The organism is Yoonia sp. KMU-150, assembly GCF_056858355.1.
The window spans coordinates 1,638,506-1,865,720 of the sequence record NZ_JBXEQF010000001.1 but is presented as its reverse complement, the minus strand read 5'-3'; the positions used below and the strand labels follow the sequence as shown (position 1 = coordinate 1,865,720).

Genomic DNA, 227,215 nt, shown 5'->3' with positions numbered 1-227,215 from the left:
CGATCACGCCGGAATCCGCCTCGCAGATCGTGAACGGCAATACCGTGACCGGCGGTGTCGAGGATAGCGACGGGATCACACCGGCCAGCCAGACCGGCTCTGTCCTGTTCGAGGTCGCGGGTCCCGTGGCCCGGATCGAGATCGACTACGACAACGGCGAGACGACCGACCAGCGCGTCGACGTGTCCGACATCAACTTCTTCACGACCGCCGCACCTGCGACGGGTGAGGGCGGCAACGACACCATCTTCGGTGGCGACGGCGACGACGAGATCTTCGGCAAGGTCGGCGATGACCTGCTGTCCGGCGATGCCGGGGCCGACACGATCTTTGGCGGCGCGGATCGTGACACCATCATCGGTGGTGCGGGCGATACTGTCGACGGCGGAGCCGAGGGCGACGATTACGACGTGCTCGACCTGACCGGTCAGGGTGAGTTTATCCTGAAAGGCCCCGGCGGTGTCGGCGACCCGATCCCCGACAGCAACGGCAACGGCATCGACGGCCAGGTCGTGTTCGTCGACGGCGACGGCAATCCGACCGGCGAGGTCATCGACTTTGTCGAGATCGAGGAGATCATCGGCACGCCGATGAACCAGGGACCCGATGCCACCGACGATGTCTTTACGGCGAACGAGGACGATGACGCGACCGAACTGGGCAACGTCATCACCGGCGATACCGGCAACGGCACAGACAGCGATCCCGACGGCGACACGCTGACCGTGACGGCTGTCGCGGACGACCCTGCAAATGTGGGCCAGCCGGTCGATCTGGCCGATGGCGGCACCGTGACCATCAATGCCGACGGCACCGTCACGTTCGATCCCGATGGCGATTTCGAGAACCTGGGCGAGGGCGACGAGGCGACGACGTCCGTCACCTACACCATCTCCGACGGCAACGGCGGTGAAGACACCGCGACGGTGACCTTCACCGTGACCGGCACCAATGACGGCCCCGTGGCCGTGATGGACACCGACGACACGGATCAGGACACGGCGATCACGCTCGACAACGTGTTGGGCAACGACACCGATCCCGAAAACGATCCGCTGTCCGTCACACAGGTCAACGGTGCCGACGGCAATGTCGGCACAGCAGTGACCGGCGACAATGGCGGTTCCTTCATCATCAACGCCGATGGCACGGCCAGCTTCGATCCCAACGGCGACTTCGACGATCTGGCCGAAGGTGCGGAGCAGACGACATCCGTCACATATACCATCGCCGATCCCGATGGTGCCACGTCGCAGACGACGGTGACCGTCACCGTGACCGGCACCAATGACGGCCCCGTGGCCGTGCCCGACATCGGCGAGACCGACGAGGATACGCCGACCGATCTGGGCAATGTGCTTGGCAACGACACAGATGCCGACGACGATCCCGCGAACCTGACCGTGGCCGAGGTCAATGGCGATCCGGCCAACGTGGGCGCCCCCACCGACGGGTCCGACGGCGGATCGTTCACGATCAATCCGGACGGCACTGCGTCGTTCGACCCCGATGGCGATTTCGAAAGCCTGGGCGAGGGCGAAACCGCAACGACGACCGTGACCTACACGGTCACCGATCCGTCGGGTGCGACGTCCTCCACCACGGTCACCGTTACGGTGACGGGCGTGAACGATGGCCCGGTCGCTGTCGACAGCACCTACACCGTGGGTCAGAATGAGGACGCAGGCGACGTCGATGGCAACGCGATCACCGACGATACCGGCGAAGGTGCGGACAGCGACGTGGACGACGACATCGCCGATCTGATCGTATCGCAGGTAAATGACGATGCGGCCAATGTCGGCAACGTGGTTGCAGGCTCCAACGGCGGTCTGTTCACGATCAACGCGGACGGCACAATCGACTTTGACGCCAACGGCGAGTTCGACGATCTGGGCGCAGGTGACACGGCGACGACATCGGTCACCTACACCATCACCGATCCAGGCGGTCTGGAAGACACCGCGACCGTGACGTTCACGATCAACGGCACCAATGACGATCCGATTGCCTGCCCCGACCTCTATATCGTCACCGAGGACGAAACGACGGGCGATGTGGACGGCAACGTCATCACCAACCCGTCCGACAACAACGCCGGTCTGGATATCGACCCCGACGGCGACACGCTGACGGTCGTGGGTGTGAATGCGCCCGACAGCGGCGTCGGCACGTCCATCGCAGGGTCCAACGGCGGCCTGTTCGTGATCCAGCCCGATGGCTCCTTCGACTTCACCGCCAATGGTGAGTTCGAGGATCTGGCACCGGGTGAATCCGAGGAAACCTCCGTCACCTACACCGTGTCCGACGGCAACGGCGGCACAGCGACCACGACGCTGACCATCCGCGTGAACGGTCTGAACGACGGTCCCGTTGCCGTGCCCGATGAAGGCGAAACCGACGAGGATTCTGTCACCGATCTGGGCAATGTGCTCGACAACGACACAGACGTGGACAACGACAACGACGATCTGTCGGTATCCGAAGTCAACGGCGATCCGGCAAATGTCGGCACGCCGGTCGACGGTGACAACGGCGGCTCTTTCACTATCAACCCCGATGGCACGGCGTCCTTCGATCCCGATCGCGACTTCGAGGCTTTGGGTGAGGGTGAAGAGGCGACGACTTCGGTCACCTACACCGTCACCGATCCCGATGGCGCGACCTCCAGCACCACCGTCACCGTCACCGTGACCGGCGTGAACGACGCGCCCAACGCGGTCGACAGTAGCTACACAGTGGCGCAGGACGAGGATGCGGGCGATGTCGACGGCAACGCGATCACCGACGATACCGGCGACGGCGTCGACAGCGACCCCGAGGGCGACGATCTGACAGTCGTCGGCGTGGGTGCCCCCGACAGCGGCGTGGGCACACCCGTGGCAGGTGACAACGGCGGCCTGTTCACGATCAGTGCGGACGGCACCATCGACTTCGACGCCAATAGCGAGTTCGACGATCTGGGCGTGGGTGAAGAGGCCACGACCACCGTCAGCTACACCATCGCCGACGAGGATGGCCTGACATCCACCGCCAACGTGACCTTCACTGTGACCGGTTCCAACGATGGCCCCGTGGCAACGGACAATGCCTATACCGCCGACGAGGACACTCCCGTCGACGATCTGGGCAACGCGATCACCGACGACACCGGCGATGGTGCCGACAGCGACCCCGACAGCGATCCGCTGACGGTAACGGCCGTCAACGGCGATCCTGCAAATGTGGGCACGCCGGTTGCGGGCTCCGACGGTGGTCTGGTGACCGTAAATGCTGACGGCTCTGTCGATTTCGACCCGAACGGTGAGTTCGAGGCACTGGGCGACGGCGAAAGCGCCGACACCACTGTCACTTACACGATCAGCGACGGCAACGGCGGCAGCGATACCGCCACCGTCACGATCACCGTAAACGGCGTGAACGACGGCCCCGACGCCACCGACAACACCTACACGGTCACCCTGACTGAAGGTGCGGGCGATACGGACGGCAACGTTCTGACCGACGACACCGGCGACGGTGTGGACAGCGACCCCGAAGACGATCCGCTGACGGTCGTGGGTGTCGGTGCGCCGGATAGCGGCGTGGGCACACCTGTCGCAGGCGACAACGGCGGTCTGTTCACGATCAATGCCGACGGCACGGTCGACTTCGACGCCAATGGCGAGTTCGACGATCTGGGGCTGGGTGCCACACGCACTACCTCTGTCGACTACACGATCAGCGACGGCAACGGCGGCACCGATACAGCGACCGCGACCTTTACCGTGACCGGCATCAACGACGGCACAGTGCAGGGCACGAGCGGCGACGACGTGATCAACCCCGATATCCCATATGTGGATGCCGACGGTGACATCGTGGACGCCATGGATGGTATCCTGCCGGGCGACGAAGGCACCGATAACGACCTGATCCTGGGCTTCGAAGGCGACGATCTGATCGACGCAGGCGAAGGCGACGACGAGGTCTATGGCGGTGCCGATGACGACAGCATCAGCGGCAACGCCGGTGACGACACGATCTTCGGCGACGACGGCGACGACACCATCAACGGTAACCAGGGTGACGACTCCCTGTTCGGCGGTGACGGTGACGATATTGCCAACGGCGGATTCGGCGACGACACGATCAAGGGCGGTGCCGGCAACGACACGCTCAACGGTCAGTCGGGCGACGATGACATCATGGGCGAAGACGGTGACGATATCCTGAACGGTGGCACCGGCGACGACACGCTGGACGGCGGTGACGGAAACGATACGCTCGAAGGCTCTGCCGGTGATGACACGCTGATCGGTGGCGCTGGCGACGACGATCTCTGGGGTGGCCTGGACGATGACATCGTCGATGGCGGCGACGGCGACGATACCGTGGCCGGTGAAGGCGGCGACGATACGCTCTTCGGCGGTGACGGCGACGATACCGTGCTCGGCGGCTCCGGCAACGACATTGCCGAAGGCGGCGACGGTGACGACATCATCAACACCGGCAACCACGACGATCCGGCGACCGATTACGACTATCCCGGTCCGACGATCCCCGGCCTGCCGATCCAGGACAACGACCAATTCCCCGACAACGACCTCGACACGGTCTTCGGCGGCGCGGGCAACGATATCATCACCACCGGTGACGACGACGACACGATCTTCGGCGGCACAGGCAACGATACGATCTTTGCCGGTATCGACGACGACAGCGTTCAGGGTAACGACGGCGACGACACCATCGTCGGCAGCCAGGGCGAGGATATCCTCGAAGGTAACGATGGCGACGACCTGATCTATGGCGGGCTGGAGAACGATACGTTCGACATCCCCGACGACGCAGGCGACGTGGCCCCGGACGACAACCGTGACACGATCTTCGGCGGTGCCGGTAACGATACCATCTTCGGGCGTGACGACGACGATACCATCTTCGGCGGCATCGGCGACGATGTGATCGACGGCGGCGTCGACGACGACGTGATCGACGGTGACGAGGGCGACGATACGCTGATCGGTGGTCAGGGTAACGACGACATCCGTGGCGGTGACGGCGACGACGAGGTCTTTGGCGGCGTCGGCAACGACACCATCCGGGGCGAAGACGGCGACGACACCATCTTCGGCGAAGACGGCGACGACTTCATCAACAGCGGCACCGGCAACGACACGGTGTTCGGTGGCGAAGGCGACGACAGCATCATAGGCGCGACGGGCGACGACGAACTCTTCGGCGGTGACGGCGACGACATCCTCGAAGGCCAGGGTGGCGAAGACACCATCTTTGGCGGCGACGGCGACGACGACATCCGCGGCGCCGAGGACAACGATGTCCTCAGCGGCGACGACGGCGACGATATCGTCCGCGGCCGTGGTGGTGACGACACCGTCCTTGGTGGCGACGGCGACGATCTTGTCCGTGGCGACGAAGGCGACGACACGGTGCGCGGCGATGCCGGCAACGACACCGTGTTCGGTGGCGACGGCGAGGATGATCTGCGCGGCGGCGATGGCGACGACAGCGTCTATGGCGGTGCCGGAAACGACAGCATCGAAGGCAACGACGGCGACGATCTGATCGAAGGCGGCGACGGCGACGACGAGATCCGTGGCGGTCGTGGCAACGACACCATCTTCGGTGAAGCCGGTAACGATTTCATCAGTGGCAACACCGGCGACGATACCGTCTTTGGCGGAGAGGGCGACGACAGCATCATCGGCAGCACCGGCAACGACGAACTCTTCGGTGGTGACGGCGACGACATCCTCGAAGGTCAGGCCGGTAGCGACACCATCTTCGGTGGCGACGGTGACGACGACATCCGCGGTGCCGGAGAGGACGATGTCCTCAGCGGTGACGACGGTGACGATATCGTGCGCGGCCGTGGCGGTGACGACGATATCTCGGGCGGCGCAGGCGACGATCTGGTCCGCGGCGACGAAGGCGACGACACGGTCTCCGGCGATGCCGGCAACGACACGGTCTTCGGCGGTGACGGCAACGACACCCTGTTCGGTGGCGACGGCGAAGACACGATCGTGTCCGGCGACGGTGTCGACGAGAGCTTCGGTGGCTTCGGCTCCGATACGTTCTTCGGCGGCAACGGCGGCGACAACGTGGTCGGCGGTGAAGATCCACCATCGCCGGGCTTCCCCGACGGTGCCGATATCGATGTGCTCGACCTGACAGGGTCCAACGTCGACCGGATCGAATATGTCGATGGCGACCCAGAAGCAGGCACGGTGTTCTTCCTTGACGGCACCACGATGACCTTCTCGGAAATCGAGAACGTGATCCCCTGCTTCACCCCCGGCACGACCATCGCCACACCGAAAGGCGAGCGTCTGGTCGAGGAGCTGCAGGTCGGCGACCGCATCATCACCCGTGATAACGGTATCCAGGAAATCGCCTGGCTGGGTCACAAGGAGATGTCCGGCAAGCAACTCGTGCAGAACCCGCACCTCAAGCCCGTGCTGATCAAGGCCGGTGCCTTGGGTCACGGACTGCCGGAGCGTGACATGCTGGTCAGCCCGAACCACCGTGTTCTGGTCGCAAGCGACAAGACACAGCTCTACTTCGAGGAGAACGAGGTTCTGGCGGCGGCCAAGCACATGGTGGGTGCCGACGGTATCCATGCGGTCGACGTCATGCAGACCACCTACATTCACTTCATGTTCGAACGTCACGAGGTCGTTCTGTCGAACGGGGCCTGGACCGAAAGCTTCCAGCCAGGCGATTACAGCCTGAAGGGGATCGGCAACAGCCAGCGCAACGAGATCATGGAACTGTTCCCTGAACTCGCCACCAAGACGGGTCTCGAAGGATACCAGTCGGCGCGCAAGGCTCTGAAAAAGCACGAGGCGAAACTTCTGCTGAAGTAAAGAAATGCAGCTTGCCCGGGCGATTCGTCGCCGGGGCGCAGGGCAGGGGTCGCAAACGCGGCCCCTGTTTCTGTTTAAGAAACAATAAACGCGGAACGGCCCGGATTGTCGCGGGTCCGATGACAATTCCGTGGGTTTCCGCCCAGAATTTGCCGGTTTTGCCGAAGCTGCTTCAAACTGCCCGATATTCCCCGTTAAAAGGTAGAAGCGGCATTCCTATATGTCTGGTGCCGATCCCTGGCTTGCGGGCGCTGCGCCCGCTGCTGCCACTTCCGTACGAAAGGCCATGTCATGCCGCCAATTGATGGAACACCAAACGACGACACGTTGCAGGGCACAGCCGGCAACGATACGATCAATGGCTTCAACGGCCAGGACACGATTTCGGGCGAGGGTGCGGACGACAGCATCAGCGGTGGCGGTGGCGATGACATCATCTATGGCGATGCCGGTGTCGGCACCGCGCCGGGCAACGACGCTTCACCGCTTTCGCTCAGTTTCGCGAACCGTGCGTTCAATACGACCAACAACGCCCAGCCCGGCGATGTCGCGTTCTACAACAATGTGGCGCAGCTGGAGGACGGCACACCGATTTCGGCGCGCCTGACGCTGGTCAGCAAATCGGACCCGAACCTGCGCGTCGATCTGACGGGCGGGCAGGGCTTCGAGATCCTGCTCAACGGCAACAACAATGCGGCCGTTGCGGGTGAAACCGCGACGATCCGGATGGAGTTCTACGACCCCGCGACCGGCCAACCCGTCGCGCTCAACTCCACCGCGACCTTCAACGATCTGGACCAAAGCTCCCCGGGCAGCCAGGAATCGGTCACGCTCGACGCCGACAGTTTCGACGCTTTCGGTGTGTCGTCGGATTCGTCGCTCGCGGTGTCCTCAGCACCGGGATCTGTGACCGCTGCGGGCACGGAACAGAATTCGCCAAACGATCAGGATGCCTGGTTCAGCGCGGAATTCAGCGACCGGACCTTCATCGAATTCACGCTGGAGACGCGCTCGGTCAACTCCGGGTTCTCGATGAACGGCGATCTGATCGAAGACGGTATCGTGACCCCGATCGAGCCGGGCAACGACAATATCTCCGGCGGCGACGGTCAGGACACGATTTTTGGACAGGGTGGCGACGATACGCTGGCCGGCGACGATGGTGACGACGATCTGTTCGGCGGTGCGGGGAACGACACGCTCGAAGGCGGGCAGGGGCAGGATGAACTGTTCGGCGGCGACGGTGTCGATACGCTGACCGGCGGCAGCGGCGACGACCGCCTGTTCGGTGGCGATGGCGAAGACATCATCAACGTCGGCGGTGACAACGATACCGTCTTCGGTGGTCTGAACTCCGATCTGATCAATGTGACGGAAGCGGGCAATCACAAGATCGAAGGCGGCGAAGACCCAGACGACAGCGATATCGACGTGCTTGACCTGCGCGGCAGTGGACCGCTGCGCGTGATCTACGAGCCGGGCGATCCCGAAGCAGGCGTGGTCGAATTTCTGGACGAAAACGGCAACATCACCCGTCGCACCATGTTTTCGGAAATCGAGAACGTCATCGTCTGTTTCACGCCCGGTACCGCAATCGCGACGCCGAAGGGCGAGGTCGCCGTGGAGAAACTGAAGGTCGGCGACAAGGTATTCACCCGCGACAACGGCATTCAGGAAATCCGCTGGATCGGCGGTCGGACCCTGTCCGCCACCGATCTGGCCGCGACACCCGCGTGGCAGCCTGTTCTGGTGCGCGCCGGGTCACTTGGCCCGAACCTGCCGGAAACCGATCTGCTTTTGTCTCCGAACCACCGCCTGCTGATGAGCGGCGAGCGCACGATGCTGCACTTCGGCGAGAACGAGGTGCTATCGGCGGTCAAACATCTGACCGCGCTGGACGGCGTCGACCGGGTCGAGGTTTCGGGTCTCACCTACATCCACCTGATGTTCGACCGGCACGAGGTCGTGCTGTCGAACGGGGCCTGGACCGAGAGTTTCCAGCCTGGCGAATACACGCTCAAGGGTGTGGGACAGGCGCAGCGCGAGGAAATCCTGTCGTTGTTCCCGGAACTGGCCAAGGCGGGAGGCGCGCTCCGGGCTTTCGGATCAGCGCGCAAGACGCTCAAGCGGCACGAGGCCAAGATCCTCACCCACTAGCGGCGCGCCATGCGGCCCAGTCCTCTGGTGTATCCAGATCGAGCACGGCGCGGTTGTCCGGCAATGTGACATGCGCCGTGCGCGCCCGCTGGGCGTGAACGATGGCCGCCCCCCCGGTATCGCCGTCGAGCTGAGCAAAAAGAGGCCGCAACTCGGTGCGAAAAACGATCGGATGTCCGGCCTGACCCTTTGCAGTGGCACCCCGGACGATCAGCATATCGGATCGTTTTTCATAGCATTGCACGATGGTGCGCAAATCATCCGTCGTCAGCGCAACAAGGTCGGGCAGCATGATCATAAACGCATCGCAGGGCGGAAGCTGCGCCACGCCGTCGCGCAGGGTCGCGCCGATCCCGTCCCCGCATTGCGGCACGTACAGTGGACTTGCGTCGCTGTCCGCAACGATGTGTGCCCTCGGGTGGTCTGGGCCGGGCAGGGCGACATAGACCAGACCGCCCAATGCCGCCGCCCGGTCGATCTGGCGGCGTAACAGCGGCACGCCGCCGACATCTTCCAGCAGCTTGTCGCGCCCGCGCATCCGCGAGGACGCGCCTGCTGCCGGGATCAGGATCGGGATCATCCGCGCATCCGGGTCCCGTCGGTATCGAAGGGCGGGGTCGTCATGCGCGTGGCGCGGCGGCGCTGTCCCATGATCTCGATCTCGGCGGTCATTTTGTCGGTCGCCAATTCGCGCGGGACCAGAGCCATGGCGATGGACATACCGGAATGGTGGGCATAGCCGCCGGATGTGCAGAACCCGACCACCTTGTCATCCACGAACACCGGCTCGTAGCCGACGACATCGGCATCGTCGGCCTCCACCCTGTACGTCACGAGCGTGCGGGCAGGGGGATCGGCCCGTTCCGCCTCTGCTGCCGCGCGCCCGATGAAATCAATGTCCTTGTTCCACGCGATGAACCGATCCATTCCGGTTTCCGCCGCCGTGTAGTCGGGCGAAAACTCGGACAGCCAGGACCCGAAGAACTTGTCCAGTCGCAGCGACATCATCGCACGCATCCCGAAGGGTGTGAGGCCAAAGGATTGCCCGGCGGTCCAGAGCGTCGTCCACAACTGCCGCTGGTCCATCGGATCACAGTAAATCTCATACCCCAGATCGCCGGTATAACTCAGCCGTTGCACGGTGCAGGCCACCTGACCGATCGTCAGCGTCTCTACATCCATGAACCGCAGGCCCGTGTCGTCGCGGGTGCAGGCGGTCAGCAGGTCGCGGGCGCGGGGACCGGCGATGGAAAATCCGGTCAGCCTGTCGCTGACATTGGCGATATGCAGCTCGCCACTCTGATTGGCCAGGAACCAGCGCATGTGCTGCGCCTGCGCCCCGTAGGACGCGGTCAGCGAAAACAGTTCGGGGTTGAGGCACGTGACGGTGAAATCACCAAGCAGCCTGCCCTTGGGCGACAGCATCGGTGTCAGGCTGATCCGCCCCGGTGTGGGTATCCGCCCGGCCATGATCCGGTCGAGCCACGGGCGTGCATCGGGGCCGGCAACTTCGAACTTGCCAAAGTTGTGCAGTTCGGTGATGCCGACACCGCTGCGCACGGCGCGCACTTCCCGTCCGATCGCGTCAAAGGCATTGGACCGGCGAAAGGACGGCGTCTCGAACGTCGGCTCGTCGCCTTGGGCAAAATAATTCGGCACCTCCAGCCCAAATTGATGGCCCCAGACCGCGCCTAACCCGCTGAAAATATCATACATCGGTGTCGTTGCATGCGGGCGCGCGGCGGGCAGTTCCTCGTTCGCGTAGCTGACGGAAAACCTGCGCTGATAGTTTTCGATCACCTTGGGGCGGGTATAGCCCGGCGTGATCCAGGGGCCGAAGCGGGCCACATCCATCGCGGTCACGTCACGCTCCGGCTCGCCTTCGATCATCCATTGCGCCAGCATCAGGCCGACGCCGCCGCCCTGGGAAAAGCCTGCCATGACGCCGCATGCGGACCAGTAGTTCGTCACACCCGGCACCGGCCCCACCAGCGGGTTGCCGTCGGGGGCGAATGTGAACGGTCCGTGGATCACCGATTTCACGCCGGAGCGTTCCAGCACCGGGAAACGTTTGTAGGCGAACTCGATCGACGCCTCGATCTTGTCGAGGTTATCGGGCAGCAACTCATGGCCAAAGTCCCATGGCGTCCCGTCAACGGCCCAGGGCTTGCAGGGTTGCTCGTAGAACCCGATGCACAGCCCGCGTCCTTCCTGCCGCAGATAGCTTTCACCGGCGGGGTCCATGACATGCGGGTGCTCGCTGTCGCGCTCATAGATTTCCGGCACGTCGTCGGTCACGATATACTGATGTTCCATCGGGTGCAGCGGGGCATAGATCCCCGCCATCGCCGCGACCTCGCGCGCCCAAAGCCCGCCCGCATTGACCACGTGTTCGGCGTGGATCGTGCCCTTGTCGGTCACGACGTCCCATGTACCGTCATGCCGCTGATTGGTTTCGACCACCTTGCAATGCAGTTCGATCTGCGCGCCGCCCATACGCGCCGCCTTGGCATAGGCGTGGGTCGTGCCGGATGGGTCCAGATGCCCGTCGAGCGGGTCGTAAAGCGCGCCGACGATACCGTCGAGGTTCGTGATCGGCGCGATTTGCGCAATCTCTTCCGGCCCCACGATCTCGGTCTCCAGCCCCATGTAGCGGTGCTTGGCCCGTTCTGCGACCAGCATGTCAAACCGGTCACGGTTGTCGGCGAGTGTCACACCACCCACATGGTGCAGCCCGCAGGACATGCCGGTGATCTCCTCCAACTCCTTGTAGAGCTTGATGGTATAACCCTGCAGTGCGGCCATGTTGGTGTCGCCGTTCAGCGTATGAAACCCGCCCGCCGCGTGCCAGGTGGAACCCGATGTCAGTTCCGACCGTTCCAGAAGCATGACATCCGACCAGCCCAGTTTCGTCAGGTGGTAAAGCACCGAACACCCCACGACCCCGCCGCCGATCACTGCGACCCGCGTTGTAGTTTTCATCGTCACACTCCATCATACCGTCACGCCAGCCTAGTCAGGGCTGTGCCGCGGTCAAATACGTTTCGCGACACAAGGTGTCGCGCAAGGATCGAGACACCATGGATTTGCTGAAAAGACTGCTGGCCGACCTGATCGACCTGCCCGCGATGGCCTGGCGCAAATGGCGCGAATACACCCGCAAGCTCTGGGTGCGGGTGGTGCTGATGGGGCTGCTGGCCTTCGTGTCGCTGGGCGTGGCGAACCTCGTGGGGAACCTGCTGCCCGATGAATGGGCCACCTACGTCAGCGGCGATGCCGCCGACCGCCTTCTGGGCATCATCGCCAACGCGATGCTGGCGGTCACCACGTTTTCGCTCACAGTGATGGTGACGGTCTATCGGTCGTCGTCCAACCAGTTCACGCCGCGCCTGCACCGGCTGATCATCCGCGACAGGACCACGCAGAATACGCTGGCCGCCTTCATCGGCGCCTATGTCTATGCGCTGTCGGGGATTATCCTGCGCGAATTGCGCATCTTCACCGACGACCGCGCGGCGGTCCTTTTCGTCATGACCGTCGGCGTGCTGATCTATGTCGTGGTGTCGATGATCCGCTGGGTGCTGCACCTGCAGACCTTCGGCAGCCTGATCGACACCAGCCGCGATCTTGAACAGATCACCCGCGAACGATTCAAAGAAAGGCTGGAAAAGCCCTGCCTCGGTGCCAATCTCTGGGACGGCGAACTGCCCGATGAGGCGGCACCGGTCATCTCGCGCGAGACCGGGTATGTCCAGTTGATCTACCAGGAATCGCTCAACAACAAGGCCGACGACGCCGGTATCGACGTCTATCTGACGGCGGAAGTCGGCGACTTCGTCAGCAAGGGAGAGGCGCTCGCTCATGTGGTGACGTACGGCAAGGAAATCGACGACAAGATGCGCGAGATGATCACAAGCCATATCACCATAGCCGACCTGCGCATCTACGATCAGGACCCGCGCTTCGGGCTTTTGGCGCTGGGGGAAATCGCGTCCAAGGCGCTGTCACCCGGCGTCAACGATCCCGGCACCGCCATCGACGTGCTGACGCGGCAGGTGCGGATACTACAGGACCACGCGGACAATGTCGGAGAGGATGAAGACGTCGCCCACCCGCGCCTGTGGTCGAAACCACTCAACCCGGTCGATCTGGTGCGCGACGCCTTCGGTGCGTGGTCGCGCGACGGGGCGGGACTGTTCGAGGTGCAGGAAAGACTGCAGAAGGCGCTGGCGCAACTGGCCGAAAATGCGTCCCCGAAAATGAGCGCCGCCGCCGCGGACTTCGCCCAGACTGCCTTTGACCGCGCCATGTTGCTGCTGGAGTTCGAGGTCGACCGCGAGCGACTGAAAGATGCCGCCGGGCCGCACGTAAAAACTGAAAAGACCTGAGCGACAGCTATTGTCGCCTTGCGGCAGATCCTATCGCGGTTCTGCAGTTTTCGGGCGGTCTGGCGAAATGATACGCTGGACCGCACCCGAGCAGGGAATGGGCAGACTAATCGGTGCTACGGTCAATCCAGACTTCCACGCGGCGGTTTTGCTGACGGCCGGCGGGGTTGTCGGTGCCATCTGCAAAGGTGTTGGGCGCGATCGGGTCAGTCTCTCCATGGCCGGCCATGCCCAGCGACATGGGCGACAGGCCAAGTGCCTCTGCCAGATAGAACTGCACGGTCTGCGCCCGCGCCTCCGACAGGGTTTGATTGTAGGCGTCCGATCCCAGCGCATCGGTATGGCCGTGCACCGTGATCGGCAGACCGGCACAGTTTTCGACAATCGCTTCGGCCAAGGCGGTGATGGCCGCATGTGCCTCTGGCCGCAACATGCTTTGATCAAAATCAAAAAGGATATCCGCGCCGATGGCGATGATCGTGTAACGCTCGGTCTGGCGCAGGACCGCCCCGGGAAGACGCAAGGACGGAAGCGCTATCTGCGGTGTCCGGACGCCGGGCGTCGTGATCGTCGGCAGGTCGATGCGCGGCACCGTGACACTGACACCACCGGGACCGGGGATGTTTGTGCCCTCGATACTTTCGCCGCCAAATTCCGCTGGCCCGATGTCAGTGCCGTCGATGGTCGCGCCCTCTACATCGCGCGCGGTGGCAAGATCGATGGGGTCGGTGGCCGTGTCAGCGACGTCGAACCGGCAAGCGTCGACCGCGTTTTCCTGCGCCCAAAGCGGTGAGGCGCAAAGGGGCAGAACCGTGCTCAGGGCAATGATGGTGCGGGGCGACATGCTTGGAGTCTACCGCCAACACGCCATTTTGCATAGGCCGCGTTACGGTCGGCATTTTGTCGCCTTGCGGCAAGTTTTGTCGCACTCCGGCAGTTTTCGGGCCGCCCTGCGGGCCAGTTTCAAGTGGATTTGCGGACAAAGGACGAAAATGATGCGCACCCATGCCCAGGCCGTCGTGATCGGGGGCGGTGTCATCGGCTGCTCGATCCTCTATCATCTGTGCAAGGCGGGCTGGACAGAAGTGGTGCTGCTGGAACGCGATGAGCTGACCTCCGGGTCCACATGGCACGCGGCAGCCAACATCCACGGGCTGCACGACAGCACCAACATCAGCCGCATCCAGCACTACACCATGCAGCTTTACAATCGGCTGGAGGCCGAAACCGGCCAAAGCTGCGGTGTGTTCCAACCCGGATCGCTCTATCTGGCCCAGACCGAGGCGCGCGAGCATCAGCTTCGGCTTCAGGCAGCCAAGGCGAAATTCTACGGCATGAATTTCCACGAGGTCACGCGCGAGAAGGCCGAAGAACTGCACCCGCTGGTCAACTACGACGGCATCCGCTGCATCATGTATGAACCCGATGGCGGCAACGTGGATCCGTCAGGTGTCACCAACGCCTATGCCACCGGCGCGCGGCAGATGGGGGCAGAAATCATCCGCTTCTGCCCGGTCACGGCGACCGTGCAACAGCCTGACGGCACCTGGGTCGTGGAAACGTCCAAGGGCGAAATTCGCGCCGATTGGGTCGTGAACGCCGCCGGTCTCTGGGGCCGCGAGGTAGGCAAACTGGCGGGCATCGACCTACCGCTCCTGCCCACCGAACACCAGTATTTCGTGACCGAATCCATCCCACAGATCGCCGCAATGGACCGCCGCCTGCCGTCCGTGGCCGACCGTGACGGCGAATATTACCTGCGGCAAGAGGGGCAGGGGCTGCTGGTCGGCGCCTATGAAAAGGACGTGCGCTTCTGGGCGGAAGACGGCACGCCGCAAGGCTTTGGCCACGAACTCTTCGCCGACGATCTGGAACGGATCGAAGATAACGTGATGCGGGCCATCGACCGGGTCCCGGCTGTGGGTGAGGCGGGCATCAAGCGCGTCATCAACGGTCCGATGATCTGGTCGCCCGACAGCAACGTGCTGTTCGGCCCGCACCCCGATCTGCGCAACTATTTCTGCTGCAATGGTATCATCCCCGGCTTCTCGCAGTCCGGCGGCATGGGTCTGATGGCCGCCGACTGGATCACCACCGGCGAAAGCAAATACGATATGTTCGCCTGGGATGTCGCCCGCTTCGGCCCATGGGCCGACGCAAAATTCACCAAGGCGCGGGTGGGCGATCAATATGCCAACCGCTTTGCCATCCATTTCCCCGGCGAGGAACGCAGCGCGGGTCGCCCGGTGCGCGTGCGGCCCGTTTACGAAATGCAAAGGGACATGGGCGCGGTCTTTGGCCTGAACTACGGCTGGGAACACCCCGCCTACTTCGACGCGAGCACCCCCGACAGCGCCGGTTTCACCCGCCAGCCCTGGTTCGACAGCGTCGGCCGCGAGGCGCGGATGCTGCGTGACAGTGCAGGTATCATCGACATCTCGAATTTCGCCAAATATTTCGTGACCGGCCCGGGGGCGGCAGACTGGCTCAACGCCCTCTTTGCCAACAATATGCCCAAGACCGTCGGTCGCTCCTGCCTCACGCCACTGATCGGCGTGAACGGCGGGATCGCAGGCGATTTCACCGTCACCCGACTGGCCGAGGATGAGTTCATGGTGATCGGCGGCGGTATGTCCGAACGTTATCACAGCCGGTTTTTCAAGCAGGTGCCTTTGCCCGATGGCACGACATTCGAAAGCCGCACGGATTCCATGTGCGGCTTCAACGTGGCCGGCCCCAAATCGCGCGACCTGCTGGCGCGCCTCACCAACGCGGACCTTTCGACCGAGGCGTTCCCCTTCATGCGCTCGCAGCGGATCACAGTCGCGGGCGTCGACGTCATCGCCCTGCGTGTTTCCTTTACCGGCGATCTGGGGTGGGAACTGCACTGCGCTGAAAGCGATCAAAAGCAGCTATACGAGGCGCTCCTGCAAGCGGGCGAGGACTTGGACGCCGGTCCCGTCGGCAGTCGTGCGCTGATGTCGCTGCGCGTCGAAAAGGGCTATGGCTCATGGAGCCGGGAATATTCCCCCGAATACTGGCCGCAAGAGGTCGGGCTGGATCGGCTGATCAAGCTGGACAAGGATTTCCTGAACAAGGACAGCTATCTACGCGTCAAAGATAATGCACCGCGTGAAGTTTTGTCACTCATCCACTTGCACGATGTAAAAAACGCCGACGCGACCGGCGGCGAGCCTATCTTCCTGCCCGACGGCACGCCCGTGGGCCGTGTCACCTCCGGCACCTATGGTTACAGCGTGACCAAGTCGCTGGCGCTGGGATACCTCAAGGGCGTGCAGCCGGGCGATGCGGTCGACGTGATGATCCTGGGCCGGCCGCACAGGGGTGTGGTGCTGGCCGAACCGCCGTTCGATCCCAAGGGCGAGAAACTGCGCGCCTAAGGGATGATCCGCGTGTATTTGGTGCCTTCGAGCGACGCGCCGATGCGCAACCCGGTCTGCGCGAAAACCACCGCGATGACCGGCGACAGTGATGTCGTCGTCTCGGCCCGCAGCACCTCGCCCTGTTCGGCGATCACGTATTCCAGATCGGCCCCCGCCGCCCAGCCGGGCGACTGGCGAAACTCCAGCAGCGCCTCTTGCGTCATGAAGAACAGCACGTGGCTGAACTGCTGCGCACCGATCTGCAACCCGGCAGAGCCGGAGGCGGAGGAATAGTAGTCCACCGTCGACGGCCCCACGCGCAGCGCGCCGGTGCCGAACGATCCGCCAAGGCCAAGACCCACTTCGGTGATCAGCGGCATGACGAGCATCCCTGCGGCGCGGTTCGCCAGATCCTGCGTGCCGGGGTAATTCTGGTACATGAACGCCAGGGTGCTGTCGACGCGCGCATCAATCGTCGCGGCCCCGTTGCTGCCGATCCCGTTGGCACACCCCGCCAACGGCAAAGCGCATGCGGCCAGCACAAAGCCGCGTCGTGTGAAATCTGTCATCTGTCTGCCCTATACTGCCTGTCTGGCGGCGTTTCCCGCCTTATTGCGCCAGAGTATAGGGGTTCGCGGGAATCCTGTCACGCAGAAGATGTGCGGGGTGGCGAGGGCGTGCAGGTGCAGGTGCAGGTGCAGGTGCAGGTGCAGGTGCAGGGGATGTGGTGGACGGCTGACCTACAGACAAGGCTCCATCTCGCAGCGGTTGTGAAAAGGTCTGCTTCTGAACAGAATGACTTGTCATCAACGGTCGTTTTCGTGGATTCTGTCAATTTGTGCCGACATCAGACCGCAGGTCTTTGAGGGTCTCGCGTTTGGCAAAGTCTTGCGGTTACTGGTCCGGCTGACTATGTCTTGAAGATGGATGCCAACCTATTTCTAGATATTATTACTGCGGTTTCCAGTGCAGTAACTGCCTTTTTTGTCATCGGCATTTTCTTTTATAGTCGCCGACAACAACAGTTCGACATCCTAGAGCAGTCTTTTGATGTTCTCCAAAGGCTAAATGAGAAAGCGCTTGAGAGCCCAGACAACGTGCTCGCGGCTATTCGTTCTGCAAATCCAAACGACAAGACTAATGCTGACGAAGGCATGCGCATCTATTTCCATTACATGAGGATCAACCGCATCTACCGTGCGTACGAGTATTGTCGAGGCGGCTTCATAACCGAGAAGCAACGTGATCGGATTTCAGAGCCACAAATTCGGACGCTAGTCTCCATAGTGGATAAGCTACATGCAATCCTAGAGCGGGGCTACCCTGATGAGTTCCAAGATTTCCTTATACCACTGGTCCGAGATGCTCAGCCAGTTAAGCGCATAAATTCACACTGACGCGCCAGCCCGCATTAAGGTAGTCAATAACCCCCTGCCAAAACCTTCACTCCCTAAAAAAACGGTGCCATTTTGCCTCACGGGGATGATCCTGCAAACGCTGGCGGTTTTTGTGCGACAAATCCCTCGGCGACACGCAGGTTGAATCTATTTCGTTGTTCGCCGCGGTCCAAGGGGCGGGAATTGGAACACGGTGCAGCATTCTACCTTTTTGGAACCAAAACCACCATTCACAGCAGGTTCACCTCACCCCTCCATCACCCGCGCCGCCGCCGGGGCGAAATACGTCAGCACCCCGTCGCAGCCCGCGCGTTTGAAGGCCAGCAGGCTTTCCATCATCACCGCGTCGCCGTCCAGCCAGCCGTTCTGTGCGGCGGCCTGGATCATCGCGTATTCGCCACTCACTTGGTAGGCGAAGGTCGGCACGCCGAAGCCGTCCTTCACCCGGCGGCAGATGTCGAGGTAGGGCATCCCCGGTTTCACCATCACCATATCCGCGCCCTCCATCAGGTCGCGTTCGATCAGGCGTAGCGCCTCGTCGCTATTGGCCGGGTCCATCTGATAGGTCTTTTTGTCGCCGGTGAGTGCTGCGGAGGCGCCCACGGCATCGCGGAACGGGCCGTAGAAGGCGCTTGCGTATTTCGCGGCATAGCTGAGGATCGTCACGTTCTGGTGGCCTTCACCCTCAAGCGCGGTCCGCAGCGCCCCGATACGCCCGTCCATCATATCCGACGGGCCAAGGATATCCGCGCCGGCCTCTGCCTGCGCCAGCCCCATCCTGACCAGCGCCTCGACCGTCTCGTCATTCACGATCTCGCCGTCCACGACGAACCCGTCGTGGCCGTTGATGTTGTAGGGATCGAGCGCGATGTCGGTCATCACGGCAATCTCGGGGGCCGCATCCTTGATCGCGCGGATCGCGCGGTTCGTCAGGTTGTCAGGGTTCCACGCCTCGGCGCAGTCGGCGGTCCGCGCGTCCATCCCGGTGTAGGGAAAGATGCAGATCGCGGGGATGCCCAGCGATTGCGCCTCTTTCGCGGCCATGGCTGTCCGGTCCACTGTGCGCCGCACGACGCCTGGCATGGAGGCGACCGGCTCCTCCGCATCCTTGCCCGCCATCACAAACACCGGCCAGATCAGATCGTCCGGCGTCAGTGTGTTCTGGCGCTGCATCGCACGCAACGCCGGGCTCTGACGCATCCGGCGCAGACGCGCGGCGGGGAAGGGGGCGACGGTGGGTTTCATGGGACAGGGCCTTTCTGGTCACACACGTTACGTCGCATGGAAAATTGCATGTCACAAGTCTGGGCATCCCCGGATGCCGGCGCTAGGTTCGCGCCGAACGGCGCTGCTGCCGGCTGCACAATCCACAGGACCCGGCGTGAACTGGACCCAAGCCCTTTTTGAAGTGATCGACCTGCGATCGTTCTCGAACCTGTGGTATTGGATCGGTCTGGCGGTGCTTTGGTCCTCGATGAGCCACTGGGTCTTGGGCGTACCCTTCGACCTGATCCAGCGCGCGCGCAAGCATGGCGGCCAGGCCGAGGAGGATCTGCACGATCTGGTGCGGATCAACGTGAACCGGATGCTGCGGATCGCGCAGGTGTCCGGGGACTGGCTGCTGGGTGCCGTGTTTTTCATCCTCACGTCGCTGGCGCTTCTGGCGTTCTGGTACGACATCGAATTCGCGCAGGCCTGCTTTCTGATCGGGTTTCCGCTGGCGCTCGTCGGCGGGGTCTGCCTGTCCACCAGCCGCCTGATCGCGGCGCAACAGCCCGAGGGCGAGGCGCTGCGCAAGATCCTGATGCGGCACCGGCTGTGGACGCAGATCATCGGCATGATCGCGATTTTCGTGACCGCCATGTGGGGCATGATCCACAACCTGGCGACACCGGGGTTTTAGGCGCTTGCTCTCACCCCGACCCGGCGCTAGCTGACCGCGCATGAGCGATCCCAAACATATCACCGTCGCCGGCGCACCCGAAGGCTACGACGCGCAATTGATCCTGGCCGAGGTCGCGAAATCGGGCGGCCCGGTGCTGCACGTCGCGCGCGACGACAAGCGGCTGGCGGCGATGCAGGCGGCACTGGCGTTCTTCGACCCGGCGATGCCTGTTTTTACGTTTCCGGCGTGGGATTGCCTGCCTTACGACCGTGTCTCCCCGCACCACGACATCTCCGCTACCCGCATGGCGACCTTGGCCGCATTGGTGCACGGGATGCCGGCGCGCTACGTTCTGCTGACGACGCTGTCGGCGGCGACGCAGCGGGTGCCGCCCCGCGCCACCCTGCGCGAGGCCGCATTTTCCGCCCGCGTCGGTGACCGGATCGACGAGGAGGGGCTACGCGTCTTCCTCGTCCGCATGGGGTTCACGCAAAGCCCGACGGTGATGGAACCGGGCGATTATGCCGTGCGCGGCGGGATCATCGACATCTACCCGCCGGGGCAAAGCGGCCCGATTCGGCTCGATCTCTTCGGTGACGTGCTGGATGGCGCGCGCCGCTTCGACCCCGGCAGCCAGCGCACGACGGAAAAGCTGACAGAGATCGAGCTGGCACCGGTGTCGGAGGTCATTCTGGATGATGCGGCCATCACCCGCTTTCGCCAGAACTACCGCATCGAATTCGGTGCCGCCGGCACCGACGACCCGCTTTACGAGGCCGTCAGCGCAGGGCGCAAGCATGCTGGGATCGAGCACTGGCTGGGGTTCTTTCAGGACGATCTGGAAACCCTGTTCGATTATGCGCCCGCCGCCGCGATCACGCTGGACGATCAGTTGACACCGGCGCGCATCGCGCGCTGGGACAGTATCGCCGATCAATATGGCACACGCATGCACGCGCTCACGCAAAAGGGCCGTGTCGATACCGTCTATAAACCCGCACCGCCCGGTCTGCTCTACCTCGACGATGCCGCTTGGGAAGGACAGGTCGCCGACCGGCGTGTGCTGCAGTTCGCAGCGCTCCCGCAGGCGACGGGGCTTGGCGTGATCGACGCGGGCGGGCGGATCGGGCGCAATTTCGCGCCGGAACGCCAGCAGGAAAACGTCAGCCTGTTCAGTGCTCTGGCGGGCCATGTGAAGGCGAAATTGAACAGTGGCCCTGTCGTCATCGCGTCCTATTCCGAAGGCGCGCGCGAACGTCTGACCGGGCTGATCGAGGATGAAGGGATCACCGAGGTAATCCCGGTTTCTGACTGGTCGCGCGTCGGCAAGACAGGCGTGCATCTGGCGGTCTGGCCACTCGACCACGGGTTCGAAGCCCCCGGCGTCACGGTCATTTCCGAACAGGACGTGCTGGGTGACCGGTTGATCCGCCAGACCAAGCGCAAGCGCCGCGCCGACAATTTCCTGACCGAGGCGAACGCGCTGTCGCCCGGCGATCTGGTCGTGCACGTCGATCACGGTGTCGGGCGGTATATGGGGATGGAGGTCGTGATCGCGCTGGGCGCGGCGCACGAATGCCTGCTGCTGGAATATGCCGAAGGGTCGAAACTCTATCTGCCGGTCGAGAATATCGAACTGCTGTCGAAATACGGCCACGAGGAGGGCATGCTCGACAAGCTGGGGGGCGGCGCGTGGCAGGCCAAAAAAGCGCGGCTGAAGGAGCGCATCCGCCAGATCGCCGAACGGCTGATCCGCGTCGCCGCCGAACGTGCGTTGCGCACGGCCCCCGCGATGGACCCGCCGGAGGGCCTCTGGGACCAGTTCCTTGCCCGCTTCCCTTATGCGGAAACCGACGACCAGTTGCAGGCGATTGCGGACGTGCTGGAAGATTTGTCCTCCGGCAAGCCGATGGATCGGCTGATCTGCGGCGACGTGGGCTTCGGCAAAACCGAGGTGGCGATCCGCGCGGCTTTCGTCGCCGCCCTGTCCGGTGTGCAGGTGGCGATCATCGCACCGACCACGCTGCTGGCGCGCCAGCACTACCAGAGTTTCGCCGAACGCTTCCGTGGCTTCCCCGTCACCGTGCGCCCGCTATCGCGCTTCGTCGGCACCAAAGAGGCCGCCGCCACCCGCGAGGGGATCACCAATGGGGCGGTCGATATCGTCGTCGGCACCCATGCGCTGCTGGCCAAATCGGTGAAGTTCCGCAACCTCGGACTACTGGTGATCGACGAGGAACAGAAATTCGGCGTGCAGCACAAGGAGCGGCTGAAACAGTTGCGCACCGACGTTCACGTTCTGACATTAACAGCGACGCCCATCCCACGGACACTGCAGCTAAGTTTGTCGGGCGTGCGCGATCTGTCGATCATCGGCACGCCACCCATCGACCGGTTGGCAATCCGCACCTACGTCAGCGAATTCGACACGATCACGATTCGCGAGGCGCTGTTGCGCGAACACTATCGCGGCGGGCAATCGTTCATCGTGGTGCCGCGGATCGCGGACATGCCGGAGATGGAGGATTTTCTGAAGCGCGAGGTGCCGGAAGTCACCTACGTCACCGCCACGGGCCAGATGGCGGCGGGTGAGTTGGACGATCGTATGAACGCCTTTTACGACGGCAAATACGATGTGCTGCTCGCCACGACGATCGTGGAGTCCGGTCTCGATATTCCCACCGCGAACACCATGGTCGTCTGGCGTGCGGATATGTTCGGGCTCAGCCAGCTATACCAGATCAGGGGCCGGGTGGGGCGGTCCAAGACCCGTGCCTATGCCTATTTGACGACGAAACCGCGCCAGAAACTGACCGACACAGCGCAGAAGCGGCTGCGCGTACTGGGGTCGCTAGACAGTCTGGGAGCGGGCTTCACGCTGGCGTCGCAGGACCTCGACATTCGCGGCGCGGGCAACTTGCTGGGCGAGGAACAGTCGGGCCAGATGCGTGAAGTGGGGTATGAACTGTATCAGCAAATGCTGGAAGACCAGATCAACGCGATCAAGTCCGGCGCCGCCGAAGGGATCGTGGACGACGGCGAATGGTCGCCGCAGATCAATCTGGGCGTGCCGGTGCTGATCCCGGAGGATTACGTGCCCGACCTCGACGTGCGGCTGGGGCTTTACCGCCGTCTGTCGGACCTGACCACGAAAGTAGAGTTAGAGGGGTTTGCCGCCGAACTGATCGACCGCTTTGGCCCGCTGCCGCGCGAGGTGAATACGCTGATGCTGGTCGTGCGCATCAAGGCGATGTGCAAGAAGGCGGGCATCGCCAAGCTGGATGCCGGGCCGAAGGGGGCCACGATCCAGTTCCACAACGACAAGTTCGCGTCCCCCGAGGGGTTGGTGGAATTCATCCACGCCCAGAAGGGTGCGGCCAAGGTCAAGGACAACAAGATCGTCATCCAGCGCGACTGGGCCGGCGAGAAGGACAAGATCAAGGGCAGTTTCGACATCGCCCGCGATCTGGCGCAGGTTTTGAAAGCGAAGAAAGGGGCGTGACAGGCTTACGAAACCGGCGTTAACATTTCGTTAACCATTTTAGGGTTTCGGCCGATGTTTCGTTGTTTTGCATTTCTCATCGCTATCTTCCTACCGGATGCATCACTGTCCGAAACTGCGACCCCGCCGCCGGTGACCCTAGAACACCCGTTCTTCGCACCGTATCTGCAGGCCCAATCGTTCGATTGTTCGAACAAGACCTGCACGCAAATTCGCAGCTGTGCGGAAGCGTGTCACAAGTTGCTTGTATGCGGACATCGCAGACGCGACGGGGACAATGACGGCATTCCTTGCGAGAATCTCTGCAGCAGCAGGTGTTAACGATGATCGCGGCAATCCGCCCGGCAGCGCCCGTCCGTCCCCATGGGCGGGCGCCTCGCTTCCACCCGCGGACTGGCACTGCCCTCTGTTTCGTCAGACCTCGCCCGGCCGCTTGATCAGGGTCGTCAGCCACAACGCCAGACAGGCCAGCACCAGTTCGCCTACGGCCATCGGCAGCGGGGTGCCGTCGAAAGCCAGCGCGATGGGGGCCGCGATCAGCACCGCGCCGATGGTGGCGACGGCGGACATGATCGACGCGGCAAGGCCCGCGATATGACCCATTTCTTCCATCGCCAGCGCCGACAGGTTGCCGATGGTCAGCCCCGCTTGATAAAAGTTGCCCTGCACCCACAGCACATAGGTGCCGAAGGCCAGCCAGTAGGGCGCACCGGACAGGGTGACCACGATCATGGTCAGGGTCAGCCCGATCTGGATCGTATAGACCATCTTGATGATCGCCCGCATCCCCACGCGGCCCACGATCTGCGCGTTCAGGAAACTGCCCGTCGCCGCCACCACGGCGATGCCGCCGAACCACAGGTGAAAACGATCGCCCTGACCGAAGGTGATGTCGAACACCTGCTGCGTGGACGACAGCACCATGAACAACATGCCGAAGGTCAGCGTCTGGATCAGGATCGAGAGCGACGCCGTGCGGTGCCCCAGCAACTCGCGGGTGGCGGCCAGCAGGGCGGCCACGCTGAGCGGGCGGCGGTTTTCAGGGCGCAGCGTTTCGGGCTGCCGCAGCATTAGCCAAGCCAGCGACACGGCCGAGAAGATCACGAAGGCGATAAAGATCGACCGCCATCCGAAACCCAGAATGATGTAATGCCCCATCGTCGGGGCCAGCGCCGGTACGATGGAAAAGACGATCATGATGAAGGACATGATCCGGGCCATATCGCGCCCGGCATAGAGGTCGCGGGTCAGCGCCAGCGCCACCACGCGTGGCCCCGCAGCCCCCAGCCCCTGGACCACACGGGCGGCCAGCATCATTTCCAGCGACTGCGCCTGCCACGCGGCGAAACAGGCCAGAACATAGACGATGGCCCCGCCGACCATGACCGGCTTGCGGCCAAAGGCATCGGACAGCGGGCCGGTGAAGAAGGTGCCGATCCCCATGCCCAGCACGAAACTGGTCAGGATCAGCTGTGCCTGATTGAGGTTGCCGGGCGACAATTCCGCCCCGATCTCGGGCAGGGCGGGCAGCATCGCGTCGATGGAAAAGGCGACCGTGGCCGCCAGCATCCCCATCAGCGCGATAAATTCGGCCTGTGACAGGCGCTCTGACGGCGGTGTCATGACGCGCTGGTGATCTGGTCCTGAATCTCCCGGATCACATTCGCCCAGACTTCGGGCGGCTGCGCACCGGGCACTGCATGCTGGTTGGCCACGATGAAGGTGGGGACGGAATTCACACCTATTTCGCGGCTGTGCGCGTCACGTTTAGCGATGTCGGCGGCGTCCTCATCCGTGGCGAGCAAGCGGGCAACCATGCTGGCATCCATTTCGGCGGCGTCGGCGATATCGGCCAAAACCTCCGTATCACCGATATCGCGGCCATCGACGAAATAGGCCTTGAACAGCAGGTCGACCACATAGGTCTGGCGCTGCTCGATCCCGGCCCAGTGGATCAGCCGGTGCGCGTCGATGGTGTTCGGTGTGACCTGCATGGCCTCCAGGTTGATGGTCAGCCCGGCTTTCTCCGCGTGGGCGACGACCGGGGCATAGGCCTTGGCCGCCGCCTCCTTGCCGCCGAATTTTGTTTCCAGATAGGTCCGTCGGTCCATGCCGCCCGCAGGCATGTCGGGGTTCAACTGAAACGGATGCCATTCGATGGTGAAGGGATGATCGGGGACTTCGCGCAGGGCTGCGTCAAGATTGGCCTTGCCGATATAACACCAAGGGCAGATCGGATCGGAAATGATGTCGAGTTTGACCATTTTTGGGGTTCCTTTCGGATCGGCAGACCGCACGGCTAAGGTTTCACCCCGCGTCTATCATGTCTGGGGCGCGGGAACAGACCGCAATCCTGCAAATGACTGTGCAACCGTGCACGTGAAACGGAAGAACTCCGCCCGACGGATCCGTCGGGCGGGGCGCAGTCGTAGAGCGCGATGCGGGGCTTCAGCTACGCCCGATCGGGGTGTCCACCTTGTTGTCGTCGCCGAACTTCTCGTCGTCCGACAGCGCGTCCTCGCCCGCGGGCATATCGGCGGCAGAGGCCGAAATGCGTGTATTGTCGCGGGTTTCGTCCATGACCGCATCGGCCGGTTCTTCCCCGCGCAGCCATGTGTCCAGTTCGGTTTCGGCCGTGGCGACATCCGTACCCGTGACCTGTGCAAGATGGGTCAGGACGGTTGCCCGGTTGCCGTCGGCCGACAGCAGCGTGTCCTCGTTCAACTCCGGCCAGCGGGTCATCAGGCGCGGGACGTAGGCTGTCCAGTTTTCGGCGACTGTGGTCCAGTTCATTGCGGGTCTCCATTGATCAGGTGTCACGACCCAACCCACGGTGCGCGCCGCAGTTCCGCTATTTCCGCAAAAGCACGGGCAGGATCAATGCAGCCACGCCGACGCCTGCAATCTGCATGACGATGAACATCGGCGCATCCAACGGCGCGATGCCCGCGAACGAGTCCGACAGCGCCCGCGCGATCGTGACGGCAGGGTTGGCGAAACTGGTCGAGGCGGTGAACCAGTAGGCCCCGGTGATATAAAGCGCCACCAGTGTCGGCACGGCGGCGGCATTGCTGCGCAGCCCGCCGAAAATGACGAACAGCAGACCGAAGGTCGCCAAAACCTCTGACCACCACTGCGCGACGCCGGTGCGGGCGGTGGTGGACAGTTGCAGCACATCAAGGCCGAACATCAGATGCGTGGCCCAGACGCCAAGGATACCGCCCACGATCTGGCAGGCGACATAGCCCATGGCGTAGCCGGAGGTGATCTCGCGGCGGAGGAAGAACGCCAACGTCACGGCCGGGTTGAAATGCGCGCCGGAGATCGGGCCGAGAACGGTGATGATCACGTAAAGGATGCAGCCGGTCGCGATGGCGTTGGCCAGTAGCGCGATGGCGGTATCGTCCGAAAGGGCGGCACCCATGATCCCCGATCCCACGACTCCGACCAGCAGGAAGGCGGTGCCGATCCCCTCGGCCAGCAGCTTTTGCATCGTCATCAGTGCCGTCGCCCGATTTCGTTCAGTGTCTCTTGCAATGCGGCGCGGTCCATCTCTTCGAAGGACAGGGCGAACAGATCCTGGGCGCGGGCATAGAGCCGCGCGTAGGCTTCCTCGAAAGCCCGTTCCCAATCCGCCTCCTCTGCGGCCGCCGGGTCCTCGACCCCCCAATGGGCGCGCAGGGGCGTGCCGTACCAGACCGGGCAGGTCTCTCCCGCAGCCGATCCGCAGACGGTGATCACCGCATCCATGTGCGGCGCATCCGGCGTGGCGTAGTCATCCCAGCTTTGCGATGACAGCCCGTCGGTCGGATAGCCCTTTTCGGACAGCAGACGCAGGGATTGCGGATGCACACGGCCGCTGGGCTGCGAGCCTGCGGAAAACGCGGTGATACGCCCGTCCGACCGGTATGTCAGGATCGATTCGAGCAGGATGGACCGGGCGGAGTTGCCGGTGCAGAGGACAAGAATATACATGCCGACGGCCTAGAACGTGATTGTAACAGCGATGTGTCGGATCGGTCGCGCTAGAGCACGATATCGGCGGCACCAAGCGCGATCTGGCCCGCGCCGATGGCGGTGCCGGTCACGGCTTTCACAGGTGTGCACCCGGCGGCACATGCCACGGCAACGGCGATCAGGATGGCTTTTTTCACGGCGTGGTCCCCACGTTCAAAACACTTGGACCGGCGATAGCACCGCCGGTCCCGTTTGCAAAGACAGCAGGCTTACTCTTCCCACCACCACACATCCGGCTGCCAGCCTGGCCAGTCGCCGAAGATCGGCAGTTCTTCGGGGTAGTGCAGGTTCTTGGAATGGGCGATGCGGCTGATGTTCCACTGATAGATCGGGATCACATAGCGCCCTGCTGTCAGCACCCGGTCGAGCGCCTTTACGGCGGCCACGAAATCATCCTGGCTTTCGGATGTCAGCAGACGGCCGATCATCGCGTCCACAGCTTCGGATTTCACGCCCATCAGGTTCCGGCTGCCCACCTCGTCAGCGGCGTCCATCCCGTAGTAGGCGTATTGCTCGTTACCGGGCGACAGCGACACCCCGCGCCGGTAGTAGGTCATGCCGAAGTCATAGGCGTCCGTGCGCTCCTTGAACTGCGCGGAATCGACGTTGGTGACGGTGGGCGACACGCCGATCCGGCCAAGGCTTTCGACGTACATATCGATAATCGACTGGTTCTCGGATGCACCGGTTTCCAGCAAAATCTCGAATGTGAACGCCTCGCCATCGGCATTGCGCATCACCCCGTCGTCCGCCACGGTCCAGCCTGCGGCCTCCATCATCTCCAGTGCGGCGGCGGTGCCTGCGCGGTTACGCTCCGACCCGTCGCTTTCGGGCAGGGAATATCCCTCCAGCGTGCCCGGGGTCAGATCATCGGCGAAGGGTTCGAGGAATTCCGCCACGCGCCCTTCGGCAGGGCCGTGTGACATGCCCAACGGAGAGTTCGACCAGTATGAGGTGATGCGCGGCTGCGCCGAGCCTGTCATCGCCTCGTTGATGAACTCGAAGTTGAAGGCCTGGATCATCGCGTCACGCACGCGCCAGTCTTCGAACTGGGGCAGGCGGGTGTTCATCACGAAACCGGTCATGCCAGACGGGCGCTCATGCGGGAGCACCGACAGGACGACATCGCCGCTTTGCACCGCGGGGAAATCGTATTGGCTTTCCCAGCGGGCCACGTTGAATTCACGGTTGGAGTTGATCTCGCCGGTCTTGAAGGCCTCGAAGGCGGCGGTTTCGTCCCCGAAGAATTCCAACCGAATTTCATCGAGATTGGCGGTGCCGACACGGAACGGGACATTCTCGCCCCAGTAATCCTCGACCCGGCTGATGGTGATGAAACGCCCGGCCTCGAAATCCGTGATCTCATAGGGACTCGATGTGATCGGAATGATGTCCGTGCCGCTTTCGGCAAAATCCACGCCATCCCACTGCGCCTTTTTCAGGATCGGACGCAAGCCTGCCAACAGCGCCAGTTCCTGATCGTCCGTGTTGAAGGTGAACCGCACAGACCGGTCGCCGGTCTGTTCGATACTGTCGATCTTTTCGTAAAATCCGTGATAGCGCGGATGGCCAACGGTGCCCAAGGTCTCGAACGACCAAATCACGTCCTCGACGGTGACCGGGCTGCCATCTGTAAAGGTGGCCTCTTCGCGCAGGACAAATTCGACCCATTCGCGATCCGGGCCGGTCTCGACCGATTCGGCCAGAAGCCCGTAAAGAGAGAAAGGCTCGTCCAGCGAGCGGCCCATCAGGCTTTCGCCCAGCAGCCAGCGCATCTGCCATGGCGTGTTGCCTTTCAGGATGTAGGGGTTGAGGCTGTCGAAGCTGCCGACATTCGCCGTGCCGATCCAGCCACCTGTCGGCGCATCGGGGTTGGCATAGGGCAGATGCGCAAAATCTGGTGGCAGGGCGGGGTCGCCATACATAGCTATGCCATGGCTGTCGGCATGGGCCCCGGTCGTCGCGGCAAGAATCACCGCCGCAGATGAAGCGATCCGGCGAAGTGGTTGGAATAACTCTGGTTTCATTTTGGCAACAATCCCTCTGCTCCCTTATTTCATTAATCGCCAGCCTAGACAGGGTTTTGAGGCAGGGCAAACTTTTCCCTTGGCCACAGGCAGGGTTAGGCCTATAAAGGGGTCACTGCTCGATAGGTTTCTTGCCTGTATGAAACCTGCCTCAATAACTTTACGCCCGCCTTGTGCGGGCGTTTTTTTTTGGCCGCAGCCCACCTCACGTTATCGGCACCTTGACGTATGCGCCCGGAACCACGGTGGCGCTTTTGCAGTTGCAGCATTAGACTGCCGCAAACAGCATTTTCGCAGGAGCAACACCCATGTCCCTCAAAGGCAAAACCGCCGTCATCACCGGCTCGAATTCCGGCATCGGACTGGGCATCGCCCGCGAGATGGCGAAGGTCGGCGCGAACGTCGTTCTGAACTCCTTCACCGACCGCGACGAAGATCATGCACTGGCGGCCGAGATTGCCGAAAACTTCGGCGTCGAAGCCAAATACGTGGCCGCCGATATGTCCAAGGCGGAGGACTGCCGCCGTCTGATCGTGGCAGCAGGCGGGTGTGATATCCTCGTGAATAACGCCGGAATCCAGCACGTCGCCCCGATCGAGGAATTCCCGACCGCGAAATGGGACGCGATCATCGCGATCAATATGTCGTCGGCCTTTCACACCACCGCCGCCGCGCTAACGGGGATGCGCGAGCGCGGCTGGGGCAGGGTGGTCAACATCGCCTCCGCCCATGGGCTGACCGCGTCGCCCTACAAATCCGCCTATGTGGCGGCCAAGCACGGGATCGTGGGCATGACGAAGGTCGTGGCGTTGGAGACGGCGGAAGACCCGATCACCGCGAATGCCATTTGCCCGGGCTACGTCCTGACCCCATTGGTGGAATCGCAGATCCCCGACACGATGAAGGAATACGGCATGACCCGCGAGGAGGTAGTCAAGAATGTCCTGCTCAAGCGGCAGCCGTCCAAGGAATTCGCCACCGTCGAACAGCTGGGCGGCACGGTGAATTTCCTGTGCTCGGACGCCGCGGCCCAGATCACCGGCACCACCATCAGCGTCGATGGCGGCTGGACGGCGCTTTGACCGCCGCAGTTGGGTGCGGCGTTCGGGATGTATGATCGGTCAGACGATCAGATCGGACATCATGTAGGACCCGCCTGTCAGCAGACCTTCATCGTCGCCGTCGATATCCCAGATGATGATGTCGGGCGGGGTTTGGCCCTTGCTGGGGGCGGCCTGATCGAGCGGGTCGACGTCCGGCAGCAACAGGTCTTGCGACACCTCACCGGAATAGGACGCGGCATCAGGCACAAGAAACTTGGGCATTTCTCTGGGGTCGAGGCTCAGCGGCGGCGCAAACCCGCCTTTGGTCTCGGACGGGGGCGCACGGAATTCAAAATGGTCGTCCGACATCGAATTTCTCCTTCAGGAATAAATCAAATATGTCGCGATGATGCCACGTGCGCCGCGTTTTTGATAGGTCCGAAAAACCCGACTGCACCCACTGACAGCATTTCTCCAGAGGATCGGCCATGACGAAAACGAAGAAAATCAACCTTGCGCTGCAGGGCGGCGGGGCGCATGGGGCCTTCACCTGGGGCGTGCTGGATCGCATCCTGCAGGACGAGGAAATCGAGATCGCGGCGATTTCCGGCACCTCTGCGGGGGCGCTGAACGGGGCGGCGTTGAAAGCCGGGATGGTCGCGGGCGGGCGACAGGGCGCGCGCGATAATCTGGAATGGCTCTGGGGCCAGATCGGTGCGATCACCGATGACCGGCTGACCGACTGGATCAGCGCGATGACGCCCGGCGCGGCCTGGATGGCCAAGGCGATGGAATACTCGCCCGCCTACGCCGCCTTCGACTTCACCACACGCATGATGTCGCCCTACGTCTATGGCCCGGCCTTGCGCAATCCGCTGGAGAACATCCTCGGTCACATGCGGTTCGACGAGGTTTGTGCGCCGGACGGCCCCGCGCTGTATATCTGCGCCACGAACGTGCGCACAGGTAAGATCCGGGTGTTTTCAAACGCCGAAGTGTCGCCGAACGCCATCATGGCGTCGGCCTGCCTGCCGAGCCTGTTTCAGGCGGTGGAGTTTTTTGACGAGAAGACCGGCAAGGTCGAGGCATATTGGGACGGCGGCTATACCGGCAACCCCGCGCTATTTCCACTTTATGACAAGGACTTGCCGGACGATGTTCTTGTGGTCAACATCAATCCGCTGTGCCGCGCCGAGCTGCCGAACGATACCCAGTCGATCCAGAACCGGATCAACGAGATCAGCTTCAACAGCTCGCTTCTGCGCGAACTGCGCGCGATCGACTTCGTCAAACGCCTGCTGGCCGACAACAAGGTGCCCAAAGGCTCCATGAAGGACGTGTTGGTGCACATGATTTCCGACGACGATCTGATGAACGACCTGAACGTGGCGACCAAGACGATCCCGTCACCGGTGATCCTCGCGCGCCTGAAAGAGGCCGGACAGGCCGCCGCCGACAGGTTCCTCGCCGACCATAAGGACGATCTGAACACCCGCAGTACCGTCGACCTTCAGGCGATGTTCAGCTGAACAGCAGCTTCGCCGCCAGCGCCCACATCACCGCGCCGATAATTACATCCAGCACCCGCCAGGCCCGCGCCGACTGCATGATCGGCGCCAGCAGGCGCGCGCCGTAGCCCAGCGAGAAGAAAAACACGAAAGACGATGTGACAGCACCCACGGCAAAGGCCATTTTGGCCGCACCGGTCGGATATTGCGTCGAGACCGCGCCGATCAGCCCCAGCGTATCGAGATAGACATGCGGGTTCAGCCAAGTGAAAGCCGCCGCCGTCGCCAGCACCGCCCACAACCCCGCCGTCCTGCCGGACAGCTGCATCGCATAGTCGCCGCGCCAGGCCGCCAGAAACCGCGTCGCCCCATAGACCAGCAGAAAAGCAGCACCGCCCAGCGACATGACGCGCGGCAGCGACGGGAAGGCCTCGACCACCGCGGCGAATCCCAGAACGCCCGCGACGATAAGAACCGCATCGGACAGCGCGCAGAACAGGCACAGCCAGAACACATGCGCCCGCGCCAGCCCCTGGCGCAGCACAAAGGCATTCTGCGCGCCGATGGCGAGGATCAGCGCAAATGCGGTCGCAAAGCCGGTCAGCGCAGGTGAGATCATGCGGGAACCGGCTGTGTCGGATCCTTGCTGTTGGGATAGACGAGACCGGCCGAGATCACGAGTTTCGCTGCATCCTCCACCGTCATGTCCAGTTCCTTGATGTCGTTTCGCGGCACGAACAGCAGGAACCCGGAGGTCGGGTTCGGCGTCGTCGGCAGGAACACCGTCGCCACCTCGGTGCCGTCCGACAGTTTGTGATAGATTTCACCCTTGGCGTTGATCGAGATGAAGGCGATGGCCCAGATACCGCGACGCGGATATTCGATCAGGCAGGCTTTCTCGAAACTCGTATCCCGCTGGGAAAACACGGTTTCCGCGATCTGCTTGACCCCGCTGTAGATCGACCGGACGACCGGCATCCGGTCCACGATCCGTTCGCCCCAGCGCAGAATGAAACGCCCGAACAGCCCTTTGCCCAGCCAGCCGACGACGACGGTGAAGATCAAGAAGATCACGACGCCGACGCCGCGCACGTTCACGTTGATGCGGTTGGTCTCGTCGCGGCCCAGCAGGCTGTTGACCAGTTCCTCCGGGTGAAACTGTCCGGGGATGAACGGCCAGACCCAGCCATCGACCCAGCCCACCACCGTCCAGATCAGCCAGATCGTCAGACCGATGGGCGCGATGATGATCAGTCCGGCAAGAAAGTTGCCACGCAGCCGCGCGATCACGCCGGGGCGGGCAGGGCGGCGCAGTTCGGTGAAATCGGAATCGTCGGGCATATGTCACCGTTTCGTCAGGGATCGACATCACTTATGGTGCGGTGCCGATCTGGGCAAGAGGGGCCGCATATACCGCGCGCCGCGCACCGCTGGCCGATCAGGGCTACAGCGCCACCAGTTCGACGGCGATCCGCGCGCCCAGACGGGCGTTGTTGCGCACCAGCGCGATATTGGCGGTGAGCGACCTGCCCTCGGTCAGCTCGAATATGCGGCCCAGCAGGAACGGTGTGACAGCCTTGGCCGCGATGCCCTGTGCGGTGGCCTCATCCAGCGCCTGCGCGATCACGGGGGCAAGATCGTCCGCCGGAATTTGCGCATCCACCGGGATCGGGTTGCAGATCAACTGCCCGCCCGTCAGGCCCATGGCGGTGCGGGTCAGTTGCGCCTTGGCAATCTGTTCCGCGCTGTCCATGCGCAGGGGTGCGGGCAAGTCGGACTGTGCGGACCAGAAGGCTGGCAGAGTATCCTGACCATAGGCGATGACCGGAACGCCAAGAGTTTCAAGCACTTCGAAGGTCTTGTTCAAGTCCAGAATCGCCTTGGCCCCGGCGGCCACGACAGTCACCGGCGTCTGTGCGAGTTCATGCAGGTCGGCGGAGATGTCGAAACTGTCTTCCGCCCCGCGATGCACGCCGCCGATGCCGCCGGTGGCGAAAACTCCGATGCCCGCCAGATGCGCTGCGATCATCGTGGCGGCGACCGTCGTGGCCCCGGTGCCGCCCGTGGCGATGCAGGCGGCGATGTCGGCGCGCGACAGCTTGGCCACATCCTGCGCCTGTCCCAATGCGTCCAGCTGGTCGGCTTCCAGCCCCACGTGCAGCACGCCGTCGATCACCGCGATCGTGGCAGGCACGGCATCCGCGTCTCGGATGTCCTGTTCCACCAGACGCGCGGTTTCCACGTTCTGCGGATAGGGCATCCCGTGGGTGATGATCGTGCTTTCGAGGGCGACCAGTGGTGCGCCGTCGGCACGGGCCTTGGCGACTTCGGCACTGTATTTGATGGGGATCATAGCGGTGTCTCTCCCGAAACATAAGTGGCGGCGGCCTTAAGCGCGCGGGAGAGGGCGGCGGGCCGGTCCATGCCCTGCGCCTCTGACGCGATATGCGCGGCCATGAAGGTGTCGCCCGCGCCGGTGACCCGCGTGACCATGACGGCGGGCGGGGTCAGGGTCGCGATGTCGGCCCCCAGCCCTTCGGAGGCGTCGTTGCCGCCGTCGGTGACGAGCACACGGTGCGCGCCGCGCGCCAGCATCGCCTCTGCCGCCTGAGCGGAGGTGTCGAACGTCGTCTGGCACAAAAGCCCGGCCTCTTCGAGGTTGACGTAAAGCGTGGCAGACGGGTGGTCGATCAGCGCCAGCAGCCGTTCCGCCTTGCCGGGCGAGGCGGGGGCCACGCGCAGGTCCGCGCGGGCGAACAGCGGCGAGGTCGCGATATGGGCCAGCAGGTCCCGCGTCAGATTGCCGTCAAGCGCGACGGGACAGGCAAAAGGCACGTCTGTCGATCCCAGTCTGCCATCTTCCAGCGGTCGCAATATCTTCGCGCCCGCCGCTTCCAGCGAATGGGCGTCGGCGATAGCCGCGATCAGCCCGTTCGCCCCTTCGACCGCCATATAGACATCTGTCGGCAGATCGTCAGAGCGATAGACGGTGTGGGTCAACAGGCCCATGCGATCCGCCTCGGCGATCAGTTCGTCGCCTTCTGCATCGCGTCCGATGGCGGTCAGCAGGGCAGGGGTCATGCCGAACCGGCGCAGGGTCATCGCGATGTTCATGGCGACACCGCCGGGAAGGCGGGTGATCCGCCCCGGCACGTCGGAGCCCACGCGCATGTGGCTGGCCGCGCGCCCGATCACGTCCCACAGGACAGAACCGATGCAGAGAATGTCAGGGGCCTTGGTCATGGCGCACTATTGGACCGGGGCGGCGCGGAGGGCAAGCCGGTCGGGCGCGATCCGGCTTTACTCGGGCGCCGCGAACGTCAGGTTCGCCCAGAGTGTTTCCCAGACCGCACCGGACTCTTCGGCCAATGCCTCGGACGGTTCGCGCAGGACCACCGCATCAAGCATGTAGGCGTTTCCGGGGGTCACCGGGACAGTCACGATCCCGTCGCCATCGGTCCGGTAGTATTCGACCGTGACCGTGTCGTCGGGGGCCTTGATGAACACCTCGACCTGCGCGTCCGTGCGCGGGTTTTCCTGATAGAACAGCTGTGCGCGGAACCCGTCCGTCAGATCATCGACATAAGGGTTGGAGAGCGCCACGAATTCGGTCTCCATGCCGGTTTGCAGATCGGCACCCTCTGCCGCACCGACCCCGATCAGCGTCTTGGAAAAGCGGAAATAGACCTCGTCGAAATCATCCAGCGGCAGGCCCCGTGCCTCGTGTCGCGCACGGGTGTCCGTGAAATCCTTGTGGTCGACGAATTTCTGGAATTTCTCCCACGTCTCGTAGTTCACCGTGGCCGCGCGGGACTGGTAGACGATGGAATGCAGCCCTTCGCCCGCGGGTTGCATGTTCAGGCCGGGTGTGTCGCCCGGACGCCCGGGCACGAGCGCCGCGTTGCTGCCGTTGAAGGTGATGAAATGCCGGAACCGCTGCGGCAGGTAGGGCAGGCGCGTGCCTTCGAAGTCCTCGCCGTTGATGATGTCGGCCTGCAACATACCGTCGGGCGCGATTTGATAGTTTTGCGGTTCCAACCACATCTCATGGGCGCTAAGAGGGGCGGCGACAAGCGACAGGGCGAGGGCGAAGATGCGCATGGATTGTTCCTTTGGTTACGGCATGAGGGTGGCGTTCATGCGCCTGTTGTCAAGCGCGGTTCTGGTCTGGTTCACGACCCTGGCACCTGCACAGGCCCACGAGGTCCTGCCCGCCATCGCCGATATGACGCAGGATGGCGACACACTCCAGTTCGATATCAGCCTGAACGCGGAAAGTTTCATCGCCGGGATCGACCTGACCGAAACGCAGGACACCGACAATACGCCGCAGGCCGCCACCTATGACGAGTTGCGCGCGCTCGAACCTGCCGCACTGGAGGCCGCATTCGCCGATTTCTGGCCCGAAATGGCGCAGCGTATCACGCTGTTGGCGGATGGCGAGCCACTGACGCCCGAGCTGACGGGCTTCACCGCCGGGCCGGTCGGCAATACCGAGCTGCTGCGCACCTCGCAACTGCAGTTCAGCGCGGCACTTCCCGCGGATGCCGATACGGTGATCGTGGGATGGGACACCGCGTTCGGCACGCTGGTCCTGCGCCAGCAGGGGGTCGACGCGCCCTATGACGGGTTCCTGCAGGCCGGTGCGCAATCCGACCCGATCACCCTTGCGGGCGGCAATCAGGCGGGCGCATGGCAGACCTTTGTCGATTACATCCCCGTGGGCTTCGATCACATCGTGCCGAAGGGCCTCGACCACATCCTGTTCGTGCTGGGGCTGTTCTTTCTGTCCACCCGTCTGCGCCCGCTGATCCTGCAGGTGTCGCTGTTCACGGTCGCCCACACGATCACGCTGGCGCTGGCGGCTCTCGGCTACACCGATTTCATGGATGCGTTCTTCGTCAACACCTTCGGCATCGCATTCATCGCGGTGGTGGAGCCGCTCATCGCGCTGTCGATCGTCTATGTCGCGGTCGAAAACATCTTCCTGCGCAATCTCAGCCCGTGGCGGCCGGTGATCGTCTTCGCCTTCGGACTTCTGCACGGGCTGGGTTTTGCCTCCGTCCTGGCAGAGTTCGGCTTGCCGGACAACGCCTTCGTGCCGGCGTTGATCGGCTTCAACATCGGTGTGGAGATCGGGCAGCTTGCGGTGATCGCGGTGATGTTCCTTTGCGTCTGGCAGGCGATCCGCGTCGACCGTGGCGAGAACGAGGCGTTTCAGGGCAAGGCACTTTACGGTGTGCTGATCCTTGCAACGCTGGCGCTGCTCTGGCTCGACCCCGCGGCGCTGTCGGAAGCGCTGGAAAACCCGTCCTACATCTTCCTCGCACCGTTGCTGGCGATCTTCGTGCTGTGTCTGGCCTCGGTGAATTTCCGCGATCATCTGGCGGCCTACCGCCGGATCGTCAGCATCCCGGCATCGGTGTTCATCACACTCGTGGGCGCTTACTGGTTCCTGGAACGCACGGTTCTCTGACCTTTGGGAAGCCGCAGAACGAAAACCGGGGGCGGGGGCTCTTGCCTCCGCCGCGCGCCGCTGCTAAGGCGCGCCTACGAAATCCCCAGGCAGGGGCGGGACCGATGGGGAGACATCCCAAAGGTTCCACCGGTTGACGCAGTCGCGTTGATACCCCTGCCCAAGGCATGAAACCGGAAAAGGAAACGACCATGGCTCTTCCAGAGTTCTCCATGCGTCAGCTGCTTGAAGCTGGCGTTCACTTCGGCCACCAGACCGCGCGCTGGAACCCGAAGATGTCCCAATACATTTATGGCAGCCGCAACGGCATCCACATCATGGACCTGACGCAGACTGTCCCGATGCTAGATCAAGCCCTGCAGGTGATCCGCGACACCGTCGCCAAGGGCGGCCGCGTGCTGTTCGTCGGCACCAAGCGTCAGGCGGCCAAACCGATCGCCGAAGCTGCCGAGAAATCCGCGCAGTTCTACATGAACCACCGCTGGCTCGGCGGCACGCTGACCAACTGGCAGACCGTGTCCCAGTCGATCAACCGCCTCAAGGCGATCGACGAAGCGGCGGGCAACGGCTTTGCCGGCCTGACCAAGAAAGAGCGTCTGGGCATGGAGCGCGAGCAAGGCAAACTCGAAGCCTCGCTTGGCGGTATCCGTGAAATGGGCGGCGTGCCTGACCTGCTGTTCGTCATCGACGTGAACAAGGAAGATCTCGCCATCGCCGAGGCCAAGAAGCTGGGCATCCCTGTCGTGGCCGTGGTCGACACCAACTGCTCGCCTGATGGCGTCGACTACATCATCCCCGGCAACGACGACGCGGCCCGCGCCATCGCGCTCTACGTCGATCTGGCATCGCGTGCGGCCCTTGACGGCATGCAGGCGCAGCTGGGTGCCGCAGGCGTCGACATGGGTGAGATGGAAAACCTCGCCGAGGAAGTCGTCGCCGAAGAAGCCGCAGCCGAGTAATCGCGCGGAATTGCAAAACCGTTCCGGGGCAGGGGCCATCCCTGTCCCGCCCCCATTCCATTCCTGATCAGGAGAGATGACATGGCAATCACCGCAGCACAGGTGAAAGAACTGCGCGACAGCACCGGCGCAGGCATGATGGACGCCAAGAAGGCGCTGACCGAAAGCGACGGCGACATGGAAGCCGCCGTCGACTGGCTTCGTACCAAGGGTCTGGCCAAGGCCGCCAAGAAATCCGGCCGCACCGCCGCCGAAGGCCTCGTCGCCGTCGCAGTCGAAGGTGGCAAGGGCATCGCGGTCGAGGTGAATTCCGAGACCGACTTCGTCGGCAAGAACGCCGACTTCCAGAAGATGGTGTCGAACATCGCCCGCGTCGCCCTGACCGTCGACACGACCGAAGAGCTGAAAGCCGCCGACCTCGACGGCAAGACAGTCGAACAGACCGTTACCGACGCTGTCGCCGTGATCGGCGAGAATATGTCCGTGCGCCGCATGGCCAAGCTCGAAGGCGCATCGGTCGTCAACTACGTGCACAACGCAGCGGCCCCCGGCATGGGCAACATCGGCGTTCTGGTGGCGCTGTCCGGCGACAACGAGGCGTTCGGCCGTCAGGTTGCCATGCACATCGCCGCGACGAACCCCGCCGCACTGGACGAGGCATCGCTCGACCCGGCTGTCGTGGAAAAGGAAAAGCAGGTCCAGATCGACATCGCCCGCGAATCCGGCAAGCCCGAACAGGTGATCGAAAAGATGATCGTCGGCCGGATGAAGAAGTACATGGCCGAGGTCACGCTGCTCAACCAGCAGTTCGTCGTGAACCCCGATGTCACGGTCGGCGACGCGGCGAAGGAAGCCGGTGTCGAGATCACGGGCTACGTCCGTCTCGAAAAAGGCGAGGGGATCGCGGTGGAGAAAGAGGATTTCGCCGCCGAAGTCGCCAAGATCAAAGGCTGATCCTGCCTGAATAACAATGCGTTGCGGCCCGGAGTTCACGCTCTGGGCCGTTTTCGTTTGCGGCTGTCAGGTATGTGCCTGAAACAGGCCGCAAAAAAGGAAACGGCACTGCGTCGGGAATACGCAGTGCCGTCCTTAGATGGTGACTGCCTCCCGCGTCTGCGGGGGGACGAGGCGCACCTCTGAGAGTGCTGACCCTCCGGCGTGAATTGCGCCGAAAGGCCAGCGTCCGGTTTCCCGGCGCAATACAGCGAGCCTCGAAATCACGAGGATTCTGATTGCAGTTCCAAGGCCTTAGGCCACCACTCACGGAACATCTGCAGATTGGCAAATGACGTGGCGTCACGAAAGTATGGGAAACCTGACCTTCCGGTCAAAGACCCGGAATCGGTGCCAAATCGGGATGTGGTGGCATGTTATTTCAGAGGTCGATGACGAACATCTGATTATAGAAGGCTGCCTTCAGAACCGCCTGCGCCGTCGTCTCCACGTCGAGCGCCTCGCGGGCCAGCCGCAGGTGTTTCTCCACCGTCGCCGGCGTCAGCTCCAGCAGGATCGCGATGTCCTGTGTCGTCTTACCGTCGCCGACCCACTGCAGCACCTCGCGCTGCCGCTTGGTCAGACGGCGCGATCCGGTATAGGGCAGGGTGAGCAGCTTGAGGTGAAAGACCCGGTTCGCCACAATGATCGCGTCACCGTGGTCCTTCCACATCGCGTCGATCTTGTCCTGATCGGTGTCGCGCGATGCGATCAGGGCAATCGCACCTCTGGTCCGCTCCGACACCGACCGGAAGCTGACGGTATAACCCGCGGTGATGTCGTGGCTGGCGTTGAAGGCCATGACCTCCAGCTGTTTGTCGCTCAATTCGCCGGACTTCGCCATATCTTCCATCCAGCGCCAGCTGCAGGCGCCGTCGTTCTCCAGCGCCCACCGCACCATCGGTGCGTTCTGCTGGTGGCCTTCCTGCGTGAAGACCTCCATGTAATCGCTTGGAAGATTTGTCAAAATCAGCCAGTCCTGCGGATCGCCCAGCGAAGAGGACGTGATGTAGCGGGTGAAGCCATAGACCAGCCGGTCAAAACCATAGGTCGCCATTTGTGCGACATGCAGCGACCATAGATCCTCGACCGTGCGCGCACCGGTCACGGCCTTGAGATGCGCCGTCAACCCGATCACGTGTCAGACCCGAGGTGATGATGCAGCGCATCCATCGCCAGCGCGTAACCGTTCACGCCGAACCCGCAAATGACACCGACAGCCGCCTTGGCAAGATAGGACCGATGCCGAAATTCCTCGCGGGCATGGATGTTTGTGACGTGAAGCTCAACCGTTGGCACCCCACAACCGATCACCGCATCCATGATCGCGATCGAGGTGTGGGTGTAGGCACCGGCATTCAATATGATCCCGTCATGCACACCGCGCGCCGCGTGGATGTGATCGACCAGCGCACCCTCGCTGTTGGACTGCGCCAGCGTGACCGACACCCCGAGCGTCTGTGCCTTATCCTTGCACAGCCTTGCCACATCATCCAGCGTCTCACGCCCGTAAATCTCCGGCTGGCGCGTACCAAGCAGGTTCAGATTGGGGCCGTTCAAGATCAGGAAAGACGTCATGCGCGCTGTCTAGCAGCTTTTGACCGTTGAATAAAATAATTTGTGTGCGTTCAGATTTATTTACATAATACTGATTATTGGCTTTTGAGGCGTGCTTGGCAGCGCGCCATCCTGAAGCGCGACATCTATTGGAAACCAATTGGTTAAAACATAGAAGAACATCTCATCTGAGCCGTGTATTCGCAACATTCTGTTCAAGATCGCCGCAGGATCGGGAACTGTCGGCGCGTAGATGCGTCCGTCAGAGAAAATATGCCCGTCAGAGAACTGGCGCGTGTCCTGAGGCGACGGCGGTTGACGATCTTTCGAAAGATCGAACGCAATTTCTGTCGATGGCGCAGGTTCGTAAAATACACCGGTTCCTTCGGATACGCCGCTCTGATGCAATCCGACAAACGCCGTTCCGCGCAGCACAAGTCGATCCACTATCCGGTTCTGTGCAATCCGCCATCGTGCGTATCGAACAAGGCTGGACGTCCGTGTAGATCGGGACCCGCAAGCTCTTCGAAGGCGCGAAACTGCGCGTGTGCGAGGAGACGATCGACCGATACATCTATTTCAAGAAGCTATGACACACCACTGACCATCGGCAGGAAAATGTCATCCCCGACCGCGCGGGCTTTGCATCGCGGGCGCGGCGTTCTACCCTTACGGCGATTTCACGCCATTCATTCGAGACTGTCTCCATGCCGCAGCACCTGCACCTGACCCGTCGTTCCTTTGGGCTCCGCCTTGGCGCGGTCGGTCTCGCCTCGATAGGCCTTGCGGGATGTTCGACCGCGCAGACCGTCGCCAGATCGTCCAGCGCCCTTCCCCCCGACCTGCAACCTGTGCCGAACGCGGGCTACGATGCCTGGGTCGCCGACTTTCTGCCCCGTGCGCGCGATCGGGGGATTTCCGACAGTATCCTGACGGCGGCATTCCGGGGCACCGGGTTCGTGCCCGGCGCGGTCACCCGTGACCGCAACCAGACGGAGTTTCGCCGCACGCTCGAAGACTACCTTTCCATCGCCGCATCCGACGAACGGATCAGCAAGGGGCGCGCCGCCTTCGCCCGGCACCAGTCGACGCTTCAGGCGATCGAGGCACGCTACGGCGTCGACAAGCGGATCGTGACGGCGATCTGGGGGCTGGAGAGCATGTTCGGCGAGCGGCGCGGTAACGTGCCGGTGGTCTCGGCGACGTCGACGCTGGCCTATGACGGACGGCGCGGGCAGTTCTTCGAGCAGCAGCTGATGGCGGCGCTGCGTATCCTGCAGAACGGCGACGTGACACCGGAGCGGATGACCGGCAGCTGGGCCGGTGCCATGGGGCACACCCAGTTCATACCGACCTCCTACCAGTCCTTCGCGGTCGATTTCACCGGCGACGGGCGACGCGATATCTGGTCGGAGGACCCGACCGATGCGCTTGCCTCGACCGCGGCTTACCTGTCACGCAACGGCTGGACGGCGGGCAACGGCTGGGGCCGCGAGGTCGACGCGAGTTATACCGGTCATATATTGCAACCGCAGCCGGGCGGGCCGCGCTTTGCCGTGACCGGCAATTTCCGGGCGATCAAACGCTATAACAACTCGGACGCCTATGCGATCGGCGTCGGCCATCTGGCCGACCGGATCGGCGGGGCCGGACCGCTGCGCACCCCCTTCCCGCCCGATGCGAACGGCCTGACCAAGGACAACCGGATCGCGCTCCAGCGCGGGCTGACGGCGGCGGGCTTCGACACCGAAGGGGCCGACGGCGTGATCGGCCCGAAAACACGTGCGGCGATCAGCGCCTATCAGGCCAGCCGTGGCCTGCCCGTGACCGGAGAGCCGTCTCTCGCCCTGCTGCAGGGGCTGTAGAACACCGACGCCGTCCGCTGCGCACTCAGTCGCCCGCGAAATTCACGTTGATCCGCCGGTCGGTCATCACTGCGATCACGGTCGCCGCGACCTCGTCGGGGGCCTGCACCTCGGCGTCGGAACCAAAGAACTGGCCCCGGGCAGCCCCGTCGATGACCTGCAATGCCGCGCCGTCAATGTCGGTGACGGCGATCCGGTCGCCGGAAAACGCGCCCGCGTCATGGGTCATCCCCGTCACGGTGATGGTCTGCACGAAGGGTGACGTGGGATCCTGACCTCCGATCTGGCCCCGCTCCGTCACGGTCATATCGAGATCGACAAGGTCGCTCGCAAAATCGAGCGTCAGCGTGCCGGTCCCTGAAAACGGCGCACGGTCGTCGCCTGTGAACTGTCCGGTAAAGGTCGCGGTTCCGGCATCCGGGAAATCGACGGCCTCCGGCGCGATGCCGAAGGCGACGTAGCGGCTTGTCGGCAGCCCCAGATCGAAGCCGGGAACCTCCTCGTCCTGGAACCAGATCGCGCCTGTGGCGTAGTCGAGCGTCGCAAACTGCGGGTAGCTGAAATCGAGCCGCGGGTCGTCCGACGTGCCGATCTCGTTTTCCAGCAGGCCAGCCGCGTTTTCGCCGTCGCTGTCGCGGAACTGGATCGTTCCATCCGCGTCGCGGATCGTCAGCGCCCGGGTTTCCCGGTCAAGCTCGGCTGTGACCGACGCAAAGCCGCGACCTGCAACAGGCACGTAGTAATACCCGACCAGCGACAAGGTGCCCGGTGTCCGTTCGGCCAGGATCGGTGGCACCGGTCGCGGTTCCATCATCTGGGACATCGTTGACGATGAACCGCCACAGCCTGCCAGTACGATGGCCGCCGAAACCGAAGCGATTGCAGGACTGTATCTCGACATGGAGCGCCTCCTGTTCAGACTGAGGATAGCAGATTTTGCCCACGCGCGCAAAACGGGGGTCATTCATGACGGATTACACGTCATGATCGTTACTAGTTCGGGCAGTCGCAGATTTACGGTGAGCGGAGAGCCACTAGTCGCCTGATTGCGCAGGCTATGACACTCAATCGCCCGCGAAATTGACCTCGTAACCCCGGTCCTCGATGTAAAGGTGGCCCTGCACGTTCACGACCACCTCGTCCGGAATCGTGACGTCGGCATCCGATCCGAAGAACTGGCCGTAGGTGCGATGGCTGTCGGACCTGCTGATGTCGCCCTGCGGGTCTCGCAGCATCACCGTTCCTCCGGAAAAATTGCTACCGTTCAACTGCATGTCCTGCACGTCGATGGTGGCGATGGACAGCGGCACCGAAGCGAGGCTCGACCGGTCGCGTTCCTCTGTCACGGTCATCAGCAGATCGACATCATCGGTCGCCAGATTGGCGCTCAACGTCCCGGTGCCCCGGATCAGGCCGATGGTCACACCCTCGAACCGGCCCTGATATTCGGCCAAACCGGATGAAGGCAGATCGGCGGCTGTGGGTGCGACGCCATAAACGATCCGCTGCCGGTGCACGGGATCGTCCCATTCGGATATTTTCACGTAATCCAGACCGGCTATCAGACTGCGGAAATCCCCGACGATCGGCACCGCGTCCTCCAGCTGTGACTGGCCCGGATTGCCGACCTCGTTGCGGATGGCGCCGTCGGCGTCCCGTCCGTCGCTGTCCTGAAACACGATGTCGCCTGCCGCGTCGCGAACCGTGATCGCACCGGTGCCGCGGTTCAGGTCGGCGGTGATCGGTGCCGGTCTGAACCCGGTCAGCGGGTCGACCTCAAAGCCGATCAGGGCCAGCGCGTCGCTGCCCGGACTGGCCAGCGGAAACGGCACCGGCGTCTGCATGTCCATGTCGTCCATCGGCCCTGACGACGATCCACCACAGGCCGCCATCAACGCGACGGCACCAGACCCACAAAAGTTACGATAGACCGGCATTTTCTTCTCCCCCAGGTATTTCCTTGACCCTAGGGGCAATCCGGTCAGTCACAAAGCGCTTTCACTATCCCAGCGCATAGCCCGCGCCACGCACCGTGCGCACGGGGTCGCTTTGCCCGCCTTCGGTCAGGACCTTGCGTAGCCGCCCCACGTGCACGTCGACGGTGCGGGTGTCGACATAGACGTCCCTGCCCCACACGCGGTCCAGCAACTGATCGCGCGACCAGACACGACCGGGCTTTTCCATGAAGGTGCTGAGCAGGCGAAACTCGGTCGGGCCCAGCTTCAGCTGCCTGTCGGCCCGGGTCACGCGGTGGGTTTCGCTGTCGAGCACGATATCGTCGTAGTTGAGCGTGAGGCCGACCGTCGCGGGCCGCACCCGACGCAACGAGGCGCGCACACGCGCCATCAGTTCGGTCACCGAATAGGGTTTGACGACGTAATCGTCGGCTCCGGTTTCCAGCCCGCGCACCTTGTCCACGTCCTCGGACCGGGCGGACAGCATGATCACGGGTATGGCGGCCGTTTCGGTCTTTACCTTCAACCTGCGGCAGACCTCGATCCCCGACAGAAGCGGCATCATCCAGTCCAGCACGATCACGTCCGGCGGGTCTTCGGCGACGCGCATCAGCGCCTCCTCGCCATCGGCGGCGCGCGTGGTGCGAAAGCCCGCGGCCTCCAGGTTATAGACCAGCATTTCGCGCTGTGCGGCCTCGTCGTCGACCACCAGAACATGCGGGATCTGTGCCATCGTGTCAGCCCGCGTCGGTCACGAATGCGGTCTTGTCACCCTTGGGGCGGCCTTCCTCGGGCATCTCGCCGGTGACCAGATAGATCACCTGCTCGGCCATGTTGGTGACCAGATCGCCCATGCGTTCCACGTTCTTGGCCATGAAATGCAGGTGCATACATGACGTGATGTTGCGCGGATCCTCCATCATGAAGGTCAGGAATTCGCGGAACAGGGCGTTGTACATCTGATCCACCTCCTGATCGCGCTGGCGCACGCTTTCGGCCAGTTCCGCATCGCCCTTGAGATAGGCGTCGAGCGTATCGCGAAGCATCGCGCGCACCTCGCGGGCCATGCGGCGCAGTGCGGCGTCCGACCCGTTGATCGGCGACATATCGACGAGCGAGCCTGTGCGTTTCGCCATGTTCTTGGCATAATCACCGATGCGTTCCAGCGATGCGGCAAGGCGCAGCACGCTCAGGATCGAGCGCAGGTCCTTGGACACAGGCGCGCGCAGCGCGATGGTGCGGGCGGCCTCCTCGTTGATCTGCACCTCGAGCGCGTCGATCACCTTGTCGCCGGCACGGACCTTGTCGGCCAGTTCCACATCGCGGTTTGCCAGCGATTCCGCGGCGTTCAGGATCGCCTCCTCGACCAGCCCGCCCATTTTCATGGCCAGGGCCTGGATCGCCTCGAGATCGCGGTCATAGGCGGATGAGATATGTTCGTTCATGGCGGTCTCCTTAGCCGATCCGACCGGAAATATAGCTTTCGGTCCGGGGGTCTTCGGGATTGGTGAAAATCTTGTCGGTCTCGCCGTATTCCACAAGGTTGCCCAGATGGAAAAAGGCGGTCCGCTGGCTCACGCGGGCGGCCTGCTGCATGGAGTGGGTGACGATGACGACCGAAAAACTCTGCCGCAACTCGTCGATCAGTTCCTCCACCTGCGCCGTGGCGATGGGGTCGAGCGCCGAGCACGGCTCGTCCATCAACAGGACTTCGGGTGCCGTGGCGATGGCCCGCGCGATGCACAGCCGCTGCTGCTGTCCACCCGACAACCCGGTGCCCGGCGCATCCAGACGGTCCTTGGCTTCGGTCCACAGGGCGGCCTTGCGCAGCGATTTCTCCACGATCTCGTCCAGTTCGGCCTTGTTGCGGGCGAGTCCGTGGATTTTCGGGCCATAGGCCACGTTGTCATAGATCGACTTGGGAAACGGGTTTGGTTTCTGGAACACCATGCCGACCTTGGCGCGCAGCTGCACCGGATCGACCTTCGGGTCATAAATGTCCTCGCCGTCGATCTTGATGTCACCCTCGACGCGGCAGATGTCGATGGTATCGTTCATCCGGTTGATCGTGCGCAGGAACGTCGACTTGCCGCAGCCCGACGGGCCGATGAAGGCCGTGACCATCTTATCGGCGATATCCACGTTCACGTCCTTGATGGCGTGATTTGCGCCATAGTAGACCTGCACGCCTTTCGCGCTGATCTTGATGTTGTCGATGGTCATGCTGCGGTCCGTTTCTGAAGTGTCATTAGTCTTGCCCCTGTCCCTACCAGCGCCGTTCGAACCTGCGGCGCAGGTAAATGGCGACCGCGTTCATGATCAGCAGGAACACCAGCAACGTGATGATCGCACCCGAGGCGCGTTCGACGAAACCCGGGTCGGCGCGCTGGGTCCAATTGAAGACCTGCACCGGCAGGGCCGTCGATGCCTCGCCGAACAGGCCCGCATCGGCGGTATAGGCCGCCGGGTATTCGCGCACGAAGGCGACCATCCCGATCAGCAGTAGCGGTGCGGTCTCGCCCAGGGCCTGCGCCAGCCCGATGATCGTGCCGGTCAGGATGCCGGGGGCGGCCAGCGGCAGCACGTGGTGAAACACCGACTGCATCTTGCTTGCCCCGATGCCAAGTGCGGCGTCCCGGATCGACGGCGGCACCGATTTCAGCGCGGCGCGGGTCGAGATGATGATCGTCGGCAGCGTCATCAGCGTCAGCACCAAGCCACCGACCAAAGGCGAGGACTGGTTGAACTGCGCGAAGTTGATGAAGATCGCCAGCCCCAGGATCCCGTAAACGATGGACGGCACTGCGGCGAGGTTCGAGATGTTCACCTCGATGATGTCGGTCCAGCGGTTCTTGGGGGCAAATTCCTCCAGGTAGATCGACGCGGCCACGCCGATGGGCAGCGCCAGCACCAGCACGACGATCATCATGTAGAGCGAACCCAGAATCGCGACGCCAAGCCCCGCCGCCTCTGGCCGCTGATCGGACGCATCAGGGGCGGTCAGGAACGCCCAGTTGAACTTGGTGTCGATCACACCCTGTTCGGCCAGCGCATCGGCGAGCATCAGCGCCTCGGGCGAGGTATTGCCGTCGAGCGCGGCACTCTCCAGCGTGACGCGGCCCTTGAAATAGCCGTCGATCCGGCCTTCCGCCAGCACGTCGATGGTCAGCGTCGTGCCGATCAGATCGGGGTTCGCCAGAACGCGGTCGCGCACCGTGGCCGATGCCTCCTTGGAAATCATGCCGCCGATGTCCTTCTCCGACATCTCCGTTTCGATCCCCAGTGCGGCCACCTGTTGCACCAGACCGGCCTGCAGGATTTTGGCATATCCCAGCGTGGTGACCTTGGACATGACGGCAGGGTCGCGCACGCCGGATTTGTCCAGCGTTTCCTCCGGCAGCGGCACGTCGAGCGTGATATAGGTTTGCTGGAACGCCGACAGGCCGGACGTCAGCACCGAGGCCAACAGCACGAACAGCGCCACCACCGCGACACAGATCGCCGACAGACCGTAGGCGCGAAAGCGACGCTCCGCAGCGTTGCGTCTGGCCGTGCGCTGATCGACCTTCAACAGGCTTTTACTGGTCATTCGTACTGCTCCCGGTATTTGCGCACGATATAAAGGGCAAAGACGTTCAGGCACAGGGTGATGACGAAAAGCGTCAACCCCAGCGCAAAGGCCACGAGCGTTTCGGGTGCGGCAAAATCCGTGTCGCCGGTCAGCTGGCTCACGATCTTGACGGTCACCGTCGTCATCGCCTCGAACGGGTTGAGCGACAGGCGCGCCGCCGCCCCTGCCCCCAGCACCACGATCATCGTCTCGCCGATGGCGCGGGAGGCGGCCAGCAGCACGGCGCCGACAATCCCGGGCAAGGCGGCGGGAATGATGACCTGCCGGATGGTTTCGGACTTGGTCGCCCCCAACCCGTAGGATCCGTCGCGCATCGCCTGCGGCACCGCGTTGATGATATCGTCCGACAGCGATGACACGAAGGGGATCAGCATGATACCCATGACAAGACCGGCGGTCATAACCGAGGACGCGCTGTCGCCGAACCCCATGGGCTGCGCAAAATAATCGCGCAGGAACGGGCCGACGGTGATCAGCGCGAACAGGCCGTAGACGATGGTCGGGATCCCCGCAAGGACCTCGATCACTGGCTTGGCGACCGACCGCATTCGGCGACCGGCATATTCCGACAGGTAGATCGCGGCGAAGAGGCCGATCGGCACCGCAAAGGCCAGCGCGATGAAACTGATGTAGAGCGTGCCCCACAACAGCGGCAGAATGCCGAGCGCGCTGTCGCCGCGGAAATTCGGCGACCATTCGGCGGAAAAGAAGAAATCGCGCCAGTCATACTGGCTGAAGAAATTGGACGTCTCGAACAGCATCGACAGCACGATGCCCACGGTCGTCAGGATCGCGATGGAGGACGCGAGGATCAGCAGCAGCTTGATCCAGGTTTCCGCACTGGTGCGCGCCCGAAACGCCGGCCCGATGCGCCAGAACGCGATGACGAAGCCCAAGGCTGCGGCGACGATCACGGCCAACGGTCCGAATGCGCTTTGCGTATCGACGCCGCTGAACCGCGCGGCCAGCATCACGCCCAGCACCACCGCGATCCCGGGAATCAGTGTCGACAACACCGCGTTCAGCCCGTGCTGGCGCGGCAGGGACGCAAGGCGCCGGATATCGCCGTCGACGGTCGCACGGGCACGGCGCGGGGCCATGACCCAAGCTGCGACGGCAAGCGCCGCCAGAACAATCAGCGATGTGGTGATGGAGAGCACGGCAGATCGTCCCCGCAGTTTATTTGTCGACTGCCCTGTAAATCACGGCGTGTCGCTTGAAAAGCGAGGGGCGCATTCGCACCCCCCGCTCTGTTCGTCGTTTGACCCCGGGCTTAGTTGCCCATCGTCGTTTCGTTGGCAACCGTGTCCTGCACCGCTGCCAAGTCTGGGTCGGACACCAGACCGTATTCGGCCAGCGGGCCGTCGGGGCCAGCCATATCATCGGACACGAAGAACTCCGCGTATTCCTTCAGGCCGGGGATCACGCCGATGTGGTCGGCCTTGATGTAGAAATACAGGGGGCGCGAAACGGGATAGTCGCCGGAGGCGATGCTCTCGGTCGTCGGCACGACACCCGACATGGTCGCGACCTGCAGCTTGTCGGTGTTGTTTTCGTAAAACGCCAGACCGAAGACGCCGATGCCGTTGGTATCCGCCTCGATCCGGGCCAGGGTTTCGGTATAGTCACCGTCGATATCCACGGACGCGCCATCGGTGCGGATCGCCATGCACTTACCCTCGGCTTCATCCTCGTCGACGCCGGCTTCCAGCATTGCGTCAAGGAAACCGCCCTCTTCGCAACCGGCCAGGATCACTTTTTCCTCGAACACCTCACGGGTGCCGTGCTTGGTGCCGGGGATGAAGGCCTGGATCGGTTGATCGGGGAACGCGGGGTTGACCTCGTTCCAGTTGGTGAAGGTATTGGCGACCAGTTCACCGTCGATGAAATGCTCGTTGGCGAGCGCCTTGTACCAGTCCTCGGGGGTGAATTCGAAACCGTTGCCGTTGATGTCGGAGGCGAAGACGATCCCGTCGTAGCCGATCCGGACTTCGATGATGTTCTCGACACCGGCTGCGGCGCAGGCTTGGATCTCGCTGTCCTTGATGGCGCGCGAGGCATTGGCCACGTCGATGGTGTTTTCGCCGACACCCTCACAAAACCGCTTGAGACCGGCGGAAGAGCCGCCGGATTCGATCACCGGCGTGGGATAGTCGAAGTTCTCGCCGAACACTTCGGCGACGATCGCGGCGTAGGGCAGCACGGTTGACGATCCCGCGACCTGCACGTTGTCGCGCGCCAGCGCGGCGGTGGTCGTCAGGGCGGTCGTTGCCAGTGCGGCAGCGGTGATTTTCATTGCGGACATTTCAGTCTCCTAGTCATTCATAACTGCGATCACGCGCGAGCCACGCCATCGCTTGCTGCTTTTTCGGCCCGGTTCGCTACGCTTTTGTGACAGGTATGTAAAAGTTTTATGACAGGACGAAAGGCGTGGTTTATTGCTAATAAATCAATACTTTGGATGATAAACGTCAAGGCAAAATTGCGACGATCTCCCGGCAGGGCACGCTATGGCAGGGCCGCGGGAAGCAGAATCGTGAAACAGGTGCCCGCGCCCAGCGTGCTTTCGACCTGAATTCGCCCGCGGTGGCGGCTCACGATATGCTTGACGATGGCCAGACCAAGGCCGGTGCCGCCCACGGCGCGGGACCGATGCGCGTCGACCCGGTAGAAGCGCTCCGTCAGCCGGGCCAGATGATGATCGGCGATGCCTTCCCCGAAATCGCGCACCGTCAGGCGCACGCCGGGGGCCTGCAACAGCGTTTCCGGCACCGGGCCGGTCAGGGTGATCTTCACACCCTCCGGCCCCGCGCCGTATTTGATCGCGTTCTCGATCAGATTGGTCAGCACCTGGCGCAACTGTGCCTCGTCACCTGGGATAGTGACGGCGGCCTCCGGCAGATGCGTGGCAAGCGGGGTTCGGGCAGCGGCGCTCAGCGGTTCCAGCCCGGCCACGACCGACGGAACAAGAGCGGACAGATCGACGGTGGTGCGCGGGCGCACCCGCTCGTCCTCCTCGACCCGGCTCAGCGACAGCAGATCGTCGACGAGCCGGCGCATCCGGTCGGCCTCCTCCGCCATGATGCCCAGAAACCGGGTCGTCGCTGCCGGATCCTCACGCGCGGGGCCTTGCAGCGTTTCGATGAAGCCCAGCAGTGCCGTCAGCGGTGTGCGCAACTCGTGGCTGACGTTGGCCACGAAATCGCGGCGCATCTTGCCGACGTCGGCGGCGGCGGACTGATCCTCGAACACCAGCACGATGTCGTTTCCGACCCCTGTTGCGGTGACCGCATAGGTCGTGTCCTGCGATCCGTCGCGCCCCAGATATCGCGCCTGCTGCCGCCTGCCGGTCCGCCGGGCGGCGTCGACCGCGTCCAGCACCGACGGCTGCCGCAGCGCCGCGATGTGATGCAGCCCGACGCGGTCACCGCCCAGCACGTCGGTCATCGCATCGTTCTGCGCCGCGATCCGGGCCTGTGCGTTGATCGCCAGCGCCGGCAAGGGCACGGCGGCCAGCAGCGCGGACAACTGCAGGTCCTGCATTGGTCAGCCCGCCGCGGCAGCCGCCGCCGTCATTTCACGGATCAGCAGGTCCGGGTCCTCGACCCCGACGGATACGCGGAAGAACCCTTCGCTGATGCCCAATGCCGCGCGCGCCTCCGGTGTCAGGCCGCGGTGGGAAGATGACGCCGGATGCGACAGCGTTGTGCCGATGTCGCCCAGCGTCGGTGCGAACGCGATCTCGGGTGCCGCGCGGGTGAAGGCGTTGGCGGCTTCACGGCCCCCTTCCAGTTCGAACGACAGCATATTGCCGCCCTGCCCGCCCAGCAGGCCCACCGCGCGGTTGTGGTCGGGATGGTCGGGCCGGGTCGGATAGATCACCCGTTTCACGCCCGTAGCCCCTGCCAGCGCATCGGCCAGCTTGCCCGCGTTTTCCTGCGCCCGGTCATAGCGCAATTCGAACGAATGCAACCCGCGTTCCGCCAGCCAGCAGTCGAACGGGCTGGGCGTCAGACCCCAGGTCACGTTTGCGTCGTTGATCGCCGTGCGGTGCGCCGGATCGCGCGCGGCGACATAACCCAGTGTGGCGTCCGAATGCCCCGCCAGCAGCTTCGTGACCGAATGCACCACGATATCCGCGCCGTGATCGAAGGGGCGGTAGCTGCGCGGCGTGGTGAACGTGTTGTCCACCACCAGCAGCACGCCTGCCTCTTTCGCCAGCGCCGCGATCCCGGCCATATCCGCCACGCGGATCGTCGGGTTCGACACCACCTCGACGAGGATCATCTTGGTCTCGGGCCGCAGCGCCGCGCGCATGGCTTCCACATCCGTGGGATCAGCCAGCGATGTCGTGATCCCCAAACGCGGCAGGTCCTGCGTCATCAGCCGCAGACTACGCCCATACAGCTGATCGCCGCCCAGCACGTGATCCCCGGCCTTCAACAGCCCCAGAAAAACCGCACCGATGGCCGACATGCCCGACCCGGTGACGATCCCATCCGTCGCCCCTTCCAGCATGTCGATCTTGCACGCCAGCACTTCGGCGTTCGGGTGGCCTTCGCGCGCGTAGGTATAGCCCGACGCATCGGCGTATTGCGCGTCCAGCGCATCCGGGTCGGGCGAGGCATAGACGACCGAAGGCTGCAGCGGCGTCACCACGGGCCGCGACACGGAGGTGGGCCAGCCGGTGCGCCGCACGAGGCTGCTGGGCGTGTCGCTCATGGCAGTTCCTTCAGATCGGCGGCGAAGCGCGCGGCGTTGTCCTGATAGTGTTTGGCCGACAACGTCAGCCCGTCGATGGCCGCCTGATCCAGCTCCCGCACGACCTTGCCCGGCGCGCCCATGACAAGCGAGCCGTCGGGTATGACCTTGCCTTCGGTTATCAGCGCCCCCGCCCCGATCAGGCAGTTCTTGCCGATCACCGCCCCGTTCAGCACCGTGGCCCCCATCCCGATCAGGGAGTTGTCGCCGATGGTGCAACCGTGCAGCATCGCCTTGTGACCGATGGTGCAGTCCGCGCCGATGGTCAGCGGAAAGCCCATGTCGGTATGCAGCACGCAGTTTTCCTGCACGTTGCTGCCCTGCCCCAGGGTGATGGTTTCGTTGTCGCCCCGGATCGTCGTGCCGAACCAGACCGAGGCGCGCGCCATGACCACCACGTCACCGATCACGTGGCATCCGGGCGCGATCCACGCCGTATCGTCCACCGTCGGGCGTTTGTCATTCAACGCATATAGCATGTCATCGCTCCTCGAATTGGGTTTGCAGCAGCCGCACATGGTCCATCAGGTCGGGTTGCTGGCTCGCGCGCAGGCGTTCGGCGTCGATGATGGTCTTCAGCCGGTCCTCTGTCGTGCCCAGATCGTCGTTGATCAGAACATAGCTGTAGCTGTCCCAGTGCGAAATCTCGTCCCAGCTTTTCTGCATCCGTTCCTCGATCACCTCCGGGCTGTCCTGCCCGCGGCTTTCCAAACGGCGGCGCAGTTCGGCCATGCTGGGTGGCAGGATGAAGATCGACAGCACATGATCGCGCAGGCTGGATTTCGATATCTGCTGAGCACCCTGCCAATCCACGTCGAAGAGCACGTCGCGGCCCGCGTCGATGGCCTCCTGCACCGGCGCCACGGGCGAGCCGTAGTAGTTGCCGAAGACTCGCGCGTGTTCCAGCATCTCACCGTCCGAGACCTGCTTCTGGAACCCCTCGACGCTGGTGAAGAAATAATCGGTCCCGTCGACCTCGCCGTCGCGCGGCGGGCGCGTGGTGGCGGATACGGAAAACCGCAGGGAATCGTCCCATCCCCGCAGGGCGCGCGCCAGCGTCGTCTTGCCCGCCCCCGACGGCGACGACAGTATGATAAGTAATCCGCGTCTCGCCATGCCTTTACTCCACGTTCTGAACCTGTTCGCGCATCCGGTCGATCACCGCCTTGAGGTCGAGGCCGATGGCCGTCAGCGCGGGTGACCCCGCCTTCGCGCACAGGGTGTTGGCCTCGCGCATGAATTCCTGCGTCAGAAAATCCAGCTTGCGCCCGACCGGGCCACCCTGCCCGAGCAGGACCCGTGCCGCCGCGACATGCGTGCGAAGGCGGTCGATCTCCTCCGTCACATCCGCCTTGACCGCGAGCAACGCCAGTTCCTGCGCGATCCGCGCCGGTTCCACCTCTGCCACGTCATCGACGACGCGCCTGAGCGCGGTCGTCAGATGGTCGCGGGCATCGTCCTGCCGGGCATCTGCGGCGGTCGCCGCTTGCGCGACGAGCGCCGCGATATCGTCCAGTTGTCCGGCCAGCGTCGCCTGCAACGCCGCACCTTCCGCCGCACGCATTTCGGCAAAGGCCGCGACCAGCGGTGCGATGTCGTCCTGCAACGTCTGCGTGAGATCATCCGCCACAGGCTGCCCACCGGCCCCGGCGATCACGCCCCGCGTCGTCAGCACGTCAGCCGCGGTCGGCTGACCCAGCGTGACCCCCATCGCGAAGGCACGCTCCTGTATGGTGTCGAGCGCCGTCAGAACCGCATCGAGCCTGCTTTCGTCCAACGCCAGGGCCGCCGCGCCCTCCTCGCGCGCCAGCCGCAGCCCGACCGTGACGTTGCCGCGCGACAGGGCCATCTTGAGCGCCTTGCGCAGCACAGGCTCTAGCGCCTCCTGCCCGTCGGGCAGCCGCACCCGGATATCGAGCCCGCGTGCGTTCACACCGCGCATGTCCCATTGCCAGGTCGCGCTGTCATGGCTGCCGCTGCGGCTGGCATAGGCGGTCATGGATGTGATCATTGCACGCTCCCGGGCTGTCGTGCGTGGACCTAATCCAAAACCCCGCGCCGGGGCAAGCCTGCGCCCGCGCCGTTAACCACTTAACGCTTTGTTAAATGCGCGCTGCCGAAAAATGTTGTAATCCTCTTAACGGGGCGCAGAGACGGAAAGAGGCTGAAAATGACGACGCAGGACGGGGCACTGGAACCGCATACACGCACGGCCCTGGGTTGTCCCAAGGCGGACGCCACGCTGGACATCGTGCAGAACTACTGGGATCAGCTGCGGCGTGGCGCGGGTGTTCCGCGGCGCGAGGATCTCGCCCCCGCCGCACTGGACCACGCCCTGCCATCCTGCTTCATCGCGGAGCGCGCGACCCACGGCGTCGCCCGGATGCGGGTCGCCGGTCAGGCGCTCAGCGACATGCTGGGTGCCGACGCGCGCGGGGTCACGCTCGGGGCGTTCATCGCGCCCGGCGGCAAGTCCGCGTTTGCCGACCTGCTGGAACAGGCGTTCACCACGCCGCGGATTCTCGAACTTGATCTGGCGCTGTCGCATCCGCTGGGACTGCCCGCCGCCCGCGCACGCATGCTGATCCTGCCGCTGCGCAGCACCGGAACGCAGGATATCCGGCTGTTCGGTGCCCTCGTGGCGGACCGTAACATACGCCTGCGCGCGCGGCGGTTCGACCTGTCGCGCCGGCCATGCGTTCAGGATCGCCCCGTGGTCGAGGATGCGTTTGCACCGCGCGTGCCACGGTCGGATCACCCGCCACTGGCACGGCGCGCAGGAGACCGCACACCGCGCCCGGCCCTGCGACTGGTGGTCGACAATACCTGAGGATCAGCCTGTACCCGCGCGCTGCACTTCGAGGGCTGGTTGAAGGTGATGCGGATTTCGCATCGGTCCACAAACGTCACCAGACCCCGAAAGCGGCGCGCCTAAGCGCCACCGGTCTCCAGCGTCGTGATCATATCGACCCGGGCCGCATGGCGCCCGCCTTCGAATGCCGCCGACAGAAACGCGTCGACAATCTCCAGCGCAAGCCCCTCACCGACCAAGCGCGCACCGATGGACAGCATGTTCGCGTCGTTGTGTTCGCGGATCAGCCGCGCCGAAACAGGTTCTGAACACACGCCGCAGCGCACGCCCGGGACCTTGTTGGCCGCCATCATGATCCCCTGCCCGGTCCCGCAGAGGATGATGCCAAAGCGGCAATCGCCCGAGGCGACCCGTTCCGCTGCGGCAGCGCCGTGCTGCGGATAGGGTGTGCTTTCGGGTGTCACGGGCCCGATATCGACAGGGGTCCAGCCTGCCGCCGCAACATGGGCGGCGATGGTCTGGCGCAACGTGATGGCCGCATGATCGCTGGCCAGGACGATACGTTTCTGCTCCGTCATGACGCGGCCTCCATCAATGCGCTTCACGACGCCGGGGTCACCTGCGGCGGCCCCGGCGCGTTCGATCAACCGGTAGGCAGGCTCAGCCCGCCTTGGCGGCACTCATCGTCTCGCGCCGCGCTTTCAGCTCCTCGGCCACCAGAAACGCCAGTTCCAGCGATTGCGAGGCATTCAGGCGCGGATCGCAGGCGGTGTGATACCGGTCCGACAAATCCTCGTCCGTCACGGCGCGCACGCCGCCGGTGCATTCGGTCACGTCCTTGCCCGTCATCTCGAAATGCACGCCGCCGGGCACGGTGCCCTCGGCCTTGTGCACGCCGAAGAACTCGCGCACCTCGCGCAGCACGCTCTCGAACGGCCGGGTCTTGTAGCCAGTGGAGGATTTGATCGTGTTGCCGTGCATCGCGTCACAGGTCCACAGCACGTTGGCACCCTCTTCCTCGACCGCCTTGATCAGCCGCGGCAGGTGATCGCCGACCTGCCCCGCACCGAAGCGTGCGATCAGCGTCAGCCGCCCGGCCTCGTTGTCGGGGTTGAGCGAGGCCATCAGCGATTTGAGGTGACCGGAGGTCATCGACGGGCCGCATTTCAGACCGATCGGGTTCTGCACGCCCTTGCAGAATTCCACATGCGCGCCGTCCGGCTGCCGCGTGCGATCGCCGATCCAGATCATGTGGCCCGATCCGGCCAGCCATTTGCCCGACGTGCTGTCCAACCGGCACAGCGCCTCTTCATACTCAAGCAGCAGAGCCTCGTGGGAGGTGTAGAATTCCACCGTCTGCAATTCGTGGTTCGTGGCCGACGTCAGCCCGGCGGCTTCCATGAAATCGAGCGTGTCGCTGATCCGTTCGGCCATCTCGCGATACTTGCCCGCCTCGTCGCCGCTGGTGAACCCCAGCGTCCACTGGTGCACCTTGTGCACGTCGGCGTAACCACCCGTCGAGAACGCGCGCAGCAGGTTCAGCGTCGCGGCGGCCTGCATATAGGCCTGCGCCATCCGCTCGGGGTCGGGCACGCGAGAGGCCTCGTCGAAGTCGAACCCGTTGATGATGTCGCCACGGTAGCTGGGCAGTTCCACGCCGCCCACAGTCTCGGTATCGGCGGACCGTGGCTTGGCCATCTGGCCCGCCATCCGGCCGACCTTCACCACCGGCACCTTGGCACCATAGGTCAGCACCATCGCCATCTGCAGCATCACCTTGAAGGTGTCGCGGATGCCGTCGGCGGAAAATTCCGCGAAACTCTCGGCGCAGTCGCCGCCCTGCAACAGGAACGCCTCGCCCCGGCTGGCAGCCGCCAGATGCGTTTTCAGACGCCGCGCCTCGCCGGCAAAGACCAGCGGCGGATACCCGGCCAGACGCGTCTCGACCGCGTTCAGCGCGGCGGCATCCGTATAGGTCGGCATCTGGACCCGTGGCTTGTTGCGCCAGTCCGTTTTTTGCCAGGTCGTCATGGTCTCGCTCCAATCATCATGTCTCTCGCGCCGCGGGTTTGGCGCTAACGGTCCGACCCTATAGCGCGCCCGCGACACAGCGCCAATGGGCAAAACGCCCGCATCCGCCATGAATCCCGTGCAATGCACCGAGATTTGGCGCTTGATCTTGTGTCGCAAAACTGCTGTGCAGGGCGGACAATCTGTTTTGCGGGCCACTCCATGTCGCATCCCGACCCCATCGTCGAAATCGCCGCACCGGCCAAGCCGCGCCGTTTCGTCTTTGTCTTGCTCGACCAGTTCACCATGCTTTGCTTTGCCTGCGCGGTCGAAAGCCTGCGTCTGGCCAACCGCACCGCCGCTGCCGATCTTTACAGCTGGACGGTGATCGGCGAGGGCGGCACCAGCGTCACCTGCTCCAACGGCACGACTTTCGCGCTGGACGACGACCTGATCGAGTTGGACCGCGACGATACCGTGATGATCTGCGGCGGCATCGACATCCAGCAGGCGACCACGAAGAAAGTGCTGAACTGGCTGCGCCGCGAGGCGCGACGTGGGGTCACCATGGCAGGCCTGTGCACCTCGGCCCATACGCTGGCCAAAGCAGGGCTTCTGGACGGCAAGAAGGCCACGATCCACTGGGAAAACCAGGACAGCTTTGTCGAGGAATTCGACGAGGTCACGCTGACCAAATCGGTCTTCGTCGTCGACGGCAACCGGATCACCACCGCCGGCGGCACCGCCTCCATCGACCTGATGCTGAAACTGATCGCCGACCACCATGGCGAGGAACTGGCCAATGCTGTGGCCGACACGCTGATCTACTCCTCGATCCGCACCGATCAGGACACCCAGCGCCTGTCGATCCCGACACGGATCGGCGTGCGCCACCCCAAGCTCAGCCGCGTGATCCAGATGATGGAACAGAACATCGAGGAACCGATCAGCCCCGCGGTGCTGGCCAAGAACGTGGGCATGTCCACCCGGCAGCTGGAACGCCTGTTCCGCCGCTATCTGTCGCGTAGCCCGAAACGCTATTACATGGAACTGCGGCTGCAAAAGGCCCGAAACCTGCTGATGCAGACGGACATGACGGTGATCAACGTCGCCCTCGCCTGCGGTTTCGCCTCACCCTCGCATTTTTCCAAATGCTACCGGTCGCACTACGACACGACGCCTTACCGCGAACGCGGCAGCCACGCGGCCCGCCTTTCGATCTGACCTCTCTCCGGCCGTTAAGCATTGGTTAACCATCCTGACGCGATACTCCGCCACGGCGTATCGCAGACAGGAGTTCCCATGCGCGCGACCACACTTGCCGTCATCGCCATGGCCGGACTGGCCGGATGCATCGGCACCGCCCCTGCGCCGATGGTGCCGGTCACGGTCACGCCGGTCTATGCCGAAACCGACGGGACCATCCGCGACCCCGGTCAGGTCCTCGCCGGGGGTGGCACGCTGACGGCGGGCGGCACCGCCACAGCCGTGATTTCGCTCGACTACGCGGCTGGCACCGCGCGCGCCACCGACAACGGCCTTGCTGTCACGGGAAACCCATCAGGCGCGCTGACGTTGAACCTCGACGGGGTTGAACAGGCATTTTCCCCCGCCGACCAGCGCACCGACAGCACCGGAACCCGCGTCGAAGGCTATGTGGTGCAGGACGATCCTGCCGGTCTTTACGTCGGTGTCTTCGGCCATACAGGCCCGATCACCGATCTGCTGGCAGGCGGCGGGCTCTATGCGCAGGCGCTCTCATTCTTTTCGTCAGAGGTCGGCGGCGGCACCGAGTCACGCTTTCTCTACGCCGTGATCGGCACCGAGACCCGGCCAGAGGTGTTCGGCGATGCCGCCATCGGTCGATATACCGGGACGTTTCGCGCCGAAACCGTGCCGACGGACTACCGCGCGTTTTCCGCGCAGCGGGTCAGGTTTCGCGGCGACGTCGCTCTGACGGTGCAGGCCGACGGAACGCTGCGCGGCCTGATGTCGAACCTCGGCGCCCAGGGGCCCGATGCGGCGGCATACAGCGCCCTGCCAGGCACGATCACGATGCGTGACGCCACGGTCGATGCCACCGGATTTGCGGGCGGGCTGATCGCGGATGACACGCTCGCAGCCGCGATCCTCGCCCCCGGTGCCGCACGGATCGGGACATATGGCGGCACATTCTATGGCCCGACCGCGCAAGAGGCGGCAGGCACCCTCGCGATCGGGGCTGCAGGGACCGAAAGCGACTTTGTCGGTGCCGGGTTCTTCGCGACCACGCGCGCACCCGGCGGCTAGCGGGCGTATCCGCCCGACCGACACCCGCGACAGCGGCGTCGCGGGCCAACGGGCCGTTTCACGGGGCAAAACAGGCGATTCCGCCCTCATATCCTGCTTCACTTTTCAAAACCGTCTGCGTAGGGTGCGCGTCAGGACAACGTTCCACTAGGGAGAAAACAATGAAGAAATTTATGTTGGCCACTGCGGCCACAGCCTTGATGACCGGCGCCGCCTTTGCGGACGGCCATGCAGAGGAAATCAAGATCGGCGTCATTCTGGGCTTCACCGGCCCGCTTGAATCGATCACGCCAGCGATGGGTGCCGGTGCGGAACTCGCCATGGCAGAAGTCACCGAATCCGGTGCGCTGATGGGCGGTGCGACCGTCACATCCGTGCGCGGCGACAGCACATGCATCGACGCCGGGGCCGCCACGACGGCAGCCGAGCGTCTGGTGACCTCCGACGGCGTGAACGCCATCATGGGTGCCGACTGTTCCGGCGTCACCGGTGCAATCCTGCAGAACGTCGCGCGTGCCAACGGGATCGTCATGGTCTCGCCATCCGCCACATCCCCCGGCCTGTCCACCGCCGAGGATGACGGCCTGTTCTTCCGCACCGCGCCGTCGGATGCGCGTCAGGGCGTGATCATCACCAACATCCTGCAGGACCGCGGTTTCAACGAGGTCGCGCTGACCTACACCAACAACGACTACGGCAAGGGTCTGGCCGATGCGTTCCAGGCTGAATTCGAAGCGGCTGGCGGCACCGTCACCATTTCGGCAGCCCACGAAGACGGCAAGGCCGATTATTCGGCTGAAGTCGGCGCACTGGCCTCCGCCGGTGGCGAAGTTCTCGTCGTCGCAGGCTACGTCGATCAGGGCGGCTCCGGCATCGTGCGCTCCGCACTGGATGCAGGCGCGTTCGACACGTTCTACTTCCCCGACGGCATGGTCGGTCAGAAGCTGAACGAGAACTTCGGCGCGGAACTCAACGGCTCCTTCGGCGCCTACCCCGGCACCGATAACGCCGGTGCTGGCACCTTCGTCGAACTCGCCGAAGCCGCTGGTTTCGACGGCACAGGTGCCTTCGCGCCCGAAAGCTATGACGCGGCGGCGCTGATCATGCTGGCGATGCAGGCGGCTGAATCCTCTGCTTCCGCCGATTTCAAGGATCACATCATGGATGTGGCCAACGCTCCCGGCACCGAGATCATGCCCGGTGAACTGGCCAAGGGTCTGGAACTGATCGCCGCTGGTGAAGACATCGACTACGTCGGTGCGTCGGCTGTTGAATTGATCGGTGCTGGTGAATCCGCCGGTAACTACCAGGAAATCGAATTCGCCGACGGCGAATACTCCACCATCGGCTACCGTTAATTCGGTTTGCCGAAAATGAAACGGCGCGGGATTTTCCCGCGCCGTTTCAACACCATAAGACACGACATTAACGTGCGAAGGGTCCGGGGAAGATGATCGTCGTCGAAAATCTGGTAAAGACCTTCGGTGGCTTTCGCGCCGTCGACGGCGCGTCGCTGTCGATTGCGGAAAATACGATCACCGGCCTGATCGGCCCCAATGGTGCCGGAAAAACAACTCTTTTCAACGTGATCGCAGGCGTTCTTCAACCGACTGCAGGCACTGTCACCATGGCGGGCGAGGATATCACCGGCTTGCCGCCGCACACGCTTTTTCACAAAGGGCTTCTGCGCACCTTTCAGATCGCACATGAATTTTCGTCGATGACCTGCCGCGAGAACTTGATGATGGTCCCCGCAGCCCAATCGGGCGAAACGCTGTGGAACACCTGGTTTGGGCGCAAACGCATCGCCGACGAGGAGCGCGCGCTCAAGGCGAAGGCCGACGAGGTGCTGGAATTCCTGACCATCGACCACCTGGCCGAACAGAAGGCCGGCGAAGTCTCGGGCGGGCAGAAAAAACTGCTCGAACTCGGGCGCACGATGATGGTCGACGCCAAGATCGTTTTCCTCGACGAGGTCGGCGCGGGCGTGAACCGCACGCTGCTCAACACCATCGGCGATGCGATCATCCGGCTCAACAAGGAGCGCGGCTATACCTTCGTCGTGATCGAGCACGACATGGATTTCATCGGCCGCCTTTGCGACCCCGTCATCTGCATGGCCGAGGGCAAGGTGCTCGCCGAGGGCACGCTGGACGAGATCAAGGCCAACGAACAGGTGATCGAGGCCTACCTTGGCACCGGTCTGAAAAACAAGGATCAGGTGCCCGCATGACGCTCTGGCTGGCCCCGGTGGTTCTGGTCATTGCGGCGACACAGGGCGCGGCACAGGCCAGCGAGGTCGCGCGCGCGACGCTCTACAACCGCGACGTCGTGTTGAACGACGACATGACCTGGGCGTTCGTCGACCCGTCCGTAACGCTGGACACTTTGACAGCGACTCCCGCCTGCACCGGCACGACCGACGAACGGGTGATGGTCTGCCCGCCCGCCGATATCTGGGGCGCACCGGACGTTCTGATCGAGCCGCAGCTGGAGGAGTTCGCCTATACTGCTGACGATGCCGCTTTCTCGCTGCTCTTGATCGCAGAGCGCGCCTATGGCCACGACGGCGACATTGCGGGCATGACCGCCGGAATGGATGCGGAAGGTTTGCTGATGCGCGTCATCGACCGTGCGCTCGGGTTGCCGACCTACGCGGCTACGGCAGTCCACGCGGACGACGTGGTGGTGATCCGCAGCAGCTATGACGACAGCCTTGCCGACTACAGGTCCGAGACTGTCGAGATATTCCTGCGGGACGAATACGTTTCGCTCGACTTCACCGCGCTTCCGGTGCAGCCCGACGGCTCTGACAGGTTAACGGATGCAGAGCGGCAGGCCCGGATCGACGCCACATTGGCCGGTGTCACCATCGACGGCGCACCCTTCACGGACTGGATCGCGGCATCAGAGGACAACGAATGACCAGCAATCCCTATCAGGACGACCGCGGCAACAACGACCGCTCGATCACCAAGGAACGCGGCGGCAGCACCAGCGATCCGCTGCGCAATCCCGGTGAGGCCAAATCCGCCCCCGGGGGCCCGTTCCTCATCGGTGACGCGATGACCGGCGGCTACGGCAAGGGGCCGGACATTCTGCACGACTGCACCATCGCCGCCGAAAAGGGCGAGATCGCGGTGATCGTCGGCCCCAACGGCGCGGGCAAGTCCACCGCGATGAAGGCCGTGTTCGGGATGCTGAACGTCAACAAGGGGTCGGTGAGGCTGGACGGCGAGGACATCACCAGCCTGACGCCGCAGCAGCGGGTCGTGAAGGGCATGGGGTTCGTGCCGCAGACCTCCAACATCTTCACGTCGATGACGGTGGAGGAAAACCTCGAAATGGGCGCCTTCATCCGCCGCGACGATTTTCGCGATACCATGGCGCAAATCTACGATCTGTTCCCGATCCTGAAGGAAAAGCGCCATCAGGCAGCCGGAGAGCTGTCGGGCGGGCAGCGTCAGCAGGTCGCCGTGGGCCGGGCGCTGATGACCAAGCCGAAGGTGCTGATGCTGGATGAACCGACCGCGGGCGTGTCACCCATCGTGATGGATGAACTTTTCGACCGCATCATCGAGGTTGCGCGTACCGGCATCCCCATCCTGATGGTGGAACAGAACGCCCGGCAGGCCCTTGAAATTGCTGATAAAGCCTATGTGCTGGTCCAGGGGCGCAATGCGCACACGGGAACGGGCAAGGAACTGCTGGCCGATGAACAGGTCCGCCGCAGCTTTCTGGGCGGATGATGCGGGTGGCGGCGATGATCCTGATGGCGGGCACGGCACAGGCCGAAACAGTGACCTGCGATCTGAGCGGGCCTTGCGCATCCTATCAGGCCTGCGGCACCACAGGGTTTTCGCTGTCCTTCACGATCGACCGCACCCAGTTCGCCCCCGCGGTGGACGCGAACGAGCCACCGCGCCGCAAGGTCACGACCGTGCGGATGCGAGGGGAGAGCTTCGAAGCCGAACCGTTCATCATCGGCGACATGCTGGGGTTCAGCCATCCCGCGCACGACGGCGCCGTCGGGATGTTCGTGATGCAGCCCGGCGGGACCGGCCGTTATACCGTGGCCCGGCACGAGATCGACATAAGCGGTGAATGCGAGGTGACACCATGATCGCCCGCATCGCCGTTGCGCTGAGCCTTTGCGCCGCACCTGTCGCAGCGCAGGATTTGATCGAGACCTGCGAGATCGCCCGCACCTGCACGTATGACGGGGCTTGCACCGCTGGCGGCGGCAGTTTCGGCATCGCCACGACCTTCGGCAGCGGCGACGACGCGAGTTACGTCTTCACATGGCGGGGCCAGACCGTCACCGACCTGCGCAATCACGACGGGCACGTCTTTACCTGGCTCACCGGGCCGGAAACCGACCGGCACAGCTTTGCCCTCTCCTACATCTACAACGGCGACATGCCCGACCCGGAGGTCGCGGAATTCCTACTGATGGAAACCCGCGTTCAGGGTCGCCTGAACGACACCATCCTGCACAGCGGCACCTGCCGCGAAAGCGAGTAAGACATGGATTTCCTCAACGCGATCGTCGCCCTGACCAATTTCGTGATCGTGCCGGGCCTCGCCTATGGCGCGCAGTTGGCCATCGGTGCGCTGGGGGTCACGCTGATCTACGGCATCCTGCGGTTTTCCAACTTCGCCCACGGCGACACCATGGCATTCGGCACCATGGCGACGATTCTTGCGACATGGGGTCTGCAATCCATGGGCGTCAGTTTCGGCCCGCTGCCCACTGCCCTGCTTGCCCTGCCCATCGGGATCGCGGCGACGGGGCTGTTGCTGCTGGGCACTGACCGCGTGGTCTATAAATTCTACCGCGACCAGAAGGCGAAACCCGTGATCCTCGTGATCGTTTCTATGGGCGTGATGTTCGTGATGAACGGCATCGTGCGTTTCATCATCGGCGTGCGCGACATCACGTTTTCGGATGGCGAACGCTTCATCATTTCCGCGCGTGATTTCAAGGAAATGACCGGCCTCGACGAGGGGCTCGCGATCAAGACCACGCAGGCGATCACCGTCGTCGTTGCCGTGATCGTGGTGGCGGTGTTGTTCTGGTTTCTCAACAAGACGCGCACCGGCAAATCCATGCGCGCCTTTTCCGACAACGAGGATCTGGCGCTGCTGTCCGGCATCAACCCCGAACGGGTTGTGATGGTGACCTGGCTGATCGTGGCGGCGCTGGCGACTGTGGCAGGCACGCTTTACGGCCTCGACAAATCCTTCAAGGCTTTCACATACTTTCAACTGCTGCTGCCGATCTTCGCCAGCGCCGTCGTCGGCGGGCTGGGCAGCCCGCTGGGGGCCATCGGCGGCGGTTTCGTCATCGCCTTTTCCGAGGTCACGATCACCTATGCGTGGAAGAAGGTGGCGGGCTACGCCCTGCCCGACAGCCTGGCCCCCGACGGTTTGGCGCAGCTTTTGTCCACCGACTACAAATTCGCGGTCAGCTTCGCGATCCTGGTGATCGTGCTGCTGATCAAGCCGACGGGCCTTTTCAAAGGACAATCCCTATGAGCGACGCCATCAAGACACCGCTTTATTTCGCGGGCATCGCCGCGCTGATCATTGGCACGGGCTATGTTCAGGGCTGGAACTCGGCGCTGCTGATCCTGAACATGGGGCTGATCTCCGCGATCATGGCGCTGGGCGTGAACCTGCAATGGGGCTTTGCCGGGCTGTTCAATATCGGGGTCATGGGTTTCGTGGCGCTGGGCGGTCTGGCATCGGTGCTGGTGTCGATGGACCCGGTGCCGGAGGCGTGGTCGGCCGGGGGCCTGATGGTGCTGCTGGGCCTCGTGCTGGCGGCGGTGACGATCGCGGGGGCCGTCTATGCGTTCAAGACCTTCACCGGGCGCAAACGCACCGTGATCCTGCTGGCGATCCTGATCGTCGGCTTTTTCGTCTTCCGCTCCGTCTTCGACGCGGGCGTGGAGGCGGTGGAGGCCGTGAACCCGGCCTCGACGGGCTATCTGGGCGGGCTGGGCCTGCCGATCATTCTCGCGTGGCCGGTGGGCGGCGTGCTGGCCGCGGGTGCGGCATGGGTCATCGGCAAGACGGCGCTTGGCTTGCGGTCGGATTATCTGGCGATCGCCACGCTGGGGATTGCAGAGATCATCATCTCGATCATGAAGAACGAAGACTGGATGGCGCGCGGCGTGAAGAACGTGATCGGCCTGCCCCGCCCCGTCCCCTACGAGGTCGATCTGCAGGCGGACCCGTCTTTCGTGGAACGCGCGGCGGGCTGGGGGCTGGATCCGGTCACGGCCTCGACCTTGTGGGTCAAACTGCTTTATGGTGGGTTGTTCGCGGTCGTCCTGATCATTCTGCTGGTGCTGGCGCAGGGCGCGCTGAAAAGCCCTTGGGGCCGCATGATGCGCGCGATCCGCGACAACGAGGTCGCGGCAGAGGCGATGGGCAAGGACGTGACCGCGCGGCACTTGCAAATCTTCATCCTGGGCTCTGCCATCTGCGGCATCGCGGGTGCGATGATGACCACGCTCGACGGGCAGTTGACGCCGGGCCAGTATCAGCCGCTGCGCTTTACCTTCCTCGTCTGGGTCATGGTGATCGTCGGCGGATCGGGCAACAACCTCGGCGCCGTGCTGGGCGGATTCCTGATCTGGTTCCTCTGGGTGCAGGTGGAACCGCTGGGCCGACTGGCGATGGATCTCATCACCTCGGGCATGGCCGATGGCAGCTTCCTCAAGGGCCATCTTCAGGATGCGGCAGCGCACATGCGCCTGTTGACCATGGGCGTGATCCTGCTGCTGGTGCTGCGGTTCAGCCCGCGTGGATTGCTGCCGGAACGATAAAGGCCGCACACGGCGGGCAATTCCGCGTGGCACCCCGCCCGGTGCCGCGCTAAAAGGCAAGGCATGACTGCACACGGATACCCGACATGGCTTTGATCTTCCGCTGGTTATTCCGCATCACCACCGGGATCATCGCACTCGCGGTGCTGGCGTTCGTGCTGGCCTACTACTTCGCCTCCCGCTCCCTGCCCGATTACGACATGCGGGCAGAGGCGGCGGGGCTTCAGGCCCCCGTCGAGATCGTGCGCGACAACGCCAACGTGCCGCATATCTTCGGCCAGTCGGACGAAGATGTGTTCTTCGCCCTCGGCTACGCCCACGCGCAGGACCGGCTGTGGCAGATGACGATGCTGCGCCGCACCGCTCAGGGCCGCCTGTCGGAACTCTTCGGCCAGCGCACCGTGCGGATCGACAGCGTGATCCGCCGGTTCGACCTGCACGGTGTCGCCCGCCGGTCCGTCGCGGCACAGGGCGACGCAGGCACCGCCGCGCTGGACGCCTATGCCGATGGCGTGAACGCCTGGCTGGCAGAGGTGAACAAGGGCGCGCTGGGGCGCGGCGCGCCGGAAATGTGGCTGTTCAACCATCCGGTCGCCCCGTGGCAGCCTGCCGACAGCCTCGCGATCATGAAACTGATGGCGCTGCAACTCTCCGGCCACCTGAGCGCGGAGGTGCTGCGCGCCCGCACATCATTGATGATCGACAACAATCCGGCGATGGACCCTGCCCGCCTGAACGACATCCTGCCGGACGATCCGACCTCCGGCATCGCCGCCCTGCCGGAATATGCGCAACTGGTCCCCGGTGTCCGTTACTATGCTGCCGTCCCGCGCAGCGCACCCGACCCGCTGTCGCCCATTCGCCCGATCCCGCTGGCCGGTGCATCCAACGCCTGGGCCGCCAGCCCGGACCGCGCCGCCGCCGGATCGACCCTGCTGGCCAACGACCCGCATCTGGGGCTGACCGCGCCGACGATCTGGTATCTGGCGCGGCTGGAACTGCAATCGGGCGGCGTGATCGGTGGCACGATCCCCGGGATACCGGTCGTGCTGACCGGGCGCAGCGCCACCCTTGGCTGGGGTTTGACGACAGCCTATGTCGACGATCAGGACGTCTATATCGAGGAGGTGAACCCCGACGACCCCGGCCAGTATCGCACACCCGACGGCTGGGCCGATTTCGAAACCCGCGAAAGCATCGTCAACATCAAGGACGCCGCCGCCATCACCCTGCAACTGCAGTGGACGGAAAACGGCCCGGTAATGCCACCCGATCAGTTCGACCTTGGTGCCGTGACTCCGCCCGGCCATGTGGCCAGCGTGGCCTGGACGGCGCTGTCGGAGGAGGACACATCCTATTCCGCCGCACTCGACGTGATGCAGGCGCGCACGGTCACCGGGGCGATCACGGCGGCAGAGGACTATATCGCCCCTGCCCAGAACATGATGCTGACCGACCGCAACCGGATCGCGATGAAAACCATCGGCGCGATCCCCGCGCGCGACCCCGCGCATCAAAGTCAGGGCCGCCTGCCCAGCCTGGGTTATCTGGCCGAAAACCGCTGGCAGGGCCGCCAGCCCTATGCCGACAACCCCAGCTTCGTCGATCCTGCGGGCGGGATTCTCGGCAATACCAACAACAAGACGGTGGACAGGGACTTTCCTGACCACGTCTCGTTCCTCTGGGGTGACACGCAGCGTATTTTCCGCTGGCAGCGCCTGATGCAGTCGCGTCAGGTGCACACCCGCGACAGCTTCATCGAGGCGCAGCAGGACACCGTCAGCTATACCGCACGGTCGCTGCTGCCGCTGATCGGCGCGGACCTGTGGTTCACCGGAGAGGCCGCGACCGAGGGCACGCCGGAGCGTCAGCGCCAGAAGGCGCTGGAACTGCTCGCCGCCTGGAACGGCGAAATGAACGAGCATCTACCCGAACCGCTGATCTATGCTGCCTGGCTGCGCGAATTGCAGGAGCGGCTGATCCGCGACGAGTTGGGCCCGCTCGCCTCCGACTTCACTCACGTGAACCCGGTGTTCATCGACCGCGTGTTCCGCAACACAGACGGGGCCGGCGCGTGGTGCGACGTGCTGCAATCGGCCCCGGTGGAAACCTGCACCGACATCTCGCGGCAGGCGCTCGACGATGCCCTGCTCTGGATCGCGGAGCATCACGGCACGGCCATCGAGGCGTTACGCTGGGGCGACGCGCATCAGGCGACGCATGATCACGCCGTCCTCGGCACTGTGCCGGTGCTCAACTGGTTCGTGAACATCCGCCAGTCGACCAGCGGCGGCGACAATACGTTGCAGCGCGGCCGCACCTCTGGCACGGGCGAGACGCCGTTTCACAACGTCCATGCCGCAGGGTATCGCGGGGTCTATGACTTTGCCGATCCCGACAGCTCGGTGTTCATTACTGCCACCGGCCAGTCCGGCCATCCGCTGTCGCGCTATTACGATAACCTCGGGGAATTGTGGCGGCGCGGCGAATATATCCCGATGTCGCTCGACCCCGCGCTGGCGCGGGCGGCTGCGGTTGGCGTGACGGTGCTGGTGCCGGAAAGTGCAGACTGATCAAAGCCTTGCAAAGCGTTCCTGCTGCAGTTTCGTCCAGAACACCTGCAAGGTATAGCCGTCGTCGTTCTGGCGTTCGTCGGTGACGATCCCCTCGTCATAAAGCCATGCGCGTTTGCGGCCGTCGGCAAAACCCAGCGTCAGCGTCTCCTCTGCCCGCGGGTCTTTCAGTTTGCCAGCCAACGCGCTCAGCAAGCGGGCCATGCCCGCGCCGGTGACGGCGGAGACGGCGTAAAGATCGTCGCGCCGTTCGGCCTGAGTCTCGACCGCCGCGCGGTCTTCGTCGGACAGCAGGTCGATCTTGTTCCAGACTTCGATCATCGGGGCGGTGTCGGCGACGCCGAGTGACGCGAGAATATCGTTCACGTCCAGCGCCTGTTCCTCGGTCTCGGCATGGCTGATGTCGCGCACGTGCACGATCAGGTCCGCATCCAGCACCTCTTCCAGCGTGGCGCGGAAGGCCGCGACAAGTTCGGTCGGCAAGTCACTGATAAAGCCCACGGTATCGGACATGATGACCTCGTCGCCCGAGGGCAGCAAGATCTTGCGCATCGTGGGATCGAGCGTGGCGAAAAGCATATCCTTGGCGAAAACCTCTGCCCCGGTAAGCCGATTGAAGAGCGTCGATTTCCCCGCGTTCGTGTAGCCCACGAGTGCGACAATCGGGAACGGCACCTTGGCCCGGCCCGCCCGGTGCAGGGTGCGGGTTTTCACGACCTTGTCGAGCTGACCCCGCAGCGCCTTCAGCTGCATGTCGATGGCGCGCCTGTCCGCCTCGATCTGCGTCTCGCCGGGGCCACCGACAAAGCCGAGCCCACCGCGCTGGCGTTCCAGGTGCGTCCAGGCGCGGACGAGCCGGGTGCGCTGGTAGGACAGATGCGCCATCTCGACCTGCAGCACACCTTCGGCGGTGCGGGCGCGGTCGCTGAAAATCTCCAAGATCAGCCCGGTCCGGTCGAGGATCTTGACGTCCCATTCCTTTTCCAGATTGCGCTGCTGCACGGGTGTCAGCGCGCCATCCATCAGGACCAGTTCGACGTCGTTGGCTTTCAGCCGGTCCTTCAGTTCCGCGATCTTGCCCTTGCCCAGCAGCTTGCCCGCGTGGCGCTTGGGCAGGCGCACGACTTCGGTTCCCACGACCTTCAAGTCAGGCAGGGCCATGGCCAGCGACACGGCTTCCGCCAGCGCCGGGTCGGCATCCCGGCGAGTCTTGTCGGTTTTGACGTCGGGGTGGATCACCCAAGCCCGCGTGACGGGCTTATCGTGTTCGAGCAATGCTACTCTTCACCTTCATAAAGGCTGATCGGCTGCGCGGGCATGATGGTCGAGATCGCGCTTTTATAGACCAGCTGGGATTGTCCGTCGCGGCGCAGCAACACGCAGAAGCTGTCGAACCACGTGATGACACCCTGCAGTTTCACACCGTTCACGAGGAAAATCGTGACCGGCACCTTCACCTTGCGGACATGGTTCAGGAATGCGTCTTGCAGGTTTGCTTTGTCGGAGGCCATGGGCAACGTCCTTCTTTTTCTTGTTTTTGGGGCCGTGTCGCGACCGATCCGGCGATCCGCACCAGTATGTGCCGCGATTCGCAGAGATTCCAGCCCCAAAAACCGCCCCGCTGCCGCTTGCGTCAATTCCGCCATATCTCGGGATTGAAGAGCGCGATGATCGCCAGCGTCTCCAGCCGCCCGAGCACCATCGCCATGGCCAGGATGAACTTTGCCAGATCGGGGATGCCGGAATAGGCGATGGGCTGTTCGGCGGCGACATCGGCCAGCGGCCCGGTAGTGGACAGCGCCGACACCGCCAGCACCATCGAGGTTTCGAACTGCACGCCTGTCAGCGACAACAGCAGCATTACACCCGCGATGGAAATCGCGAAAAGCATGAAGAATATCCACGAGATATAGGCCCCTTTGCGCCGGATCTGGCGCGCCTCGCGCCCGCCGCCGCCGATGGAGGACGGATGCACCAGGCGTTCCAGCTCGCGCTCTCCATGGCGGGCCAGCGCATAGACCCGCAGCAGTTTGACACCGCCCGCGGTCGTGGCGACCCCGCCGCCGATCAGCGCGACGCCGACAAGGATGACGCTCGCCGCGTCGAGGCCGGACCAGTCCACCGTTGTTTGCCAATATGCGGATTCGAACCCGGTCGTCGTCAAAAAGGATGTCACCGTAAAGATGGCCCCCCACAGCGCCGCAAGCTGATCCGGCAACGTATCCTCGGCGCCCGTTTCGATGCCCCAGACGAAGTGGCGTAGGAACAGCAGCATCACTGCGCCTGAAATCAGCGCCAGTGCCGTCAGGAACTCCGGATCGCGGCGCAGGCGGTTCGTGTCTTCGGCGATCATCCCCTGACTGAACGTGAGGCGTGACAGCGCGAACAGGAAGAAGCCGACGACCAGCAGCTCCCCCCAGAAGCCCGATGCCGCGTAGTAGTAACCCCCGATGGGTGTAATCCCGGATGTCGACAGCACCGCCATCGCATGGCACAGCGCCACATAGGGTGCCTCGCCCAGCAGCGTGAGGCCCAGCCACAACACGAAGGTCAGCGCAAGATAGATCGGCAGCAGATGCGCCGCATAGCGCGCCAGCCGCTCGGACGGGTCGGGAATACGCGATATCTGGTTGTTCTGGCTGCCGTCGTCCGTGCCTGCACCGGCCCCCGCCAGCGCGCGCACCTCGAACCCGCCAAGGTTCATCGGCGCAAAGATCGAAATCGCCGTGACCCAGACGAGAAAACCGCCCAGCCAGCCGACCAGCGACCGCCACAGATGCTGCGACGGGGTCAGCCGTCCCGCATTTTCATAGACGGTCGCGCCCGTGGTGGTGAAACTGGAGACCATTTCGAACCAGGCGTTCAGCATCGTGGTATTGCCCACCGCGATGTAGAACGGAATCGCAAACAGCAGCGGCAGCACGGTGAAAGCCGCCAGAAGGGCCACAAGCTGGCTGCGCGCCACGCTGCGCGGCGCATAGCCGGATGTCGCCAGCGCCAGCAGCAGGGTCAGCGTGCCGCCCAGAATCGCGCAATAGAAGAACACGCGCATGGTGTTGAAATCGCTCATCATCCAGCCGTGGAACGCCGGGACGATCATCGCCACAGCGGCCAATCCCATCAGGATCACGAAGAACGGCAGGGCCTGAATGCGCGCGCCCATCAGAAAAAGTCGATCGACACCTGCAACAGGCGCTCGACCTCGGGCACGTCCTCGGACAGGGCGAAGATCGTGATCACGTCGCCTTCGTCGATGCGGGTGTCGCCGGTCGGTTTCACGATCCTGTCGCCCTTCATCACCGCACCGATCAGCACGCCTTCGGGGAAGGACACGTCCTTGATCTTCTGGCCAGAGATCGGCGAGGTACCCAGCACCTGCGCCTCGATCACCTCGGCCTCGGCATCGCCGATGGAATAGACGTTGCGCACGCGACCATGCCGGATATGGCGCAGGATCGACGACACCGTGGTCGCGCGCGGGTTGATGTAGGCGTCGATATCCAGCGGCCCCATCAGCGGGATCAGGGTGGGGTCGTTGATCAGCGCGATGGCCATCGGGCAGCCCAGTTCCTTGGCCCGGACGGATGCCAGCAGGTTGGTCTTATCGTCGTCGGTCACCGCCAGCACGGCATCGGCGGCCGTGATCTGCGCCTCTTCCAGCAATTTGGTGTTCAGCCCGTCGCCGTGCAGCACTATGGTCCGGTCCAGCGCGTCGGCGGACTGTTCGGCAATCGTCCGATTCTTTTCGATGATCTTGACGCGCACGCGCTGGGTCTGCGCCTCGAGCGCGCGGGCCACGCCAAGGCCCACATTGCCGCCGCCGATGATGACGATGCGTTCCTGTTTGGCCTGCTGCTTGCCGAAGATTTCCAGCGTACGGCCCATGTCCTGCGTGTCGCTGAAAACATAGACCTCGTCACCCGGAAAGAGCTGATCGCCCGGGGTCGGCACGAACAGCGAATTGTCGCGCCGCACGCCCACGACGATGGCGCGGAGTGTCGAAAACAGGTCGGTCAGCTGTCGCAACGGCGTGTTGATGACCGGGCAATCCTCGCCGATGGCGATGCCCAGCAGTTGCGCGCGCCCGTCCATGAAACTTTCGGTGTCGAATGTCGCGGGGGCGGCAAGCCGCTGCAAGGCGGCCTCGGCCACTTCCTTTTCCGGGCTGATTACTACGTCGATCGGCAGATGGTCGCGGCGGTAAAGGTCGGAATAGATTGCGTCGAGGTAGCTTTGCGCGCGCAGACGGGCGATCTTGCGGCGGATATCGAAGACAGAATGCGCGACCTGACAGGTGACCATGTTCACCTCGTCGGAATGCGTGGCGGCGATGATCATGTCGGCATCCCGCGCGCCGGCGCGGTCCAGCACGTCGGGGTAGCTGGCAAACCCCGCGATGCCCTGCACGTCAAGCGTATCGGTCGCGCGGCGCACGAGTTCGGGGTCGTTGTCCACGACGGTCACGTCGTTGCGTTCGCCCGACAGGTGCTTGGCGATCTGCCAGCCCACCTGCCCCGCGCCGCAGATAATCACTTTCATGGCACGCCTCTCTGCTTACCGCTCACCGGGGATGCCAGAGCCGCCTTGCGCCGTCAATCACGCCTCGCCCTCGACGTAAGCCACGCGGCCGCCGGCTTTGTTCGTGGTGGCGACGCCCAGTGATTTCAGCTTGCGGTGCAGGGCCGAGCGTTCCATGCCCACGAACGACGCGGTACGGCTGATGTTGCCGCCGAAGCGGTTGATCTGGGTCAGCAGGTATTCGCGTTCGAAAAGCTCTCGCGCCTCGCGCAGCGGCAGCGTGGCCAGTCCGCCCGACAGCACGATCCGGCCTTCCTCGGCCGGGGATTCGTCGGCCGACGGCAGTTCCTTGGCGGTGATGTCGCTGGTGCCCTCGCCCAGGATCAGCACCCGCTCCACCACGTTCTTGAGCTGGCGGACGTTGCCGGGCCAGAGCATGGTCTGCAGCAGGGCGCGGGCATCCTCGGCCAGCGCGCGCAGCGGCAGGCCCTGCACCTTGTTGAACATGCCGATGAAATGCTCGGCCAGCAGCGGAATATCCTCGCGCCGTTCCTCAAGGCTTGGCACCGCAATCGGCACGACGTTGAGCCGGTGGAACAGTTCCTGCCGGAAACGTCCGGTCTCGATCTCGGTCGCCAGATCGCGGTTGGTCGAGGATACGACCCGCAGATCGACCTGCACCTGATCGGCACCGCCCACGCGCTGGAATTTCTGATCGACCAGCACACGCAGGATTTTCGCCTGTGTGCCAAGCGGCATTTCAGCCACCTCGTCAAAGTAGATCACGCCGCCGTTGGCCTGTTCAAGCAATCCCTTTTCGACGCCCTTGCCGTCGCTTTCGCGCCCGAACAACACCTCTTCCATCCGGTCGGGTTCGATCGACGCAGAGTTGACGGTGACGAAAGGTGCCTGCGCCCGGTTGGAATTGGCATGGATGTAGCGTGCGGCGATTTCCTTGCCCGACCCGGCAGGGCCGGTCAGCATGACGCGGCCATTGGATTTCGTGACCTTATCCAACTGCGATTTCAGCGCGCGGAACACCGCGCTGTCGCCCAGCATGTCGGCGCTCGCGGTCTCGCCACGCTTGAGTTCGACATTCTCGCGGCGCAGGCGCGAGGTTTCCATCGCGCGGCGGATCACCACCAGCAACTGGTCGATGTTGAACGGCTTTTCGATGAAGTCGTAGGCCCCCTGCTTGATCGCCGCGACCGCGATCTCGATGTTGCCGTGGCCGGAAATGATCACCACAGGGATGCCCGGATGGTCGCGCTTCACCGCTTTCAGGATGTCGATGCCATCCATATTGCTGTCTTTCAGCCAGATATCGAGGATCATCAGCGCCGGCGGCTCTTTCTCGATCTCGGCCATGCAGGCATCCGACGTGCCCGCCAGCCGCGTGGAGTAGCCCTCGTCCTTGAGAATGTCCGAGATCAGTTCGCGAATGTCGCGTTCGTCGTCGGTGATCAGAATATCGCCCATATCAGTCCCCCTTCCGGTCTCATGCCGGTATCTTGTTGGCCTGTTCGTGTGTTGCGGCCAGGGCCGCAGGCAGAACAGGCAGTGTGATGACGGCGCAGGCCCCCGCATGGGTTGCGCCATCGAAAATGTCCGCATCGGTCAGCGTCAGTGTGCCGCCGTGCTCCTCGATGATCTTCTTCACGATGGGCAGGCCCAGGCCGGTGCCCTTGTCGCGGGTCGTCACATAGGGTTCGAACAGCCGCGCGCGGTCTTCCGGCAGGCCGATCCCGTTGTCCATGATCGTGATGGTCACCTGATCGCCGTCCTGATCCATCCCGACCCTGATTTCGGGCACCAGATCTGGGACGTCGCCTTTTTCCGACTTACTTTCAATCGCTTCCCCTGCGTTCTTGATCAGGTTCGTCAGGGCTTGCGAGATCATGGTGGCGTCGACATCCGCCAGAACCGCGTGATCCGGCAGATCGGTCTTAATGGTATCCTCGGGCTGTCCGACCTCTTGCAGCGTTACCGCGTCGCGCAGCAGCATCACAAGATCGGTCTCTTTCAACTCCGGCTCCGGCATCCGGGCGAATTTGGAGAACTCGTCGACGATGCGACGCAGATCGTTCGTCTGGCGCACGATCACGTCAGTCATCTGGTCAAGCTTTTCCGCATCACCGCCCACCTGATCGCGGAACTTGCGCTTGATGCGTTCCGCGGACAGCTGGATCGGGGTCAGCGGGTTCTTGATTTCATGCGCGATCCGGCGGGCCACATCGCCCCAGGCGGCAGTGCGCTGGGCGCTGACCAGATCGGTGACATCGTCAAAGGCCACGACGTAGCCTTCCAGCGCGCCTTCGGCATTGCGGCGCGGCGACATGCGCACCAGCAGGCTTTCCTGCTTGCCGTCGCGCACGAGGTTGACCTGTTCCTGCACAACCTCGCGCCCCTCCGAGCGCATGCGCTGGAACAGCGGGTCGAACTCCGGCACAGCGACGGCTAGTGCCATGGCTGTCTGGTTCTGGTCGACCGACAGCAACCGTTCGGCGGACCGGTTCACGAAGGTCACGCGCCCTTCGGCGTCCAGCCCGACCACGCCGGATGTGACCGAGGACAGCACCGAATCGAACAGTCGCCGCCGCCGTTCCGTCGTGCGGTTGGTGGCGATCAGCTCGTCGCGCTGACCTTTCAGCTGCGTCGTCATCTGGTTGAAATAATGGCCAAGCTGCGCGATTTCGTCGTCACCGTCATCTTCGATCACACGCACGTCCAGATCGCCGGACCCGACCCGTTGCGACGCCGACACCAGCCGTCCGACCGGGCGCGACAGGCGTTCGGCGAACCACAGGCCCAACCAGATCGCGGCGAGGATCAGGATGACGGCAAAGCCCAGATAGAGCAGCCCGAACTGGAACAGCGTGCGCCCCCGCTCGCTTTCCAACTGGTCATAAAGCGCATAGGTTTCCTTGGTCTCGTCCAGCAAAGACAGGACCGTGCCGTCGACCTCTCGACTGACATAAAGATAGTGGTCGAGAAACGCATCGAGCGGAATCAGCGCGCGGAATTCGTCGTTCGCGGCATCCTCGATCACCACGATCCCGTATTCGCGCGCCTCGTCGAATTGCGCGGGCTCCGGCGGTTCATAACCGAATTCATAGGATCGCGCGCCGCGCGCGATGATCTCGCCTGCGCTGTCGATCACGAAGGCCTCTGTCAGGCCGCGTTCCACCTGATTCTGCACCGCCCCCAGCGCCTCGCGGATCTCGCCCGGGTCCATGAAAAACGTGCGCAGCCGCTCGGTGTTCAGATAGGCCGCCAGCGCCCGCCCGTCGCGCGCCAGCTCCTGCCGGTGTTCTTCCTCATAGGCCTGAGCGGTGGACAGCGATGTGCTGACCACGTTGCGCACCCGTTCGGAAAACCAGCTTTCAAGGCCAAGGTTGATCGACAGCATGGCGAAGATCGCGACCAGCACCGTCGGGATCAGCGCCAGCAGGGTGAACACGCCCGTGAGCCGCAGGTGCAGCCGCGACCCGGCCGATTTCGCCCGCCGCGCCGCGATCATCCGCGCGACACGATTGGCGACCATCGCCGCCACCGCAAGAATATAGATCAGGTCGGTCAGCAGAATAAGCCGCAACCCGTTCGAGGTGGAAGACTGATCGAGCGGGCCGAGCGCAAGATAGGTGACGACGGCCAGCACCGGGCCAAGCGTGACCAGACCCAGCGTCAGCGCGTTCTGCACATGCCGCTGACGCCGCCAGCGACTGAACCGCATAAAGTTGATGCCCAATAGGGACCGCTGCACGCGCATCGCCCTGCTTTGTGGTGGGACCCGCGCCCCACGATACCGCCGTTTTATGTGGTCCTTCCGGGGATGCACCTGCGGGGTGCGACACCGGGGCCACGCTTATGTTGCGGTTTTACATCAATTTGCGACGCCGTGTCACGCGGATATCGAGGTCGGTGATCTTCTTGCGCAGGGTATTGCGGTTAATGCCCAGCAAATCCGCGCACTTGGCCTGGTTTCCTGATGTCGCATCCAGCGCGATTTCGATCAGAGGGGCCTCGATCTCGCGCAGAATCCGGTTGTAGAGACCCGGCGGCGGCAACATGCCGCCGTGCAGATCGAAATACCGGCGCAGGTGTTTGGCCACCGATCCGGACAGCTTTTCTGCGTCGTTGCCCGCGGTCAGCGCCTCGGCGGCGGGCTGATTGCCCAGCACCGTTTCCACCTCGGCGCGGCTCACCTCCGGCTCGGTACCGGTGATGATCAGCCGCCGCACGGTGTTTTCGAGCTGGCGGACGTTGCCGGGCCAACTGTAGCTGCGCATCAGGTCGGCGGCGGCGTCCGACAGGCGGCGCACCGCCCCGTCGTCGCGCCCAGCACGCAACAGAAAATGATCGGCCAGCAGCGGGATGTCATCGACCCGCGCGCGCAGCGGCGGCACGTCCAGCGTCACACCGCCTAGCCGGTAGAACAGATCCTCGCGAAACGCGCCGCTTTCCATCAGTGCGGTGAGGTCGCCGCGGGCGGTGGCCATGATCCGGGGTGCGGTATCGCCCAGCGTGTCCAGCATCCGTACCACACGGCCCTGTGTGACATCATCCAGATCGCTGACCTCGTCGAAGATCAGCGATCCGCCCTTCGCGCGGGACAGCACGGTGCCCGGCCCGTCATGGCCCAGCAGGTCACCCGGTGCCGCGACGACGAAAGGCAGGCTGCGCCGGTCGGAAAAATCGTGGATCGCCCGCGCGATCAGAGATTTGCCTGTCCCGCTTTCGCCGGTGATCAACACGGGAAGCGGGGTGTTCATCACACGCGCCACCAGCCGGTAGAGCCCCTGCATCGCAGGCGTCCGCCCGACCAGCGGCAGATCGGCCTGCTCCTGCGCGGGTGGTGTTACGGCGGACCGTGCGACAGCACCACTGCGCCGTTTCACGTCGAGCGCGCGGGCCGCGCGTTTCATCAGGTCCGGCAAGTCGAAGGGTTTGGGCAGGTAGTCATAGGCCTCGGCCTCCGTCGCCTGGATCGCGGTCATGATCGTGTTCTGCGCGGAAATCACGATCACCGGCAGACCGGGGCGCGCGGCGGATATCCGGGGCAGCTGGTCCAGCCCGTTTCCGTCGGGCATCATCACGTCCGAGATCACAAGATCGCCCTTGCCTTCCTCGACCCAGCGCATCAGCGTCACCAGTGACGAGGTCGCATGCACCTTGCAGCCCGCCCGCGTCAGCGCCTGCGTCAGAACCGTGCGGATCGTGCGGTCGTCATCCGCGACCAGAACCGTGCCATCCATAGGTCAGTCTCCTGTTTCGTCTTGGGTCTGCGGGGCGAGCGGCAGCGACAGGCGAAACACGCAGCGCCCCGGCACCGAATCCACCGATATCCAGGCCCCCATGTCGTGAATCAACTTGGACACAAGCGCCAGGCCCAGCCCTGTGCCGTTGTCGCGCCCCGAAATGAAAGGTTCGAAAACATCTGCCGCGATCTCCGGCGGCAGGCCGGGACCGTCGTCGATGATTTCGATCTGCAGCGGCAGACGGGCCTGGCTGCCGTCCGCGCGCGCAACCCGCAGCGACGGGTCGTAGAAGGTGCGCAGGCGCAGGCTGCCGCCGTCGCCCCCCGCCTCTGCCGCGTTCTTGATCAGGTTCAGCACCACCTGCAAAAGCTGGTCGCCATCGGCAAGTGCGTGGGGCAGCGACGGGTCGTAATCCTCGATCATCAGCATATGCGCGGCAAAGCCCACCGCCGCCGACTGCCGCGCGCGGTCCAACACATCGTGGATGTTGATGGCGCGCAGATCGGGCGGGCGCAGGTTGCCGAATTGCTCGACCTGTTCCAGCAGCTTCACGATGCGCCGGCTTTCCTCGACGATCAGGTCGGTCATCTCCTGATCCTCCGCCGACAGGTTCATCGACAGCAGCTGTGCCGCCCCGGTGATCCCCGCCAGCGGGTTCTTGATTTCATGGGCCAGCATCTCGGCCATGCCGATGGCGGATTTGGCCGCCTTGCCGGAGTTCTGGTTCTGCACCATGCGGCTTGCGATCTCGCGCGGGGAAATCATCATCAGCATGACATCCTGCGCACCCTGCAGCGGCGCGATCTGGATGTTGCACTGCATCGGTGCACGCATCCCCGACCCCACATCCACATCGTTGACGAACAGCGAGGTCCGGTTGCGGCGTGCCCGCGCGAACGCCTGTTCCAGCGGCGCGTCTATCATCACCTTGTCCCAGACGCTCGCCCCGACCATCGCCTTGCCCGACAGGTTCAGAAACGCTTCCGCCGACGGGTTGGTGTCGATGATGCAATCCGCCGCATCCAGCATCAGCGCGGGCACGGGCAGCGACGGCCAGAGGGCGGTATCAGCGATCATGCCGCCGCCTGCCCGTGGTCGCTCAGCGCATCCTGCAATAGGGCAAGCACGACCGTCGGATCAGTGGCCGTCAGGACCTCGCGGCGCAGCGCGGTGGGCGTTCGCGCATCGTCCATATACCAGCCCAGATGCTTGCGCGCGACGCGGTGGCCCAGCGTGTGCCCGTAAAAGGACAGCATCGCCTCGTAGTGACCGGCAACCAGGACGACCAGCGCCTGTCCTTCGGGTGCCTGCGGCCCCTGACCACCCTGCAAAGCCGCGGCCACCTGCGCCAGCCGCCACGGCCGCCCTTGGGCGCCGCGCCCGATCATCACGCCGTCCGCGCCTGACAGGGCCAGGGCCTGCCCGGCGGTCGCGGCATCCACGATATCGCCATTTGCGATTACCGGGATGTCGACAACATCGCGGATCGCGGCGATGGCGGCCCAATCTGCTCTGCCCTTGTAGAACTGGCATCGGGTGCGGCCGTGGATCGTGACCATCCGCACGCCTGCCTCCTGCGCCCGCCGCGCCACATCGGCGGCATTCAGGCAGTCGTGGTCCCAGCCCAGCCGGGTCTTCAGCGTCACCGGAACATCGACCGCCGCGACCACCGCCTCGATCAGCGAGAGCGCATGATCGGGGTCGCGCAGCAGGGCGGAGCCGGAGTAGCCATTCGTCACCTTCTTGGCGGGGCAGCCCATGTTGATGTCGATCACGGCGGCACCGTTGTCCGCCACCATGCGCGCCGCCTCACCCATCCAGTAGGCATCGCGCCCGGCGATCTGCACGGCGGTGCGGCTCTGGTCGTACCCAAGCTCCGCACGTTCGCGCACGCCCGGCTTGGCCTGCACCATCTCCTGGCTCGCGACCATCTCGCTCACCACCCAGGAGGCCCCGAAGGACGCGACAAGCTGCCGGAACGGCAGGTCAGTGATGCCCGCCAGCGGGGCCAGCGCCACGGCCGGGCCATCTTTACAGGCATCGAAGGGCAGCGGTTTGGACAAGTCAGTCACTTTCAGCGGTTTACGATGCCCCTGCGCTTACAGGAATTCCGACCGTGCCTCAAAGGAGAACCGGCGTGATTTTAGGCATGATTTCGTATTTGATGAAAAATTAGGCAGTGGGGCTGGCCGAAATCCGAATTGCACCGGCGCGGCACGGCGCTTAGACCGATACGGGAACTCAGATCAGGCTTTTCGATGCGTATCGCCACAATCATCGTCGCCGCCGGGCGCGGCACCCGCGCAGGCGGTGCCGTGCCCAAACAATGGCAACCGCTGGGCCACGCGCGCGTGATCGACCACAGCATCGCCGCGTTTCAGGTGCTCGGCCCGGTCGTCGTCGTCCTGCACCCCGACGATCTGCATCGCGCCGACAGTCTGCCACCGGGTGACCTGCGGGTCGTCGCAGGCGGTGCGACCCGCGATGCATCCGTGCGGGCGGGGCTTGCGGCCTTGGCGGCCGATGCACCCGACCGCGTGCTGATCCACGACGCCGCCCGCCCGCTGGTCAGTCCCGAGGTGATCGCGCGGGTGCTGGCCGCGCTGGACACGCACCGGGCCGCAGCACCGGCATTACCCGTGACCGACGCCCTCTGGACCGGAGCCGACGATCTCGTCACCGGCACGCAGGACCGCGAGGGCCTTTATCGCGCGCAGACGCCGCAGGGGTTCGACTATGCCACGATCGCGTCGGCCCACGCCGCCCACGACGGCCCTGCTGCCGATGATGTCGCCGTGGCCCGCGACGCCGGGATCACGGTTGCGATCGTGGACGGTGACGCCGATAACCTGAAGATCACCGGGCCGGACGATCTGGCCCGCGCCGCACGCATCATGGGACGGAACAAGATGGATATCAGGCTTGGCAACGGCTTCGACGTGCACCGCTTCGGTCCCGGAGATCACGTCTGGCTTTGCGGCGTGCGCATCCCGCACGGGCGCGGGCTGCAGGGCCATTCGGATGCCGATGTGGGGATGCACGCGGTGACCGACGCGATCTACGGCGCGCTTGGTCAAGGCGACATCGGCCAGCACTTCCCGCCCTCCGATCCGCAGTGGAAAGGGGCCGCCAGCCATATCTTTCTGGCCCACGCCTGCGCGCTGGCCCGCGACGCCGGTTTCACCATCAGTAATATCGACTGCACGTTGATCTGCGAGCACCCGAAGATCGGCCCACATGCCTCTGATATGAAATCGAAAATGGGCGAATTGATGGGACTGGACCCGGACCGGGTCAGCGTAAAGGCAACGACGTCCGAACAACTCGGCTTTACCGGGCGCGGCGAAGGAATCGCGGCGCTGGCGACTGTGACTCTGGTGAAGCCATGACGCATCTGATCGCCACATTCTTCTATGTCGGCCATCTGCGCCCCGCGCCCGGCACATGGGGGTCGCTGGCCGCCCTGCCCGTGGCCTACGTCATCGCATTGCTCGGCGGGGTCTGGTTTTTGCTGGCCGCGACAGTGCTGGTCTTTGCGCTGGGGTATTGGGCGACGGTGGAGGAAACTCGTGGCAAGGCGAACCACGACCCGTCCGAAATCGTGATCGACGAGGTCGCGGGACAATGGGTGGCGGTGTTGCCGGTCGTCTATGGCGCGGCCATGGTGAACGCGAGCCTGCTCAGCCTCTGGCCCGGCTGGATCGCGGCGTTCGTCCTGTTCCGCCTGTTCGACATTACCAAACCCTGGCTGGTCGGCTGGGCCGACCGGCGCGACGACGCGCTGGGTGTGATGCTGGACGACGTCATCGCGGGTGTTTTCGCCGCCATCGGTGTCGTGGTTCTGGCCTTCATCGCCCATGGCGCGATGCGAGCGTTGTTGTGAGCCTCGCGGCTGATCTGATCGCCGCCTGCAGCGCGCGCGGTGTGATGATCGCCACCGCCGAAAGCTGCACCGGCGGGCTGATCGCCGCTGCACTGACGGACGTGCCGGGCAGTTCCGCCGTGGTTGATCGTGGCTTCGTGACATATTCCAACGCGGCAAAGGCGCAGATGTTGGGCGTTGATCCGGCACTGATCGAAAGCCACGGCGCGGTGTCCGAAAAGGTCGCACACGCCATGGCTGCGGGCGCGCTGGGCGGGTCCGATGCGCAAATCGCCATCGCCGTCACGGGCATCGCCGGCCCCGGCGGCACGGCGGCCAAGCCCGAGGGCATGGTATGTTTCGGGCTGGCGACAGCGCAAGGCGTCCGGACCGAAACCGAGCAATTCGGCGCGCTGGGCCGCGATCAGGTCAGGCAAGCCACGGTCGCCCACGCACTGCAACTCATGCTGCAAACGGTGGACTCACTTTCGCCCGAAAATTAGGCGTAACCCCTTCCATCCGCCCAGTTTAGCGGCAAGGCAGGTATCGCCCGCGTTTTCATCGCCCGCGTCGGCGCTTGCCACTTTTCTGTGCGCGCAATTTGCTGTCCCTGCCCCGCAACGCAACCAAACGACAAAGATCGGAGAGACCCATGAACGGAGCGGATACCGCATGGATCATCGTGGCGACGGCACTCGTGCTGTTCATGACATTGCCAGGGCTGGCGCTGTTCTACGGCGGGCTGGTGCGCGCGCGCAACGTGCTGAGCGTGTTCATGCACTGCTACGCCATCGCCTGCCTGATGAGCGTGCTCTGGTTCGCCTTCGGCTATTCCATCGCCTTCGGCGAGGCGAACAGTTATTGGGGCGGGCTGGACAAGATGTTCCTCAACGGCGTGACCGTCGACAGCCTGTCAGGCACCCTGCCCGAGGTGCTGTTTTTCGCCTTCCAGATGACCTTCGCGATCATCACGCCCGCGCTGATCGTCGGCGCCTATGTGGAGCGGATCGGTTTCGGTTTCGTGCTGCTGTTCTCCAGCCTCTGGATGCTGCTGTGCTACGCGCCTGTCGTGCATTGGGTCTGGGGCGGCGGGTTGCTGGCGGACGGCACGCTTTTCGCAGAGCCCGTGATGGATTTCGCGGGCGGCATCGTGGTGCATGAAACCGCGGGTCTGGCGGCTTTGATTCTGGCCGTGTTCCTTGGCGCGCGCCGCGAAAAGACCAAGCCGCCGCACAATCCCGGCATGGTGATGATCGGAGCGGCGATGCTCTGGGTCGGCTGGTTCGGCTTCAACGGTGGTTCGCAACTGGCCGCAGACGGCGGAGCCGCGATGGCGCTGACCGTCACGCATCTGTCGGCGGCCGCCGCGTCGCTGACCTGGGCGCTGTGGGAGAAGATCAAGTTCGGGCGCGCGTCGCTCGTCGGCATGGTGACGGGCACGATTGCAGGGCTGGCCTCCATCACACCCGCCTCCGGTTTCGTGGGGCCGGTGCAGGCGCTGATCATCGGGGCCGTCGCGGGCATCCTGTGTCAGGAAGCGGTGAACCTGATCCGCAACAAGGCAAAGGTCGACGATACGCTCGACGTCTTCGCCGTGCACGGTGTCGGCGGCATCTTCGGCACCGTGATGATCGCGGCCTTCGGGCTGGGATCATGGGCGGCGCAGCTTGGGTCGCTGGTCGTCGTCGGTGTCTATACGACCGTCGTGACCGTGGTGCTGATCTACATCTGCAAGGCCGTCACGAGCCTGCGCGTGGATCACGAGACAGAAGTGAACGGCCTCGACCTTGCGGTACATGGTGAGCGCGCCTACGACATGACGAGCTAGGGTTACTTGACCGTGAATTTGAAGGCGGGTCGCGGTGCGGCCCGCCTTTTTTATGCGCTGAATTGGTCTGTGAACGCTCCGACATCCCGCCGCCGCATCGCTGTCCAGAGGTTGCCGGAGGTTTCGTGACCGACAAGACTGTCGACCTTGCGGCGCAGTTTCTCGGCGATCGCTTGCGGGTCGACCGGGGCGGCCAGATCATGCGCCGCTTCCTGCACACCGCCCGCTGTCGTCACACGGACGCGTGCCTGCGTTTCGCTCAGCGTGTCGTCGGCCACGACGAACACCCGTTCGCGCAAATCGACCAATCGCGCATCGCGCGCCGTCGCATCGCTGAACGATGCAATCGCGCCGGTATCGACACCCGCCACCGCCATGGCCGCCGTGTGACGAAAGGAAAACTTGCAGCTCAGCCCGGTATCGGGTGCAGGCTGGTTGCAGACGCTCATCCAGCGCGGGTGGGTCGCCACGTCGATCCGGGTCATGTCGCCCGACAGGTCCAGCGTCGCCAGCGCCTCCAGCATTGCGTGCAAGCCGTGGCAGCAGGCGTGGAACTTGTGGCTGATCGTGGCGATCCGCCAGTCCTGCCCCATGCCGTCAAAGGCATCCATATCCGCCGCACCGTGATGCGTAGCGGCAAACGCCGTCATGGCGACGGGCGCGGAGATCATGCCCGCCTGCGCCCAGATTGCGGCCTCCACCCCCGTGCGTGCGGCCAGGCCTGCGTTCAGCGGCTTGCCCATGGTGCCGAACTGCACCTTCAGCCCCGACGCCATCGTCGTGCAGAGGCCGAGCGCCTGCACCAGTTGCACCTCTGACAGCCCCAGCAGCCGCCCGGCGGCCAGCGTCGCGCCGAAAGCTCCCGCCGTCGCAGTTTGATGGAACCCGATCTGGTAGTGATCGCGCCCCAGCCACACGCCGGTACGGATCGACGCCTCGATCCCGATCAGGGCGGCGTCGCGCAGCGCACGCCAGTCGTGGCCGGCCGCCAGCGCAAAGACCGCTGGCAAAACCGCCACCGAAGGATGCCCGATATGGGCGAAATGGGTGTCGTCATAATCCAGCGCGTGCGACAGCGTGCCGTTGATCAGGGCGGCCTGAGCGGGCGTGGCGGTGCCGCCGCCGAACAACGGAACCTCACCGCCCTGCCCCTGTGCGGCGACCCAATCGCGGAATTCACCGTGCCGTGCGCCCGCAATCCCGCAGGCCGCCCAGTCGAAGATACAGAGATCGGTGATGACCCGCGCCGCATCGTCGGTGACGGGCGTGAGGGCGAAGCCCGCAAGCGATCGCGCCGGATCAACCATAAAGGTCCGCCGCGCGCTTTTCGAAGCTGCGCACCACACGCGTCATCGCCTCGTTGAAGAACAACCCTGCCGCACCTTGCAACAACCGGTTCTTGAATTCGAAATCGACGGCGAAGGACACTTCGCTCCCGTCTTCGACATCGCGAAATTTCCACGTGCTTTCCAGATGTTTGAACGGACCGTCGATATAGGCGGTGTCGATCTGTTTCCTTTCGGGCCAGAGCGTCACCTTGCTGCCGAACTTTTCGCGGAACACTTTGAAGGAAATGACCAGATCGGCCAGCATCACCGTATGATCGCCCCGGTCGTCGGTGCTGCGGATCCGCGCGGCGGCGGTCCAGGGCAGGAATTCGGGGTAGGATGCCACATCGGCCACGAGGGCATACATCTGATCGGCCGTATACGGCAAGCGTTTCGTTTCGGAATGGGCAGGCATCGCAGGCTTTCGGGTGGTGACTTCCTGACATCATGTCGTAGGTTGGCGGCGAATTTGCAACCCACATGAACCGTCCGGGGACCACATGCCGCATAAACCCTATGTCATCGACCAGATGATCAGCGCCAAATCCATCGCCGCCAAGATCGAGGATCTGGCGACCCGGATCGAGGTGGATTTCAAAGGCACCGACAAGCTGATCGTCGTGGGTCTCCTGCGCGGGTCCTTCGTGTTCATCGCCGATCTGGTGCGCGAGCTGGACCTGCCGGTCGAGGTCGATTTCCTCGAAGCCTCCAGCTATGGCGACGCGATGGAAAGCAGCCGCGAGGTGCGGATTTTCAAGGATTTGCGCGGCACCATCGAAAACCGCGACGTGCTGATCGTGGAGGATATCATCGACACCGGCCACACGCTGGCGCATGTCGCCGAATTCCTGCAATCCAAACACCCGGCAAAACTGCGCTCCATCGCCCTGCTGGACAAACCGGCGCGGCGCGAGGTCGATTACAAGCCCGACTACACCGGCTTTGAAATCCCCGACGAATTCGTCGTGGGTTACGGGATCGACTTCGCGCAGCGCAACCGCAACCTGCCCTACATCGGCAAGGTGCGGTTTACCGAGGACTGACCCCTAGAGCGACGCCGACAATTCCTCGGCCGCGGTCTTGTCGGCAACTGTCAATGCATCGTCCAGCCTGTCGCAGACCACTGTGGCGGTGTTGTAGAAATCCGGGTCACCGTCGATATCCAGTTCCGCCCGCGCGAGGATGCAATAGGCATAGGCGGTCACGTCGTCCTGATGCGGGTTGGCATAGGCTGGGTCGCCGTGCACCGTCACAAGATCGGCCAGCGCGCGGTGATTGCCGCCGGACCAGGCCGCAAGAAGGTTGGTGCGCGCGGCGACGATATCTTGATCGGTGCCCGCGCCATAAAGCTGGGCGTAGCCTACGTTGTAAGGCGCATCGTAGGTGTCCCCCTCGGCCAGCCCTTGCGCGTAAAGCCGGAACGCCTTTTCCTTGTCGACCGGCTCTCCCCTGCCGAAAAACGCCAGATCACCCTGCCGCAGAATGCCGCGCGGATCGCCCAGCTCGTGGGCGCGCATGAAATACCCGCGCGCGCGGTCATAGTCCGTGACACCGGTGTCACCGTATTCATAGATATCGCCCAGCACCATCAGCGACAGGGTGTCGTCCAGCGACGCGCCCGCCAGTGCGATCTCTTCGCCCCGTTCCGGGTCGGCCGGGCCGCCAAAGCCCAGGACAAGCGACCGCGCGAGGAAGCCATGCGCCTTCACGTGTCCCAGTTCGACCGCGCGGGCGAAATAGGCGTCCGCCGCGACATCGTCCATCTCTGCCCCTTCGCCGTAGGTCAGCATGTAGCCCGCGGCATAGTTCGCATCGCGGTCGTCGCCTGCAGCCGCGCGCCGGTAAAGCGCCAGCGCCTTGGCGTCGTCGGTCGGTTCACCGATCCCGAGGTAGGCCGCTTCCGCCGCCTGAAACAGGATCGACGGGCTTTCGGGGTGCGCCGCAAGCCCCTCGGCGATCAGCGCCTGCGCGGCTTCCGGGTCTTTCACGGCATCGTCGCCGAACAGGCGGAGCTTGATCAATTCGGCATAGGCCGGCGCATAGCCCGCATCGACGGCCATGTCGAAGGCTGCGATCGCGGCTTCTACATCCTTCGGCTGACTGGGGTGATCTTCCAGATAGGCAAGCCCGCGGTTGAACATCGCCCGGTCCAGCCCCTGTGCGATCGCCGCGTCGTAATAGGCGAGACCGGCCTCCAGATCGTAGCCAGCGTAATCCTGCTCGGTCAGGGCCACACCCATCAGGTTCTGTGCCACGGGGTTGCCCGCCACGGCCAGCGGTTCCGCAAGAGCGACCACCGTGTCGAAGTCACCGTCCCAGAATGCCTCCCGCGCGTCCTGCGCCGCGGCATAGGCGGCCACGAAAGGACCGTCGACGGGGGTGTCGCGGGCCTCCGCCAACCCGGCGTGCGGCAGCGAAAGCGCGACGCAAAACGCCGCCGTGGCCATCAAATTGCGCATGAAAAACTCCTCGAACATTAGAATCCAGTTGAATAGCGGCAGGCTAGTCGCCAGTTTCCATCCTGTCGAGGACAGGTATTCCACCATGCATTTCCACTGGCTCATCCGCGCAAAACGCTGGGCGCAGCACCCGCCCTCCGCCAAGAAAGTCTATCTGGTGCTTGGCATCGTCGCGGTGTGCCTGGTACTCGCGGGGGCCGAATACCTGTTCGGTCCGTTTTTCGACGATGACATCCTGCGGATGAACCGGCGCGGACCGGGGTTCTGACGCCACTGCGCGCGCTTAAAATGTTACAACAATTGTGATCTCGCAGTGGCGCGATCCGCGTTAGGCTGGCTGCACAAGGCCAAACCAACACAACGCGGAGAGCCATATCATGACACGCACAGGTTTCCTGACACCCGCCATCCTTATCGCCGCCATCGGCACCGCCGTCGTGGCGGGCAGCCACGCCGATCCGGCGGTCGAGGGCGCAATGAAGGCGCGACAGTCCCACATGCAGCTTTATTCCTTCAACCTCGGCGTGATCGGCCCGATGGCCGAAGGCAAGACAGAGTATGACGCCGCCGCCGCCAAGGCCGCCGCCAACAACCTCGCCGCTGTCGCCAATCTCGACCAGAGCGGCTACTGGCTCGACGGCACCGACAGCAGCGTCGAGGGCAGCCGCGCCAAGCCCGAAGTCTTCAGCGATGCCGCGGGCTTTCAGGAAAAGACCGATGCGCTCGCCATGGCCGCGACCGATCTGGCCGCTGTCGCGGGTGACGGTCTGGACGCGATGAAGGCCGCACTCGGCCCCGTGGGCGGCGCCTGCGGCGACTGTCACCGCGCCTACCGCGAACGGGCCAACTGATGTGGCGGCTGCTGCGCTGGGCCGTCGTTCTTGGCGTGCTCGGTGCGGTTGCCGTGCTCTTCCTGACCCGCCCGCAGCCCCTTGCCGACACGGCGCTCGACGGGCTGACCGGCGATCCGGTCACGGGTGAAATCACCTTTGCCGCCGCCGGCTGCGCCTCCTGCCACATGGCACCCGAAGGTGACGCACAGGTGTTGGCGGGCGGCAAGCGTTTTGCCTCGCCCTTCGGCACTTTCATCGCGCCCAATATCTCTGCCGATCCGGACCACGGCGTCGGTGCGTGGTCCGATCTGGAACTGGCCAGCGCGATCACACGCGGCGTGGGTCGCGACGGCGCGCATCTGTTCCCGGCCTTCCCCTATGCCGCCTACAACAAGGCGCAGATGCAGGACGTGGCCGACATCATCGCCCACCTGCGCACCCTGCCCGCCGATCCGACCCCCAGCCAGCTGCACGAGGTGAGCTTTCCCTTCAACATCCGCGCCGGTGTCGGCGTCTGGAAGGCGCTCTACCTGACCGAAGACTGGGCACTGACAGAGGCCGCCACGCCGCAGATCGAACGCGGCCGCTATCTGGCAGAGGCGCTCGGGCATTGTGGCGAATGCCATACCCCGCGCGACGCACTGGGCGGGCTGGACCGCGTTAACTGGCTGGCCGGGGCCGCACATCCCGCGGGTGAAGGGCGCATCCCCAACATCACCCCCGGCGGGCTGGACTGGGCCGAGGAAAACATCGCCAGCTACCTGTCCTCCGGCTTCACGCCCGAATACGACAGCGCGGGCGGCGAGATGGCAGAGGTGATCCTGAACACCGCGCAACTGTCCGACGACGACCGCGCGGCGATCGCCGCCTACCTCAAGGCCGTGCCGGCGGTGCAATAGGCGCGGCGCCTCCCCGATTGTCAAACTGAACCGAACGGTTTAGATTTTCGGTGGGAGGACATCATGCCACGCAACATCCTGATCGTGGGCGCAGGCCCGACCGGGCTGACCGCCGCAGTGGAACTTGCGCGGCAAGGGACCGTGCCGACGATTATCGACAAGCGCGACGGCCCTTCAACCCTCAGCCGCGCCGTCGGCATCCTGACCCGCTCGATGGAGATCCTGGCTCCGTCCGGCGCGGCGGACGCGATCAGGGCGGAGGCGATCCTGTTCGACGGCATCGCGTTTCATCGCGGCACGAGGCGGATCGCCGAATTTCCGCTGAATTTCGACGCCGAAACCAGGCTTTATGGTCTGCCGCAGGACCGCACCGAACATCACCTGACAGAGGCCTTCGCGCGTTACGGCGGCAAAATCCACTATGGCGCGCCGCTCGAAGACCTGTCGCAGGATGTAAGCGGCGTCACAGCCGTCATCGGCGGCACATCGCAGCGGTTCGACTTGGTCCTGGGCGCGGACGGGGTGCACAGCACCGTGCGCGCGCAACTTGGCCTCGCGTTTCCCGGCATCGACCTGCCCGGCGTTTGGTCCATCGCGGATGTGGAAAGCACCGATTGGCCCGACCCGACGCTGTTCCACGGCTTTCTACTGCCGGATGGCGAAGTCGTCGTCGTGGTTCCGCTGGCCCCCGGCCGGTTCCGCGTGATCGGTAGCGGGGCCGATGCGCTGGCGATGCTGCCGGTGCCGATGCCGGTGAAGGTCCAGCGCCGCAGCGGCACATTTCAGATTTCGGTCAGGCAAGTCACGGACTACAGCGTCGGGCGCGTCTATCTGGCCGGTGACGCGGCGCATTGCCATTCACCGGCGGGCGGGCGCGGCATGAACCTTGGTATCGCCGACGCCGACGCCTTTTCGCAGGGCTTGGTGAAAGATGATCTGTCCGGCTATGCCGCCGCGCGCCACGCCGCCGGGCGGCATGTGATTGCATTCTCGGAACGGGGTCGCAGAATGATGCAGGCCAGCAATCCGGTGGTGCGTGCAACAATCCCTGTCGTCATGCGCACGGTCGCCGCGATCCCGCCCCTGCGCCGTGCCGCGATGCGCTATTTCGTCAGCGGTTAATCGGTTCAGCCATTGCCCAGCTTTTTCAGCCGCGCCGCACGCAGGCGCGCGAAATCGTCCCCCGCGTGGTAGGACGACCGCGTGAGCGGCGAGGCGGAGACCATCAGGAACCCCTTGCCATAGGCTGCCTTCTCGTAGGAGGCGAACTCCTCGGGCGTCACGAACCGATCGACCGCGTGGTGCTTGGGCGTCGGTTGCAGGTATTGTCCGATGGTCAAAAAGTCGATGTCGGCAGCGCGCATGTCCTCCATCACCTGGATGACGGCCTGACGATCCTCGCCAAGACCCACCATGATGCCCGACTTGGTGAACATCGCCGGATCAAGTTCCTTCACGCGTTGCAACAGGCGCAGCGAATGAAAATATCGCGCACCGGGCCGCACCTCTGGATACAAGCCGGGCACGGTTTCAAGGTTGTGGTTGAATACGTCTGGCTTTGCATCAACAACGACCTGCAACACACTGTCATCGCAGCGAATAAAGTCCGGCGTCAAAATCTCGATCGTGGTGCCGGGCGACTGGCGACGCACGGCGCGGATCGTCTGCGCGAAATGTTCCGCCCCGCCGTCCTCCACATCGTCGCGGTCGACCGAGGTGATCACGACATGGTTCAGCCCGAGTTTCTTCACCGCATCGGCCACGCGCCCCGGTTCGAACACGTCGAGCGCCTCGGGCGGCTTGCCGGTCGCGATGTTGCAGAATGTGCAGGCACGGGTGCAGACCTCGCCCATGATCATCATCGTCGCATGGCCCTGTGACCAGCATTCGCCCACGTTGGGGCAGCCCGCTTCCTCGCAGACCGTGACCAGATTGTGTTCGCGCATGATGTCGCGGGTCTGCTTGTAGCCTTCGGATGTCGGGGCCTTCACCCTGATCCAGTCCGGCTTGCGCGGCTGCGTGGTATCCGGGCGACGCTGCTTTTCAGGATGACGCTGGGCGGGGATTTTCAGATCGCGCGTGGCCATGGGCTGCCTTTGACACTTGGGATACCCGTGAAATAGCCCGCGTCCTGCGATAAGTCCACCGCCCGCGCTTGCCCGCATGGCGGCCCTGCGCACAGGGCAACACCTGTGCCCTTAGCCGATCATCGGTCCGAAATCGCCCTGCCTGCCGTAATATGCCTCCAGCCGCTGCAGCGCGATGCGCAGCACGATCTTGCCGGACCGCGCCGACCAGCCCATGTCCCGCTCCGTGGCCTCGAGCCCGTTGAGCAGGCAGCAGCAGCGCAGCGCGATATCGCCCAGCCCCGGACCAAGGTCCGCCACCGCGTCCAGGACACGCTGTCGCGCGGCCCCTGCAGCCTCCATCATGCCATCAGCCTGTGCCTGCAGCCGCATGATGCTGTCCCAGGACCGCGCCGCCGCGCGCGGCAGGCGGGACAGTTCGAAATCCTCGCGCAGGCGCTCTCCGGCCGCGACCAACGGTTTGTCGAGAAACGCCGTGCCGTCCGATGTCTTGCGCCGCGACAGCGCCAGTACCGGGCTTTCGCTGGCATAGTAGCGCAGGCGCACGCCTTCGGGTGCGGCCTCGACCGGCCAGCCGATGTCGGCGGACGCGCCATGTTGTTCGGCCAGCCCCTGCGCCCGGTTTTCGTCCTGCGCGGTCAGCCGCCGCAGCGCAGTGCGCCCGGCATTTGTGATGAAATACCGCGTGATCCGCCCGTTGGGGGCAGGACAGGCGATCCAGTTCTTCAGCGCCATCGCCTGCGCCAGATCGCGCCCGACCACGGCGGTGCGCAGCGACGCGCCGTCATCGCTCTCGCGCACCACGACCGCGGTTTCCATCTCGCGGGCGACGGCCAGAACCGCGCCCGGTTCGCACAACCGCTGCAGCACGCGCCGCGCCTCTGCATCGATGGTCTCCTGCGTCAGATCCGCAGTGCCGCGCGCTGTCTGCTGTGCCGTCATGTTCTCGCGATCCTTTGTCTCTTCCTGATCCAGCCGCTGCGCCAGAGCGCGCAGACCATCGTCGATCAGCGGGTCGTCGCGCCGCGTCTCGAAGCGCCGCACCTGACGCATGACCGTTGACGGGTGCACCGCCCTGGCCCGCGCAAGCGCACGGATCGACTCGCCGTTTTTCGTATGTGCCAGATAATGTCTGACGGCATCCGGCACCCAGTCGGGGCACTGCCCCCCGCCCGTGCCCTGGAACAAATCCAACATCGCCCTTCCCCTTTTAATCAAGGGCGTAACGCCCTTCCCAACAGACCGGCGCTACAGCGCCCTCCCGGCAATACAACCTAAGCGTGTATTGTTACCTAATCGTTAACGATTGGCCTGCTGCGGGCATGATTGTTTCGAAATGGTAAATTTTCGTAAGGCGACCGTGCGCTGAAACAGCAATAACGCAACGCCCTGCGCGGCGGGCTTATGGTCCGGTCACTGCCTGAATGTTCCAAAAATGAAAGATCGGCCACCATGCAAGATATTCTCACCCAAGTCCGCATGCTCAAGCGCCCCAAGCTGCTGGTAAAGGCGGCACGCTTCGGACTTGACGACTATGACCGCACAGCACACCTGCGCCGGGTCCTGCGCAGTGACCGCGTCATGGGGCCCGGACAGGCACTCGTGCGTTTGCTGGAATGCGAACGCGAAATCGACGCCGCCCGCCGCAGCCATATGGGAGATTACTCGCCCGCCCGTCACGTGGACGCGCTGACCGCGATCATGGGCGAAAGCCGCCTGCTGCAGGCGGCAGGCAGCGGGCGCGACACGGGCTGACCCTGTCGCGCTGCGCGGATCACATGAAGGAATCGGGTTCCGCGGCCTTCTTGTCGGCGACGAAAGCCCGCAGTCTGGCCTCGATATCGGGATCGAGTGCCGGCTGCTGATAGGTATCGAGCATCTTCTTGACACGCAGCGTCGCCAGCGCCTGCGTGTCGCGTGCGCCTTCTTCGTCCCAGGTCTCGAACGGTTTGTAGTCGAGCAGGTCCGACCGCCAGAACGCGGTCTTGAAGTTGGCCTGCGTATGCGCGCAGCCCAGGTAATGCCCGCCGGGGCCGACCTCGGCGATGGCGTCCATCGCCTGCATTTCTTCCGACAGGTCGACACCCTTGGCGAAATGGTGCAGCGTGCCAAGCTGATCGGCGTCCATCACGAATTTCTCGAAGCTGGCGACAAGCCCGCCTTCCAGCCAGCCGCAGGAATGCAGCATGAAGTTCACGCCCGCCAGCAGACCCATGTTGAGGCTGTGCGCCGTCTCGTAGGCGGCCTGCGCGTCCGGGAGTTTCGATCCGCAGAACGACCCGGCAGAGCGGTATGGCAGGTTCAGCCGCCGCGCGAGTTGCCCCACGCCATATGTGATGTGCGCAGCCTCCGGCGTACCGAAGGTCGGCGCACCGGAGTTCATGTCGATCGAGGTCACGAAAGCGCCCATGATCACCGGCGCACCCGGGCGCACGATCTGGGAATAGGCCACGCCCGCGAGCGTTTCGGCCAGCACCTGCGTCAGCGTCCCCGCCACGGAAACAGGGGCCATCGCACCGCCCACGATGAACGGGCTGATGATGCTGGCCTGGTTGTTTTCGGCGAACACCTCCAGCGCGCCCATCATGATGCTGTCGAACGTCAGGGGGGAGTTGATGTTGATCAGCGAGGTCATGACCGTGTTGTCGCGCACGAAATCCTCGCCGAAGAGGATCTTGCACATATCCACGCTGTCCTGCGCCCGGCTGGGTTCCGTCACCGACCCCATGAACGGCTTGTCGGAATAGATCATATGCGCCAGCAGCATATCGAGGTGCCGCTTGTTGACCGGAATGTCCGTCGGCTCGCAGACCGTGCCGCCGGAGTGGTGCAGCCACTTGGACATATAGCCCAGCTTCACGAATTTCTCGAAATCGGCCATCGTGGCATAGCGCCGCCCGCCTTCGGCATCGCGCACGAAAGGCGGGCCGTAAACCGGGGCCAGCACCAGGTTCTTTCCGCCGATCTCGACCGACCGTTCGGGGTTGCGGGCGTGCTGGGTGAACGTGGCGGGGGCCGTGCTGCACAGCTTGCGGGCAAGCCCGCGCGGGATGCGCACACGCTCTCCGTCAACCTCTGCCCCGGCGGCCTTCCAGCGTTCAAGTGCTGCCGGGTTGTCGACGAAGTTCACGCCGATCTCGGCCAGCACCGTTTCGGCATTCGCCTCGATCACCTGCAACGCGGCCTCGTCCAGCACTTCGTAGTTCGGAATGTTGCGCTGGATATACTTCGCCGTCTCGACGCTCACCGCCGTGCGTTCGGCCCGCCGTGCGGCACCGCCGCCCCCGCGTGTTCTGCGGCCTGCTGGTGCTGGAGCATCTGACATGACGATTCCCTTCGCTTGCGTTGTCTGCTGCCTGATAACTTTCCACCGGCCGCGCGTGTGCGGAATTTGCGCCCTTTGCGACGCAAAAGCGACATTGCACGGCCTTGCACGGGCGCATCTGTGCGCGTAACGAAGCGCTATGGAACACGACACCCACGAACGCCTGCTGATTATCGACTTCGGCTCTCAGGTCACGCAGCTGATCGCGCGCCGTCTGCGCGAACTGAACGTCTATTGCGAAATACATCCCTATCAGAACGTCACCGATGCGTTTCTGGACGATTTCGCGCCAAAGGCTGTCATCCTGTCGGGCGGCCCCGACAGCGTGACGCGTGACGGCAGCCCCCGCGCGCCGCAAAAGGTGTTCGATCTGGGCGTGCCGGTGCTTGGCATCTGCTATGGCCAGCAGACGATGATGACGCAGCTGGGCGGCAAGGTCGTGCGCGAAGACGGCGAGGCAGAGTTCGGCCGCGCCTATGTCACCCCGCGAGGCAAGCTGGCGCTTCTCGACGGCTGGTTCCTGACCGACCGCGAGCAGGTCTGGATGAGCCATGGCGATCATGTGTCTGAAATCGCACCGGGTTTTGCCGTTTACGGCACGTCGCCGCACGCCCCCTTCGCCATCACGGCGGATGTCGCGCGCAATTTCTACGCCGTGCAGTTCCACCCCGAGGTGCACCACACACCCAACGGTGCGAAACTCTACGAAAACTTCGTGCGCATCGCCGGGTTTTCCGGCGACTGGACCATGGGTGCCTATCGCGAACAGGCCATCGCCGCGATCCGCGCGCAGGTCGGCGACAAAAAGGTCATCTGCGGCCTGTCGGGCGGGGTCGATTCCTCGGTCGCGGCGGCGTTGATCCACGAGGCGATCGGCGATCAGCTGACCTGCGTGTTCGTCGATCATGGCCTGCTGCGGCTGGGCGAGGCCGAAGAGGTCGTCACCATGTTCCGCGACAACATGAACCTGCAGGTGATCCACGCCGACGAACGCGACTTGTTTTTGGGAGAGCTGGAAGGCCAATCCGACCCGGAGACCAAGCGCAAGATCATCGGGCGGCTGTTCATCGACGTCTTCCAGAAATACGCCAACGGTATCGAGGGGGCGGAGTTTCTGGCCCAGGGCACGCTTTACCCCGATGTCATTGAATCGGTGTCCTTTTCCGGCGGTCCGTCGGTCACGATCAAAAGCCACCACAACGTCGGTGGCCTGCCCGAGAAGATGGGCCTGAAACTGGTCGAACCCTTGCGCGAACTCTTCAAGGACGAGGTGCGCGAACTGGGCCGCGAGCTGGGCCTGCCTCAGTCCTTCATCGGGCGGCACCCGTTCCCCGGCCCCGGTCTGGCGATCCGTTGCCCCGGAGAGATCACCCGCGAAAAGCTGGAGATCCTGCGCAAGGCCGACGCCGTCTATATCGACCAGATTCGCAAGCACGGCCTCTACGACGACATCTGGCAGGCCTTCGTGGCGATCCTGCCGGTGCGCACGGTCGGCGTGATGGGCGACGGGCGGACCTATGATTTCGCCTGCGCCCTACGCGCCGTCACCTCGGTCGACGGCATGACGGCGGATTACTACCCATTCAGCCACGAATTCCTGGGCGAGACCGCGACCCGCATCATCAACGAGGTGGCGGGTATCAACAGGGTTACCTACGACATCACCAGCAAGCCGCCAGGCACGATTGAATGGGAATAACAACGCGTTGGACGCCGTTTCTCATCCTTTGTAGTTATCCATCAGCAGCCCGACAGGCAGTTCTCCCACGGCGCAGGCAGCGGGCGTTTCGCCGCTTTGGCCGATCCTGAACCATTCGTCGCGCGCAGCCAGATCGACTGTCTTGATCGGCCCGGCAGACAGCGGATTGCGCCCCCAGTGCGAATCGGGAAACGGGTCGGACGTGAACCAGGTAGCCGGGCTGCCACGGCGCAAACCCGCGCGCGCCATCAGAAACCCCGCCAGACAATCGACCTGCCGTTCGACCATGTCACGCAGGGCCGATTCTTCATCGCGACGCGCCCTGATCTGGGCCAGCGCAAAATCCGCCATACCGTGCTGCACCTGTATCGCATGACCCAGACCGTGTGCGATCAGGTAAAATACCTCAGGTTCGCGCGTCAGCGCCCCCACGATATAGATCGTGTTGTTCGTGGTGCAGTAGGCCGTCATGTCATTGACGCTCTCATCCGCACCGCACCGCCCCGCGATCCGGTCGACGACACGCACCTCCGGCATCCGGTCATAGCTGGCCCGCGCCGCCGCCATCAGCGGATCGCCGGTTTCGGCCTGCGCCGGCCCTACCAGTAACAGCCCCATCACTATCGTCACGACACGCATTGCAATCCCCCCGGCTCCGGTCAACGTTGCACGCGCAACGCCCCAACCCTGAGCCATTCCCAATGTCAGCGCAAGCGCAGAGCCGGTCCCCCGTCATCACCGCCGCCCTCTGGATGATCGGCGCGATCGTGGCGTTTTCCAGCATGGCGGTCGCCGGGCGGGCGGTGTCGCACCAGCTCGATACCTTCGAGATCATGTTCTACCGCAGCCTGACCGGGGTGGTGATCGTGCTGGCCGTCGCCATGTCCGCAGGCACCCTGCATCAGGTCACGTTTCGACGCTGGCGCTTGCACGGGCTGCGCAACATCGCGCATTTCACTGGGCAGAACCTGTGGTTCTACGCGATCACCGTGCTGCCGCTGGCGCAGGTTTTCGCGCTGGAATTCACCACTCCGATCTGGGTGATCCTGCTGTCGCCGCTGCTGCTGTCCGAACGGATCACTCGGCTGGGGCTTGCCTGCGCCGCCGTGGGGTTCATCGGCGTGCTGATCGTCACACGCCCAGGGGCGACGGCGGTCACCGGCGGCCATCTGGCGGCCATCGGCGCGGCGATAGCCTTTGCACTGACCGCGATCTTCACCCGAAGGCTGACACGCCACGAATCGATCACCTCGATCCTCGTGTTCCTGACCGGGATGCAGGCCGTGTTCGGGCTGGTCTGCGCCGGGATCGACGGCGACATGGCGCTGCCCGATGCCACCACCCTGCCCTGGGTGATCGTGATCGGCTGCGCCGGGCTGACCGCGCATTTCTGCCTGACGACGGCCCTGTCCATCGCACCGGCCAGCATCGTCATGCCCATTGACTTTGCCCGCCTGCCGGTGATCGCCGTGATCGGCATGCTGTTATACAACGAGGCCATCGACGTGTTCGTGTTCATCGGTGCCGCGCTGATCTTTGGCGCCAATTACGTCAATCTCCGCGCCGCCGCACGGCCAAAAACCCCCGACATCACATCAAACTAGTGCAGTTTTGTGACGCCCCGTCGCAGATCGGCAACTGACGCCGCGTCAATAATTGACCGAATCTCGCCTGCGCCACTACCACGGTATGCAAGGGAACACGCTCATGACAGGGACGAGGACATGACGAAATACACAACACACACGGTTGCGGCGCTGCTGCTGACCACCACCGCAGCCACCGCAGGCGGTCTTGACCGGTCCGGTCAGGGCATCGACGCGCTGTTCGAGGACGGCTCCTACGTCGAGCTGAGCTATGGCTACGTCATGCCCGACGTCACCGGCACCGCCGCGACACCCGCAGGTCCGCTGAACAGCGGCAACGTCGGTGTCGACTACGGCTCTGCCGGTCTCGCGTTCAAGATGGATATCGACCAGAACGTGTCGGTCGCGCTGATCGTCGATCAGCCCTTCGGTGCCAACGTCGACTATGCCGCAGGCACAGGCTACCCGCTCGCTGGCTCCAACGCCGAGATCCGCAGCAGCTCCGCCACGCTGGTCGGTCGCTACAAGTTCAACGAGAACCTGAGCGTGCACTTCGGTCCGCGCATCGTGCAGATGGAAGGCAACGCCACCGTCGTGACCGGTGCCGGCGTCTATGACGCGGAATACGCATCCGACACCGGGACAGGCTATGTCGTCGGTGCGGCCTACGAGCGCCCCGACATCGCGCTGCGCGTCGCCCTGACCTACAGCTCCGAGATCGCGTTCTCGCATGACACCACGCTGCTGGTCGCACCGGGCACACGCGCGCCCGTCGCCAACACCAACTACAACACGCCACAGTCGCTGAACCTCGATTTCCAGACCGGTGTCGCCGCAGACACGCTGGTCTTCGGTGGCATCCGCTGGGCCGAGTGGACGACGACCGAGATCAACAGCTTCGGCTTCCCCGGCAACCCGCTGGTGAGCTATGACAACGACGTCTATACCTACACGCTGGGTGTCGGTCGCCGGTTCTCCGACGCGTTCTCGGCCTCGCTGTCGGTGAGCTACGAGGAAACCCAGGGCGGTATTTCCGACAACCTCGCCCCGACCGACGGCTCGACCAGCATCTCGCTGGGCGGTGCCTATGATCTGGGCAACGGCGTCGAGATTTCCGGTGGCGTGCGCTACATCATGGTGGGCGATGCGGAAACCCGCATCCCGACACCGTTCGGTGTGCTGGAGCCGCAGTTCCAGGACAACACCGCGACGGCTGTTGGCCTGAAGGTCTCCTACAGCTTCTAAGCTGACGGACACACTTAAAGGAAAGCCCCGCACGTCGCGGGGCTTTTTCGTTTTGGCCCTTTGATCTTGCTGCACCCGCAGGAAACGGATTGCACCCGGGCACGTTCCCGCGTCATCTGCGATCATGACACCGCAAATGACCATGTCCACCCGCGCCTGGGGCGAGTTGCTGCTGCTTTCGCTGATCTGGGGTGCGTCGTTCCTGTCGATCCGGGTGGCACTGAATGAAATCGGCCCGCTGACGGTCGTGGCGCATCGCACCGGCTGGGCGATGCTGGTGCTCTGGGCCTATATCGCGCTGCGCCGTCTGGCCCTGCCGCGCGATCCGCGCATCTGGGGCGCTTTCCTTGTCATGGGCGCGCTGAACAACGTGATCCCGTTTTCGCTGATGGCCTGGGGGCAGCTGCATATCTCGACCGGGCTGACCTCTATTCTGAACGCGGCCACCGCGATTTTCGGCGTCATCGCCGCCGCGATCTTCTTTGCAGACGAACGGCTGACCCCGCGCAAGATCATCGGAACCGCGCTGGGGTTCGCAGGCGTCGTGACGGCGGTGGGTTATGGCGCGCTCACGTCCTTCGACCTGCTTTCGCTGGGGCAGTTGGCGGTGATCGGCGGCACAGTCAGCTATGCGCTGGCGGGCGTCTGGGCGCGGAAGATGCTGCGCGGGCTGACGCCGCAGGTGGCTGCGGCGGGGATGCTGACGGGGTCGAGCCTCGTGATGATCCCGGCGGCGTGGGTGTTCGAAGGGCCGTTCGATTTCAGCCTTGCCCCGCAAACCTGGACCGCGATCGCCTACTACGCGGTGATCGCCACCGCCTGCGCCTATCTGCTCTACTACCGTGTGCTGGCGATGGCGGGCAGCGGCAACCTGATGATCTGCACGCTATTGATCGCACCGGTGGCGATTCTGCTGGGGGCCGTCGTGCTGGGCGAAGACCTGCCGCTGCGTGCCTACGCGGGATTCGCGCTGTTAACCCTTGGCCTGATCATCCTCGACGGTCGCCTGATACCCGGCAAGCACCGCGCGCGCCGCGCGTAACCCCGGCGCATCGCCGCCACGCCCAAGCCTGTCCATCGTGGTGTCCATGGCGGCGTTTTGCGCCTCCGGGTTTGCCAGCACCTCCGACAGCGCCGTGGCAATCGGGCCGGGCCGGCAGGCCTTGCCGATGAATTCCGGCACCGTCCGTGTCTCGCTCACGAGATTGACCAAAGTCACCGTATCTACCCGCAGCATCCGCGCGATGATGAACCGGCTGAGCGGGGCCATATCATAGGCGATCACCATGGGTGTGGCGTTCGCCGCCAGTTCCAGCGACACGGTACCGGAGGCCGCAAGCGCCACATCCGCCGCACGAAACGCCGCGCGCTTGTCCGCGCCGTCTTCGTCCTCCGCCGGGTCGATCAGTATCGGGCGGAGCGGCCAATCTGCCGTCACCTCGCGCACGAGCGCCGCGACCGGGGCGGCGCAAGGCAACACCACACGCATGTCCGAGTGCCTGTCCGCCACCTGCCCCAGCGCCGCGCCGAAGCGGTCGGCCAGCCGCGTGACCTCCCCGCGCCGCGATCCCGGGAGCGCCAGTATCAGGGGCGCGTCACCGATCCCGTGGCGCGCGCGGAATGCCTTTGCCGCGTCTTCGTCCGCCACCCGCTCTGCCACCACCGGATGCCCCACGAAATCGCAGTCCATCCCCGCCGCCCGCATCAGCGGCGGCTCGAATGGAAAGAGCGCCAGCACGTGATCCACGTGCCCCGCCATCTTCGCGGCGCGCCCCGGCCGCCAGGCCCAGACCGTCGGGGCCACGTAATGCACGGTGCGGATGCGCACCTGCGCGCGCACCAGTTTCGCCACACGCAGGCAGAAATCCGGGCTGTCGATGGTGATGAGGATGTCCGGCTTTTCGTCTATGATCGCCTGCGCCATCTGCCTGATCCGCGCTTTCAATGCGCGATACTTCGGCAGGATTTCGGCCAGCCCCATCACGCTCAACTCGTCCATCGGAAAGCGGCTGACAAGGCCCTGCGCCTGCATCAGCGGCCCGCCGACACCATCGAACGCCACATCCGGGCGCAGTTCGCGAAGCCCCGCCATCAGCGCGCCGCCCAGCTTGTCGCCGCTGACCTCGCCCGCGATGACGAAAACCTTCATGCCGCCCCCGTGGGGCGCACCCAAAGGAACATGCCCTGTGCGTCCAGCGTCTCGACCACGGCGGGCAGGTCCAGCACCATGACGCCCCCGGCCTCGATCACGATCCCCGCCAGCCCGGCCTCTGCCGCCTGCATCGCGGTGTCCGGGCCGATCAGCGGTAGATCGGCACGGCGGTCCTGCCCCGGTTTCGGGGCCTTGAACAGGATCCCGTCATCGGCGGTGACCGGATCGTCCTTGTGATCCATGATCCAGTCGGACAGGGACGTCGCCGCACTGCCCGCCAGATACATCAGGAACGTCAGCGGATCGTCGGCCATCGGGGCGTCATAGGGCGCATGGAATCCACGCAGCATCGCCTCTGTCCCGTCGGGCCCCTCGACCGCCACAACCTGCCCCACACGCACGAGACAGGCCTGCCCCTGATCGGCCGCCCCCAGTGCCGCGATGCAGGCTTCGCCCACATGGGCGTCCGCCGTGTGCCAATCCTGTGGCACCGACGCGGTGGCGATACCCGTAGGCGGCAACAGGTCGGGCGCGATCTCGTGCGCGGCGCGGATCGTCAGCCCGTTGCGTTCGAAAAGGCGCATGACGATCCGCAACGCACCGTCATCCCCCTGCGCGATTGCGGCACTGATTTCGGGGACATAGCGCGCGGTGGCCGCATCTATCGCATGCGGGTCGATCCTGGGTCGCCGGACAGCACCGGCCAGACAGACCTCCGTCACGCCGATATTGCGCAACGTGTCGATCAGCGTGCCCAGATGTTCGATGCGGAACGTGAGATCGACGCCGATGTCGGGCGCAAAGCCTTCCATGGCGCAAACAAAGGGCGGCGTCGGCAGCCGTGCCACCAGTGCTGTCGGCAAGCCGCCGGTGCCTGCGATCAGCGCGAGCGTCATTTCGGCGTCAGGAAACCGCGGTCGCTCTCGCCCATGACGAAGCGGACCATCTGCTGCACATAATCGCTCTCGGTGTCGGACTGCAGCCGCTCGGCCCGGTCGTGGAACGTGCCCTCGCCGTCACGCAGCGTCTGGAAGGCGGCGCGCAGGGCGGTGATATCACCCCGCGACACGCCCTTGCGCTTGAGCCCGACAAGGTTCAGCCCGTCCAACTCTCCGCGCGGCCCCATGACGAGGCCATGCGGGATCACGTCATGGGTGACCATGGACAGCGCACCGATGATGGCACCCTGCCCGATCCGCACGAACTGGTGCACACCGCAGAGTCCGCCGACGATCACATCGTCCGCGATGTCGCAGTGCCCCGCGATGGCGGTGGAGTTGACGATGACGACCTTGTTCCCGATCCGCGTATCATGGGCGATGTGGCATCCGGCCATGAACAGGCAATCGTCGCCGATTCTGGTTTCGCCGCCACCGCCTGCCGTGCCGGTGTTCATCGTCACATGCTCGCGGATACGGTTGCGCGCACCGATCCGCAGGCGCGTATGCTCACCCCCGAATTTCAGGTCCTGCGGGATTTCCCCCAGCACCGCAAAGGAAAAGACGGTGGTCCCGTCGCCCACATGGGTGTCTCCGTCGATCACGACGTGGCTTTTCAGCGTGACACCTTCGCCCAGCACGACCTGCGGGCCGATCACGCAGAACGGGCCGACGCTGCAACCGGTGCCGATCACCGCGCCCTGCGCGATCACGGCCGAGGGATGAATGTCGCTCAAGCCTTGAGGTCCATCATCGCGGTGAATTCGGCCTCTGCGGCCATATCGCCGTCGACCGTGGCGACACCGCGGAATTTCCAGACCTTGCCACCGGGCTTGCCGCGGGTGGTTTCGAGATGCATCAGCAACTGGTCCCCCGGCGTCACCATGCGGCGGAACTTACAGCCGTCGATGGCCATGAAATAGACGTTGAGGTTGCCATCGGTCAGGCCAAGGCTGGTGCCGACCATGACGGCGGCGGTCTGCGCCATCGCCTCGACGATGGTGACACCGGGCATGATCGGGTTGCCGGGGAAATGCCCCTGAAAATGCGGTTCGTTCATCGTCACGTTCTTGATGCCGACAGCGGATTTGATCCCGTCGATATCGCGGACACGGTCCACCAGCAGAAACGGATACCGGTGCGGAATGATCCGCTGGATCAGGGCGATATCGGCGCTGGTCGGGGTGGCGGCGTCTGTCATGTGGGACCCTTCTGGCTTGCTGCTGCACCCGTCCGGCACGGGCGGCGGGCGTCAGGGATGACTAGCAACTCCCCCCGCAGGCGGCAAGCACCGCTATTGATCGTTTGCTGTCGTCCCGCCCGTGTCATCGGCCTGTCCGGGGTCCGGCGGCGTGACCTCCGGCAGGGTCGTCCCCTCCGGCAGCGGGTCGGGGCTGACAGGCCGGGTGCCGTCGCCAAGGGTGTCGTTGACCAGCACGATCGCGTCCTGCGTGATGTCGGCGGACCCGAAGGCCAGAAAAACCGAGCGGCGATCCAGCACCACCGACGCGTTCCGCTCCAGCATCAGGCGACCGATGATCGGATGCACACGGTCGAAAAACGCGGCCCTTTCGCTGGCGCGCCGCGCGACAAGCTGATCGCGGGCCTGATCGCGCTCGCGCCGGAATTCCTGTGCCTTGGCGTCGAAGGCCGCAGCCTCCGCGCGGAACGCCGCCGGGTCCATCGTGGGCCGCCGGTCGGTCAGGCTGCTTTCCTCCGCCACAAGCTGCGCGACGATACGGTCGTTCTCGGCCTGCACCTCGGCTGCGGCGGCATCGAGCTCTGCAAGGATGCGTTTGCCGTAGTCCGAATTGAGGAAAAGCACCTCGTTGTCGATGATCAGTACCGGGGTCTGTTTTGGCTCGACCTCCTGCGCGGCGACCGGTGCGGCAAGTGCCGCACTCAGCACTGCCGCAAGCCAGACCAGCGGCAGCCGCATCAGAAACTGGTCGAGATCGTGATATCGAACGCCTTGGTCCGGTCGAACTCCTGCGCGTCCAGCGCCTCGGTGAAGTTGAACCGCAGCGGCCCGATCGGCGTATCCCAGAACAGCGCGATCCCTGCGACCGTGCGCCCGGTGAAATCGTTGTAAAGCACGTCCTGCCCGAAGGTGTTGCCCACGTCCCAGACCGAGCCGTAGTCGACGAAAACACCGCCCGATATGCCGTATTCCTCCGGCAGGCCCAGCGGGAATTCCGCCTCCAGCCGCGCCACGGCGAAGGCATTGCCGCCAAGCGCGTCGTCGGTCACGGCATCACGCGGGCCGATGCCGCCGGGCTGGAAGCCCCGCATCAGACGGCTGCCCAGAAAGAACCTGTCCGTCACGCGGCTGTCGTTGCCGTCATAGTCCAGCAACCCGCCCTCGACCGTGGCACGCAGCGTGATCTCTTCGTTGAACACCTTGGTCTCGGCCGAGGCGAGCGCAGTCGTCTTGATGAAATCGCTGTCGCCAAAGCCGTATTCCTGCCCGAACCGCAGCAGCACACCGGAGTTCGGATCGAGCCCCGTGCGGCGTGTATCATAGCTGTAGGTGAAGCCCAGCGAATTGGCCCAGACCCCGCCTGCGTCGGCCTCGTTCTGGATGATCAGCGACGAATCGGTCTGCACGTCCGTCAGGTCCGTGAATTCGGCGGCGTAGAACACCGTCAGACGCCCGTTCTCGCTAACAGGGAAGTTCAGCGACGGGCTGAACCGGAAGGTCTCGGTATCGTAAAGGGCGTTCTGGTTGTCGGTCGTCCGATACGCCAGGCTGAAGCCGGCGCGCAGATCCCGGTCCAGAAACTGTGGCTCCGTGAAATCAAAGGTCAGCAGGCGGTTGCTTTCCGCCGTGGACAGCTGGAAGTTCAGGTTTTGCCCACGGCCGAGGAAATTACGCTGCTTATAGCTTGCCACAAGCCCGAAGCCGTTGTCGGTATCGAAATTGGCCCCGAAGGACAGCGACCCGGTCGGGGCTTCCTCCACATCGACGTCGATGATCACCTGATCGGGGCGCGTTCCCTCGCGGGCTTCCACCTGGGCGTCGCCAAAAAACCCGAGCGCGCGAATACGTTCCGCGCTTTCACGGATTTCGCGCGGGTTGAACGGGTCACCCTCGACTGTGCGGAACTGGTTGCGGATCACGCGGTCCAGCGTGGTGCTGTTGCCCTCGATGTCGATCCGTTCCACGAAAATACGCTCACCCGGCACCAGCGCAAATTCGACGTTCAGGCGCAGGTTGCGGTCGTCACGGGTGATCCGGGGTTCGACCTGCAGGAACCGGATGCCCTGCTGGATCGCCAGCCGCTCCAACCGCGCGATATCGGTCTCGATCGTGGTCGGGCTATAGGTGTCGCCCGGCGACGTGCGCAAGGCAGAGCGGAACAGCGTCTCGTCCACGCCCGGCACGGTATTGGTCAGGGTGACGTTGCCGAATGTGAACTGCTGGCCTTCCTGCACGTTGAACGTGATCAGATAGGCGTCGCGCTCGCGGGTCAGCGCCACATCCACGTTCTGCACGACGAAATCGGCATAGCCGCGTGCATTGTAAAAATCGGTCAGCACGCGCCGGTCGAACGCGATCCGGTCGGCCACGAAGGTATCGGCGGTGATGATCGACCGCAGGATGCCCGCCTGCTTGGTTTCCAGCACCCGGCGCAGGCGCCCTTCGGAATAGCTGCGGTTGCCGATGAAGCTGATCCGTTCGATCTCGGTCACGCCAGCCTCGTTTACCTCGAAAATCAGGTCGACGCGGTTGTCCGACCGTTCGATGATACGCGGGGTGACGCTGGCGTTGATCCGGCCCTGGCTGGCGTAGACTTCGGTGATGGCGGCCACGTCACGTTCGGCCTGGGCGGGGCTGTAGACCCGGCGCGGCTGCGACTGCACCGCCGCCAGCAATTCGGCATCGCGAATGTCGGAGTTGCCTTCGACGTTGACGCGGAAAATGGTGGGGAATTCGACGACCCGGATATTCAGCGTGCCGCCCTGTGGCACCACGTCGACGGATTCGAACAGGCCGGAGTTCCTGATATTCTGCGCCGCATCGTTCAATTCGCCCGCAGTCAACGTCTCGCCCCGGCTGATTCCGGCGAACGTGAGGATGGTGCCGTCGGCAACCCGCTGGTTACCTTCGATATTGACGTTGTTGAAGGTGAAGTTCTGTGCCTCGGCCATCCCGGCCAAGCCGCTTATACCGCTGACAAAAATTGCGAATGCCACGACCCGCATTGCCGCCACACATCGCACACCGCGCCCCAGAATACGGATCATTTCTTATCGCCTGCTCTGACATCCCACTGGGTAAGTGACTACTCATTCGGGGCGGGGTTGTCAAAACGAAGAAGCACGCCACGAGCGGCGTGCCTGACAGCATATGTTGTGCGCGGAAAACCGCCTACATCAAGGCGATGTAGGACGCGGCATAAAGCGAGACGATGATCGTCCCGGTGGTGATGATGCGGTCGAGGTTCAGTTCGACAAGAACCGTCAGACCGCGATAACCTTGGGCAATGGCCTGCATAAGAGCCTCCTTTGCGATTGCAGAGAAAATAGCCGGCAAATGTGTCGAAATCGTGTCGCCTGCGTGACGTCTCAGGGGCAGAGCACCAGATCGTTGAGCAGGGCAAAGATCATCAGCGTTCCGATCATCGCCAGCCCCCCAGCCATCAGAAACTTGAGCGCCGCATCGCTCGGCTTGCGCCGGGTGACGGCCTCATAGGCAAAGAATACAAGATGTCCGCCATCCAGAATCGGGATCGGAAACAGGTTCAGCAGGCCGACCGCGGCCGACAGGATACCGATGAACAGAACGAAACTGCCCGTGCCCTGGCTGGCCATCGACCCCGAGGCCTGGGCGATGCCGACAGGCCCCGACAGATTGCAGGTCGAGATCGCACCCGAAAAGATATGCCACAGCCCCGACAGCGACGTGGTGATCCGCCACCACAGCTGTTGCGTGCCTTCCTTGAGCGCGGTGAACAGACCCACCGGCTCCGTCGCGTGGTCGAAGAACAGCGCGCCGGTCACCCCGATCAGATAGACGGTGTCGAAACCGCCCTCTGCATTGGGCAGGTCGACACGGCGCGGTGCGACGTCGATGGTCAGTTCCGTCGTGTCGCGCTGCACGGTCAGGGTCATCGGCTGATCGCCCGCGGCATCCTTGGCCGCCACCAGTTCGGCGAACGACACGATGGGCGCGCCGTCCACTGCGGTGATCAGATCGCCGATTTTCAGACCGGCATCGTCGGCGGCAGACCGCGGTTGAATACTGTCCACCATCGGCAGGATCGGGAACGGGCCTTCCACCGTCATCGCCTGTCCGTCGCGCAGGATGCCGTAATCGACGCGCGCCGCAGGCTCCAGCCGGTCGATGGCCGACCCCTGATCGTCAGGGCCGTCCACCGGATAGCCGCCGATGGTGACGATCACGTCACCGGGTTGCAGGTCCGTGACGAACAGATCCGCCTTGGAGGCCGGTACATCGCGGAAGCTGCCGAAGGTCAGCGGCTCCACCGGTTTGCCCTGCACCATCAGGTAACCGGCGAAAATCAGGATCGCGAGGATGAAGTTGAACACAGGTCCCGCCGCGACCGTCAGCGTGCGCGCCCAAAGCGGCGCGCCCAACATCGTGCGACGCGGGTTGACCATCGGCAGGTCGGCATCGCCACCGACCGATGCGGCATTTGCATCGCCCAGAAACTTGACATAGCCGCCGAAGGGATAGGCCGCGATCTGCCATTTCGTGCCGTGCCGGTCGACCTTGCTCGTCAGGACCGGACCAAACCCGATGCTGAACACCTCGGCATGGATGCCGCACCAGCGCCCGACGATGTAATGCCCGTATTCATGGATCGCCACGATCACCGACAGGGCGATCACGAAAAACAGGATGGTGAACGCGGTCCCGCTCAGGGCCGGTAGAATCTGTGTCAGGTCCAATGCGTTATCCCAGCGTTGTGATGACTTCGTCCGCGCGCCTGCGGGCAAGCTGATCGGTCTGCATCACACTATCTAGCGTCATTTGGACATTTTGCAGCCCATCCTTGGCCGACATCGTGTCGCGTGTCATTTCGACCACGCGCGCCATGTCGGTAAATCCGATGCGCCCGGCGATGAAGCCGTCGAGCGCCGCCTCCTTGGCAGCGTTGAACACGGCACCGGCAAGCCCGCCTTCGGCCATCACATCCTGTGCGATGGCGAGTGCGGGATAACGGGCCATGTCCGGGGCGCTGAAGGTGAACGCACCTATCTTGGCAAGGTCGAGCCGCTCCACCGGCAGGTCGGCCCGGTCGGGCCAGTGCAGCGCATAGCCGATGGCGTGGCGCATATCGGGCGGCCCGACGTGCGCCATCAGCGCGCCGTCGCGAAATCCTACCAGTGCGTGAATCAGGCTTTCGGGATGGATGATGGTTTCGATCCGCTCACGGTCGATGCCGAAAAATTCTTTCGTTTCGATCAGTTCCATCGCCTTGTTGAACATGGAGGCGGAATCGATCGTGATCCGCTGGCCCATGTCCCAATTCGGATGGCTGGACGCCTCTGCCAATGTCGCGTCCGCCAGCTTTTCCAGCGGCCAGTCCCGGAACGCGCCGCCCGAGGCGGTGATGATCACCCGCTCGACCGCGGCGATGTCCTCTCCGGCCAATGCCTGAAAGACGGCGGAGTGTTCGCTGTCCACCGGCAGGATCGTCGCCCCGTGGGCGCGGGCGTGATCCATCAGGATCGGCCCCGCTGTGACCAGCGATTCCTTGTTGGCCAGCGCCAGCGTCATGCCCTGCTCCAGCGCGCGCCAACCGGGTGCCAGCCCGGCAGCGCCGACGATAGCCGACATGATCCAGTCCGCAGGGCGTGCGGCCGCCTCTGCAATCGCCTCCGCGCCCGCGGCGGCGGCGATCCCGGTTCCGGCCAGCGCGTCTTTCAGCGCCGGGTAGCACGCGACATCGGAAACAACTGCAACATCGGCCCGTAACGCTATGGCATCCTTGGCAAGTTGATCGACGTTGCGTCCCCCGGTCAGCGCCACGACATCGTAGTTTTCAGGCGCGCGGTGGATCAGGTCGAGCGTGCTTTGGCCAACCGATCCGGTCGCGCCAAGCACGCTTATCCGCCTCAAAAGGCGACCCCGGGCACGTTGAAGGCGCGTGCCACGAGCAGCATGAAGAGCGACGCCCCGAGCAGCGCGTCAAAGCGATCGAACAGACCACCGTGACCGGGGATCAGGGCCGAACTGTCCTTGACCTTCATCCGCCGTTTCAGCGCGCTTTCCGCGATATCGCCCATCTGGCCCGCAAAACTCAGCGCCATCGAGATCAGCACGATGGTCAGGCCGGCATTGGTGAAGAAGGTGAAGAACAGACCGACGACGCCCGCCGCGACCCAGCCCGCGACAGTGCCGCTCCAGGTCTTTTTGGGGCTGACCTTGGGCCAGAATTTCGGCCCGCCCATCGCCTTGCCCGCGAAATAGCCGAACACATCCGTGGCGATCACGACCAGCATGACCCACAAAATCCAGGTGAAGCCATAGTCCTCGCGAAATTCCACCAGTCCGAGACCCGCGACCTGGATACCGAGGGCGAAGGCGAAGAAGGTCGGTTTTTCATGCCGCACGGTAACCGCGCCGATGATCGGAACGACAAGAAACAGCAAAAGACCGATAAAGGTTTCGTCCAGCAACTGCCCCGACAGGACCGAGGCACAGAGCGCCGCCAGCAACATGCCCGATGTCGCCCGCTCGGGCGAGATCATCATCCAGAGTTCCCAGATCATCACGGCGGTTACGAACACGACCATCATCTGGAACCAGACGCCGCCCGCAATGACCCCGAGTGCACCGATCACGAACATCGCACCGCCCGACAACATCCGAACGGTCAGATCATCCCATTTCGTGGGGTCTTTGGGCAGGTCCGTCATGGTCAGGCGAGGACCGCACCGAACCGACGCTCGCGCACGCCATAGCGCCCGACGATCCGCGCGAATTCGCCGGCGGTGAAATCCGGCCAGAGCGTATCGACGAATTCATATTCCGCATAGGCGGACTGCCAGAGCAGGAAGTTGGAAATCCGCGCCTCGCCACTGGTGCGGATCACCAGATCCGGGTCCGGCAGGACGTGGGTATCGAGGAATTTCGACAGGGTCTCGGCATCGACGTCCTTGTAGGACAGGCGCCCCTGTTCGACCTCGTAGGCCAGACGCTGCGCCGCGCGCGTCACCTCGTCACGGCCGCCGTAGTTCAGGGCAATCGTCAGATGTACCCGGTCGTTGCCGGCGGTCAGCAGTTCCAAATTGTCCATCAGGGATACGAGCTTGTCGTCCAGCTTCATCCGGTCGCCGATGAAACGCACTCGCACACCCTCGCGCAGAAGGTCGCGCGCCTCGCGCTCGATATAGCGGCGGAACAGGCGCATGAGCCCAGCAACCTCGGTCTGGGTCCGCTTCCAGTTCTCGGTCGAAAAGGCGAATATCGTCAGGTATTTCACGCCCAGATCGGGGCAGGCATTCACGATCTCGCGCACCCGCTTGGCCCCGGCGTGGTGGCCGACAAGGCGCGGCCGTCCGCGCTGCTGCGCCCAGCGTCCGTTGCCATCCATGATGACGGCCACATGGTTCGGGCCGTTACGGGCGCCGTCGTCTGCCAGATCCTTGGCCATATCGGCCCCCTTTATTGCACCGACCCTCGGGTCAGCCATTGTCACGCCCGCGGCCCAATCAGACCTGCATGATCTCTTCTTGTTTTGTTTCAAGCGTTTGATCGACCAACTTAATGTGCTCGTCGGTCAGTTCCTGCACCGCCTGTTCCCAGAATTTCTGATCGTCCTCGGACAGCCCGTCCGACTTTGCCTTCTTGATCTTGTCCATACCGTCGCGGCGCAGGTTGCGGATCGACACCCGGGCCCCCTCGGCATAGTTGCCGGCCACCTTGGACAACTCTCGGCGGCGCTCTTCGTTCAACTCCGGGATCGGCAGCATGATGATCGTGCCGTTCAGCTGCGGGTTGATGCCAAGCCCGCTTTCGCGGATCGCCTTCTCGACCTTGCCCACAAGGCCCTTGTCCCAGACGTTGATCGTGACCATCCGCGGTTCCGGCACGTTCACGGTGCCGACCTGGTTGATCGGCGTCGGGCTGCCGTAGGCATCGACCATCACCGGTTCCAGCATGGAGCCGGAGGCACGGCCGGTGCGCAGCGAAGCCAGTTCAACGCGCAGGTTCGCGATGGCCCCGTCCATGCGGCGGCCAAGGTCGTCGGTATCGAGTTCAAAATCGTCAGCCATAGATATGCTCTTCCAGAGGGGTGGACCCCGTTATTGTCTTTGCCGGGTCTTTTACCCTTTGTTCGGCTACTCTTACGTCAATTCTTGTGACCTGTATAGAGTGGCCCATGCAGGGGATTTTAGCAGATTTTGTGCAAACCGGCGGGTTCTTGCCCTATTTGGGCCCGACTGCGGCACGGATGCGTCAGTCGTGCACGATGGTATAGGTCCCCTCGCCCGCCAGAATCCCGCGAAAGCCGCCGGGTTCGTCGAGCGAAAACACCACGATCGGCAGATGATTGTCGCGGGCCAATGCGATGGCGCTGGCGTCCATCACGCCCAGATGCTTTTGCAACACCTCGTCATAGCTGATCTTGTCATAGCGCACCGCGTCGGCGTGTTTGGCGGGGTCCTTGTCGTAAACGCCGTCGACCTTCGTACCTTTCAGGATCGCCTCGCAGTTCATTTCGTTGGCGCGCAGGGTCGCGGCGGTATCGGTGGTGAAATACGGGTTGCCGGTGCCTGCGGCAAAGATGCAGACGCGCTTCTTTTCCAAGTGGCGCACGGCCCGCCTGCGGATATAGGGCTCCGCCACCTCGTTCATCGTGATCGCGGAAATGACGCGGGTATGGATGCCCAACTCCTCCAGCGCCGATTGCATCGCCAGCGCGTTCATCACGGTGGCCAGCATCCCCATGTAGTCAGCGGTCGTGCGTTCCATCCCCTGGGCGGAGCCCTGCAAGCCGCGAAAGATATTGCCGCCGCCGATCACCATGCAGATCTCGACGCCCATGTCGTGCACCGTCTTCACCTCGCGGGCGACGCGGGCGACGGTGGGCGGGTGCAGACCGAAGGAGGTATCCCCCATCAGCGCCTCGCCCGAGATTTTCAGCATCACGCGCTTGTATGCTGTCTTGTCGGTCTCGCCCATGGTCGGCCCCTTCGATGTATTGAATGATTTGGCGGCAAAGTGTCCCAAATCGGACCCGGATACAATCCGCGATCCGGGAAACGGGCAGCATCGGCGGTGGGCAGCCCTTTACCGGTGAATGGCAAACATGGCACAGGTGCGGGTATGATCGAACTCCACCCTGATCGCCCTGTCGTGATCGCCGGGCCCACGGCCTCGGGCAAGTCCGCGCTGGCGTTGAAAATCGCCGCGACGCAGGGCGGCGTCATCGTGAATGCCGACGCGCTGCAGGCCTACCGGGGCTGGCCGATCCTGTCCGCGCAACCGCCTGCGGAGGATCGCGCAGCCGCACCGCATCTGCTTTATGGCCATCTGCCGCCGGATCATGCCTATTCCGTCGGGCAATGGCTGGAGGACGTGGCACCGATCCTGCGCGGTGACGCCCGGCCGATCATCGTCGGCGGCACGGGGCTTTACCTGACGGCGCTGACCGAAGGTCTGTCGCCGATCCCGCCTGTCCCTGCTGAGGTGCGGGTGCGCGCCGACGCCCTGCCCCTGCCCGATCTGATCGCGGGGCTGGACCCGGTGACGCGCGACGGCATCGACCTGCACAACCGTGCGCGTGTGCAACGCGCGTGGGAGGTGCTGACCCATACGGGGCGCGGGCTGGCACAATGGCAGACCACGAACGCGCCACCTCTTCTGCCATGCGCCGACGCGACCTGCATCGTGCTGGACGCACCCAAGGACTGGCTGACCCCGCGTATCGCACAGCGGTTCGACTTGATGCTGGAAGCCGGTGTGCTGGACGAGGCCGCGGCGATGCTGCCGCACTGGACCCCATCCGATCCGGCATCCAGGACCATCGGTGCGGCGGAGATGATCGCGCAGGTGCGCGGAGAGATTTCGTTGCCGCAGGTACGCGAAACGGTCATCATCCGCACCCGGCAATACGCCAAGCGGCAGCGGACATGGTTCCGCGCGCGGATGGGCGATTGGCACCGATTGCCGGTTTCATCCACAGATCTATCCACAGAATTGTGTTTTTTGCCCTGAAATCACCATTGTCCGACCCCAAATCTCCAATACGCTTGCACGTATCCGACATATTGATCGACCCGGGGACATCCGCGCCATGCCTGAACCAGCCAGCGAACATCTTGCGACGCATCTGTCGCTGACGGGTATCGCCTTCAACAAACAGGGCGGGCGCTGGCGGACCGAGGCGATGCGCAGCCATGCCACACCCCGGCTGATCCACATGACCAAGGGACAGGGGCGGATCACCGTGGCCGGGCTGACCCGCGGCTATGGACCCAACAACCTGATCTTCATCCCCGCCCATGTCATGTACGGTTTCGAGGTCGGCCCGACCGTCGTGGGGCAGATGCTGACCATTCCCGCCGCCATGGCGCCCGAATGGCCGGATGCGCCGGTGCATCTGCGCCTGCGCGATGTGACGACCCAAAGCGAGGCGACGGCGCTGTTCGAGGGGCTGGAGCGCGAGATCAAGTCGCAGCGGCACGGGCATACGCGCGCCGCTCTTTATCATCTGGGCATCCTGTCTGTGTTCTTTGAACGGCAGGTCGACCTGCAGCCGGTGGACCCGAACACCGTGCGCACCGAAACCACCGCCGCCCGGCTGGTCGCGGCCTACAGCGACCTGATCGAACGGGACTACCGCACGCCCAGGAACGTCGCGGCCTATGCCGCCGCGCTCGGCGTCACACCGACCCACCTGACGCGGTGCTGCAAGCAGTCGTGCGGGAAATCCGCGTTGACGCTGCTGCGCGACCGCCGCCATTACGAGGCCTGCATGATGCTGCGGGACACCCGGACCCCGGTGCAGGACATCGCCGCGGCGCTCGGCTTTCAGTCGGCGGCCTATTTCACGCGCAGTTTTCAGGCGCTGGCGGGGCAGACGCCGTCGCAGTTTCGCGCCCAAGGCGCTTTGAGTCGCACAAACACGGCATTTTCGTAAAATACGAACACAACGTTTCATGAATCCGAACATTGACTGTTTGCGGCACAATAAATGTCGCAAAATGACCTCAAGAGTCGATTCCTTCAATTGACCTTCCCCCCCGATCCATGCGCTAGTGGCCTTCGAGGGATGAAAACACGCCACCACCAATGCAAGACATGCGAATATGCAGCGGCATAGGCGGTGCGATCTCTAACGATTTTTTGTGTCACAGGGAGAGACGAATGACGCACATGATGAAAAAGCCGGCCCATCCGGCGGCGATGATGTATGCCGCAGAGCACAAGGCGGGTCTGATGGACCGCCGCGAGTTCATGGCACGCGCCACAGGTCTGGGGCTGACGGCCACTGCCGCCTACGGGCTGATCGGGGCCGCACCGGCACAGGCCGCAGCGCACGCCGCACAGGGCGGCACCATGCGGATGCAGATGGAAGTCCGCGCACTCAAGGACCCGCGCACCTATGACTGGACGCAGATCGCGTTCTTCACCGCCGGCTGGCTGGAATACCTCGTGCGCTACGACAGCGACGGTTCGTTCAACCCGTCCCTGCTGGAAAGCTGGGAGGTCAACGACGATGCGACCGAATACACGCTCAACGTCCGCCAGGGCGTGAAGTGGAACAACGGCGACGACTTCACCGCCGAGGACGTGGCACGCAACATCACCGGCTGGTGCGACAAGAACGTCGAGGGCAACTCCATGGCGGGCCGCTTTGCCGTTCTCATCGACGAGGCCACCGGCACCGCACTGGACGGCGCGATCGAGGTGGTCGACGACCACACCGTGAAGCTGAACCTGCCGACCTCCGACATCACGCTTATCGCGGGCATGTCCGACTACCCTGCCGCGATCGTGCCGGCCGGGTTCAACGCGGACACCATGCTCGACAATCCGATCGGCACCGGCCCCTACAAGCCCGAATCGCTTGAGGTCGGCGTGAAAGGTGTCGTCGTGCGCAACGAAGACCACGACTGGTGGGGTTATGCCGCCGGAGAGGGCGCCTATCTCGACCGGATCGAGTTCATCGACTACGGCACCGATCCATCCGCATGGGTCGCCGCTGCTGCCGCCGACGAGGTCGACATGACCTACGAGACCGTCGGCGACTTCGTCGATATCTTCGAAGGCATCGGCTGGGAGCGGTCCGAAGTGGCCTCTGCCGCCACCATCGTGATCCGTCCGAACCAAGAAGCCGAAGTCGACGGCATGAAGCCCTACGCCGACAAGCGTGTGCGTCAGGCGATCAACATGGCCATCGACAACAACGTCCTGCTGGAGCTTGGCTATGCCGGTCGCGGCGAAACCGCCCGCAACCAGCACGTGGGTCCGATGCACCCCGAATGGGCCGACGTGCCCGGCCTGGGTCACGATCCGGAGGCGGCCCTTGCGCTGCTGACCGAAGCCGGCATGGCCGACTTCGAAATGGAAATCGTGTCGATCGACGACGACTGGCGCAAGAACACGACCGATGCGGTCGCGGCACAGCTGCGTGACGCTGGCTTCAACGTGAAGCGGACGATCATCCCCGGTTCGACCTTCTGGAACGACTGGACGAAATATCCGTTCTCGTCGACCAACTGGAACCACCGTCCGCTGGGCACCCAGATCCTTGGTCTGGCCTATCGTTCAGGCGAGGCATGGAACGAGGCCGCGTTCTCGAACGAGGAGTTCGACACCCTGCTGGCAGAGGCGAATTCCATCGCCGATGCAGATGCCCGCCGCGAGGTCATGGCCAAGCTGCAGGAGATCATGACCGACGAGGGTGTCACGATCCAGCCTTACTGGCGCACGATCTATCGTCACGCCAAGCCGGGCTTCGTCGGCTGGGATATGCATATCGCGTATCTGCCGCAGATCATGAAGATCGGCATGGCCGCCTAAAGGCGCCTTTCGGGCCGCCCCTTCCCGGGGCGGCCCTTTTTCGACGCGCCCGCCGCGTCCACTAAAAAACCGGCAGACGTGCGTGCTGCCCAATACTGATCGACAGGGGCCTATATGGGACTGTTCATTCTGCGACGCCTTGGGGTGATGCTCCTCACGGCGCTATGCCTGACATTCATCGTGTTCTGGCTGACCAATCTCTCTCCCAACCTCGAAAAACTGGCAAAGACGCAAGGCAACGCGCGGATGTCGGACGAGGCGGTCGAGACGTTCCTGTACAACCGCGGCTATTCGCAAATCCTGCCGATCAAATACGGCCAGTGGCTGGGTGTCCTGCCCGGCTACGTGATCGAGGGGCGCGATGGCGTGACCCGTGCGCGCTGTGCCCCGGCCGGCGCCACGCCCGAAGAGATCGAGAACGCATCGACGTTCTGCGGTGTGCTGCAGGGCGAATGGGGCTTTTCCACCGTCTTCAAGAACGACGTGTCCGAAATCGTCGCGACCCGGCTGGGCCTGACAGGCAAGCTGATGCTCTGCGTGCTGCTGGTGATGGTGCCCGGCGCGCTGATCATCGGCATCCTTGCGGGGATGCGCGAGGGGTCGCGGACCGACAGGTCGCTGTCCACCATATCCATCATCACCACGGCGACGCCGGAATATGTCTCGGGTGTGGTCTTCATCGCCGTCTTCGCCACCGCGACCTTCGGGATGCAGTGGTTCAAGGGCACGGCGACCGCCGCGATGGACGATGCGACGTTCGAAAACTTCTTCCTGCCGGTCATCACGATCGCGCTTTACGGCATGGGCTATATCGCCCGGATGACCCGCGCGTCGATGACAGAGGTGATGACCGCGCAATATATCCGCACCGCGCGCCTGAAAGGCGTGTCGTTCCCGACCATCGTGATGCGCCACGCGCTGCGCAACGCGCTGATCGCGCCCTTCACGGTGATCATGCTGCAGATCCCCTGGCTGCTGAACGGCGTCGTGATTGTCGAGACCCTGTTCAACTACAAGGGCTTCGGCTGGGTGCTGGTCGAGGCCGCGGGCAACAACGACATCGAACTTCTGCTGGCCGTCTCGGTCGTTTCCGTCATCGTGGTTCTGATCACGCAGCTGATCTCCGACATCGGCTACGTGTTCCTGAACCCCCGCATCCGCATCGCCTAAGGGAGAATTGCACATGGACCCTTTAAGCTGGACCGGATCTTTCGGCGCATTCCTCAACCCGGTGTTCGGCATCGCCGTCACCGTGCTGGCGGTCAGCGTCATCCTGCAGATCGTGGGTGCCTTCGTCGTGACCGAAACGCCGACCGAGGTGAACCCCGACGGCACGATCGTCGCGCGCGGCGGCCTGCTCGGCGGGATCGAACGGCTGACCTACGCCGCCTTCATGACCGTGCTGACGCTGGTGGTCCTTTATGTGATTGCGGGTGTGCTACTGCCGCTGACGACCGTCGGCATCATCGGCGGCATGGCCAAGCAGTTCGTACCGGTCTGGATCGCGCTGATCGTGACGTTTGCCGCCTCGATCCACTTCAAGCGCCGTCTGGGCCTTTACGGCAAGCTCTTTGACAGCACCGTGGGCATGATCGGCTTTGGCCTTGTGATGTTCTGGGTCTTCACCGCGATCTTCACCGGCGTGTTCGACATGATCGCGACCCATGATCCGCTGAGCCAGGTATCGGGCCTGAAGAACAAGCTGCCCGGCGTGCCGATGCCCGAAGGCGCAGAGGCCTATCCCTATTACCTGCTGGGCGGCGACAACCTGGCGCGCGATATCTTCAGCCGCATGGTGCACGGATCGGTCATCGTGGTGGCCATCGCCCCGCTGGCCACGATCTTCGCCTTCATGGTCGGAATCACGCTGGGCCTGCCTGCCGGGTTTTACGGCGGGCGGCTCGACACGGTGCTGTCGTTTCTGGCGAATCTCATTCTGGCTTTCCCGGTGATCCTGCTGTTCTACCTGCTGGTCACGCCGGAAATCGTGGCGACGGGTATTCCGTCGTTCATGGCGGCGGTCCTGTTCGTCTTTCCGATCATCTTCTTCGGGGTGCTTCTGAACTCGCGCTACTACACCCAGCCGACCAAACGCACACCGATCCTGATCGTGGTGCTGGGCGTGCTGATCGTCCTCTATATGTCGATGATCAACCAGAAGGGCACGGTGATCGACATCCTGCCTGCGTGGATGGACCTTTTCGATCTCGATATCCTTGTGGTCTTCGTGTCGGTCGTCTTCGTGAACTCGCCCACCGTGTTCCGGATCGTGCGCGGCCTCGCGCTGGACCTGCGCACACGCGATTACGTCGCCGCCGCCCAGACCCGGGGCGAAGGCGCGTGGTATATCATGTTGTGGGAGATCCTGCCCAACGCGCGCGGTCCGTTGATCGTCGATTTCTGCCTGCGCATCGGCTACACCACGATCCTGCTGGGTACGCTCGGCTTTTTCGGGCTGGGTCTGTCGTCGGAAAGCCCGGACTGGGGCACCACGATCAACGAGGGCCGCAAACTGCTGCTGATCTTCGTGCACCCGCCCCTGCCCCCGGCGCTGGCGCTGCTGACGCTGGTGCTGGGTCTGAACCTGCTGGCCGACGGCCTGCGCGAGGAAAGCCTGAAAGACTGAATTTTCGCGAAGATTCACCATCCCCGATTTTTCGCCGAAAAATCGCCGCGACCGGAGACGGACATGACTGAAGACACCTACGACGGCCCGATCCTTGAAATCGACAAGCTGTCGATCTCGTTTTTCACACGGCTGCGCGAAATTCCCGCCGTGATGGATTTCTCGGCCAAGATCATGCCGGGCGAGGCGCTGGGGGTCGTGGGCGAATCCGGTTGCGGCAAATCGACGGTCGCGCTGGGGGTCATGCAGGACCTTGGCGTGAACGGGCGGATCGTCGGCGGGTCGATCAAGTTCAAGGGCGAGGAGATGAACACAATGTCATCCGAACGCCTGCGCGACATCCGCGGCAGCCAGATCGCGATGATCTATCAGGAACCGATGGCGTCGCTGAACCCCGCGATGAAGATCGGCCGGCAGCTGGCCGAGGTGCCGATGATCCACGAGGGCATCAGCGAGAAAGAAGCGCTGAAACGCGCGCTTGAAGTCGTGACGGATGTGAAGTTGCCCGACCCGGAACGGATTCTGAAATCCTACCCACACCAGCTGTCGGGCGGACAGCAGCAGCGCATCGTCATCGCCATGGCGCTGATGTCAAAGCCGTCGCTGCTGATTCTGGACGAACCGACCACGGCGCTCGACGTGACGGTCGAGGCGGCGGTGGTCGATCTGGTCAAGGACCTGGGCAAGAAATACGGCACCTCGATGCTGTTCATCTCGCACAACCTTGGCCTGGTGCTGGAGACCTGCGACCGCATCTGCGTGATGTATTCCGGCGAGGCGGTGGAGCGTGGCAGCATCGAGGACGTGTTCGACCACATGCAGCACCCCTATACGCAGGCGCTGTTCCGCTCGATCCCGTTGCCCGGGGCCGACAAGAACGCGCGGCCCCTGATCGCCATCCCCGGCAACTTTCCCCTGCCCCACGAACGCCCGCAGGGCTGCAACTTCGGCCCGCGCTGCGATTATTTCGAGGACGGGCTCTGTAACGAAAACAGGGCGATCCCGATGTATCCGGTCGAGGAGAACGATCGCCACGAGACGCGATGCCTGCGGTTTCAGGAGATCGACTGGACCGCGATGCCGGAGCTGGCCGAAAAGAAATCCAAGGGTGACATCGGCCCGGTCGTCCTCAAGATGGACAACCTCAAGAAGTATTACGAAGTGGCTGCCAACGCGCTGTTCGGCGGTGGCGACAAGAAGGTGGTGAAAGCCAACGAAACCCTGTCGTTCGAGGCCCGCGAAAGCGAAACGCTGGCCATCGTCGGTGAATCGGGCTGCGGCAAATCCACCTTCGCCAAGGTGCTGATGGGGCTGGAGACAGCGACGGAGGGCGACATTTTGCTGGATAACCAGTCCATCGGCAGTGTCCCCATCGAGGAACGCACGACCAAGAACGTGGCGGACATCCAGATGGTGTTCCAGAACCCGTTCGATACGCTGAACCCGTCGATGACGGTGGGGCGCCAGATCATCCGGGCGCTGGAAATCTTCAAGGTCGGCAAGAACGAAGCCGAACGCAAGAAGCGGATGCTCGAACTGCTCGATCTGGTAAAACTGCCGCGTGAATTCGCGACCCGGATGCCGCGACAACTGTCCGGTGGGCAGAAACAGCGTGTGGGTATCGCGCGCGCCTTTGCCGGTGACGCGCGCATCGTGGTCGCGGACGAACCTGTCTCGGCGCTCGACGTGTCGGTGCAGGCCGCGGTGACCGACCTGCTGATGGAGATCCAGCGCGAGCACAAGACCACACTGCTGTTCATCAGCCACGACCTGTCCATCGTCCGCTATCTGTCGGATCGCGTGATGGTCATGTATCTGGGTCACGTGGTCGAGTTGGGTACCACCGATCAGGTCTTCGCCCCGCCCTATCACCCCTATACCGAGGCGCTGCTGTCCGCTGTGCCCATCGCCGATACCAAGGTCGAGAAACAGCACATCGTGCTGGAAGGCGACATCCCGTCCGCGATGAACCCACCCTCCGGCTGCCCGTTCCAGACCCGCTGCCGCTGGAAATCGAAGGTGCCCGGCAATCTCTGCGAAACAGACGTACCGCCGCAGAAAACGCTGGCGCAGGGCCATCAGATCAAGTGCCACCTGTCGGACGCGGACCTTGCCGATATGGAGCCGGTGATCAAGATCGCCGCCGAATAGGAACCCTTTGTGCCCGTCCGGGATTGTCTTTCCGACCCCCGGGAGAACGTGCGACATGGCAGACAGTAAATTGGACTGGGCTATGCCCGTGATGCGCACAGGCTATGCCGGTCGCGGCATCACCTATCTGGCTATTGCAGGGATATCGCTCTGGACGATCTGGCAAGGCGGAGAAGCGCAAGGCACAACAGAGGCCCTGCGCACGCTCGAGCGGTCGTTCTGGGGCCAGTTCGCGCTCTATCTGATCGCGCTCGGGCTGCTGGCCTACATGGCGTGGCGCGTGCTCGATGCGGCGTTCGATCTGGAAGACTACGGCGCGGACGCAAAGGGGCTGGTGTCCCGCGTCGGAATGGCCGTCACGGGTTTGCTGCACGGTGTGATCGGGATCGGTGCCTTCTCGATCACGGTCTCCTCGCGCGAGGACGACGGCGGGCCGTCCCGTATGCAGCAGGCGACGCGCTATGTCATGGATATGCCCGCAGGCAGTTGGATCGTCAGTCTGGCGGGTGTGGTGACCCTAGCCGCCGGCGCCTACTATATTCATAAAGCGTGGACACAGTCCTATCGCGACCATCTGGCCGGCAACCACTTCACGACGCACTGGAACCCCGCCCTGCGGATCGGCGTGCTGGCACAGGGGCTGACGGTGGGCACGGTCGGGGTGTTCTTCCTCTACGCCGCAGTGCGCCACGACCCGTCGCAGGCGGGCGGACTGGACGAGATGTTTTCATGGTTGGCCGACGAACCCTATGGCCGTGTCCTTGTGATCGCCCTTTGTCTGGGATTGCTGGGCTTCGCCCTGTTCCTGTTCGTGAACGCCCGCTACCGGCTGATCGCGAAGCTGTCCGACCCGGACGTGGCGACCCTCGCCGCCAGGCTCAAGTGACAGGCGGCGCGCGTCAGTTGCCCCAGATCACCCGGACATAGTTGATCGTTTCGGCATAGGGCGGGATGCCGCCGTATTGCTGCACCGCCCCCGGCCCCGCGTTATAGGCGGCCAGCGCAAGCTGCCAGGTCCCGAACGTTTCGTATTGCGTGCGCAGATAGCGGGCGCCGCCGTCAAGGTTCTGGTTGATGTCATGGGGGTCCACGCCAAGGGCCGCTGCCGTGCCGGGCATAAGCTGCGCCAGCCCCAGCGCGCCCTTCACCGACACGGCGTTGCTGTTCCAGCCACTTTCCTGCTGGACCAGCCGCAGGAACAAATCTTCGGGGATGTTGTTGCGCCGTGCTGCGGCCCGGGCCAGATCAAGCAGCGGGCCGTTGTAGCGACCGGCATAGCGCACGACAGTGGTCGGGGCACCAGGTACCTCCACCCGCGGCGGCTGCAACCGGACCGAGTTGGAATATTGCTGTGCCGCGCGCCCGTCGAGCACCGAAAGCTGGTTCTGGAACAGGCTCGCACGGGCGCGGGTCGATATCGTGTCGGCCCATGCGACCGATCCGCAGGTCATAGCCGCCAAAACGGCGATCCCGATGAATTTGTGCATACCAGTCCCTCGTGCCTTATGCGGCTTTTGCCGCAGCATAGCCAAAAACACCCCCCTGACCACCCGCAGATTGCCCCTCGCAGCTAACCCTCACAAACGATTAACCTTAATCTGGCAGGCTGTGCGGGAGTTGTGAGCATGGCGGTGGTCTGTCACAACAACATGCAGGAGAATCGCCGGGCAATCCGGCACGACACGTCACGTATCGCGGGGGATCAACATGGCCGGATCAGTCAACAAAGTCATTCTAATCGGCAACCTGGGGCGCGACCCCGAAGTGCGCACGTTTCAGAACGGCGGCAAGGTCTGCAACCTGCGCATCGCCACATCGGAAAACTGGCGCGACAAGTCGACTGGCGAACGTCGCGAGAAGACCGAATGGCATTCCGTGGCGATCTTTCAGGAAGGGCTGGTGCGCGTGGCGGAGCAATATCTCAAGAAAGGCTCCAAGGTCTATATCGAAGGCCAGTTGCAGACACGCAAATGGCAGGATCAATCCGGCCAAGACCGTTATTCGACAGAGGTCGTGCTGCAGGGCTACGGCGGCACGCTGACCATGCTCGACGGGCGTGGCGACGGGGCTGGCGGCGGTGGCGGCTACGGCGGTGACAGCGGTGGTTATGGCGGCGGCGGATATGACAGTGGTGGCGGCTACGACAGCGGGCCTTCGGGCGGGTCGTCCTCCGGCTCCGGTGGTGGTGGTGGCCGATCCGACATGGATGACGAAATTCCGTTCTGATGCGTCTGCGCGCCCTGACCCGTGCGGACGGGGCGGATGCGCTGGCGCTTTACAACGAGCTGACGTTCGGGCCGCCGGTGGATGATCCGGCGGCCTTTTTCACGGTCATCGGCCATCCCGGCACCACGGTCATCGGGGCGGACATCGACGGCGGCATCCGCGCCATGTGCACGCTGCACATCCTGCCGAACCCGACATGGAACGCCCGTCCCTATGCGCTGATCGAAAATGTCGTGACAGCGGCGGCCTATCGTGGACGCGGCATCGGCAAGACGGTGCTGGATCACGCCGTGCAGACCGCCTGGGCCGGGGATGCCTATAAAGTGATGCTGCTGACCGGCACACGGCGCGGGGCGCAGGGATTCTACGAAAGCTGCGGCTTCAGCAGCGAAGACAAGACCGCCATGGTGATTCGCCGGACCTAGCGTTTCCGCGCGAGCGCGTCGGTCAGCACCCCGCGCACCACCGCGGGATCGACCTCTGATGTCACGAAGGCCTGACCGATCCCGCGCGCCATGACGAAATTGATCGTGCCGTCCTGCACCTTCTTGTCCTGCCCCATCAGCGCGATCAGCGCGTCGGCATCCGGCAGGTCGCCCGGTATGTCGGCCAGATCGACCTTCATGCCCATGTCGGTCAGATGCGCGCGCACGCGGCTGGGGTCTTCCTGCGGGCAAAGCCCCGCGCGGGCCGATACCTCGAACGCCAGCGCGCAGCCGATGGCCACCCCCTCGCCATGCACCAGCCGGGCGGCGTCATAGCCGGTCGCGGCCTCCAGCGCGTGACAGAAGGTGTGGCCGAGGTTCAAGAGCGCGCGGTCGCCCTGCTCTGTCTCGTCGCGCATGACGATGTCGGCCTTCATCTCGCAGGAGCGTTTGACCGCTTGCACGCGTGCGGCTTCATCACCTGCGGCCAGCGCCGGGCCGTTTTCTTCGAGCCAAGCAAAGAACGCCGCATCGCCAAGCAAACCGTATTTCACGACCTCGCCATAACCGGACAGGAAGTCGCGCGGCGGCAGCGTGTCCAGCAGGGCGGTATCGGCCAGCACCAGTGACGGCTGATGAAACGCGCCGATCAGGTTCTTGCCGTGGGGGGAATTGATCCCGGTCTTGCCGCCCACCGAACTGTCGACCTGTGCCAGCAGCGACGTGGGGATTTGCACGAAGCGTACCCCGCGCCGCAGGATCGCGGCGGCAAAGCCCGCCAGGTCGCCGATCACACCGCCGCCAAGGGCCACCACGATATCGCCGCGCTCCACCTTCTGCGCCAGCAGCCATTCCACCGTGCGCTCCAGCTGCGCCCAGCCCTTTGTTTTCTCGCCTGCGGGCAGTTCGAGGGCGGCCATGGTCAGCCCGGACCCCGAAAGTGCCGCTTCCAGCGCGGCCAGATGCAGCGCGCCCACGTTGTCATCGGTGATCACCGTCACATGGCGGCGACGTGTCATATCGCTGATGCGTGTCCCGGCCTGTGCCAGCACATCGCGTCCGATCACGATATCATAGGCCCGTCCGGGCAGATCCACGCGCACGGTTTCCAATGTCATGTCACGCGGTCTCCAGAATATCGGGGCGGGTGCCAAGCACGCGCAGCACCGCATCGGTCGTCTCTTCGATGGAATAGGCCGGCTTCACATCGACGCGCAGATCCGCCTTGCGATAGACCGGCACCCGCACATCGAAAATATCCGACAGTGTCTGTCGCGGGTCGGGCGTGCGCAGCAGGGGCCGCGTGTCCTTGTGGCGCACCCGTTCCCACAACAGATCGAGCGGCGCGTCGAGCCAGACCGCCACCCCCTTGTCCCTGATCCCCGCGCGGATGCGTTCGGTCAAAAACGCCCCGCCACCGGTCGAAAGCACGCAGGGCGGTCCGGACATCAGCCGGTCGATCACCTCCGCCTCGCGGACACGAAAAAAAGCCTCGCCGTCGCGGTCGAATATTTCGGCGATGGAGGCGCTCGCCGCCTCGACTATGGCCGCGTCGCTGTCCTGGAACGGCACCCGCAGGCGCGTGGCCAGCGCCCGGCCGATCGCCGTCTTGCCCGACCCCATCATGCCCACCAGAACAACCGTTCGCCGCAACCTGCCGACCATCGCTGTCCGCACCTTCATTCCAAAGCCGCACCGATCCGGCGACTGCACATCGGCTGAGCGCCGCTTAATTGAAAATTCATGCCCTAGATGGCGTGATCTTGCGCAAAAGGCCATATATAAACCGGGCAACAAGCGGCGGAACAGCCGCCCTGCAGGCACGCAAACAGCGATTGGGGCAATATATGTGGCGTATTTTCAAACTGTTGGTGTTCTTGACGGTGATCGCCGGAATCGGTCTTGTGGGGTATGCCTATCTGGGACCGATCTTTTTCCCCGCCGATTTCGCCCCGCCGGTCGAACAGGTGGTCGAACCCATCACGCTGGAGACCAACTAGCATGCGACATCTGCTTGCCCTGCCCCTGCTGATCGTCGGCACCGCCGTCGCGGCGCAGGACGAGGGCAAGCCGCTGTCGGCCATCGACTGGCTGTCGCAAAGCGTGACCTCGCCGGTGATCATCGGCCCGCGCGTGGCTCCGGCCATCGACGAGCCGCCCGTGACCGACGATGCCAGCACGCCGCAGATCACCGTCACCCCGCTCGATGCACCCTCGCCCGATCCCATCGGGTTGTTGCCGCCGGAGGTGACGGGCCTGCCGCGCGACCTGTGGTCGGCCAGCAGCGAGGAGATGATCGTGACGCTGGTGCAGGCCGAACGCACCGACAGCCTGCCCGCGATCCAGCAATTCCTGACCACGCTGATGCTGGCCGAGGCCGATCCGCCGTTGGGTGCCGGCACGGACGGTGCCCTGTTCATCGCGCGGGTGGACAAGCTCTTGGACTACGGCGCAATCGAACCGGCGCAGGCCCTGCTGGAACAGGCGGATGTAGAGGCGCCCGAACTTTTCCGCCGCTGGTTCGACGTGGCCCTGCTGACAGGCACCGAGGATGACGCCTGCGACGTGATGCAGGACAACCCGCAGGTGGCACCCACATATTCCGCCCGCATCTTCTGTCTGGCGCGCAGCGGGGAGTGGCCCGCCGCGGCGCTCACGTTAAACACGCGCCGCGCGCTGGGTGACGTCACCGCCGAGGAAGAGGCGCTGCTGTCGCGGTTCCTCGACCCCGAACTTTTCGAGGGCGAGGCCGCCCTGCCCCCGCCCAGCCGGACCAGCCCGCTGGTGTTCCGCATCCGCGAGGCCATCGGCGAGGGCATGACGACCAACGCGCTGCCCCGCGCCTTTGCCCACGCCGATTTGCGCGACACGGTCGGCTGGAAAAGCCAGCTCGAGGCCGCCGAGCGTCTGGCCCGCCACGGTGCCGTCGATGAAAACGTGCTGCTGGGGTTCTATCTTGCGCGCACCCCGTCCGCATCCGGCGGGATCTGGGATCGCGTCGACGCCGTGCAGCGGTTCGATGTCGCCCTGCGCGGGCGCGACCCCGGTGCCGTCGCAGATACGCTGCCCGCCGCCTGGGAGGCCGCGCGCGCCGCCCGGATCGAGGTGCCTTTCGCAAAAGTCTATGGCGATGCGGTGCAGACCCTGCCGCTGACCGGTGACGCCGCAGACATCGCGCTCACGCTGGGCCTGCTGTCGCCCCGCTACGAGGAAGCGGCGCAAAACGCGCCCGAGGACGCCGATCCCTTCCTGATCGGACTGGCGCGCGGCGATCTGGGCGAGGTGCCGGCCACGACATCGCGCGAACAGGCGATCAAAACCGCCTTTACCGACGGCACGCCGCCACCCGCACTGGCACAACTGGTCGCGGACGGCAAACTGGGAGAGGCGCTGTTGCGCAGCGTGGCTCTGTTCGACAGCGGCATGTCCGGCGATATGCCCGCCATTGCCGAGGCGCTGGCGCTGTTCCGCCATGTCGGGCTGGAGGACGTTGCCCGCCGCGCGGCGCTGCAACTGCTGCTTCTGGATCGCGCGGCATGACAGACGCCGCCGCCCGGCCGATGCTGCACTGGATCCAGGCGTTCCTCGAGGCGCAGGCGGCAGAGCTTGACGCGGCGACGAACACGCAGCTGGCCTACGCCAACGACCTCAAGGATTTCGCGGGCTGGCTCGACCCGAAGGCGGTACATTTCGCCACCGCCACGCAGGATCATGTCGAAAGCTACATGATCGACTGCGACGCGCAGGGGCTGAGCCGGGCCACACGCGCGCGACGCCTCTCCGCGATCAAACAGCTTTACCGTTTCGCGTTCGAGGAAGGCTGGCGCGAAGACAACCCGGCCATCCGCATCAAGGGGCCGGGCAAGTCGAAGGCGCTGCCCAAGACCCTGTCGGTCGAGGAGGTCGACCGGCTGATCGCTGCGGCGGCAGATCACAAACGCGACGGTCTGCGCAACGCCTGCCTGATGCATCTGCTTTACGCGACCGGCATGCGTGTCACCGAACTGGTCACGCTGCCCGTAGCCGCCGCCCGGGGCGACCCGCGCATGCTGCTGGTGCGCGGCAAGGGCGGCAAGGAGCGCCTGGTACCGCTATCGCCACCGGCCCGCGCGGCCATGGCCGCCTATCTGGAGGCGCGCGACGCGGCAGAGGAAGCGGGACGAAAAGACGGCAAACCCGCATCGAAATTCCTGTTCCCGTCCCGCAGCAAGGCGGGCCATCTGACGCGGCACCGCTTTTTCGGGATGATCAAGGAATTCGCCGTGGCCTCCGGCGTTTCGCCCGACAAGGTGACGCCCCATACCCTGCGCCACGCCTTCGCCACCCACCTGCTGGCGGGCGGTGCCGACCTGCGGTCGATCCAGACCATGCTGGGTCATGCCGATGTGGCGACCACGGAAATCTATACCCATGTGCTCGACGAACGGCTGCACGAACTGGTCATGACGCATCACCCGCTGGCCAAAAAGCCCGGCGACGACGCCTGAGCATCTTGAAGCGCACCGGCGCAGCCCCCATAACCCACACGTTCACAACTGAAAGCCCGCAATGGACTCCGCCCTTTTCGACGCAGCGTTCTGGATCACCTCCAGCGCCATTCTGATCCTGCTTGTGCTGTCGGGCTTCTTTTCCGGCTCGGAAACCGCGCTGACCGCCGCCTCGCGCGGGAAACTGCGGTCGGCCGCCGACCGTGGCTCCAAGGGCGCGCAGCAGGCGCTTGAGATCACCGAAGACAACGAACGGCTGATCGGTTCGGTCCTGCTGGGCAACAACGTCGTCAACATTCTGGCGACATCGCTGGCGACGGCGGTCCTGACCAAGGTTTTCGGGCCCAACGGCGTGGCCGCGGCCACGCTGATCATGACGCTGCTGGTCCTGATCTTCGCAGAGGTTCTGCCCAAGACGTTCGCCATCACCAACCCCGAACTCGTGGCGTCGACCGTGGCGCGCCCGATCAAGATCGTCGTCACGCTGTTCTCGCCCATCGTGGCGGCGGTACGTGTTCTGGTCCGCGGAATCCTCAGCCTTTTCGGCGTGAAGACCGACCCGGACAGCCACATCCTTGCCGTGCGCGAGGAAATCGCGGGCGCGCTGCAGCTGGGTCATTCCGAAGGCGTCGTCGAAAAGGAAGACCGCGACCGTATTCTGGGGGCGCTCGATCTGAACGAACGGATGGTCGAGGAGGTCATGCTGCACCGCTCGGGCATCGAGGTCGTCGATGCGGCACAGCCACCGCAGGACATCCTGTCCCAGATCCTGCAAAGCCAGCACACCCGCCTGCCGGTCTTTCGTGACGATCCGGAAAACATCGTCGGCGTCATCCACGCCAAGGACCTTCTGCGCGCGATCCACAAACTGCTGGACGGGCCGGACAGCGACATCACCAAACTGGCCAACTTCGACGTGATGAGCGTGGCGATGCCGCCCTACTTCGTGCCGGAAACGACGACGCTCGACGACCAGATGCGCGAATTCCTGCGGCGCAAGGCGCATTTCGCGCTGGTGGTCGACGAATATGGCGCGTTGCAGGGATTGCTGACGCTGGAAGATATCCTGGAGGAAATCGTCGGCGAAATCGCCGATGAGTTCGACCCCGACGACGACAGCCAGGTCGAGGCGACGGAGGACGGCGCCTATCTGGTCGACGGGTCCATGACCCTGCGCGACCTCAATCGCAGCCATGACTGGAACCTGCCCGACGACGAGGCCAACACCGTCGCCGGTCTGGTGATCCACGAGGCGCAGATGATCCCCGTCGAGGGTCAGGTGTTCTCGTTCCACGGCTTCCGCTTCGAAGTGATGGAGAAAGAGGAAAACCGGCTGGTCCTGCTGAAGGTCAAGCGGCTTTGACGGGCGCGATTAGGTGACATGAGATATTGCGCTGTGCGTTGCACATCGCCAGGGGGGCGGCTGCGCCGCCCCATTTTTGAGTATTTCCGGCAAGATAATACAAGACGATGCGACGCGGACAAACGACCGCGCGTGACAGGCCGCCGACCCGCCTTTAGCGCCCCTTGAACAATCCACCCAGAATGCCCCGCACGATGCGGCGCCCGGTCGTGCCTTTCAACTCCTTGACCACGACCGAGGTCAGAGCGTCGCCGAAGCCCCCGGACGACCGGCCCCGGCTGCGCGAGGTCGACCGTGGCGTCGTGCGCCCGCCGTCATAACGCCGCCCGGCCTTGAATTCGCGATCCTCCTGCGCAAGCGTCTTTTCCTCCTCCTCTGCACTGGCCGCTTCGGCCGCAGCCTCGGCGGCGCGTCGGGCGAGGATTTCCGCCGCACTCTCGCGGTCCAGCCGGCTGTCGTATTTCCCGCCCATGGGCGAGGCATCCATGACTGCCCGGCGTTCGGTCGCGGTGATCGGGCCGAGTTGCGAGGCCGGCGGCCGGATCAGCGTGCGCTGCACGATCCCGGGAATACCCTTTTCATCGAGCATCGAGGTCACGGCCTCGCCGGTGCCGACCTCCTGAATCGCGGCAGCCGTGTCGAAATCCGGGTTGTCGCGGTAGGTCTGCGCCGCAAGTTTCAAATCCTTCCGGTCACGGGCAGTAAACGCGCGCAGCGCATGCTGCACCCGGTTGCCCAGTTGCGACAGCACGTCGTCGGGCACATCCGCAGGGTTCTGCGTGATGAAATAGACGCCCACACCTTTCGAACGGATCAGCCGCGCCACCTGCTCGACCTTGTCGACCAGGGCCTTGGGCGCATCGTCGAACAGCAGATGCGCCTCGTCGAAGAAAAAGACCAGCTTCGGCTTGTCGGGGTTGCCGACCTCGGGCAGTTCCTCGAACAGTTCCGACAGCAACCAGAGCAGGAAGGTCGCGTAAAGCCGCGGACTGCCCATCAGCTGGTCGGCGGCCAGAATATTGACCGCGCCACGCCCATCCTGATCCACGCGCATGACGTCGGCCAAATCGAGTGCCGGTTCACCGAAAAGCGCGGCACCGCCCTGGTTTTCGAGCGTCAGCAGCGCGCGCTGGATCGCGCCGACCGACGATGTCGACACGTTGCCATAGCGCAGGGACAATTCCTTAGCGTTCTGCCCGACCCAGACCAGAAGGGCCTGCAGATCCTTGAGATCGAGAAGCGGCAACCCGTCCTCGTCCGCGACGCGGAAGGCCACGTTCATCACGCCTTCCTGCACATCGGTCAGCTCCATCATCCGGGACAGCAGCAAGGGGCCCATTTCGGCCACCGTGGCGCGGATCGGGTGGCCTTGCGCGCCGAACAGGTCCCAGAAGGTGACGGGAAAGCGGTCGTATTCCAGGTCGAGGCCGATGGTCTCCGCCCGGCTCATGAAGGCGTCGTGCAGCTTTGCCTCTTGCGATCCGGCCTTGGCCAGGCCGGACAGGTCACCCTTCACGTCCGACAGAAAAACCGGCACCCCGTTGGCCGAAAACCCTTCGGCCAGGATCTGCAGCGTGACCGTCTTTCCAGTGCCCGTCGCCCCGGCGATCAGGCCGTGACGGTTGGCCTTGTCCAGCAAAAGACCCTGCGGCACCGCGTAGTCCGCACCGCCGCCGCCGATAAAAATGCTCTCGCCCATATGCTGCTATCCTGTTCGCAATCCCCTGATCCCAGGTCAAAATACATTCTTAATGTTTGCGCGCTAGTCTAATCCCGTCGGATGGCCCGGGATGTCCCCCGGATGCCGATCCGACGTCCTCCCTGTCAGACTGGCCGCGCCCGCACGGGTGCGGCCATTTTTCCGCCCTGCATTGGTTCCCGGCGTCGGTGATCCTCCCCGGATATGCCAGTAACCTTTTGTAAACGCTGTTCAAAAAAAGTGAACAAAAGCCAGTTGACCTCTGCGGAGTGAATTCGTAACGTCTCATCAATTAGTCGGCCAAGTCCGACAGGGAGAACCGAAAAAGGGTCCTGCATCGCAGGATCCTTTTTTGTTGGAAGCGCGCCACGCAGCAGCGCCGCACGCGGGCCGATCTCAGGCTGATCATTGCCGACCCGGCACGATTTCGGCCTGACATGCCGCCGGACGCATGCTAGATCGCTTGCGAATTGGACAAGATGGAATGTGACATGCTCGACAAGACCAGGCTTTTGACGCTCGCTTTGATTTTGGGCACGGCGGGTGCCGTCGCCGCGCAGGAAACCACGACCGAGGACACCGCGACAGAAGATGCGACGACCGAAGAGACCGGAACGGACGAAGCCGGCACTGCGGAAGACGTGGGCGGCGATCTGTCCATGGGCAGCCCGATCGAACAGGCGGAGGCACAGGCCGGCGCGCTGCAGGTCGGACAACCCTATATCCGCGAGGAATTCGGCGATTGGGCGCTGCGCTGCCTGAAAGCCGAAGAAGGCCAGAACGACCCGTGCCAGCTGTATCAGCTGCTGCTGGACGCCGATCAGAATCCCGTCGCCGAAATCAGCATGTTCCCGCTGCCACCCGGTGGCCGTGCGGCGGCCGGTGCCACCATCGTCGCACCGCTCGAAACACTGCTGACCCAGCAACTGACGCTGAAGGTCGACGGTGGCGAGGCGCGGCGCTATCCCTTTACCTTCTGCAACGCCGCAGGCTGCGTGTCGCGCGTGGGCTTCACCACCGAAGAGGTCAACCTCTTCAAGCGGGGCAATCAGGCCACCGTGCGCATGGTGCCCGCCGCCGCCCCAGAGGAAGAGGTGGTGGTGACGATCTCGCTCACCGGGTTCACGGCCGGGTTCGACAATTCAGCGGCCGAGGCGGGACAGTAACCGCGACTGCCGCAGCACATTGTAAAACGGATATAAGGCCGCAGCAGCACGCTGCGGCCTTTTCTATGCCTTCTCTGCGCCGTCAGAATACGTACAAAAGGAGGTGTAGTGCAGCGCCACGTCCTTGTCCTCGAACATGATCACACCCAGATCGGGGGCCTCTGCCGCAGGCGAAAAGCTGTCCCAGTCCCAGGCCGGGCGCGGCGGCGGTGCCTGATACAGCACCGAGCGCATCGTGGAAAACGGTATGCCCGCCATCGTCCCCGAGATCGGCCGGTGCACATGGCCGATGAACAGATATTCGACATTGTCGAACCGCCAGAGAAGATCGAGCAGCGCCGCGCTGTCCAGCAGCCGGTCGGCATCCTGCATCGGCAGTCCCAACGCCGTCGGGGGGTGATGCATGAAAACATAGACCCGCTGCCGCCCGGCCTGATGCAGAACGCCCCCGAGCCATTCCAGTCGCGCGGCGCAGACCTCGCCCGCGTCCGATCCGGTCATTTGCGTATCCAGACAGATCAGCAGACCGGCATCCAACGTCACATGGTACTGGATGAAATCATCCATGCAGGTCTCGGGCAACGGCAGGGTCGCGCGCAGCAGCGCACGGTCGTCGTGATTGCCCACCATCGGCAACACCGGCATCCGCAACCGCGCCAGTGCGTCGCGCAGAGCGTCATAGTCGGCCCGGCTGCCGCGATTGACCAGGTCACCCGAAATGACACAGAAATCCGCGTCATCGTGATGGGCGTTCACATAGTCCACCGCCCGCGACAATCGCTCGCGGGGATCGTGCCCCTGCACCGTGCCCGTTTGTGCGAAATGCGGGTCGGACATCCAGATGAGTTTCGTCATGGGCGCGGCCTTCGTGCAGCTTTGGACCGCACAGTTCCACGGCAGGCGGGCGATGGCTAGTGGCGTTGCAGCACCAGCACCGCGTTCAGCCCGCCAAAGGCAAAGGCGTTGGACAACGCGACATCGACCTTTGCCTCACGCGCGGTATTGGGCACGACGTCAAGCGCGCATTCCGGGTCCGGTTCCTCGTAGCCGATGGTGGGGGCCACCACCCCGTCGCGCAGCGCCATGATGCAGGCCAGCAGTTCAACCGCCCCCGTGCCGCCGATCAGGTGGCCGTGCATGGATTTCGTCGACGACATCATCAGCCGGTCGGCATGTGCGCCGAATACATCCGCCACGGCGGCACACTCCGTCTTGTCGTTGGCCGCGGTGCCGGTGCCATGCGCGTTGATATAGCCGACAGCATCTTTCGGCAGCTTTGCATCGTCCAGCGCCCCGGCGATGGCCCGCGCCGCACCCTGCTTGGACGGCATCACGATGTCGGACGCATCCGACGACATGGCAAACCCCACGACCTCGCACAGGATGTCCGCACCCCGCGCCCGCGCGTGGTCCATGTCCTCGAACACGAAGACGCCGGCCCCCTCGCCCTGCACCATGCCGTTGCGCGTGGCCGAGAACGGGCGGCAGGCATCACGCGACATGACGCGCAATCCTTCCCACGCCTTGATTCCGCCAAAGCACAGCATGCTTTCCGACCCGCCCGTCACCATGACCGTCGCCATGCCGGACCGCACCATGTTGAACGCCTGCCCCATCGCGTGATTGGACGACGCGCAGGCGGTCGCCACGGTGAACGACGGGCCGCGCAGGTTCCACTCCATCGACACCTGGCTGACGGCGGCATTGTTCATCAGCTTTGGCACGATGAAGGGATGCACCCGGTTCTTGCCGTCTTCATAGACGACGCGATAATTCTCGTCCTGCGTGGTCAACCCGCCGCCAGAGGTGCCGAGCACCACCCCCGACCGGTCCGCAAGCGCGCCGTTGAACACAAGCCCCGCCTGCCCCAGCGCCTCGCGCGCGGCCAGCAGGGTGAACTGGGTAAACCGGTCGTAAAGCGAGATCTGCTGCCGGTTGAAATGCGCCGCCTCGTCATATCCCTTGACCTGCCCGCCGATCTGGATCGTCAGCCGCTCCACATCACGGATATCGAGCGGGCCGATCCCGCAGACCCCCTCGCGCATGGCGGCCAGCGTGGCCGGCACGTCATTGCCCAGCGGGTTGATCGTCCCGGCCCCGGTAATGACGACGCGGCCCATGGGTTACTTCTGCTCCGCGATCAGCTTTTCCACCGCGGCGACAATCGACGCCACGGTCGAGATGTCGAAATCGCTCTCGGCAGGGTCGTTTGCGTTGAACGGCACGCTAATGTCGAACGCCTCCTCGATCCCGAAGATGCTCTCGACCAGTCCAAGACTGTCGATCCCCAGATCCGCGGGCGTGTCCGACAGGTTGATGTCGCCCGGCTCCAGCAGAGCCTGTTCGGCGATGATGGCGATGACCTGATCCTGAACCGACATATTTCACTCCGATGCAGCGGCGTTGACGGTGATCTAGTCACTCTGCCCGGATTTTGAAACAGATTTCTGACGGTTTGCCATCTGCCGCAGCGCCCGTTCCCGCACACGGTAGGTCAGCATCGGCACCGCCGGATAGCCCATCATGAAGGCCCCGTCAGGCACGTCGGACAGGGCGATCGCGGCCCCGCCCAGCACGATATCGGACCCCAGTGTGATGTTGTCGGCCACGCCGGATTTGCCGCCCAGCACCACGCGATCCCCGATCACCGTGGACCCGGCGACAGCCGCCTGCGCGCACAGCAAGCAATCCTCGCCCACGATCACGTTATGGCCGACCTGCACGAGGTTGTCGATTTTGGTGCCGCGCCCGACCCGCGTGGCGCGGATCGTGCCCGCATCGACCGTGCTGTTCGCGCCGATCTCCACATCGTCGCCGATCACCACACCGCCCAGCGAATGGATTCTGTGCTGCGTGCCGTCCATCGGCTGAAACGGCACCTTGCCCAGAGTCCGCCGCCCGGTTTCGGGATGCGACGGCGTGGCGGTGACGAAGGAAAACCCGTCGCCGCCGATCACGACATTCGCCTGCAGGATCACCCGGTCACCCAGCGTGACATTCCGCGCGATCCGCACACCTGCGTGCAAATGACACCCCTGCCCGACACGGCTGCCAGCGGCGACGCTCACGTGGCTGTCGATCCGCACGCCGTCACCGATGACCGCACCCGCGCCGATGTGCACGAAGGCGGCAATCGACACGCCTTCGCCGATCACCGCATCGACCGAGACGTCTGACAGCGGCGATACACCCGGCACGAAACCGGTCTCGTCAAAGGCCCGCGTCAGCCCCGCCATTGCCAGCCTTGGCCGGTCCACCACAACCGCGCCCTCAAGTCCCAGCGCCTTCCAGTCCGCATCGGGCCAGACGACCGCCGCCTTGACGTCCCCATTGGCCGCAAGCGCATCGGCGTAGCGCGGCGACATGGCCAGCGCCAGATCGCCGTCCCGTGCCACGCCCGGCTCGCACAAACGGCGCACCATCAGCGCGCCGTTTCCGTGAACCGTGGCATCCAGTGCAGATGCGATATCACTCAGACTGATCATCTCTCACCCCGCGTTTGCAGGGTCAGCGTTACCCCTGAAACGCGCGCAGGGCTACCCCTTCGGCGGCCAGCGCGTTCCAGATACGCCCGTCGCGGCCATAGATGTCGCGGCGGAACTGCAACTGCCCGTCCACGTTCGTGAAGGCCGTGCGATAGACGATATGCACCGGCACCGGCACGTCGAGGTTCACCCGGCTTTCCGCACCGGTCCGCAGACGCGACTGGAAGAACCCCTCCGGGTCCGCCGTCTGCGCTGCCAGCAGGTGATAGGCGAAATCGAACGGATCGTTCAGACGGATGCACCCGTGGCTGTAGGCCCGGACCTCGCGCCCGAACAGGCTTTTGGCCGGCGTGTCGTGCAGGTAGATGTTGTACTGGTTGGGGAACATGAACTTCACCAGCCCCAGCGCATTGCGCGACGACGGCGGCTGCCGCATCGAGAACGGGAAGTTGCTGGCGTTGTAGCGGTTGAAATCGACGTTGGCCCGGTTCACGACCTGCCCGCGGCTGTTGATCAGCTGCAAGTGGCCCGCGGCCCCGCGATTGCGCTGCATCTGCGGCAGGTATTCGCGTGTCGTGATCGACCGCGGCACGTACCAGCTCGGATTGATGACCATGAACTCCATGACATCGGAAAACTCCGGGCTCTGCCGGTCGGCATCCCCCGCGCCGATCACCGACCGGGTGCTGAAAGTCACGCGGTCATGATCGACGACGGTCGCCGTAAAGTCGGTCAGATTTACCCAGACATGGCGGTCGCCGCGCGGCATGTTGGTCCAGCGTTCACGCTCCATCGCCACGATGACCGATTGCAGGCGTCGCTCCAGCGGCACGTTGATCTGCGCCAGCGTGCCCTCGCCCACCGTGCCGTCGACGGTCAGCCCGTGGTTGCGCTGGAAATCCTCGATGGCCGCTTTCATCGTCGCGTCAAAGGTCTGGGTCGCCGTGCGATCCAGATAACCCATGGCGATCAGGCGGTTGCGCAGCGCGACGACCGCCGCACCTGAATCTCCAAGCTCCAAACGCCCGCCGGGCACAGCCGGCCCCCAACCACCCTGCGTCAGCAACGCCTCAAGCCGCAGCTTCTCGCGCATCAGGCGGGTGTATTCCGGGCTGGTGGGTGGCAGGGCACGTAAGAACGTCGCGGGCTCTGCCGCGACGAAGGCATCCAGCGTTTCAAGCCGGTCGCGCAGTGGCACCTCGCGCACGACGGCGGACACCACCGACCGTGGCCGCAGGATACCGGTCTGCACGTCGCGGGCGTACTGGAGGAACAGCCGCGACATCTTGACTTCCATCGCGCCCTGCTCGGCAGGGGTGCGGGCCGCGTGAAGCCGCGCCATCAGCCCGTTCACGTCATAGCGGTCGGACGGCAGCCCGTGATCGCCCGCCGAAGACAGCGCGGCCAGCAGGGCGTTGCGTCGCGGCGCATCCTCGGCACGCGACCAGATCCCTTCAAAGCTGCGCGCCCGGTAGAAAGCCGCAAGCTCATCGTCGCGGGCCGCGGTTTCGGCCACGGCCTGACGGAACGCGGTCACCTGCGCTGTCACCGCCTGCGGCAGGGCCGCGGCAAAAGCAATCGTCACGGCAAGCACCAGCATCACGCGCGACAAAATCCGCGACGGCGCGAAAGGCAAAACATTCATCGAAATATCCCTCCAGAATATATGCGAACACTATCCGTGGGTTGCGACACCAACGTCCATTCACAAAATGCGGAGAATGCCCGCCAAAAGCCGCCTGTTGCACGAAAACACGCTTTCCGGCCCGGCCTAGGCGTGCCCCGCAACGCACAACTGCGCAAAAAGTTGCCGACAAGTGCTTTGTTAATCAATAACGCGCTAAACAACCCTTGGTCGACGAATCGTGATGTGCCATAAAACGCGCAGCATCTGGGGGACAGATGGCAACCGGCGATGACAAATCGCCACTATATCGAGCGACGGGACAGGCGCAGATAACATGACAGCAAAAAACTCTTCGGGCATGACCCGGCGTGGACTTCTTGGTGCGTTCGCGGCCACAGCAGTAGCAGCGGCACCGACATTCTCCAACGCAGCCGGATTTCTGCGCGGTGGCGGCGATGTGCGCCGGATCCGCATGTATTCGGGCCGCACCGGCGAGCGTCTGGACACGATCTACTGGATCGAGGGCGACTACATCGCCGAAGCGATTCGCGAGGTGAACCTGTTCATGCGCGACTGGCGCACCGGCTCCGCGATCCAGATGGATACGCGCACCATCGACATCATGGCCGCGTCCCTGCGCCTCCTCGACGTGAACGAACCCTACATGCTGCTGTCCGGCTACCGCTCGCCGGAAACCAACGCGATGCTGCGCAGCCGGTCTTCCGGCGTGGCGCGCCGCTCGCTGCACATGGTCGGCCAGGCCGCAGACCTGCGCCTGCAAAGCCGCTCCACCGCGCAAATGGCCCGCGCCGCGGCCTCCTGCCGCGCCGGTGGCGTCGGGCGCTACTCCGGCTCCAACTTCGTGCACATGGATTGCGGTCCGGTACGCAGCTGGGGCGGTTGATCGACACGCAACCGGTAATCCCGCACAATTTGTCCCATTGTTTCGAACGGCGCTGTAATGGCGCCGTTTTTTGTGCGCCGGGGGCTATCACGGCCTCGTGACCTTCCGCTATCACATCGGCATACCAGTTCCCGACGTGTCAGCCCCCGATGCCACTGTTATCCGACCGCCCTGCCCTGATCCGCCTGACCGACGCCCGCTATGGCGACGGGCTGGGCACGCCGTTCGGCGGCGTCGACCCGGTCATCGTCTCGACGCAGCTCTTCGATCAGGACGGTGACATCCCCAACGCGGGAGGGCTGAGCAACCTCTTCGTGGCCTGGGGACAATTCCTCGATCACGACCTCAGCCTGTCGCCCGAAAACCATGCAGAGGTCATCGCCGCACCCGGCCTCGTCGCCCCGCTCGAACGCTCTGAAGTGGCCGACGGCACCGGCACCGGCATCGACAGCCCCCGCCTGCCGGTCAACGCGATCACGTGGCAAATCGACGGCAGCCAGATTTACGGCAGCAGCGCCGCGCGCACCGACGATCTGCGGAGCTTCGAAGGCGGCAAGCTGCGCATGGGCGAGGATAAATGGTCCGACCAGGGCCTGATGCCCAAAGCCGATCCCGACAGCTTCATGGCCGGGGACATCACATCGGACGATCCGGTCTTCCTGGCCGGTGACGTGCGCGCGAACGAGAACCCTGCGCTGAGTTCCGTACACACGCTGATGGCGCGCGAACACAATTACTGGGCCGAACGGCTCGCCGAAGAACACCCCGACTGGACCGACGAACAGCTTTTCGACGGCGCGCGCCAGATCACCGAATTCACCCTGCAAAAGGTCACTTACGAGGAATGGCTGCCGCATCTGGTCGGCGACGCCACCGGCCCGGATACCGGCCATGATCCGGCGGTGGACGGCCAAGTATCTGTCGAGTTCTCAACCGCCGCCTTCCGCTTTGGCCATACGATGGTGTCCTCCACGCTGGAGCGCCAGAACGAGGATGGCAGCACCGCCGAAGGTGGCGATCTCGACATCAGGAACGCCTTTTTCAACCCTGATATCATTAAGGATTACGGCATCGACGCGATCCTGCGCGGTCAGGCCGCCAGCCACGCGCAGGAGGCGGACACGAAGGTCATCGACGACCTGAATTTCTTTCTGCAGACGCCGGGTGGGCTGTCGGGTTTCAGCCTCGTCGGGCTGAACCTGCTGCGCGGGCAGGATCACGGGCTACAATCCTACATCGACACACGCGCCGCCCTGCCGGGCGACATCGACCCCGCGACGGTCGACCCCACCGATTTCAGCGTCATCACCGCCGATCCCGCGCAACAGGCCGCCCTCGCTGCGGTCTTCCCGACCGTGCACGACGTCGATCTCTGGACCGGCGGCCTGTCCGAGGACCCGATCGACGGCACCCAGTTCGGTCCGACCTTCACCCATATCATTGCCGACCAGTTCGCCCGCACCCGCGCCGCCGATGACACCTTCGGCGAACTCGACCCCGCATTGGGCGAGGCGATTATCGCAGAGGTCCGCGACAACTCCCTGCAAACGATCGTCCTGCGCAACACGGATATCGACAGCCTTCAGGACGATCCGTTTCTCGCACAGGCACGCAGCCTCACCGACAGCGACGACATCACCGGCACTCCGGACGACGATACCTTCGACCTCGTCGCGCTGAACATTCAAAGCGCCGTGCAGACCTTCGCAGGCGACGACTCCGTGACCGTCCGTGGCGGCCCCGTGATCGCCGAGGACGTTGCGCTCGGCGCGGGCGACGACGCCTACACCCAGACCAGCGGTGCGTTGATCGGGTCGCTCTACACCGGCGACGGCGGCGATACCGTGATCATCGCAGGCACTTCGCGGGTGGATGGCAACATCTACACGATGGAAGGCGCCGATGCTGTCACAATCGACGGCAACGCGCAGGTGCCGGGCAGCCTCTACACCGGCAAGGACGACGATACCGTCACCGTGGGCGCGCGTGCCACTGTCGGCAAGATATTCAGCGAAACCGGCGACGACCTGATCACGCTGGCCCACGGTGCCGATGTGATGGTCGTCAACGGCGGCGAGGATGCGGACGGTGCAGATATCGACGTGCTGCGCATCATCGGTGGGCCGTTCCGCGTGGAATACCTGATGGACGATCCGAGCACGGAATACGGTCGCGTGATCTACCTCGATGCCACCGGCCAGGAAATCGGCAGCACGCAGTTTCGCAACATCGAAAGCGTCACCTGCTTCACCCCCGGCACCCGGATTATCACGGCGCAGGGCGCGCGCGCGATCGAGACGCTGTCCGTGGGCGACCTTGTCTATACACTCGATCACGGCTTGCAGCCAGTGCGCTGGATCGGTCGCACCACCGTGCCTGCAACCGGCGCGCTGGCACCCATCCGTTTCGCGCCCGGAGCCTTCGGCAATATCCGCGAAACTCGCGTGTCGCCCCAGCATCGGATGCTGGTGTCCGACTGGCGTTGCGACATGATCTGCGGGGTGAACGAGGTGCTGATCCCGGCCAAACACCTCGTCAACGACCAGACGATCCGCCCCGCGCCAGGCGGTACGGTCGACTACATCCACATCCTGTTCGACGACCACCAGATCGTGATGGCCGACGGTATCCCGTCCGAGAGCTTCCATCCCGGTCGTCAGGGCCTCGGTGCGATGGCAGAGGACACCCGCGCCGAAATCCTGGCGCTATTCCCGCAGCTTGCCGATGATCTTGACAGCTTCGGCCCCGCCGCACGCTACAGCGTGAAACCGTTCGAGGCGGCGCTGATCAAGGGGCTGGAGTAAACGTCATACCCATCAATGCCCGAAGAGGCTTAGAAGAGCAGCTTCACCACTGCTGCCGTCGCACCCATCAACGCTGCCGCGGCCAAGGCGGGCGCCAGAAAAGTGTTCACACCGATCTGACGCGTTTCAGCCAGCAGCTTCGCGATCTCGGCGCGCATCTTGTCGTCTGAAAGGGATTGCTCTTGATGCGTCATTGCCCTCTCCATCCGGGAAAGTGATATCAGAAAGATAGGCCCGGCGCAGTCCGAAAGCAAATCCTGCGCATCAGTCTTCACTGAAATGGCAAATCAGAAGTGAATGAAGGTGGCGGTCCGTAGAGGATTCGAACCTCTGGCCTCTGCCTTCGGAGGGCAGCGCTCTATCCAGCTGAGCTAACGGACCGTCAGGAGTGATATACGCAGCGCATCCCTGCCCCGCAACGCGAAAATGCCCTCAGGCAAACAGGTCGTGGCAGAGTTCCAGCGCATCGACCAGCGCATCGACCTCGTCGGTCGTGTTGTACATCCCGAACGATGCGCGGCAGGTCGCTCCTACGCCCATGTGGTCCATCAACGGCATGGCGCAATGTGTGCCCGCGCGCACCGCCACCCCCTTCTTGTCCAGCACGGTCGAGATGTCATGCGCATGCGCCGCCCCGTCCAGCGTGAAGGAGAAGATCGCGCCCTTGGTCGCCGACTTGCCCTGCACCTGCAACCAGTTCAGCCCGTCCAGCCGGTCGCGGGCATAGTCGCGCAGGCCCTGCTCATGCGCGGCAATCGCCTCCATCCCCGTATCCATCAGGTAGTTCAGCGCCACACCCATGCCGATCGTCTGCACGATGCCGGGCGTGCCCGCCTCGAACTTCATCGGCGGATCGTTGTAGGTGACGGCGTCGCGCGTCACCTCGCGGATCATGTCGCCGCCGCCCAGAAACGGGCGCATCTCGGCCATCCGGGCGGGTGCCACATAAATCGCGCCCGATCCGCTCGGGCCATAGAGCTTATGCCCCGTGATCGCGAAGAAATCGCAGCCGATCTTTGCCACGTTCACCGGCATGTGGACCGCCGATTGCGACCCGTCCACCAGCACCGGCACGCCCTTCGCACGCGCGCCCGCGCAGATCGCCTGCACGTCCACGACAGTGCCCAAGACGTTCGACATATGCGTGACCGCAACCAGTTTTGTCTTTGGTCCGATGGCGTCGATCACAGCCTGCGGGTCCAGATCGCCGTTGGCGTCCACATCGACCCACTTGATGACCACACCCTGCCGCTCGCGCAGAAAATGCCAGGGCACGATATTGGCGTGGTGTTCCATGATCGACAGCACGATCTCGTCACCCGCCTGCAACCGCGGCATGGCCCAGCCATAGGCGACCATGTTGATCCCCTCGGTCGTGCCGGAATTGAGGATGATGTCGTCCTCTGACGCCGCACCGATGAAACGCGCGACGGTGCCGCGCACGCTTTCGTATTTGTCGGTCGCCAGATTGGACAGAAAATGCAGCCCACGGTGCACGTTGGCGTATTCGTCCGCATAGGCGCGCGTCACCGCGTCGATCACCACCTGCGGCTTTTGCGCCGACGCGCCGTTATCGAGATAGACCAGCGGCTTGCCGTTCACCTGCCGATGCAGAATCGGGAAATCGGCGCGGATTTTGTTCAAGTCGTACACGGTTTCACACCCCTCCGGCCACGGCGACACCGCCGATCAGAACCACGATCACGGCCAACCCGAAGGCCAGCCCAAGGATCGACACCAGCACAAGCCCAGCAGCCTTCCACAGGTTGTCGAACCCGTGCAGCACGTTGAGGAAATGCAGAAGGCACATCACCTGAATGATGACGCCCGCCAGACTGACGAACATCGCGAGCGGCGGCATCACCAGCAGGGCCAGCATCTGGGCCACCGAAATCGCAAGCGTCACGGTCTGCAGCCACGCCATCAGCGCCAGTGTCGCCCCGAAACTGCCGGTGCCGCCAAACGACCGCCCAGCCGAATAGTAGATGAAAACAAGAACTGCCGTCCCCGCCCCCACGACGATCGCATCCATGAATGGACCGGCGCGAAACAGGACCGACTGCGCCCCAACCCCGGTCAGCGCCGCGCCGCCATGCACTGTCACGATCATCAGTATGATCGCGGCGGCAAGCGCCATCCAGCTTGCAGCATGCGGGATGCGCAGCGCCACGATGCGGCGCGCGATGCCCGCCGGGTCACGTATCGTTTCCCCGATCAGCCGCAGCAGGGTTGCCAGATCAAACGACATCGGCTTGCTCCGCCGTCCACAGGCTGATCGCCCAGATCGCTCCAAAGGCCACGACCCAGACGATGCCGACCAGCGTCAGTGCGGGACCCTGCCCGACGAACCCCGCCGTCAGACCCCAAAGCAGCAGCACAGGTGCGGTCGCCAGAAACGACCAGAACAACGCGATCCGCGCCGTGTACCACGTGCCCCTGCCGCCCAAAGCCCGCGCGACGATATGGCTGAAGCCCGCGATCACATACATGCCCAGCGGCGCGATCATCAGCCAGGCGAAGAGCGCATAGGTCATCTCGCGCTGCAGGTCGGGCGGTTCCGCCCCCGGTGGCAGGTCGAACCCTGCCGACAGGCGCGCCAGCCGCGGCCACTGCGCGACGAACACAAGCAGGCAGCCGACCATCAGGTAGGCGATGGCGCGGTCTTCGCGCTGACCGGCGGCCAGCAGCTTGCGGATTACCGGCGCGGGGCCGCGCCAGGTGCGCACGATGTCGCTCGTGACCGCCATCAGCCGTGGCGGCCCAGCCAGCTTTCCAGACGCGCCAGCAGGTCGTCGGCCAATGCCTCGTCCGCGACCTCCTCCAGCGCCTCGGCCAGAAACGCCAGCGTCAGCATGTCGGTCGCCTGCTTTTCCGGCACCCCGCGCGAACGCAGGTAGAACAGCGCCTCCGCGTCGATCGCGCCCGAAGTCGACCCGTGCGAACAGGCCACGTCATCGGCGTAGATTTCAAGCTCGGGCTTGGCCAGAAACTGGCTGTCGTCATCGAGCAGAAGCGACTGGCTGATCTGGTAGCCGTCGGTTTTCTGCGCGTCTTTCTTGACTAGAATCTTGCCTTGGAACACCCCCGTGGCCCCGTTGCGCAGCACCTTCTTGAACACCTGCCGGCTTTCACAGTTCACCGCGTCATGGGTGACGAAAACCGTGTCGTCGTGGTGAAAATCGCGGCCGTCGCCGACACAGGCCCCCGCCACATGCGCCGCGGCATCGTCGCCGGTGATGTCGATCACACATTCGTTGCGCGTCAGCACCCCGTTGAAAGTCAGCGTGAAGGATTTGAACGCCGCCTCCTTTGCGACGCGGGCAAAGCAGTGGGTCACCGCGCGCCGCTCGTGGTCGCGGCCCTGCGCGCGGACATGGTGGAACGTGCCGCCCTGCGCCACATCGACCTCCAGCACGTTGGAAAACCGCGCCGCCGCCGGGCCGGTTTCAAGCAGCGTCATCTCGGCACCGGCATCCACCTTGACCAGACTGTGCAGGATCGCATCCGACGTCTCGTCCTGATGCAGATAGACCAGGTTGACAGGCTTCCCCGCCTTGCCCGTCGCGTGGATCACCACGCCGTCGGTGGCGAATGCGGTGTTCAGTGCGGCAAGCGGGCGGGCGACAGGGTCCTGCCCGTCGGTCTCAAGTTTCCCGTAAAGGTCCTTGGCCCAGTGAATATCGCGCGCCATCACGTCGGCCAGCCGCTCGATCACCAGACCGGCGGCCTGCGGGTCATCGGACTGTGCCGCGTCGAAGACACCGTCGACAAAGACGATCTTCACCCTGTCGACCGCGTCGAACAGCGGACCCTCGTCGTTGTGGAACAGCGCCGCCTGCGGTGCATCCTGTGCCGTCAGCGTCGTCGGGTCGGTATAGCGCCAGTATTCATCGCGCTTGGTCGGCAGCCCCATGGCCGTCACGCGGTCGCGCGCCGCGCGCCGCGCCTCCGTCGCCCAGCCGGCACCTTCGGGCATCGTCAGCCCCGCAAGCCGGGCCGCCACGATCTCCGGGTTCTGTTTGCGCACGCCCATCAGGCCACCTCGGACAGAATGTCGGCGTAGCCGTTGTTCTCGATCTCCAGCGCCAGTTCCGGCCCGCCCGATTTCACGATCCGGCCGTCTGCCATGATATGCACGACGTCAGGTTTGATGTGATCGAGCAGGCGCTGATAGTGGGTGATCACCAGAAACGACCGCCCTTCGGACCGCAGCGCGTTCACGCCTTCGGACACCAGCTTCATCGCGTCGACGTCAAGACCCGAATCCGTCTCGTCCAGCACGCACATCTTGGGCGCCAGCATCGCCATCTGCAAAATCTCGTTGCGCTTCTTCTCGCCGCCGGAAAAGCCCACGTTCACCGGCCGCTTGAGCATGTCGGCGTCGATCTTCAGTTCCTTGGCCTTGGCGCGGATTTCCTTAAGGAAATCGGCGGCCGACATTTCCGCCTCGCCGCGCTGCTTGCGCTGCGCGTTCACCGCCGTGCGCAGGAACGTCATGTTGCCCACACCGGGAATCTCCACCGGATACTGGAACGCCAGAAACAGACCGGCAGCGGCACGTTCCTCGGGGTCCATGTCCAGCAGGTCGGCACCTTCCAGCGCCGCCGACCCCTCGGTGACCTCGTAACCGTCCTTGCCGGACAGCACGTAGGACAGGGTCGATTTGCCCGACCCGTTCGGCCCCATGATCGCATGGACCTCACCAGCGCCGACCGTCAGGTCGACACCCTTGAGGATCTGCTTGTCCTCTTCTTCAAGTTTGACGGCCAGGTTCTTGATCTCAAGCATGTTTTCTCCTTCGGGACGTGCCCGTCTTCAAACGCGGTTGGCCGCGTCGGGCCGGGCCCGCGCGGTGAATGTCATGGCAAATGCTGCCGGTGTCAGATGGTGTAGATTTCGCCGCGCAGATAGATCGACAACGGTGCCGTATGCGCCTGCACGTGTTCGACGTAAAGCCGGGAATAATAGGCCGCGAATTCCGCGGGAAACATCCAGACCAGATTGTGCATGGCCACGGCCATCACGGCGGCCCCCGCCAGATGCGCCACCATGTGACGCAGTGATTTCTGCCCCAGGATGCCGCCCAGCACGAATGCCGCGATCCCGGCAATCGCCAGTTCCACCATCAGCGTGGTGTCGTTGGTCTGCGGCATGTCGAGAACGGTATAACGCATCAGCCGCGCGCCCATCAGCGCCAGCGCACCCAGCAGCATCGCGAAAACCAGCCCCAGAACCGACGGCGGCGGCTTGCCATTGCGCGCGATCGCGTCCTTGGACAGCCGCTTGGGAATTTTCATGCCCGTCTCGGCATCCACGTAAAACGTGTTGCGCGGATTGTTGATCCGCTTGATGCGGGCGTTGAAGGCATCCATCTGATGGTTCGATTGCATGAGGTATCACGCGCTCCTGCCGGAAGATACCGGACAGGGATCGCAGAACAGTGCGGCAGAATTCTGGCGCGCGCGTGACAACCACAGGAAGAATAACATCTCGCGTCGGCATCATGTGTCGTCCCCGCGCCGGATCGCCCCCAGTGCAAACTCGGACCCGCCGAACCCTGACAACGGCGCGGCAATCGACACCTGATAGCGTTCGAACGCCGGCAGCAGTGCCGCGATGATCACCGACAGCACGGCGCAGAAAACACCCGCAAGAAGTGCAATCGCCAGTGAGATACCCCAGATCGCCATCCTCAGCCCACAGAACCTTCAAGGCTGATCGCCACCAGCGCCTGTGCCTCCATGGCGAATTCCATCGGCAGCGCCTGCAGAACCTCCTTGGCGAACCCGTTGACGATCAGTGCGACGGCCTCTTCCTCGTCCATGCCGCGGCTGCGGCAATAGAACATCTGGTCGTCGTCGATCTTCGACGTCGTGGCCTCGTGCTCCACCCGGGACGAATTGTTGCGCACCTCGATGTAGGGCACCGTATGTGCACCGCATTTGTCGCCGATCAGCAGGCTGTCGCACTGGGTATAGTTGCGGCTGTCCTTGGCCTTGGGGTGCATCGACACAAGACCACGATAGGTGTTCTGCGCCACGCCAGCCGAAATCCCCTTGGACACGATCCGGCTCTTGGTGTTCTTGCCCAGATGCACCATCTTGGTGCCGGTGTCGGCCTGCTGATGGTTGTTGGCGATGGCGATGGAATAGAACTCGCCCTGTGAATCGTCGCCACGCAGGATGCAGCTTGGATACTTCCACGTCACGGCCGACCCGGTTTCGACCTGCGTCCACATCACCTTGGCCCGGTCGCCCCGGCAATCGGCGCGCTTGGTGACGAAGTTGTAGATGCCGCCCTTGCCGTCCGCGTCGCCCGGATACCAGTTCTGCACGGTGGAATATTTCACCTCCGCGTCTTCCTCCACGATGATCTCGACCACGGCGGCATGAAGCTGCGCCGTGTCGCGCTTGGGCGCCGTGCAGCCTTCAAGGTAGGATACATATGACCCCTTGTCGGCGATGATCAGCGTGCGTTCGAACTGGCCGGTGTTTTCGGCGTTGATGCGGAAATAGGTCGACAACTCCATCGGGCAGCGCACGCCGGGCGGCACGTAGACGAACGATCCATCCGAAAACACGGCGGAGTTCAGTGTGGCGTAAAAGTTGTCAGAAGGCGGCACGACCGTGCCCAGATATTTCTTCACCAATTCCGGGTGATCGCGGATCGCTTCGGAAATCGAGCAGAAGATCACGCCTGCCTTTTTCAACTCCTTTTGGAACGTCGTGCCCACCGAGACACTGTCGAACACCGCGTCCACGGCGACCTTGCGGCCCTCGGCGGGGGCGCTCTCTGCCCCCTCGACCCCGGCCAGGATCGCCTGCTCCTTCAGCGGAATGCCCAGCTTGTCGTAGGTCGCCAGCAGCTTGGGGTCGACCTCGTCCAGCGACTTGGGCTTTTCCTCCATGCTCTTGGGGCGGGCATAATAATAGATATCTTGAAAGTCGATGTCGGGATAGGACACCATCGCCCAGGTCGGTTCCTCGATCTGCTCCCACCGCTGGAACGCGGACAAGCGCCATTCGGTCATCCATTCCGGCTCTTCGTTCTTGGAGGAAATCAGCCGCACGATATCAGGGTTCACGCCCTTGGGGGCGTAATCCATCTCGATCTCGGTTTCCCAGCCGTATTTGTAGTTTCCCGACAGGGCGGAGACGGCATCCACCGTTTCCTGATCCACACCGTCCTTGACATCCATCTGATCCAAAGCGTCTTCCTCTCGGTTACGGCGCGGCTGTCAGGCCGCACTCAGTCTTTTCGCGCGCTTGCTCGCCCAACTGTCGGCAAAGCGCAATATCTCGTCTTCGGTCGTCCGCGGCCCCAGCGACACGCGCACAGCACAGCGCGCCGCATCGTCGTCGTACCCCAGCGCCTGCAGCACCCGGCTGGCACGGACCTTGCCGCTGGAACAGGCCGACCCGGCGGAAACGGCGAAGCCCGCAAGGTCCATCGCCATCACCTGCGTCTCGCCCTTCCAGCCCGGGCTGATGAAACAGCTGGTGTTGGGCAGCCGCACGGCATCCCGTCCCACGAAAATAGTATCGGAGGCGGCACTCTCAACCGCCTTTTCTAGAATATTTCTAAGGTCTGCAACCCGGTCCCAGACACCGGCCTCCAGATCGCGCTGTGCGGCCTGCGCCGCGGCCCCCATCCCGGCGATCCCGATCACGTTCTGCGTGCCCGAGCGCCGCCCGACCTCCTGCCCGCCGCCGGCCTGCAATGCGGCGATCTCCAGCCCGTCGCGCACGATCAGCGCGCCGACCCCCTTCGGCCCGCCGAACTTATGCGCCGACAGCACCGCGAAATCGGCACCCGACCAGCCGAAGGCAAAGGGGATGCGCCCCACCGCCTGTGTGACATCCAGCAACAGCCGATCGGCGCGCGCCGCTCCGTAGGGCCACAGCCCGTCCACCTGCTCCGGCGCGGGCGTCACGATCCCCGTCTCCGAATTGGCCAGCCCCATCGCCAGCACCGCACCGGCATCCGCACCGTCCCGCCGTCGCGCCCAAAGCGCGTCATGCGCCGTCTCCGGCACGATCACGGCCCCGGGCATTCCGTCCAGCACCGATGCCGCCTCGGTCGCACCGCTGGTAAAGACCACCTCGACAGGCTGGCAGCCGACAGCCGCGGCCACCTGCGCCCGCGCGCGCTCCACGATACCGGTCGCCGCGCGCCCCTCGGCATGGACCGACGACGGATTGCCCGCCACATCCATCGCCGCGATCATCGCGTCGCGCGCCTCCGCCCGCAAAGGGCTCGTGGCGTTATGATCCAGATAGACCCGGCTCACAGCACACCCCGTATCACCTTGCCGGAAATACTCCGGGGGAGGCCGCAGGCCGGGGGCAGCGCCCCCACCCCGATTATTCGCCGAATAATCGTGCGCCCGCTACTCATCGACCACCTCGAACAATGCCGGCACCGCCGGGCACGGGGCCAGGCCGTTGTCCACCACATCCGACAGCCGCGCCTGATGCAGGAACACGTAGACATGCGCGCTCAACCCTTCCCACAGCCGGTTGGTCAGCGACTGCGCGCGGCTGCCCGATGCGGCACCGGACGCGCCCGCACCTTTGTGCATCGCCGAAACGGTTTCATCCACCGCGCCCAGAATATCGACGACGCGAATATCGGCCGCAGGCTGCGCCAAACGGTACCCGCCGCCCGGCCCGCGGACCGAGTCCACCAGCCCCGCGCGCCGCAACTTGACGAACAGCTGTTCCAGATAGGCCAGCGAAATATCTTGCCGTTTGGAAATCTCGGTCAGGTTGACCAGCCCGCCTTCGGGCTGCAACGCCAGATCGGCCAGCGCCACCATCGCGTATCGGCCCTTGGTGCTCAGCTTCATGATGACCGCCCCCCGGGCCTTCGCCTTAAATTCATTGACCTTCGGCAGCGTCCTGATTAGGTCACTGCGACACCTCTTGCGCGGATCGCCGCCAAGTTTAGAATCTTTCTAAGGTGCCTGAGTGTTTCTGTCAACAATGACCGGCACACCGGCCCCGCCAGCCAAGACGGACCCCTGATGCCCGAAGTCATTTTCCCCGGACCCGAAGGGCGCCTCGAAGGGCGCTATCACCCGCAAAAGGACCGCGATGCGCCGATCGCCATCGTGCTGCATCCGCATCCGCAGTTCGGCGGCACGATGAACAACCGGGTCGTCTATAACCTGCACTACGCCTTTCACCAGATGGGCTTCACCGTACTGCGGTTCAACTTCCGCGGCGTGGGCAGGTCGCAGGGCGAATACGATCAGGGCGTCGGCGAACTGTCCGATGCGGCCTCGGCACTCGACTACCTGCAGTCGATGAACAACAACGCGAAACACTGCTGGGTCGCGGGGTTTTCCTTCGGTGCGTGGATCGGGATGCAGCTGCTGATGCGGCGGCCCGAGATCACCGGTTTCATCTCCGTCAGCCCGCCCGCCAATATGTACGACTTCTCCTTCCTCGCGCCCTGCCCGTCCTCGGGTCTGATCATCAACGGCGCTAACGACCGCGTGGCCCCGCCTGCCGATACCGTGTCGCTGGTGAACAAGCTGCACGAGCAAAAGGGCATCACCATCACCCATGACGAGATGGAGGGCGCCGGCCATTTCTTCGAAGACCCGCACATGGACCCGATGATCGACACGGTGAAAACCTACGTCCGTCGCCGCCTGACCGAAAACACGAGGTAACACCCATGGCCTATGTCGACGATGTCGCCAACGATCTGGCCGAAAAGGCCATGGCAGAGGCGGAAATGTCCGGCGATGAAAAGATCATCGACCAGGTCGGCGAAATCCTGGGCGCGTCCTCGCAGTCCCTGCACGAGGGCTACCTGACCGCCGTGCGCGTGCGCCGCGCCGAAAACCGCGCCCGCGCCCTGTTGCGCGACCGGGCCAGCCAGCGGCAGGTCGCCGCGGCCCAGTCGGCGAACAAAGCCACCGACTGACCGGCCATGGCCCTCGCCTACGATCAAGCCGACTATCTGCTGATCCCGCTGCTCGACGGCGGGCACGGCGTGGCGCAGATACTGGAGGCCTCCCACGCCCCCGACGGCTCTCACGTGCTGCTGGCCACGACGCTGAAACGCGCCGCACCCGGCGACAGGATCCAGCCGCTGGTCACGTCCGACATCGTGGCTTTCGTGCGCGCGATGCCGGATGCGATCCTCGCCGGTCTTTGGGTCAAGGCCGGGTTCGACCAGATGCCGCGCTACCGCCGCCATTTCGATTATCACGGGGCTGCGGCGCTTGGTTTTCCCGACAGCCCGCTGCACGAACCCGCCGTCGTCGAGGCGTTCCTGAGCGCCTGTCATGGCCTCTACCCCTGGGACGGCTTCGGCGATCTCTTCGGCAACATGATGCGCCCCGACCTCGACAGGCCCGCCGCCGCGACCTAGGTAGGGGATGCCGCGCAAAGGATCCCACCCATGCCCGACGACCGTATCGCCGCACAGCTTGATTTCCTGATCGAAGTCGACCGCCTGAAATCGGTCGACCGCGGCACGACACTGCACGACGGCAGCCGTTCGGAAAATTCCGCGGAACACAGCTGGCACATCGCGCTTTACGCGCTGGTCATGGGGGAACACGCGGGCCGCCCCGTCAATATGGACCGGGTGATCCGCATGTTGCTGCTGCACGATCTGGTGGAGATCGACGCGGGCGACGTGCCGATCCACTCCACCGCCGCCCGCGATACCGCCGCACAGGCCGCCGTGGAACAGGCCGCCGCAACCCGTATCTTCGGGTTGCTGCCCACCGACCAGGCAGCGGATTTCCGCGCGCTCTGGGACGAGTTCGAGGCGGCCGAAAGTGACGACGCGATATTCGCCAAATCTATCGACCGCGTGCAGCCCGTCGTCAGCAACCTGGAATCGGGCGGGGCAAGCTGGATCACATACGCCGTCACCCCCGACCAGCTTGAAACTCGCGTGGGCGTAAAGGTCCGGCGCGGTGCACCCGCGATCTGGGACGCGCTGAAAACCCGCATCGACGCCTGGTTCGCCGCGCGATGACTGCTAAACTGCCCAGCAAACTGTCGCTCGCGACCAAGGCGGAGGTCATGCGCCTGCTGGACGGCGATCCGACCCCAGCCCGACTGGAGGCGGCCCTGCGCTACCTTGCGAAATGGCGCTCGCACCTGCTCGAAAACACGCTGCTGGAACAGTCCGGCGCGGTCGTGCAATCGGGTCCTTTCGCGGGCATGCGCTATGACGTGCGCGCCTCAGAAGGGGCGCGGGTCGCGCGGCTCCTGGGCACCTATGAGGCGACGCTGCATCCGGTGATCGAGGATATCGTCGCAAGCGCCCCGCCGCTCATCATCGACGTGGGCTGTGCCGAAGGCTTCTATGCTGTGGGCCTCGCCATGCGGCTGCCCGCCACCACCGTCTGGGCGCGGGACGCAGACGAGACGGCAACGACCCGCTGCGCAAGGCTGGCCGAAACCAACGGCGTGGCGGGCCGTCTGCGGATCGGCGGCAAGCTCACCCACGCCGATTTCGACATCTGCCGCGCGCAGCGCACCACCATCGTCTGCGACATCGAAGGGGCCGAGGACGCCCTGCTCGACCCCGACCGCGCGCGCGGGCTGCGCCGCGCCGATATCCTGGTCGAGGTTCACGAGGGCATGCATCCCGGCCTGACGGACCGCCTGACGGACCGCTTTACGGCAAGCCACCGGATCACCCGGCTGGACCGGCACGTCGACAGCGCCACCCTGCCCGACTGGATGGAGGCCCTGTCGGACATCGACCGCCTGCTGGCGCTCTGGGAATGGCGCGCGTCCCCCACGCCCTGGCTCTGGATGCAGCGTCGTGCCGGATGACACGCCGTGGGCACGCGCCCGCACACCGCGCTGGCTGACCGCTTTGCGCCTGTGGGCGGCGCGGATGCCGCTGGCGACGGCGCTGCTGATCCTTGCCCTGATCGAATGTGCGTTTCTGCTGCCCTTCGCACTGCGCGGCCCAAGCGACGCGACCGGCGGCACCGGTGTCATCACCTATGCCCTGCCCGTCGGCGTCACGCTGCTGGAATGGTGCTTCGCGCTTGCGCTCGTCGGGATCGTCGTGGCTATCGGCTGGACCCGTCAGACCGGGCTGACCGCACCGGCCGACCGGGCGGGTCGCAAACATGCGCTGTGGCTGGCCGCGTTTCCCGCCGCCGTCTGCGCCCTGCTCCTGCTGGCGCTGGTTTCGGGGTACCCGCCCGACCACTATCTTGAACCGCTCCTGAACATCATCGCGCTGAACGCCGCCGTCGCCCTGTTCGAGGAAACCCTGTTCCGCGGCGTCCTGCTGCACGGGTTACGCAGTCGGCTCGGCCCGCTGGCTGCCGTGATGGTCAGCGCGCTGCTCTTCGGTTTGTTTCACCTCAGCAACGCGCTGGTCGGCCAGTCGCTGGTCAACACGCTGTTTCAGGTCGGCAACGCGATATGTCTCGGTGTGGCGCTGGCGGCGATCTATCTGCAAACCAATCGTCTCTGGGCGCCGATCGCCCTGCACATGCTCTGGAACGTGATGGGCATGACGGGGATGCTGCTGGCAGACCTCAACCCCGACATCCCCGGCCCCGGCGACGGCGGTGCTGCCGCAGATACCGGCATCCCGTTGACCCAGACGATAATTCCGCTGGCGATCCTCGCCGCGGGCCTCTTCATCTACTGGCGCTGGCACCGGCGCGTGTCCGCCGCGGCCTGACAGATTCCCCCTATACAACCGCCTGCAACAGGCATAGGCGACGCACCTGACGTTCCGCCGCCGAAAGTGACCATGATACAGACCCTCGCCGACGCCCTTGCCAAACAAGGCTACGACACCCTGACCCCCGTGCAGGAGGCCGTCACCGCCACTGACCTCCAAGGCCAGGACCTGCTGGTCTCCGCCCAGACCGGATCGGGCAAAACGGTGGGCTTCGGCCTGGCCATCGGCCCCACGATCCTGCCGGACGACGGCCATTTCGGCCCCGCCGGACGCCCGCTCGCCCTTGTCGTGGCCCCGACCCGCGAACTGGCCTTGCAGGTGAAACGCGAACTGCAGTGGCTCTACGGCATCGCCGGGGCCACCATCGCATCGACCGTGGGCGGTATGGATTTCCGCGACGAACGCCGCGCGCTGGAACGCGGCGCGCATGTGGTCGTGGCCACACCGGGCCGGTTGCGCGACCACATCATGCGCGGCACGCTCGACATGTCCGACATCCGCGCCGTGGTGCTGGACGAGGCGGACGAGATGCTCGATCTGGGCTTCCGCGAGGATCTGGAGTTTATCCTGGGCGAGGCCCCCGCCGACCGCCGCACCCTGATGTTCTCGGCCACCGTGCCCGCCGCCATCGCCAAATTGGCGAAATCCTACCAGAAAGACGCCGTGCGCGTGGCCACCACCACCAAGGAAAGCCAGCACGCCGATATCGAATACCGCGCCCTCACCGTGGCCCAGCACGATGCCGACAACGCCATCATCAACGTGCTGCGCTATTACGAGGCACCCAACGCCATCGTCTTCGCCAACACCCGCGCCATGGTCACCCGTCTGACGACCCGTCTGTCCAACCGCGGCTTTTCCGTCGTGGCCCTGTCGGGCGAACTCTCGCAGACCGAACGCTCCCACGCGCTGCAAGCGATGCGCGACGGGCGCGCGCGCGTCTGTGTCGCGACCGATGTGGCCGCCCGCGGCATCGACCTGCCCAATCTGGAACTGGTGATCCACGCCGAATTGCCCACCAACGCCGAAACCCTGCTGCACCGCTCGGGCCGCACGGGCCGCGCCGGGCGCAAGGGCATCTCCACGATGATCGTGCCGCCCAAGATGCGCCGCCGCGCGGAAAACCTGCTGAACTGGGGCAAACTGACCGCCACATGGGCCGCCCCGCCATCAGCGGACGAGGTGCAGGCCCGCGACGAGGAACGCCTGCTGACCGACGAGATCTGGTCCGAGGATTTCACCGACAGCGAACAGGCGTTTGCCAACCGCCTGCTGGCGGCACACGCGCCCGAGAAAATCGCCGCCGCCTACCTGCGGCTCTTCCAAGGCAAGAACTCCGCGCCCGAGGACCTCACCTTTGTCGATCCATCCGCCCCGCCGCCCGCGCGCGAGCCGCGCGAGCGCAAGGAACGTGCGCCCTTCGGCCCGTCCAAGTGGTTCAGCGTCGACATCGGCCGCGAGGGCAAGGCAGAGGCGCGCTGGCTCCTGCCGATGATCTGCAAGGCCGGTGACATCACGAAAAAGGAAATCGGCGCGATCCGAATCCAGCCCAACGAAACCTTTGTCGAGATTTCCGAAGCCGCCGTGCCGGGTTTCCTGAAATCCGTGGGTGCGGACATGAGCCTTGAAAATCAGGCGAAACTCACCGCACTCGACGGCCCGCCGCAGATTTCCGAACGCGGCCCGCGTCCATCCAAACGGATGTATGACGACAAACCGCGCGGCGACAAGAAACCCTATGATAAAAAGCCGCGCACCGAAAAACCGAAATACGACAAGCCGCGCGATCAGTCAGCCCCGCCGCCTTCACGGCAGGGACACGTGGCCCCTATCGCCGGGGCTGCCGACGACCCCGCACCACGCAAATCGCGCCATACCAAAAGCAGTTTCGCCAAACCCGAACGCCGCGATCACGAAGGCGCGGTGACGGCCAAACCCGGCAAGCCGCCCTACAAGGGCAAGCGCGACGACAAGCCCGCCGGCAAGGGCAAAGCACCCTTCAAAGGCAAGTCGGACGGTTACAAAGGCAAATCCGACGGCTTCAAGGGCAAACCGGGCGGCAAGTCCGCCGCGAAACCGGCCGGCAAACCCGCAGCCAAACCCAAGGCCAATGCCGCCGACACCTCCAAACGCTTCGTGCCGCCCGGCGGCAAGGCCAAGCCGCGCAAGCCCGGCGGTAAGGGTCAGGGCGGCGCACCGCCCCGGCGCGGCCCCAAAGGGCAATAAAGCCACACTTTTCCCCCGCCTTATTCCCGCCACATTTCCGCCACCCCGGCGGCCCAATTGGCGGGCCTAAATTAACCAAGCCTCATCAGAAGGCGTTGCGGGTCATCCGCAGATAGCAGGCAGTTCAAGGAGCAATCCTATGACGAAGCAAACAAAACAGACGCCCGCGAAACCAGTCCCGCAGCCCACCAAGCAGGCCGCGACCCCTCCGGCGAAACCCGCCGTGTTTACCGACTACGCGAGCATCTGAGCGAGAGACAGAACGACCCCACGCCCGTACTCCGCAAATATGGCGTGGTTGCAGGCCAGCGGGTGCGCCGCCCGACCGTCCCCTCCCTACGGTCCGCGACGTCCCACTGGCCCTTTTTCCCCTGCACAGGCTTCCGCACCCAGGGTGATACCACAGTCCGAAAAAGAGACACGCTTGCAAGCAAGCCCCCGCCCGGCGGCACGCCGGGCAGCGCCTGACTTCCCCCCGGGAAGGCGCTTCACGCCTCCCCGAAGTCAGGCGATGCCCTTGGCGTCAAGCAGGGCTGTTGCAGGTTTTCTTACCTACGCTAATCTGCGGGCATGAGCGACCTTACGAGCATCCGCAACATCGGCCCCGCCTTCGCCACCGCGCTGCAAGGCGTCGGCATCTCGACGGCAGAGGAGCTGCACGCTCTCGGCGCGGATGCCGCCTATGCCAAACTGCTCGAAAACGGCCACCGCCCGCATTTCATCGGCTACTACGTGCTGCACATGGCCCTGCAAGGCCGCCCGTGGAACGACTGCAAGGGCGAGGAGAAAAAGGCCCTGCGCAAATCTTTCGACGCGCTCAAGGCCAAATCCTTCGATGCGGAAAAATCCGAACTGGAACAGTTTCTCGACCAGATCGGCGTGCGCGACGCTACATGAGGAGTGGCCGCTAACCCTTTGGAAAATATTTCGCTTTGATCGCAGGCCGAGGCCGGTTGGGGCGAAATTTCCATATCCCCCAACCGCCAAGCGCGATCAGTGCCAGCAACGGCAATCCCACGGCCGTCATCTCGTCCAGCCCCATCCCCGAAATTGCCATCGCCGCGATCAACCCCGCGCCGACAACGAGCGCGAACGCGCAGGCCCCGAACATGCCCAGCAGCGCCCCGCGCCGCATCCCCCGCGTAATCGTGAACCCCGGTTGCGCCGTCTCAAGCCCGGCACCGATCTGCCGCATCAGTGACAGAAACGCCTCATCGTCCTCCGACCGCACGGCACCGGTAAAGAATATCCGCTCGGACATATCACCGCGATAGAGCGTCAACTCCCGGCTGATCCCCGTCTTGACGGCGGTGACAGTATATATCGCGGCGGTCACCTCTGCGAACGCCATGCGCCAACCCGCGTCCCGCGCCACCGCGCCGTCACCGACGGTATAGCTGACCTCGCCACGCAGCGGGGCCTCTTTGAATGTCGTGCGATTATCCGTCATTGCGCCAGCTTATCGGCAAACCCGCCCGGCGCAACATCGAACCCATCCCTGACATGCGGCGCGCCGCGCCCTATATGCAAATCATGGACACGCCCGAAACAGACCCCGAAATCGCCCGCCTGCGCCGCCTTGCACAGCGCATGGACACGTTGTTCACGATCCCCGGCACGCAATTCAGCGTCGGTCTCGACAGCATCCTTGGCCTGATCCCCGGCGTCGGCGATCTGGCGACCGTGGCACCTCAGGTCTGGACGATCCACCGCGCACACCGGCTCGGGGCCAGTCGCGACACGCTCCTGCGGATGTCCGCCAACACCGTGGTCGATACTGCCATCGGCACGATCCCGATCATCGGCGATCTCTTCGACGCGGTCTTCAAGGCCAACATCCGCAACGTCGATCTGCTGGAAAAGGATCTGGCCACGAAAAAGCCGCCGCGCCCGCTGGGGCACGACGGCTTGGATCGGATCGAATAGCGGGCGGTTAGCCGACCAGTTCGAGACCGGAAAAGAAGAACGCGATCTCTTCGGCAGCCGTTTCCGGCGCGTCGGACCCGTGGACCGAGTTTTCGCCGATGGACAGCGCGAATTCCTTGCGGATCGTGCCCTCGGCGGCGTCGGCGGGGTTCGTTGCACCCATGACTTCACGGTTCTTGGCGATGGCGTCCTCGCCTTCGAGAACCTGCACGACGATCGGCTCGGAGATCATGAATTCGCACAGCTCGTCAAAGAACGGACGGTCCTTGTGCACACCGTAGAACTGCTGCGCCTGCGCCAGCGTCAGCTGAATCCGCTTGGACGCGATGATGCGCAGGCCGGCTTCCTCGAACTTGGCGATGATCTTGCCGGTCAGGTTGCGCTTGGTGGCGTCGGGTTTGATGATGGAAAAGGTGCGTTGCGTTGCCATGTCGGGCCTCTTGGATATTGGGGCGGGCGGTCCCGCCGTGAAACTCTGGCCGCGCCCTAGCATGGCCCCGGCCCCTTGAAAAGCTGCGATTGACGCCCCCCCTGCGATCAGGCAAAGCCCACCTCATGTTACGCATCACAGACCTCAGCTATTCCGTCGAAGGGCGTTCGCTGCTCGAACATACCTCCGCCACCATTCCCACCGGCCACAAGGTCGGCCTCGTGGGGCGCAACGGCACGGGAAAAACGACGCTGTTCAAGATGATACGCGGTGAACTTCATCTCGATACCGGCAATATCGAAATCCCCAAGGGCTGGAAGATCGGCGGCGTCAGCCAAGAGGTGCCAGGCAACGAGGTGTCGCTGATCGACACAGTCCTGCGCGCTGACGTGGAGCGCGAGGCACTGCTGGCCGAATCCGAAACCGCGACCGACCCCACCCGTATCGCCGACATCCAGACCCGCCTTTCCGACATCGACGCCTGGTCGGCAGAGGCGCGGGCCTCCTCGATCCTCAAGGGGCTGGGCTTCACCGATGCGGAACAGAAGATGCCCTGCTCCGCCTTCTCTGGCGGCTGGCGGATGCGCGTGGCACTTGCCGCGGTCCTGTTTTCCGAGCCCGATCTGCTGTTGCTGGACGAGCCGACGAACTACCTCGATCTCGAGGGCGCGTTGTGGCTGGAAAACTACCTCGTCAAGTACCCCCATACGGTGCTGATCGTCAGCCACGACAGGGAACTGCTGAACCGCTCCGTCGGGGGTATCCTGCATCTCGAAGACAAGGGGCTGACCTACTACACCGGCACCTACGATATGTTCGCCAAGCAGCGGGCGGAGAAACGCGCGCTGATGGCCTCCGCCGCGAAAAAGCAGGACGCCAAGCGCGCACATCTGCAAGCCTTCGTCGACCGGTTCAAGGCCAAGGCCTCCAAAGCGAAACAGGCCCAATCCCGCGTGAAGATGCTGGAAAAGATGGAAACCATCCGCGCGCCAGAAGACGCCGCGCGCACCGTCTTCACCTTCCCCAACCCCGAGGAGCTTTCGCCCCCCATCATCGCGACCGAAGGGGCCGCCGTGGGCTACGGCGACACCATCGTGCTGCGCGATCTGAACCTGCGCATCGACCAGGACGACCGCATCGCGCTGCTGGGCCGCAACGGTGAAGGAAAATCGACCCTTTCCAAGATGTTGTCCGGCAGACTTGAAGTCGCCCACGGCAAGATGCAGGCGTCGAACAAACTGCGCATCGGTTTCTTTGCACAGCATCAGGTCGAGGAATTGCGGGTCGAGGAAACGCCGCTGCAACACCTGCTGCGCGAGCGGCCTGAAGAGGGGCAGGCGAAACTGCGCGCGCGACTGGCCGGTTTCGGTCTGGGGGCCGCACAGGCGGAAACGGAGGTCGGGCGGCTGTCGGGCGGGCAAAAGGCGCGCCTGTCGCTGCTGCTGGCCACCCTGCCCGCGCCGCATCTGCTGATCCTGGACGAGCCGACCAACCACCTCGATATCGAAAGTCGCGAGGCGCTGGTCGAGGCGCTGACCGCCTACAACGGGGCCGTGATTCTCGTCAGCCACGACATGCACCTGCTGTCGATGGTGGCCGACCGGCTGTGGCTGGTGAAGGACGGCCATGTGAAGCCCTACGAGGAAGACCTGCCGACCTATCGCCAGATGCTGCTGACCCCGGAAAAGCCGAAAGCGAAAGACAAGCCGCCCGCCCCCAAGGCGCCAAAACCCAGCCGCGACCAGATCGCTGCCCTGAAATCCGACGCCCGCAAATCAGAGGAGCGCGTGACGAAGATCAACGACATGCGCGACAAGCTGGCCAGGAAGCTCGCCGATCCGGCGCTTTACGAGGACTCGCGCAAAGGCGAGCTGGAGACCTGGAACAGGAAATACGCCGAGGTGATGGAGGCGCTGGGGCGCGCCGAAACCCTTTGGATGCAGGCCCTCGAAAAGCTGGAGAAGGCGCAAAACGCCTGATCCCGCCACCCCAAAAATTCGCGAATTTTTGCGACCCCGAATTTTCGTCGAAAATTCGCCGCCCGCCATCTAAGGTCACGCCATGACAGAAATCCCCGCCCTCATCGCCGCTTTCACCACGCTTTTCATCATCATCGACCCGCCGGGGCTGGTGCCGCTGTTTATCGCGCTGACACAGGGCATGACGCCCGCGCAGCGCCGGGCCATCGGTATCCGCGCGACCGTCGTATCCGCGATCCTGATGCTGGTGTTCCTGTTTCTAGGCGAGGCGGTGCTGGGCTTCATCGGCATCTCGATGCCCGCGTTCCGCATCGCGGGCGGCATCCTGCTGTTCCTGACGGCCCTCGAAATGCTGTTCCAGAAACGTCAGGCCCGTCGCGCGGACAACGCGGGCGAAAGCATCGCCGACCCCGATGACGATCCGTCCGTCTTTCCGCTGGCCCTGCCGCTGATCGTCGGCCCGGGTGCGATCACCACGATCATCCTGCTGGCCGGACAGGCCGAAGGTGCGGCCGATTTCACCGCCCTGATCGCCGTGCTCTTTGCGGTTCTGCTCACGGTCTTTCTGGCCTTCCTCGCCGGGACGGGAATCGAGCGCGCGCTCGGCAAGACCGGCATCAACATCGTGACCCGGCTACTGGGCATGTTGTTGGCGGCGCTGGCGATCCAATTCATTCTCGACGGTGTCGCACAGTCTTTCGGGATCGGGCGATAGTGCCTATATCTGCATCATGAACGGTGACGAAATCGCAAATCTGGCCTTCCTCGGCCTTCTGGGGGCCGCCATCGCGGGCTCCTACATCGTGTCCAATCGCGGGAACATGGGCAAGATGGCACAGCAGGCCAGCATCTGGGCGCTGATCTTCATCGGCGTCGTGGCCGCTATCGGCCTCTGGGGCGATCTGTCGCGCGACGTGACCGGGCGGCAATCGGTGATCGCCGACGGCGCCATCGAGGTGCCCCGGCGCGCCGACGGGCATTACCATCTGACGCTTGACGTGAACGGCGTGCCTGTGCCCTTCATCGTCGACACGGGCGCGTCGCAGGTCGTGCTGACGCAGGAGGACGCCCGCCGTGTCGGGCTGGCCCCCGAGGACCTCGCCTATCTGGGCACCGCCAACACCGCCAACGGCGTCACCCGCACCGCGAATGTCTGGCTCGACAGTGTCGCCCTCGGCCCGATCATCGACACGCAGGTGCGTGCCGTCGTCAACGCGGGCGAGATGGATATGTCGCTCCTCGGCATGACCTACCTGGGTCTGTTCGAGCGTATTGCGATCGAGGGTGACAGGCTGATACTGTCGCGCTGACCCTGCCGGAGACCCCCCATGCGGATCATCCTTTCCTTGATATTGATCGCCGGTCTGGCCGCCTGTGCCGGCACCGTGCCGTCCGAACTGCCAGAGGATTTCGACGCGGAATTCGCGTTCTAGATCATTTCTCGGCCTTCTTGACCCAGCGCCCGCTGTCCTGCGCCCAGTATTGCGCAGCACAACCCGCATCCGTCAGCGTCTTCCACTGGCCGCGCGCAAAGTCGAGCGCCGCCGGGTCATGGCCGTCGAAGAGCACGCAGGTGCGCTCCAGCGCCGCGACCTCTGCGGCCTGCACCGCGCCGCCCGCCACGCTCATCAGGCAGGCGAAACCGTCGCTCGGCACGTCCTGGCCCAGCAGGATCGGCTGATCGGCGTCATGCGGCCCGCCCGCCAGCCCGTGCGGCAGAAACCCGTCCTGCCACAACACCGTGTCCAGCCGCTCCAGCAGTGCCGCATCCTGCCCGCGTACCAGCACCCGCCAGCCCGCCGCGCGCGATTTTTCCAGCAGCATCGGCAGCGTCGCCTCCAGCGGCGTGTCGGTCAGGTGGTAGAAATACGCGGCCCCCATCTCAGCCCTCGTAGCGGTCCGAGATCAGCCGGTTCAGCGCCATGACGCCCCAGCCCGTCGCCCCGCCGGGTGCAAGATTACTTTCCTTGGACAGGCTGGCGACGCCAGCGATGTCGATATGGCACCAGGGCACGTCGTCCTTCACGAAGCGCCGCAGAAACTGCGCCGCGGTGATCGACCCCGCGGGTCGGCCGCCGATGTTCTTCATGTCGGCCACACGGGATTTCAGCAGCGCGTCATAGGCCGATCCCATCGGCATCCGCCACGCGCCCTCGCCCTCGGTCCCCGCCGCCGTCAGCAGCGCGTTGCACAGCGCATCGTCGTTGCTGAAGACGCCCGCGTTCTCGTGCCCCAGCGCCGTGACCATCGCGCCGGTCAGCGTGGCCAGATCGACCATGCCGCGCGGGCTGAACCGGTCCTGCGCGTACCAAAGCACATCCGCCAGCACCAGCCGCCCCTCCGCATCGGTGTTCTGCACCTCGATCGTGTCGCCCTTCATGGATGTCACCACATCACCGGGGCGCACAGCGTTGCCGGACGGCATGTTTTCCACGATGCCGACGATCCCCACGACATTGGCCTTCGCGCGGCGCAACGCCAGCGTCTTCATCACGCCCGCCACGACGCCCGCGCCGCCCATGTCCATCGTCATGTCCCACATGCCCGCGCCGGGTTTCAGGCTGATGCCCCCGGTGTCGAACACCACACCCTTGCCCACCAGCGCAAACGGGGCTTCATCACCGCCGCCGGTCCAGCGCATCACGACGACCTTCGACGGGCTGTCGGACCCCTGACCCACACAGAGCAGTGCGCCCATGCCCAGCTTTTCCAGATCCGCCTCCTCCAGCACCTCCACCTCCAGTCCGATCTCGGACAGCGCGGAGAGCCGCTCGGCAAAGCGGGTGGTGGTCAGGTCGTTGGCGGGCGCATTGGTCAGATCGCGGGTGAAAAACACACCTTCGGCCACCGCCTGCGCACCATCGAGCGCGGTCTGCGCCGCGGCCGTATCACCGACCAGCAGCGTGATCGCGCCGCGCTCCTTGGGCGTCTCCGTCTTGTGATCGGCATAGTGGTAATCGCGCAGCAAAAGCCCCAGCGCCAGATCGCCCACCGGCACGGCCCCCGCCGCCATCATCAGGTCCACCTCGCCCTTGGCCTTGGCCAGCGCCGCCCCGGCCTTTCGCGCATCCTCCGCCGACGGCTGCGTGGACATCTTCACCAGCAAAACCGCCTCCGCCGCGATGCCGGACGGGTAGGTCAACGACACGACGCCGCCGGTCTCGGCCTTCTGCATCCGCGCACTGCCCGCCGCCCGCGTGACCGCCCCGCCCGTCAGCCCGTCCAGTGCCTGCCCGGCGGCATCCAGCTGCCCGTCTGCACTCACAAACACGGCGATTTTCCCGGCCATGCCTGCCAGATCGGCGGCGTCGGCATCGTGTAGGGTCACAGGGCAAAGTTCGGTCATGGGGGGCCTCTTGTCTTGGGTTCGCGCACTACCTAGCCCGCACCCCGCCGATTGGCCAGATAACAGTTCAAACTGCCAATGGCTTGCGCTAGAACACGCAAAACGCGCGTAGCATGGCAGATCGGGGGCAAGGACGGCATGGGACGGTTTGACCGCTATATGCTGTCGCAGCTGATGGCCCTGTTCGGTTTTTTCAGCCTCGTCTTCGTGATGATCTACTGGGTGAACCGCGCGGTGCGCCTTTTCGACCAGCTGATCGCCGACGGCCAGTCGGCGGGCGTGTTTCTGGAGTTCACCGCGCTTTCGCTGCCCACCGTGATCCGCATCGCGCTGCCGCTCGCGTCCTTCGCCGCCGCCGTCTATGTCACCAACCGGATGAGCACGGAATCCGAACTGGTCGCCGTGCAATCCACCGGCTATTCGCCTTTCCGGCTGGCCCGGCCGGTGATGTATTTCGGCGGTATCGTCTTCGTGCTGATGTCGATTCTGATGCATTTCCTGGTGCCGCTGTCGAGCGCCCGTCTGGCCGAACGGCAGGTCGAAATCTCGCAAAACGTCACCTCGCGGCTGCTGACGCCCGGACAGTTCCTGGAGCCGGTGGACGGGCTCACGTTCTACATCCGTGACATCACGCCCGCAGGCGAGTTGCGCGACCTGTTCCTGTCGGACGCGCGCAACCCGGCAGAGGATGTGACCTATACCGCAGCACAGGCGTTTCTGGTCCGCAGCGAGGGTCAGGCGCAACTGGTGATGATCGACGGGCTGGTGCAGACCCTGCGCCATGCCGATCAGCGCCTGTTCACGACATCCTTCGATGATTTCGCCTATGACATCGGCGACTTCATGACCGTGTCCGACCGCGATGGCCGCAACGCCCGCGAGGTGCCGACGCTGGAGCTTTTGCGCGCAACCCCGGAGCTTGCCGAAGAAACCGGCCGCACGGTGGCCGAACTGATCGCCGACGGGCACAATCGGTTCGGACAGTCGCTGCTGGGGGCCGTCGCGGCGCTGCTGGGGTTTTCGGCGCTCATGGTCGGCGGGTTCAGCCGCTTCGGCGTCTGGCGTCAGATCGTCGTGGCGATCCTGCTGATCATCCTGATCAAGGCGATCGAGGCGGTGGGCCTGAACGCGGCGCGCGCCAATCCCGGGCTGTGGTTCGCGACCTACCTGCCCAGCATCGCGGGTTTCCTGATCTGCGGCGGATTGCTGTTCTGGGCCAGCCGCCCGTCGCTGTTCCGCCGCAGACCGCGCGCCGTGACCGGGGCCGCTCCATGATCCTGCACCGGTATTTCGCCCGTCGCTTCGCCTTCAGCTTTCTGGCGGTCTTCGCGATCTTCGTGATGATCCTCGCCTTCGTCGATTTCGTTGACCAGTTGCGCCGCTATGCAAGTGCGGATGCCAGCTTCGGCGACATCACGATCCTGACCCTGCTCAACGTGCCGGAGGCGATCTACGGCATTCTGCCGCTGATCATGATCCTCGCGACGATCACACTCTTTCTTGGTTTGTCGCGCTCGTCGGAACTGGTGGTGACACGGGCCGCCGGGCGCTCTGCCCTGCGCGCGCTGATGTCACCGCTGGCGGTGGCCTTCCTGATCGGCGTGCTGGGGGTGGCGGTGATGAACCCCATCGTCGCGGCCACCCAAAAGCAGGCCGAAGCACGCAGCGACGCCCTGCGCGGCGAAAGCTCTGTTCTGACGCTTGGGGCCACCGGCCTGTGGCTGCGGCAGGGCGACGATGCGCGCCAGACCGTGATTCACGCGCAGGGATCGAACCTCGACGGGACCGAACTCAGCGGCGTCACCTTCATCAGCTTCACCCGCGCAGGCGGGCCGTCACAGCGCATCGACGCGGTGCGTGCGCGGCTGACCGATGGGGCATGGGTCGCGACCGATGCCAAGCTCTGGCCGCTGGGCGACACCGCGACGCCCGAGGCAGAGGCCACGCGCCACGCCGAACTCACCGTGCCCTCGACCCTGACCGCGGATCAGATCCGCGACAGTTTCGGCACCCCGTCGTCGATCCCGATCTGGGACCTGCCGCAATTCATCGCCCGGCTGGAAAGTGCCGGGTTTTCGGCGCAGCGCCACAGCGTCTGGTTCCAGATGGAACTGGCCCTGCCGGTGCTTCTGGTCGCGATGGTAATGATCGGGGCCAGCTTCACGATGCGCCACCAGCGCGGCGGGCGCACCGGGCTGATGGTCTTGCTGGCGGTGCTCTTGTCCTTCGGTATCTATTTCCTGCGCAACTTCGCGCAGATCCTGGGCGAGAACGGGGAAATCCCCGCGGCACTGGCCGCTTGGGCACCACCGCTTGCGGCCATCGGCCTGTCGCTGGGCTATCTGCTGCATCAGGAGGACGGCTGATGCGCTGGCTCGCGCTGCTGCTTCTGCTGCTGCCCGGCCTCGCCCGCGCGCAAGCTGTGGCGACCCTCGTGGCCGACAGCCTGACTGTCACACCGGACGAGCGCCTGATCGCCGAGGGCAATATCGAGGCTTTCTACGACGGCACCCGCCTCTCCGCCCGCCGCATCGTCTATGACCGCGCCGCCGACCGGCTGATCATCGACGGCCCGATCTATCTGGTCGACGGCGACGGCACGCTGATCGCCGCCGATCGCGCCACGCTCGACCCGCGGCTGGAGAACGGCCTGCTGCAGGGCGCGCGGCTGGTGCTGGAGCGGCAGCTGCAACTGGCGGCGACCCAGATCGCCCGCGTCGACGGCCGCTATGCCGATCTGCGGCAGGTCGCGGCGACCGCCTGCCAGGTTTGCGGCACCCGTGCGCCGCTCTGGGAAATCCGCGCCGGGCGCGTGGTGCACGATCAGGACGCGCAGCAGCTGTATTTCAACGACGCGGTGCTGCGGGTGCGCGGCGTGCCGGTGTTCTGGCTGCCCTACATGCGCCTGCCCGACCCCACGCTGGACCGCGCCACCGGTTTCCTGATCCCGCGCATCCGCACCACCGATCAGCTGGGCACCGGGATCAAGATCCCCTATTTCGTCCGCCTCGGCGACCACCGCGACATCACGCTGACACCCTACCTGTCCGCCAAGACCACCACGATCGAGGCGCTCTACCGCGAGGCCTATGTCACCGGAAATCTGGCGATCCGCGGGGCCGTCACCGACGACGAGTTGCAGGACGATCTGCGCTCCTTCCTCTTTGTGGAGGGCGATTTCGCCCTCAGCGGCGACTTCCAGCTTGATTTCGCGCTGCAAACGGTCAGCGACCCGGCCTACCTGCTCGACTACGGCTTCGGCGATGCCGACCGGCTGGAGAGCAGCGTCAGCCTGACGCGCGTGCGCGCCGACAGCCTTTTCGCGGCCCAGGTCACCTATTTCGAATCCCTGCGCGACGACGAGGTCGATACCGCACTGCCGCCCCTTGTCGCCAACATCAGCTATGACGACCGGATCGATCTGGGCCGCGCGGGCCTGCTCGACTGGGGGCTGAGCGCGGACGCCGCCCTGCGCACGAACCCCGCCATCGGTGACAGCGCCCGCGATGTGGCGCGGCTGGGAGCCACACTTGCCTGGCGGCGCGACTGGGCCCTGCCCGGCGGTGTCCTGCTCGATACCTCTGCCGGGCTGCGCGCCGATCTCTACCGGATCAACGACGATCCGGCCTTCGCCGACGACATCACCCGTATCGTCCCGCATGCCGCAGCCACCCTGCGCTGGCCACTGATCCGGCGCGGGGCCGGTGGCACCACCGATCTGCTGACACCGGTGCTGGCGCTGGCCTGGTCGGACCGCTTCGGCGACGATCCCCCCAACGAGGACAGTACCCGCGCCGAACTTGACCAGGGTAACCTCTTCGCCCTGTCGCGGTTTCCCGGCGACGACCGCACGGAGCTGGGCACGCGCGCCGCCTTCGGTCTCAGCTGGACAAGGCACTACACCGCGGGCCACGCCACCGCACTGACCGTCGGACGGGTTGTGCGCGACCGGAACGCCGGCGATTTCAACGCCTCCTCCGGGCTGGCGGGCCGGGCATCCGACTGGCTCGTCGCGGGGCAACTCAGCACCGCCGACGGCTTCATGATCGAAGGGCGCAGCCTGTTCGACGATGATCTCGACATCACGCGCGGGGCCGCCCGGATCAACTGGCAGACCCATTCCACATCGCTGAACGCGGCCTATATCTGGCAGGCCGCCGACCCGGCAGAGGCGCGACCCGAAGCGGTCTCGGAATGGTCGCTCGATACGGCCGTGCAGGTCACCGACGCCTGGGCCGTCAGCCTCGATGCGCGCTACGACATCGCGGCCGAGCGACCCGCCCGCGCGGGCCTCGGCCTGACGTGGCAGAATGAATGCGTCACGGTTGACCTTTCGGTCTCGCGCCGCTTTACGTCTTCGACTACTGTCGACCCATCGACCAACTATGGCCTGAGCGTCTCACTCAACGGCTTTTCAGCCGGACGCGCGGGCGGCGGCCCCGCCACGGGCTGTACGAACTGAACCGACGCAAGAGGACAGGCATGCGCGCATTTCACCTTCTCACCGGAACCATCGCCATCGTGCTGGCGCTCGGGCTGGGCCAGACCGCCGCGGCGCAGACCGGGTTCTCGCCTGCGATCACCGTCGACGACAAGGTGATCACGTACTACGAGATCGACCAGCGTGCCCGCCTGCTGACGGCCTTCCGCACCCCCGGGGCCGGGCCGGAGCTGGCCCGCGAGCAGCTGATCGAGGATCGCCTGAAACAAGCCGAACTCGACCGCGCCGGTCTCAGCCTGACGGAAGAAGGCCTGCAAAAGGCGATGACCCAGTTCGCCGAACGCGCCAACCTCAGCCTCGATCAGTTCCTGCAGGTGCTGGCGCAGAACGGCATCGCCGAGGAAACCCTGCGCGATTTCGTGGCTGTCGGTGTCACGTGGCGCGACTATATCCGGGGCCGCTACGGGTCGCAGACCGCAGTGACAGAGGCCGATATCGACCGCGCGATCCGCGCCACCACCGGCAGCGGTGCCGGGATCGAGGTGCTGTTGTCGGAAATCATCATCCCCGCCCCGCCGCCGCGCGCCGCACAGGCGCTGGCCCGCGCGCAGCAGATCTCGACGATCCGCAGCCAGGATGCGTTTTCCGCTGCGGCCCGGCAGGTCTCCGCCCTGCCGTCGCGCAACAACGGCGGGCGGCTGGGCTGGCTGCCGATCACCAACTATCCGCCGCAGCTGCGTGACCTGATCCTCAGCCTCGGCACGAACGAGGTCACCGCCCCGATCCAGATCACCAACGGTGTGGCGCTGTTCCAGATGCGTGGCGTGCGCGAGGTCCCGGCCCCGCCACCCGTCCCCGCCGCCATCGAATACGCCGCTTACTACTTGAACGCCGACGCAGGTATCGCGGCTGCACAGGACGTGGCCGACCGCGTGGACACCTGCGACGATCTTTACGGCGTGGCACAAGGTCAACCGGCCGAAGTGCTGGAGCGCAACAGCCTCGCCCCCGCGGAAATCCCGCAGGATGTGGCGATCGAACTGGCCCGTCTCGACCCCGGCGAAGTGTCGTACAACCTGCGCCGGTCGAACGGAAACACCATTGTCTTCCTGATGCTCTGTGACCGCATCGCCGATACCGACGCAGAGACCGACCGCGATGCCGTCGAAAACCGCTTGCGCAGCCAGCGTCTTGCCGGTTTCGCCGATGCCCTGCTGGAAAACCTGCGCGCCTCGGCCACCATCCGCGTGCAATGACGGCGCAAAAGCCGATCGTCATCAGCTGCGGCGAACCGGCGGGCATCGGGCCTGAAATCGCTGTCAAGGCCTGGGCGGCGCTGCGCGACGACATCCCACTTCTGTGGATCGGTGACCCCGCGCATCTGCCCGCAGGCACGCCGGTGAGCGTTCTGGACACCGCAGGCGACGCGCCAGCGCCCGGAAAGCTGGGTGTGCTGGCGCACGACACCGGCACACCCGCGACGCCCGGCACGCCCGATGCCACACACGCCCAGACCGTGATCGACGCCATCGCACAAGGGGTGGACCTTGTGACCTCGGGCCACGCCCGCGCGCTTTGCACCGCACCGATCCACAAGGCCGCCCTGATCGACGGTGCTGCTTTCGCCTATCCCGGCCATACCGAATACCTGGCGGCACTGGCCGGGGTCGACAGGGTGGTGATGATGCTGGCCTGTGACGCGCTCCGCGTCGTGCCCGCGACCATCCACATTCCGCTGGCACAGGTGCCGGAACAGCTTACCGCCAGCCTGCTGACCGATACGCTGCTGATCACCCACGCCGCCCTGCGCCGCGATTTCGGCCTGTCCCAACCACGCATCGCCGTCGCGGGCCTGAACCCGCACGCGGGCGAGGATGGCAAGATCGGGCTGGAAGAAATCGACATGATCACACCGGTTCTGACCGCCCTGCGCAACGAAGGCATGCAGATCACCGGACCGCTGTCCGCAGACACACTGTTTCACGCAGGCGCGCGGCAGCACTACGACGCCGCCGTCTGCATGTATCACGATCAGGCGCTGATCCCGATCAAGACGCTGGATTTTTCGGGCGGCGTGAACGTGACGCTGGGCCTGCCCTTCATCCGCACCTCGCCCGACCACGGCACCGCCTTCGACATCGCGGGACAGGGGATCGCCGACGCCACGTCGATGATCGCCGCGATCCGCATGGCGCGCGACATGGCCGACGCCCGTGGGGTCTGAGGGCGTGGAATTGAGTTGTTTTGGCCAGATGAAGGCATGAGCGGCATCGACGATCTGCCCCCCCTGCGCGAGGTGATCGCGACACATGGCATCGCCGCGAAAAAATCGCTCGGTCAGAACTTCCTGCTCGACCTGAACCTGACCGCCAAGATCGCGCGGCTGGCCGGCGACCTCACGCAATCGGACGTGCTGGAGGTCGGCCCCGGCCCCGGCGGCCTCACGCGCGGGCTGCTCGCCGAAGGCGCCCGCCGGGTGCTTGCGGTGGAGATGGATCCCCGCTGCCTGCCCGCGCTGAACCAGATCGCCGCCGCCTATCCGGGCCGGTTGCAGGTAATGCAGGGCGACGCGCTGGCGGTGGACGCCACCGCCCACCTGACCCCGCCGATCAAGATCGCCGCCAACCTGCCCTACAACATCGGCACCGAATTGCTGGTCCGCTGGCTGACCCCGCCGGACTGGCCACCGGTCTGGGACAGCCTCACGCTGATGTTCCAGCGCGAAGTGGCGCAACGGATCGTGGCACAGCCGGGAACGAAGGCTTATGGCCGCCTCGCCCTGCTCGCCCAGTGGCGCGCCGATGCCCGCATCGTCATGGACCTGCCGCCGGAGGCGTTTTCGCCGCCGCCCAAGGTCTCCTCTGCCGTCGTGCATCTCACCGCCCTCCCCGCACCACGTTTCCCGGCCAATGCCGCCACGCTGAACCGGGTTGTGGCGGCGGGGTTCAACCAGCGCCGCAAGATGCTCCGCTCCGCATTGAAATCGCTGGGGCCGGATATCGAGAACCACCTGATCGCCGCCGGGATCAAACCCACCGAACGGGCCGAACAGGTCAGCCTGGAGGCGTTCTGCGCGCTGGCCCGGTCACTGGACGGCAGCCAGAAACCCGCCCACGGCGGCGGGTGACGTCAGCCGGACAGCCGGATAGCCCTGCAATCCACGCCGGATGGCACCGGTCACGGTCTCCGCATCACGCCACACCCGCACCGCGAAACGGACTTGCCGCCAGCCGGGCCAGTCGCGGTTGCCTGCCGGGTGTTCCGGCCGCGTGCGCCCCGCATAGTACAGCGACCGCAGAACGATCCGCCGCACGCGCAGCTCTCGCGGCAGGTCGAGCCAGATCACCAGCGGCGCATACGCCAGCACATCCGCCCGTATCAGCGACGGGCCGCCCTCGATAACCCAGCGCGGCGCGGCAAGGGCATCGACCACCGAATCCCGGACCTGCGCGCGCGGGCGCTTTCGCCAGCCCGTCGTCAGCGCGAAGGCATCGTTATGCAGCAGCGGCAGCCCGGTCCGCCGCGACAGCGCGCGTGCGAACGTCGATTTGCCGGCACCGTTCGCGCCCGTCACCACCACCCGCCGGTACGAAAAAGGCCCACCGGAACGGTGGGCCTTGTCTGTCATTCCGCCGCTTCCGGGGATGAAGGGGCCTGCCCCTGATCGCCGCCGCCGTCTCCGGCCTCCTGCCCCTTGGGCGGGCGCGGCTTGCGCTGGCGCGGCTTGCGGGGCTTTGGCTGATCCTGCTGGGCTTCGGGCGTGTCGACAAGCCCGCTGTCCTCGCCCTGCTGCGGCTGATCCAGCGTCGACGGATCGGCCGCCGCGGCCTCCTGCGCCTTCAGGCGTTCGTTGCGCTCGCGGTCGCGTTCGGCCTGGCGCTGGCGGTTCTGTTCTTCCTGCTCCTCGCGGGCCTTCTCGACCTCGCGCTGCGCCTCGGCCAGCATCCGCAGATAATGCTCCGCATGCTGGGCGTAGTTTTCCGCGTTCACCCGGTCGCCCGACAGCTGCGCGTCGCGGTGCAGCTGGTTGTATTTCTCGATGATCTGCTGCGGGGTGCCGCGCACCTTGCCCTCGGGCCCGTTGCTGTCGAACACGCGATTGATGATGTTGCCGCCGGAGGGGCGGTTGTTGCGGTTCTTGTTGCCCCGCGACCGTGACTTCGATGATCTCATGAATGTGCTTTCGTCAAGCCTCGTGGCTCTCGTTGCGCTTGATGGTCCTGCGCCGTATCAGGCGTGAATCCGAACCGTAGCGTTTTCCTGGCGACTATCGCGCAAGAGCGCCATCGGCTCATCGTGCGATGCGCTTCAAAAAGCACGAAGCGGCAGCCAAGACAAGCACAAATGCCCGAATCCGCCCCTAATAGGCGCGATTGCGCGGTTTTTGACCCATCACCACACGGTCGCGCCCGTCCAGATCGTGTGCGATCCCGACCTGCGCGAATCCCCTCTGCGTCAGAAAGCCCTGCACCGCGGCCCCTTGCGCAGGCCCGATTTCCACCATCAACCAGCCGCCCGGCTCCAGATGCGCCACGGCCCCTGCCGCAATCGCACGATAGGCCGACAGCCCGTCGCTCTCGTCGGTCAGCGCCAGCCGCGGCTCGAAATCGCGCACCTCGGGGGCCAGTCCCGGCATTTCATCGGCGGCGATATAGGGCGGGTTGGACACGATCAGATCGAACGGCACCTGCGATGCGGGCAAGGCCGCGAACCAGTCGCCCTGAAAGAACTGTACCCGGTCCTGCACCCGCAGCCGTGCTGCATTCCGCGCGGCAATCGCGAGGGCCGCCGCCGACATATCCGTGCCCACGCCAAAGGCATCCGCCCCCCGCGCCGCCAGCAGACTGGTCAGGATACACCCCGATCCTGTCCCAAGGTCCAGCACCCGGCCAAACGGCACTGACAGCGCCGTCTGCACCAGCACTTCGGTCTCCGGTCGCGGGTCGAGCACATCCGGCCCGACCTCGAACCGGTGGCCGAAGAACTGCCGCTCGCCGGTCAGATGCGACACCGGTTCACGCCGCGCACGCCGGGCGACCAGCGCCTGGAATGCTTCCGCCTGCGCCGCCGTCACCTCATCCTGCGCGATCAGCGTCACCCGCGACGCCTCCACCCCCATCGCGGATGCAAACAGCCGCCGCGCATCGCGCGCACCTTCGGCGATTCCCGCCTCGGAAAGTGTCGCCGCCGCCTCGGCCAGCAAAGTCTGCCCGGTCAGGCTCACGCGCCCAACTCGGCCAGCAGCGTGGCCTGCGCATCGGCGGCCAGCGCGTCGATGATCTCGTCCAGATCGCCCGCCATCACCTGCCCCAGCGCATAAAGCGTCAGGTTGATCCGGTGATCGGTCAGCCGCCCCTGCGGAAAGTTGTAGGTGCGAATCCGCTCCGACCGATCACCCGATCCGACCTGCGCCTTGCGGTCGGCCGAGCGTTCACCGTCCACCCGCTGCCGCTCAAGATCGAACAATCGTGTTTTCAGCACCTGCATCGCGATCTCGCGGTTGCGGTGCTGCGATTTCTCGGCGCTCACCACGATGATGCCTGTCGGTATATGCAGGATGCGCACCGCGCTGTCGGTCGTGTTCACATGCTGCCCGCCGGACCCCGACGCGCGCATTGTGTCGATCCGCAGATCGGACGGGTTGATCTGGATGTCGACATCCTCCGCCTCGGGCAGCACGGCCACCGTCGCGGCGGATGTATGCACCCTTCCGCCGCTTTCGGTTTCCGGCACGCGCTGCACCCGGTGCACACCGCTCTCGTATTTTAGCCGCGCAAAGACGTGGTCGCCCGCGATCCGCGCCACGACCTCCTTGATCCCGCCAAGCTCGGTCTGCTGTTCTTCGAGGACTTCGAACTTCCAGCCCTGCTTTTCGGCATAGCGCTGATACATCCGCAACAGATCACCCGCGAACAGCGATGCCTCGTCGCCCCCCGTGCCGGGTCGGATTTCCAGCAGGGCCGGTCGCCCGTCGGCGGCATCCTTGGGCAGAAGCGCCAGCTGCACCTCTTCCTCCGATGCCGCAAGCTGCGCCTTCAATTCCGGCAGTTCCTCCTCCGCCATCTCGCGCATCTCGGGGTCGCGCAACATCGCCTGCGCGTCGTCGATCTGCACCATCAGGTCGCGGTAGGCGCTGACCGTCTCGACCACTGGCTTCAACTCGGCATATTCGCGCGCCAGCGTGACCATATCGGCACCCACATCGCCGGAGGCCATCTTCGCTTCCAGAAACTCGAAGCGGTCGATGATCTGGTCTATTTTTTCTGCTGCTATCATGGATTTGGAAGTGGCCGATCAGCCCTGCGGCGTCAAGAGGTCCAGCTGGGCCAGCCAGTCCTGCACCCGTGCCCTGTTCACGCCCATGTCCAGCTTGCCGAACCGCGCGCGGGCGTAAATCTGCAAGTGCGACGCCCCATCGATCTCCACCACGCGGGCAGAGGTATAATCGGGGTAGCCCATCAGCCGCGTGCGGGTCACGAAAGTCATCCAGTCACCGCTGCCGTCGTCCAGCCGCGTTGTGCGCGGTGTCGCCAGTGCAACCGCCTCCAACCGGTCCAGCATCTGCGGCCCCTCCACGGGGCGGATCGCAATAAACGACCGCTCGCCGGTTTCGTCTGCGGCGATTGTGGCGGGCAGGTCCGGGTCGGTCCATTTCGCCGCGTTCGCCGGAACGAAGCGGATGTAGAGCATGACCCCGGCAATCAGCACCGCCACGAAGAAAAGGATGTTGGTTAACATTTGCGTGGTCCGTCATTTTGCGGTGTATGGGTCGTGCACGCGCGGTGCACGTCCGGTGCACACTCGCGCGTTGTGGTTAACGATATGGCACGCCCGGCAGGATCGACAACATCTCGAACACCAGATTGGCCGCCACCAGCGCGGTATTGCCGGTGGTGTCGTAGGGCGGCGAGACCTCCACCAGATCGCAGCCCACGACATTCACACCCCGCAACCCCCGGATCAGTTCCATCGCCTGCATCGTGGTCAACCCGCCGATTTCCGGCGTGCCGGTGCCCGGCGCGAATGCGGGGTCGAGGCTGTCGATATCATAGGTGATATAGGTCTTGTGGGTGCCGATTTTCGCTTTGATTTCAGCGGCCAGCGGGGCGAGGCTCTTGTGCCACAGATCAGGTGCCAGCCACTGGTTGAACCCCCAGCCCGCGGCCTCGGTGAAATCGTCCGCCGTGTATCCCGTGCCACGCAACCCGACCTGAAAGACCTTGTCAGGCACGATCAGCCCTTCCTCATGCGCGCGCCGGAACACCGTGCCATGCGCCTCACGCTCACCGAACATCTCGTCGTTCACATCCGCATGGGCGTCCACATGCACAAGCGCCACCGGCCCGTGTTTCCGCGCTATCGACCGCAGGATCGGCAAGGTCATCGTATGATCCCCGCCCAACCCGACGGGGATGAAATCATGCTTCAAGTGCGTATCGTAAGCCGCTGATAGCAAACGGATCGTCTCGGCCAGATTGAACGTGTTGATCGCCACGTCGCCCAGGTCCGCGCAGGCCAGCGCATCGAATGGCGCAGCCCCTGTCTGGATATTGTAGGGCCGGATCATCGCACTTTCCGCACGGATCTGCTTCGGTCCGAACCGCGTGCCCGACCGCCAGCTTGTCCCGATATCCATCGGCACGCCGATGAACCCCACATGCAGCCCTTTGGTCGTCTCCGCCGCGGGCAGCCGCATGAAGGTCTGCGGCCCGGAAAACCGTGCCAGATCGTTACCCGAAATCGGTTGTGCTGGCATCACGTTTTCCTTTTATTCCAAAGCGCAAGACAGCAAAGCTCCATCGTGATATGCGCCCCCGCAATCGCCGTGGCCCCACCCGTATCATAGGCGGGCGACACCTCGACGACGTCGCCGCCCACCAGATTGATCCCCGCCAGATCGCGCAGCATCGCCGCCGCCTGCCAGCTGGCCAACCCGCCCCAGACCGGCGTACCGGTGCCCGGCGCAAACGCGGGGTCAAGCGCGTCGATGTCGAAGGTCAGATATACCGGACTGTCGCCCAGGATCTCCTTAACCTTTTGCGTGACATACTGCGTGCCTTGCTCGTGACAGGTTCGTGCGTCGATGTAGGGCATGCCCAGATAGTCGTCGCATTCCGTCCTGATCCCGATCTGGACGGAGCGTGTCACATCCACCAGCCCCTGCTTCACGGCCTTGTACATGAAAGTGCCGTGGTCGATCCGGTCCATGTCGTCATCGGCCCATAGGTCGCTGTGCGCGTCGAACTGGATCACCGACATCGGCCCGAATTTCTCGGCGTAGGCCCGCAGGATCGGCAGCGTGATGAAATGATCGCCCCCCAGCGTGACCGTCCCCGGCCCCTGCCCGAGGATCCCCGCGATGTGCGCCTGCAACAGCCCCGGAAAGCTGGGCGTGTGGGCATAGTCAAAGGCCAGATCGCCGTAGTCGACAATCGAAAACTCCGATAACGGATCAAACCCGTCCCAGCCATAGGGCGGGTCATAGGGCTGCAGGGTGGAGGCCTCGCGGATCACGCGCGGCCCGAAACGCGCACCTGTCCGGTGCGTCACCGCCTGATCGAAGGGCACGCCGGTCACCGCCAGATCGACACCCGCCAGATCCTTGGTATAGCGCCGCCGCAGAAAAGACGTTGCCCCGCCAAAGGCGTTTTCAAAGGCCAGCCCGCGCCGCTCCGCGCGCGTAAACGCCAGGTCGACCTGTTTCTTCGCGTCTTCCAGACTCATGGCACTTCTCCCGCAACTCCTGCCACCTGACACCGCGACGGCAGACGGGTCAAGGACGCCGCAGGCGCAGCCCGAAGGGCTGTTCATCCTTGACGCGGCTGACGGCGCAATCACTCTCGATCAGGCCTGTCTTGCGGCAGACCTGCCGCAAACGGCCTCTCAGCAGATGGATCGAAGCTTTCACCCGGCGCGACACGTGCCGCGATGCGTCGCCTCACAACCAATCTGAATCAACTATGCGCGGTAGCGCCCCTTTGGGTCAGGCCTGGCCCACCGGCAGCGCCCGTTCGATCAGCCGCGCGAAGAACGACGCGCCCGCCGCTGCCGTCTCGTCGGCGAAATCGTATTTGGGGTGGTGCAACCCGGCGCTGTCGCCGTTGCCGACGAACAGATAGGCACCGGGGCGTTCGTCCAGAAAATAGGCGAAATCCTCCGCCCCCATTTCCGGTCCCGCGTCGTCCACCACACCGTCCTCTCCCGCAATCTCGCGCGCGACGTCTGCAGCGAACGCGGCCTTGTCCGCGTGGTTCACCGTGGCCGGGTAACCGACCTCGTAGTCGATCTCCGCCGTCACACCGAAACTCGCCGCCTGCCCGGCCACGATCTCGGCCAGACGCCCGCGCACCATGTCCTGCACCGCGCTGTCGAAGGTGCGCACGGTGCCGTTGATCCATGCACTTTCGGGGATGATGTTGTCGGCAGAGCCGGTGTGGATCTGCGTCACCGACACCACCAGCGCATCCCCGGCATAGTGATTGCGACTCACGATGGTCTGGATCGCCTGCACAATGCTGACGGCGGCGACGATCGGGTCGCGGGTTTCATGCGGCATGGCACCATGGCCACCGACGCCGGTGATGCGGATCGAGAACGTATCCACCGCCGCCATGATCGGCCCCGGCGTGGTATAGAAATGTCCGACCGGTGTGCCGGGCGCGTTGTGCAGCGCATAGACCTCGGCGATGTCGAACCGATCGAGGATCCCCTCCTGCGCCATGACCTGCGCACCGCCGCCGCCTTCCTCCGCCGGTTGAAAGATCAGCGCGACGCGGCCCGCGAAATTCCGCGTCTCCGCCAGATAGCGCGCGGCCCCCAGCAGCATCGTGGTGTGCCCGTCATGTCCGCAGGCGTGCATCTTGTCCGCCACGGTGGAGGCGTGTTCCAGCCCGGTTTCCTCACGCATCGGCAGTGCGTCCATGTCGGCGCGCAACCCGATGGTGGGGCCGTCGCCCTGCCCCTCGATGATCGCCACGACGCCGGAAGTGGCGATACCCGTATGAATCTCGGTGATCCCGAAATCGCGCAGCCGCTCAACGACAAACGCCGCCGTCTCGTGACAATCGAAGGTCAGTTCGGGGTGCCGGTGCAGATGTTTGCGCCAGCCGGTCATGTCTTCGGCGAAACCGGCGATACGATTGATGACGGGCATGGGTGGCACTCCGGGTTGTGGAACATTAGCCTTGGCACTATCGCCGAATACGGAGCCTGCGCAATGCCCGCCGAGAGCCAAGACGACACGCTGATCCACGATCCCGACGGCGGCATGCCGCGCCTGCTGGAGATCATGCGCCGGTTGCGTGAGCCCGATACCGGTTGTCCCTGGGACATCGAACAGGACTTCGCCAGCATCGCGCCCTACACCATCGAGGAAGCCTACGAGGTCGCCGATGCGATCCAGCGCGGCGATATGGCGGACCTTGAGGGCGAGTTGGGCGATCTGCTGCTGCAGACCGTCTATCACACGCAGATGGCCGCGGAGGCCGGTCACTTTACCTTCGCATCGGTCGTGCGCGCGATTTCCGACAAGATGGTCGCGCGGCATCCGCATGTCTTCGGCAACGAATCACGTGACAAATCGGCGGAACAGCAAACTGCGGATTGGGAGAAGATCAAGGCGGCGGAACGCGCGGGCCGCGCGCAGGGACGCACGCTCGACGGTGTCGCCATCGGTCTGCCCGGCATGACGCGGGCGGTGAAACTGCAAAACCGCATGGCGCGGGTGGGTTTCGACTGGGCCGAAACCACGGATGTGCTCGACAAGATCGCGGAGGAAACCCGCGAGCTGGTCGAGGCGCGCGACACTCTGGCAGCCGATGCCGTGGAGGACGAGTTCGGCGACCTCTTGTTCGTCATGGCCAACCTCGCCCGGCATCTGGGTGTGGACCCCGAAACCGCCGTGCGCCGCACCAACGCCAAGGTGGAACGCCGCTTCGCCGCGATCGAGGATGCGCTGGCCGCGAGGGGCAAGACCCCGCGCGACAGCGATCTGGCGGAAATGGACGCGCTCTGGACGGAAGTGAAAACCGCAGAGCGGGAATGACGGCGCGGTACTGTCCGCGCCGTCAGTGGCTTCAATCCGACCGCGCGGCACCCAGAAGTAACCTGAAATCCTGCGCCTCCTGAGAGCGCGGCACACCTACGCCGGTCACGACCTCCGCGTCGGCACCGTTGAAACTGCCCAGGATGCTTCCGTCGACGCTCACCCCATCGACCGTGCCGTCGGTGCCCGCCGTCCAGGCAAAGTTGTCGATCACGGCACCCGACAGGCTCGCGCCGCCGGCAACCTCGGTGTCGTCGGTGTCGATGAAGTTCTCCAACCGGCCGTTGATCGCGCCGCTGTCAAAGTCGATGGTCACGTCCGCGTCACCGACGTAATCGACCGAGGCCGCCGCGATCTCGGCGCTGTCGAGCACGTTGTCCGAACTCCGCAGGAGCGCCTGAAAATCCGCCAGTTTGTCCGCATCGGTGATCAGCGCGACGCGCCCGTCGTATTGCGATGTCGTATTGACCGGCAGGGTCGGCGTCGCGGCGAAGTCGGTCGCGTCCAGTGTCGCGTTCAGCTCCGCCGCCACCGGCGCGAACTGCCGCGGCAGGTCGTCCATCTCGTCGTTACTGCCGCTACCGCCGCTGCAGGCGACCAGCAGGCCTGTAGTCGACACGGCCCAGATCGTTGAAAATCTCATCGTTAAATCTCCTGTCTTTGAACGAATTACGGTGCCAGCATCGGGTGATTCCCGACCTCCGCTCAACACCCATATGGGTGACGGTATTATTTCCGACAAAAAAATTCAGGTATTGACCCGACTGAAAGACTCAGGTTTACCACTACACAGGAAACGCAAAGCAAACGGAGCGACCCCATGTCCCTGCGCACCCTTCTTCTGGCCACGACCACCACCGTGATCGCGGCCCCGGCCATTGCCGACGTGAATATCTACACCACCCGCCAGCCCGAGCTGATCCAGCCCGTCATGGACGCCTTCACCGCCGAAACCGGCATCGCGGTGAACCTCGCCTTCGTCGAGGAAGGCATCGTGGAGCGACTGAAGGCCGAGGGCGCGCGGTCGCCCGCCGATCTGGTGATGACCGTCGATATCGCCAACCTGCAGCAGATCGTCGATGCCGATGTCGTGCAGCCGGTCGAAAGCGACACGCTGACCGATGCCATCCCCGCCAACCTGCGCGGCGCGGACAACGAATGGTTCGCGCTGACCACCCGCGCCCGTGTCGTCTATGCCAGCCGCGAACGTGTGGCCGACGGCGAAATCACGACCTATGAGGATCTGGCCGATCCGAAATGGGAGGGGCGCATCTGCACCCGGTCCGGTCTGCATAATTACAATCTGGCACTCGTCTCCGCAGTGATCGCCCATCACGGCGAAGAGGCCGCGCGCGACTGGGCCGAAGGTGTGAAAGCGAACCTGGCCCGCAAGCCCGAAGGCAACGACCGCGCGCAGGTCAAGGCGATCTGGGCGGGTGAATGCGACATCTCGCTGGGCAATACCTATTACATGGGCAAGATGCTGGAAGATGCCGAGCAGACCGAATGGGCCGACAGCGTGCGCCTCGTTTTCCCGACCTTCGAGGACGGCGGCGTGCATGTGAACGTGTCGGGTATCGCCATGACGCAATCCGCACCCAACCGCGACGAGGCGCTGCAACTGATGGAATTCCTCGTGTCCCCGACAGCACAGGCGATCTATGCCGAGGAGAATTATGAATATCCGGTGCTGGAAAGTGCGGAGATTTCCGAGCTTGTCGCAAGCTGGGGTGAGGTGACGGCGGACGACACCGACCTGACCGAGATCGCGGGCCACCGCCCGGCCGCGCTGCGGATCATGGAAGAGGTCGATTTCGACGGCTGATACACATCAGAGGAATTTCGACGGCTGACGCCGCCGACAGGTGCCGGGGGGCTGCGCCCCCCGGCATTTTTCATGTCGCGGGATCGCGCCTCCGGCGCGATGCGGGGGCGCTGCCCCCACCGGCCTACGGCCTTCCCCCGAGGTATTTTCGACCAAAAGAAGATGCAAAACAGTGCGGTGTCCGCTAGGACGCGGCGTTGGCCTTTTCCTCTAGCATCAACCACTCGTCTTCCGCCTCCGACAGGGCCTGCTGGCGCTGGACCAGCGCGTCAGTGGCTTTCTGGAACTTCACCGGCTCGCGGGTGTAGAGGTCGGGCTGGGCCAGCAGGGTTTCCAGCTTGGCGATTTCGGCGGTGATCGTTTCGATCAAGCCCGGAAGTGCATCGAGCCGATGCTTTTCGGTGAAAGACAGCTTCGGTTTCGCGGCTGATTTCGGCGCAGGCTTGTTTTCAGATTTCGGGGCTGCCGCCATCTTCATCGTCGGGTTCGCGGCGCGGCTGCCGCGCTGCGCCTGATAGTCCGACCAGCCACCGGCATAGACCGTGGCCTGCCCGTCGCCTTCCATCGCGATGGTCGTGGTCGCCACCCGATCCAGGAAATCTCGGTCGTGGCTGACCAGCAGCACGGTGCCGGGGTAATCGCCCAGGATGTCCTGCAACAAATCCAGCGTTTCGATATCCAGATCGTTGGTCGGTTCGTCCAGCACCAGCAGATTGCTTTCCCGCGCCATCAATTTGGCCAGCAGAAGCCGCGCCTTTTCACCGCCCGACAAAGACCGCACCGGCGCGCGCGCCTGCGCGTCGTCGAACAGGAATTCCTTGAGGTAACCCACGACGTGCTTGGGCGCGCCGCGCACCATGATCTGATCGGCCTTGCCGCTGGCCCCCAGCACCGGATCGCTGACCAGATTGTCCCAAAGCGTCATGTCGCCGTCGAGCGCCGCGCGGCTTTGATCGAAGACCGCGATGTCGAGATTCGTGCCCAGCTTCACCTGCCCCGCGTCGGGTTCCACCTGCCCCAGCAGCATCTTGATCAGCGTGGTCTTGCCGACGCCATTGGGCCCGACGAAGGCCACGCGGTCACCGCGCTGCACGGTCAGGTCGAAGCTCTTGACGATGGGCTTGCCGTCGAAGGACTTTGTCAGCCCTTCCGCCTCGATCACTTTCTTGCCCGAGGTGGCACCGCTTTCGAACGCCATCGCGGCGGTGCCCTGCCGGGTGATCTGGGCGGCACGCTGCGCGCGCAGGTCCTGCAACGCGCGCACCCGGCCCTGATTGCGCTTGCGCCGGGCAGAGATGCCTTCGACGGCCCACCGCGCCTCCGCCTTGATCTTGCGGTTCAATTTGTGGCGCTGCTGGTCCTCTTCCTCCCACAACTTGTCGCGCCAATCCTCGAAACCGTCGAAACCCTGCTCGGCCCGGCGTACGTTTCCCCTGTCGATCCAGAGAGTTGCGCGGGTCAGCGCACGGAGGAACGCGCGGTCGTGGGAGATGAGGACGAACCCCGCACGGGTCTGTTTCAGCTCCGCCTCCAGCCAGGCGATGGCCTCGATATCCAGATGGTTCGTCGGCTCGTCGAGCAGCATCAGTTCGGGCGCTTCGGCCATCAGCTTGGCCAGCGCCGCCCGCCTGCGTTCGCCACCCGAAGCGGTGTTCACGTCGCCTGCGGGATCGAACTTCAGCCCCTCGGCGACCATCTCGACCTTGTAGGCCTCGCCCATATCCAGTCCGCTGGCGGCGTAATCGCCCAGCGTGGCGAAACCGGCCATCGTTGGGTCTTGCTCCATATAGCCCACGCTCACGCCCGGTGCGGCGATGCAAGTGCCGCTGTCAGGCTCGACCAGCCCGGCCATGACCTTCATCAGCGTCGATTTGCCCGATCCGTTGCGCCCGACCAACGCCACCCGGTCACCCGGTTGCACGACGAGCGACAGATCGGCGAAGACCGGGTCGCCCCCGAAGGTGAGCGAGATATCGGAGAGTTGCAGAAGCGGTGTGCGTGCCATGCCCGTCAGCTAGAGCGGGCGGGCAAAAGGCGCAAGGGGGTTGGCCATGCGGGGTGCAAAAGAACCATTGCGCGAAATGCAATCCGGTTCTAATGCAAAGTCCAGCGCACCGCGTCAAATGACCGATTCGCAATGTGTTTCACCGTTTTGTCCGGAGTGCCTGTCATGGTGCGTTCTATCCCCTACATCTGCCTTGCTCTGCTGGCCGCCTGCGGCGGCGCGGAAACCTCTACCGGGTCGTCCGGTGCCACGACGATTTCCGGCTTCTCGACCCCGAACCGGACCGGCCAGATCCGTGAGGGGCTGGCCCAGACCGTCAGCGGGTCCGATCTCGATTTCGCAGGCCACGGCTATGGTTATCAGGTCGGTGTGCGCAACCAGAGCACGCTGGCGGCCTTTGCCGGTCTGACCGCAGGCACGACCGTCACCGTACCGCCGCGCATGGGCACCGGCACATATACCGGTACCTACGAGATTGCATCCGCCCGGATCGACGGCGGTATCGGCGTCAACATCGTGCAATACACGCCCTTCCAGAGCGACGGCGACCTGACCGTGCGCGTCAACTACGACACCGGCGCGTTCACCGGCACATCGGATGTGATCGGCGGGCCGCGCCTGTCCGGTCAGGTCGATGGCCGGACGCTGACCGGCACGGTGCGCAGCGGCGTCACGACAGGCACCCTGAGCGGACTGGTCGGCGGCGATCAGGCGGTGGGCGTTTTCCACGGTGCCAGCGACAACCGCGTCTTTGCTGGTGGTTTCCAGGCAGACCGCGTCATCGACTGACCCGTGCCTACCGGATCGTCTGCGCCAGCGCCCGCAGGGCCTTGGCGCGAGCGGGCGGGATCGCGGCGATGGGCAGCGCGGTGAATACATGCAGCGTCTGCATCGCGTCGTCCACCACCGTGTGGTCGCCGGTCCAGCCGCCCATCGACAGATAGGTCTTCAGCAGCGGCGGCATTTGCCGCATGGCCGCGCGCCGGGTGCCGGAAAAATCGCCGAGCGCGTGGGTCTTTTCCGCGATTCGTCCCGGGCGCAAGACGACAGGCCCCTGGAACCGTGCCGCCAGATCGGCCAGCGCCGCGGCATGGGGCGCGGGATCGGTGCCGGCAAAGCTGGCACAGCCGAAAAGATATGTCGCGCGGGCGTCATCCACGATCCGGGTCAGCCCGGCCCAGGCCAGCCGCAGGATATCCGGGTCGGCGACGCCGGTGGCGATGCAGAAACGACCAAGCTCTATCACCGGGCCGGGCTGGACGGATAAACCTGTCAGATCATAGGATTGCGCGGCATAGCCCGTGTGAATATCGGCGCCACCCGACAGCCGCAGCACCCGAAACGTGCAGACCAGCGCACCGCTGTCGCGGTCGTGGATCATCAGATGATCGCAACGCGGGTCGAAGGCGTCGCGATCCTGTCCCGCCGCACCGAAGAAGCACCGGTGCCGCAACGCCTGACATGCGGCCAGATCGACAGCATCCCTGGCCTTGCGCAGCACAAGGCGCGCGGGGCGCAACGCAATCGTCACCTGTCTGCCCGTTCGGTCAATTCAGCCCCCGTTTCCGACCTGTCGTCAGGCCCCGCCTTGGCGGAGCGGGTCCGCGCACATAGATTAACCCCTGACGCAGCAAAGGAAACAGAATTGATGGACAAGATCGTTAAATCGGACGCCGAATGGCGGGCGCAACTGTCGGACATGGCCTATAAGGTGACCCGTCAGCACGGGACCGAGCGCGCGGGCAGCCACGAGGATTTCCCCAAGGAACCGGGCACCTATATGTGCGTGTGCTGCGGTGCGCCGCTGTTCGATCAGGATACCAAGTTCGACAGCGGCACCGGCTGGCCGTCGTTCTATGCGCCGATCGACAGCGAGATGGTTGGTGAAAGCGAGGACCGCAAGTTTTTCATGAAACGCACGGAGGTGCACTGCAACCGGTGCGAAGCGCATCTGGGCCACGTCTTTCCCGACGGACCGCAGCCCACCGGGCTGCGCTATTGCATCAACGGCGTGGCGCTGGCGTTCGAACCCGAGAGCGACAGCTGAAACAGGTGTCAGGCGGTGACGCCTGACACGCTACCCCTCGCCCAGGAAGGTGCCCGCGTCGATCCGGCCAAAGCTGCCGAGCAACTGGCGAATGAAGGTCGTGTCGCGGATACCGTCGTCCGTGACACGGCGCGACAGGGCCACGACACGGCCCTGCTCCAGCCCGAAGCGTTCGATATTCGTGACCGTGCCGTCCGCGCCGAAACTGATCGCCACGACCTGCCGGTCGATTTCTTCCGCCGCGAAGGGGCCGAACTGCCGAAAGGTGGAGGCGACGTAGTAGAAGCCGCTCTGGTCCAGCACTCCCCCCGATGTGGGCGGCCCGATGCTGTCGGAGATCGTCTCGCGGGTGTCCAGACCGACTGTGATCGTGGACAGTTCGGCATCACTGGGGGCGAAACCATGGCTGCGCTCGATTGCGGCACAGGCGGCCAGAAGCACAAGACCCGTCACACCGACACCGCGCCGGACGTGTCGCCACGTCTTGCTGAATTGACCGCTCATGCCTGACCCCTTGCTCTTCGGCGCGTGATGCCTTTTATCCCAGTTACAACATGCAAGCCACTTTGTTCAAGAATGGATACGCCCTTGACGAAACGTGATATGCACCACCTACGGCTGGCCGACCTGCGCCAGCGTCGCCCGACCCCCTTCGACATCAGCTTTGACGGCCCGGCGCGCGATGCGATGGCACAGGCGCTGGACATCCCCGGCATCCGGAAACTGCGGCTGTCAGGCGATCTGGCACCGGTGGGCAGCCGCGACTGGCGGCTGGCGGCCACGCTGGGGGCGACGGTCGTGCAGGACTGTGTCGTCACGCTGGACCCGGTGACGACCCGTCTGGACGAACCTGTGGTGCGTAACTATGCCGCCGACTTCGAAGAACCCGAGGCGGCGGAGGCCGAAATGCCCGAAGACGACACGACAGAGGCGCTGCCCGCCGTGATCGACCTGCATCAGGTCACGCAGGAGGCGCTGGCGCTGGCACTGCCGCCGTTTCCGCGCGTCGATGGTGCGGGGCTGGGCCTTGCCGTCTTTGCAGAGCCGGGCGTGGCCCCGATGACGGACGAGGATGCCAAGCCGTTTGCCGGGCTGGGTGCCCTGCGCGACACATTGGAAAAGGACGACGGAAGCGACGACTGACCACCTGTTTTTGCTGGCGGAAAAAGGCTTGCGCCCGCGCAGAATCGCAGTATGTTCCGCGCTCTTTCAAATCGCGTCTCGACAGGGCTGCCGTATTGGCGTAGGACCCCCGAAAGACTGACACATCGGGCCAAATGGCCCTCGAATTCCAAGGGTTGAGACATGGCCGTCCAGCAGAACAAAGTATCCAAATCGCGCCGCAACAACCGTCGTGCACACGACGCGCTGTCGGCTGCGAACCCCAACGAATGTGAAAACTGCGGCGAGCTGAAGCGCCCGCACCACATTTGCCCATCGTGCAACCATTACGCCAGCCGCGAAGTGATCGCCGCTGACGAGGTGGAGCTCGACGACGACGCGGCCTAAGTTCAGCCGCGCGCGAGGACTGTCATGACCCAAGCCAACACGGACCCTGCTCCGGCGGCAAAGGCCAGCGACATCGTGCTTTCGGTCGACGCCATGGGCGGCGACAAGGGGCCTGCAACGGTGGTTGCGGGCCTTTCGAAGTTTCTGGATCAGCACCCCGACGCGCGCGTCCTGCTGCATGGCCCCCGTAGCGAACTGCTGCCGCTGGTGGACAAACGCGGAATTGGCGCGAAGGTCACGATCAGCGACGCACCCGACACCGTGAAGATGACCGACAAGCCCAGCCATGTGCTGCGCCACGGCAAGACCACGTCGATGTGGTCCACCATCGACGCGGTGCGCGACGGTGCGGCAGCAGTGGCGATCAGTTGCGGCAATACCGGCGGTCTGATGGCGATGTCGATGCTGCGGCTGCGCAAGGCCGATGGCGTGAACCGCCCGGCCATCGCCTGCCTTTGGCCATCTCGCAACCCGGCCGGGTTCAACGTGATGCTGGACGCCGGTGCCGATATCCGCGCCGATCAGGACGACCTGCTGACCTATGCGCTGATGGGGGCGTCCTATGCGCGCAACGGGCTGGGCATCACCCGTCCGCGCATCGGGCTGCTGAACGTCGGTGTCGAGGAACACAAGGGGCGCGCCGAACTGAAGGTCGCGCATGAACTGATCGGGCGCGCCGCCGACAAGGGCGAATTCGACTATGTCGGTTTCGTCGAAGGCGGCGACCTGCCCTCTGAACGGGTCGATGTCATCGTGACCGATGGCTTTACCGGCAACGTCGCGCTGAAAACCGGCGAAGGCACCGCGAACCTGATTTCGGGCCTGCTGCGCCGGTCGCTGAAATCGAACCCGCTTGCAATGCTGGGCGGGCTGTTCGCCATGGGATCGCTCAAACGCCTGCGCGAGCGGATCGACCCGCGGCAGGTGAACGGCGGCGTGTTTCTGGGCCTCAACCAGACCGTGATCAAGAGCCATGGATCGGCCGATGCCACCGGCGTCGCGGCGGCGCTGGCATTGGGATACCGGCTTGCACAATCCGGGTTTTCCGACAAACTGGCCGCACGGGTTGCATCGGCGGCATCGCTTGCCCAAGATGTGGGTCAGAACCCCGAACAGGACACGGCAGGCAAATAAACGTCATGACACGTCGCGCAGTCGTTACCGGGGTTGGACACTATCTTCCGGAGCGGGTCGTTCCCAATGCGGAATTCGAAAAATCTCTGGAAACGACGGACGCCTGGATCAGGTCGCGCTCCGGGATCGAGCGGCGGCATTTCGCGGCCCCCGGCGAGACGACGTCGGACCTTGCGGCGGCGGCGGCCCTGAACGCGCTGCAGATGGCCGGGCTTGCCGGTGACGAGATCGACGCCATCGTACTGGCGACCTCTACCGCCGACCTGACCTTCCCTTCTGCCGCGACCATGGTACAGCACAAGATCGGCATGACCCGGGGTTTCGCCTTCGATGTGCAGGCGGTCTGCGCCGGTTTCGTCTTTGCGATGAGCAACGCCAACGCGCTCATCGTGTCCGGTCAGGCCGACCGGGTGCTTGTGATCGGTGCGGAAACATTCAGCCGGATCATGGACTGGACCGACCGGGGCACCTGCGTGCTGTTCGGCGACGGTGCCGGTGCCGTCGTGCTGGAAGCGCAGGACGGCGAGGGCAGCAGCGATGACCGCGGTATCCTGTCGACCGACCTGAATTCCGACGGGCAGTATCGCGACCTGCTCTACGTCGACGGCGGCACGTCGACCCAAACGACGGGCGTGTTGCGTATGGAAGGCAAGGAGGTCTTCCGCCATGCCGTCGAAAAGCTGGCGGCGACGGCGCATACCGCACTCGACAAGATCGGCCTTGGGGCGGACGATGTGCAATGGGTCGTGCCGCATCAGGCCAACATCCGCATCATACAGTCCACGGCCAGGAAACTGGGCGTCGACATGGACCGGGTCGTGGTGACAGTGCAGGACCACGGCAATACCTCTGCCGCGTCGATCCCGCTGGCGCTGTCGGTGGGCGTGGCCGACGGCAAGATCAAGCGCGGCGATCTGGTGGTGACAGAGGCCATCGGCGGCGGTCTGGCCTGGGGGGCCGTGGTGATCCGCTGGTAGCGCAAACGCCGCGCAAACAGCGCCCGCCAAGCCGTTGTTATTGACTCTGAAAATGCCTGTCGCCTATGGTCGGGCAAAATCTGGGGGAACGTCATGTCTGACAAGACTTTAACACGCATGGATCTGGCGGATGCAGTGCACGCCCAGGTTGGCCTGTCGCGCAACGACAGCGCCGATCTCGTCGAAAGTGTGCTGACCCATGTATCCGACGCGCTGGTCGCCGGTGAATCCGTCAAGATTTCGTCCTTCGGCACGTTCTCCGTGCGTGAAAAAGCGGCCCGCGTGGGCCGCAACCCCAAGACCGGCGAAGAGGTCCCGATCCATCCGCGCCGGGTGCTGACCTTCCGCCCCTCGCACCTGATGAAAGACCGCGTGGCCGCGGGCAACAAGCGTTAAGCGATGGCCAAGGCCCGCGACGCCTTCCGCACCATCAGTGAAGTTTCCGAGAAGCTGGACACGCCGGCCCATGTGCTGCGGTTCTGGGAAAGCAAGTTCACCCAGATCAAACCCGTGAAACGCGCGGGCGGGCGGCGGTACTATCGCCCCGACGATCTTGCCTTGCTGGCCGGGATCAAGACGCTGCTGCATGAACAGGGCATGACGATCAAGGGCGCACAGAAACTGCTGCGCGAGAAGGGCGTGAAGCATGTCGCGAGCCTCGGTGCGGAAACGCAGGAAGAGACCGGCGAGGTGATCGACCACGTCGCGGCCATGCCCGGCCCCGATGCGCCACAAGCGCAGGATACCGCGCCCGATCAGCAGGATACCGCGCCCGATCAGGACGACGGTGACGATCATATCATCACCTCCGATCCCGCGCCGGTGCCCCCTGCCGACGATATCATCGCGGCGGACACGCCGGAGACGACCGACACGACACCGTCGTCGACTCCGGACGACGGTCACATGCCGCAGACGCCGCAGCAGGAAGACGCGCCGCAGCGCCCGCGCCTGTTCTCTGTCCCCTCCGCCAACGCCCCGGCGGAGACGCCTGTCGCCCCGCCGAGCGACCAGGACGCCGCGGACAGCTTGGAAACGCCCGAGACGCCGGAGCCGCAGGCCGACGACCCTGCCGATGACAGCAAGGCCTTTGCCTCTGACGATGTGCCGTCGTTTTTGCGCCGACCTGCCGACCCAACGCCCCCTGCGGCAGAGGATGCGCCTGCCCGGCAGACTGCGACCGCCGCGGACGACCCCGCTCCGACAGAAGCTGAAACCGGGGCCGATCCTGCACCGGCACCTGCACCCGACGAAGTCGACGCAACGCCCGCGCCCCCGGCCCCGCTTGACGCCGCCCTCGCCGTGCCAGCCTTGCCCGATGATCTGCCCGAGGCAGAGCCGCGGTTCTTCGATGCGCTGCAATCTGTCGATGTCGATGCCATCCGCGCCCGCGCCGACCGGATCGCGCCGCTGCTCGACCGATTGGGTGCCGTGCGTGACCTGATGCGGCAGGGCTGACGGCAATGCCCCCGCCTTTCGCGCCGGTTTTACGCGTTTTCCAGCTTGCCCCCGCGCCGTTTTGCAGTAAACACACCGTCAGTCGGGCTATAGCGCAGCCTGGTAGCGCGTCCGTCTGGGGGACGGAAGGTCGCAGGTTCGAGTCCTGCTAGCCCGACCAATCAAAACCGCCCGTCCGCGTTTCGCGTGGCGGGCGTTTTGCTGAAACGCTGGGGGGCGTTGAGACATGACAGGCGTTCTTGCGGATCATCAGCTGCGCGACATGATCGCCGCAGGGCAGATTACGGCCACGACACCGATCACGCCGGGTCAGATCCAGCCCGCCTCGCTCGACCTGCGGCTGGGGGATTGCGCCTTTCGCGTGCGCGCGTCCTTCCTCGCGGGTCGTGACCGCAGCGTTGCCGAACGCCTGACCCAATTCCAGATGCACGAGATCGACCTGACCGGCGGTGCAGTGCTGGAAAAGGGCTGCGTCTATGTCGTGCCGCTGCAAGAGGCGCTCGCCTTGCCCGAGGGCATGACCGCCGCCGCCTCCGCCAAATCCTCTATCGGCAGGCTGGACCTGCTGACGCGGGTGATCACCGACCGTGGCGTCGCTTTCGATTCCGTCCCTGCGGGCTATTCCGGCCCGCTTTACGTGGAAATCTGCCCGCAGTCGTTTTCTGTCATCGCCCAGACCGGGCAGATGCTGAACCAGATCATTTTCCGCGACGGCAAGACCGTGATGAGCGATGATGAACTACGCGCAATGCACGCCGAAACGCCCATCGTGAACGGCGAGGCTACGATTGAAAACGGCCTCGGTTTCTCTGTCGATCTGAAACCGGCCAGCGACACGCTCGTCGGCTATCGCGCCAAACCGCATACCGGTGTCATCGACCTGTCAAAGCTGGGCCACTACGACCCGGAGGAGTATTGGGAAGAGGTCCATTCCGATACCGGCTGGATCATCCTCGACCCCGGCGCGTTCTACATCCTCGTCAGCCGCGAGGCGATCGCGATTCCACCCATGGCCGCCGCCGAAATGGCACCCTATCTCGCGATGGTGGGAGAGTTTCGCGTGCACTACGCAGGCTTCTTCGACCCCGGTTTCGGCTATGCCGACGCAGGCGGATCAGGGTCGCGCGGCGTACTGGAGGTGCGCTGCCACGATGCGCCCTTCGTGCTGGAACACGGGCAGATCGTCGGGCGACTGGTTTACGAACACATGGCCGCCCTGCCCGCAGCGCTCTACGGGCGCGAGATCAAATCGAACTACCAGGGTCAAGGGCTGAAGCTGTCAAAGCATTTTGCGGCCCCCTGACGCATGCGCGTCGGGGTCAGGTTTCCCTCACCTTCGCCAAAAATCCGTTGCGATTAACCACCTGTCCGCGCAGTCTCGACCCGCCCGCATCATTTCGCGGGCCATGCCGAATAGAGAACAGGAGTCATTTCATGAACCGTTTCACACTCGCCGCGCTATGCTGCCTGCCCATCGCCGCCGCCGCTCAAACCGCTGCCGTCGATCATTACAAGGCGGATATCGTCGGCGACTACGCCGAGACCGGCCAGTGCATCGGGTCCGAATTCAACCTGACGTTTGCCGAGGACTATTTCCACTACGGTGAAACGACCTGCACGATCACGGATATGTCCGGCACCGACGACGGGTTCGTGCGGCTGTTCGGAACGCAGTGCAACGCCGAGGGCGAGCCCACCGATGACCGGACAGTCGATCTGATGCTGACCGGCACCGATGATGGTGAATTGCGCATGATCAGCGAAGGATTCGAGTTGCTACTGCTGCCCTGCACCGATCTGTAGTCAGAACCGCCCGAAGCGCCGCAGGATGTTCAGTCCCTGCCGCGCGCGGTGGGCGTTGCCACGGTTGCGCTTGGCGGCCTCGCGTTCGGCCTGCGACATATCCTCGGGGCGTTTGCCGCCGCGCGAAAAATGGTCGATGCCGTGGTTGATGCCTCTTTGCGCGAACATACGCGACACCATGCGGATCAGATGATTGGCGTTCATCGCTGGCTCCTTCGATCTCAAGATAGGTGCGCGCCGCCCGATGGCAATGCGTCACTCGTCCTCGAACATATCTGTCTGGTCATCATCGCCGTCGTCTTCGTCATCACTATGGCCCAACTGTGACGCACCGGGCGGCGGGCGGTTTTCCAGCAGGCCCGCCTGCCGTAATTCGGCCAGACCCGGCAGGTCGCGGGCATTTTCGAGGCCGAAGTGATCGAGGAACGTCTGCGTCACCACAAACGTCACCGGGCGACCGGGTGTCATGCGCCTACGACCGAACCGGATCCACTCCATCTCGATCAGCTGGTCGATGGTGCCGCGCGACACGCTGACGCCACGGATCTCCTCGATCTCCGCACGTGTGGCGGGCTGGTGGTAGGCGACGATGGCGAGCGTTTCGATGGCCGCACGCGACAGCTTGCGCGTCTCGACCGTTTCCTTCTGCATCAGGAAACCAAGGTCGGGTGCCGTGCGGATCGCCCAGGCATTGTCGATCTTCACGATGTTCACGCCCCTGCCCACGTAGCGTTTGCGCAGGGTTGCCAAAGCCTCTGTCGGGTCGGACCCGTGCGGCATCCGGCCCATCAGTTCAGTGATGGTGACAGGCTCTGCGGTGGCGAACAGGATCGCCTCGACCATGCGCTCCTGCTCGGCCATGGGCGGTGCCTCGAACAGGCTTTCGGTTTGGGTGTCAGCCATCGCGGGGGTCTTTCTTGCGGATCTGAATGGGGGCGAAGGTGTCGCCCTGCCGGATTTCGATGCGGCCTTCCTTGGCCAGTTCCAGCGAGGCCGCAAAAGTCGCGGCGGTGGACGACCGGGCGCGCACCGGATCGCCCTGCCAACCGTCAGGCAGATAGCTGTGGATGTCGGTCCAGTCACCGGCAAAGCCGATCAGCCCGCGCATCCGTTCCAACGCCTGTTCCATCGTCATCACCGCCTGCCGGTCCATCACGAAGGGGCGGAAGTCGTCCTTTGTGCGGATACGGGCGTAGCCCTGCATCAGGTCCAGCAGTGTTGCGGTGTAGGTCACGGTGCGCACACGGGTCACGTCTTCGGTGATGCCGCGGGCAAAGAAATCGCGGCCCAGCTGATCGCGCGCCATCAGTTTCGCCGCCGCGTCGCGCATGGCGGACAGGCGTTCCAGCTGAAACGCCAGATGCGCGGCCAGTTCCTCGCCGCTTGGCCCCTCCGCCTCCGGATCAGGCGGCAGCAACAGGCGTGATTTCAGGAAGGCGAGCCATGCCGCCATCACCAGATAATCCGCCGCAAGTTCGAGCCGTAACTGCTTGGCCTGCTCCACAAAAGCCAGATACTGCTCGGCCAGCGCGAGGATGGAAATCTGGCGCAGATCAACTTTCTGGGTGCGTGACAGGGTCAGCAACAGATCGAGCGGGCCTTCGTAGGCACCGACATCGACGATCAGTGCCTCGGCGGCCACGCGGTCCTGCACGGACACCGTGTCTTCCTGAAAATCCGTGTCGGTCATGGCAGCCCTATCCCAGCAGGGTTGCAAGTTCCGCTTCCAGTGATCGAAAGTCAATATCGTCAGGGGTTTTGCGCTGGTCTAGCGCCACGTCCGCGCGGATACGCGCCTCGGTCGTCATCGTGCCCGCCGCCCGTGCCACCGCCTGCATCTGATCGGGCGCACCGTTGCAATGCAGCACGATATCGCAGCCTGCCGCAATGGTCGCGGCAGCACGTTCCGCTGGCGTGCCCGACAGCGCCTCCATCGACAGATCGTCGGACATGATCAGCCCGTGGAAGCCGATATCCTGCCGGATCATCTCCATCATCTTTGCAGAGGTCGTAGCCGGATTGTCGGGGTCGATGTCGCTGAAAACGATATGTGCGGTCATGCCCATGGCGATATGGTTGAGCTGCTTGAACGGTGCGAAATCCCGCGTGTTCAGGTCCGGCCGGCTGGCGGGCACGCGCGGGAGGTCCTTGTGGCTATCGACGGCGGCGCGGCCATAGCCGGGAATGTGTTTCAGAACCGGCAGCACGCCACCGGCCAGAAAGGCATCGGCGCAGACCTGAGCGGCCTGCACGACTGTGTTGATATCCTCACCATAAAGCCTGTTGCGCAGAACGGGATGGGTCTGACGTTCGACCAGATCGGCCAGCGGCGCGCAGTTCACGTCGATGCCGACTGCGTGCAGTTCATGCGCGATCATCCGGTTGCGCAGGTATTGTGCGCGCATCGGATCCTGGGCCTGTTGCATCTGGTCGAGCGCGGGCAGGTATTCGTGCCAGTGCGGGCTGCGCATCCGCTGCACGCGCCCGCCTTCCTGATCAACCAGAACTGGGGCCTGCCAGCCCAAGCAATCGCGCAGATCGCCGGTCAGGCGGCGCAACTGGTCCGGCGTGTCGACGTTACGTGCAAAGAGAATGAAACCCAACGGGTCCGCATCGCGGAAAAACGACTTTTCCCAATCCGTTACGACGCGACCTTCACAGCCGAATATCGTCGCGCCATGGGTCGGCCGCAGCGCCATCTATTGCGTCACGACCGGGATACAATCCGCCCCGCCGGCGACCAGAGAGGCGCAGAAACGGCGCGCGTCGCTCATCTCGGCAAACCCGCTGACGCGCAGGCGATAGAAAGTCTGGCCGCCGCTTGTCGCTTCGAGGATCAGACGGTCCTTGCCGGTCATGAATTCGGCAAAGCGCCCGGACAGGCGGTCCCATTCGCCCGCAGCCTGTGCTGCATCGGGGAACGCGCCAAGCTGCACCAGCGTGGTTCCTGTCGCGATCGCGGACGCCTGCGTGACGGCCACATCCGCGCTCTGGGGTGCTGCCGTCGCCTGTGTCGCGGCGGCCACTGCGGCGGCGACATCCGGTGTCGTCGTCGTGGCGCGCGCGGGCCGGATCACGGGACGCAGCGATACGGCCACGCCGGGCACGCTCGGGTCGATCTCCGGCACGAAGGACGCGTCGGTCACCGCCTCGCCGTCAAGCTGGACCTGCGGCGCGACATCCTCGCCTTCCGCAAGTGCCGTCAGCGGTGCCGCCCCGGCAGCGATCTGATCGGCCAGCGCCAGAATATCGTCGGCATCGAGCGGGCCCTGATCCGCGGTCGCCTCGGCTGTGGCGACGGCAGGAGTTTCGACCTCCGGGGCCGCGACGGGATCGGCGGCGCGCACCTCGTCGGCTTCGGCCATCGGCTGCACGGCAAGGTCTTCCTCGGACAGTTGCGTGGTCTGCGGGGCGAGCATCAGCACGTCACCGGGGTCGGCGGCCTGACCTTCGGCGGCGACGGTATTCACGGCCAGCCCCTCGTGCCGGGCGACATCGCCACCGGGGTCCGCCGGGGCGACACGCATCGCCCCTTCCATCGCACGCACGACCGGAATGCCCGACACATCGCGCACCACCAGTTTGTATCCCCAGACTCCGACGCCCACGATCAGCGCCAGCGACACGGCGGCCCCGGCATAGTTCACAAGCGCGCCTGCACGGGATGCGGACGCAGTTCGGGTGTCGTATTCGTCAAAAGTTGCCATTGCTCTCGCCTCTCGCCCACACCTCTTTCGTCGGGTGCGGATCGCTACTGCTTGTCTCGGGCCGGCAACGGTGCGTTAGCGCATCTCTTCCACCGGCGTGACACCAAGAATACGCAAGCCTTCGCAAATCACAACGGAAACGGCCCGGATCAGGGCGATTTTCGCCTGTGTTGTGTCAATGTCACCCGTTTGCAGGAAACGCAGACTGGCATCGTCGTTGCCCCGGTTCCACAAACCATGGAAATCCGACGCCAGATCATAGAGGTAGAAGGCGATCCTGTGCGGCTCGTGTCCCTTGGCCGCGATCTCGATCAGGCGCGGCCATTCGGCGATCTTGCGCGCAACGGCAAGTTCGGCGTCATGGTCAAGCTTTGACAGATCGGCCCCGGCCAGCGTCGCGTCATCCACCGCGATCCCCTCGTCAGCGGCCTTGCGCAGGACAGAGTTCACCCGCGCATGGGCGTATTGCACGTAAAAGACCGGGTTATCCTTTGACTGCTCCGTCACTTTGTCGAAATCGAAGTCGAGCGGCGCATCGTTCTTGCGTGTCAGCATATGGAAGCGTGTCACGTCCTTGCCCACGGCATCCACCACGTCGCGCAGGGTCACGAAGGTCCCTGCCCGCTTGGACATCTTGAACGGTTCGCCGTTCTTGTAGAGCTTCACAAGCTGCGTCAGCTTCACGTCGAGCGGCACGGTCCCGTCCGACAGGGCCGAAACGGCGGCCTTCATCCGTTTGACGTAACCGCCGTGGTCCGCGCCGAACACGTCAATCAACTGGTCGAAACCACGTTTCACCTTGTCGTAGTGATAGGCGATGTCGGGCGCGAAATAGGTCCAGCCGCCGTCGGATTTCTTGACCGGGCGGTCGACGTCGTCGCCGTGCGCTGTCGATTTGAACAACGTCTGCTCGCGCGGCTCCCAATCCTCGGGCACCTTGCCCTTGGGCGGCTCCAGCGTGCCGCGATAGATCAGCCCCTTGGCGTCCAGTTCGGCGATGGCCGTTTCGATCAAGCCGGTGCCGTAGAGCGACTTTTCGCTGTAGAAACTGTCCATCTCGACGCCGAGTGCGGCCAGATCGGCGCGGATCAGGTCCATCATGGCTTCGGTCGCGAAAAGCCGCACGTCTTCCAGCCAGACATCCTCGCCCTGGTCCAGATACGCGTCACCAACCTTGGCCTTCAGCGCCTCGCCCACGTCGATCAGATAGTCGCCGGGGTATGCGCCCTCCGGCCAGTCGACGGAGAGGTCATGCGCCTCCTGGTACCGCAGATAGACGGAGCGGGCGAGCACATCGACCTGCGCGCCACCGTCGTTGATGTAGTATTCGCGCGTGACATCGTATCCGGCATAGTCCAGCAGCGACGCCAGCGCATCGCCGAATACGGCCCCCCGCGTGTGGCCCACGTGCAGCGGGCCGGTGGGGTTGGCGGAGACATATTCCACCATCAGCCGCTGGCCCTGCCCCATGTCCGATTTGCCGAAGGTGGGGTCGGTCAGCGCGGTTTTCACGACGCCCTGCCAGACGGAGGCATCTAGCCGCATGTTCAGGAACCCCGGCCCCGCGACCTCTGCCACCGCGATCCGGTCGTCGGCCTGCAGTTTCGCGGCCAGCGCCTCGGCAATTGCGCGGGGGTTGGATTTGGCGGGCTTGGCCAGCACCATCGCCGCATTCGTCGCCATGTCGCCATGCGCCGCATCGCGGGGCGGCTCGACCGTCACGGCGTCATAGGACAGATCGGCGGGCAGCACACCTTCGGCGACGAGCGCATCAAGACAGGTCACGACGGCGGCGCGGATATCGGCAAAGAGGTTCATCTGGGCGGGCTTTCACTCATCGGGCAAGAAACGGCGCTGCGGCCACGGACAGCCATGCGCGTCGGTCCGGGGTTTATCATGGGCGATGGTCAGGTCAACGCCGGTGCGCGACCGGCTGCCGTTTCAGCTACCCGCACCCGATGGCGGCTGGTTCAGGTCGCTGGCATCGTCGGGCGGGCGCAGCGCGATCACGACGACATCCGGCGCGGGGCGCACGTCCTCGTCCTTGCGGATCAGCTTGATCTCACCCTGCGCCGACACGCGGGCGACGATCTGCGCATCGGGGCGCTTGGCGCGCCAATCCTCGAAGGTGAATTCCTCGCTCAGCCGCGTCGCGCGGAAGGTCCAGCCATCCGCGATCATCCGCTCCAACTCGGCGTGGGTCGCCTTGGGGCCGAAGGATTTGCCACCCAGCGTGCGCGGCAACTGGTGCCGTGCGCTGTCGCTTTTCGCGCGTGTGACCTGAAACACGTTCTCGCGCCCGAATTCAGGGGCGAGGTCCGTCGCGACCAGTGTGTTGTAGGCGTCGTTGCTCGTCGCCGTCACCAGCGTGGCGAAGCTGACAAGTTCCAGCCGATGTTCGGCGGTTTCCGACAGGATATCGCCTGAAAAGGTGTCGATCCCGGCAGACCGCGCGCCCCGCAGGTTGCCAAAGTTCGGATCGGTCATCAGCACCGGGATTTCGGCCTTCTTGAGCGCCTCGGCAAATGCGGTGGTCCACCGCGATCCGCCGATGATGATCACGCCGGGCCGGTCCGCGCCGGTCAGCCCCAGATAGCGCGCGAAAGGTGCCAGCGTGAAGCCGTGCAGCACGACCGTCGCCGCCACCAGCGCAAAGGCCAGCGGCCCGATAAAGGCCGCATCCTCGAAACCGAGCGACAGCAGCCGTTCGCCGAACAGCCCCGCCACGGCGACCAGCACGACACCGCGCGGGCCGGTGAAGGCCACCAGCAATTGTTCGCGCCACGGGATGCCGGACCCCGCCAGCGATACCAGCACGGTCACAGGGCGCGCGACGAGTATCACAGCCAGCACAAAGGCAAGCGCCCACCAGTCAAGCTGCCCCAGTGCCGCGAAATCGAGGCTGGCAGCCAGCAGAATGAATACGCCGGACACCAGCAGGACGGTGGCATGTTCCTTGAAGCGGCGCAGTTCTTCGTAACTGGCCAGATTGGCATTGGCGATCACGATGCCCATGATCGTCACGGTCAGCAGGCCGCTTTCATGCAGCACGTTGTCGGCCAGTGCGAAGGTCGCCAGCAGCAGCGCGAACAGCACCGGCACTTTCATATATTCCGGCACCCAGCCCCGGATGAAGGACCGCGCCAGCCCGAAACCCGCCACAGCCCCCAGAACGGAAGCCACGGTGATCCCGATGGCCAAATCGACCATCGCGGCGCTGACGGTGGTGGCCGTGTTCAGCACCACCACGACCTCGTAGGCCAGAACCGCGGCGAGCGCGCCGATGGGATCGTTGACGATGGCCTCCCACTGCAGCAGGGCGGCGGGGCGGCGGGCCAGTCGTGCGGTGCGTAAAAGCGGCGCGATAACGGTCGGGCCGGTCACGATCATGATGCCGCCGAAAACGGCGGAGCTTTCCCAGCTCAGCCCGGCGATGTAGTGCAGCGCCAGCGCCGACGTGAGCCAGCCAAGCGGCGCGCCGACGAAAACGAGGCGCTTCACGCCCTTCACCGCATCCTGTAGCGAATGGAAATTGAGCGTAAGGCCGCCTTCGAAAAGGATGATCGCCACCGCGATGGCGATGATCGGCCCCATCAGATCGCCGATGTCACGGGCCGGATCGAAAAGCCCCAGCACCGGCCCCACGATGACGCCCGCGGCCAGCATCAGCACGATGGCCGGCATCCGCAGCCGCCAGGCCAGCCATTGCGACCCGACGCCAAGCACCCCGACAAAGGCAAATGCCATGACAGGGCTCATCGCGTCGGTGATTTCGGTGGCCATGGTGCGTTCTCCGGTGGGTCACACCAGACTTATCACGCGCGCCCCCAACCTCAAGCGCAAGTCTTAGACGATGCGGTTGCGCCGCATCAGGCCAAGCGCGCCCAGGGCCGCCAGCAGCATCCACGCCGCAGCCGGAAGCGGCACAGCGGCCGGTGGCGGGGGCAGGACGTTGCCGAACGACAGGTTGTCCATATTGTGCGTCTCGGCGATGAAGCGCGGTGCCGCGTCGCCTGCCTGAATCAACAAGGATGCAAACGGATCGTCCGAGATGAAGCCGAAGAACGTCGGCGTGAAGGTCTTGAGCTGCCGACCCAGAACGGTGGTGCCGTTCAGCAGGAATTTCAGTCCCGTACCTGCCCCGCCCGGCGACAGGTCGAAATCCGCGCCGAATGCCGTGACCGGAGCCGCGAAAGTCCACGTGGTGTCCGCGCCGCCGGGTGTGGGGCGGTCGCGCCAGAGATCGCCAAGCACAAAGCCTGCATCGGTCGTGACCGACAGCCCGGGTTCCAGCGTCGCGTCGTCGAAGGCCTCGACGGTCAACGGCAGGGTCGCGGCCTCGAACGCGGCGCGGTCGGTATAGAACGTCGTCGCCCCCTGCGCTGCCCCTGCCGGCAAAAGCGCGCACATGGACGTCACGGCGATCATCACTGCCTGAGTCAATGTCATCTGCGTCGTCACTCCAAAATCCTGACGCGGCGCATCGATTCGCGCCGCAGTTCACCTGTGTCGATGCTCTTTAGACAGGAAAGTTGGGGAAACACTTGGTTAAGATTGTGTTCATTTGTGGGACAATCATCCCGCGCGGGTACGGGACTGCGATCTTTGACAGGTGCACACCCGCAAAAATTGCTGCGCGAAGGGCAGAGCTATGCGGCGTCATGACCCCTACCCGGAACCGGCAGCGATCCACGCCGGGCCACCGCCAGACCGCCCAGCCCCGCCACCAGCAGCCCAAGCGCGCCGGGCAGCGGCACGGCTGCAGGGGCCGTTGCGGACGCGAACGACAGATCATCGAGGGAATAGCTTTCGGACGCGAAAAGAAGACCGCCGCCGCTGCCCGATCGCAGGGTAACAGAGGAAAACGCGGATGTGGCGATGAAACCGAAGAATGTGGGCGTCGTCGTCGACAGCTGTGTCGTCAGCACCGTCGCCCCGTCCAGCACAAACGCCAAACCGGTGCCCGCGCCACCGGGCGACAGGTCGAAATCAGCACCGAACGCGCGTTGCGAGGCGGCGAAATCAAATGTCGTGTCCGCCTGCCCCAGCACCCCCAGAAAGCTGATGATGCCCGGGCTGACGGTGTCTGTCAGCCGTCCGCCGGAAATCGCACCGTTATCGGATGTGATCGTCAGACCGGACGCCAGCAGACCGTCCGAGAAATCCTCGACGGTCAGCGCCGCGGTGGCGGCGTCGAAGCTGGCGCGGTCGGTATAGAAGGTCGCGGCGTGACCTGCGGTCGCGATCAGGGTGGCGGCGGCGGCGCTCAGCAGTGTGCGCGATTGGCGGAACATGGGAACTCTCTTTCACTGGTTTCAAAATCAACATCACGTGCGACAGGTCCACCCACAGGCCGCAGTCTCAATAAGACGCGGGCGCTGTGTTGGATTTACGGCAAACCTGGATCAAATTGATGGCGCCTAGCCGCCCAGCAAACGCGCATGTTCCTGAATGGCGAAGCGGTCGGTCATGCCCGCGATGTAGTCCGCCACGATCCGGGCCAGCGCGGTTTCGTCGGCTGCATCGGCCACGTCCTTGCGCCACTGCTTGGGCAACTCATCGGTGTTGGCCATGAAAAACGGGAACAGATCGTCGATCATCGCCGTCACCTCGCGCCGCATCTCGACGACGGCGGGCGCACGATACATCCGCTCGAACAGGAATTGCCGGATTACCTTGAGATCGGACCAGAGTGCGGGCGTAAACTGCACCAGCATCCGGCCCGCATGGCGCACGTCATGCACCGTCGCCGGGGCCAATTCCGCGAGGTTACGGCGGCTGACGGTGATCACATCCTCGACGAGCAGACCGAAGAACCGGCGCAGCGCCTCGTGCCGGCGGCGGTAGTAATTCAGGCCGGGGTATTTCGCATCGACCCGCGCAAAGCAGTCCTGCAGGATCGGCAGTTCGGCCAGATCGTCGGTACTGAACAATTCCGCCCGCAGCCCGTCGTGCAGGTCATGGTTGTTGTAGGCGATGTCGTCGGCCAGGGCCGCCACCTGCGCCTCGGCGCTCGCGTGGGTGTGCAGTTCCAGATCGTGCCGCGCGTTGTAATCGGCGAGCGCATAGGGGATGTCGCCGGTCACCGGGCCGTTGTGCTTGGCGATCCCCTCCAGCGTCTCCCAGGTCAGGTTCAACCCGTCCCACTCGGCGTAGTGCCGCTCCAGATCGGTGACGATCCGCAGCGCCTGCGCGTTGTGGTCGAACCCGCCGTAGGGCTGCATCAGCCGGTGCAGCGCCTCCTCCCCGGTATGACCGAAGGGGGTGTGGCCCAGATCATGCGCCAGCGCCACCGCCTCCGTCAGTTCCACGTTCAAGTCGAGCGCTGCCGCGACGGTTCGGGCAACCTGCGCCACCTCGATACTGTGCGTCAGCCGGGTGCGGAAATAATCGCCCTCGTGTTCGATGAACACCTGCGTCTTGTGTTTCAGCCGACGGAACGCGCTGGAATGGATGATCCGGTCGCGGTCGCGCTGGAAGGGCGAGCGAAACAGGCTCTCCTCCTCCGGATAAAGCCGCCCGCGCACGTTCGCGGGGTCGGTCGCAAAACGCGCTGCCATCGTCCCTGTCCCAACTGCCGATCACAAAGCGGCAGGTGTCCCGCCCGTCGCCTTGTTGAGTTTGCCTGAGACACCTATATTGCCTGTGACACCAAACCGATAGGCCCGATCATGCTGCAAGTGCCCCCGAAAGTGACCCCGCGCGCCTTTGAACGGCTGGCCGAGATCGGTGCCGCCGCCCAGGGCAAGGCGCTGCGTGTCGCGGTCGAGGGCGGCGGGTGTTCCGGTTTTCAGTATGAAATCGACCTGGACGAGCCGAAGGACGACGATCTTGTGTTGGAAGGTGCCGGTGAAAAGGTGCTGATCGACGCGGTCTCCCTGCCCTTTCTGGCAGAGGCCACGATTGATTTCACAGAAGAGCTGATCGGGGCGCGTTTCGTGATCGAAAACCCCAACGCCACCTCAAGCTGCGGCTGCGGCACGTCATTTTCCATGTAGCGCAACCAAATCCTCATAGAGGATTTGGTCATAGACTTTCCTCGAAAGTCTGCCGCCCGTCTTAGGCGTGGCGGCGTGACCCCGGCGGATTGCGCACGCCGTAGGCCTTGCGCGCGGTCACGAGCCGCAAATCGTCCGGGTCCATCCCAAGGCTCAGCATCGTGTCGCGGTCATACCGCGCGCGGGCCGTCGCCTTGTCGTGTTTCGTACCGAACAGCCGGTCGATCCAGCCCATGCCGAAACTCACGTGAAATGTCGCGTCGTGGTCCTGATAGTGGTGCGCCAGATGGCTGCGGGTCACCCGCTGGCCGAACCAGCCCTTTTTCACGTTCAGATGCGCGATGGTGTGGCAGTATTCATAAAACGTAAAGGCCGTGACGGAGCCTGCGAAGATCGCCACGATCCCGAAGGTCAGCGCGCCCGTCAGCCCCAGCACAGGCCAGAGCACAACCGTGTGGATGGCGAGGGAGATCAGGCCGAACTTCACCGCGAACCAGTGGTTGTCGCCGGTGAAAAATTCCGGATCGGCGGGGAATTCATGGTGCCCGATATGCGACCTGTAAAGATCGTTGAACGTGCCCTGCGATTGCGGCGGCGCACGGTGATAAAGGAACCGGTGCATCACGTATTCGACGAAGAACTGCAGGATCAGGCCGTAGACGAATGCCGCCACCAGTAGCGGCGACAGGTTCCAGAGCAGCAGGCCCATGCCCAGCAGCCAGAACGGCGCCAGCCGTTGCAGGCTGCCCATGTGGATCAGAACGCGCAGTGTCGGGATCATCGCGGGGCCTCCTTTTGCTTGCGCGGCAAAGGTGCCGCACCTGCCCCGCCCCGATCAAGCCCGACGTGGCGTCGCTTGCCACGCCCCGCCCCATGGGCCACAAATGGCACAAAAGCGGTGAGGCCCCATGAAGATCGCGACCTTCAACATCAACGGCGTGAAAGCGCGGATCGACGCGCTGACCGACTGGCTGCGCGAGAGCGCGCCGGATGTCGCCCTGCTGCAGGAAATCAAATCGGTCGACGAAAACTTCCCCCGCGCCGTGTTCGAGGACATGGGCTACAACGTCGAGACTCACGGGCAAAAGGGCTTCAACGGCGTGGCGATCCTGTCGAAGCTACCGCTGGAAGATGTGTCGCGCGGGTTGCCCGGTGACGACGACGATCCGCAGGCCCGCTGGATCGAGGCGACGGTCGTGGATGAGCGCGCGGTGCGGATTTGTGGGCTTTATCTGCCCAACGGCAACCCGGTGGAACTGGACGGTGACGGTGCACCGGTAGCGAGCGGCAAATACGCCTACAAGCTCGACTGGATGGCCCGGCTGAAAGCGCGTGCGGAGGCGCTGTTGGCGACCGAGGAACCCGCGCTTATGGCGGGCGACTACAACATCATTCCCCAGCGCGAGGACGCCAAACGCCCCGACGCCTGGGAAAAGGACGCGCTCTTTCGCCTGCCCAGCCGCAAAGCCTTCCGCGAAATCGTCAACCTCGGCTTTACCGAGGCGTTCCGCGCGCGGCAATCAGGCGGCGGGCACTACAGCTTCTGGGATTATCAGGCCGGGGCCTGGGATAAAAACGACGGCATCCGTATCGACCATTTCCTGCTGACCCCGCAATGCGCAGACCTGCTGGCCGATTGCTGGATCGAAAGCGAGGTGCGCGGCCGCGAGAAACCTTCGGACCATGTGCCGGTCTGGGTTGACCTGAAGGTTTAGGAGTGATGCGCAGCGCATTGATCATATTGGCTATTGTTACACCGACACTCGCGCAGGCCAGTTGCCTGACAGCTAATACCGGCGCGGGCTGTTCCACCGCGCGCTTCATTCAAGTTCCGTCGGAACAGATCCCGCCGCCACCGGTCGAGATCGGCACGATTCTGGAGCGCGGGCAGTATTCGATGGTCATGAACTCCCGTTACTATGGCTTGCCGCCTGTCAAGGACGGCTGGGTCTACATGCGGATCGAGGATGACGTCTACCGCGTCGATTGGGTGACGCATGAAGTGCTGATGCGCGTGACGCACCAGACGTCTGCGAACTGGCCCTAGGCGGTCACATCGTGGTCGTAGAGCCATGACAACCGGTCGATGAAGAGGTTCGAAGCGGTTTTGCCGAGCGTTTTCAGTCCCATGTGCGCCACCCTTCGCTTCATCCCCGACAAATGATAATTCCGTGCGTTCGCGTTTGCGGCATCGATCGCGCGCGTGACGCGCGGGATACGGATGTCCTGATATTTCGTGAAGGCGGCTTGCAGATCGGCGGTTTCGCCGCAACAGCGGGCCAATACATAAGCATCTTCAATGGCGAGATTCGCGCCCTGGGCCAGAAACGGCAATGTCGGATGCGCCGCGTCGCCCAAAATCGCCAACCGCCCGGCCGACCATCGCCGGGCGATGTCGTGGCGGAATAGACCCCAGAGGTGCACAGCATCAACTTTGTCCAGCAACATACTGAAATTTTTTGCGAAATCAGAAAATGCTGCCCGAAGATTGGCGGGGTCGTCGGGGTGTGTCCAGCCTTCGGCGGCCCAGTTGTCACGCTCCTGCACGGCGACGAGGTTCACACGATCGTTGCCCAACGGGTAAAGCACGATGTGCTTACCTGGCCCCATCGCGATGTGGGCCTCGTCGTGCATGTCGCCCTGAACGATCGCGCGCCACGCCACCTGCCCGGAAAAGACCGGCGCGGAGGCCCCGTCGATCAGCGTCCGCCCGACCGAGTGGATACCGTCCGCGAAGACGACGAGATCGTACTCGGCGCTTTGCGCGCCCGGCCCGTCTACCGGATCGGCATAGGTGATGCGCCCCTGCGGCGTGGCAGAGACCACGCGGCAGCCGGTATTCAGCGCAATTCCGGCCTCCATACAGGCACCGGCCAGCAGGTCGACCAAAGCGGCGCGATGCACGAAATGATAACGGGGCGACTGTCGGCTGAGGTCGAAGCGGGTGATGATCTTGCCGGTCAGCCCGTCGACAGGGGCTACCGATTGCGACACGATGCCGATGCGGGGCAGAAATTTTGCAAGGTCCAGCGCGGCCAGCACACGCGCGGCGTTGGGCGTGATCTGGATCCCCGCCCCGATTTCGGTGAATTCAGGCGCCTGTTCATAAACGGTGACCTGCGCACCGCGCTGCGCAAAACACAAAGCCGCGGTCAGACCGCCGATACCACCGCCGACGATGGCGACACGGCGGCCCGTGTTATGGGTATCAGTCCTTACGGTGCACCTTTTCACCGCGTTCGTGGCGTTCCTGCGCTTCCAGGCTCATGACGGCGATGGGGCGCGCGTCGAGCCGCTTGAGCGAGATCGGCTCTCCGGTGATTTCGCAGTAACCGTATTCGCCCTCGTCGATGCGGCGCAAAGCGGCGTCGATCTTGGAGACCAGCTTGCGCTGGCGGTCGCGGGTGCGCAGTTCAAGCGCGCGGTCGGTCTCTTCGGAGGCGCGGTCGGCGATGTCGGGAATGTTGCGGGTCTGGTCCTTCATGCCGGCGACGGTGTCGCGGCTGTCTTCCATCAGTTCGGCCTTCCAGTTGAGCAGCTTGCGGCGGAAGTATTCGGTCTGCCGTTCGTTCATGAACGGTTCACTTTCGACCGGGCTGTAATCATCCGGCAGGAAAGTTTCGGCTTTCATAGATTTCCCCTTATCCTGTGCCGCTATCGTGGCCGTGCTGTGCTGTGACATGCGGCTCCCCTTATATTTTGAAGGTCGTTTACTGCGTTGCCGACGCCATGTCACGTGCTTTTTGGGGTGCTGTCAGGCAGTTGATACGCCCGTGAATGTTGCTAGTGTCCGCGCGCAACGAAGGGACGAACAGCATGCAATTCACAGGCACCGACAGCTATATCGCCACCGACGATCTGAAGATGGCGGTCAACGCCGCCGTCACGCTGGAACGGCCCCTGCTGGTCAAGGGCGAGCCGGGCACGGGCAAGACGGAACTGGCCCGCCAGGTGAGCGCGGCGCTGGGTTTGCCGATGATCGAATGGCACGTGAAATCCACGACCAAGGCGCAACAGGGCCTTTACGAATACGATGCCGTCAGCCGGTTGCGTGACAGCCAATTGGGCGAGGAGCGGGTGCATGACGTGGCCAACTACATCCGCCGCGGCAAGCTGTGGGAGGCATTCGCCGCCGATGGCAAGGTGGTGCTGCTGATCGACGAGATCGACAAGGCGGATATCGAGTTTCCCAACGATCTGTTGCAGGAACTCGACCGGATGGAATTCCATGTTTACGAGACCGGCGAAACAGTCCGTGCCGTGCATCGCCCCATCGTCATCATCACGTCGAACAACGAAAAGGAACTGCCCGACGCCTTTCTGCGCCGCTGCTTTTTCCACTTCATCCGCTTCCCGGACGAGGACACGCTGCGCCGGATCGTCGCCGTGCATCATCCGGGCATCAAGGACAGCCTGCTGACGGCCGCGCTCACCCAGTTCTACGAAATCCGCGACACGCAGGGGCTGAAGAAAAAGCCGTCGACGTCAGAGGTGCTGGACTGGCTGAAGCTTCTGCTGGCAGAGGATCTGACCGCCGCCGACCTGAAACGCGACGGGGCGAACGCACTGCCCAAACTGCATGGAGCACTGCTGAAAAACGAACAGGACGTGCATCTGTTCGAACGGCTGGCGTTCATGGCGCGCGGCGGGCGCTGACAGGATCAGTCCGCTGCCGCACCCAGCACGATCCGCGATTGCGGCACCGTGAACGGATCGGCCACCGGCGTGCTGCCCACCGCAAAGACGCCGCGTTCCGTGATCGGCGCATTGCCCGGATCGGTATGCCGCATCACGATGCTGCCGACAGCGACATCGGCCTGTAACCCGGCGAACAGCCCGGTCGATTCTCCCTGCGTTCCGGTGGTGCCCCCGCTGGGCAAGGTGATCTGCCCGCCTGTGACCGTCGCCTCGAAACTGGCCGCGCTGCGGTTGATGACACCGCTGATCCGGGCGTCGGCGATGGTCGCGGGGGGCTGGAGCGGCCCACCGATGTCATTGGGCAGCAACTGCCTGTTGGCGATAGTGCCGTTGACCGTGTCGTCGGTCAGGCTGGCCCGCAGCGTCGCGTCGCCTTCCAGCAGGCCCACCACGGTCTGACGGCCCGCCACGGTCCGGTCCAGGCTGCCGACATAGGGGCCGCGGAAAGTGGCGGTCAATTGCGTCGGCAATGACGTCGGCGCGTTTTGCCGCACGAGGGCCACGCCTGCGCGCGAGGGCGCGTGTTTGTGGGTCGCCGCGATCACGGCTGTCGCACCCGGCTGATTGGCGATGGAATAGATCGTGAACTGCGGATTGGGCGGTGCCGGTTGCCCCGGCTGACCAAGCTCCAGCACGCGCTGGGTCTGGCGGATGGTGGCCCCGGCCTGCGTATCGAAGGCGGCCCCACTGTATACCACGCTGCTGCCCGACCGGAACGACAGCTGAGCCGTGCCTGGATCGTAGGTAAAATCGAGATTGCCACCTGTCACGGACGGCGGCGGTGTCACGATCTGTTGCGTCACAGTCGTTCCGCCGCACCCGGCCAGAACGGCCAGAACCCCGGCGGCCCATGCGCCTTGCTTGTGAAATTTCATCGTCGTCTCCCCAACCTGACGTAGCGGCACCTGCATATCACGGATTGCCCGGGGCATGGTCCAAAAAAATAAGCGGTCACGCGCGCATGGGTGCGGTGAAATCAACATCTTGCGGATCGCCTTATCTAACCCACTAAGAACGTGAGTCTTTCGTGCAACGCGTGCCTGCAATCCCCGATTGCGCCGAAATAGGACGTGCCAGAAACTGGGGCAGCGGGCTTAACTCGCCCCTGCCCCCACCCCGCATGATCGCGCAATTGCCGCATTCATGTCCAAGAGGGGCCGCAGTCGACTGGCAGGTTCGGCTGACGCGAATGAGGAGAGCACAACGTGACCAAGGCAAAAATGCCGGTCATCATTCGTCCGCTACGCCCGACCGACGCGGTCGCATGGCGCGGACTGTGGACCGCCTATCTGGAATTTTACGGCGCGACCGTCGCCGATGCCGTCTATACATCGACTTTCGCCCGCCTGCTGGGCGACGACCCGCAGGATTTTACCTGTCTCGTGGCGGAGTCGGGTGGTGAACTTGTCGGTCTGACCCACTACCTGTTTCACCGCCACGCCTGGAAGGTCGAGAACGTCTGCTACCTGCAGGACCTTTATGCCACCCCCGCCGCACGGGGCACGGGCGTGGGCCGTGCGCTGATCGAGGCGGTTTACGATGCGGCGGATCAGGCGGGTATCCCCACCGTCTACTGGCTGACGCAGGACGACAACCACACCGCCCGGCTGCTTTACGACCGCATCGCCCGGAAGACAGATTTCATCAAGTATCAGCGGGTGGCGGCATGAACCGGCTCGCTGCATTCGCCTTATGTTTCGTGGCCTCCTGCGCGCCGTCGCCCGAGGGGGCGACCTCGGGCCAGACCGTCGCCAGTCGGGCCGCCGGGTTCCAGACCGCCCTGCCCGCGATCCGCAGCTTCACGGCCGGTCAGGTCAGCGCACCCAATCGCCCTAATCGCGAAATCGCGCAGGATTTCCTCGATCTTGCCTTCCGTATGGAAAGCGGGCGGGAGATCCCGCATCTGACCCGTTTCGAGGGGCCGATCGCGGTGCGCGCCACAGGCCAGATCAGCCCGACGCTCGTCGCCGACCTGCAGGCCCTGATGGGCCGGTTGCGCAACGAGGCCGGGCTGGACATCACCTATAACGACAGCCCCGATGCCCAGATCACGGTCGAGGCCGTGCCGCGTGCGGTGCTGCAACAGGCGGTGCCGCGTGCGGCCTGTTTCGTGGTGCCGCGGATTTCCAGCTGGGCCGATTTCACCATCGCGCGCCGCACCCGGCAGGTGGACTGGACCACGCTGACGACCCGCGACCGCGCCACGATCTTCGTGCCCGCCGATGTCGCGCCACAGGAAATCCGCGACTGCCTGCACGAGGAACTGGCGCAGGCGCTGGGGCCGCTGAACGACCTCTACCGTCTGCCGGATTCCGTCTTCAACGACGACAATATCCATACCGTGCTGACCGGTTTCGACATGCTGATCCTGCGGATGTATTATTCGCCCAGCCTGCGCAACGGCATGACCCGGCGGCAGGTGGCCGAACGGCTGCCCGACCTGCTGGCGCGGCTGAACCCGCGTGGGCAGCGCGCCTCGCCCGACCCGGCCCCCGACACCTCGCGCGACTGGATCGACGCGATGGAAACGGCGCTGGCGGACGGATCGTCGCCCTTTGCCCGCCGCGCCGCCGCCGAACGGGCCATCGCCATGGGCCGCGCCTTCGGCTGGACCGGTGCGCGCGAAGGGTTCGCCCACTACGCCTATGGCCGCCTGCAGGTCGGTCACAACTCCGAAGTCGCGCTGGCCAGTTTCAACGCCGCCGAACGTGCCTACCGCCGCAGCCCCGACACGCTGATCCACGCCGCGCACATCGCCGTGCAGCAGGCCGCATTCGCGCTGGCCGCCGGTGACGGCGAAGCTGTGCTGCGGATCACGGACGCCGCGATCCCGGTCGCCGAACGCCACCAGAACGCAGCCTTGCTGTCGACCCTGATGATGTTTCAGGCCGAGGCGCTCGACCTGATGGGCAACAACGTCGCGGCAGAGGCCATGCGTCTGGACAGTCTGGGTTGGGCGCGCTACGGCTTTGGCTCTGACGCCAACGTGCAGGCCCGGTTGAACGAAATCGCGGCCCTGCGCCCATTCTAGGCCCCGCTCCGGCGGGTCACACCGCAGGACGACGCCCATGATCTATCCGCTGGCTGGTATTCTTTTCGGCGCGCTGTTCGGCGGGTTCCGGGCCAAGGCGCGCGGCGGCAAGACGCTGGACGTGCTGCAATGGGCAGCGGTCAACGCGATGATCTTCGGTGTGATCGGGTTGTTCGTGCTGGTTTTCATCGAACGCAGCTATACCTGAGCCCATGTTCCTGCCCTTTTTCGACAACCTGCGCCGCGCAAAGGTTCCGGTGTCGCTGCGCGAGTTTCTGGCGTTTCTGGAGGGCATGAAGGCGGGTCTCGCGACCTATGACATCGAGGCGTTCTATTTTCTGGGCCGGACCATCATGGTCAAGGACGAGCGACATATCGACCGTTACGACCGCGCCTTCGCCGCGACGTTCGAGGGGCTGGAGTCGATCCCGGCAGAGGCCGTGCTGAACGCGGTCGATATCCCCGCCGAATGGCTGGCGAAAATGGCCGAAAAGCATCTGACAGAGGCGGAAAAGGCCGAGATAGAGGCGCTCGGCGGCTTCGACAAACTGATGGAGACGCTGAAAAAGCGGCTTGAGGAACAAAAGGGCCGCCATCAGGGCGGCAACAAATGGGTCGGCACGGCAGGCACCTCCCCTTTCGGCGCATACGGCTACAACCCCGAGGGCGTGCGGATCGGGCAGAACGAAAGCCGCCACCAGCGCGCGGTGAAGGTCTGGGACAAGCGCGAGTTCCGCAATCTGGACGACAGCGTGGAACTGGGCACGCGCAACATCAAGGTTGCGCTGAAACGCCTGCGCAACTGGGCGCGCGACGGTGCGGCAGAGGAATTCGACCTGCCCGGCACGATCCGCGCCACGGCTGAACATGGCTATCTGGATGTGAAAACCCGACCGGAACGACGCAATGCGGTGAAGGTGCTGCTGTTTCTTGACGTCGGGGGGTCGATGGACCCGCATGTGAAAGTCGTCGAAGAACTGTTCAGCGCCGCGAAATCGGAATTCCGCCAGCTGGAGCATTTCTATTTCCACAACTGCCTTTACGAAGGCGTCTGGCGCGACAACCGCAGGCGGTGGGACGCGCAGACGCCGACGCACGACATCCTGCGCACCTATGGGCCCGACTACAAATGCATCTTCGTGGGGGACGCCAGCATGTCCCCCTATGAAGTGGCCTTTGCCGGCGGGGCCAACGAACACTGGAATGCGGAGTCCGGCGAGGTCTGGCTAACCCGCGCCCGCGATCAGTGGCCAGGCCACCTGTGGCTCAACCCCCTGCCCGAGAAATACTGGCCCTATACGCAGTCCATCGGCATGATCCGCCAGATCTTCGGCGCGGACCGCATGGTGCCGATGACGCTGGCAGGGTTGCAGCAGGGAATGAAGGTGCTGGGACGGTAGGGTGACGGTAATGCACGTTCAGGCGGTCATGATCGCATCAAAGCCCAGCCCGAACCCGGCGAAACCCGACGTTGCCGAAACCGGTCACTTCAAAGCCCCTGTGGATGGACCGGTCGCCATCGGTCCGCTGGGTCTTGCGGGCGACACGATTTGCGATCTTGCGCATCATGGCGGTGTGGATCAGGCGGTCTATCTTTTCGGAAAGCCCGATCTGGACTGGTGGTCCAATCGGATGAAACGCAATTTACCACCGGGATTCTTCGGCGAGAACCTGCTGTTGTCAGGACTGGAGTCGGCGACGCTTTGTATCGGTGACAGGATCATCGTCGGCGACGTCGACTTGCAGGTCACCGCACCGCGCATTCCCTGCGCGACATATCAGGCTCATATCGGCGATGCGCAGGCGATCAGGCAGTTTCTTGCGGCCGGACGGCCCGGCGCCTATGCACGCGTGCTGTCGACAGGCCATGTCGCGACCGGTCTTTCCGCCAGACATATCCCCTACGACGGGGAACGACTGACCATCGCGGAGATGCTTGCCGCCTACCGGGACGGACGCCGCGACCCGGATTACCTGACCCGGCTGTTGCGCACACCGGCGCACCACAAGGCCATCACGGAGGCACGCCGGGTCATCGGCACGAATTGACGCTCGGGCGCTAGACGTCGACAAAGTCGCATGAGGTCGGTGTCCATGACGACAGGAACGCGAACACGTCATCCGACGTCCCCGTCACGAGGATGGAATCCGCCCCGTTGACGACGCGGTCTTCGGGGGACGGACCGGCGGGCCCCAGATCGAAATAACCGCAGGTGTCCGGGTTGGAAAACAACTGGACCTGATAAATCCCGCCGAAGGAGATGACATCGCTGACCGAAAACCCGGGAACGAAGTCGAAATTGTCGGCGTCCTGCACCGGTGCCGGACCCCTGACCTGAACCGGATCCAGAACCATCGGCGCGTCGTAGGGCGCGATCGGCTCGGAAAACCCGTTGCTCCCGGAAAACGGCACCCAGATCGGGCCGGAATCCCGGTCGGGCCGGGTTCCCGGTACGTCTACCGTCGGCATGCGGCGCTCGTCTTCTTCCTCGAAAAATATGAATGGCATTGTTTTCCCCTCGGCTGATACCGCATCAGTATCGCCAACCCGTTCGGCGAAAGTCAATTTTTCTGCCGCTCCGGCTTCCCCAGGGTGCGCTGCGCCACAGTCTTTTCTTGCAACGGGTCACGGGCGTCCCATATCTGATCCATGCTCCGCTTCACCCCCATCCTTCTCGCTGTCCTTTACGGTTACGCGATGTATCGCTTTTCCGTCTGGCGCACGACGAAGGAACTGGACGCGAAATCCACCGATCTGACCGACCCGATCCTGCTCGACATGACGCGGCAGATGGCGGCGGCGCTCGACCTGCCGCGGATCAAGGTTTCCATTTACGAGATCGAGCCGGTGAACGGGCTGGCCGCGCCCGACGGGCGTATCTTCATCACCCGCGGGTTTTTCGATCGCTACCGGCAGGGTCAGGTGACGGCTGCGGAATTGGCCTCCGTCATCGCACACGAGCTTGGCCATGTGGCGCTGGGGCATTCGCGCCGCCGGATGATCGACTTTTCGGGGCAGAACGCGATGCGCACGGCACTGGCGATGATCCTGAACCGGTTTCTGCCCGGCATCGGGATGCTGATCGCCAACGGGTTGATGACGCTGCTGGCCGCACGCCTGTCGCGCTCCGATGAATACGAGGCCGACGCCTATGCCAGCGCGCTGCTGGTCAAGGCGGGGATCGGTACGGGACCGCAGAAGACGTTGTTCCAGAAGCTGGAAAAGCTGACCGGCGCGCGGGGTACGGCACAGCCGGCCTGGCTGCTGAGCCACCCGAAAACGCGGGAGCGGATCGCCGCGATCGAGCGCAACGAGATCAAATGGTCAGGGACCGGCCCGCAGCGATAGCCCACCGTCTGCCTCCATCATAAAGCGATACGGCAAAAATGATACGGGGCCGGCAGAAATTGCCGACCCCGTATCCATTCGGCAGACCGAAGCCCGGCCGAATGTTCCGGTGGGTTGGGCCACCGGAACCGGCAAAGGCAATCAGCCTTCGTATTCGGGCTGGTTTTCCAGCGCCTCTTGCGAGCTGTCGATGTAGATGCGCACGTCACCATCGTCGGAGCGTGTGATCTGCAACTCGTCGAAGGTCACGGCCACCGGACGTTCGCCGATGCCCAGGAAACCACCCACGTCGATCACTGCGCGGTCCATCGAGCCGTCATCGTTGAGCAGCAGTTCGCTGATCTCGCCCACGTCCTCGTCACCGGGGCCGTAGACGCGCGCACCGGTCAGGTCGTCCGCCGTCAGGGCAGAAACCTCGATGGTCTGGTAGCCGTCACGCTCGATCGTCGGCGGCGTCAGCATGGCCCGGCCTTCGGCGGCGTTCTCGGTCTCCATCACGTCGGCTTCCGCATCGGTGATCGAAGTGTCGGCCATCGCTTCGGCTTCGGCCTCCATTTCGGCTGCGGCTTCCTCGGTTTCGGCGGCGGCCTCAGCAGCAGCTTCTTCCGTGGCGGCGGCTGCCTCCTCAGTCGCTTCTTCGGTCTCGGCCATCGCCTCTTCCACGTCAGCTTCCATCGCGTCGGTGTTCACCGCGTAGGCCGGTGCCTCTTCAAGACCTGCGGCGTTGGCGCTGATCACCAGAAAGAAATCACCGGCGTCTTCGCCTTGGGTCACGAAACGAATCTGGTCCATCGCGACGGCGACGTCCTTTTCACCGATACCAAGGAAACCACCCACGCCGACGATGACATTCTGCACGTCACCTTCGCGGGTCAGGATCACGTCGTTGATTTCACCGATGTCGTCCCATTCGGTCTCGGCACCCGCCTCGACGGTTTCGCCCAGCTCGGCCTCGGTCGCATAGACACGCATGCCGATGAAGTTGGACGCACGCACTTCAGCGGCGCTGTCGAATGTGCTGTCAGAGAATACCGCTGTATGCCCATCGGCAAAGGCGGCAGTGCCCATCACGAGGGCGGTGGCAGTTGTCGCTAGCAGATTTTTCATACTGAACTCCTGTCTTTTTGTGCGCCGCACGTCTTTGCCGGCGCTCTGGCAGGTAAACAGGTCAACCCTCGCGAAGTTCCGCACGACTTCGAAAAATGGAGGGTGCGTATAATCTATGTTAATCCACCGCCGCAAACCCGGCGGCACAGCGATTTCAGTCGCGGGACTCAGACACCGCCAGCGCCTTGCCCAGCCGGGGCAGACGCGCCTTTTTCATCAGCCCGCGCATTGTCCAATCGGTGCCCGACAGGGCTTGCGCCTGCGACAGCACATCCTGCGCAACCGCAGTCACGGTATCGGGTGTAGCCGCCAGCAGCCGGGTCAGAAACAGGTCGGGAGTGTCCCGTGCAATGCCTTCCTCGGCCAGAATATTGCGGGGAAAATCCCTTGTATTCAGGGTCAGGATCGCATCCGCCGACCCCGCGACCGCAGCGGCCAGCACGTGAACGTCATCCAGGTCCGGCAGCCAGAGGCGGCGCGACAACCCGTCAGGAACGGGCACGACCGCATCGGGGAAGCCGAGAGACAGTCGCGCGATCTCGCCGCGGGCGAAGGTCTCGGCCTCCGGCCCCAGCTTGCGCGTGGCGCGGGCCCATTCCTCAAGGATGCGGTCGGACCACCGCGCCGCGAACAGGCCCTGCGCGGCGCAACCCAGCACGATCTCGCGCATGACGGTGGGATACAGCACGCAGGCGTCGATCAGGACCCTCACAGGCGGAAGAACACCGACTTGAGGTACCCGCTTTCGGCCAGATGCGGCAGCAGCGGATGATCGGGACCTGCGAAACCGGTATGAATGATCTGACCGCGCCGCCCGGCCCGCCCGATCCCCCGGGCGGAGGCGTTGCGGAATTTCGTGAGGTCGGCGGCGTGGCTGCAGGAGCACAGGCCCAGAACACCGTCATCGGCGACCAGAGCCGCCGCCAGCCGCGCGACACGTTCGTAGGCGCGCAGACCGGCGTCGAGCGCGTTTTTCGATGGGGCAAAGGCGGGCGGGTCACAGATGACGAGGTCGAAGGTTTCGCCCGCCTCGGCCAGATCGGTCATGACGGCGAAGGCGTCGCCCTTGCGGGTTGCGAAGCGGTCGGCCACGCCCATCGCCTGCGCGCCGCCCTCGGCCAGCGCCAGCGCGGGGGCGGAGCCGTCGACGGCAAGGACAGAACCCGCACCATTTGCCAGCGCGGCCAGCCCGAAACCGCCGACGTGGGCGAAGACATCGAGCACGCGGGCGCCCTTCGCCAATGATGCGGCAAAGGCGTGGTTCGGGCGCTGGTCGAAGAACAGACCGGTTTTCTGGCCTTCTATGACGTCCGCCAGATAGATCGCGCCATTCATCGGCGTCCGGATCGGCGTCGTCGGCGCGGTTCCGGCCAGCACCTGCGTGACCTCGTCCAGCCCTTCCAGCGTACGCGCCCGACCGGTGCCGTTCAGGATCACCGTGGTGACGCCAGTGACCTCTTGCAGCGCCGCCGTCAGCGGGTCGATCAGCGTGTCGGCCCAGGCGGCGTTCGGCTGCACGACCGCCACGTCGCCGAACCGGTCGATCACGACGCCGGGCAGTCCGTCCGCCTCGGCATGGACCAGCCGGTAGAACGGTTCGACGTAAAGCCGCGCGCGAAACGTCAGCGCGCGTCGCAGACGGTCCGCAAACCATGCCTGGTCGATTTTCGCTTCCGGGTCACGGTCCAGCATCCGGCAGATGATTTTCGAGGCCGGGTTCACTGCGACCACACCCATCGGCGTCCGGTTGGCGTCTTCCAGCACCGCCAGCGTTCCGGGGGTCATATTGCGGGTGCGCCGATCGGTCACCAGCTCGTTGGCGTAAACCCACGGGAAACCGTGGCGGATCGCGCGAGCGTCGCCTTTGGGCATCAGGCGGACGGTGGCGGTGGCGGGTGTGTCTGTGCTATCATTCATGCGCAGTCCTTACCGCGTCGCCAAGGCGGCGCAAAGCGGGAAACTTGCGCGACCATTCGATGGTTGTTAGCGCTAACGCAACATGCTACTCCGCGCCCAAAGCCCGATACTTCAGATCAGAGGTCCCAGATCATGGCATTGCACCCGAAAATCGCCGAAGTCACCGACCGCATCCGCGCCCGTTCCGAAGGACCGCGCCGCCAGTATCTCGACCGGATGGCCGCCGCCGCCGCCGAAGGGCCGCGCCGCGCCCATATGACCTGTGGCAACCAGGCTCACGCTTTCGCCGCCATGGGGCAGGACAAGGACACACTGGCCGCAGGGCGCGCGCCCAACCTTGGCATCATCACCGCCTACAACGACATGCTGTCGGCGCATCAGCCGTTCGAGACCTACCCCGCCCTGATCCGCGAAGCCGCCCGCGCTGTCGGCGCGACGGCACAGGTCGCAGGCGGTGTGCCTGCCATGTGCGATGGCGTGACGCAAGGCCAGACAGGCATGGAACTGTCGCTCTTCTCGCGCGACGTGATCGCCATGGCCGCAGGCGTCGGCCTGTCGCACAACGTCTTCGACGCCGCCGTCTATCTGGGAGTCTGCGACAAGATCGTGCCGGGCCTGATCATCGCCGCCGCGACCTTCGGCTATATCCCCTCGGTCTTCCTGCCCGCCGGGCCGATGGTCAGCGGCCTGCCCAACGACCAGAAGGCCAAGGTCCGCCAGCAGTTCGCCACAGGCGAGGTCGGCCGCGACAAGCTGATGGAGGCCGAGATGGCCTCCTACCACGGCCCCGGCACCTGTACCTTCTACGGCACCGCCAACACCAACCAGATGCTGATGGAGTTCATGGGGATGCACCTGCCTGGTGCCTCCTTCATCAACCCCGGCACACCGCTGCGCGACGCGCTGACGGTGGCGGGCACCGAACGCGCGCTGGAAATCACCGCACTCGGCAACGATTTCCGGCCCGTCAGCGACATCCTGGACGAACGCACCTTCGTGAACGGGCTTGTCGGGCTGATGGCCACGGGCGGGTCCACGAACCTTGTCATCCACCTGCCCGCCATGGCGCGGGCAGCGGGCGTGATCCTGGACCTCGAGGATTTCTCCGACATATCAGAGGCCGTGCCGCTGATGGCCAAGGTCTATCCCAACGGGCTGGCCGACGTGAACCATTTTCACGCCGCGGGTGGTCTGGGCTACATGATCGGCGAACTGCTGAACGCAGGCCTGTTGCACGACGATACGGTGACGGTCGCAGGCGACGGGCTGGAACGCTACACGCAGGAACCGAAACTGCAGGACGGGCGTGTGGCCTATGGCCCGGGCACCCGCGAAACCTTGAACGACAAGATCCTGCGCCCGGTCGACAACCCGTTCCACGCGCACGGCGGTCTCACGCAGCTGTCCGGTAATCTGGGTCGCGGCGTGATCAAGACCTCCGCCGTGGCCGAGGAACGCCACATCGTCGAGGCTTCCGCCCGCATCTTCCACACGCAGGAAGCGGTGAAGAACGCCTTCAAGGCTGGTGAATTCACCGAGGATGCGATCATTGTGGTGCGGTTCCAGGGGCCGAAATCCAACGGTATGCCGGAACTGCATTCGCTCACCCCCACGCTTGCCGTGCTGCAGGATCGCGGTCTCAAGGTGGCGCTTGTCACCGATGGCCGCATGTCCGGCGCGTCGGGCAAGGTGCCGAGCGCCATCCACGTCTGCCCCGAAGCCGCCGACGGCGGGCCGCTGGCGAAACTGCGCGACGGCGACATCGTGAGATTGGACGCCACGAAAGGCACCATCGACGTGCTGGGCGTCGATCTGGACAGCCGCGAGGTGGCGGATGCCGACCTGACCGGGAACGGCAACGGTGTGGGCCGGGAGCTTTTCGAGGTGTTCCGCCAGACTGTCGGCCTTGCCGCCGATGGCGCGGGTGTCGCGGTCTGACGCGCGACTCTTGCATTATCTTGCCACAAATACTCTCGCCGAAGGCTCCCGCATCAGCCAAAGGCGCAACCTCAAGGACTGACACAATGACCCCGATGGAAGCCTCCAACGAAGCCGCCCGTATCTGCCAACTCGCCCCCGTGGTGCCCGTGCTGGTCGTCGATGACGCTGCCGTGGCACAGGACCTCGCCCGCGCACTGGTCAATGGCAGGTTGCCTGCGCTGGAAGTCACGCTGCGCACGGAAGCCGCACTCGACGTGATCCGCGAGATGGCAAAGGTCGAAGGCGGCGTCGTCGGCGCGGGTACCTTGTTGACACCGAAGGATGTAGAGAACGCCAAGGCTGCGGGCGCGCAGTTCGGTGTGTCGCCCGGTGCCACCGACGCGCTGCTGGATGCCTGTGCCGCCAACGATCTGCCGCTGCTGCCCGGGGCCGCGACGTCGAGCGAGGTCATGCGCCTGCTGGAACGCGGCTATACCGTGCAGAAGTTCTTCCCGGCCGAGGCGAATGGCGGTGCATCCGCACTCAAGGCCATCGGTGCGCCGATCCCACAGGTGAAATTCTGCCCCACAGGCGGCGTCAGCCTGAAGAACGCGCCGGATTATCTGAAGCTGTCGAACACGATCTGCGTCGGCGGTTCATGGGTCGCGCCAAAAGATGCCGTGGAGGCTGGCGACTGGGACAAGATCGAGACGTTGGCGCGCGAGGCGGTCAGCGCGCTGGGTTAGCCACCGCACGCCAGGTCGGGCTGCCAGCCCGGTTCTTCGATCGCGGCGTTGCGCCCGAAGATGCCCATGCCATGGGCGGCCACGCCCTTCTCCGGCGCGATATGCACCTCCACATAGGGAAATGCGGCCAGCGCATCCGCATCGGTGTAGATCAAGGCGCCGATCAATATATCGGGGTTGGTGCAGGGAAAATGCGTCGCCACCCGTGTCCCGGGCGCAAACGGCGACGTGAACTGCCGCGCGATCGTCCCGTCGATCCGGCAATAGCCGTCAGCGTCCGGCGCGCCGATCTGCGTGTCGCCCAGCAGGAAGGTGAATTTCGCACCGCGCATCAGATTGTCGTAGGCGCAAGGGGGCAATGCGGCCTGCGCTGCACCGGCGCAGCCAACGACGACAGGGATCAGGAATTTCAGAAACCTCATACCATCAGTCTAGCGACGGCGGTTTGTTCCGGGAACGGCGGAATTCCCCACCCCGATGGGGGGATCAGCCGCCAAGCCGCCCGGCACGTCCGCCGCGTCTGCGCGCCGGTCCGGCATCCTCAAGTGCCGCGCGCAGTGTGAGAGACATAGGATGGTCGTCGGGCTGGTCAGCGTGGCGTTGCAACAGGGCGCGCACCTGCGTCTTGCTGTCCTGGCCCGCAGGCACACCCAGCGCCCAGTCCAGAAAGATCGACCGGCATTCGCTCTCGGTGATGCCCTCGATGCGGTAGCTGTCCGCAATCAGTCCCTTGGGGTCGAGCGGGTCACGCGGGGTCGCCATCAGGGGGTGCCCGCCAGTATGCGCGTGATCACCGCATCGGCCGCCGCCGCCCGCACCGTCATCTGCCCGGCCAAAGCATCCATGGTCTCAAACCCCGTCTCCCGCAGGATCAGGCGGCGACCGCCCTCCCCCAGTTTCTCCGGCTCCAGCGTATCGCCGGTCAGCAGCCGCGCCGCTGATTGCAACTGCCAGAAAAGACGCGCGGCGGCGGCGACGTCCTGCGCATCCGCGGCACTCAGCCATCCAGCCGCGACACCGGCCTGCAATTGCACCGCCGTCGCATGCTCGGCACTGCCTGCGATCAGGGCGGCGGTCTGTGCGAAAAGCTCGCAATCCTGCAAACGCCCCGGCCCGATCTTGGCTTCCCACGCCCCAAGCTGCGGCTTTGCCTCGAAAATACGGGTGCGCATGTCGGCAACGTCGGCGATGGTCGCGGCACGGTCACGCCGACGGGCCACAAGCTGCGCGCGAAAATCGGAGATGTCCTGCCCCAGACCCTCGTCGCCCGCCACCACCCTTGCACGGGTCAGCGCCAGATGCTCCCAGGTCCAGGCCTCGGCCTCCTGATAGCTGCGGAACGCATCCAGCGATGTCGCCACCGGCCCCGCCCGCCCCGAGGGCCGTAGGCGCATATCGACCTCGTAGAGCCGCCCCTCGGACATCGGCGCGCTGAGTGCTGTGACCAGCGCCTGCGTCTGACGGGCGAAGTACGTTCGGGTCGCAAGCGGGCGCGGCCCGTCCGACGCCTCCACTCCTTTCGCGTCGTAGATCACGATCAGGTCGAGATCGGAGGTCGCGTTTAACTGACCGGCACCCAGCGACCCCATTCCGAGTACGACAGCACCGCGCCCCGGCGGCGGCCCGTGCTTGCGGGCAAACTCGGCCATCACGTGCGGCCAGAGCCCGGCCACGACGGCATCGGCCAGCCGCGCATACTGCCGCCCCGCCTCCGGCCCGTCGATCAGGCCGCGCAGGTGGTGCACGCCGATGCGGAAATGCAGTTCCTTGGCCCAGCGACGCGCGGCGATCAGGCGGTTTTCGTAATCCGCGACCGGATCGAGCGCGCGGCGCAGGTCGTCCTCCAGCACCGTCTGCGCGGGCCACGGCTCAAAGAACGTGCCGCCGATCACCGCGTCCAGCACCCCGGCGTTGCCCGACAGGTATCGCGCAAGCGCCGGTGCGGTCGCCGCGATATCCACGATCAACTGGGTCAGCGCGGGATTGGCCTCGAACAGCGAAAACAGCTGCACCCCGGCAGGCAGCCCGGCCAGAAACCCGTCGAATTCACGCAAGGCCTCCTCCGGTTTCGCGGCCTCGCGCAGGCGGCGCAGGATTTCGGGGCGCAGGCGCTTGAAGATTTCCGTCGCCCGTGTCGATCGCAGCGCCGGATAGGTCGGCCAGCGCGATGTGATCTCCTCGGCCCATGCCGCATCGTCGGTGTCGACGGGGGCGTCTGGGGCGAAGAACCCCTCGATCATGTCGTGCACCGCCTCTAGCCGGGTCGTCAGATCGCGTTTCAGCGCGTCGGCAGAGGTGCCCATGAACGCCGCCAGCCGGTCGAACCCCTCCGCGCTGGTGGGCAGCGTGTGGGTCTGGGCGTCGTTGATCATCTGCAACCGGTGCTCTACCTCGCGGTGCGCGCGATAATGTTCGTAAAGCGTGTTGGCGGTGTCCTGCGGCACCCAGCCCGCCGCGGCGATCCGCGTCAGACCCTCGCCGGTGCCACGTACCCGCAAAGACGGATCGCGCCCGCCCGCGATCAACTGCTGCGTCTGTGTAAAGAACTCGATCTCGCGGATACCGCCGCGGCCCAGCTTCATGTTGTGGCCATTCAGATCAAGAGCGCCGTGCAACCCCTTGTGATCGCGTATTTTCAGGCGCATGTCGTGGGCGTCCTGAATGGCCGCGAAATCCAGGTGCTTGCGCCAGACGAAGGGACGCAGCGTGTCGAGAAACCGCTGCCCTGCCGCGACATCACCGCCCGCCGGATGCGCCTTGATATAGGCCGCGCGCTCCCACGTGCGGCCGACGCTTTCGTAGTACCGCTCCGCCGCTTCCATCGACAGGCAGACCGGCGTCGTCGCGGCGTCGGGGCGCAGCCGCAGATCGGTGCGAAAGACATACCCGCCGCCTGTCGTCTCCGACAGGATCGCCGTCATGCGCCGGGTGACGCGCACGAATGCGGTGCGTGCCTCGTGATAGTCGTCGGGGTCGAACCGGGTTTCGTCGTAGAGGCAGATCAGGTCGATGTCGGAGGAATAGTTCAACTCTCCCGCGCCCATCTTGCCCATGCCGAGCGCCGTCATGCCGCAGGCGGTCTGCGCGTCGTCCTCGGTCATCCCCGGGACCTTGCCGCGCGCAACTTCCGCCGCGACCAGCCGCTTGATGCAGACATCCACGCTGGCGTTCGCAAAATCGCTCAAATACGCCGTCACCGTCTCCAGCGGCCAGACGCCGCCCAGATCGGCCAGTGCCGTGAGCAGCGCCACCTGTCGCTTGGCCCGGCGCAGCCCGTCGGGCAGCGCGGCCACGTCAAGGCCTGCGACATCGGCGATGATCGCCGCCATTGCCGCCTCGGGGTCGTCCATCGCTACCGTCAAAAACGCGCCTTCCCGCGCGATCAGACCGGCCAGATAGGGGCTGCAGCCTGCGGCCCCCGCGATGAGCGGGCGCAATGCTGCGTCGATGTCGGGAACGTGTGCCACGGCATCGGCCCCGCGATCCGGATCGAAGGCATCGGGGCACCGGGTCAGGCGGGCAGCGAAACTCATCGGTCCACCGCCGGGGTGTCCTGGCTGAAGATATTGACCCAGCCGCCGTCCGTCCGCTGCCAGATCGAGGATACGAACATCGCCTCGTCCGCCGGACGGCCGATGCGCCGGTACGCCGCGCGATAGGCGATCAGCGCGCGCACATCGCCCAACGGGATCACGCGGGCTTCGTCCAGTGCGTAATGCAGGATGCTTGGCCCGTCATCCAGCTGTGCCACGTGGTCCGCGCGCCCGGCAAAGCCGTCCGGATAGACCCCCAGAAAATCCGCCGACAATGCGGCGCGATCCGCTGCGGCATCGCCCGCGACCAGGGCGTCCCAGACTTGTGTTTCGCAGGCAATAATGTCTTGTTCCAGCGTGTTGGACGGGGCGGTCATGGCGTCACGCTAGGCGGGGAAGATCGGATGAGCAAGAGCCTGAAACGTGTGACGGCGGCCCTCGAAGCGGCGGGGCTGGCGATTGCGCCGCAGGACATCGGTGCGGCCCGCACGGCGGCAGAGGCGGCGGCGAGCGCCGGGTGCACGGTCGACCAGATCGCCAAATCGATCATCTTTTGCGGTCAGGACAGCGGCACCGCGATCCTGTTCATTACCGCGGGCGGCAATCAGGTGGATGCGGCGAAGGCGAGCGCTGTCGCGGGCGAGGCACTGGGAAAGGCCGATGCCGCCCTGATCCGGGCACAGACCGGTTTCGCCATCGGCGGCGTGGCCCCCATCGGTCATCTGACCCCGGCACGCGCGTTCTGGGATCCGCGTCTGTCCGACTTCGATATCGTCTATGCCGCCGCTGGCACACCACGGCATGTCTTCGGCATCGCTCCCGACATCCTGTCGCGGATATCGGGCGCGGTGCCGGCAGCCTTCACCTGACCGCTCAGAGGAAGTCGAAATCGTCGGCGGTGAAGTTGGCGGCGGTGTCGTTCATCACCGTCAGCACGCCGTTGGCAGAGGTGATCGTGACGTTGGCCCCGGCCTGCGCGATGGTCAGCGATCCGAAGGTCACGCCGTCACGGTATTCGATCGTGTCGAGGCCCTGGTCGAAGCCGAAGATCCGGTCGCTGCCGGCGTTGGCGCGGATCACGAAGGTATCGCTACCGCCCTGTCCGAACAGGTCGTCGTTGCCGCGCCCGCCCAGCAGGCGGTCGTCGTCGGCACCGCCGAACAGCCGGTCGCGGCCGCCCGCGCCGATCAGCACGTCTTCGCCGCCCAGCCCGACAAGATCGTTGTCGTCGTTGCCCGATGTCATGCTGTCGTCGACGTTGGTGCCGGTGATGCTTTCAATGCTGACGTAGGTGTCGCCAAAGGCGGCACCGTCGTTCAGCGTCTGGTCGATGAAATTCACCGTTGCGCCACGACCCTCCGCCTGAAGCGAATAGAACACCCGGTCGCGGCCTGCCCCGCCGTCGAAGACATCGCCATCACCATCAGGATTCCCCCCGAAGAGATCGTCATTTCCGTCACCACCGAAGAGCGTATCGCCGACGGGGGTCTCGTCGTCACCGATGTAGTTCTGCCCGCTTGCCGTCAGCCTGTCGCGCCCGTCGCCACCATAGATGATGTCGGTGCCGTCCGCCCCGTCGATGGTATCGTCGTTATCGCCGCCGCGGATGATGTCGTCACCCGACCCGCCGGTCAGGCTGTCGTTGCCGCCAAGGCCCAGAATCTCGTCGCCGAAATCCGACCCGGTGAAGGTATCGGCATTGGGCGTCAGCGTCGTGACCTGCCGCACCGGGTTGGTGAACTGGAAATCCCCGGGGATGAAGGATTCGAAGTCGGCGAACCCCATGATCCTCAGCGTGCCCAGCTCCGACGTGATCACCGTGTTCGCCCCGTCGAAGGTGAACACCAGATCGTTGATCGACCCCGGCCCGCCGACGAACTGGATCAGCTGCTGATCGAATTCGAACCCGAAGATCCGGTCGGTGCCCGCATTGGCTTGCACCACGACCGTGTCGAACCCGTCGCCCACGAAGATGTCGTCGTTGCCCTGCCCGCCCAGCATCCGGTCGTCGTCCTCGCCGCCGAAAAGCCGGTCGCGCCCGCGCGCACCGATCAGCGTGTCGTCGCCGCGCCCGCCGATCAGGTCGTTGTCGTCGTTGCCCGAGGTCAGCGTGTCGGCGAACTGGCTGCCGATCACGCTTTCGATGCTGTCGAAGGTATCGCCCGCCGCCTCGCCGGTGTTCAGTGCTGCGTTGATGAAGTTCACCGTCACGCCGGATGCCGCTCCGGTGTAGAGCGCCCGGTCACGCCCCGCGCCGCCGATCAGACTGTCACCGCCCAGCCCGCCTTCGAGATCGTCGTTCCCCTCGCCGCCCGACAGCGTGTCGGCCCCCGCGTCGCCGAAGAAATACTGCCGCCCCGCGCCGCCCTCCAAGATATTGGTCCCATCGGTCCCGAACACGGATTCCGCCTTGGCGTTCACGCCACCCGCCGGGGTCGCCACGTTGCGACCGTTGTAATTCTCGAACCCATCCATGGTGATGAACCGGGCA

The 227,215-nt window shown here is 64.3% G+C and carries 224 protein-coding genes and 2 tRNA genes (2 of these 226 cut by a window edge); 101 read left to right on the top strand and 125 right to left on the bottom strand.

What is annotated here, in order from left to right; all coding sequences use genetic code 11:
* Both AC04PH_RS09195 and AC04PH_RS09190 read left to right on the top strand, forming a co-directional pair.
* A protein-coding gene (locus AC04PH_RS09195; protein ID WP_483065446.1) for an Ig-like domain-containing protein crosses the window boundary here: on the top strand, positions 1-6,872 show its 3' portion. 2,584 nt of this gene lie to the left of the window's left edge; the window shows 6,872 of its 9,456 coding nt (coding positions 2,585-9,456); its start codon lies beyond the left edge, outside the window; its stop codon occupies positions 6,870-6,872.
* A gap of 291 nt (positions 6,873-7,163) precedes the next feature.
* Positions 7,164-9,029 (top strand): Hint domain-containing protein, encoded by a 1,866-nt coding sequence (locus AC04PH_RS09190; protein ID WP_483065445.1) that lies wholly within the window; start codon positions 7,164-7,166, stop codon positions 9,027-9,029.
* Here the strand turns inward: AC04PH_RS09190 and AC04PH_RS09185 are convergent.
* On the bottom strand, positions 9,019-9,609 hold the full coding sequence (locus tag AC04PH_RS09185; protein WP_483065444.1) for a nucleotidyltransferase family protein: 591 nt from the start codon (positions 9,607-9,609) through the stop codon (positions 9,019-9,021). The two genes, AC04PH_RS09190 and AC04PH_RS09185, sit on opposite strands and share 11 nt — an antisense overlap.
* The gene (locus AC04PH_RS09180) at positions 9,606-12,011 is read right to left on the bottom strand and encodes a GcvT family protein (protein ID WP_483065443.1); all 2,406 of its coding nucleotides are present in this window, start codon (positions 12,009-12,011) and stop codon (positions 9,606-9,608) included. The genes AC04PH_RS09185 and AC04PH_RS09180 overlap by 4 nt, the downstream gene beginning before the upstream one ends.
* A 98-nt stretch (positions 12,012-12,109) precedes the next feature.
* Between AC04PH_RS09180 and AC04PH_RS09175 the strand changes: the two genes are divergently transcribed.
* On the top strand, positions 12,110-13,417 hold the full coding sequence (locus tag AC04PH_RS09175; protein WP_483065442.1) for a DUF2254 domain-containing protein: 1,308 nt from the start codon (positions 12,110-12,112) through the stop codon (positions 13,415-13,417).
* Positions 13,418-13,523: 106 nt separating this feature from the next.
* On the opposite strand, the gene AC04PH_RS09170 is transcribed toward AC04PH_RS09175, so the two are convergent.
* Positions 13,524-14,261: an OmpA family protein gene (locus AC04PH_RS09170; RefSeq protein ID WP_483065441.1), complete on the bottom strand. Its 738-nt coding sequence runs from the start codon at positions 14,259-14,261 to the stop codon at positions 13,524-13,526.
* A gap of 151 nt (positions 14,262-14,412) precedes the next feature.
* Between AC04PH_RS09170 and AC04PH_RS09165 the strand changes: the two genes are divergently transcribed.
* Entirely contained in the window at positions 14,413-16,818 is a 2,406-nt protein-coding gene (locus tag AC04PH_RS09165; protein WP_483065440.1) for a GcvT family protein, read from the top strand.
* Here AC04PH_RS09165 and AC04PH_RS09160 read toward each other — a convergent pair.
* Complete coding sequence (locus AC04PH_RS09160) at positions 16,815-17,369, bottom strand: lipid-binding SYLF domain-containing protein (RefSeq protein ID WP_483065439.1); 555 nt, start codon at positions 17,367-17,369, stop codon at positions 16,815-16,817. The genes AC04PH_RS09165 and AC04PH_RS09160 overlap by 4 nt on opposite strands.
* A 354-nt stretch (positions 17,370-17,723) precedes the next feature.
* Here AC04PH_RS09160 and AC04PH_RS09155 point away from each other — a divergent pair, with 354 nt between their 5' ends.
* Positions 17,724-18,197 carry a hypothetical protein gene (locus AC04PH_RS09155; RefSeq protein WP_483065438.1) on the top strand — a complete coding sequence of 158 codons (474 nt, stop codon included), beginning with the start codon at positions 17,724-17,726 and terminating at the stop codon, positions 18,195-18,197.
* A 246-nt stretch (positions 18,198-18,443) separates the two neighbouring features.
* On the opposite strand, the gene hemB is transcribed toward AC04PH_RS09155, so the two are convergent.
* Entirely contained in the window at positions 18,444-19,442 is a 999-nt protein-coding gene (hemB, locus tag AC04PH_RS09150; RefSeq protein ID WP_483065437.1) for a porphobilinogen synthase, read from the bottom strand.
* A gap of 136 nt (positions 19,443-19,578) precedes the next feature.
* On the opposite strand from hemB, the gene AC04PH_RS09145 reads away from it, so the two are divergent.
* From AC04PH_RS09145 to AC04PH_RS09135, 3 genes are read left to right on the top strand one after another with little or no spacing between them, the layout of a single operon-like run.
* Positions 19,579-20,100, top strand: a complete 522-nt coding sequence (locus AC04PH_RS09145; RefSeq protein ID WP_483065436.1) for a component of SufBCD complex — start codon at positions 19,579-19,581, stop codon at positions 20,098-20,100.
* A 40-nt stretch (positions 20,101-20,140) separates the two neighbouring features.
* Complete coding sequence (gene mfd, locus AC04PH_RS09140; RefSeq protein ID WP_483065435.1) at positions 20,141-23,584, top strand: transcription-repair coupling factor; 3,444 nt, start codon at positions 20,141-20,143, stop codon at positions 23,582-23,584.
* Positions 23,585-23,638: 54 nt separating this feature from the next.
* On the top strand, positions 23,639-23,905 hold the full coding sequence (locus AC04PH_RS09135) for an excalibur calcium-binding domain-containing protein (RefSeq protein WP_483065434.1): 267 nt from the start codon (positions 23,639-23,641) through the stop codon (positions 23,903-23,905).
* Positions 23,906-23,998: 93 nt separating this feature from the next.
* Here AC04PH_RS09135 and AC04PH_RS09130 read toward each other — a convergent pair whose 3' ends face one another.
* From AC04PH_RS09130 to AC04PH_RS09100, 7 genes are all read right to left on the bottom strand, one after another.
* On the bottom strand, positions 23,999-25,207 hold the full coding sequence (locus AC04PH_RS09130) for a multidrug effflux MFS transporter (protein ID WP_483065433.1): 1,209 nt from the start codon (positions 25,205-25,207) through the stop codon (positions 23,999-24,001).
* Positions 25,204-25,848, bottom strand: coding sequence for a DsbA family oxidoreductase (locus AC04PH_RS09125; protein WP_483065432.1), 645 nt, complete (start codon positions 25,846-25,848; stop codon positions 25,204-25,206). Before AC04PH_RS09125 ends, AC04PH_RS09130 begins: the two co-directional genes overlap by 4 nt.
* A gap of 184 nt (positions 25,849-26,032) precedes the next feature.
* Positions 26,033-26,377, bottom strand: coding sequence for a hypothetical protein (locus AC04PH_RS09120; protein WP_483065431.1), 345 nt, complete (start codon positions 26,375-26,377; stop codon positions 26,033-26,035).
* 58 nt (positions 26,378-26,435) lie between these two features.
* Positions 26,436-27,083, bottom strand: a complete 648-nt coding sequence (locus AC04PH_RS09115; protein ID WP_483065430.1) for an aquaporin — start codon at positions 27,081-27,083, stop codon at positions 26,436-26,438.
* The gene (locus AC04PH_RS09110) at positions 27,083-27,559 is read right to left on the bottom strand and encodes an arsenate reductase ArsC (protein ID WP_483065429.1); all 477 of its coding nucleotides are present in this window, start codon (positions 27,557-27,559) and stop codon (positions 27,083-27,085) included. Before AC04PH_RS09110 ends, AC04PH_RS09115 begins: the two co-directional genes overlap by 1 nt.
* A gap of 50 nt (positions 27,560-27,609) precedes the next feature.
* Positions 27,610-27,738 (bottom strand): hypothetical protein, encoded by a 129-nt coding sequence (locus AC04PH_RS09105; RefSeq protein ID WP_483065428.1) that lies wholly within the window; start codon positions 27,736-27,738, stop codon positions 27,610-27,612.
* Positions 27,739-27,810: 72 nt separating this feature from the next.
* On the bottom strand, positions 27,811-29,628 hold the full coding sequence (locus AC04PH_RS09100; RefSeq protein ID WP_483065427.1) for an extracellular solute-binding protein: 1,818 nt from the start codon (positions 29,626-29,628) through the stop codon (positions 27,811-27,813).
* A gap of 308 nt (positions 29,629-29,936) precedes the next feature.
* Here AC04PH_RS09100 and AC04PH_RS09095 point away from each other — a divergent pair, with 308 nt between their 5' ends.
* Positions 29,937-30,710, top strand: coding sequence for a 3-hydroxybutyrate dehydrogenase (locus AC04PH_RS09095; RefSeq protein ID WP_483065426.1), 774 nt, complete (start codon positions 29,937-29,939; stop codon positions 30,708-30,710).
* A gap of 39 nt (positions 30,711-30,749) precedes the next feature.
* Here the strand turns inward: AC04PH_RS09095 and AC04PH_RS09090 are convergent, their stop codons facing one another.
* Entirely contained in the window at positions 30,750-31,040 is a 291-nt protein-coding gene (locus AC04PH_RS09090) for a hypothetical protein (RefSeq protein ID WP_483065425.1), read from the bottom strand.
* 119 nt (positions 31,041-31,159) lie between these two features.
* Here AC04PH_RS09090 and AC04PH_RS09085 point away from each other — a divergent pair, with 119 nt between their 5' ends.
* Complete coding sequence (locus tag AC04PH_RS09085; RefSeq protein ID WP_483065424.1) at positions 31,160-32,200, top strand: patatin-like phospholipase family protein; 1,041 nt, start codon at positions 31,160-31,162, stop codon at positions 32,198-32,200.
* Here the strand turns inward: AC04PH_RS09085 and AC04PH_RS09080 are convergent.
* From AC04PH_RS09080 to AC04PH_RS09060, 5 genes are all read right to left on the bottom strand, one after another.
* Positions 32,193-32,798: a LysE/ArgO family amino acid transporter gene (locus AC04PH_RS09080; RefSeq protein ID WP_483065423.1), complete on the bottom strand. Its 606-nt coding sequence runs from the start codon at positions 32,796-32,798 to the stop codon at positions 32,193-32,195. The two genes, AC04PH_RS09085 and AC04PH_RS09080, sit on opposite strands and share 8 nt — an antisense overlap.
* Complete coding sequence (locus AC04PH_RS09075; RefSeq protein ID WP_483065422.1) at positions 32,795-33,520, bottom strand: DUF502 domain-containing protein; 726 nt, start codon at positions 33,518-33,520, stop codon at positions 32,795-32,797. The genes AC04PH_RS09080 and AC04PH_RS09075 overlap by 4 nt, the downstream gene beginning before the upstream one ends.
* Positions 33,521-33,623: 103 nt before the next feature.
* Positions 33,624-34,532 carry a pseudouridine-5'-phosphate glycosidase gene (locus tag AC04PH_RS09070; protein WP_483065421.1) on the bottom strand — a complete coding sequence of 303 codons (909 nt, stop codon included), beginning with the start codon at positions 34,530-34,532 and terminating at the stop codon, positions 33,624-33,626.
* Positions 34,529-35,422: a PfkB family carbohydrate kinase gene (locus AC04PH_RS09065; protein ID WP_483065420.1), complete on the bottom strand. Its 894-nt coding sequence runs from the start codon at positions 35,420-35,422 to the stop codon at positions 34,529-34,531. Before AC04PH_RS09065 ends, AC04PH_RS09070 begins: the two co-directional genes overlap by 4 nt.
* A 57-nt stretch (positions 35,423-35,479) precedes the next feature.
* Positions 35,480-36,280: a DUF4198 domain-containing protein gene (locus AC04PH_RS09060; RefSeq protein WP_483065419.1), complete on the bottom strand. Its 801-nt coding sequence runs from the start codon at positions 36,278-36,280 to the stop codon at positions 35,480-35,482.
* A gap of 37 nt (positions 36,281-36,317) precedes the next feature.
* On the opposite strand from AC04PH_RS09060, the gene AC04PH_RS09055 reads away from it, so the two are divergent.
* The 3 genes from AC04PH_RS09055 to tsf all read left to right on the top strand — a co-directional run bounded on the left by AC04PH_RS09055 (position 36,318) and on the right by tsf (position 39,568).
* Entirely contained in the window at positions 36,318-37,655 is a 1,338-nt protein-coding gene (locus tag AC04PH_RS09055; RefSeq protein WP_483065418.1) for a HupE/UreJ family protein, read from the top strand.
* Positions 37,656-37,846: 191 nt separating this feature from the next.
* Positions 37,847-38,614: a 30S ribosomal protein S2 gene (gene rpsB, locus AC04PH_RS09050; RefSeq protein WP_483065417.1), complete on the top strand. Its 768-nt coding sequence runs from the start codon at positions 37,847-37,849 to the stop codon at positions 38,612-38,614.
* 81 nt (positions 38,615-38,695) lie between these two features.
* Positions 38,696-39,568 (top strand): translation elongation factor Ts, encoded by an 873-nt coding sequence (tsf, locus tag AC04PH_RS09045; protein ID WP_483065416.1) that lies wholly within the window; start codon positions 38,696-38,698, stop codon positions 39,566-39,568.
* 421 nt (positions 39,569-39,989) lie between these two features.
* Here the strand turns inward: tsf and AC04PH_RS09040 are convergent, their stop codons facing one another.
* Genes AC04PH_RS09040 through AC04PH_RS09030 form a run of 3 tightly spaced genes read right to left on the bottom strand, consistent with a single transcriptional unit; the run spans position 39,990 to position 41,611 of the window.
* Positions 39,990-40,745, bottom strand: a complete 756-nt coding sequence (locus AC04PH_RS09040) for a LuxR family transcriptional regulator (RefSeq protein ID WP_483065415.1) — start codon at positions 40,743-40,745, stop codon at positions 39,990-39,992.
* The gene (gene aroQ, locus AC04PH_RS09035) at positions 40,742-41,185 is read right to left on the bottom strand and encodes a type II 3-dehydroquinate dehydratase (RefSeq protein ID WP_483065414.1); all 444 of its coding nucleotides are present in this window, start codon (positions 41,183-41,185) and stop codon (positions 40,742-40,744) included. The genes AC04PH_RS09040 and aroQ overlap by 4 nt, the downstream gene beginning before the upstream one ends.
* A 60-nt stretch (positions 41,186-41,245) precedes the next feature.
* On the bottom strand, positions 41,246-41,611 hold the full coding sequence (locus tag AC04PH_RS09030) for a hypothetical protein (RefSeq protein ID WP_483065413.1): 366 nt from the start codon (positions 41,609-41,611) through the stop codon (positions 41,246-41,248).
* Between the two features lie 272 nt (positions 41,612-41,883).
* Between AC04PH_RS09030 and AC04PH_RS09025 the strand changes: the two genes are divergently transcribed.
* Positions 41,884-43,029 carry a lytic murein transglycosylase gene (locus tag AC04PH_RS09025; RefSeq protein WP_483066176.1) on the top strand — a complete coding sequence of 382 codons (1,146 nt, stop codon included), beginning with the start codon at positions 41,884-41,886 and terminating at the stop codon, positions 43,027-43,029.
* Between the two features lie 25 nt (positions 43,030-43,054).
* On the opposite strand, the gene AC04PH_RS09020 is transcribed toward AC04PH_RS09025, so the two are convergent.
* The 13 genes from AC04PH_RS09020 to AC04PH_RS08960 form a co-directional block, all read right to left on the bottom strand.
* The gene (locus AC04PH_RS09020; RefSeq protein WP_483065412.1) at positions 43,055-43,930 is read right to left on the bottom strand and encodes a HupA family protein; all 876 of its coding nucleotides are present in this window, start codon (positions 43,928-43,930) and stop codon (positions 43,055-43,057) included.
* 163 nt (positions 43,931-44,093) lie between these two features.
* Complete coding sequence (locus AC04PH_RS09015; protein ID WP_483065411.1) at positions 44,094-44,966, bottom strand: HupA family protein; 873 nt, start codon at positions 44,964-44,966, stop codon at positions 44,094-44,096.
* A 64-nt stretch (positions 44,967-45,030) separates the two neighbouring features.
* Complete coding sequence (gene phoB, locus AC04PH_RS09010; RefSeq protein WP_483065410.1) at positions 45,031-45,717, bottom strand: phosphate regulon transcriptional regulator PhoB; 687 nt, start codon at positions 45,715-45,717, stop codon at positions 45,031-45,033.
* A 4-nt stretch (positions 45,718-45,721) separates the two neighbouring features.
* Positions 45,722-46,429 (bottom strand): phosphate signaling complex protein PhoU, encoded by a 708-nt coding sequence (gene phoU / locus AC04PH_RS09005; protein ID WP_483065409.1) that lies wholly within the window; start codon positions 46,427-46,429, stop codon positions 45,722-45,724.
* A gap of 10 nt (positions 46,430-46,439) precedes the next feature.
* Positions 46,440-47,207 (bottom strand): phosphate ABC transporter ATP-binding protein PstB, encoded by a 768-nt coding sequence (gene pstB, locus AC04PH_RS09000; RefSeq protein ID WP_483065408.1) that lies wholly within the window; start codon positions 47,205-47,207, stop codon positions 46,440-46,442.
* A gap of 43 nt (positions 47,208-47,250) precedes the next feature.
* Entirely contained in the window at positions 47,251-48,573 is a 1,323-nt protein-coding gene (gene pstA / locus AC04PH_RS08995) for a phosphate ABC transporter permease PstA (RefSeq protein WP_483065407.1), read from the bottom strand.
* Positions 48,570-49,715, bottom strand: coding sequence for a phosphate ABC transporter permease subunit PstC (gene pstC, locus AC04PH_RS08990; protein WP_483066175.1), 1,146 nt, complete (start codon positions 49,713-49,715; stop codon positions 48,570-48,572). The genes pstA and pstC overlap by 4 nt, the downstream gene beginning before the upstream one ends.
* 173 nt (positions 49,716-49,888) lie before the next feature.
* Positions 49,889-50,920, bottom strand: coding sequence for a substrate-binding domain-containing protein (locus AC04PH_RS08985; protein WP_483065406.1), 1,032 nt, complete (start codon positions 50,918-50,920; stop codon positions 49,889-49,891).
* 203 nt (positions 50,921-51,123) lie between these two features.
* Positions 51,124-52,158, bottom strand: coding sequence for a sensor histidine kinase (locus AC04PH_RS08980; protein WP_483065405.1), 1,035 nt, complete (start codon positions 52,156-52,158; stop codon positions 51,124-51,126).
* 3 nt (positions 52,159-52,161) lie between these two features.
* A complete protein-coding gene (locus tag AC04PH_RS08975) occupies positions 52,162-53,337 on the bottom strand; it encodes a trans-sulfuration enzyme family protein (protein WP_483065404.1) in 1,176 nt (391 codons plus the stop codon).
* Positions 53,334-53,855, bottom strand: coding sequence for a gamma carbonic anhydrase family protein (locus tag AC04PH_RS08970; protein ID WP_483065403.1), 522 nt, complete (start codon positions 53,853-53,855; stop codon positions 53,334-53,336). Before AC04PH_RS08970 ends, AC04PH_RS08975 begins: the two co-directional genes overlap by 4 nt.
* Position 53,856: 1 nt before the next feature.
* Entirely contained in the window at positions 53,857-54,492 is a 636-nt protein-coding gene (gene gmk / locus AC04PH_RS08965; RefSeq protein ID WP_483065402.1) for a guanylate kinase, read from the bottom strand.
* A 4-nt stretch (positions 54,493-54,496) separates the two neighbouring features.
* Positions 54,497-55,387 carry a YicC/YloC family endoribonuclease gene (locus tag AC04PH_RS08960; protein WP_483065401.1) on the bottom strand — a complete coding sequence of 297 codons (891 nt, stop codon included), beginning with the start codon at positions 55,385-55,387 and terminating at the stop codon, positions 54,497-54,499.
* A 159-nt stretch (positions 55,388-55,546) separates the two neighbouring features.
* On the opposite strand from AC04PH_RS08960, the gene AC04PH_RS08955 reads away from it, so the two are divergent.
* A complete protein-coding gene (locus tag AC04PH_RS08955; protein WP_483065400.1) occupies positions 55,547-56,206 on the top strand; it encodes a PAS domain-containing protein in 660 nt (219 codons plus the stop codon).
* A gap of 101 nt (positions 56,207-56,307) precedes the next feature.
* Here the strand turns inward: AC04PH_RS08955 and rpiB are convergent, their stop codons facing one another.
* Positions 56,308-56,766 (bottom strand): ribose 5-phosphate isomerase B, encoded by a 459-nt coding sequence (rpiB, locus tag AC04PH_RS08950; RefSeq protein WP_483065399.1) that lies wholly within the window; start codon positions 56,764-56,766, stop codon positions 56,308-56,310.
* A gap of 82 nt (positions 56,767-56,848) precedes the next feature.
* Complete coding sequence (locus AC04PH_RS08945; RefSeq protein ID WP_483065398.1) at positions 56,849-58,219, bottom strand: class II 3-deoxy-7-phosphoheptulonate synthase; 1,371 nt, start codon at positions 58,217-58,219, stop codon at positions 56,849-56,851.
* A 201-nt stretch (positions 58,220-58,420) separates the two neighbouring features.
* Between AC04PH_RS08945 and AC04PH_RS08940 the strand changes: the two genes are divergently transcribed.
* The 11 genes from AC04PH_RS08940 (at position 58,421) to AC04PH_RS08890 (ending at position 69,896) form a co-directional block, all read left to right on the top strand.
* Positions 58,421-59,422, top strand: coding sequence for a GlxA family transcriptional regulator (locus tag AC04PH_RS08940; RefSeq protein ID WP_483065397.1), 1,002 nt, complete (start codon positions 58,421-58,423; stop codon positions 59,420-59,422).
* Positions 59,423-59,500: 78 nt separating this feature from the next.
* On the top strand, positions 59,501-60,487 hold the full coding sequence (locus tag AC04PH_RS08935; protein ID WP_483065396.1) for a hypothetical protein: 987 nt from the start codon (positions 59,501-59,503) through the stop codon (positions 60,485-60,487).
* Positions 60,488-60,648: 161 nt separating this feature from the next.
* Positions 60,649-61,845 (top strand): ABC transporter substrate-binding protein, encoded by a 1,197-nt coding sequence (locus AC04PH_RS08930; RefSeq protein WP_483065395.1) that lies wholly within the window; start codon positions 60,649-60,651, stop codon positions 61,843-61,845.
* A gap of 92 nt (positions 61,846-61,937) precedes the next feature.
* Positions 61,938-62,720 (top strand): ABC transporter ATP-binding protein, encoded by a 783-nt coding sequence (locus tag AC04PH_RS08925; RefSeq protein WP_483065394.1) that lies wholly within the window; start codon positions 61,938-61,940, stop codon positions 62,718-62,720.
* A complete protein-coding gene (locus AC04PH_RS08920; protein ID WP_483065393.1) occupies positions 62,717-63,412 on the top strand; it encodes a hypothetical protein in 696 nt (231 codons plus the stop codon). The genes AC04PH_RS08925 and AC04PH_RS08920 overlap by 4 nt, the downstream gene beginning before the upstream one ends.
* On the top strand, positions 63,409-64,236 hold the full coding sequence (locus AC04PH_RS08915) for an ABC transporter ATP-binding protein (RefSeq protein ID WP_483065392.1): 828 nt from the start codon (positions 63,409-63,411) through the stop codon (positions 64,234-64,236). Before AC04PH_RS08920 ends, AC04PH_RS08915 begins: the two co-directional genes overlap by 4 nt.
* Positions 64,237-64,241: 5 nt before the next feature.
* On the top strand, positions 64,242-64,610 hold the full coding sequence (locus AC04PH_RS08910; protein WP_483065391.1) for a hypothetical protein: 369 nt from the start codon (positions 64,242-64,244) through the stop codon (positions 64,608-64,610).
* Entirely contained in the window at positions 64,607-65,011 is a 405-nt protein-coding gene (locus AC04PH_RS08905; RefSeq protein WP_483065390.1) for a hypothetical protein, read from the top strand. Before AC04PH_RS08910 ends, AC04PH_RS08905 begins: the two co-directional genes overlap by 4 nt.
* Before the next feature lie 3 nt (positions 65,012-65,014).
* On the top strand, positions 65,015-66,025 hold the full coding sequence (locus AC04PH_RS08900; protein WP_483065389.1) for a branched-chain amino acid ABC transporter permease: 1,011 nt from the start codon (positions 65,015-65,017) through the stop codon (positions 66,023-66,025).
* Positions 66,022-67,323 carry a branched-chain amino acid ABC transporter permease gene (locus AC04PH_RS08895; protein ID WP_483065388.1) on the top strand — a complete coding sequence of 434 codons (1,302 nt, stop codon included), beginning with the start codon at positions 66,022-66,024 and terminating at the stop codon, positions 67,321-67,323. The genes AC04PH_RS08900 and AC04PH_RS08895 overlap by 4 nt, the downstream gene beginning before the upstream one ends.
* 86 nt (positions 67,324-67,409) lie before the next feature.
* Entirely contained in the window at positions 67,410-69,896 is a 2,487-nt protein-coding gene (locus tag AC04PH_RS08890; RefSeq protein WP_483065387.1) for a penicillin acylase family protein, read from the top strand.
* On the opposite strand, the gene hflX is transcribed toward AC04PH_RS08890, so the two are convergent.
* The 9 genes from hflX to dusB form a co-directional block, all read right to left on the bottom strand.
* Entirely contained in the window at positions 69,897-71,171 is a 1,275-nt protein-coding gene (hflX, locus tag AC04PH_RS08885; protein ID WP_483065386.1) for a GTPase HflX, read from the bottom strand.
* Positions 71,172-71,173: 2 nt separating this feature from the next.
* Entirely contained in the window at positions 71,174-71,407 is a 234-nt protein-coding gene (hfq, locus tag AC04PH_RS08880; RefSeq protein WP_056031573.1) for an RNA chaperone Hfq, read from the bottom strand.
* A 122-nt stretch (positions 71,408-71,529) separates the two neighbouring features.
* Positions 71,530-73,059: a TrkH family potassium uptake protein gene (locus AC04PH_RS08875; RefSeq protein WP_483065385.1), complete on the bottom strand. Its 1,530-nt coding sequence runs from the start codon at positions 73,057-73,059 to the stop codon at positions 71,530-71,532.
* Positions 73,059-74,435: a Trk system potassium transporter TrkA gene (gene trkA / locus AC04PH_RS08870; RefSeq protein ID WP_483065384.1), complete on the bottom strand. Its 1,377-nt coding sequence runs from the start codon at positions 74,433-74,435 to the stop codon at positions 73,059-73,061. Before trkA ends, AC04PH_RS08875 begins: the two co-directional genes overlap by 1 nt.
* 57 nt (positions 74,436-74,492) lie before the next feature.
* Positions 74,493-75,893 carry a nitrogen assimilation response regulator NtrX gene (gene ntrX, locus AC04PH_RS08865; protein ID WP_483065383.1) on the bottom strand — a complete coding sequence of 467 codons (1,401 nt, stop codon included), beginning with the start codon at positions 75,891-75,893 and terminating at the stop codon, positions 74,493-74,495.
* 19 nt (positions 75,894-75,912) lie between these two features.
* Entirely contained in the window at positions 75,913-78,147 is a 2,235-nt protein-coding gene (locus AC04PH_RS08860) for a sensor histidine kinase NtrY-like (RefSeq protein WP_483065382.1), read from the bottom strand.
* A 145-nt stretch (positions 78,148-78,292) separates the two neighbouring features.
* Complete coding sequence (locus AC04PH_RS08855) at positions 78,293-79,669, bottom strand: response regulator (RefSeq protein WP_483065381.1); 1,377 nt, start codon at positions 79,667-79,669, stop codon at positions 78,293-78,295.
* Between the two features lie 3 nt (positions 79,670-79,672).
* Positions 79,673-80,749, bottom strand: a complete 1,077-nt coding sequence (locus tag AC04PH_RS08850; protein WP_483065380.1) for a two-component system sensor histidine kinase NtrB — start codon at positions 80,747-80,749, stop codon at positions 79,673-79,675.
* A complete protein-coding gene (gene dusB, locus AC04PH_RS08845) occupies positions 80,746-81,735 on the bottom strand; it encodes a tRNA dihydrouridine synthase DusB (protein WP_483065379.1) in 990 nt (329 codons plus the stop codon). The genes AC04PH_RS08850 and dusB overlap by 4 nt, the downstream gene beginning before the upstream one ends.
* 195 nt (positions 81,736-81,930) lie before the next feature.
* On the opposite strand from dusB, the gene AC04PH_RS08840 reads away from it, so the two are divergent.
* From AC04PH_RS08840 to AC04PH_RS08825, 4 genes are all read left to right on the top strand, one after another.
* Entirely contained in the window at positions 81,931-83,061 is a 1,131-nt protein-coding gene (locus AC04PH_RS08840) for a bifunctional 2-C-methyl-D-erythritol 4-phosphate cytidylyltransferase/2-C-methyl-D-erythritol 2,4-cyclodiphosphate synthase (protein WP_483065378.1), read from the top strand.
* The gene (locus tag AC04PH_RS08835; RefSeq protein ID WP_483065377.1) at positions 83,058-83,555 is read left to right on the top strand and encodes a phosphatidylglycerophosphatase A family protein; all 498 of its coding nucleotides are present in this window, start codon (positions 83,058-83,060) and stop codon (positions 83,553-83,555) included. Before AC04PH_RS08840 ends, AC04PH_RS08835 begins: the two co-directional genes overlap by 4 nt.
* The gene (locus AC04PH_RS08830) at positions 83,552-84,037 is read left to right on the top strand and encodes a CinA family protein (RefSeq protein WP_483065376.1); all 486 of its coding nucleotides are present in this window, start codon (positions 83,552-83,554) and stop codon (positions 84,035-84,037) included. Before AC04PH_RS08835 ends, AC04PH_RS08830 begins: the two co-directional genes overlap by 4 nt.
* Positions 84,038-84,186: 149 nt before the next feature.
* Positions 84,187-85,362, top strand: a complete 1,176-nt coding sequence (locus AC04PH_RS08825) for an ammonium transporter (protein WP_483065375.1) — start codon at positions 84,187-84,189, stop codon at positions 85,360-85,362.
* Positions 85,363-85,412: 50 nt separating this feature from the next.
* Here AC04PH_RS08825 and AC04PH_RS08820 read toward each other — a convergent pair whose 3' ends face one another.
* Together AC04PH_RS08820 and AC04PH_RS08815 are read right to left on the bottom strand one after the other, a co-directional pair.
* Positions 85,413-86,669: an MmgE/PrpD family protein gene (locus AC04PH_RS08820; protein WP_483065374.1), complete on the bottom strand. Its 1,257-nt coding sequence runs from the start codon at positions 86,667-86,669 to the stop codon at positions 85,413-85,415.
* Complete coding sequence (locus AC04PH_RS08815; protein ID WP_483065373.1) at positions 86,662-87,105, bottom strand: type II toxin-antitoxin system RatA family toxin; 444 nt, start codon at positions 87,103-87,105, stop codon at positions 86,662-86,664. The genes AC04PH_RS08820 and AC04PH_RS08815 overlap by 8 nt, the downstream gene beginning before the upstream one ends.
* Positions 87,106-87,190: 85 nt before the next feature.
* Here AC04PH_RS08815 and hpt point away from each other — a divergent pair, with 85 nt between their 5' ends.
* Positions 87,191-87,733 (top strand): hypoxanthine phosphoribosyltransferase, encoded by a 543-nt coding sequence (gene hpt / locus AC04PH_RS08810; RefSeq protein WP_483065372.1) that lies wholly within the window; start codon positions 87,191-87,193, stop codon positions 87,731-87,733.
* 3 nt (positions 87,734-87,736) lie between these two features.
* On the opposite strand, the gene AC04PH_RS08805 is transcribed toward hpt, so the two are convergent.
* Entirely contained in the window at positions 87,737-89,149 is a 1,413-nt protein-coding gene (locus AC04PH_RS08805; RefSeq protein WP_483065371.1) for a tetratricopeptide repeat protein, read from the bottom strand.
* Between the two features lie 85 nt (positions 89,150-89,234).
* Between AC04PH_RS08805 and AC04PH_RS08800 the strand changes: the two genes are divergently transcribed.
* The 4 genes from AC04PH_RS08800 to AC04PH_RS08785 all read left to right on the top strand — a co-directional run bounded on the left by AC04PH_RS08800 (position 89,235) and on the right by AC04PH_RS08785 (position 92,003).
* Complete coding sequence (locus tag AC04PH_RS08800; protein ID WP_483065370.1) at positions 89,235-89,417, top strand: hypothetical protein; 183 nt, start codon at positions 89,235-89,237, stop codon at positions 89,415-89,417.
* A 109-nt stretch (positions 89,418-89,526) separates the two neighbouring features.
* The gene (locus tag AC04PH_RS08795) at positions 89,527-90,000 is read left to right on the top strand and encodes a c-type cytochrome (protein WP_483065369.1); all 474 of its coding nucleotides are present in this window, start codon (positions 89,527-89,529) and stop codon (positions 89,998-90,000) included.
* Complete coding sequence (locus AC04PH_RS08790; RefSeq protein WP_483065368.1) at positions 90,000-90,881, top strand: c-type cytochrome; 882 nt, start codon at positions 90,000-90,002, stop codon at positions 90,879-90,881. Before AC04PH_RS08795 ends, AC04PH_RS08790 begins: the two co-directional genes overlap by 1 nt.
* Positions 90,882-90,944: 63 nt before the next feature.
* The gene (locus AC04PH_RS08785) at positions 90,945-92,003 is read left to right on the top strand and encodes an FAD-dependent oxidoreductase (RefSeq protein ID WP_483065367.1); all 1,059 of its coding nucleotides are present in this window, start codon (positions 90,945-90,947) and stop codon (positions 92,001-92,003) included.
* A gap of 5 nt (positions 92,004-92,008) precedes the next feature.
* On the opposite strand, the gene lipA is transcribed toward AC04PH_RS08785, so the two are convergent.
* Positions 92,009-92,968 (bottom strand): lipoyl synthase, encoded by a 960-nt coding sequence (gene lipA, locus AC04PH_RS08780; RefSeq protein ID WP_483065366.1) that lies wholly within the window; start codon positions 92,966-92,968, stop codon positions 92,009-92,011.
* A 111-nt stretch (positions 92,969-93,079) separates the two neighbouring features.
* Entirely contained in the window at positions 93,080-94,165 is a 1,086-nt protein-coding gene (locus tag AC04PH_RS08775; protein ID WP_483065365.1) for a DUF6456 domain-containing protein, read from the bottom strand.
* Between the two features lie 255 nt (positions 94,166-94,420).
* On the opposite strand from AC04PH_RS08775, the gene AC04PH_RS08770 reads away from it, so the two are divergent.
* Entirely contained in the window at positions 94,421-94,723 is a 303-nt protein-coding gene (locus AC04PH_RS08770; RefSeq protein ID WP_483065364.1) for a DUF6477 family protein, read from the top strand.
* Between the two features lie 19 nt (positions 94,724-94,742).
* Here the strand turns inward: AC04PH_RS08770 and AC04PH_RS08765 are convergent, their stop codons facing one another.
* Positions 94,743-96,293: a trimethylamine methyltransferase family protein gene (locus tag AC04PH_RS08765; protein WP_483065363.1), complete on the bottom strand. Its 1,551-nt coding sequence runs from the start codon at positions 96,291-96,293 to the stop codon at positions 94,743-94,745.
* 139 nt (positions 96,294-96,432) lie between these two features.
* Here AC04PH_RS08765 and guaA point away from each other — a divergent pair, with 139 nt between their 5' ends.
* A complete protein-coding gene (guaA, locus tag AC04PH_RS08760) occupies positions 96,433-97,992 on the top strand; it encodes a glutamine-hydrolyzing GMP synthase (protein ID WP_483065362.1) in 1,560 nt (519 codons plus the stop codon).
* 21 nt (positions 97,993-98,013) lie between these two features.
* Here guaA and AC04PH_RS08755 read toward each other — a convergent pair whose 3' ends face one another.
* Complete coding sequence (locus AC04PH_RS08755) at positions 98,014-98,631, bottom strand: M48 family metalloprotease (RefSeq protein ID WP_483065361.1); 618 nt, start codon at positions 98,629-98,631, stop codon at positions 98,014-98,016.
* A gap of 62 nt (positions 98,632-98,693) precedes the next feature.
* On the opposite strand from AC04PH_RS08755, the gene AC04PH_RS08750 reads away from it, so the two are divergent.
* From AC04PH_RS08750 to AC04PH_RS08740, 3 genes are all read left to right on the top strand, one after another.
* A complete protein-coding gene (locus AC04PH_RS08750; protein ID WP_483065360.1) occupies positions 98,694-99,596 on the top strand; it encodes a DMT family transporter in 903 nt (300 codons plus the stop codon).
* A 120-nt stretch (positions 99,597-99,716) separates the two neighbouring features.
* The gene (locus tag AC04PH_RS08745) at positions 99,717-100,823 is read left to right on the top strand and encodes an OmpP1/FadL family transporter (protein WP_483065359.1); all 1,107 of its coding nucleotides are present in this window, start codon (positions 99,717-99,719) and stop codon (positions 100,821-100,823) included.
* 124 nt (positions 100,824-100,947) lie between these two features.
* Positions 100,948-101,865 (top strand): DMT family transporter, encoded by a 918-nt coding sequence (locus AC04PH_RS08740; RefSeq protein WP_483065358.1) that lies wholly within the window; start codon positions 100,948-100,950, stop codon positions 101,863-101,865.
* Here AC04PH_RS08740 and lpxB read toward each other — a convergent pair.
* From lpxB to pyrH, 13 genes are all read right to left on the bottom strand, one after another.
* Positions 101,797-102,972, bottom strand: a complete 1,176-nt coding sequence (gene lpxB / locus AC04PH_RS08735) for a lipid-A-disaccharide synthase (RefSeq protein ID WP_483065357.1) — start codon at positions 102,970-102,972, stop codon at positions 101,797-101,799. The genes AC04PH_RS08740 and lpxB overlap by 69 nt on opposite strands.
* On the bottom strand, positions 102,969-103,871 hold the full coding sequence (locus AC04PH_RS08730; RefSeq protein ID WP_483065356.1) for an LpxI family protein: 903 nt from the start codon (positions 103,869-103,871) through the stop codon (positions 102,969-102,971). The genes lpxB and AC04PH_RS08730 overlap by 4 nt, the downstream gene beginning before the upstream one ends.
* A complete protein-coding gene (lpxA, locus tag AC04PH_RS08725) occupies positions 103,868-104,650 on the bottom strand; it encodes an acyl-ACP--UDP-N-acetylglucosamine O-acyltransferase (protein ID WP_483065355.1) in 783 nt (260 codons plus the stop codon). Before lpxA ends, AC04PH_RS08730 begins: the two co-directional genes overlap by 4 nt.
* On the bottom strand, positions 104,647-105,114 hold the full coding sequence (gene fabZ, locus AC04PH_RS08720; RefSeq protein ID WP_483065354.1) for a 3-hydroxyacyl-ACP dehydratase FabZ: 468 nt from the start codon (positions 105,112-105,114) through the stop codon (positions 104,647-104,649). Before fabZ ends, lpxA begins: the two co-directional genes overlap by 4 nt.
* 93 nt (positions 105,115-105,207) lie before the next feature.
* The gene (locus tag AC04PH_RS08715) at positions 105,208-105,852 is read right to left on the bottom strand and encodes an OmpH/Skp family outer membrane protein (RefSeq protein ID WP_483065353.1); all 645 of its coding nucleotides are present in this window, start codon (positions 105,850-105,852) and stop codon (positions 105,208-105,210) included.
* Positions 105,852-108,161, bottom strand: coding sequence for an outer membrane protein assembly factor BamA (gene bamA, locus AC04PH_RS08710; protein WP_483065352.1), 2,310 nt, complete (start codon positions 108,159-108,161; stop codon positions 105,852-105,854). Before bamA ends, AC04PH_RS08715 begins: the two co-directional genes overlap by 1 nt.
* 124 nt (positions 108,162-108,285) lie before the next feature.
* Positions 108,286-108,411, bottom strand: coding sequence for a hypothetical protein (locus AC04PH_RS08705; protein WP_483065351.1), 126 nt, complete (start codon positions 108,409-108,411; stop codon positions 108,286-108,288).
* A gap of 71 nt (positions 108,412-108,482) precedes the next feature.
* Positions 108,483-109,829: an RIP metalloprotease RseP gene (rseP, locus tag AC04PH_RS08700; protein WP_483065350.1), complete on the bottom strand. Its 1,347-nt coding sequence runs from the start codon at positions 109,827-109,829 to the stop codon at positions 108,483-108,485.
* 4 nt (positions 109,830-109,833) lie between these two features.
* Positions 109,834-111,003 (bottom strand): 1-deoxy-D-xylulose-5-phosphate reductoisomerase, encoded by a 1,170-nt coding sequence (dxr, locus tag AC04PH_RS08695; protein ID WP_483065349.1) that lies wholly within the window; start codon positions 111,001-111,003, stop codon positions 109,834-109,836.
* On the bottom strand, positions 111,000-111,803 hold the full coding sequence (locus tag AC04PH_RS08690; RefSeq protein WP_483065348.1) for a phosphatidate cytidylyltransferase: 804 nt from the start codon (positions 111,801-111,803) through the stop codon (positions 111,000-111,002). The genes dxr and AC04PH_RS08690 overlap by 4 nt, the downstream gene beginning before the upstream one ends.
* 2 nt (positions 111,804-111,805) lie before the next feature.
* Entirely contained in the window at positions 111,806-112,540 is a 735-nt protein-coding gene (uppS, locus tag AC04PH_RS08685; protein ID WP_483065347.1) for a polyprenyl diphosphate synthase, read from the bottom strand.
* A 58-nt stretch (positions 112,541-112,598) separates the two neighbouring features.
* On the bottom strand, positions 112,599-113,162 hold the full coding sequence (frr, locus tag AC04PH_RS08680; protein WP_483065346.1) for a ribosome recycling factor: 564 nt from the start codon (positions 113,160-113,162) through the stop codon (positions 112,599-112,601).
* Between the two features lie 184 nt (positions 113,163-113,346).
* Positions 113,347-114,072: a UMP kinase gene (gene pyrH / locus AC04PH_RS08675; RefSeq protein ID WP_483065345.1), complete on the bottom strand. Its 726-nt coding sequence runs from the start codon at positions 114,070-114,072 to the stop codon at positions 113,347-113,349.
* A gap of 144 nt (positions 114,073-114,216) precedes the next feature.
* Here pyrH and miaA point away from each other — a divergent pair, with 144 nt between their 5' ends.
* The 7 genes from miaA to AC04PH_RS08640 all read left to right on the top strand — a co-directional run bounded on the left by miaA (position 114,217) and on the right by AC04PH_RS08640 (position 123,581).
* Entirely contained in the window at positions 114,217-115,107 is an 891-nt protein-coding gene (gene miaA, locus AC04PH_RS08670; protein WP_483065344.1) for a tRNA (adenosine(37)-N6)-dimethylallyltransferase MiaA, read from the top strand.
* 79 nt (positions 115,108-115,186) lie between these two features.
* Positions 115,187-116,032 (top strand): helix-turn-helix transcriptional regulator, encoded by an 846-nt coding sequence (locus AC04PH_RS08665; RefSeq protein ID WP_483065343.1) that lies wholly within the window; start codon positions 115,187-115,189, stop codon positions 116,030-116,032.
* A gap of 227 nt (positions 116,033-116,259) precedes the next feature.
* Positions 116,260-117,918 (top strand): ABC transporter substrate-binding protein, encoded by a 1,659-nt coding sequence (locus AC04PH_RS08660; protein WP_483065342.1) that lies wholly within the window; start codon positions 116,260-116,262, stop codon positions 117,916-117,918.
* 114 nt (positions 117,919-118,032) lie between these two features.
* The gene (locus AC04PH_RS08655; RefSeq protein WP_483065341.1) at positions 118,033-119,088 is read left to right on the top strand and encodes an ABC transporter permease; all 1,056 of its coding nucleotides are present in this window, start codon (positions 118,033-118,035) and stop codon (positions 119,086-119,088) included.
* Between the two features lie 13 nt (positions 119,089-119,101).
* Positions 119,102-120,544, top strand: a complete 1,443-nt coding sequence (locus tag AC04PH_RS08650; protein WP_483065340.1) for an ABC transporter permease — start codon at positions 119,102-119,104, stop codon at positions 120,542-120,544.
* 63 nt (positions 120,545-120,607) lie between these two features.
* Positions 120,608-122,695: a dipeptide ABC transporter ATP-binding protein gene (locus tag AC04PH_RS08645; RefSeq protein ID WP_483065339.1), complete on the top strand. Its 2,088-nt coding sequence runs from the start codon at positions 120,608-120,610 to the stop codon at positions 122,693-122,695.
* A 55-nt stretch (positions 122,696-122,750) separates the two neighbouring features.
* Entirely contained in the window at positions 122,751-123,581 is an 831-nt protein-coding gene (locus AC04PH_RS08640) for a DUF1206 domain-containing protein (protein WP_483065338.1), read from the top strand.
* 13 nt (positions 123,582-123,594) lie between these two features.
* On the opposite strand, the gene AC04PH_RS08635 is transcribed toward AC04PH_RS08640, so the two are convergent.
* A complete protein-coding gene (locus AC04PH_RS08635) occupies positions 123,595-124,182 on the bottom strand; it encodes a lytic transglycosylase domain-containing protein (RefSeq protein WP_483065337.1) in 588 nt (195 codons plus the stop codon).
* 220 nt (positions 124,183-124,402) lie between these two features.
* Between AC04PH_RS08635 and AC04PH_RS08630 the strand changes: the two genes are divergently transcribed.
* Together AC04PH_RS08630 and AC04PH_RS08625 are read left to right on the top strand one after the other, a co-directional pair.
* Positions 124,403-124,921, top strand: a complete 519-nt coding sequence (locus tag AC04PH_RS08630; RefSeq protein WP_483065336.1) for a single-stranded DNA-binding protein — start codon at positions 124,403-124,405, stop codon at positions 124,919-124,921.
* The gene (locus AC04PH_RS08625; protein WP_483065335.1) at positions 124,921-125,346 is read left to right on the top strand and encodes a GNAT family N-acetyltransferase; all 426 of its coding nucleotides are present in this window, start codon (positions 124,921-124,923) and stop codon (positions 125,344-125,346) included. Before AC04PH_RS08630 ends, AC04PH_RS08625 begins: the two co-directional genes overlap by 1 nt.
* On the opposite strand, the gene aroB is transcribed toward AC04PH_RS08625, so the two are convergent.
* Both aroB and AC04PH_RS08615 read right to left on the bottom strand, forming a co-directional pair.
* On the bottom strand, positions 125,343-126,464 hold the full coding sequence (aroB, locus tag AC04PH_RS08620; RefSeq protein WP_483065334.1) for a 3-dehydroquinate synthase: 1,122 nt from the start codon (positions 126,462-126,464) through the stop codon (positions 125,343-125,345). The genes AC04PH_RS08625 and aroB overlap by 4 nt on opposite strands.
* A 1-nt stretch (position 126,465) precedes the next feature.
* Positions 126,466-127,029 carry a shikimate kinase gene (locus tag AC04PH_RS08615; RefSeq protein ID WP_483065333.1) on the bottom strand — a complete coding sequence of 188 codons (564 nt, stop codon included), beginning with the start codon at positions 127,027-127,029 and terminating at the stop codon, positions 126,466-126,468.
* 164 nt (positions 127,030-127,193) lie between these two features.
* Here AC04PH_RS08615 and AC04PH_RS08610 point away from each other — a divergent pair, with 164 nt between their 5' ends.
* From AC04PH_RS08610 to AC04PH_RS08595, 4 genes are all read left to right on the top strand, one after another.
* Entirely contained in the window at positions 127,194-127,346 is a 153-nt protein-coding gene (locus tag AC04PH_RS08610; RefSeq protein ID WP_483065332.1) for a hypothetical protein, read from the top strand.
* A gap of 1 nt (position 127,347) precedes the next feature.
* Positions 127,348-128,886 (top strand): hypothetical protein, encoded by a 1,539-nt coding sequence (locus AC04PH_RS08605; RefSeq protein ID WP_483065331.1) that lies wholly within the window; start codon positions 127,348-127,350, stop codon positions 128,884-128,886.
* Entirely contained in the window at positions 128,883-129,833 is a 951-nt protein-coding gene (locus tag AC04PH_RS08600) for a site-specific tyrosine recombinase XerD (protein ID WP_483065330.1), read from the top strand. The genes AC04PH_RS08605 and AC04PH_RS08600 overlap by 4 nt, the downstream gene beginning before the upstream one ends.
* 61 nt (positions 129,834-129,894) lie before the next feature.
* Positions 129,895-131,196: an HlyC/CorC family transporter gene (locus AC04PH_RS08595; RefSeq protein ID WP_483065329.1), complete on the top strand. Its 1,302-nt coding sequence runs from the start codon at positions 129,895-129,897 to the stop codon at positions 131,194-131,196.
* A gap of 154 nt (positions 131,197-131,350) precedes the next feature.
* Here the strand turns inward: AC04PH_RS08595 and AC04PH_RS08590 are convergent, their stop codons facing one another.
* Entirely contained in the window at positions 131,351-132,895 is a 1,545-nt protein-coding gene (locus AC04PH_RS08590) for a helicase HerA-like domain-containing protein (RefSeq protein ID WP_483065328.1), read from the bottom strand.
* Positions 132,896-133,386: 491 nt separating this feature from the next.
* Between AC04PH_RS08590 and AC04PH_RS08585 the strand changes: the two genes are divergently transcribed.
* The gene (locus tag AC04PH_RS08585; RefSeq protein WP_483065327.1) at positions 133,387-134,061 is read left to right on the top strand and encodes an invasion associated locus B family protein; all 675 of its coding nucleotides are present in this window, start codon (positions 133,387-133,389) and stop codon (positions 134,059-134,061) included.
* Between the two features lie 63 nt (positions 134,062-134,124).
* On the opposite strand, the gene AC04PH_RS08580 is transcribed toward AC04PH_RS08585, so the two are convergent.
* The 5 genes from AC04PH_RS08580 to AC04PH_RS08560 are packed head-to-tail and all read right to left on the bottom strand — an operon-like array spanning position 134,125 to position 139,191.
* Positions 134,125-134,916 carry a metallophosphoesterase gene (locus tag AC04PH_RS08580; RefSeq protein ID WP_483065326.1) on the bottom strand — a complete coding sequence of 264 codons (792 nt, stop codon included), beginning with the start codon at positions 134,914-134,916 and terminating at the stop codon, positions 134,125-134,127.
* 56 nt (positions 134,917-134,972) lie between these two features.
* Positions 134,973-136,181, bottom strand: coding sequence for a beta-ketoacyl-[acyl-carrier-protein] synthase family protein (locus tag AC04PH_RS08575; protein WP_483065325.1), 1,209 nt, complete (start codon positions 136,179-136,181; stop codon positions 134,973-134,975).
* Positions 136,182-136,184: 3 nt separating this feature from the next.
* Complete coding sequence (locus AC04PH_RS08570; protein WP_483065324.1) at positions 136,185-136,442, bottom strand: acyl carrier protein; 258 nt, start codon at positions 136,440-136,442, stop codon at positions 136,185-136,187.
* A 33-nt stretch (positions 136,443-136,475) separates the two neighbouring features.
* Positions 136,476-137,546, bottom strand: a complete 1,071-nt coding sequence (lpxD, locus tag AC04PH_RS08565) for a UDP-3-O-(3-hydroxymyristoyl)glucosamine N-acyltransferase (protein WP_483065323.1) — start codon at positions 137,544-137,546, stop codon at positions 136,476-136,478.
* Positions 137,547-137,574: 28 nt separating this feature from the next.
* The gene (locus AC04PH_RS08560; protein WP_483065322.1) at positions 137,575-139,191 is read right to left on the bottom strand and encodes a L,D-transpeptidase family protein; all 1,617 of its coding nucleotides are present in this window, start codon (positions 139,189-139,191) and stop codon (positions 137,575-137,577) included.
* A gap of 316 nt (positions 139,192-139,507) precedes the next feature.
* On the opposite strand from AC04PH_RS08560, the gene mepK reads away from it, so the two are divergent.
* Both mepK and AC04PH_RS08550 read left to right on the top strand, forming a co-directional pair.
* Positions 139,508-140,077 carry a peptidoglycan L,D-endopeptidase MepK gene (mepK, locus tag AC04PH_RS08555; protein WP_483065321.1) on the top strand — a complete coding sequence of 190 codons (570 nt, stop codon included), beginning with the start codon at positions 139,508-139,510 and terminating at the stop codon, positions 140,075-140,077.
* A gap of 149 nt (positions 140,078-140,226) precedes the next feature.
* Positions 140,227-142,881 carry a peroxidase family protein gene (locus AC04PH_RS08550; protein ID WP_483065320.1) on the top strand — a complete coding sequence of 885 codons (2,655 nt, stop codon included), beginning with the start codon at positions 140,227-140,229 and terminating at the stop codon, positions 142,879-142,881.
* Positions 142,882-142,910: 29 nt separating this feature from the next.
* Here AC04PH_RS08550 and AC04PH_RS08545 read toward each other — a convergent pair whose 3' ends face one another.
* The 12 genes from AC04PH_RS08545 to iscR form a co-directional block, all read right to left on the bottom strand.
* Complete coding sequence (locus AC04PH_RS08545; RefSeq protein WP_483065319.1) at positions 142,911-143,075, bottom strand: hypothetical protein; 165 nt, start codon at positions 143,073-143,075, stop codon at positions 142,911-142,913.
* Positions 143,076-143,185: 110 nt separating this feature from the next.
* Positions 143,186-143,262: transfer RNA gene (locus AC04PH_RS08540), tRNA-Arg, on the bottom strand.
* A 51-nt stretch (positions 143,263-143,313) separates the two neighbouring features.
* Positions 143,314-144,534 carry a cysteine desulfurase gene (locus tag AC04PH_RS08535; protein ID WP_483065318.1) on the bottom strand — a complete coding sequence of 407 codons (1,221 nt, stop codon included), beginning with the start codon at positions 144,532-144,534 and terminating at the stop codon, positions 143,314-143,316.
* Between the two features lie 4 nt (positions 144,535-144,538).
* On the bottom strand, positions 144,539-145,129 hold the full coding sequence (locus AC04PH_RS08530) for a Yip1 family protein (protein ID WP_483065317.1): 591 nt from the start codon (positions 145,127-145,129) through the stop codon (positions 144,539-144,541).
* Positions 145,119-145,628, bottom strand: a complete 510-nt coding sequence (locus AC04PH_RS08525) for a hypothetical protein (RefSeq protein ID WP_483065316.1) — start codon at positions 145,626-145,628, stop codon at positions 145,119-145,121. Before AC04PH_RS08525 ends, AC04PH_RS08530 begins: the two co-directional genes overlap by 11 nt.
* Positions 145,628-146,914: a SufB/SufD family protein gene (locus AC04PH_RS08520; protein WP_483065315.1), complete on the bottom strand. Its 1,287-nt coding sequence runs from the start codon at positions 146,912-146,914 to the stop codon at positions 145,628-145,630. The genes AC04PH_RS08525 and AC04PH_RS08520 overlap by 1 nt, the downstream gene beginning before the upstream one ends.
* Positions 146,914-147,669, bottom strand: a complete 756-nt coding sequence (sufC, locus tag AC04PH_RS08515) for a Fe-S cluster assembly ATPase SufC (RefSeq protein ID WP_483065314.1) — start codon at positions 147,667-147,669, stop codon at positions 146,914-146,916. Before sufC ends, AC04PH_RS08520 begins: the two co-directional genes overlap by 1 nt.
* A 92-nt stretch (positions 147,670-147,761) precedes the next feature.
* Positions 147,762-148,271: a hypothetical protein gene (locus tag AC04PH_RS08510; RefSeq protein ID WP_483065313.1), complete on the bottom strand. Its 510-nt coding sequence runs from the start codon at positions 148,269-148,271 to the stop codon at positions 147,762-147,764.
* A gap of 111 nt (positions 148,272-148,382) precedes the next feature.
* Positions 148,383-148,571, bottom strand: a complete 189-nt coding sequence (locus AC04PH_RS08505; protein ID WP_483065312.1) for a hypothetical protein — start codon at positions 148,569-148,571, stop codon at positions 148,383-148,385.
* Between the two features lie 2 nt (positions 148,572-148,573).
* Positions 148,574-150,079 carry a Fe-S cluster assembly protein SufB gene (gene sufB, locus AC04PH_RS08500; RefSeq protein ID WP_483066174.1) on the bottom strand — a complete coding sequence of 502 codons (1,506 nt, stop codon included), beginning with the start codon at positions 150,077-150,079 and terminating at the stop codon, positions 148,574-148,576.
* A gap of 39 nt (positions 150,080-150,118) precedes the next feature.
* The gene (locus AC04PH_RS08495) at positions 150,119-151,171 is read right to left on the bottom strand and encodes a cysteine desulfurase family protein (protein ID WP_483065311.1); all 1,053 of its coding nucleotides are present in this window, start codon (positions 151,169-151,171) and stop codon (positions 150,119-150,121) included.
* Between the two features lie 99 nt (positions 151,172-151,270).
* On the bottom strand, positions 151,271-151,729 hold the full coding sequence (gene iscR, locus AC04PH_RS08490; RefSeq protein ID WP_483065310.1) for a Fe-S cluster assembly transcriptional regulator IscR: 459 nt from the start codon (positions 151,727-151,729) through the stop codon (positions 151,271-151,273).
* Between the two features lie 177 nt (positions 151,730-151,906).
* Here iscR and AC04PH_RS08485 point away from each other — a divergent pair, with 177 nt between their 5' ends.
* From AC04PH_RS08485 to AC04PH_RS08450, 8 genes are all read left to right on the top strand, one after another.
* Entirely contained in the window at positions 151,907-152,560 is a 654-nt protein-coding gene (locus AC04PH_RS08485) for an alpha/beta hydrolase (protein WP_483065309.1), read from the top strand.
* Between the two features lie 5 nt (positions 152,561-152,565).
* The gene (locus tag AC04PH_RS08480) at positions 152,566-152,817 is read left to right on the top strand and encodes a hypothetical protein (RefSeq protein WP_483065308.1); all 252 of its coding nucleotides are present in this window, start codon (positions 152,566-152,568) and stop codon (positions 152,815-152,817) included.
* Positions 152,818-152,823: 6 nt separating this feature from the next.
* Complete coding sequence (locus tag AC04PH_RS08475; protein WP_483065307.1) at positions 152,824-153,267, top strand: hypothetical protein; 444 nt, start codon at positions 152,824-152,826, stop codon at positions 153,265-153,267.
* Between the two features lie 30 nt (positions 153,268-153,297).
* Complete coding sequence (locus AC04PH_RS08470) at positions 153,298-153,885, top strand: HD domain-containing protein (RefSeq protein ID WP_483065306.1); 588 nt, start codon at positions 153,298-153,300, stop codon at positions 153,883-153,885.
* The gene (locus AC04PH_RS08465) at positions 153,882-154,694 is read left to right on the top strand and encodes a hypothetical protein (RefSeq protein WP_483065305.1); all 813 of its coding nucleotides are present in this window, start codon (positions 153,882-153,884) and stop codon (positions 154,692-154,694) included. Before AC04PH_RS08470 ends, AC04PH_RS08465 begins: the two co-directional genes overlap by 4 nt.
* A complete protein-coding gene (locus tag AC04PH_RS08460) occupies positions 154,684-155,565 on the top strand; it encodes a CPBP family intramembrane glutamic endopeptidase (RefSeq protein WP_483065304.1) in 882 nt (293 codons plus the stop codon). Before AC04PH_RS08465 ends, AC04PH_RS08460 begins: the two co-directional genes overlap by 11 nt.
* Positions 155,566-155,637: 72 nt before the next feature.
* Complete coding sequence (locus tag AC04PH_RS08455; protein ID WP_483065303.1) at positions 155,638-157,794, top strand: DEAD/DEAH box helicase; 2,157 nt, start codon at positions 155,638-155,640, stop codon at positions 157,792-157,794.
* Between the two features lie 570 nt (positions 157,795-158,364).
* Complete coding sequence (locus tag AC04PH_RS08450) at positions 158,365-158,691, top strand: TfoX/Sxy family DNA transformation protein (protein ID WP_483065302.1); 327 nt, start codon at positions 158,365-158,367, stop codon at positions 158,689-158,691.
* Between the two features lie 10 nt (positions 158,692-158,701).
* Here the strand turns inward: AC04PH_RS08450 and AC04PH_RS08445 are convergent, their stop codons facing one another.
* The gene (locus AC04PH_RS08445) at positions 158,702-159,244 is read right to left on the bottom strand and encodes a hypothetical protein (protein WP_483065301.1); all 543 of its coding nucleotides are present in this window, start codon (positions 159,242-159,244) and stop codon (positions 158,702-158,704) included.
* Between AC04PH_RS08445 and AC04PH_RS08440 the strand changes: the two genes are divergently transcribed.
* A complete protein-coding gene (locus tag AC04PH_RS08440) occupies positions 159,223-159,720 on the top strand; it encodes a DUF4112 domain-containing protein (RefSeq protein ID WP_483065300.1) in 498 nt (165 codons plus the stop codon). The two genes, AC04PH_RS08445 and AC04PH_RS08440, sit on opposite strands and share 22 nt — an antisense overlap.
* A gap of 7 nt (positions 159,721-159,727) precedes the next feature.
* On the opposite strand, the gene ndk is transcribed toward AC04PH_RS08440, so the two are convergent.
* A complete protein-coding gene (gene ndk, locus AC04PH_RS08435; protein WP_483065299.1) occupies positions 159,728-160,150 on the bottom strand; it encodes a nucleoside-diphosphate kinase in 423 nt (140 codons plus the stop codon).
* A 125-nt stretch (positions 160,151-160,275) separates the two neighbouring features.
* Here ndk and AC04PH_RS08430 point away from each other — a divergent pair, with 125 nt between their 5' ends.
* The 4 genes from AC04PH_RS08430 (at position 160,276) to AC04PH_RS08415 (ending at position 163,562) form a co-directional block, all read left to right on the top strand.
* Positions 160,276-162,129, top strand: coding sequence for an ABC-F family ATP-binding cassette domain-containing protein (locus tag AC04PH_RS08430; RefSeq protein WP_483065298.1), 1,854 nt, complete (start codon positions 160,276-160,278; stop codon positions 162,127-162,129).
* Between the two features lie 82 nt (positions 162,130-162,211).
* Positions 162,212-162,844, top strand: coding sequence for a MarC family protein (locus tag AC04PH_RS08425; RefSeq protein ID WP_483065297.1), 633 nt, complete (start codon positions 162,212-162,214; stop codon positions 162,842-162,844).
* A complete protein-coding gene (locus AC04PH_RS08420) occupies positions 162,813-163,439 on the top strand; it encodes a retropepsin-like aspartic protease family protein (protein ID WP_483065296.1) in 627 nt (208 codons plus the stop codon). The genes AC04PH_RS08425 and AC04PH_RS08420 overlap by 32 nt, the downstream gene beginning before the upstream one ends.
* A gap of 18 nt (positions 163,440-163,457) precedes the next feature.
* A complete protein-coding gene (locus tag AC04PH_RS08415) occupies positions 163,458-163,562 on the top strand; it encodes a DNA polymerase III subunit chi (protein WP_483065295.1) in 105 nt (34 codons plus the stop codon).
* Position 163,563: 1 nt separating this feature from the next.
* Here the strand turns inward: AC04PH_RS08415 and AC04PH_RS08410 are convergent, their stop codons facing one another.
* Both AC04PH_RS08410 and AC04PH_RS08405 read right to left on the bottom strand, forming a co-directional pair.
* Positions 163,564-164,010, bottom strand: coding sequence for a DNA polymerase III subunit chi (locus AC04PH_RS08410; RefSeq protein ID WP_483065294.1), 447 nt, complete (start codon positions 164,008-164,010; stop codon positions 163,564-163,566).
* A gap of 1 nt (position 164,011) precedes the next feature.
* On the bottom strand, positions 164,012-165,475 hold the full coding sequence (locus AC04PH_RS08405) for a leucyl aminopeptidase (RefSeq protein ID WP_483065293.1): 1,464 nt from the start codon (positions 165,473-165,475) through the stop codon (positions 164,012-164,014).
* A 138-nt stretch (positions 165,476-165,613) separates the two neighbouring features.
* On the opposite strand from AC04PH_RS08405, the gene lptF reads away from it, so the two are divergent.
* Genes lptF through rsmA form a run of 6 tightly spaced genes read left to right on the top strand, consistent with a single transcriptional unit; the run spans position 165,614 to position 173,043 of the window.
* Complete coding sequence (gene lptF / locus AC04PH_RS08400) at positions 165,614-166,750, top strand: LPS export ABC transporter permease LptF (protein WP_483065292.1); 1,137 nt, start codon at positions 165,614-165,616, stop codon at positions 166,748-166,750.
* Positions 166,747-167,841 (top strand): LPS export ABC transporter permease LptG, encoded by a 1,095-nt coding sequence (gene lptG, locus AC04PH_RS08395; protein ID WP_483065291.1) that lies wholly within the window; start codon positions 166,747-166,749, stop codon positions 167,839-167,841. Before lptF ends, lptG begins: the two co-directional genes overlap by 4 nt.
* Entirely contained in the window at positions 167,841-169,937 is a 2,097-nt protein-coding gene (locus tag AC04PH_RS08390; RefSeq protein ID WP_483065290.1) for an LPS-assembly protein LptD, read from the top strand. Before lptG ends, AC04PH_RS08390 begins: the two co-directional genes overlap by 1 nt.
* Positions 169,938-169,957: 20 nt before the next feature.
* Complete coding sequence (locus tag AC04PH_RS08385) at positions 169,958-171,172, top strand: peptidylprolyl isomerase (RefSeq protein WP_483065289.1); 1,215 nt, start codon at positions 169,958-169,960, stop codon at positions 171,170-171,172.
* Positions 171,169-172,140, top strand: a complete 972-nt coding sequence (gene pdxA, locus AC04PH_RS08380) for a 4-hydroxythreonine-4-phosphate dehydrogenase PdxA (RefSeq protein WP_483065288.1) — start codon at positions 171,169-171,171, stop codon at positions 172,138-172,140. Before AC04PH_RS08385 ends, pdxA begins: the two co-directional genes overlap by 4 nt.
* 36 nt (positions 172,141-172,176) lie before the next feature.
* Positions 172,177-173,043, top strand: a complete 867-nt coding sequence (gene rsmA, locus AC04PH_RS08375) for a 16S rRNA (adenine(1518)-N(6)/adenine(1519)-N(6))-dimethyltransferase RsmA (protein WP_483065287.1) — start codon at positions 172,177-172,179, stop codon at positions 173,041-173,043.
* Here rsmA and AC04PH_RS08370 read toward each other — a convergent pair.
* From AC04PH_RS08370 to AC04PH_RS08335, 8 genes are all read right to left on the bottom strand, one after another.
* On the bottom strand, positions 173,002-173,544 hold the full coding sequence (locus AC04PH_RS08370; protein ID WP_483065286.1) for a P-loop NTPase family protein: 543 nt from the start codon (positions 173,542-173,544) through the stop codon (positions 173,002-173,004). The genes rsmA and AC04PH_RS08370 overlap by 42 nt on opposite strands.
* Positions 173,541-174,089, bottom strand: coding sequence for a DUF4167 domain-containing protein (locus AC04PH_RS08365; RefSeq protein WP_483065285.1), 549 nt, complete (start codon positions 174,087-174,089; stop codon positions 173,541-173,543). The genes AC04PH_RS08370 and AC04PH_RS08365 overlap by 4 nt, the downstream gene beginning before the upstream one ends.
* A gap of 187 nt (positions 174,090-174,276) precedes the next feature.
* Positions 174,277-175,140 (bottom strand): peptide chain release factor N(5)-glutamine methyltransferase, encoded by an 864-nt coding sequence (gene prmC, locus AC04PH_RS08360; RefSeq protein WP_483065284.1) that lies wholly within the window; start codon positions 175,138-175,140, stop codon positions 174,277-174,279.
* Positions 175,137-176,192, bottom strand: coding sequence for a peptide chain release factor 1 (gene prfA, locus AC04PH_RS08355; protein WP_483065283.1), 1,056 nt, complete (start codon positions 176,190-176,192; stop codon positions 175,137-175,139). The genes prmC and prfA overlap by 4 nt, the downstream gene beginning before the upstream one ends.
* Positions 176,193-176,210: 18 nt before the next feature.
* A complete protein-coding gene (locus AC04PH_RS08350; protein ID WP_483065282.1) occupies positions 176,211-176,654 on the bottom strand; it encodes a DUF1499 domain-containing protein in 444 nt (147 codons plus the stop codon).
* Positions 176,655-176,730: 76 nt separating this feature from the next.
* On the bottom strand, positions 176,731-177,672 hold the full coding sequence (gene speB, locus AC04PH_RS08345; protein WP_483065281.1) for an agmatinase: 942 nt from the start codon (positions 177,670-177,672) through the stop codon (positions 176,731-176,733).
* Entirely contained in the window at positions 177,672-178,640 is a 969-nt protein-coding gene (gene speB / locus AC04PH_RS08340; RefSeq protein ID WP_483065280.1) for an agmatinase, read from the bottom strand. Before speB (AC04PH_RS08340) ends, speB (AC04PH_RS08345) begins: the two co-directional genes overlap by 1 nt.
* Before the next feature lie 259 nt (positions 178,641-178,899).
* On the bottom strand, positions 178,900-180,069 hold the full coding sequence (locus tag AC04PH_RS08335) for a M20 aminoacylase family protein (protein ID WP_483065279.1): 1,170 nt from the start codon (positions 180,067-180,069) through the stop codon (positions 178,900-178,902).
* Positions 180,070-180,132: 63 nt separating this feature from the next.
* Between AC04PH_RS08335 and mazG the strand changes: the two genes are divergently transcribed.
* On the top strand, positions 180,133-180,960 hold the full coding sequence (mazG, locus tag AC04PH_RS08330; protein ID WP_483065278.1) for a nucleoside triphosphate pyrophosphohydrolase: 828 nt from the start codon (positions 180,133-180,135) through the stop codon (positions 180,958-180,960).
* 31 nt (positions 180,961-180,991) lie between these two features.
* Here the strand turns inward: mazG and AC04PH_RS08325 are convergent, their stop codons facing one another.
* Positions 180,992-181,603: a hypothetical protein gene (locus tag AC04PH_RS08325; RefSeq protein WP_483065277.1), complete on the bottom strand. Its 612-nt coding sequence runs from the start codon at positions 181,601-181,603 to the stop codon at positions 180,992-180,994.
* Positions 181,604-181,780: 177 nt separating this feature from the next.
* Here AC04PH_RS08325 and AC04PH_RS08320 point away from each other — a divergent pair, with 177 nt between their 5' ends.
* Entirely contained in the window at positions 181,781-182,785 is a 1,005-nt protein-coding gene (locus AC04PH_RS08320; RefSeq protein WP_483065276.1) for a Fe(3+) ABC transporter substrate-binding protein, read from the top strand.
* A 184-nt stretch (positions 182,786-182,969) separates the two neighbouring features.
* Here the strand turns inward: AC04PH_RS08320 and AC04PH_RS08315 are convergent, their stop codons facing one another.
* The gene (locus tag AC04PH_RS08315; RefSeq protein WP_483065275.1) at positions 182,970-184,790 is read right to left on the bottom strand and encodes an ABC-F family ATP-binding cassette domain-containing protein; all 1,821 of its coding nucleotides are present in this window, start codon (positions 184,788-184,790) and stop codon (positions 182,970-182,972) included.
* 165 nt (positions 184,791-184,955) lie between these two features.
* On the opposite strand from AC04PH_RS08315, the gene AC04PH_RS08310 reads away from it, so the two are divergent.
* Positions 184,956-185,579 carry a hypothetical protein gene (locus AC04PH_RS08310; protein WP_483065274.1) on the top strand — a complete coding sequence of 208 codons (624 nt, stop codon included), beginning with the start codon at positions 184,956-184,958 and terminating at the stop codon, positions 185,577-185,579.
* A 7-nt stretch (positions 185,580-185,586) separates the two neighbouring features.
* On the opposite strand, the gene AC04PH_RS08305 is transcribed toward AC04PH_RS08310, so the two are convergent.
* Positions 185,587-186,321: a GNAT family N-acetyltransferase gene (locus tag AC04PH_RS08305; RefSeq protein WP_483065273.1), complete on the bottom strand. Its 735-nt coding sequence runs from the start codon at positions 186,319-186,321 to the stop codon at positions 185,587-185,589.
* 117 nt (positions 186,322-186,438) lie between these two features.
* On the opposite strand from AC04PH_RS08305, the gene msrB reads away from it, so the two are divergent.
* Entirely contained in the window at positions 186,439-186,837 is a 399-nt protein-coding gene (msrB, locus tag AC04PH_RS08300) for a peptide-methionine (R)-S-oxide reductase MsrB (RefSeq protein ID WP_483065272.1), read from the top strand.
* Between the two features lie 30 nt (positions 186,838-186,867).
* Here the strand turns inward: msrB and AC04PH_RS08295 are convergent, their stop codons facing one another.
* The gene (locus tag AC04PH_RS08295; RefSeq protein WP_483065271.1) at positions 186,868-187,341 is read right to left on the bottom strand and encodes an outer membrane protein assembly factor BamE; all 474 of its coding nucleotides are present in this window, start codon (positions 187,339-187,341) and stop codon (positions 186,868-186,870) included.
* 84 nt (positions 187,342-187,425) lie between these two features.
* Here AC04PH_RS08295 and AC04PH_RS08290 point away from each other — a divergent pair, with 84 nt between their 5' ends.
* The 9 genes from AC04PH_RS08290 (at position 187,426) to AC04PH_RS08250 (ending at position 193,718) form a co-directional block, all read left to right on the top strand.
* On the top strand, positions 187,426-187,980 hold the full coding sequence (locus AC04PH_RS08290) for a YceD family protein (RefSeq protein WP_483065270.1): 555 nt from the start codon (positions 187,426-187,428) through the stop codon (positions 187,978-187,980).
* Positions 187,981-188,142: 162 nt separating this feature from the next.
* Positions 188,143-188,346: a 50S ribosomal protein L32 gene (gene rpmF / locus AC04PH_RS08285; protein WP_483065269.1), complete on the top strand. Its 204-nt coding sequence runs from the start codon at positions 188,143-188,145 to the stop codon at positions 188,344-188,346.
* 24 nt (positions 188,347-188,370) lie between these two features.
* On the top strand, positions 188,371-189,480 hold the full coding sequence (gene plsX / locus AC04PH_RS08280) for a phosphate acyltransferase PlsX (protein ID WP_483065268.1): 1,110 nt from the start codon (positions 188,371-188,373) through the stop codon (positions 189,478-189,480).
* A 5-nt stretch (positions 189,481-189,485) separates the two neighbouring features.
* Positions 189,486-190,457 (top strand): beta-ketoacyl-ACP synthase III, encoded by a 972-nt coding sequence (locus tag AC04PH_RS08275; RefSeq protein WP_483065267.1) that lies wholly within the window; start codon positions 189,486-189,488, stop codon positions 190,455-190,457.
* A 93-nt stretch (positions 190,458-190,550) separates the two neighbouring features.
* Positions 190,551-190,853 (top strand): integration host factor subunit alpha, encoded by a 303-nt coding sequence (ihfA, locus tag AC04PH_RS08270; RefSeq protein ID WP_483065266.1) that lies wholly within the window; start codon positions 190,551-190,553, stop codon positions 190,851-190,853.
* A gap of 3 nt (positions 190,854-190,856) precedes the next feature.
* Positions 190,857-191,915 (top strand): MerR family transcriptional regulator, encoded by a 1,059-nt coding sequence (locus AC04PH_RS08265; RefSeq protein WP_483065265.1) that lies wholly within the window; start codon positions 190,857-190,859, stop codon positions 191,913-191,915.
* Positions 191,916-191,998: 83 nt separating this feature from the next.
* Positions 191,999-192,075 (top strand) — tRNA-Pro (locus AC04PH_RS08260).
* Positions 192,076-192,141: 66 nt separating this feature from the next.
* Entirely contained in the window at positions 192,142-193,218 is a 1,077-nt protein-coding gene (locus AC04PH_RS08255; RefSeq protein ID WP_483065264.1) for a 2'-deoxycytidine 5'-triphosphate deaminase, read from the top strand.
* Between the two features lie 131 nt (positions 193,219-193,349).
* On the top strand, positions 193,350-193,718 hold the full coding sequence (locus tag AC04PH_RS08250; RefSeq protein ID WP_483065263.1) for a hypothetical protein: 369 nt from the start codon (positions 193,350-193,352) through the stop codon (positions 193,716-193,718).
* Here AC04PH_RS08250 and AC04PH_RS08245 read toward each other — a convergent pair whose 3' ends face one another.
* From AC04PH_RS08245 to AC04PH_RS08200, 10 genes are all read right to left on the bottom strand, one after another.
* A complete protein-coding gene (locus AC04PH_RS08245) occupies positions 193,719-193,922 on the bottom strand; it encodes a hypothetical protein (protein ID WP_483065262.1) in 204 nt (67 codons plus the stop codon).
* 51 nt (positions 193,923-193,973) lie between these two features.
* Complete coding sequence (gene scpB, locus AC04PH_RS08240; RefSeq protein WP_483065261.1) at positions 193,974-194,621, bottom strand: SMC-Scp complex subunit ScpB; 648 nt, start codon at positions 194,619-194,621, stop codon at positions 193,974-193,976.
* Positions 194,614-195,408: a segregation and condensation protein A gene (locus AC04PH_RS08235; protein ID WP_483065260.1), complete on the bottom strand. Its 795-nt coding sequence runs from the start codon at positions 195,406-195,408 to the stop codon at positions 194,614-194,616. The genes scpB and AC04PH_RS08235 overlap by 8 nt, the downstream gene beginning before the upstream one ends.
* A 7-nt stretch (positions 195,409-195,415) precedes the next feature.
* On the bottom strand, positions 195,416-196,417 hold the full coding sequence (locus AC04PH_RS08230) for a glycoside hydrolase family 3 N-terminal domain-containing protein (RefSeq protein WP_483065259.1): 1,002 nt from the start codon (positions 196,415-196,417) through the stop codon (positions 195,416-195,418).
* The gene (locus AC04PH_RS08225) at positions 196,418-197,425 is read right to left on the bottom strand and encodes an SPOR domain-containing protein (RefSeq protein WP_483065258.1); all 1,008 of its coding nucleotides are present in this window, start codon (positions 197,423-197,425) and stop codon (positions 196,418-196,420) included.
* A 75-nt stretch (positions 197,426-197,500) separates the two neighbouring features.
* Positions 197,501-199,243 (bottom strand): arginine--tRNA ligase, encoded by a 1,743-nt coding sequence (argS, locus tag AC04PH_RS08220; protein WP_483065257.1) that lies wholly within the window; start codon positions 199,241-199,243, stop codon positions 197,501-197,503.
* 123 nt (positions 199,244-199,366) lie between these two features.
* On the bottom strand, positions 199,367-201,208 hold the full coding sequence (locus AC04PH_RS08215; RefSeq protein WP_483065256.1) for a cation:proton antiporter: 1,842 nt from the start codon (positions 201,206-201,208) through the stop codon (positions 199,367-199,369).
* A 63-nt stretch (positions 201,209-201,271) separates the two neighbouring features.
* A complete protein-coding gene (locus AC04PH_RS08210) occupies positions 201,272-201,874 on the bottom strand; it encodes a VPLPA-CTERM sorting domain-containing protein (RefSeq protein ID WP_483065255.1) in 603 nt (200 codons plus the stop codon).
* Between the two features lie 200 nt (positions 201,875-202,074).
* The gene (locus AC04PH_RS08205; RefSeq protein ID WP_483065254.1) at positions 202,075-202,719 is read right to left on the bottom strand and encodes a hypothetical protein; all 645 of its coding nucleotides are present in this window, start codon (positions 202,717-202,719) and stop codon (positions 202,075-202,077) included.
* A gap of 126 nt (positions 202,720-202,845) precedes the next feature.
* Complete coding sequence (locus tag AC04PH_RS08200; RefSeq protein ID WP_483065253.1) at positions 202,846-203,985, bottom strand: deoxyguanosinetriphosphate triphosphohydrolase; 1,140 nt, start codon at positions 203,983-203,985, stop codon at positions 202,846-202,848.
* Positions 203,986-204,099: 114 nt separating this feature from the next.
* Here AC04PH_RS08200 and AC04PH_RS08195 point away from each other — a divergent pair, with 114 nt between their 5' ends.
* The gene (locus tag AC04PH_RS08195) at positions 204,100-204,423 is read left to right on the top strand and encodes a HesB/IscA family protein (RefSeq protein WP_483066173.1); all 324 of its coding nucleotides are present in this window, start codon (positions 204,100-204,102) and stop codon (positions 204,421-204,423) included.
* 61 nt (positions 204,424-204,484) lie between these two features.
* On the opposite strand, the gene AC04PH_RS08190 is transcribed toward AC04PH_RS08195, so the two are convergent.
* Positions 204,485-205,204 carry a sterol desaturase family protein gene (locus tag AC04PH_RS08190; RefSeq protein ID WP_483065252.1) on the bottom strand — a complete coding sequence of 240 codons (720 nt, stop codon included), beginning with the start codon at positions 205,202-205,204 and terminating at the stop codon, positions 204,485-204,487.
* A 127-nt stretch (positions 205,205-205,331) separates the two neighbouring features.
* Between AC04PH_RS08190 and xth the strand changes: the two genes are divergently transcribed.
* Entirely contained in the window at positions 205,332-206,138 is an 807-nt protein-coding gene (gene xth / locus AC04PH_RS08185) for an exodeoxyribonuclease III (protein WP_483065251.1), read from the top strand.
* A gap of 26 nt (positions 206,139-206,164) precedes the next feature.
* A complete protein-coding gene (locus AC04PH_RS08180) occupies positions 206,165-206,470 on the top strand; it encodes a hypothetical protein (protein WP_483065250.1) in 306 nt (101 codons plus the stop codon).
* Here the strand turns inward: AC04PH_RS08180 and AC04PH_RS08175 are convergent.
* Together AC04PH_RS08175 and dksA are read right to left on the bottom strand one after the other, a co-directional pair.
* Positions 206,467-207,657, bottom strand: a complete 1,191-nt coding sequence (locus tag AC04PH_RS08175) for an FAD-dependent oxidoreductase (protein WP_483065249.1) — start codon at positions 207,655-207,657, stop codon at positions 206,467-206,469. The genes AC04PH_RS08180 and AC04PH_RS08175 overlap by 4 nt on opposite strands.
* Entirely contained in the window at positions 207,632-208,054 is a 423-nt protein-coding gene (dksA, locus tag AC04PH_RS08170; RefSeq protein WP_483065248.1) for an RNA polymerase-binding protein DksA, read from the bottom strand. The genes AC04PH_RS08175 and dksA overlap by 26 nt, the downstream gene beginning before the upstream one ends.
* A gap of 185 nt (positions 208,055-208,239) precedes the next feature.
* Between dksA and AC04PH_RS08165 the strand changes: the two genes are divergently transcribed.
* Positions 208,240-209,079, top strand: coding sequence for an AAA family ATPase (locus AC04PH_RS08165; protein ID WP_483065247.1), 840 nt, complete (start codon positions 208,240-208,242; stop codon positions 209,077-209,079).
* A 5-nt stretch (positions 209,080-209,084) separates the two neighbouring features.
* On the opposite strand, the gene AC04PH_RS08160 is transcribed toward AC04PH_RS08165, so the two are convergent.
* Positions 209,085-209,996 (bottom strand): hypothetical protein, encoded by a 912-nt coding sequence (locus tag AC04PH_RS08160; protein WP_483065246.1) that lies wholly within the window; start codon positions 209,994-209,996, stop codon positions 209,085-209,087.
* Positions 209,997-210,341: 345 nt separating this feature from the next.
* On the opposite strand from AC04PH_RS08160, the gene AC04PH_RS08155 reads away from it, so the two are divergent.
* Genes AC04PH_RS08155 through AC04PH_RS08135 form a run of 5 tightly spaced genes read left to right on the top strand, consistent with a single transcriptional unit; the run spans position 210,342 to position 214,201 of the window.
* Positions 210,342-210,791 (top strand): GNAT family N-acetyltransferase, encoded by a 450-nt coding sequence (locus AC04PH_RS08155; RefSeq protein ID WP_483066172.1) that lies wholly within the window; start codon positions 210,342-210,344, stop codon positions 210,789-210,791.
* Positions 210,788-212,152: a DUF2927 domain-containing protein gene (locus AC04PH_RS08150; protein WP_483065245.1), complete on the top strand. Its 1,365-nt coding sequence runs from the start codon at positions 210,788-210,790 to the stop codon at positions 212,150-212,152. The genes AC04PH_RS08155 and AC04PH_RS08150 overlap by 4 nt, the downstream gene beginning before the upstream one ends.
* Before the next feature lie 37 nt (positions 212,153-212,189).
* Positions 212,190-212,360 carry a hypothetical protein gene (locus AC04PH_RS08145; protein WP_483065244.1) on the top strand — a complete coding sequence of 57 codons (171 nt, stop codon included), beginning with the start codon at positions 212,190-212,192 and terminating at the stop codon, positions 212,358-212,360.
* A 4-nt stretch (positions 212,361-212,364) separates the two neighbouring features.
* Positions 212,365-213,552: a vWA domain-containing protein gene (locus AC04PH_RS08140; protein WP_483065243.1), complete on the top strand. Its 1,188-nt coding sequence runs from the start codon at positions 212,365-212,367 to the stop codon at positions 213,550-213,552.
* A 10-nt stretch (positions 213,553-213,562) separates the two neighbouring features.
* A complete protein-coding gene (locus tag AC04PH_RS08135; RefSeq protein ID WP_483065242.1) occupies positions 213,563-214,201 on the top strand; it encodes an MOSC domain-containing protein in 639 nt (212 codons plus the stop codon).
* Between the two features lie 10 nt (positions 214,202-214,211).
* Here AC04PH_RS08135 and AC04PH_RS08130 read toward each other — a convergent pair whose 3' ends face one another.
* Positions 214,212-214,661 (bottom strand): hypothetical protein, encoded by a 450-nt coding sequence (locus tag AC04PH_RS08130; RefSeq protein WP_483065241.1) that lies wholly within the window; start codon positions 214,659-214,661, stop codon positions 214,212-214,214.
* A gap of 141 nt (positions 214,662-214,802) precedes the next feature.
* On the opposite strand from AC04PH_RS08130, the gene AC04PH_RS08125 reads away from it, so the two are divergent.
* Entirely contained in the window at positions 214,803-215,501 is a 699-nt protein-coding gene (locus AC04PH_RS08125) for a M48 family metallopeptidase (protein WP_483065240.1), read from the top strand.
* A gap of 141 nt (positions 215,502-215,642) precedes the next feature.
* Here the strand turns inward: AC04PH_RS08125 and AC04PH_RS08120 are convergent, their stop codons facing one another.
* From AC04PH_RS08120 to AC04PH_RS08110, 3 genes are all read right to left on the bottom strand, one after another.
* Positions 215,643-216,608 carry a PRC-barrel domain-containing protein gene (locus tag AC04PH_RS08120; protein ID WP_483065239.1) on the bottom strand — a complete coding sequence of 322 codons (966 nt, stop codon included), beginning with the start codon at positions 216,606-216,608 and terminating at the stop codon, positions 215,643-215,645.
* Positions 216,609-216,762: 154 nt separating this feature from the next.
* A complete protein-coding gene (locus tag AC04PH_RS08115; RefSeq protein WP_483065238.1) occupies positions 216,763-217,320 on the bottom strand; it encodes an RSP_2648 family PIN domain-containing protein in 558 nt (185 codons plus the stop codon).
* Positions 217,317-218,525 (bottom strand): RSP_2647 family RNA methyltransferase, encoded by a 1,209-nt coding sequence (locus tag AC04PH_RS08110; RefSeq protein ID WP_483065237.1) that lies wholly within the window; start codon positions 218,523-218,525, stop codon positions 217,317-217,319. The genes AC04PH_RS08115 and AC04PH_RS08110 overlap by 4 nt, the downstream gene beginning before the upstream one ends.
* A 132-nt stretch (positions 218,526-218,657) precedes the next feature.
* Here AC04PH_RS08110 and edd point away from each other — a divergent pair, with 132 nt between their 5' ends.
* Positions 218,658-220,463, top strand: a complete 1,806-nt coding sequence (edd, locus tag AC04PH_RS08105; RefSeq protein ID WP_483065236.1) for a phosphogluconate dehydratase — start codon at positions 218,658-218,660, stop codon at positions 220,461-220,463.
* 86 nt (positions 220,464-220,549) lie between these two features.
* On the top strand, positions 220,550-221,191 hold the full coding sequence (gene eda, locus AC04PH_RS08100) for a bifunctional 4-hydroxy-2-oxoglutarate aldolase/2-dehydro-3-deoxy-phosphogluconate aldolase (protein ID WP_483065235.1): 642 nt from the start codon (positions 220,550-220,552) through the stop codon (positions 221,189-221,191).
* Here eda and AC04PH_RS08095 read toward each other — a convergent pair.
* The 4 genes from AC04PH_RS08095 to AC04PH_RS08080 all read right to left on the bottom strand — a co-directional run bounded on the left by AC04PH_RS08095 (position 221,188) and on the right by AC04PH_RS08080 (position 225,101).
* On the bottom strand, positions 221,188-221,613 hold the full coding sequence (locus AC04PH_RS08095; protein WP_483065234.1) for a hypothetical protein: 426 nt from the start codon (positions 221,611-221,613) through the stop codon (positions 221,188-221,190). The two genes, eda and AC04PH_RS08095, sit on opposite strands and share 4 nt — an antisense overlap.
* A gap of 64 nt (positions 221,614-221,677) precedes the next feature.
* Positions 221,678-221,953, bottom strand: a complete 276-nt coding sequence (locus AC04PH_RS08090; protein WP_483065233.1) for a hypothetical protein — start codon at positions 221,951-221,953, stop codon at positions 221,678-221,680.
* Positions 221,953-224,724, bottom strand: coding sequence for a [protein-PII] uridylyltransferase family protein (locus AC04PH_RS08085; RefSeq protein ID WP_483065232.1), 2,772 nt, complete (start codon positions 224,722-224,724; stop codon positions 221,953-221,955). The genes AC04PH_RS08090 and AC04PH_RS08085 overlap by 1 nt, the downstream gene beginning before the upstream one ends.
* On the bottom strand, positions 224,721-225,101 hold the full coding sequence (locus tag AC04PH_RS08080) for a DUF4440 domain-containing protein (RefSeq protein WP_483065231.1): 381 nt from the start codon (positions 225,099-225,101) through the stop codon (positions 224,721-224,723). The genes AC04PH_RS08085 and AC04PH_RS08080 overlap by 4 nt, the downstream gene beginning before the upstream one ends.
* A 27-nt stretch (positions 225,102-225,128) precedes the next feature.
* Here AC04PH_RS08080 and AC04PH_RS08075 point away from each other — a divergent pair, with 27 nt between their 5' ends.
* The gene (locus tag AC04PH_RS08075) at positions 225,129-225,593 is read left to right on the top strand and encodes a YbaK/EbsC family protein (RefSeq protein WP_483065230.1); all 465 of its coding nucleotides are present in this window, start codon (positions 225,129-225,131) and stop codon (positions 225,591-225,593) included.
* Between the two features lie 4 nt (positions 225,594-225,597).
* On the opposite strand, the gene AC04PH_RS08070 is transcribed toward AC04PH_RS08075, so the two are convergent.
* A protein-coding gene (locus AC04PH_RS08070; RefSeq protein ID WP_483065229.1) for a beta strand repeat-containing protein crosses the window boundary here: on the bottom strand, positions 225,598-227,215 show its 3' portion. 1,358 nt of this gene lie beyond the right edge of the window; the window shows 1,618 of its 2,976 coding nt (coding positions 1,359-2,976); its start codon lies off the right edge, out of view — the gene reads right to left on this strand; it ends in the stop codon at positions 225,598-225,600.

Bases quoted from the DNA above. Each gene is read 5' to 3' on its own strand.
- AC04PH_RS09190 (WP_483065445.1), top strand. From the start codon at position 7,164: ATGCCGCCAATTGATGGAACACCAAACGACGACACGTTGCAGGGCACA.
- AC04PH_RS09185 (WP_483065444.1), bottom strand. From the start codon at position 9,609: ATGATCCCGATCCTGATCCCGGCAGCAGGCGCGTCCTCGCGGATGCGC.
- AC04PH_RS09180 (WP_483065443.1), bottom strand. From the start codon at position 12,011: ATGAAAACTACAACGCGGGTCGCAGTGATCGGCGGCGGGGTCGTGGGG.
- AC04PH_RS09175 (WP_483065442.1), top strand. From the start codon at position 12,110: ATGGATTTGCTGAAAAGACTGCTGGCCGACCTGATCGACCTGCCCGCG.
- AC04PH_RS09170 (WP_483065441.1), bottom strand. From the start codon at position 14,261: ATGTCGCCCCGCACCATCATTGCCCTGAGCACGGTTCTGCCCCTTTGC.
- AC04PH_RS09165 (WP_483065440.1), top strand. From the start codon at position 14,413: ATGCGCACCCATGCCCAGGCCGTCGTGATCGGGGGCGGTGTCATCGGC.
- AC04PH_RS09160 (WP_483065439.1), bottom strand. From the start codon at position 17,369: ATGACAGATTTCACACGACGCGGCTTTGTGCTGGCCGCATGCGCTTTG.
- AC04PH_RS09155 (WP_483065438.1), top strand. From the start codon at position 17,724: ATGGATGCCAACCTATTTCTAGATATTATTACTGCGGTTTCCAGTGCA.
- hemB (WP_483065437.1), bottom strand. From the start codon at position 19,442: ATGAAACCCACCGTCGCCCCCTTCCCCGCCGCGCGTCTGCGCCGGATG.
- mfd (WP_483065435.1), top strand. From the start codon at position 20,141: ATGAGCGATCCCAAACATATCACCGTCGCCGGCGCACCCGAAGGCTAC.
- AC04PH_RS09135 (WP_483065434.1), top strand. From the start codon at position 23,639: ATGTTTCGTTGTTTTGCATTTCTCATCGCTATCTTCCTACCGGATGCA.
- AC04PH_RS09130 (WP_483065433.1), bottom strand. From the start codon at position 25,207: ATGACACCGCCGTCAGAGCGCCTGTCACAGGCCGAATTTATCGCGCTG.
- AC04PH_RS09125 (WP_483065432.1), bottom strand. From the start codon at position 25,848: ATGGTCAAACTCGACATCATTTCCGATCCGATCTGCCCTTGGTGTTAT.
- AC04PH_RS09120 (WP_483065431.1), bottom strand. From the start codon at position 26,377: ATGAACTGGACCACAGTCGCCGAAAACTGGACAGCCTACGTCCCGCGC.
- AC04PH_RS09115 (WP_483065430.1), bottom strand. From the start codon at position 27,083: ATGACGATGCAAAAGCTGCTGGCCGAGGGGATCGGCACCGCCTTCCTG.
- AC04PH_RS09110 (WP_483065429.1), bottom strand. From the start codon at position 27,559: ATGTATATTCTTGTCCTCTGCACCGGCAACTCCGCCCGGTCCATCCTG.
- AC04PH_RS09100 (WP_483065427.1), bottom strand. From the start codon at position 29,628: ATGAAACCAGAGTTATTCCAACCACTTCGCCGGATCGCTTCATCTGCG.
- AC04PH_RS09095 (WP_483065426.1), top strand. From the start codon at position 29,937: ATGTCCCTCAAAGGCAAAACCGCCGTCATCACCGGCTCGAATTCCGGC.
- AC04PH_RS09090 (WP_483065425.1), bottom strand. From the start codon at position 31,040: ATGTCGGACGACCATTTTGAATTCCGTGCGCCCCCGTCCGAGACCAAA.
- AC04PH_RS09085 (WP_483065424.1), top strand. From the start codon at position 31,160: ATGACGAAAACGAAGAAAATCAACCTTGCGCTGCAGGGCGGCGGGGCG.
- AC04PH_RS09080 (WP_483065423.1), bottom strand. From the start codon at position 32,798: ATGATCTCACCTGCGCTGACCGGCTTTGCGACCGCATTTGCGCTGATC.
- AC04PH_RS09075 (WP_483065422.1), bottom strand. From the start codon at position 33,520: ATGCCCGACGATTCCGATTTCACCGAACTGCGCCGCCCTGCCCGCCCC.
- AC04PH_RS09070 (WP_483065421.1), bottom strand. From the start codon at position 34,532: ATGATCCCCATCAAATACAGTGCCGAAGTCGCCAAGGCCCGTGCCGAC.
- AC04PH_RS09065 (WP_483065420.1), bottom strand. From the start codon at position 35,422: ATGACCAAGGCCCCTGACATTCTCTGCATCGGTTCTGTCCTGTGGGAC.
- AC04PH_RS09060 (WP_483065419.1), bottom strand. From the start codon at position 36,280: ATGCGCATCTTCGCCCTCGCCCTGTCGCTTGTCGCCGCCCCTCTTAGC.
- AC04PH_RS09055 (WP_483065418.1), top strand. From the start codon at position 36,318: ATGCGCCTGTTGTCAAGCGCGGTTCTGGTCTGGTTCACGACCCTGGCA.
- rpsB (WP_483065417.1), top strand. From the start codon at position 37,847: ATGGCTCTTCCAGAGTTCTCCATGCGTCAGCTGCTTGAAGCTGGCGTT.
- tsf (WP_483065416.1), top strand. From the start codon at position 38,696: ATGGCAATCACCGCAGCACAGGTGAAAGAACTGCGCGACAGCACCGGC.
- aroQ (WP_483065414.1), bottom strand. From the start codon at position 41,185: ATGACGTCTTTCCTGATCTTGAACGGCCCCAATCTGAACCTGCTTGGT.
- AC04PH_RS09020 (WP_483065412.1), bottom strand. From the start codon at position 43,930: ATGTCGAGATACAGTCCTGCAATCGCTTCGGTTTCGGCGGCCATCGTA.
- AC04PH_RS09015 (WP_483065411.1), bottom strand. From the start codon at position 44,966: ATGCCGGTCTATCGTAACTTTTGTGGGTCTGGTGCCGTCGCGTTGATG.
- phoB (WP_483065410.1), bottom strand. From the start codon at position 45,717: ATGGCACAGATCCCGCATGTTCTGGTGGTCGACGACGAGGCCGCACAG.
- phoU (WP_483065409.1), bottom strand. From the start codon at position 46,429: ATGAACGAACATATCTCATCCGCCTATGACCGCGATCTCGAGGCGATC.
- pstB (WP_483065408.1), bottom strand. From the start codon at position 47,207: ATGACCATCGACAACATCAAGATCAGCGCGAAAGGCGTGCAGGTCTAC.
- pstA (WP_483065407.1), bottom strand. From the start codon at position 48,573: ATGACCAGTAAAAGCCTGTTGAAGGTCGATCAGCGCACGGCCAGACGC.
- pstC (WP_483066175.1), bottom strand. From the start codon at position 49,715: ATGGCCCCGCGCCGTGCCCGTGCGACCGTCGACGGCGATATCCGGCGC.
- AC04PH_RS08985 (WP_483065406.1), bottom strand. From the start codon at position 50,920: ATGTCCGCAATGAAAATCACCGCTGCCGCACTGGCAACGACCGCCCTG.
- AC04PH_RS08980 (WP_483065405.1), bottom strand. From the start codon at position 52,158: ATGCAGGACCTGCAGTTGTCCGCGCTGCTGGCCGCCGTGCCCTTGCCG.
- AC04PH_RS08975 (WP_483065404.1), bottom strand. From the start codon at position 53,337: ATGAGCGACACGCCCAGCAGCCTCGTGCGGCGCACCGGCTGGCCCACC.
- AC04PH_RS08970 (WP_483065403.1), bottom strand. From the start codon at position 53,855: ATGCTATATGCGTTGAATGACAAACGCCCGACGGTGGACGATACGGCG.
- gmk (WP_483065402.1), bottom strand. From the start codon at position 54,492: ATGGCGAGACGCGGATTACTTATCATACTGTCGTCGCCGTCGGGGGCG.
- AC04PH_RS08960 (WP_483065401.1), bottom strand. From the start codon at position 55,387: ATGATCACATCCATGACCGCCTATGCCAGCCGCAGCGGCAGCCATGAC.
- AC04PH_RS08955 (WP_483065400.1), top strand. From the start codon at position 55,547: ATGACGACGCAGGACGGGGCACTGGAACCGCATACACGCACGGCCCTG.
- rpiB (WP_483065399.1), bottom strand. From the start codon at position 56,766: ATGACGGAGCAGAAACGTATCGTCCTGGCCAGCGATCATGCGGCCATC.
- AC04PH_RS08945 (WP_483065398.1), bottom strand. From the start codon at position 58,219: ATGACGACCTGGCAAAAAACGGACTGGCGCAACAAGCCACGGGTCCAG.
- AC04PH_RS08940 (WP_483065397.1), top strand. From the start codon at position 58,421: ATGTCGCATCCCGACCCCATCGTCGAAATCGCCGCACCGGCCAAGCCG.
- AC04PH_RS08935 (WP_483065396.1), top strand. From the start codon at position 59,501: ATGCGCGCGACCACACTTGCCGTCATCGCCATGGCCGGACTGGCCGGA.
- AC04PH_RS08930 (WP_483065395.1), top strand. From the start codon at position 60,649: ATGAAGAAATTTATGTTGGCCACTGCGGCCACAGCCTTGATGACCGGC.
- AC04PH_RS08925 (WP_483065394.1), top strand. From the start codon at position 61,938: ATGATCGTCGTCGAAAATCTGGTAAAGACCTTCGGTGGCTTTCGCGCC.
- AC04PH_RS08920 (WP_483065393.1), top strand. From the start codon at position 62,717: ATGACGCTCTGGCTGGCCCCGGTGGTTCTGGTCATTGCGGCGACACAG.
- AC04PH_RS08915 (WP_483065392.1), top strand. From the start codon at position 63,409: ATGACCAGCAATCCCTATCAGGACGACCGCGGCAACAACGACCGCTCG.
- AC04PH_RS08905 (WP_483065390.1), top strand. From the start codon at position 64,607: ATGATCGCCCGCATCGCCGTTGCGCTGAGCCTTTGCGCCGCACCTGTC.
- AC04PH_RS08900 (WP_483065389.1), top strand. From the start codon at position 65,015: ATGGATTTCCTCAACGCGATCGTCGCCCTGACCAATTTCGTGATCGTG.
- AC04PH_RS08895 (WP_483065388.1), top strand. From the start codon at position 66,022: ATGAGCGACGCCATCAAGACACCGCTTTATTTCGCGGGCATCGCCGCG.
- AC04PH_RS08890 (WP_483065387.1), top strand. From the start codon at position 67,410: ATGGCTTTGATCTTCCGCTGGTTATTCCGCATCACCACCGGGATCATC.
- hfq (WP_056031573.1), bottom strand. From the start codon at position 71,407: ATGGCCTCCGACAAAGCAAACCTGCAAGACGCATTCCTGAACCATGTC.
- AC04PH_RS08875 (WP_483065385.1), bottom strand. From the start codon at position 73,059: ATGGGCGCGCGCATTCAGGCCCTGCCGTTCTTCGTGATCCTGATGGGA.
- trkA (WP_483065384.1), bottom strand. From the start codon at position 74,435: ATGAAAGTGATTATCTGCGGCGCGGGGCAGGTGGGCTGGCAGATCGCC.
- ntrX (WP_483065383.1), bottom strand. From the start codon at position 75,893: ATGGGCGATATTCTGATCACCGACGACGAACGCGACATTCGCGAACTG.
- AC04PH_RS08860 (WP_483065382.1), bottom strand. From the start codon at position 78,147: ATGCGGTTCAGTCGCTGGCGGCGTCAGCGGCATGTGCAGAACGCGCTG.
- AC04PH_RS08855 (WP_483065381.1), bottom strand. From the start codon at position 79,669: ATGGATGGCACGGTTCTGGTCGCGGATGACGACCGCACGATCCGCACG.
- AC04PH_RS08850 (WP_483065380.1), bottom strand. From the start codon at position 80,749: ATGATCGCTGATACCGCCCTCTGGCCGTCGCTGCCCGTGCCCGCGCTG.
- AC04PH_RS08840 (WP_483065378.1), top strand. From the start codon at position 81,931: ATGCGTATCGCCACAATCATCGTCGCCGCCGGGCGCGGCACCCGCGCA.
- AC04PH_RS08835 (WP_483065377.1), top strand. From the start codon at position 83,058: ATGACGCATCTGATCGCCACATTCTTCTATGTCGGCCATCTGCGCCCC.
- AC04PH_RS08825 (WP_483065375.1), top strand. From the start codon at position 84,187: ATGAACGGAGCGGATACCGCATGGATCATCGTGGCGACGGCACTCGTG.
- AC04PH_RS08820 (WP_483065374.1), bottom strand. From the start codon at position 86,669: ATGGTTGATCCGGCGCGATCGCTTGCGGGCTTCGCCCTCACGCCCGTC.
- AC04PH_RS08815 (WP_483065373.1), bottom strand. From the start codon at position 87,105: ATGCCTGCCCATTCCGAAACGAAACGCTTGCCGTATACGGCCGATCAG.
- hpt (WP_483065372.1), top strand. From the start codon at position 87,191: ATGCCGCATAAACCCTATGTCATCGACCAGATGATCAGCGCCAAATCC.
- AC04PH_RS08805 (WP_483065371.1), bottom strand. From the start codon at position 89,149: ATGCGCAATTTGATGGCCACGGCGGCGTTTTGCGTCGCGCTTTCGCTG.
- AC04PH_RS08800 (WP_483065370.1), top strand. From the start codon at position 89,235: ATGCATTTCCACTGGCTCATCCGCGCAAAACGCTGGGCGCAGCACCCG.
- AC04PH_RS08795 (WP_483065369.1), top strand. From the start codon at position 89,527: ATGACACGCACAGGTTTCCTGACACCCGCCATCCTTATCGCCGCCATC.
- AC04PH_RS08790 (WP_483065368.1), top strand. From the start codon at position 90,000: ATGTGGCGGCTGCTGCGCTGGGCCGTCGTTCTTGGCGTGCTCGGTGCG.
- AC04PH_RS08785 (WP_483065367.1), top strand. From the start codon at position 90,945: ATGCCACGCAACATCCTGATCGTGGGCGCAGGCCCGACCGGGCTGACC.
- lipA (WP_483065366.1), bottom strand. From the start codon at position 92,968: ATGGCCACGCGCGATCTGAAAATCCCCGCCCAGCGTCATCCTGAAAAG.
- AC04PH_RS08775 (WP_483065365.1), bottom strand. From the start codon at position 94,165: ATGTTGGATTTGTTCCAGGGCACGGGCGGGGGGCAGTGCCCCGACTGG.
- AC04PH_RS08770 (WP_483065364.1), top strand. From the start codon at position 94,421: ATGCAAGATATTCTCACCCAAGTCCGCATGCTCAAGCGCCCCAAGCTG.
- AC04PH_RS08765 (WP_483065363.1), bottom strand. From the start codon at position 96,293: ATGTCAGATGCTCCAGCACCAGCAGGCCGCAGAACACGCGGGGGCGGC.
- guaA (WP_483065362.1), top strand. From the start codon at position 96,433: ATGGAACACGACACCCACGAACGCCTGCTGATTATCGACTTCGGCTCT.
- AC04PH_RS08755 (WP_483065361.1), bottom strand. From the start codon at position 98,631: ATGCGTGTCGTGACGATAGTGATGGGGCTGTTACTGGTAGGGCCGGCG.
- AC04PH_RS08750 (WP_483065360.1), top strand. From the start codon at position 98,694: ATGTCAGCGCAAGCGCAGAGCCGGTCCCCCGTCATCACCGCCGCCCTC.
- AC04PH_RS08745 (WP_483065359.1), top strand. From the start codon at position 99,717: ATGACGAAATACACAACACACACGGTTGCGGCGCTGCTGCTGACCACC.
- AC04PH_RS08740 (WP_483065358.1), top strand. From the start codon at position 100,948: ATGACACCGCAAATGACCATGTCCACCCGCGCCTGGGGCGAGTTGCTG.
- lpxB (WP_483065357.1), bottom strand. From the start codon at position 102,972: ATGAAGGTTTTCGTCATCGCGGGCGAGGTCAGCGGCGACAAGCTGGGC.
- AC04PH_RS08730 (WP_483065356.1), bottom strand. From the start codon at position 103,871: ATGACGCTCGCGCTGATCGCAGGCACCGGCGGCTTGCCGACAGCACTG.
- fabZ (WP_483065354.1), bottom strand. From the start codon at position 105,114: ATGACAGACGCCGCCACCCCGACCAGCGCCGATATCGCCCTGATCCAG.
- AC04PH_RS08715 (WP_483065353.1), bottom strand. From the start codon at position 105,852: ATGCGGCTGCCGCTGGTCTGGCTTGCGGCAGTGCTGAGTGCGGCACTT.
- bamA (WP_483065352.1), bottom strand. From the start codon at position 108,161: ATGATCCGTATTCTGGGGCGCGGTGTGCGATGTGTGGCGGCAATGCGG.
- AC04PH_RS08705 (WP_483065351.1), bottom strand. From the start codon at position 108,411: ATGCAGGCCATTGCCCAAGGTTATCGCGGTCTGACGGTTCTTGTCGAA.
- AC04PH_RS08690 (WP_483065348.1), bottom strand. From the start codon at position 111,803: ATGACGGACCTGCCCAAAGACCCCACGAAATGGGATGATCTGACCGTT.
- uppS (WP_483065347.1), bottom strand. From the start codon at position 112,540: ATGGCCAAGGATCTGGCAGACGACGGCGCCCGTAACGGCCCGAACCAT.
- frr (WP_483065346.1), bottom strand. From the start codon at position 113,162: ATGGCTGACGATTTTGAACTCGATACCGACGACCTTGGCCGCCGCATG.
- pyrH (WP_483065345.1), bottom strand. From the start codon at position 114,072: ATGGGCGAGACCGACAAGACAGCATACAAGCGCGTGATGCTGAAAATC.
- miaA (WP_483065344.1), top strand. From the start codon at position 114,217: ATGATCGAACTCCACCCTGATCGCCCTGTCGTGATCGCCGGGCCCACG.
- AC04PH_RS08665 (WP_483065343.1), top strand. From the start codon at position 115,187: ATGCCTGAACCAGCCAGCGAACATCTTGCGACGCATCTGTCGCTGACG.
- AC04PH_RS08660 (WP_483065342.1), top strand. From the start codon at position 116,260: ATGACGCACATGATGAAAAAGCCGGCCCATCCGGCGGCGATGATGTAT.
- AC04PH_RS08655 (WP_483065341.1), top strand. From the start codon at position 118,033: ATGGGACTGTTCATTCTGCGACGCCTTGGGGTGATGCTCCTCACGGCG.
- AC04PH_RS08650 (WP_483065340.1), top strand. From the start codon at position 119,102: ATGGACCCTTTAAGCTGGACCGGATCTTTCGGCGCATTCCTCAACCCG.
- AC04PH_RS08645 (WP_483065339.1), top strand. From the start codon at position 120,608: ATGACTGAAGACACCTACGACGGCCCGATCCTTGAAATCGACAAGCTG.
- AC04PH_RS08640 (WP_483065338.1), top strand. From the start codon at position 122,751: ATGGCAGACAGTAAATTGGACTGGGCTATGCCCGTGATGCGCACAGGC.
- AC04PH_RS08635 (WP_483065337.1), bottom strand. From the start codon at position 124,182: ATGCACAAATTCATCGGGATCGCCGTTTTGGCGGCTATGACCTGCGGA.
- AC04PH_RS08630 (WP_483065336.1), top strand. From the start codon at position 124,403: ATGGCCGGATCAGTCAACAAAGTCATTCTAATCGGCAACCTGGGGCGC.
- AC04PH_RS08625 (WP_483065335.1), top strand. From the start codon at position 124,921: ATGCGTCTGCGCGCCCTGACCCGTGCGGACGGGGCGGATGCGCTGGCG.
- aroB (WP_483065334.1), bottom strand. From the start codon at position 126,464: ATGACATTGGAAACCGTGCGCGTGGATCTGCCCGGACGGGCCTATGAT.
- AC04PH_RS08615 (WP_483065333.1), bottom strand. From the start codon at position 127,029: ATGAAGGTGCGGACAGCGATGGTCGGCAGGTTGCGGCGAACGGTTGTT.
- AC04PH_RS08610 (WP_483065332.1), top strand. From the start codon at position 127,194: ATGTGGCGTATTTTCAAACTGTTGGTGTTCTTGACGGTGATCGCCGGA.
- AC04PH_RS08605 (WP_483065331.1), top strand. From the start codon at position 127,348: ATGCGACATCTGCTTGCCCTGCCCCTGCTGATCGTCGGCACCGCCGTC.
- AC04PH_RS08600 (WP_483065330.1), top strand. From the start codon at position 128,883: ATGACAGACGCCGCCGCCCGGCCGATGCTGCACTGGATCCAGGCGTTC.
- AC04PH_RS08595 (WP_483065329.1), top strand. From the start codon at position 129,895: ATGGACTCCGCCCTTTTCGACGCAGCGTTCTGGATCACCTCCAGCGCC.
- AC04PH_RS08590 (WP_483065328.1), bottom strand. From the start codon at position 132,895: ATGGGCGAGAGCATTTTTATCGGCGGCGGCGGTGCGGACTACGCGGTG.
- AC04PH_RS08585 (WP_483065327.1), top strand. From the start codon at position 133,387: ATGCTCGACAAGACCAGGCTTTTGACGCTCGCTTTGATTTTGGGCACG.
- AC04PH_RS08580 (WP_483065326.1), bottom strand. From the start codon at position 134,916: ATGACGAAACTCATCTGGATGTCCGACCCGCATTTCGCACAAACGGGC.
- AC04PH_RS08575 (WP_483065325.1), bottom strand. From the start codon at position 136,181: ATGGGCCGCGTCGTCATTACCGGGGCCGGGACGATCAACCCGCTGGGC.
- AC04PH_RS08570 (WP_483065324.1), bottom strand. From the start codon at position 136,442: ATGTCGGTTCAGGATCAGGTCATCGCCATCATCGCCGAACAGGCTCTG.
- lpxD (WP_483065323.1), bottom strand. From the start codon at position 137,546: ATGATCAGTCTGAGTGATATCGCATCTGCACTGGATGCCACGGTTCAC.
- AC04PH_RS08560 (WP_483065322.1), bottom strand. From the start codon at position 139,191: ATGAATGTTTTGCCTTTCGCGCCGTCGCGGATTTTGTCGCGCGTGATG.
- mepK (WP_483065321.1), top strand. From the start codon at position 139,508: ATGACAGCAAAAAACTCTTCGGGCATGACCCGGCGTGGACTTCTTGGT.
- AC04PH_RS08550 (WP_483065320.1), top strand. From the start codon at position 140,227: ATGCCACTGTTATCCGACCGCCCTGCCCTGATCCGCCTGACCGACGCC.
- AC04PH_RS08545 (WP_483065319.1), bottom strand. From the start codon at position 143,075: ATGACGCATCAAGAGCAATCCCTTTCAGACGACAAGATGCGCGCCGAG.
- AC04PH_RS08530 (WP_483065317.1), bottom strand. From the start codon at position 145,129: ATGTCGTTTGATCTGGCAACCCTGCTGCGGCTGATCGGGGAAACGATA.
- AC04PH_RS08525 (WP_483065316.1), bottom strand. From the start codon at position 145,628: ATGGCGGTCACGAGCGACATCGTGCGCACCTGGCGCGGCCCCGCGCCG.
- AC04PH_RS08520 (WP_483065315.1), bottom strand. From the start codon at position 146,914: ATGGGCGTGCGCAAACAGAACCCGGAGATCGTGGCGGCCCGGCTTGCG.
- sufC (WP_483065314.1), bottom strand. From the start codon at position 147,669: ATGCTTGAGATCAAGAACCTGGCCGTCAAACTTGAAGAAGAGGACAAG.
- AC04PH_RS08510 (WP_483065313.1), bottom strand. From the start codon at position 148,271: ATGCAATCGAACCATCAGATGGATGCCTTCAACGCCCGCATCAAGCGG.
- AC04PH_RS08505 (WP_483065312.1), bottom strand. From the start codon at position 148,571: ATGGCGATCTGGGGTATCTCACTGGCGATTGCACTTCTTGCGGGTGTT.
- sufB (WP_483066174.1), bottom strand. From the start codon at position 150,079: ATGGATGTCAAGGACGGTGTGGATCAGGAAACGGTGGATGCCGTCTCC.
- iscR (WP_483065310.1), bottom strand. From the start codon at position 151,729: ATGAAGCTGAGCACCAAGGGCCGATACGCGATGGTGGCGCTGGCCGAT.
- AC04PH_RS08485 (WP_483065309.1), top strand. From the start codon at position 151,907: ATGCCCGAAGTCATTTTCCCCGGACCCGAAGGGCGCCTCGAAGGGCGC.
- AC04PH_RS08480 (WP_483065308.1), top strand. From the start codon at position 152,566: ATGGCCTATGTCGACGATGTCGCCAACGATCTGGCCGAAAAGGCCATG.
- AC04PH_RS08475 (WP_483065307.1), top strand. From the start codon at position 152,824: ATGGCCCTCGCCTACGATCAAGCCGACTATCTGCTGATCCCGCTGCTC.
- AC04PH_RS08470 (WP_483065306.1), top strand. From the start codon at position 153,298: ATGCCCGACGACCGTATCGCCGCACAGCTTGATTTCCTGATCGAAGTC.
- AC04PH_RS08465 (WP_483065305.1), top strand. From the start codon at position 153,882: ATGACTGCTAAACTGCCCAGCAAACTGTCGCTCGCGACCAAGGCGGAG.
- AC04PH_RS08455 (WP_483065303.1), top strand. From the start codon at position 155,638: ATGATACAGACCCTCGCCGACGCCCTTGCCAAACAAGGCTACGACACC.
- AC04PH_RS08450 (WP_483065302.1), top strand. From the start codon at position 158,365: ATGAGCGACCTTACGAGCATCCGCAACATCGGCCCCGCCTTCGCCACC.
- AC04PH_RS08440 (WP_483065300.1), top strand. From the start codon at position 159,223: ATGTCGTGCGATTATCCGTCATTGCGCCAGCTTATCGGCAAACCCGCC.
- AC04PH_RS08445 (WP_483065301.1), bottom strand. From the start codon at position 159,244: ATGACGGATAATCGCACGACATTCAAAGAGGCCCCGCTGCGTGGCGAG.
- ndk (WP_483065299.1), bottom strand. From the start codon at position 160,150: ATGGCAACGCAACGCACCTTTTCCATCATCAAACCCGACGCCACCAAG.
- AC04PH_RS08430 (WP_483065298.1), top strand. From the start codon at position 160,276: ATGTTACGCATCACAGACCTCAGCTATTCCGTCGAAGGGCGTTCGCTG.
- AC04PH_RS08425 (WP_483065297.1), top strand. From the start codon at position 162,212: ATGACAGAAATCCCCGCCCTCATCGCCGCTTTCACCACGCTTTTCATC.
- AC04PH_RS08415 (WP_483065295.1), top strand. From the start codon at position 163,458: ATGCGGATCATCCTTTCCTTGATATTGATCGCCGGTCTGGCCGCCTGT.
- AC04PH_RS08410 (WP_483065294.1), bottom strand. From the start codon at position 164,010: ATGGGGGCCGCGTATTTCTACCACCTGACCGACACGCCGCTGGAGGCG.
- AC04PH_RS08405 (WP_483065293.1), bottom strand. From the start codon at position 165,475: ATGACCGAACTTTGCCCTGTGACCCTACACGATGCCGACGCCGCCGAT.
- lptF (WP_483065292.1), top strand. From the start codon at position 165,614: ATGGGACGGTTTGACCGCTATATGCTGTCGCAGCTGATGGCCCTGTTC.
- lptG (WP_483065291.1), top strand. From the start codon at position 166,747: ATGATCCTGCACCGGTATTTCGCCCGTCGCTTCGCCTTCAGCTTTCTG.
- AC04PH_RS08390 (WP_483065290.1), top strand. From the start codon at position 167,841: ATGCGCTGGCTCGCGCTGCTGCTTCTGCTGCTGCCCGGCCTCGCCCGC.
- AC04PH_RS08385 (WP_483065289.1), top strand. From the start codon at position 169,958: ATGCGCGCATTTCACCTTCTCACCGGAACCATCGCCATCGTGCTGGCG.
- pdxA (WP_483065288.1), top strand. From the start codon at position 171,169: ATGACGGCGCAAAAGCCGATCGTCATCAGCTGCGGCGAACCGGCGGGC.
- rsmA (WP_483065287.1), top strand. From the start codon at position 172,177: ATGAGCGGCATCGACGATCTGCCCCCCCTGCGCGAGGTGATCGCGACA.
- AC04PH_RS08370 (WP_483065286.1), bottom strand. From the start codon at position 173,544: ATGACAGACAAGGCCCACCGTTCCGGTGGGCCTTTTTCGTACCGGCGG.
- AC04PH_RS08365 (WP_483065285.1), bottom strand. From the start codon at position 174,089: ATGAGATCATCGAAGTCACGGTCGCGGGGCAACAAGAACCGCAACAAC.
- prfA (WP_483065283.1), bottom strand. From the start codon at position 176,192: ATGATAGCAGCAGAAAAAATAGACCAGATCATCGACCGCTTCGAGTTT.
- AC04PH_RS08350 (WP_483065282.1), bottom strand. From the start codon at position 176,654: ATGTTAACCAACATCCTTTTCTTCGTGGCGGTGCTGATTGCCGGGGTC.
- speB (WP_483065281.1), bottom strand. From the start codon at position 177,672: ATGCCAGCACAACCGATTTCGGGTAACGATCTGGCACGGTTTTCCGGG.
- speB (WP_483065280.1), bottom strand. From the start codon at position 178,640: ATGAGTCTGGAAGACGCGAAGAAACAGGTCGACCTGGCGTTTACGCGC.
- AC04PH_RS08335 (WP_483065279.1), bottom strand. From the start codon at position 180,069: ATGCCCGTCATCAATCGTATCGCCGGTTTCGCCGAAGACATGACCGGC.
- mazG (WP_483065278.1), top strand. From the start codon at position 180,133: ATGCCCGCCGAGAGCCAAGACGACACGCTGATCCACGATCCCGACGGC.
- AC04PH_RS08325 (WP_483065277.1), bottom strand. From the start codon at position 181,603: ATGAGATTTTCAACGATCTGGGCCGTGTCGACTACAGGCCTGCTGGTC.
- AC04PH_RS08320 (WP_483065276.1), top strand. From the start codon at position 181,781: ATGTCCCTGCGCACCCTTCTTCTGGCCACGACCACCACCGTGATCGCG.
- AC04PH_RS08315 (WP_483065275.1), bottom strand. From the start codon at position 184,790: ATGGCACGCACACCGCTTCTGCAACTCTCCGATATCTCGCTCACCTTC.
- AC04PH_RS08310 (WP_483065274.1), top strand. From the start codon at position 184,956: ATGGTGCGTTCTATCCCCTACATCTGCCTTGCTCTGCTGGCCGCCTGC.
- msrB (WP_483065272.1), top strand. From the start codon at position 186,439: ATGGACAAGATCGTTAAATCGGACGCCGAATGGCGGGCGCAACTGTCG.
- AC04PH_RS08295 (WP_483065271.1), bottom strand. From the start codon at position 187,341: ATGAGCGGTCAATTCAGCAAGACGTGGCGACACGTCCGGCGCGGTGTC.
- rpmF (WP_483065269.1), top strand. From the start codon at position 188,143: ATGGCCGTCCAGCAGAACAAAGTATCCAAATCGCGCCGCAACAACCGT.
- plsX (WP_483065268.1), top strand. From the start codon at position 188,371: ATGACCCAAGCCAACACGGACCCTGCTCCGGCGGCAAAGGCCAGCGAC.
- AC04PH_RS08275 (WP_483065267.1), top strand. From the start codon at position 189,486: ATGACACGTCGCGCAGTCGTTACCGGGGTTGGACACTATCTTCCGGAG.
- ihfA (WP_483065266.1), top strand. From the start codon at position 190,551: ATGTCTGACAAGACTTTAACACGCATGGATCTGGCGGATGCAGTGCAC.
- AC04PH_RS08265 (WP_483065265.1), top strand. From the start codon at position 190,857: ATGGCCAAGGCCCGCGACGCCTTCCGCACCATCAGTGAAGTTTCCGAG.
- AC04PH_RS08255 (WP_483065264.1), top strand. From the start codon at position 192,142: ATGACAGGCGTTCTTGCGGATCATCAGCTGCGCGACATGATCGCCGCA.
- AC04PH_RS08250 (WP_483065263.1), top strand. From the start codon at position 193,350: ATGAACCGTTTCACACTCGCCGCGCTATGCTGCCTGCCCATCGCCGCC.
- AC04PH_RS08245 (WP_483065262.1), bottom strand. From the start codon at position 193,922: ATGAACGCCAATCATCTGATCCGCATGGTGTCGCGTATGTTCGCGCAA.
- scpB (WP_483065261.1), bottom strand. From the start codon at position 194,621: ATGGCTGACACCCAAACCGAAAGCCTGTTCGAGGCACCGCCCATGGCC.
- AC04PH_RS08235 (WP_483065260.1), bottom strand. From the start codon at position 195,408: ATGACCGACACGGATTTTCAGGAAGACACGGTGTCCGTGCAGGACCGC.
- AC04PH_RS08230 (WP_483065259.1), bottom strand. From the start codon at position 196,417: ATGGCGCTGCGGCCGACCCATGGCGCGACGATATTCGGCTGTGAAGGT.
- AC04PH_RS08225 (WP_483065258.1), bottom strand. From the start codon at position 197,425: ATGGCAACTTTTGACGAATACGACACCCGAACTGCGTCCGCATCCCGT.
- argS (WP_483065257.1), bottom strand. From the start codon at position 199,243: ATGAACCTCTTTGCCGATATCCGCGCCGCCGTCGTGACCTGTCTTGAT.
- AC04PH_RS08215 (WP_483065256.1), bottom strand. From the start codon at position 201,208: ATGGCCACCGAAATCACCGACGCGATGAGCCCTGTCATGGCATTTGCC.
- AC04PH_RS08210 (WP_483065255.1), bottom strand. From the start codon at position 201,874: ATGACATTGACTCAGGCAGTGATGATCGCCGTGACGTCCATGTGCGCG.
- AC04PH_RS08205 (WP_483065254.1), bottom strand. From the start codon at position 202,719: ATGTTCCGCCAATCGCGCACACTGCTGAGCGCCGCCGCCGCCACCCTG.
- AC04PH_RS08200 (WP_483065253.1), bottom strand. From the start codon at position 203,985: ATGGCAGCGCGTTTTGCGACCGACCCCGCGAACGTGCGCGGGCGGCTT.
- AC04PH_RS08190 (WP_483065252.1), bottom strand. From the start codon at position 205,204: ATGATCCCGACACTGCGCGTTCTGATCCACATGGGCAGCCTGCAACGG.
- xth (WP_483065251.1), top strand. From the start codon at position 205,332: ATGAAGATCGCGACCTTCAACATCAACGGCGTGAAAGCGCGGATCGAC.
- dksA (WP_483065248.1), bottom strand. From the start codon at position 208,054: ATGAAAGCCGAAACTTTCCTGCCGGATGATTACAGCCCGGTCGAAAGT.
- AC04PH_RS08165 (WP_483065247.1), top strand. From the start codon at position 208,240: ATGCAATTCACAGGCACCGACAGCTATATCGCCACCGACGATCTGAAG.
- AC04PH_RS08160 (WP_483065246.1), bottom strand. From the start codon at position 209,996: ATGAAATTTCACAAGCAAGGCGCATGGGCCGCCGGGGTTCTGGCCGTT.
- AC04PH_RS08155 (WP_483066172.1), top strand. From the start codon at position 210,342: ATGCCGGTCATCATTCGTCCGCTACGCCCGACCGACGCGGTCGCATGG.
- AC04PH_RS08150 (WP_483065245.1), top strand. From the start codon at position 210,788: ATGAACCGGCTCGCTGCATTCGCCTTATGTTTCGTGGCCTCCTGCGCG.
- AC04PH_RS08145 (WP_483065244.1), top strand. From the start codon at position 212,190: ATGATCTATCCGCTGGCTGGTATTCTTTTCGGCGCGCTGTTCGGCGGG.
- AC04PH_RS08140 (WP_483065243.1), top strand. From the start codon at position 212,365: ATGTTCCTGCCCTTTTTCGACAACCTGCGCCGCGCAAAGGTTCCGGTG.
- AC04PH_RS08135 (WP_483065242.1), top strand. From the start codon at position 213,563: ATGCACGTTCAGGCGGTCATGATCGCATCAAAGCCCAGCCCGAACCCG.
- AC04PH_RS08130 (WP_483065241.1), bottom strand. From the start codon at position 214,661: ATGCCATTCATATTTTTCGAGGAAGAAGACGAGCGCCGCATGCCGACG.
- AC04PH_RS08125 (WP_483065240.1), top strand. From the start codon at position 214,803: ATGCTCCGCTTCACCCCCATCCTTCTCGCTGTCCTTTACGGTTACGCG.
- AC04PH_RS08120 (WP_483065239.1), bottom strand. From the start codon at position 216,608: ATGAAAAATCTGCTAGCGACAACTGCCACCGCCCTCGTGATGGGCACT.
- AC04PH_RS08110 (WP_483065237.1), bottom strand. From the start codon at position 218,525: ATGAATGATAGCACAGACACACCCGCCACCGCCACCGTCCGCCTGATG.
- edd (WP_483065236.1), top strand. From the start codon at position 218,658: ATGGCATTGCACCCGAAAATCGCCGAAGTCACCGACCGCATCCGCGCC.
- eda (WP_483065235.1), top strand. From the start codon at position 220,550: ATGACCCCGATGGAAGCCTCCAACGAAGCCGCCCGTATCTGCCAACTC.
- AC04PH_RS08095 (WP_483065234.1), bottom strand. From the start codon at position 221,613: ATGAGGTTTCTGAAATTCCTGATCCCTGTCGTCGTTGGCTGCGCCGGT.
- AC04PH_RS08090 (WP_483065233.1), bottom strand. From the start codon at position 221,953: ATGGCGACCCCGCGTGACCCGCTCGACCCCAAGGGACTGATTGCGGAC.
- AC04PH_RS08085 (WP_483065232.1), bottom strand. From the start codon at position 224,724: ATGAGTTTCGCTGCCCGCCTGACCCGGTGCCCCGATGCCTTCGATCCG.
- AC04PH_RS08080 (WP_483065231.1), bottom strand. From the start codon at position 225,101: ATGACCGCCCCGTCCAACACGCTGGAACAAGACATTATTGCCTGCGAA.
- AC04PH_RS08075 (WP_483065230.1), top strand. From the start codon at position 225,129: ATGAGCAAGAGCCTGAAACGTGTGACGGCGGCCCTCGAAGCGGCGGGG.